The organism is Streptomyces sp. NPDC050211 (assembly GCF_040656035.1).
In the GTDB taxonomy this organism is placed as follows: Bacteria; Actinomycetota; Actinomycetes; order Streptomycetales; family Streptomycetaceae; genus Streptomyces.
The window spans coordinates 57,672-286,714 of record NZ_JBFALC010000001.1 but is presented as its reverse complement, the minus strand read 5'-3'; the positions used below and the strand labels follow the sequence as shown (position 1 = coordinate 286,714).

Below are 229,043 nucleotides of genomic sequence, written 5' to 3'. Positions count from 1 at the left end.
GTGTGAATGATGTGTCGAGTCATCCCGGTCCGTGAGGCAGAGGAAGGACCCGTGAACCAAGTAATTGTCGCGGGCGGGCCGTCCCTTGTGCGGGCCGCCCTCACCAAGGTGATCGATTCGAGCAGCTCCATGAGGGTGGCCGCCGCCGTGCACAGCGACGACCTCAGGGACCTGCTCCATGGCGGCGTCGATGCGGACCTCGTCCTGCTCGACCGCTCCGTCCAGACGGATGAGCCGGACGACTTCACCGCTCTGATCAGCGAGACCTGTGCCGTGGCCCGGACCGTTGTCTTCGGCGCTTCCCGTGCTCAGGAGGTCGACGCCCAGGTGCGCGCCGGCGCCACGGGTATTCTCGCCGCCGACGTCAGCGCGTCACAGCTGATCGCGGCCCTGGAAACCGTGAGCCGGGGTGGGCTTGTCGTGGCCCTGGGCACGGCTCCGGCTGTCAACACGGCTCAGGCACGGGTCACGCCCGAACTCACCGGCGATCTCTCCCTCAGAGAACGCGAGATCCTCACGATGCTGTCGCGCGGTCAGGACAGCGCTTCCATCGCCCGCGACCTGGACCTCAGTCCGCTCACCGTGAAGACCCACATCACGCACATGCTCAGCAAGCTCGGACTCCGCCGGCGCGGGCACCTGATCGCCTTCGCCTATGAGAGCGGGCTCATCGTGCCCGGCATCACCCACACGAGTTTCATCGCGAACCAGCTGCAAGCGGCCTCGTAAGGGGATCGACTGCACAGAGGTGCCCGCACGTTCAACGGCGTTCAGCCAGGCGCACAGGCTCTACGCCTCCCGTGCCCGGCGTTCAGGCCGTGACGGCGGCCTCGTCGAGGGCGATGAGCGCGGCGCAGAAGTTCCGGTCAGATGCCGTGCGTGAGTCATCACGGCCGATGGCCGCGCGGGAGCCGGATGGTGACGGTGGTTCCGACCCCCACGTCCGAGTACACGGCCACCTGTCCGTGGTGGGCGTGGACGATGGCCTCCACGATGGCCAGGCCGAGACCGGAACCGCCGTAGGCGCGGCTCCGGCTGGCCTCGGCACGCCAGAACCGCTCGAAGACGCGGGGCAGGTCCTCGGGGGAGATTCCAGGACCGTTGTCGATGACACTCAGCTCTGCGGTGTCACGGCTGAGGGTGACCTCGACGCGCACGGAGGTCTGAGCCGGGGTGTGCTGGACGGCGTTGCCGACCAGATTGCGCAGGACCTGTTGGAGACGGGCGGCATCCCCGATGACGGGTGCGGGCAGGGTGGGTGCCATGGCGATGTCGCGTTGGGGGTAGATGATCTGGGCGTCCTCGACGACGCCGGCGGCCAGGACGGTGAGGTCCACGTCGTCCTGCTCGACGGGCCGGCCGGCGTCCAGGCGGGCGAGCAGCGCGAGTTCCTCCACGAGCAGGCGCATCCGCCCCACTTCGTTCTCGATGTGCTCGAGTGCGGTCTCCAGGCCAGGTCCGGAGAGGCCGCCTTGGCGGTGCAGATCGAGCCATCCGGAGATGGTGGACAGAGGGGTGCGCAGTTCGTGGGAGGTGTCGGCGGCCAGCCAGCGCACGGTCGCCTCCGCGCGGGCCTGGGCGTCGAACGCCCGGTTGACCGCCTTGGCCAGCAGGTCGGCTTCGCTGCCGTTGCGATGGGTGGGCAGCCGCTCGGTCAGGGAGCCCGCGGCGATGGCGTCGGCGCTGCGGGCCATGCGGGCGAGCGGCCGCATACCCAGGCGCAGAACGATGACGGACAGCCCCAGCAGCACCAGCAACGCGCCGCCGATCAACGCCAGTTGCCGTCTGATGAGCGCGTCGGTGGTGGCGTCGTCGACGGAGGTGTCGATGGTGAGGATGACGGTCGCGGGTGTCACGGTGCCTTCGGCGGGCCCGCGGTCGATGACCAGGCCGGGACTGGGGATGCGTACGGCGCTGAGGTCGCCCCCCTCCAAGGTGACGACGCTTCCCGCGGGTGCCGTCACGCTGAGCGCGGCCAGCTCGTCGGCGGCCCCGGATGCGGAACCGGTGCTCAGCAGGACCTTGTTGTCCTCGTCGACGGCCACTGTGCCCAGGGGCGAGCCGAGCAGGGCGCCGAGCTGGTCGGCGTTGGCGGTCTGCGGTCCCTGGCCGATGACCCGTGTCAGACGCTCGGCGTTTGCCTTGAGGGTGTCCTGGTTTCGCTTGTCCAGGAAGTCATCCAGGAGAACGGCGCTGATGACGGCGCTGACCACCAGGCCGACGACCAGGAGAACGGCGAGCCCCGCGAGCAGACGCAGGCGGACGCTGGAGAAGGCCCAGGGAAGACGGCCGCGGAGTGTCAAGAGTCGTCCTGCTCTCGAAGGCTGTAGCCGACGCCGCGCACGGTGCGCAGCAGCGGCGTACGGCCATGGTCGATCTTGCGCCGGAGGTTGGAGATGAAGCGTTCGACGACGACGGAGTCCCCGCCGAAGCTGTACTGCCACACGGCCTCGAGGATCTGGGCGCGGGAGAGGACCTGCCCCTGGTGACTCAGCAGGTAGTGCAGCAGACGGTATTCGGTGGGGGAGAGGTCGATGAGCTGGCCTGCTCGGCGGACTTCGTGGCGGGGGTCGTCGAGGGTGAGGTCGCCACACCGCAGGTGTGTCTCCTCGGCGGCGGGAGTTCCGCTGCGAGCACGGCGCAGCAGTGCCTGCAAGCGGGCGCCGACTTCGACGACGCTGAAGGGTTTGGTGACGTAGTCGTCGCCGCCCAGGCGCAGTCCTCGTACCCGGTCCTCGACGGCGTCGCGGGCGGTGAGGAAGAGGACGGGTACGTCTATGGCGCGGGCGCGCAGCAGTTGGAGGATCTCGAAGCCGTCGGCGCCGGGGAGCATCACGTCGAGGACGACGACGTTCGGGGGGCGGCGGGCGACCTGGTCGAGGGCTTCGGTCAGGTCGCCCGCCACGTCGACTTCGAATCCGGCGAACTGGAGTGCCGAGATCAGCAGGCGCCTGATGCCGGGGTCGTCGTCGATGACGAGGACACGGTCGGCGGTACCCGGCGTGTTGACGGCGTTCATGCGTGCTCCTGGTGGCGGCATCGGCCGCCCGATGTCTGCCGTTGCCGCCGGTGCGGCGAACTCGGTGGTTCCGGTGTCGGCTCTGCTGATCATCGCGTTGTCACAGGCTTGCTGGGGTGGATTCCTTGACGGGGACGTGGGGAGCCGCCGGCTGGGGAGCGTGGAAGTTCCCGCCCTCTACGTCGAGATGGGGCAGTACGCGGTCAAGACGTCGCGGGAGCCACCAGGCCCGGTCACCGAGGAGCGCCAGGACCGCCGGCACGAGGGTCATACGGACCAGGAAGGCGTCGACCATGACTCCGAAGGCCAGGGCGAAGGCGATCGGCATGATGTCGGCGTCGCGGGAGAACAGGAAACTGACGAACACCGAGACCATGATGAGCGCGGCAGAAGTTACCACGCGGGCGGCGTCGCGGGCTCCGTTGAGGATGGCGGTGCGGGCGTCGCCGTGGCGGTTGTAGTCCTCCCGCATGGCGGAGACGAGGAACACCTCGTAGTCCATGGCCAGTCCGAAGAGCACGGACATCACGATGATGGGCACGAAGCTGGCCACCGGGCCCTGGCTGGGCACGCCCAGCGGGCCGGCCAGCCATCCCCACTGGAAGACCGCGACGGTGGCTCCGAGGGCGGCACCCACGGACAGCAGGAACCCGATGGTGGCCTTGATGGGGATGGCGATCGATCGGAACGCGATCATCAGCAGGAGCAGGGAGAGGCCGACGACGACGATCACGAAGGACACGAGTGCGCCGCTGAGTTTGTCGGAGACGTCGATGCTGACCGCGGTCATACCGGTGACGGCGACGTAAGAGCCGCTGGACTGCGCCAGTGGCTGCATCTGGGTGCGCAGCCGGGAGACGAGGTCGCTGGTCTCCTCGGACCGCGGGCCGGTCTCGGGGATGATCTGGATCCGGGCCGCCGTCTCGTCCTCGGCCATGTCGACACCGCTGACGTCCGCGATGCCGTCGACCCCGCGCAGCTCGTCCGCGACAGCGGTGGCCGTGGAGGTGACGGTGGCCGCATCGTCGTTCTCGACGAGCACGACGAGGGGGCCGTTGGCGCCGGGACCGAAGGCGTCACTGATCACGTCGTAGGCCTGGCGGCTGGAGCCGCTCGTGGCGGCGGAACCCTCGTCGGTGAGCGCCAGCTTCAGTTCCATGCCGGGAATGGCCAGGGCGATGAGCGCGGCGGTGCCCAGGATCAGGTTGCGTACGGGGTGGCGCAGGACGCCCTCGGTCCAGCGCACGCCCATGGTGGCGGTCCGGCCGCTGTGCGCCGCCTGCCCCGCGCCGCGCTTACGGCCCATGGGCAGGAACCGGCGGCGTCGGGTGGCGGTCCGGGGTGCCTTGGGCGTGAGCCTGTGACCGGCCATTCCCATCAGCGCGGGCAGCAAAGTCACCGCGGTGATGACGGCGACCGCGACCGCTCCGGCGGACGCCAGGCCCATGGAGGTCAGCATCGGCACACCGGCGACGGACAGACCGGAGAGCGCGATGAGGACCGTGGCTCCGGCGAAGATCACGGCGCTGCCCGCGGTGGCGGTGGCCGTGGCGACGGACTCCCGGACCGGCATGCCCGTGCCGAGCTGGGCGCGGTGCCGGGAGACGATGAACAGGGCGTAGTCGATACCGACGGCGAGACCCAGCATGATCGCCAGGGTGGGTGCGTTGTCGGAGACGTCGAACGCCGTGGCCAGACCGATCATCGCGGCCATCGTGCCGACGATCCCGAGCACCGCGGTGAGCAGAGGCAGACCCGCCGCGAGCAGCGACCCGAACGTGATCACCAGGATGACCAGGGCCACGCCCAGTCCGACCAGCTCACCGGGTCCCACGGGCGGATGCGAGGTCTCGTAGGGCTCACCGCCGTAGATGGTCCTCAGGCCGGCCTGCCGGGCCTCGTCCCCCGCGGCCTTCACCGCGTCCAACGTGCCTTCGGGCACGTCGTCGGCCTCCTTGGTGGTGAAGGTGACCTCAGCCACCGCGGTGCGGCCGTCCTCGGAGACGGTCCCGCTCTCGGACGGGTCACTGACCTCGCTCACCCCGGGGACCCGGCCCATGGCCTCCAGCGGCGTACGCAGATCCGCCTCGGTCACCTTGCGGCCGGCCGGTGCCTGGAACACGACCTGCGCCGACTGGACGTCCGGCTCGGGGAAGTGCCGTTCCATCTTGGTCAGTGCGGTCTGGGCCGGTGAGCCCGGAATGGAGCTGCTGTCCGTGAAGGAGCCGGCGACGGAGAGGCCGAGACCGACCACCGCACCGAGGGCGAGGAGCCACCCGATCAACATCCTTCGCCACCGCCGAGCACCCCACGCGCCCAGCCGGTACAAGAGCGTAGCCATCAATGATTCCCTCACTGTTCGGAAGACGACCCGCCACATCCTTCTGAGTGGACTTGACGACCGCCTCACGGGGAACCTGAGGGTTTTTTGACGGTTCGACTCCGGCACCGTCAGGTGCGTTCGACAGGCCTAGCCGGCGCCCCGCGCGGCTCCGGACTGGTCCTTCGCGTGTCCCAGCCGTAGCGGGAGCCGTGCGGCGAGGTAGTCGATGAGCGCGCTGACACGTCGCGGGACATGTCCGTCCTCCTCGAGGAGGGCGTAGATGTCGGCGGCCGGTGTCGACAGGTGCGGCAGGACCCGGACGAGTTCGCCACGGTCCAGATGCGGCCTGACGTGCCACTCCGAGCGCATGATCACGCCTCGGCCCTCCAGCGCCCAGCCGGTCACCACGTCGCCGTCATTGCTGGACAGGCTGCCGTGCACCCGTACATGCCGGGGACGGTCCGCGTCCCCGAAGCGCCACAGCGCGAAATCGCTCTCGTTCTCCCGCAGCACGATGCAGTTGTGGTGGGCCAGATCCTCGACGCCGGCCGGGGTGCCGTGCTCGGCGAGGTAGGACGGCGCCGCGCAGGGCACGCGCCGGTTCTTGGCCAGCCGCCGCATGCGCAGCGATGAGTCGGGCGGCAGGCCGACGTGGACGGCCACGTCGAACTCACGTTGGTGGGGCCGTAGCGGAAGCGCGGATGTCTGCATCCGGACGCGCAGTTCCGGATGGGCCGCGGCGAACTCGCCGAGCAGCGGCGCGATGTGGGCGCGTCCGAGACCGAGCGTGGCCTCGACGACCAGGGATCCGCGCACCCCCGCGGCCGTGTCGGTGATCGTGTCCTCCAGCTCTCGTACCTGGTCGAGGATCGCTTCCACGCGCGCCGCGTACAGCTCACCCTCCGAAGTCAGCACGAGTCGGCGGGCGCCGCGCTGGACGAGCCGGACATCCAGACGGCGCTCCAGCGCGCTGAGGCGTTTGCTGACGACGGGCAGCGAGCAACCGAGTTCTCGCGAGGCGGCCGTCAGCGTCTCGCTCGCCGCGACCACGTGGAAGAACTGAAGGTCGTCCACGACGGAACGGCTCTCGGACCAGGGGCGACCAGAGCGCCGGGGGCTTTCCACAGCGGAAAACGTACCTTGCCCGTTACGGCCTTGTAACGGGTGTCACCGCTGGCCAAGGTAGGACCCAGTCGCGCCGCGGGCCGGAACTCCTCCTCTCCTGGACAGAGTGTTCATCGCCGGACGAGCGCATCGATCACCTGGACTGGGGAGTGGATTCGTGCCGCAGAGCTATCGCATCGCAGCGATTCCGGGCGACGGGATCGGCCGCGAGGTGGTCCCGGAGGGCCTGAGGTGCCTGCGGGCCGCTGCCGAGGTGCACGGGTTCGCACTCGACGTCACCGAGTTCGACTTCGCCAGCGCCGACTACTGGCTGCGACACGGCACGATGCTGCCCGAGGACTGGCGGGACGTACTCGGCGCGTTCGACGCGATCTTCTTCGGCGCGGTCGGATGGCCGGAGGTGGTCCCGGACCATGTGTCGCTGTGGGGCAGCCTGCTCCAGCTGCGGCGGGGCTTCGACCAGTACGTCAATCTGCGTCCCGTCCGGCTGCTGCGCGGCGTACGCAGTCCGCTGCGCGGCCACCAGCCGGGCGACATCGACTTCTACGTGGTGCGGGAGAACACCGAGGGCGAGTACTCCAGCATCGGCGGCCGGATCTTCGAGGGCACCGATCGCGAGACGGTGGTCCAGGAGACGGTCATGACCCGCACCGGCGTCGACCGTGTCCTGCGCTATGCCTTCGAACTCGCCTCGTCCCGCCCGCGCAAGCACCTGACCTGGGCGACGAAGAGCAACGGGATCTCGATCTCCATGCCCTACTGGGACGAGCGCGCGACCGCGATGGCCGCCCGGTTCCCGGACGTGACCGCCGACAAGGACCACATCGACATCCTGACCGCGAAGTTCGTCCTCCAGCCCGACAGGTATGACGTGGTCGTCGCCAGCAACCTGTTCGGCGACATCCTCTCGGACCTCGGCCCGGCCTGCACCGGAACGATCGGCATCGCCCCCAGCGCCAACATCAACCCCGATCGCTCCTACCCCAGCCTCTTCGAGCCGGTGCACGGATCGGCGCCGGACATCGCCGGTCTTGGTGTCGCCAACCCCGTCGGCCAGATCTGGAGCGGCGCCATGATGCTCACCCACCTCGGCGAGCACGAGGCGGCCGCGCACGTCGTGGCCGCGATCGAGAGCGTCCTGGACGAGGAGCCCGGTGTGGTCACCCCCGACCTCGGTGGCACGGGGACCACGGTGGGGCTGGGGAAGGCCATCGCCGACCGGATCACCGCGGGGTCACTCGTCGGCCACGGCGGCGCGGCGGCAGGTGACTCGGCCGCAGGCGCGGTCGGAGAGGAGATCGCGGCGTCATGATCAGAGCTGTCTGCGACCCGGTCGGTCTCGAGGTGCGCTGGGACCGGCTCGCCGCCGCCACCGACGAGGCGGCCTCCACGATGCTGCGCACGGCCTTCTCCACGATCATCCGTGAGTCGAACGACTACACCGTGGTCCTGATGGACCGCGCGGGCCGCACGATGGCCGAGTCACGGGCGGGCATCCCCGCCTTCGCCGCCCTGATGAGTTCGCTGACCGCGCTGGTCCTCGAACGGTTCCCGGCGGACGAGTGGCAGGACGGCGACAGCGTCATCACGAACGACCCGTGGATCGCCACCGGGCACCTGCCCGACATCGCCATGATCTCCCCGGTCTTCCACCGAGGACGGCTCGTCGCCTTCTCGGGCACCGTGGCGCACTCACCGGACATCGGTGGCACACCCTCGATGAGCGCGACCGAGCTGATCTCCGAGGGCATCCTGATCCCTCCGCTGCGCCTGTTCCGGGCCGGACGGGCCGAGCAGGGGGTCAAGGACCTGCTGTTGGCGAACGTACGACTGGCGGACCAGGTGTGGGGCGACCTGGAGGCGCAGGCCGCGGCGCACGCCGTGTGCCGCCGACGCGCCCGGGAGTTCCTCACCGATTTCCGTGAGCCGGACTTCCAGGCGTTCGCGGCCCAGGTCCACGCGGTGACCGACGCCGCGATGCGGGCGGGCGTCCGCGACCTGCCCGACGGCGTCTACCGCGCCGCCCTGGACGCGGGCGGCGTCGACGGCCACCCCACGCACATCGAGTGCGCGGTGACCGTGCGCGGCGAGGAGGTCGGGATCGACTACACCGGCAGCTCCCCCCAAGTGCCCTTCGCGACGAACTCGACGCTGAACTACACCCGCGCCTACTCCATGTATCCGCTGAAGATCCTGCTGGACCCGTCCACACGGACCAACTGGGGTTCCTACCGGTCCATCCAGGTCACCGCCCCGGAGGGCACGATCGTCAACCCGAGGTTTCCCGCGCCCGTGGTGGCACGGCACCTCACCGGCCACCTCCTGTCCTGCGCGGTGTACCAGGCACTGGCCCCGGTGCTGCCGGACCGTGTCATCGCCGACAGCGGCGGCGCCCCCGCCCTGCGGGTCCGCTTCGCGGGCGCCGACGACTCCGGCCGGCCTTTCAGCCTCATGCTCTTCGCCAACGCGGGCATGGGCGCGGCCAAGGAGTCGGACGGGCTGTCCACCACCGCCTTCCCGACCAACTCGGGCGGCGGCAGCATCGAGGCCCTGGAGGCCGCGTCCCCGCTGCACTTCCTCCGCAAGGAGCTGCGTGCCGGATCGGGCGGACGGGGCCGACGCCGCGGGGGGCTGGGCCAGACCATCGAGGTCCGCAACCCGACGAGCCGACCGGTGCAGATGGTGCTGCTCGGAGACCGCGAGCGGCATCCGGCGCTCGGCCTGGCGGGCGGTGAACCGGGTGCCACCGCACAGGTCGTCCTGGACTCCGGCGAACGCGTCCCGCTGAAGTCGATCTCACAGCTGGCCCCCGGCGCGTCGGTGGTCATCTCCTTCGCGGGCGGCGGCGGGTTCGGCCGGGCCGAGGAGCGCGAGCCGGAACTCCTGATCGCCGACGAGATCGCCGCCTACACCGTCCCAGCCAGTCAGCAGGACCCGCTCACAGCCCGGACCGCGGGCGGGAGCGCACGTGAGGAGGTGGTCCGATGAGCCGCACGGTCCGGATCGGCGTCGATGTCGGCGGAACGTTCACCGATCTGCTGCTGCACGACCCCCGCCGGGGACTGACCTGGCCCGGCAAGCTGCCCACCACGCCCCACGCCCCCAACGAGGCCATCACCGCGGGGATCGCCCGCCTGCTGGAGGAGACGTCCACGGCCCCCGGCGACATCGCGGGCCTCGTGCACGGCACCACGCTGGTGACGAACACCCTGCTGGAACGCACCGGAGCGGTCGTCGGCCTGCTGACCACCAGCGGATTCAGCGACTCCCTCGAGATGGGACGGGAGACGAGGTTCGACACCACCGACCTGCTCGCCCGACCGGCCCAGCCGCTGGTACCACGCCACCTGCGCCGCGGGGTACCCGGGAGGATCGCCGCGGACGGCCGTGAACTCGAACCGCTCGACGATCGCGCAGTCCTCACGGCTGTGCGGGACTTGGCGGAGCAAGGCATCGAGGCCCTGGCCGTGGCGCTGATGCACTCCTACCGCAACGCCGGGCACGAGCACCGAGTCCGGGACCTGGTCGCCCGGGCCCACCCCGACCTCCCCGTCACGATCTCCAGCGCCGTGGCCCCGGTCATCGGTGAGTACGAGCGGGCCGGCACCGCCTGCCTGAACGCGTACGTGCAGCCTCTGATGTCGCGCTACCTCGACGACCTGCGGGACGACCTGACCGCCATGGGGATGGACGCGCCCCTGCGCATCATGCTCTCCGGCGGCGGCGTCACCACCCTGGAGGACGCCAAGCGTTTCCCCGTACGGCTGCTCGAGTCGGGCCCCGCGGCCGGTGCCATCGCCGCGGCCACCGTCGCCCGGGCGCTGGGGGAGGAGGACGTCGTCTCCTTCGACATGGGCGGCACGACGGCGAAGATCGCCGTCGTGCAGGGGGGCAGGCCTCGGCTCAAGCACGACTTCGAGGCGGGGCGGGTCGACAAGTTCAAGCCCGGCTCGGGGCTGCCGGTGCGCCTGACCGTCGTCGACATGATCGAGATCGGTTCGGGAGGCGGCTCGATCGCGGCACCCGACGCACTCGGGCTGCTCAAGGTGGGACCGCGCAGCGCCGGTTCGGTGCCCGGCCCCGTCGCCTACGGGCGTGGGGGCGAGCTGCCTACCGTGACGGACGCCGACCTGGTGCTCGGCCATCTCGACGCGGAGAGCTTCCTCGGCGGCGAGATGAGGCTGCGGACGCGCGAGGCCCACAAGGCGCTGACGCGTGAGGTGGCAGGCCCTCTGGGACTCGACACCACCGACGCCGCCGCCGGGATCGTCGAGGTCGTCACCGAAAGCATGGCCGCCGCCGCCCGCATGCACCTGTCCGAGCAGGGCAAGGACCCCGCCGACTTCGCCCTGCTGGCCTTCGGCGGAGCCGGGCCCGCCCACGCCTACGGACTGGCGAAGGCGCTGAAGATCCCCCGAGTGATCGTGCCGATGCGCGCCGGAGTCATGTCCGCCTGGGGGCTCCTGGCCGCCCCTCCGACGGTCGACGAGGTCCGCAGTCTGCCGTCGCCTCTCGCCGACGTCGACTGGGACCAGGTCGCCGCGCTGTACGGCGAGATGACGACCCGCGCCACCGAAACGCTCCAGCCGGCAGACCCGGAGCTGGTCCATGTCCGCCGCTCGGTCGACATGCGGCACCTCGGCCAGGGCTTCGAGATCGAGGTCGGCGTGTCCGAGCAGGACCTCGGCCCGGCCGGTCTCGGGCGCATCCGGACCGCCTTCGAGTCCACGTACCGCTCCGTGTTCGGTCGTTGCCTCGACGGGGCCGCTGAGGTCGTGAACTGGCGGCTCTCGATGCGGCTGCCCGGTCATGAGATGTCAACGGAGGGCGGCTCTGCACGAGGACGTGACGCGAGCCGCGGTGTCCGGCCGGTCCACTTCCCTGGCCACGGGCTGCTCGAGGCCACTGTCTGGAAGCGCCGCGCACTCACGCCGGGAACCGAACTGGAAGGTCCGGCGATCTTCGAGGAACGCGAATCCTCCTGTTCCTTCGGGCCGGACTGCCGGATCCGGATCACCGACGACCTGACCCTCGTGGCCGAGGTCGACCGGACCTGACACGCCCACACCGACACCCCAGCCAGTAGCTGCCCGACATGGTGGCGGCGCGAAGGGACGACCCCTCATGACGACGATGTCAGCAGGGCAGCGCACACGGACCCGGCGCATTACGTTCCTGGTCGCTCTCGCGGTCTTCGCGCAGGAGTCGACCTGGAACTTCTACGAATCCCAGGTTCCCCCGCTTCTGCGGGAGCACCTCGCCAGCGCGGCCGTCGTGGGCCTGCTGATGGGCATGGACAACCTGCTGGGCATCTTCATCCAGCCGTGGATCGGCAACCGGTCCGACCGGACGAGGACCTCCTGGGGACGACGGATGCCCTACCTGGTGGTCGGGATGCCGATCGCCGCCGCGCTGTTCATCCTCATCCCGCACAGCGCGGCGTCCCTGCCGCTCCTGATCGCGGTGATGTTCTCCTACGCGCTCGTCGCCAACACCTTCAAGCCGATCGCCGAGGCGCTCGTACCGGACTTCATCGCACCCGAGCGACGCAGCCGGGCCAACGCCGTGGTCAAGATCGCCTCCAGCATCACGGCCATCGTCGCCGCGCTCATCAGCATCTTCCTGATCGACAACCACCTGAGCCTCGCGTTCGCGATCCCCGCGATCATCATGCTGATCTCGATCGGGGTGCTCGCGGCCACCGTGCGCGACAGCCGGTCCCCGGCCTACCAGGCAGCGGTGGCCGAGAGCGATGTGAAGCACAGCGCCGAGCGCTCCGAGCCACGGGTCCGGGACACCTTCGTCGAGATCCTCAAGGACAGCGACCGCAGTCGGCTCCTGCTCCTGGTCGCGATCCTCCTCTTCGGCAGTGCGTGGGCCGCGTCCCGGTCGCTGATCACGCCGTACGGGATGGAAGCCCTCGACATGTCGAAGGGGGCCGCCGGCGGTCTCACCCTGCCCAGCGGTATCGCCTTCATCCTCGCGGCCTACCCGGCGGCCGTGCTCGCCGAGCGCTACGGACGGCTCCGGGTCATGGCCGTGGGCATGTCGGTCTTCGCCGGTGCCATGGTGCTGGGGACCCTCATCCAGACCCCGATGGGGGCCACCGTGGCGCTGTGCCTCGCGGCGGCCGGCGCCACCTGCTTCCTGGTCAACGCGGTGGTCGTCCTGTGGAACCTCGCACCCTCGGCGCGGGTCTTCGGGACCTACGCCGGTATGTACACCGTCGGCTGGGCCGGCGGGGGTTTCCTGGGGCCGGCGGTGGTCGGCGGGATGGTCGACATCACCGGCTGGCCCCTGATGCTCACCGACATCGCCATAGTCGCGACGCTGTCGATCATCGTCGTGGCCAGGATCAGCGTGCTGCAGCGGCGCACCGACCTGACGCTCGCCAAGTGACCAGCCCATCCACACGGCCCGGCGCGATCCCAGCGACGGGTGCCGCCAGAGACGAGGAACCGTGCCCCGCATCCTGATCACCACGGACTACCTGCGGCCCGGCGACGAGGTCGATCACTTTCTCCGGGCGCACGGCCACACGACGGTGCACGCCCCCCTGGTCGGCCGACGCCGTTCCGAGCAGCTCGTCGCCGCCCTCGACGGGATCGACGCGGCACTCGTCGGCCATGAGCCCCTGACCGCCCAGGTCCTCGCCGAGGCTCCCCGCCTGCGCGCCATCGTGCGCACCGGCGTCGGCTACGACTCGATCGACATCGTCGCCGCGGGACGGCTCGGCATCACGGTGAGCAACCTGCCGGGGATCAACGCGAACGCCGTGGCGGAGTACACCCTCGGCCTGCTGCTGGCGGCGGCGCGGCGACTGGTGGAGAGCGCGGTGGGCGTCGCGGCCGGCCGGTGGCCGAGGGAGGACGGTCACGAGTTGCGCGGGTCGACGCTCGGCCTGATCGGATACGGGGCGGCAGCGCGCGCCGTGGTGCCGCTGGCGCAGGCCTTCGGCATGGAGGTGCTCTGCACGACCGGTGTGCCCAAGGACGAGCGGTCGGATCCGTCGGTGCGGTTCGTCGCGCTCCCAGAGCTGCTGGCGGCATCCGACTACGTGTCGGTGCACACCGCGCTGACGGACCGCACCCGAGGTCTCCTGGACGCTGCCGCCTTCCGGCGGATGAAGTCGACGGCCGTGCTGGTCAACACCGCGCGGGGCGCCGTCGTCGACGAACGGGCCCTCGCCGACGCCGTGCGCGGTGGCGAGATCGCCGCGGCGGCCCTGGACGTGGTGAGCGAGGAGCCACTGCCGGCCGACAGCCCACTGCGGGACGTCGAGGGAATCGTCGTCTTCTCCCATCTCGCCGGCCAGACCGCCGAAGCCCGTGCCGCCGCCGGTCTTGAGGGGGCGGCCGAGGTGGTGGCCGCCCTCGCGGGCCGCCCCCGGTTCGCGGTGAACGCCCACCTGCTGCCCGACACCATCACTGCCCGGGTCGACGGGTGACACCCGCCCGCCACCTGCCGGGCAGCGACAAGGAACCCGCCACATGCCCGGCACCGACAAGGAAGAGGAACGGAAGAGGAACATGGAAAACGAACGGGTTGACCAGGTCAAGGTCCTGGCACCGACCGGCATGCTCGGAGCCGGCTTCCCCGAAGCCACGATCGAGCGCGGTCTGGCGCTCGGCGCCGACGTCATCTCCGTCGACGGGGGCAGCACCGACTCCGGTCCCCACTATCTCGGCGCGTCGCAGCCCAAGACCACCCGCGCGGCGGTCGCCCGTGACCTGCGCATGCTGCTCAAGGCCGCGGTAGGTGCCGGAATACCGCTGATCGTGGGCTCGTGCGGCACCAGCGGCACCGACTCCGGTGTCGACTGGGTCGCCGGTATCGTCGCCGACGTCCTGGCGGCCGAGGGCCTCGATCTTCGCGTGGCCCGCATCTACAGCGAGCAGAACGCCGACGCGCTCCTGGAGCGCCTGGACGAGGGCCGGATCCATGCCCTGCCTCCGCTGGGCGAACTGGAGCCGGAGACGCTGCGAAGCTGCACGCACATCGTGGGCGCGATGGGGCACGAGCCGATCGTCGCCGCGCTCGAGGCCGGTGCCCAGGTCGTGCTCGCCGGTCGCGCCACTGACACCGCCATCGCCGCCGCCTATCCGCTGATGAAGGGGATGCCGGCCGGGCCGACTTGGCACGCTGCCAAGATCATCGAATGCGGTGGGCAGTGCACCAGCGACCCGCGCGCGGGTGGGGTGCTGGCCACCGTCGACGCCGACGGCTTCACCATCGAGCCGCTCGATCCGACGGTCGCCTGCACACCGATCCTGGTCGCCGCCCACATGCTCTACGAGACGGTGAACCCGTTCGAGATGCGCGAGCCGGACGGCACCCTGGACGTCCGCGAGTCCGTCTACACCGCCCTGGACGACCGCACAGTGCGGGTCGAGGGTTCGCGGTTCCATGTCGCCGACCAGCACACCATCAAGCTCGAAGGCGCCCGGATCACCGGCTACGAGACGATGTCGTTCAGCGCGATCCGGGATCCGCACATCCTCGCGAACATCGACGACTGGGCCGAGCTCATGCGCACGATGATCAGGCAGCGGGTGGAGCAGACGATAGGCCTGAGCGAGGACAAGTACGCCTTCGACCTGCGCCTGTACGGCCACAACGCCGTTCTCGGGGATCTCGATCCGGCAGCGGGTTCGCCTCGCGAGGTGGGAGTCATGCTCCTCGTCAACGCGCCGGACCAGAGCACCGCCACCGCCGTCGCGAAGATCGCCAACCCCTTGATGCTTCACCTGCCGACGGTCGACATGGATTACCTGCCGAGCCTGGCGTTCGCCACCTCACCGGCCGAGGTCGAACGCGGTCCCGCCTACGAGTTCGTGCTCAACCACGTCGTCGACACCACCACCCCCACCGACATGTTCCGCACCGAGATGTTCCGCACCGAGACAGAGGAGACCTCCCTCCATGGCTGAGACCGCCCCCACCACCCTGGGCGACCTGGCGTACGAGGTCCGGTCCAAGAACGCCGGGCCCTTCTGGGTCACCATGGAACTGTTCATGCGTGACGCGGACGGCTATCGCATCGCCGCCGACGAGACGTTCCTCAACGAGGCCACGGTCGCCCGGCTCTACGGACTCGACGAGACCGACGTGCAGATGTTCCGCATCCCGTCCCTGAACGTCGTGAAGATCTCTTTCCCGCGTCCCGTCAGCCAGGCGTCGCTGCGCGACCGTGACGTCCACTCCGGTCAGCACCATGTGCCGCTGGCGGTTCTGCCCGTGCCCACCACCTGACACCGCCCCACCTGAAGGAGCAGTTCCTTGAACACACCTGCCGTGCCCGCGTCCGGTGCCCGTCCGCGGTCCCGCGGACGCCGTTCGGCAACGCTGACGGCACTGCTCGCGGCCGCGGCCGTGGGCACGCTCGGCACTGCGCCCGCCGCCCCGGCCGACACCGCGCAGCCCGCTGCCGCCACCTGTCCGGCCGGCCTGGAGGGGAAGGCCCGCTGCTACACCGGCCGGGACGCCAACGGCGCGTACTACACGATGGCTGTCCCGAAACACTGGAACGGCTCCCTCGTCGTCCACGCCCACGGCGGTCCTGACTTCTCCTACGACGAGTCCACCACCACCGAGGACCTGGAGCGCTGGGCGGTCATGGTCGACGAGGGCTATGCCTGGGTGGGCTCCTCCTACTGGCGCGGCGGCTACGGAGTCAGGATGGCCGCCGCCGACACGGAGAACATACGCCGCCTGTTCGTCCACCACTTCGGCCGCCCCGACCGCACCTACCTCCATGGTCAGTCCTGGGGCGGCAATGTCGCCGCCAAGGTCGCCGAGACCCACGGCGGGAAGGGCGGTACCTACGACGGTGTCCTGCTGACCAACGGCTTCCTGGCCGGTGGCTCGCGCGGCTACGACACGCGCGTGGACCTGCGGATGGTCTACCAGTACTACTGCCGCAACCTGCCCCGTCCCACCGAGCCGCAGTACCCGCTGTGGCAAGGGCTGCCCGCGGACTCCACGATGACACCCGACGACGTCCACGGCCGACTCCAGGAGTGCACCGGCATCGACTCCGACCCGGCGGACCGGACCCCGGAGCAGCAGCGTGACCTCGACGACATCCTGGCCGTCACCCGCATCCCGGAACACTCACTGGCCACGAACATGCAGTACGCGGCCTTCCTCGTCCAGGACATCGTGGCCAACCGGCTCGACGGCCGTAACCCGTTCAGCAACCGTGGGGTTCGCTACGACGGTTCGCGCGACGACAAGGCACTCAACACCGGCGTGGCGCGCTTCTCGGCCGACCCCACCGCACGCCGCGACCTCTCCTACGACAGCGACCTGACCGGACGGATCGCACTCCCGGTCCTCACGCTGCACGCGATCGACGACCCCCAGGTCTTCGTCGAGCACGAGGCGGCCTATCGCGCCACGGTCCAGGCCGCCGACCGAAGCAAGAACCTCGTCCAGACCTTTACGAGGGAGAGCGAGCACAGCACGCTCAGCAACGCCGAGTACGCCAACTCCCTGGCGGCTCTGGACACATGGGCGCGCACCGGCCGGAAGCCCACCCCCAGTTCGATCGCGCGTTCGTGCGGCGCGTTCGACACCACCTACGGAGGTGGCTGCTTCCACGATCCGGCGTTCCGCCCCGCGCCGTTCGCCACGAAGGTCCGTCCCCGGCCCGGCGGCCTCCGCTGGCCCGCCATGTCCGCCGCGCAGGAACACGTGTGGAGCCGCATCGCCGGCGTGGGCATCGCACCCTGAAGCCGCTCAGGTCACTGCTATAGCAAATTGCCCAGTTCGCCATTGTGGTGACGGAGGAGGTTCGCGACGCCCCCGGTGGCGCGCGCGTCGCGATGACCGATCAGCAGCCAGCGCAAGGAAATTCTGGCTGGTCATTGTCCGGTCGTGGTGGCGGGGAAGCAGGTGTCCCCAGCCCACGGTGTTGGCCCGGGCGGCGAGAGCCTCGCGCACTCGGTGTTCGATCGCCTCGTGGCGGATCCGGCTGCGGCTAATCGCCGGATCTCGGCAATGTGCCGGCGGAGGGAAGGACAAGAGCTCGGCTGAGAGGGATGGTCGGTCATCGAGGTATCTCCTCCAGTTGTCTGCCGAGAGCGTCCAGAGCCCGGCTGGCGGTTGACTTGACCGTCCCGCGGAGATACCGAGGGTGTCGGCGATCTGCGCTTCGGTGAGGTCTGACCAGTAGCGCAGCACCAAGACCTCGCGCTGCCGACGGGTCAGACGCTGCAACGCGTCGCGTGCCGTACGGCGCCGACGCAGAACGGAGCGAGCCCGGTTGACCACACTGGTTCGCAAGCACGTTGGCTCGGTGGGGCATGGCACTCCCGCTCCCGTCTCACCGGGCGATCATGACGTGGGTCCCGCAGGATGGTGCCGGTTGCCCAGTGATGGGGGTGGTGCGGCAGCCGCTTGTCGTGTGCGGCGAACTGCCGCCCCACTCCTTCGCTCAGGGAGCACCTCATGGCAGCTGCGACGGAAGAACTGATACCGGCATTGGAGGATGCCCGCCAGGCACATACCGCGGTCCTCGACCGGTTCCGGGCGGATGCGAGGGTCACACCGCCGGGCCCGCACCGGCAGATGCTGGAGAACCAGACCGTCGAGGTTCAGTACAGCGTTCAACGCATCCGACACCAGGTGCGCGAACTGCAGCCTCGCGGCGTGATCGGCACTGCGGCCGGTCTGACCCGGTCCGTCGCCTTCGGTGCGGTGCGTACGGCGATGCTGCCGTTCACGATCGGGACGGCGGTCGTGAGGAGTGTCCTGCCCGGCGGCGGGCCGGCCGACGCGCGGCAGCAGCTGAGAAACGCGGAGGACGAATACGCCACCGCGGCTCGGGCACTGGCGGCCTCCCGCGCCGGTGAAGTTCTCGCGGAACATGTCGATGACCAGCCGACCGCTGATCTGCTCGGCTCGCTGCGCCGCCAGGATGAGGACCTCCTCCACGCACTGGAGAGCAGTCTCGCCGAACACGCCCGCGCCGTAGCGGCGTCCACCAACGGCTCACGCCCCAGCGCGGACCGAAGCGCCGGCCTGGCCGACAGCGCGGCCCAGACGATATGGACCGCCGTCAACCAAGCCCGTGACCTCGTGCAGCGCGGCGGCCGACAGGCGAGGGGTGTGGCCGAAGGCGTGCGGAGGGAGACGCCCCGGCCCGGTCCGATGAGCGAGGAGTTCCTGGGAGCGGTCAAGCGGGAGGAGGACCTGCCGATCACCGGGTTCAGCCAGCTCAGCACGGATCAGATCCGGCAACGGCTGCGCACGCTGTCCCAGGCGGATCTGACGGTGATCGAGGTCTACGAGCGCGAGCATGCCTACCGGAAGGGCGTGCTGGAAGCCATCGAGCAACTGCGCGAGGCCGAGCCGTGGGCCCGCTACGACGCCATGGACCCGAGTGAGATCACCGCGCGACTCCAGAACGCCCCCTCCGGCGAAGCCCGTCAGGTGCGGGAGTACGAACAGCGCCATAGGCAGCGCCAGGAGATCATCTCCGCCGCCGAGGCCCAGATCACCGCCTGATCAGTACCTGGCTGCTCAGCAGGACGGTGGGGCAGGGGCGTGCACATACTGATGGGAGTCGTGTGAGCTGTGGGGCGCGCTCACGCCCGTGTCGCCCGATGGTGGAGGCGCCGTGATCTGGCCCGTGCTGTCCTCCGTGCTTTCCGGGTTGGTGCTGCCCACGTCCGTCCTGCCCTCGACGCTGTCGTCCGTTTCCTCCGCCGTTCGCTCCGGCGTGGGGCGGCTGACCGCCGTACCGGCGGGGCTGCCCTTCGTCGGGCCCTTGCTGCGGCCCCGCACTCCGCGGCTGTGGCAGACCCCCGGGGGTGTGCAGATCGAGGTCCGGCGGGTGGGGCAGCCCGGGCGGGCGCACACGGCACGCGGACTGGAGGCCGCCCTGCGCGATGTGCGGGGGGTGAGCCGTGCGGAGGTGAACGGCACGCTGGGCTGCGTGTACGTCGGGTGTGGGCCGGAGACCGACCTCGAGCGTGTCGCTGGCCTCGTCGCCGCCGCTGACGCCGCCGAGGAGCCGGAAGGCGAGGGAAGTGGGCGTGCCCGCCGCTCCGGGGACGCCGGCCGGTCGCGGCCCTCGGTCGGCTTTCCAGGGGCGGCGGAGACGTGGATCGGGGCGGCCGTCCGGCTCGGCGCGGGTCTGGTGGGGGTGGGGGTGGCGTCGGTGGGCGACGCGTTGCGGCTTCGGGGCCTGCCGCCGGTGGTGCTCTCGGCGCTGCAGCTGGTGGAGTCCGCGCCGCCGCTGCGTGAGGGCATCGCCCGCCGGTTCGGTGAGACGGCCACGGAGCGGGGCTTCGCGGTGGCGAACCTCGTGGTGACGACGCTGACGTTCCGGCCGCTGGGCGCCACGGTGGCCGCTGCCGTGGCCTGGGCCCGGTACGCGGAGGCGCAGGCCCGCCGCAGGGCGTGGGGGGACTGGTCGCGGCGGCTGGCTGTGCACGAGGGGACGTACCGTCACGACGCGCTGCCCGGGTACGAGCGGCCCGCCCCGCTGCCGCCGGGGCCGGGCGACCGGTACGCCAATGTGGCGGCTCCGGCATCCCTCGCGGCGTACGGGCTGGCGGCGATCGGCACGCTCAGCCATGACCGGGGGCTGGCGCTGTTGATCGCGGGGACGCCGCGCGGCCCTCAGTTCGGCCGGGAGTCGTTCTCGTCGGTGGTGGCCCGGGCCGTCTCCGAACGCGGGGCGCTGACGCTGCGTCCGGACGCGTTGCGCCACCTGGACCGCATCGACACTGTGGTTCTCGACGCCCGGGTGCTGGCCGACGGCGGCTGGACGGTCGAGGGCGTGGCGCGTCTGACGCCGCCCGGCGCCCCCGGGCCGGACGGCGGCGGCCCTCAAGACGGTGGGGATCCCCCGGAGTTGGGTCCGGACGATGACGAACTGCACGCGCGGATCCACGAGTTGATCGAGTCGGATGGACCGGCCAGGCGGCGGACCGGGCGCGGCGCCGGCACCCTGCGGACGCGGCGTCAGGGAGCCTGGGAGCTGCGGCCGTTCAGCCTCGCGGACACCGAGCCGGGTGCCGCCCGTGACGGCTCCCCGGAGAGATCCGCGGACCGTGCCGTCGTACCCGCCGAGACGGCGGCAGCGGCACGGCAGTGGGTCGAGGAGGGCGCGCAGGTCATGCTCGTCCTGCGGGAGGGCAGGCCGGTGGCCGTGGCCGCCCTGGTACCCCAACTGCATCCGCTCGCCCACCACTTGGTGCGCGCGGCACGGGAGTGCGGCCGGGTGCGGCTCGTGGGCGGCCCGCGGGGGCTGCACCGCCGGTTCGGGCTTCCCGCGGCCGCGCCCACCGGGCATCGGCGCACGGCCGCCCTGGTCCGCTCCCTCCAGTCGGACGGCCATGGTGTCGCCGTGGTCTCGGCCCGGCCCCGTCGCGCCCTGGTCCGGGCGGACCTGGGCATCGGAGTGATCCCCGGGGCCCGGCATGTGCCGTGGGACGCCGATGTCGCCGCCCCGCCCGATGTCGTCCACCTGTTGCTGACGGCCCTGCCGGAGGCCCGGCGGATCAGCCGGCTGTGCTCCCGGCTGGAGGTCGGCGGCGCCGTGGCGGGCTCGGCCCTGGCGCTGCTGGTGCCCCGCCCGCGAGCCTGGCTGCGGGCCCGCTTGGTGACCGACGCGGTGACCATCGCCGGGATCGCGGCGGGTTTCTGGTCGGGGTGGCGGTTGCACGGGCGTTCGGTTCCGGCGGCCGTCGGGCGTACGCCCTGGCATGCCATGACGGTGCGTCAGGTGATGACCCGGCTCGGTTCGTCGTCCCGGGGGCTGGACGAGGCCGAGGCCGTCCGGCGCCGGCAACTCGCGGGCCATGACGGGCACGACGGTGCCGTCACCCTGGTCGGCCGGGTCGCGGAGGAGCTGGCCAATCCGCTCACCCCCATCCTCGCGGTCGGCGGCGGCGTCTCGGCGGCGCTCGGCTCGGTGCTGGACGCTGTGCTCATCGGCGGGGTGCTCGGGGTGGATGCGCTGGTCGGCGGCGTACAGCAGCAGAAGGCCGAGCGGGAGGCGGAACGGCTGGTCGAGGCCACCTCGGCACGGGTGCGGGTACGCCGCCCCGACCGGTACGAGGCGGCCTGGGCGGCGGGCGAGCATCTGGTGCGCGGCGATGTGATCGAGCTGCGGGCCGGGGACGCGGTTCCGGCGGACTGCCGGGTGGTGCGGGCGCAGGGCGTGGAGGTCGACGAGTCCAGCCTGACCGGTGAGTCGCTGCCTGTGGTGAAGACCGCCGCGCCGACCGCGGCCCGGGCGGTCGCGGACCGGACGTCCATGCTCTATCAGGGGACGACAGTGGCGGCCGGTGAGGCGCTGGCCGTGGTCGTCGCCACAGGGGCGGCCACCGAGGCGGGCAGTGCGGCGGACGCGGTCACCGAGGGCGGGCCGCCGGAGAGCGGTGTCGAGCGGCGGCTGAAGGCGCTGGGCCGGTGGTTCCTGCCGTTGTCCGTCACGGCGGGTGCCGTCCTGTTCGCCATCGACCTGCTGCGCCGGCGGCCGCTGGGCGCCGCGCTGGGGTCCGCGGTCAGCCTGTGCGTCGCGGCCGTGCCTGAGGGGCTGCCGTTCATCGCCACGGTCGCGGAGCTGGCCGCGGCTCGCCGGCTGTCGACCCGCGACACTCTCGTCCGCAGCGCCTCCACCATCGAGGCGCTGGGCCGTACCGACGTGCTGTGCTTCGACAAGACGGGGACGCTCACCGAGGGCCGGATCAGTCTGCAGCAGGTCTCCGACGGCACAGAGCGTCGTTCGCCCGACCGGCTCACCCCGGTGCTACGGCGGGTCCTGGCTACGGCGGCGCTCGCGGGTCCGCCGGGGCCGGCCGCGTCGCTCGCCCATCCCACCGACCGGGCCATCGCCGCCGGGGCCGAGCTGCTCGGTGCCGCCCCCGTCCGGGCGGCCGGGCTCGGCTCGGACACCTGGGAGCAGCTGGCGGAGATGCCGTTCGAGCCGGGACGCGGCTACCACGCCATGCTGGGACAGGGCGGCGCCGAGGCGCGGGTCGTCGTCAAGGGCGCCCCGGAAGTCGTGCTGGCCCGCTGCGACTTCGTCCGGCGGGGTGAGACCACCGAGCCGTTCGCCGAACGGCAGCAGGCGGGGATCGAGGCGGAGATCGACCGGCTGGCCCGGCGCGGACTGAGGGTCCTCGCGGTCGCCGAGCGGGTCGCTCCCGCGCAGGAGCCCGGTGCCACGCCGGAACTCGACGACGAGAGCGTCGACGGGCTGTGTCTGCTGGGCCTGCTGGGCCTTGCCGACCCGGTGCGGGCCACCGCAGCCGAGAGCGTGGACCGGCTGTCCCGGGCCGGGGTGCGCATCGTCATGCTCACCGGGGACCATCCCAGCACCGCCGCCGCGATCGCCAGGGAGCTACGGCCCGAGGAGGAGCCGCGGCTGATGACCGGGACGGAGCTGGACGCTCTGGACGACGCCGCGCTCGCCCGGACGCTGCCGGACATCACGGTCTTCGCCCGGGTCACCCCGGCGCACAAGGTCCGGATCGTCACCGCGCTGCGCTCGGCCGGGCGGGTCGTCGCCGTCACCGGCGACGGCGCCAACGACGCGCCCGCCATTCGCATCGCCGACGTCGGCATCGCCCTCGGCTCGCGGGCCACTCCGGCGGCCCGCTCGGCCGCCGACGTGGTGGTCACCGACGACCGCATCGAGACGATCGTCGACGCGTTCGTCGAGGGCCGGTCCATGTGGGCCTCGGTGCGCAAGGCGCTGGGCATCCTGCTCGGCGGCAACCTGGGCGAGATCGCCTTCGTCCTGGCGACCACCCTGCTCACCGGACGCAGTGCGCTGAACGCACGCCAGCTGCTGCTGGTCAACCTGCTCACCGACATGCTGCCCGCCATGGCCATCGCCGCCCGGCCCCCCGCCGACCACGCCGAGCGGCTGCTCGCGGAGGGCCCCGAAGCCTCGCTCGGCAAGGCCCTGACCCGCCACCTCCAGCTACGCGCCGCCGTCACCGCGGCCGCCGCCACCGTCGCCTGGGTCCTGGCCCGTGCGACCGGCACCCGCGCACACGCCGACACCGTCGCCCTGGCAGCCCTGGTCTCCTCCCAGCTGCTCCAGACGTTGCAGGACGCGGGCCGTGATCGGGTGGTCGCCGCGGCCGCCGTCGGGTCCCTGGTCGTGCTGGGCGTGGTGGTGACCGTTCCGGGGCTCAGCCACTTCTTCGGCAACCGGCCCCTGGGCCCCGCGGGCTGGACGATCGCGCTGACCTCGGCGGCGGGGTCGGTCCTGCTGCCCGCCGCGGCGCGGCGCGCCGCCGGTGCGCTGGCGAATGTTCACCCGCAGGTCACCCGTGTGCGGCCTCTCGGATGACATCGGGCTGGACAAAGGAGTCGTTCCCAGCACGACGCACACTGATCATGAAAGGCGGCTCACCATGCCGCACATCTTCACCACGATCCTGACCCAGGTCGCGGTCGCCCTGCTCGAGGCCGCCCTCGTACGGCTGTTCACGCAGCTCTGGAAGACGTTCGCCGCGAGCGGGCGCCCGGCGACGGCATACGCCTGACCGCACACGCCGGCGGAGCGGTCCGCCCGCTGCGGCGAGTGTGGCTCAGCGTTCGCCTGAGGCGGCCGGGCTCTCCTGCGCGGGCTGCTCGTGGGCGTCCGCTTCCAGGGGTGGTGCGCCAGGCCGGTCGGCGCGGTGCTGCTCACGCGGCACGGTCATCCTAAATTGGCTCGCCTCCCTTCAGTGAGCCGTCGACTCGCCGGCGCGACGCGTACCCCTGAGTGCCTCCGCCTCCCCGTCACCGGTGTCACCCGTATGGCCGTCGCAAGGCGTTGGGCCGGCGCGGCCGTGTTCATATGGGAGCGGATCTCCATTCCCGCGGAGGAGATGACGATGCACGAGATGTGGTGCGGCACAGACGCCTCGGGGGAACCGATGTGGCATGTGCTGACGGCTGACAAGGATCTGACGCTGTGCGGGGTGGAGAAGCGTGAGGAGCCCGGCGGGCGGGAGAGAGCAGACAAGCATTGTCTGCCTTGCATGAAGGCGTTTCAGGCTGCCATGGCATCCATGAAGTCCTGAACGCTACGAGGGACGCCCGGCTGGCACTACCGCTGTGACGTGGTGCCTACACACCTTCTTGCATGCCTGCGGAGGATGGGGGCGTTCAGCCTGCCGTCTGGTCGGCGGGCTGGCGGGCTGGCGGGCTGGCGGGAAGGAAGATGTCCGCCCATGTCTGAGCATGTGCACGTCCGCATCAACCGTGGTCTCGGCGTTACCGAGAACGGTGAGCTGCTCGTGGAGCACTCCTCCTGCCGCTGCGGAGCCACCTGGACCAAGACCTACCCGGTCCGGGAAGAGGATTCCGAGTAAGGGCTCCGATTGCGGCCGGGCGGGTGCCGATTTAGTTTCGAGTCGTCACTTTATGTGACAAAGCCGACACAATTTCTGGGTTGGCTTTCACGTTGACGCTCGAACGGAGCATTCATGTCGGTGATGACCGCACCTCAACCTCTGCAGCAGACCGGCCAGCAGGCCAGCCCGCAGCAGATCGCGCAGATGGTCCAGCAGACCATCCAGCAGGCGTGCCAGCAGACGGCTCAGCAGGTCGCGCAGCAGGTGCAGCAGACGTTCCAGCAGATCCAGCAGATCCAGCAGCAGCTGCAGCAGCGGCCGGACCTGGCTCAGCAGGCGCACCCGTACCTGGCTCTCGCGCTGCATCGCTCGCTGGCCGGGGCCGTCCGCCACGCCGTGGAGCAGTCCGTGCAGCAGGCGCTGCCGAACACGATCGTGTCGCTGCTCCAGCAGAGCCAGCCGAGCCAGCAGGGCATCCAGGGCCAGCAGGGTATGCAGGGCCAGCAGCAGTGGGGCGGTGGGTTCGGGTTCGGCCAGCAGCCGTTCGGTCAACAGCCTTACGGGCAGCCGCCGTTCGGCCAGCAGTACCAGCAGCCGGGCTTCGGCTTCGGCCAGATGGGTCAGCCGTTCGGTATCGGCTGACCTGAGGGCGGCGTGATGCGGTGTGCCCGGACTGCTACCGGGCACACCGCATCAGCGTGCAGGCGTCAGCCGCCCCGTCGCCGGATCAGAAGCACCAGTACGCAGGTACGACACAGACGTGGTGAAGGTGGACGTGATGGTCAAGGACAGGCCCGCAACCAGCCGCAGAACCAGCCGTGCGAGCGGAGCCGAGGGCGGCGGCGGGGGCGGGAACGAACCCGAGGGCAAGCGAGCGCAGCCGCGCGCGAAGGGCGCGAAGGCACCGCTCCCGGTGCAGCCGCGCCGGGAGCGGTACATGGTGACGCCGCTGCCGCTGCATCTGCTCCCACCAGGAGTGCCCGAACTCAGCATGGACGCGGTGTGTGACCAACTGGAGCGGATGCCCGAGGTCAAGGTGACCCGAAGGCTCCGCCCGTCGGAGAAGCTCCAGTCGGCGGGGCTGCCCCCCTCCTGCCCGGAAATCGCGGTCGTGGAGGCACCCGAGGCCCAACTGCCCGGGATGCGGACGCTGCACGTACACATCGAACCGGACCTGCCGCTGTCCGCGGCCGGCCCCGCCGCTGCGCCGGCCGCGGGCATCCCCTTGCGCGATCCGGGGCTGGTCACTCCACTGGCGCAACCGCTGGAGATCTCACTGCGCGTCACCGGCCCGGAGGGAGAACCGCTGGCCGGCGCGGGCGTGTTCCTGATCGGGTCGTCATGGCCCGGCCAGGGCGTCACCGCGGCCGACGGAACGGTCACCGTCACGCTGCCCACGGAGACCGTACGGTCCATTCAGTCCCTGTACGTCCGGCCCGTGGGCGGTTACACCGACCGCTGGATCACCCGTCCGGACCTGTCGCCGGCCGAGGAGAACCTGGTCACCCTCACGCCACTGGACAAGGTGTACTCAGGGCTCGATGAGCGACAGGGGTACGGCTGGGGCCAGCAGGCCATGCGGCTGGACCGGCTGCCTCCCACGTTCCGCGCCTTCGGGATCAAGGTCGGGGTCATCGGTTCGGGCGTCGCCACCGAGCATCCCGACCTGAAGCAGCGGGTGCGCTCCGGGATCGATCTCGTCGGCGGCACGGAGGAGGGCTGGGCCTACGACCCAGTGGGCACCGGTACCCACGCGGCGGGCGTCATCGCCGGGGCGGACACCGACAAGGGGGTCATCGGCACCGCGGTCGACGCCGAGATCGAGGTCTGTCAGGTGCTGCCCGGCGGCTGCTTCAGCGACCTGATCGCCGCCCTGGACCACTGCATCGAACGCGAGGTCGACATCGCGCACATCGCCGTCGCGACGCCGTACCCGTCGGCGCTGGCCTCCCGCAAACTGGCCGACGCGGTGGCCGCCGGCATCGCCTGCGTCGCGCCGGCGGGCGACTCGGGCGGACCGGTCTGCTTCCCCGGCTCGCTGCCCACCGTGTTCACCGTGGGTGCGCTCGGAGTCTTCGGGTCCTTCCCGCCGGACACCTCCCAGGCCACCCATGTGGGGCCGCAGCTGACGCCGGAAGGACTGTTCGCCGCACCGTTCAGCTGCTACGGCCCCGGGGTCGACGCGGCCGCTCCGGGGGTGGCCGTTCTGTCCTGCTCCCCGCAGGGGGGATACACGGCCCTCGACGGCACCGGCACGGCCTCGGCCCACGTCGTCGGTCTCGCTGCCCTGGTGCTCGCCCATCACGAGGACTTCCACGGCCAACTGCTGCCGCGCGGAGCCGGCCGGGTGCGGCACCTGTTCGAGATCATCGCCGCCAGCTGCCGCCAGCTGGCCGTCCCGGGCACCATGGAGGCGGCACGCGTCGGACGCGGTCTGCCCGACGCCCTCACCGCCCTCGGCCTGGCCCCCGGAGTACAACTCGCTCCGGCCCTGTCCCCGTACGTCCCGACCATGGCCGGATAGACCCGCCCTCACGACAAAGCCACCCAGCGGCGCCTGCCCGACCAGGGACGGGCGCCGCTCGGCGCTGCGCCGCAGGTCGTGCTCAAGCCCGCCATGGCGCAGCGCGGGCGGCCTGGCCACATGGAGGGAGGAGGGGGGCCGTGGTCGGTTAGGGTCGCCCCGGGCGGACGCAGCGGCTCCGTCCCCGTGAAATTGATTGGCCTGGGGTGCATCGCGGCTGTGCAGCGGTCGTCTGATGTGTCCCCGTTGCGCCCTGATGTGCCCGCGGTGGGCGATCTGGGTAAACGTGCAGGTCAGAGGCGTAATCTGGGGGCACAATGCGATTGAGAGTGGAGTTCACGACCGAGCCCTTCGACCTGGACGAGGTACCCGCGCACGCGCTGGTGGCCCGCGAGGTCATCGAGGCCGCGGAACTGGACGCGGTGGACGTGGGGCCGTTCGGCAATACGGCGGAGGGCCCCGCGGATGCCGTGCTCACCGCCATGGACGCGCTGCTGCGCAAGACCTTGGAGTCGGGCGCCACCCGGGTCTCGCTCCAGGTCAACGTGATCGGGGAGGCGAGCGGTGAGTGAGGACGAGCCCTTCATCACGGCCGTGAAGCCACTGGTCGACGCCATGGGCGGCATGATGCTCCCGCCCGACGAGGCCGGCCCCGACGACGTCGTGCTCTCCTGGGAGGGCGCCGACGTCGTCGCCGTACGGCTGCCGCAGCTGGCCGACTCCCTCGATCACATCCTGGCCTCCATGGAGCGCAAGCAGGGCAAACCGCTGGCCGACCTGGACCGCAAGGCCAAGCAGGAGGTCGTACGGATACTGGAGGCGCGCGGCGCCTTCTCCGTACGGCACGGTGTCGAGACCGTGGCGGGTGCGCTCGGCGTCAGCCGGTTCACCGTCTACAACTACATCAACTACACCAGCGAGCAGCGGGCCAAGGCCCGTAAGGGCGACGAGCAGTCGCGGCAGGACGACTGACCGTTCAGCCGGTGGTGGCGATGCGGTCCAGCCACTCGGTGAGCAGGGCGCCTTCGGCGTCCGTCAGGGCACTGGTTTGCGGCAGGGCGGCGCGTAGTGCGATCGCGTGGCCGACCGGGCCGCCGTTCGGGAGTACGTGTTGCGGGGGGTCGGTGGTGACGGTGGCGATGACCGACTCCCGGGCGATGGTCGACAGGGACACGTCGCGTTCGTTCTCGGGCTGGGAGATCAGGGTGAGGGTCACGCCGCGGCCGGTGGAGTGGATGAGGAAGGCGGCGCGGTCTTCGCTCATCCGCAGGCGCCCCGCCTCGGCGATGCGGCGGACCATGCCGGCCAGGATGACGGCTGCCTCACGCGCGGCCGGGGGCTCGGTGCCCGGCCGCTGGTCGCCGTAGATCAGCGCGTAGAACGCGGGGTTGGCGAGGCCGAAGCCGATGTGGAGATCCCATCCGCGGCGCAGGTCCGCCACCGGGTCGTCGGTCGGCCGGTTGGCGGTCTTGCTGCGCAGGTAGGTCGCGAAGCCGTGGCTCGCGACGGCGTCCAGCAGGCCTTGCTTGTCCCCGAAGATGCGGTAGATCGTCGGCGCCTGCACGCCGGCCGCCGCGCTGACCGCACGGGTCGACACGGCGTCCCGGCCGCCCTCGGTGAGCAGGGCGGCGGCCGCCTCGATGATCCGGTCCCGGTTGTTCTTCGCGTCCATGTTTCCAACGTTAACAGGTTTCCGATATCGGTAACTGTAGGGAGAGCGAGGACACCGCCGGTGCCGTCTCCAGGTGGAGCGCGCCAGTGGTTTCGGACAGGCGGAGGCCGGGACGCCCATGGCGAAGCAGGAGTATCTCGGCGGCGATGGACACCGCCGTCTCCGCCGGGTCGGCGCCGCCGAGGTCGAGCCCCACGGGGGAGTTGAGCCGCGCCAGTGGGCCGTCCGGCAGCCCCGCGGCCCGCAGCGACGCCTTGCGCTGTTCGACGCTGCGCCGGGAGCCCATGGCGCCGACGTAGGCCAGGTCCATCCGCAGGGCTGTCTCCAGCAGCGGGACCTTGGAGATCCTCGGGTGCCCGCCCTTCAGATCAGCTTGTCCGGAGTGATGGGCAGGTCGCGGATTCGGCGGCCGGTGGCGTGGTAGATCGCGTTGCCGATCGCCGCCGTCATTCCGGTGCCCGGGGTCTCGCCGAAGCCGCGGGCGTTGAGTGCCTCGCTGGTCGGGTCGGGTTCGTCGATGAAGAGGGCCTGGACGTGGGGGATGTCGGCGTTGACGGGCAGCAGATAGCCGGAGAGGTTGGGGTTGACGATCCGGGCCCGGTGGGGGTCGACCAGGGTGTGCTCGGTGAGGGCGAATCCGACCGCGCAGACGGCGCCGCCGATGGCCTGGCTGCGGATGGTTCTGCGGTTGAGGACCCGGCCGGCGTCGTACGCCCCGAGCATGCGCGTCACCCGGACCCGGCCGACCCGGGGGTCGACGCGTACCTCGGCGAATTCCGCGCCGACGGAGTAGCCGTGTGGGATGGGTACGGGGTCGGTGGTGGCCTCGACCGGCTTGGCGTGCCGGGTGAGGACCGTACGGATGTCCTCGCGGCGCCGGGGCCTGCCGGTCTCGTACAGGATCCCGTCCGCTACGGTGATCCGCTCGGCCGGAACGCCGTGCAGGGGAGAGCGTGGGTCGGCCACCGCGATGTCGATCAACGCCCGGCGGGCCGTGGTGCAGGCCCGGTTGACCGCGGCGCCGACGCCGGGAACGGTGGCGGACGCGACGGACATGAAGGCGAAGGGGTAGTCGGTGTCGCCGAGTTGGAAGTCGACGTCGGCCAGGTCCAGGCCCAGGGTCTGCGCGGCTATCTGGGACATCACCGTGTAGGTGCCGGTGCCGATGTCATGGGTGCCGACCTGGACCACCGCCCTGCCCTCGGTGGAGATCACCACGCGGGCGCCCGCGCCCGGCCTGCCGCCCGCCGTGTGCGCCGCGGTGGCCATGCCCCAGCCGATCAGGGTGTCGCCGTCGCGCATCGACCTCGGACGTGGATCGCGTTCGCTCCAACGGAACTTGGCGGCGCCCTGGCGGTAGCACTCGATCAGGTGCTTGCTGCCGAACGGTGTGCCGGTGGGATCGGGGTTGACGGCGGTGTGGTTGCGCAGCCGGAGTTCGACGGGGTCGAGGTCCAGTGCGTAGCTCAGCTCGTCGAGGGCCGACTCCAGGCCGAAGGCGCCGACGGACTCCGGTGGTCTCATGAAGCTCGGCGCGGGCAGGTCGAGCCGTACCGCGCGCTGGGCGACGTGCACGTTCGGGCAGGCGTACAGCATGCGGGTGGAGTGACTGTTGGAGAACACGACCTGTTCGGTACGGGTGACCTGGTGGGTGCTGACATGGTCGATGGCGATGAGGGTGCCGTCCCGCCCGGCCCCGATCCGCAGGTGCTGGTGTGCTTCGCCGCGGTGCCCGTTGGACGTGAAGGTGTGGGCGCGGGAGAGCACCAGCTTGACCGGACGACGCAGCTCCCGGGCCACGGCGGCGGTGAGCAGGGTGTGCGGCCACACCGGGCCCTTGGCTCCGAAGCCTCCGCCCAGGAACGGCGACAGCACACGCACGTTGCCGAGGGGAACGCCGAGTGCCTGGGAGACGCAGATCCTGGTGGCGTGGCCGCCCTGGGCGGATTCGTACACCGTCACCCGCTCGCCGTCCCAGTCGGCGGTCGTCGTCGACGGCTCGATGGGATTGTGGTGGTGCATGGGCGTGGTGTACGTGACATCGATGCGGACGTCGGCCTGCACCAGCCCCGCCGCCACGTCCCCGCGGGTGTACTCGTTGGGGCCCGACAGGCCCGGCGGAGGCACGTAGGCCTCGTCCATCGCGTCAGCGACGACGGACCGGGGCCGGCGGGCGTCGTAGGAGACGTCGACGAGCGTCGCCGCGTGCTGGGCCTGCTCCAGCGTCTCGGCGACCACGTAGGCCACGGGCTGGCCACTGTGGTGGATGTCCGGGTTCTGCAGGGGGATGTAGCCCTTGAGGAAGCTGATGTACTCGGGCCGCGCCAGGCGCGGCATGTTCCGGTGGGTGAAGACGCCGATGACTCCGGCCGAGCGCTCGGCGTCGCGGGTGTCGATGCCCGTGATGCGCCCGGAGGCGACGGTGCTCATCACCAGGAAGCCGTGCAGCGTCCCGCGGACCTCGGCGTCCGCGGCGTAGGTGGCCGCACCGGTGACCTTGGCGCGACCGTCGATCCGGGGAACAGGGCTGCCTACGATCGGACTCATCGGGTGCCTTCCAGGTCATCGAGTCGGTTGCCTTCCAGGTCGTCGAGGACGCCGGCGAGGGCGCGCTGCACCAGCTCGACCTTGAACGCGTTGTGCTCGCGCGGCTTCGCGCCGCGCACCAGGGCCCGGCCCGCCGCGGCGACGGTGGCGTCGGTCAGCGGCCGGCCGCGCAGAGCGTCCTCGGTCGCGTACGAGCGCCACGGGCGGGGCGCGATGCCGCCGAAGGCCAGCCGGACGTCGGTCACCACCCGCCCCCGCAGGGTCAGGGCGGCGGCCACGGAGACCACGGCGAACTCGAACGAGGCCCGGTCGCGCAGCTTCAGATAGCGCGAGGTGCGGGCCACCGGCGACTCGGGCACCTCGACCCCGGTGATCATCTCGCCGTGCCGCAGCGCGCTCTCCCGGTGCGGGGTGGCGCCGGGCAGGAGGTGGAAGTCCTTGAGCGCGATCGAGCGGCGGCCGTCCGGTCCGAGGGTGAGCACGACGGCGTCCAGGGCGCTCAGTGCGACCGCCAGATCGGAGGGATGTACGGCGATGCAGTGGTCGCTGCCGCCCAGGATCGCGTGCCGGCGGTTCTGTCCGTCGATGGCCGCGCAGCCGCTGCCGGGCTCGCGGCGGTTGCACGGGCTGCCGACGTCGCGGTAGTACCCGCAGCGGGTGCGTTGCATGAGGTTGCCGCCGATCGTGGCCCGGTTGCGCACCTGCGGAGACGCCGACGCCAGCAGGGCCTCGGAGATCGCCGGGAACCGCTCGCGGACCACCGGGTGATCGGCCACCTCCCGCATCCGGGCCGTGGCCCCGATGCGCAGTCGGCCATCGCGCAATTCGATGCCGGAGAGGGGGAGTTCGCCCACGTCCACGACCAGGTCGGGGGCGAGGACGCCGTCCTTCATCAGGTTCGTCAGCTCGGTCCCGCCGGCAATGAACGCGGCTGCGTCACGGGATGCGACCAGACGTACGGCCTCGGACGGACGCAAAGTGCGCGCGTAGTCGAAGGGCTTCATCGACCGGCTCCCTTCGCGGCGTCCCGCACCGCGTCGACGATGTTCGGGTAACAGCCGCAGCGGCAGAGGTTGCCGCTCATCCACTCGCGGATCTCCTCGTCCGAGCGGGTATGACCCTCGTCGACGCAGGCGACGGCGGACATGATCTGCCCGGAGGTGCAGAACCCGCACTGGAAGGCGTCCCGGCGGATGAACGCGGCCTGCACGGGGTGCAGATCATCGCCGCGGGCCAGGCCCTCCACCGTGGTGATCTCCCGGCCGTCCTCCATGACCGCCAGGGTCATACACGACTTCACGCGCTCGCCCTCGATGAGCACCGTGCAGGCACCACACTCGCCGCGGTCGCAGCCCTTCTTCGTGCCCGTCAGACCGAGACGCTCGCGCAGCGCGTCCAGCAGGGTGACCCGGGCCTCGACCGTGAGTGCATGCTCCCGGCCGTTGATACGGAGCGTCACCTCGGCCGTCGATGCCGGGGTGGCCGCGCTGTCCGCGGCGGCTGGACGGACCGCGGCCGCCGCCACCCCGTCCATCGTGACCAGCACGGCGGTGGTGACACCACCGGCTTTGAGCACGCTGCGGCGGCTGTGCCCGCCCGCTGAGACTTGCTCGTTCTCCGACATGCGTCACTGTCTCCCTCTCATCAAGGCGGGGTAGCGACGTCAACGGAAGCATGTTATCGGCGATAGCGCAAGCATTGGAAACGAATCTTTGTTATCAGTGATAACTCCGCGCCGCAGGTCCGGCGGGCTTTGTTACCCGGAATTTTCAACAAAGTGTTGACGTCGTGTTTCGGAGGGCGTTAGCTAGCGGCAGCCCGCTCAAGCACGCACGGCCGGTTACGGCCACGGAGGCTCCCGTGACTTCGACTTCCACGCCCCCGGGTCTGGCCCGGTTCAACGCCCTGGAGGAGCACGCGGCGTTCGCCGCACTGCACGAGGCCTGCGCCGCCACCGCCTGGGCCCGGCGACTGCTCGCCGCCCGACCGTACGCCACCCTCGCGGACCTCTACGCCGCCAGCGATGCCGCGATGGCCGCGCTGACCGCCGTAGACCTCGAAGAGGCGATGGCCGGGCATCCGCCGATCGGGCGCCCCAAGCCAGGGGATCCGACCTCGGCCCGGGAGCAGCGCGGCATGGCCGGTGCCTCCGAGGGGCTCAAGGCGGAGATGCTGGAACTGAACCTGGCCTACCAGGAGAAGTTCGGCCATGTCTTCCTGATCTGCGCGACCGGCCGGACCGGCGAGCAGATGCGGGACGCGGTCAAGGAGCGGATCGGGAACTCGCCGGAGCAGGAGCGGGAGATCGTCCGCACCGAGCTGGGGAAGATCAACCGGATCCGGCTCGCCCGACTCGTCGAAGCAGACTGAAGAGGAAGCCTGACGCCATGAGCACCAGCACCACCGCCTCCGTGTCCACGCACATCCTGGACACCAGCGCCGGCCGCCCCGCCGAGGGCGTCGCCGTCCAGCTCGCGGCCCGGTCGGGGCGTGACGCGTACTGGCGGGCGCTCGGCGGCTCCGCGACCGACGCGGACGGCCGGTGCAAGGACCTCCCCGCGCTGCCGGAGGGGACCACACACGTACGGCTCGACTTCGCGGTGGAGCCGTATTTCGAGAAGAAGCAAGCCGATGCGCAGCAGGACGCCCCCGCGAATCGGGACAGCGGTGCCGTGTTCTTCCCCGAGGTGGCGATCACCTTCGCCGTGCGGCCCGGGGAGCACTATCACGTGCCGCTGCTGCTCAACCCGTTCGGCTACTCCGTTTACCGAGGGAGCTAGCAGACAATGCCCACGATTCTCGGCCAGAACCAGTACGGGAAAGCAGAGAACCGCGTCGTAAAGATCACGCGGGACGGCGCCACCCATCACATCAAGGACCTGAATGTGTCCGTCGCGCTCTCCGGCGACATGGACGAGGTCCACTACTCCGGCTCCAACGCCAACTGCCTGCCGACCGACACCACCAAGAACACGGTGTACGCGTTCGCCAAGGAGCACGGCATCGAATCCGCCGAGCAGTTCGGCATCCATCTCGCCCGGCACTTCGTCACCTCGCAGGAGCCGATCCACCGCGCCCGGATCCGTATCGAGGAATACGCCTGGGAGCGGATCGAGAGCTCCGACGCCAACTCGCAGTTCATCGGCGCCGACGAGGTCAAGCACTCGTTCGTCCGGAAGGGCCAGGAGACCCGGCTGACCCAGATCACGTACGACGGCTCGCAGTGGGAGGTCGTCTCCGGCCTCAAGGACCTCGTCGTGATGAACTCGACGAACTCCGAATTCTGGGGCTACGTCAAGGACAAGTACACGACGCTCCGGGAGGCGTACGACCGCATCCTGGCCACGCAGGTCTCCGGCCGCTGGCGCTTCAACTGGTCCGACGACGAGCAGAAGATGCCCAACTGGGAGAAGTCCTACGAGCAGACCAAGAAGCACATGCTCCAGGCCTTCGCCGAGACCTACTCGCTCTCTCTCCAGCAGACCCTGTACCAAATGGGTTCCCGGATCATCAATAACCGCAGCGAGATCGACGAGGTCCGTTTCTCGCTCCCGAACAAGCACCACTTCCTGGTGGACCTGGAACCGTTCGGGCTGAAGAACGACAATGAGGTGTACTTCGCCGCCGACCGCCCGTACGGCCTGATCGAGGCCACCATCCTGCGGGACGGCTGCGAGGCGAGGATCCCGGTCGATCTCAGCAACCTCTGATCAACTCCATATCCTCGGCACCCGCGGCCGGTGAGTTTCCTTACCGGCCGCGGCACTCAAATTCCTCAGGGTCCTGCCGTGCCCTCTCACTGTGAGTCCACTGAGCGAAAAGGACGCATCATGGCAGCAGCCCAGCGCATCGTCATCGAGAACTGTTCGATCGCGACGGTCGACGCCACCGACACCGAGTACGCCACGGGGTATCTCGTCGTCGCCGGCAACCGCATCGAGGCGCTCGGTCCGGGCAGGGCCCCCGAGGGCCTGGAGAACGTCGTACGCCGTATCGACGCCACCGGCCATCTGGTGACCCCCGGTCTGGTCAACACCCACCACCACTTCTACCAGTGGATCACCCGGGGCCTGGCCACCGACCACAACCTCTTCAACTGGCTCGTCGCCCTGTACCCGACCTGGGCGCGCATCGACGAGCCGATGGTGTACTCGGCCGCGCAGGGGTCCCTGGCGATGATGGCCCGCGGCGGTGTCACCACCGCCATGGATCACCACTACGTCTTCCCGAAGGGCTCCGGCGATCTGTCCGGCGCGATCATCCGCGCCGCCCGCGAGATGGGCGTCCGCTTCACCCTCGCCCGCGGCTCCATGGACCGCAGCGAGAAGGACGGCGGACTGCCGCCGGACTTCGCCGTCGAGACCCTGGACGGTGCGCTCGCCGCGACCGAGGCGACCGTGAAGGAGCACCACGACGCGTCCTTCGACGCGATGACCCAGGTGGCCGTGGCTCCTTGCTCGCCCTTCTCGGTTTCGACCGAACTCCTCCGGGACGGTGCCCAGTTGGCCCGTCGGCTCGGTGTACGGCTGCACACGCACGGATCGGAGACGGTCGAGGAGGAGCAGTTCTGCAAGGAACTGTTCGGCATGGGCCCGACCGACTACTTCGAGTCGACGGGCTGGCTCGGTGAGGACGTGTGGATGGCGCACTGCGTCCACATGAACGACTCCGACATCGCCGCGTTCGCCCGTACGAAGACCGGTGTCGCCCACTGTCCCTCGTCCAACGCCCGGCTCGCGGCCGGTATCGCCCGCGTCCCCGACATGCTCGCCGCCGGCGTCCCGGTCGGCCTCGGCGTCGACGGCACCGCGTCCAACGAGTCCGGCGAACTCCACACCGAACTGCGCAACGCGCTCCTCATCAACCGGCTCGGCGCGCACCGGGAAGCGGCGCTGAACGCACGGCAGGCGCTGCGCCTCGGCACGTACGGTGGCGCCCAAGTCCTTGGCCGCAGCGCCGAGATCGGCTCGCTGGAGCCGGGGAAGCTGGCCGACCTGGTGCTGTGGAGGCTGGACACGCTGGCCCATGCGTCGATCGCCGATCCGGTGACGGCGCTGGTCTTCGGTGCGGCTGCTCCTGTCACCGCGTCGTTCGTGAATGGGCGTCAGGTCGTGGAGGACGGGCGGTTGCTGCACGTCGACGAGGATGCGATCGCTCGGTCGACGCGGGAGGAAGCGCGGCGGTTGGCGGGGATCGCCGCGGGACGCTGAGCGCGAAGCGCTCCGTGGGATGTGCCGCGGTGGGTCGTAGCTCGTCTGCGGCGCCGTCGTGGTTGGTCGCGCCCACGCGGCGGAGCCGCATATCGATACAGCCCCGCGCCCCTTCGGGGCGCGTTGATCTCCGGCCGGGAGGGACGGCTCCCGGTCGGTAGCCGGGGACCCCACTAGGGTTCGCGGCGGCCGTCGCCGGGGCGTGCATGGACGTGTGCGCCCCGGAACGGTCTCCGTCCTCTTCTCCAACGGTCCCGCACGACCGCGCATCACCTCCTTGAAACCCACGTCAGAGCCGACGTGCTGTCAACCGACCGGAGGAGCCGCCCGTGTCCGCCCACCCCGTCGACGAAAAACTCCCCGCCGCCAAGATGGCGACGACCGGCCTGCAACATGTGGCCGCGATGTACGCGGGAGTCGTCGCCCCACCTCTGATCATCGGCGCGGCCATCGGCCTCTCCGGCACCGAACTGACCTTCCTCACCGGCGCCTGTCTGTTCACCGCGGGCCTCGCCACGTTTCTCCAGACCATCGGCGTCTGGAAGATCGGCGCCCGGCTGCCGTTCGTCAACGGCGTCACCTTCGCCGGTGTCGCCCCCATGGCCGCGATCGTCGCCTCCACCGAGGACAAGTCCGACGCGCTGCCGGTCATCTTCGGCGCGGTGATCGTGGCGGGGCTCCTCGGCTTCATCGCCGCCCCCTTCTTCAGCAAGGCGGTGCGTTTCTTCCCGCCGGTCGTCACGGGGACGGTGATCACGCTCATAGGTGTGTCACTGCTGCCGGTCGCCTTCGGCTGGGCGCAGGGTCCCGACCCCGCCGCGGACGACTACGGCTCCACGACCTACCTGGGCCTGGCGGCGGCGACGCTCGTGATCGTGCTGCTTCTGCGCCGCTTCACCCGCGGCTTCGTCAAGCAGATCGCCGTCCTGCTCGGCCTGGTCGTGGGCACGCTCGTCGCGATCCCGTTCGGGGTCACGGACTTCGGTCCGGTCGCGGACGCGGCCGTGATCGGCTTCCCGACGCCGTTCCACTTCGGCGCCCCGCAGTTCCAGGTCGCCGCGATCGTGTCGATGTGCGTCGTGATGGTGGTCTCGATGACCGAATCGACCGCCGACATGCTGGCGTTGGGCGAGATCGTCGAGCGCCCCGCCGACGAGAAGACCATCGCGGCGGGCCTGCGCGCCGACACCCTCGGCTCGGCGATCAGCCCGCTCTTCAACGGCTTCATGTGCAGCGCCTTCGCACAGAACATCGGCCTGGTCGCGATGACGAAGATCCGCAGCAGGTACGTCGTCGCCACCGGCGGCGGATTCCTCGTGCTGATGGGCCTGTGCCCGGTCGCCGCCTCGCTGATCGCCGTCGTACCGCGTCCGGTGCTCGGCGGCGCGGGCGTCGTCCTGTTCGGATCGGTCGCCGCGAGCGGCATCCAGACGCTGGTGAAGGCGGGCCTGGAGAAGGACAACAACGTGCTGATCGTCGCCGTCTCCCTGGCTGTCGGCATCATCCCGATCACCGCGCCGGAGTTCTACCACGCCTTCCCGGAGACGGCGAAGATCGTCCTGGACTCGGGCATCTCCACGGGCTGTGTGGCCGCGGTGGTCCTGAACCTGCTCTTCAACCACCTGGGCAAGCGGCGGGACGCCCAGGACGTCACCCATCCCATGGAGGCCGGCGAACACATCGCCGCCGCCCCCTGAACCCGGCGCGCGTCGAAGAGGTCACGGTGCTGTGCCGGGCCATGCCATGAGGTTCGCGAAGAGCTCCGCCTGCTCGATCGCGTCGTCCAGCGCGTGATGCGTGTGGCGCCGCCGGGAGAGCAGCTCGCGCGGCATCGTGCCCTTCGCCACCGCCCGCAGCGGCAGCCCCGCCTTCGTCGCGTACAGCGTCTTCATGTCCAGGCAGCCGGAGTGCCCGAAGGGGCTCGTGCCGGTGAAGCGGATCAGGTACCAGTACAGGAAAGTCCAGTCGTACGACGCCGGATAGCCGCACATCACGGGTTGCGCGCCCGCGCTGACCTCGCGCACCCAGTCGCTGAACTCGGCGAGCGCGACTGCCGGTTCGGCACCTTCCGTACGGAGCCGGTCCCGGTCGAGCCCGCTCACAGCCAGCGCCTCCGGCACGAACTCCTCACTGATCGGCCTGAGTTCACGGTAGAAGGTCGCCTCCTCCGGGTCGGTCGGCGTGAACCCCTCGGCATCCTGCACTCCGGCGACCGCCGCGCCCAGGCTGATCATGGAGTACGGGCCGGGGATGGGACCGTCGGCCTCGATGTCGACGGAGATGTAGAGGCTGGGCTTGACGCGTCGTGCGGACATGGCACCGGAGCATCGCAGGCGGGAGCAGTACGCCGCATCCGAATTCAGGGGCGAGGGTTGGCCTGGCACGGGGTGGCCGCGGGCAGTCGGCCGGTGACGTACGAGCGGGGCGGGACGCCCATCAGGGCGCGGAAGTCGGACGTCATGTGCGACTGGTCGTAGTAGCCGGTGGCGGCGGCGAGTTCGGCCCAGGGCGCGGTCGTGGCGTGGGTGAGGACCGCGCGTACGCGGTTGATACGGGCGTAGTGCTTGGGGGACAGGCCCACACCCTCCGCGAAGAGGTTGCGCAACTGACGCTCGCTGACCGCCAGTTCGCGGGCCACCTCGCTGACCTGCCCCGGTACGTGGCCGAAACGGACCGACATCGCGTCGGCCCCGGCCCGCACCAGCTCGGAGCGGGCCCGGTCGGCCGTCGCGGTCAGCCGCTCGGGCAGTACGTCCGCCAGGTGGGTCACTGTCTCCTCGGGGGACAACCACCGCAATTCGCGGTCGAGTCGACGTGCCGTGCCGCCAGGCAGCTCGCCCAGCGGTACGACCCTCCCCACCAGGGAGGCCGCCGGGATGCCCAGTAGGGGGCGGGCCGTGCCGGGTGCGAGGCGCAGCTCCACACAAGAGGCCAGGGCCTTGCCATCATGGTACGAAGCCCGCACCCGTGGGCCGACGGCGAGGATGTCGCGATGCCCGGTCACCGCCACGCGGAGGACGACCTTCGTGCCGGTGTCCGGGAGGTGGACGAACGCCTCCTCGGGCGGGCCGACGGCGGACACGGTGCTGATCCCGGCGATCCACGGGCGCAGGACCTCGGGCAGGGGAAGGGCCTGCTCGGCACGGGCGTTCGTCACGCCTTCACCGTAGACGAGCCGTGCGGCCGGGAGGGCGGGCGAACCGTGCCGGTATTTCCAAGAGACCGATGCCCCGACCGGCTCACCGTGGGGACATGATCCTCGTGACCGGTGCCACGGGCACCATCGGCAGTGAAGTCGTACGACAGCTCGCGGCGCGCGGCGCGAAGGTGCGCGCCCTGACCAGGGAACCGGCGAAGGCCGGCGTGCCCTCGGGAGTGGAGGTGGTGCGCGGTGACTACCTCGACCCCGGTTCCCTGGACGCCGCGATGTCGGGGGTGACGGCCGCGTTCCTGCTGGGCGTACCCGGTCCGGACTCGCGGCACGACCAGGACCTGGTGGCGGCGGCACGGGCGGCGGGTGTGCACCGGTTGGTGAAGCTCTCCGCGATCGGGACGGGTGACCCGGACGTCGGCCCGTCCGGCGACTGGCACGTGCCCGGTGAGCGGGCGGTGCGGGACAGCGGCGGCGAGTGGACGATCCTGCGGCCCTCGACCTTCGCTTCGAACACGCTGAGCTGGGCGCCGGCCGTCAGGGAGGGCAAGCCGGTGCCGAACATGACCGGTGACGGGCTGTCGGGGGTGATCGATCCGCGGGACGTGGCCGAGGTGGCGGCACGGGTCCTCGTCGACGGTGGGCACGCGGGGCGGACGTACACCCTGACCGGACCGGAGGCGATCAGCGTCCCCGGGCAGGCCGCCGCACTCGCCTCGGTCCTCGGCCGGCCGATCGCCACGCAGGATCTCTCGCCGGACGAGACGCGCGACCACCTGCTCACCGTGTGGGGCTTCGACGAAGCGCAGGCGGCGGGCATCCTGGCCGGCACCGCCTTCGTTCGCGGGGGCGGCAACGCGGTCGTCACCGAGGACGTGCCGGAGCTGCTGGGCAGGGCGGCCCGGACGTACCGGGAGTGGGCCGAGGACCACAGGCAGGCGTTCGCCTGAGTTGGCGAACGCCTGAGGCTGATGGTGCATCAGTTTCTCTGCTCAAGTGGGAACTTGTCCGCCTACTGGTCCGTTGTCGCATTTACAGACATGTATGCGCATGACTGACCTCTCCGCGCCCGGTGGGGACCGGCCGCGGAGTTCGGGGGACAGGAAACCGGGGGTAATTCAGTGCATCGACACCATCGTGAGACCTACTACGTCGTCGACGAGGGCCGGATCTTAGAGTTCGAGAAGGGTAAGGCCGCCGCACGCGTGCCGACCGCGACCGAGCAGCAGATGGCCTTCCGCTTCTCCAGGTTCGGCAAGAAGAAGGGCGTCCAGCTGGACGAGGAGCTGCGCGCCAAGCTCGCCGCGGCCATGACCACCGTGGGCCGGGAGGGCGACGACCCGGACTCGGGCGAGCCCGGCACACCGATCCCGGCGGGCTTCACCTACCTCGGTCAGTTCGTCGACCACGACCTGACGCTCGACCGCACCCAGGTGGGCCTGGGCGACCCGGTCCCGGTCGAGGACCTGGTGCAGGGCCGCAGCCCGGCACTCGACCTCGACTCGCTCTATGGCCTGGGCCCGGACCACGCCGGCAGCGCCCGGTTCTACGAGCCGGACGGCCACCTCAAGATGGGGACGACGCTCGGCGTCCCGTTCCCGCCGGAGCTCCCGCCCGCCAACACCGACCAGAAGGGCTTCGACCTGCCCCGGGCCGGCGAGACGGCCGGCGGCACCCGGGCCGACCAGCGCGCCCCCCTGATCCCGGACGGGCGCAACGACGAGAACCTGGCCGTGGGCCAGCTGCATCTGGCCTTCATCCGCTTCCACAACCGCGTCCTCGACCGGCTCGCCGAACGCGGAGTGCCCGAGAAGCGGGCATTCCGCATGGCCCGGGAGACGGTCGTCAAGCACTACCAGTGGATCCTGCGCACCGACTTCCTGCCGCGCATCGTCGACCCGGAGATCGTCGAGCGCGTCTTCACCCGCGGACGGCGCCACTTCGAGGTACCGGGGCGGTCCCGGCCCGGAGACCTGCCGACGATGCCCATCGAGTTCTCCGTCGCCGCCTACCGGCTCGGACACAGCATGGTGCGCACCGCCTACCAGTGGAACAGCGTGTTCCGCGCCGGTGGCCCCGGCGGTATCGCCACGCTCGGTCTGCTGTTCCGGTTCAGTGGCACGGCGGGCAACCTCACCCCGGGCGACCCGAACAACCCGGATGACCTGAGCGACCTCGACGACCCGAACGCGGGGGAGATCCTGCGGCTGCCCAGCAACTGGATCGTCGACTTCCGCAGGCTGTTCGACTTCGGTGAGGTGGGCCGCGACGATCTGGTCGTGCCCAAGGGCGAGTTCAACCTCGCCAAGCGGATCGACACGCTGCTCGTCGACCCGCTGGCCGCGCTGCCCACCGGCACCTTCGACGGCCGTGGCCGCCCGGCCCCGCCGCCGATCCAGCGCAACCTGGCCTTCCGCAACCTCACCCGGGCCGGAATGGTCGAGCTGATCACCGGACCGCAGCTCGCCGCGCAGATGCGCATCAAGCCGCTGACGGCGGACCAGATCCTGCGGGGCAGGGGCGGTGCCGAGCTCGGCCAACTGACCGACAAGGAGCGGGAGTCGCTGGTGGCGCACACCCCGCTGTGGTTCTACATCCTGCGCGAGGCCGAGGTGAACGAACGCCACCCCGGCCGCCTCACCGGCGTCGGCGGCACCCTCGTCGCCGAGGTCTTCCATCGCGCGATGGAAGGCAGCCGGACGTCCATCGTGAAGCACCCCGGCTGGCGCCCGAGCCTGCCGTCCCATCGCAAGGGCGCGTTCACGATGGCGGACCTGCTGCTGTTCGCCTTCGAGGACGACGCGGACCTGTTGAACCCGCTGGGCTAGACGGGGAGTTCCCCCGGATCCTGGGCGGAGGCGGTCGCATCCGCCCAGGCACAGGTCAGAGACCGAACAAGCTCGGATCGGCCGCCAGTTCCTTGAACCGCTCCTGCGGTGCGGCGACCAGCTTGCGGGCCGTGAGGTCCAGCAGTCCGCCGATGCCCGTGATCTCGGCGGCCACCGTGCCGTCGGTCTTGCGGATCGTCTGCTCGATGCGGAAGGTCTTGCCCTCGCCCCAGGCGAAGGCGCAAGTCACCTCGACCTCGTCGCCCGCGAGCAGTTCGCGCCTGTAGCGGATGCTGGTCTCCAGGGCGACGGGTCCCACGCCCTGGGCAATGAGGCCGGCCTGGCTGATCCCGGCCGCCTTCAGCAGCGACCAGCGGGCGTGCTCGGCGTAATTGAGGTACACGGCCTGATTGAGGTGACCCTGCACATCGGTCTCGTATCCGCGGACGGTCACCCGCACGGAAAACGGCTCGCTCACGGTTTTCCCTTCACGTACTCGGCATCACGTATTCGATGATCTGGTCGGCCGATCTTGGCATGCCCATCATCCTCTTCACGCCCGGCGCGGGGACGCCAGCAGATACCGGATCCTCGTGCGCGGCTCGGTGTACTCGCCGACCTGCCAGCCCGCCTTCTCCAACGTCGCCGCGCAAGCGCGCAGGGCATCGACGTCCGGCTCGTACACGGCGACGGCCTCCGGCTGCGGGGTCGCGATCACGCGGTAACCGGGGGAGTCCAGCCCGGCGGGGCGATGCCCGGCTGCCTCCAGGGCGAGGGCGGCGGCCTGCACCAGATGGCCGCGTTCCCAGCCGCACGGCCGGTCGGTGGCGCCGTCCGGATTGGTCATCCGGCGCAGCTCGAGCAGCCCCTGCCAGGCGCTGTGCACTTCACGGACCCGGGAGGGTCCCGCATCCGGCACGCTCTCCTCGCCGCCGACGCGGGCGGCGAAGACACCGGTCGCTGCCGAGGGTGTCCGGGCGGTCGTCGGTTCCGGAGCGGCCTTGGGCACCTCCTCCCGTATCCGATGCCCTGCCGGGGTCAGAAAGTGATCGTGCGGAGGCCGCGGATGCCGGAAGGCGAGCCCCCGCTTCACCAGCGCCTCCAGCTGCGCCTCCGTACCCCTGAGCCGCCCGGTCACCGGATCGGCGGCGTCGATGACACGGCGCTGGGCGGCGGTCGGCGGTCGTGTCACGGCGTGCTCCCTTCCAGCGGTTCCCCCACCGCTTCGAAGGCTACGACCCGGGTCTGACATTCCACCCTGCGATCACCGGTCGCCCGTGTTCGGTGCAGGCGGCAGCCCGCGCCGCCGTGCCGTGAGCACCTTTGCGCGGCCCCGCTTCGCCGGCCGATACGTGGTCGTATGATGCGCAGGCTGTACCGCTTGGAGAGTTGCGGCAGCGCTCAAGGGAGAGGGGCGAGGCGACGATGCAGGCGTCAGAGGTCCCGCGTGCGGTTGCCGCGGCCATGTCGACCGCCTCATCACTTGGCCTGACAGCCGACGACGCGATCGTTCTTCATGACTCGAACAAGCTCACTCTGCGTCTGCTGCCTTCTGACGTCCTGGCCCGGGTGGCACCTGTAGCGCATCAGGTCGCACAGTTCGAAATCGAGCTTGCTCAGCGGCTCGCCGAATCCGGGTGCCCTGTGGCTGCTCTCGAGCCTCGAGTGGAGCCACGCGTCTATGAGCGTGACGGCTTCGTGGTCACGCTATGGACCTACTACGCACCTGTGACGCCTCGAGAGGTCTCATCAGCCGACTACGCCCATGCGCTCGAGCGGCTGCATGCCGGCATGCGCAAGCTCGATGCCCCGACGCCGCATTTCACGGATCGAGTCGAGCAGGCTCAACAACTCGTGGCGAACCGCGACCGCACTCCGGCGCTCGCTGACGCGGACCGGGAGCTACTCGGCGACACGTTACGAAGCCTCAGACGAGCGATCTGCGGGCGCGGCAGCACTGAGCAGCTGCTGCACGGCGAACCGCACCCGGGCAACCTGCTCAGCACGAAGAACGGACTGCTGTTCATAGACCTTGAGACGTGTTGCCGTGGGCCCGTCGAATTCGACCTCGCCCATGCGCCCGAAGAGGTCAGCGAGCACTATCCGGGTGTCGATCAAGACTTGCTGCGCGAGTGCCGGATCCTCGTGCTGGCGATGATCACAGCGTGGCGCTGGGATCGAGGCGACCAACTCCCGAACGGGCGCCAGCTGGCCGCAGAGTGGCTCAGCCAGATCCGAGCGGCACTCGATCGCAACGGCCTGGATACCCATGGCTGATCGCGTGCCTGCAGAGCGGGCGCGGGAGTGGACCCACCTGGAGCCGCTGCAGGACGTAGGTCCCGAGTGGACCCGGGACAGCGCCCGCTGGGGCCCGAAGCCGCATTCCCGGCGCGCGGCGCATCCGGCGTGGCGCGTGCGGAGGCGGGTCGAGGCGCTGCCGGCGGAGTTGAAGCGGCAGGAACCAGCAGGCCGCTCACGCCGGAGCTCCCGTTGCAACGGGCTGGGTCTCCCCGTGCCGGACCAGCAGAAGATCACCCATGCCTCACAGGCTTTGGGCCCACCGCTCCAGCCGCGCGAACTCGGCCTCCCGAAGCCCTCGGCGCGGATCGATCCGCAGTAGCAGCGCGGGCCCGTCGTGGTGCTCGGCGACATGCCGTACGTCCAGGTCGGACACCATGTCGTCGACCCACACGAAAGGCCGCCCGGCCGCCCACTCCACGACCCGCCGCGTCTTCCAGTACAGCCCGTCCGGGTCCTTGGCGAACAGGTTCGTGAACTCGATGACCGGCAGATCTCCCGGCAGCCCGATCACCGGCGCGATCATCTCGTTGGCCTCGTGCATCCAGGTCGTCGCCCAGGCCAGCTCGTACGGCAGCGCCAGCAGCCGCGCCCCGTGCCCGGGATGCAGCCGCACCCGAAGCCCTCGCCGCAACCGCCGTGACCCCGGCGCCTGCCGCGCCGACCACGCCGAGGGATGCAGCCGACGTGTCACATAGCCGCGGTGCCGGGTGAACACGGCGCGGTACGGGTTGAGGGGGCCGTCGACGTCGAGGAGCAGCAGGGGGCGATCGCTCATGAAGGTGGCTTACCCGGGCTCGCCGCCGCCCAGTGCCTCGCCGTCGCCTGGCGGACACGTCCGACGTCCGCGCCGATCGCCGTCACGCGGTCACGGTCTTCGATTCCCGGACCGCCGCCGCGAGTTGCTCGATGCGCGGTGCGTACCCTGCGTGGCTGAACCGCTCCTCGTTGGCCCACGGGATCGTCTGGTCCGCCCGTACGGCGGGCAGGCCGGCCCAGGTCGGCTTGGTCTTCTTCAGCTCGGCCGGCTGGAGGTTGCCGGTGCGGTTGTCGACGAGGATCAGATCGGCCTCGTACGTGTCGGCGTTCTCCCAGCTGAGTTGCTGCCAGAAGCCGCCCTCGCCCGTCTTCGTGGGGGTGACGAACTCGACGCCGAGCGACTTGTAGTAGCGCAGGTCCGTGAAGTCGTCCGGGGTGGCGACGTACAGGATGTCGGCCGCGGCGGAGATCGCCATGACCTTCAGGCCGCCGCGCGACTTGGCCGCCTGGCGGAGGGTCTCCGAGGCCGTCTCGAAGCGCTGCTTGGCGGCGGTGACCTTGTCGGCCTTCACGTCGGCGCCGAGGGAGGCGGCGAGCGCGGTGAAGCGGCCGATCACATGGGTGAGCGAGCTCTTCGCGGTGAGGATGCCGACGCTGGGAGCGAGCGACTCGATCTTCTCGGCCGACTCCTCGGGGACGTACCAGAGCGCCGGTGGTTCGGTCATCTGGGCGATCAGGAGGTCGGGTCGCAGTCCGGCGTACCGCTCGACGTTGAACTGGGGATAGGTGTTGCCGAGGATCGTCACCTTGTCCACGTCGACGCTGCCGGCCCGGGGGTCGGGCTCGCCGCTCTCCAGCTTGGTGGGGCCGAAGACGGCGGTGCACTCGATGCCGAGGTCGTGGAGGGCCGCGGCGGCGCCGATGAAGGCGACCAGCCGCTTGGGAGTGCTGTCCGACGTGACCGTCTTCCCCCGGTCGTCCGTGAAGCGCCAGGGTCCGGTGTTCGTCGCGGAACCCTTCGCCTCCTCACCCTCACCCTCGCCGTCGCCGCACGCCGCAAGAAGTCCCCCAAGGCCGAGAACGCCGGCCGAGGTGAGGACTCCGCGGCGGGAGAGCGCTCGGCCGGACGGAGGGGACGAGGAGGGCCTGTGGCGCGGCATGTGCATGGAGGGCGTTCCCTTCTCCGAGGAGCGGAAAATCAAGTTAGGTTAGCCTAAGTTGCCCCTCTCCGGCAGCTCTCTCCGGCAGCCTCTCCGCGCCTCGCGACGAGTCTGAGGCTCGCCGCTACTGCCGATACCCGCTCAGGAACCGCCCGATCCGACCGATCGCCGCCTCCAGATCCTCCGCGTGCGGCAGGGTGAGGATGCGGAAGTGGTCGGGGGTGGGCCAGTTGAAGCCGGTGCCCTGGACCACCTGGATCTTCTCCCGGAGCAGCAGGTCGAGGACGAACTTCTCGTCGTCGTGGATCTTGTGTACGGACGGGTCCAGGCGCGGGAAGGCGTACAGCGCGCCCTTCGGCTTCACGCATGACACGCCGGGGATCTCGTTGAGCTTCTCCCAGGCCACGTCGCGCTGTTCGCGCAGACGCCCGCCCGGCGTGGTGAGATCGCGGATGGACTGCCGGCCGCCGAGCGCCGCCTGAATCGCGTACTGGGCGGGCGCGTTGGCGCACAGCCGCATGGAGGCCAGCATGGTCAGGCCCTCCAGGTAGTTCTTGGCGTGCTGCTTCGGGCCGGTGATCACGAGCCAGCCGGAGCGGAAGCCCGCCACGCGGTACGTCTTCGACAGGCCGCAGAAGGTGAGGACGACCAGGTCGGGGGCGAGCGCGGCGGCCGAGTGGTGGACGGCGTCGTCGTACAGGATCTGGTCGTAGATCTCGTCGGCGAAGACCATCAGGCCGTGCCGCCGGGCGAGGTCGAGGATGCCCTCGATGATCTCCTTCGGGTAGACCGCGCCGGTGGGGTTGTTCGGATTGATGATGACGACGGCCTTGGTGCGGTCGGTGATCTTCGCCGCCATGTCGTCCAGGTCCGGGTACCAGTCGGCCTGTTCGTCGCAGAGGTAGTGAACCGCCTTGCCTCCGGCGAGCGTTGTCACCGCCGTCCAGAGGGGGAAGTCGGGGGCCGGGATCAGCACCTCGTCGCCGTCCTCCACCAGCGCCTGTACGGCCATCGAGACCAGCTCGGACACGCCGTTGCCGAGGAAGACGTCGTCGACGCCGACCTCCAGGCCGAGGGTCTGATAGCGCCCCGCCACGGCCCGGCGGGCGGACAGGATGCCGCGCGAGTCCGTGTAGCCGTGCGCCTGCGGGAGCATCCGGATCATGTCCTGGAGGATCTCCTCGGGCGCCTCGAAGCCGAAGAGCGCGGGGTTGCCGGTGTTCAGGCGCAGCACGCTGTGGCCGGCCTCCTCCAGCGCGTTGGCGTGTTCGATCACCGGGCCGCGGATCTCGTAACAGACCTCGCTGAGCTTGCTCGACTGCCGGAACTCCATGCGCCCCTCCGGTATCTGGTGTTGCTTGGTTTTACCAAGTGTGAGCTTGGAAAGTCCAATGACACGTCTAGACTGCGTCGCATGTCACCTCGCCGAAGCTACGACCAGTACTGTTCCGCCGCCCGGGCGCTCGACCTCGTCGGTGACCGCTGGACCCTGCTGATCGTCCGGGAGCTGCTGGCCGGTCCCCGCCGCTACACCGACCTGCACGCGGACCTGCCGGGCGTCAGCACGGACGTACTCGCCTCGCGGCTGAAGGACATGGAGCGCGACGGGCTGACCACGCGACGCCGGCTGTCGCCGCCCGGCGCGGCGTTCGTCTACGAACTCACCGGACGCGGGCGGGAGTTGCTGCCGGTCCTCCAGGCCCTGGGCACCTGGGGACAGGCCGAGCTGGGCGAGCGGCGGCCCACCGACGCCGTACGGGCGCACTGGTTCGCGCTGCCCCTGCTGCGGTGCCTCGAAGGCCAGGGAGTGGTCGAAGTCCGGCTGGAGGAGGGCGAGTTCCATGTGTACGTCGGGGCCGAGAAGGGGCCCGTTTACGGCGAGGGGCCCGCGCCCGTGGAGCCCGACGCCCGGCTGGTCCTGGACGCCGGCACGTGGGAGGCGGTCGGGCGGGGGGAGTCGAGCCTGGCGGACGCGGTACGGGACGGCCGTATCACCGTGAGCGGTGAGGGGACGCTGGCCAAGGCGCTGCGGGAGGCATGAGAAAGGGCCCGCCGTACGACCGTACAGCGGGCCCCGTCGACCAGTTCAGACGCCTTGCGGTCGTCCCGACCCTCGCGTCAGCGCATACCCGCCGATCCCCGCGAGCGCGGCCAGCACGCCGCCGAGCGCGGTCCACACCCACCGGTCGGACCACCAGCCGGAGGACCAGCCGTCCTCGGGCTCGATCGCGGACAGCACGGCCGAGGGCGACGAACTCTCCTCGGTCTCAGGGGACTTCACCGCGATGCCCGGCACCAGCGGCTGCGCCAGCGAACCGTCCACCGCCGCCGACCCGCCGATGTCCTTGGAGGACACCTCGACGGCCGCGGAGACCGGAAGGCCGAGGTCGGTGGTCGTCAGGTCGACGACCGTCAGCCGGATGTAGTACGTGCCCGGCAGCGGGTCGTTGGCCCATGGCTCCGACCAGCCGCGCACCGTGCGCAGGGTGCAGGCCAGCTCGACCGAAGGTGTGTCCTGGGCGGCGGTGCGGGTCTGCGCGCCGTACTGGCAGGCCTGGCGGCGGCGCAGTCCGTCGTACACGTCGAGCTGCCAGGTCTCGGCGGCGTGCGCCTCAGGGAGGTCGACCGTGGCCTTCACGGTGGGACGGCTGCCGGCGTCCGCCGGGAACGACCAGTACAGGTAGTCGCCCGCCGAGCCGCTCGCCGTCGCCTTCTGGCCCTGGTCGATCTCCGTCGCCGTACGGAAGGACGTGCCCGCCTGTGCCGGAGCCTCCGCCGCCACCGCCGGACCCGCGGCCACCCCCAGCAGCACCAGCGCCGCACTCAACACACGTGTGATCCACATCAGTTGGTCCTCCAGACCGCGACCCGCCAGCGTGAAACCCAACCCCACACGACACCGGCGAGGAAGCCCGTGAGGATCAGCGCGCCCAGCAACCACCAGCCGCGCCCGAGGCCGAAGGAGGCCACGTCGCCCGACTGCGAGGGCCCGTCCACGACGTCGACGGTGAGTTCGAGGGGCAGACCCGGCGTGGTCTGCACGCCGGAGGCCGCCGAGAAGGAGTTGGTGACCTGGAGGCAGACCGTCTCGGCCGGAGCGTTCTCCTCGTCGCTCTCCGCCTTCGGGTACCGCAGACCGGTCGAGATGACGTCCGTACGGCCGTTGCCCGTCCCCTCGCCGCGCACGATCTCGCGCCCGCGTTCGGTGACGGCCCGCAGCAGCACGCCGTAGCCGGGGTTGACGGCCCGGTCGGCCGCCACGCTCACCGAGGCGCGCAGCTCCTGGCCGGGGTTCACGGCCACGCGGTACCAGCGCTGCTGGTGGAACTCCTCGCGGTCGGTGTAGAGCCCGGACTTCAGCGTGGGCGCCTGCGCGCACGCGTCGGCCCCCTCGGTGGCCACCGGCGTCACCACCGGATCGGCCGCCCGGTCCACCAACTGGTTGACGCGGTCGGTGAGTTCGTCGGTGTGCTCGACCGAGGTGTACGTCCCTCCGGTCGCCTCGGCGATACAGCTGAGCTGCTGCCGCATCTTGGCGTTGGGCACCAGGCCGAGGGTGTCGATGGTCAGGCCGATGCCCTTGGCGGCGATCTCGCGGGCGACCTCGCACGGGTCGAGCGGGGCGCAGGTGTCCTCGCCGTCGCTGATCAGCACGATGCGCTTCGAGCCGGTGCCGCCGTCGAGGTCGTCGGCCGCCTTCAGCAGCGCCGGGCCGATCGGCGTCCAGCCGGTGGGCGTCAGGGTCGCGACCGCCGTCTTGGCCTCGGTGCGGTCCAGCGGGCCGACCGGGTAGAGCTGGGCGGTGTCCTTGCAGCCCGTCTTCTGGTCGTCCCCGGGGTAGTTGGCGCCCAGAGTGCGGATGCCGAGTTCGACCTCCTCGGGCGTCGCGTCGAGCACCTCGTTGAACGCCTGCTTCGCCGCGGCCATCCGGGACTGGCCGTCGATGTCCCTGGCCCGCATGGAACCGCTGACGTCGAGCACGAGGTTCACCTTCGGCGCGTCCTCGCCCGTGGGTTCGCCGGCGGCCGCCGCGGCCGGGAAGGCGAGCCCGGCCGTCAGCGTGGCGAGCAGGGCGCAGATGCCCGCCGCGAGCCGATGTCTTGTGATCATCGGCGGATCTTATTGATCAAACGTGTCCCGCTCCAAAACGGTCTCCCACCGCAAGGGGTTGGGGAGCTCGGCCCACTGATCCCCGGGCGTCCCCGGCGACAGCCGCATCAGCGTCAATGCCTTCGTGGGCAGCGGTTCCTCGAGCAGTGCGACGAGATCCGGGGTGCGCGGCAGATCCCGTACGGCCGTCTCCAGCGCCGCCCGCAACGCCGTACCCGAACCCGCCGTGCCCGCCAGCGCCCCGGCCACCAGGGAGCCGAACAGCTTGCGCCGCAGCGTCGTCTCGTCGTCCGTGACGACCCGTCCGGTCAGCTCCGGCAGGGGGATGCCGTGCCGGGCCAGCCGGGCGGGGCTGATGCGGATGTCGGCGAGGTCGCGGTAGACCAGCCGCAGTGGTGCGCCCGTCGGGGACAGCACCACGAGAAGGTTCTGGCCGTGCGCCTCCAGAGCGACGCCCAGCTCCAGCAGGCGCAGGCCCACGGTGAGCGCCAGCCGTGCGAAGTCGGCCAGCCAGGCAGGGGAGCGGGGCAGGTCTGTGGTGGCGAGCGCGGCCACCGGCACGACCCGCTCGCCGCGCGCCTGGTCGCCGTACACCTGGGGAGACTCCCGCAACACGGCGGCCAGGTCGGGGGAGTGGGCGGTGATCGCGCCGATCGTGCGGGTGGTGTGCAGGAGGCCGTCCGTGTGCGCCGCCATCCGCTCGGCGAACGCCGACAGGATCGCCGATGTCGAGATCGACCACTGGGAGATGTCCCGCACCGAGGACGTCAGCCGGGTGCTCAGCGCGGTCTTGACGTGCGGGGCGCGGACGCCGGGCAGGGCGAGGGTGCGCAGGGACATCAGCGGATGCGCGACGGCGTCCAGGTCGAGGGGGCGCTTGAGGACGTGCTCCGCCTGCCAGGGATGCACCGGGATCAGCAGCCGCTCCCCGTCCCGCATACGGTCCGGCCACTCGCCCGTCACCAGGCACTCCCGCGCCCCGACCGGCATCAGCCCCAGCCGCACATGCGAGCTGTGCTCGGGGCCGTACGCCAGCTGCTCGTCCACCGAAAAACCGGGCCGGGAACGGCAGTTGGGGTGGAACGGATGCCCGTCGACCACCCGCTGCTCCCACTCCCAGTCACTGTCGGGCCACTCCTTCGGGTGGCCCTTCTGCCCGGCCCGGGACAGCGCCAACGACGCCGCGCTGTGCGCGAGTTCGGAGGCGAAGTACGCCCCGTGCGGTACCGCGAGCCCCGTCATCAGCCGGGCCGGATCGTCGTACGACACCCCGTCGAGCCGTACGGCGGTGACGTACGCGGAGGTGGCGTACGGGTCGGCGACCGGTCCGTGCAGCCGCCGCCCGTCGGACAGCCGCAGCACACCCGGCCCGCGCTCGGCGATCCAGGGCAGCGGCTCATGGGCCAGCGCCCGCCACAGCCGGGTCAGCACGGCCGCCCGCGCGCCGGGCAGCTCGGCCGTGTACCGCGGCACGAGATCGGGGCGTACGACGGCCAGCTCGTCGGCGACCCCGGCCTCGACGGTGGGGGGACGATGCACAGGCGGGCTCCTAAGGTTGCAGGCAGGGCGTCACGAGGGGGGCGTGACGACAGACATACTGATCATCTCCCGCCCGAACGGACCGTAGGGAACAAGTGGAACGCCTGGACCTCATGCCCCCGCCCGCCGCCGACGACCCGTCGGCACGAGCTGACGCGTATGCGGCGGCCCCGCTGCTGAACTGCCTGCTGCGGGAGGTGGCACAACGGGTACCCGGCGAGCGGCGGGTGTACCGGCTGCCCGGTCTGGACCGTCTGCTGCGGGTGCGCGGGGAACGCCGCCCCACAGAGCCCGAGCTGTACGTCGGCGGCACCTGGCAGCGACTCGGCCACACCGAGTTGGTGAAGCTCGTCGCCGAGGAGCTGACCCGGCACACGGGCCTGTCCAACCACGAACTCCCCGCCGAGATGACCGACAGCCGTGACGCCGTGGCAGCCCTGCTCGCCGCGCGGGCCCGCACGACCGCGCCCGACGACCCGTATCTGCGCTCCGAGCAGTCCCTGATCACCGGCCACCCCTATCACCCCGCTCCCAAGGCGCGCGGCGGCGGCCCGGCCACCGGATGGCTGCCGTACGCCCCCGAGGCCCACGCCGCCTTCCCGCTGGTGCTGCTCGGCGTACGCGAGGACTCGGTCGTCGAGGAGGGGGACACCTCCGCCCTCGACACCCTGGGCGAGGCGCCGCCCGGCTACCGGCTGCTGCCCGCCCACCCCTGGCAGCTCGACCTCGTCGGCCACGACCTCGCCCCGGCCTTCGCGGACGGCCGGCTGATCCGGCTGGGCACGACCACGTTCCCGGCCCTGCCCACGGCCGCGATCCGCACGGTCCACGCCCCCGACCGCGACCTGTTCCTGAAGTTCAGCCTGGATGTGCGCATCACCAATGACGTACGCCGGCTCTGGCGCCACGACCTGCTGAAACTGCGCCGCACCGACACGGCCGTGACGCAGGCCTTCGCCGCGATCGACGGCCCGGCGGCCTGGCTGGCCGACCGCGGCTACCGCACCGCGGGCTTCGCCTTCGAGGAACTCGCCGTGCTGGTCCGCGACGGACTGCGTGCGCACGTGGTGCCCGGCGCGACCCCGCTGCTCGCCGCCGGGCTCGTCGAGGGGTTCGCGGGCAGCCCGCTCGACGGCACCGACGATCCGGCGGGCTGGTGGGAGGCCTATCTGCGCCAGGTGGTCCCACCGGTGCTGGCCGCCTTCGCCGACCACGGCGTCGTACTCGAAGCGCATCTGCAGAACACGCTGGTCGCCGTCGACGCCGACGGCACGCCCGTGCAGGCGCTGTTCCGGGACGCCGAGGGGGTGAAGCTGCTGGCGGACGTGGAGCGGGCCGCCGGGTGGGAGCGGCTGGTGTACTGCCTGGTCGTCAATCACCTGTGGGAGATCGCCGCGGCCCTCGCCGAGCGCCACCCCGGCCTCGACCCCTGGCCCGCCGTACGCGCCGAACTGTCCCGGCACGACCTCCCCGAGATCGCCGCCCTGCTCACCGCCCCGACCCTCCCCGGCAAGACGAACCTGCTGCTGCGCTGGACGGGCGCGGACGGGGCCGACGCCCGCTATCTGCCCCTGCTTAATCCGCTGGCCCCTCACACGATGTGACTTACGCTGGCCGGTGTGCTGCGCGATGTGACTGCTGTTCGATACGTGACCCCGCTGAGGTCCGGCGGCTCCGTGCCCGGAGTCGTCGAGGCCGACGACCTGGGCACGTACGTCGTGAAGTTCACCGGTTCCGCGCAGGGCAAGAAGGCGCTGGTCGCCGAGGTGATCGTGGGTGAGCTGGCGCGGGCGCTGGGGCTGCGGTTCCCCGAGCTGGTGCTCGTGCACTTCGACCCGGAGATCGCCGACGGGGAGCCACATCAGGAGGTGCGGGACCTGCACAGCGCCAGCGCCGGGATCAACCTCGGCATGGACTTCCTGCCGGGTGCGAAGGACTTCACGCCCGAGGTCGCCGAGACGTTCCGGGTGGATCCGCTGGAGGCGGGCCGGATCGTCTGGCTCGACGCGCTGACCGTCAACGTCGACCGTACGGTCCACAGCTCCAACCTGATGGTCTGGCCCACGTCCGGCACCGTGCCCGCACACCTGTGGCTGATCGACCACGGCGCCGCCCTCGTCTTCCACCACCGCTGGGACGTGACGGAACCGGAGAAGGCGTACGACTTCCGGCACCACGCGCTCGGGCACTACGCGCCGGACGTGCGCGCGGCCGATGCCGAGCTGGCGCCGAAGGTGACGCGGGAGCTGCTGCGGGCGATCGCGGCCGAGGTCCCGGACGCCTGGCTGGCCGGAGAGGAGGGGTTCGCGACGCCGGACGACATCCGGACGGCCTACGTGGACTACCTCCACGCGCGCGTGCGCTCGTCGAAGGCCTGGCTCCCCACGGACTTCCCCACCCGGGAGGAACTCGCCGCCGAGCAGGCCCTGCGCGCGGCGAAGACACAGCGAGGCCGTCCGAGTTGGCTCAAGCAGGTCCCGAACCTGCACGGCAAACCGGCGGTGGAACAGGATGGGGCGGTACACCTGCGATGACCCAGCGCGTACAGATCGAGTACTGCACCCAGTGCCGCTGGCTGCCCCGGGCAGCCTGGCTGGCGCAGGAGCTGCTGACGACCTTCGAGACCGAGCTGACCGAGCTGTCGCTCAAGCCCGGCACCGGTGGCGTCTTCGTCGTCCGCGTGAACGACGAGGTGGTCTGGGACCGCCGCGAGCAGGGCTTCCCCGAGCCCACGGCGGTCAAGCAGGCCGTACGCGACCGAGTGGCCCCGGACAAGCCCCTGGGCCACTCGGACAAGCCCGCTTCCTGAGGGTCAGCCCTTGAGCTGCTCGTACGCGGGCAGCGTCAGGAAGTCCGCGTAGTCCTGGTCGAGGGCGACGGTCAGCAGCAGGTCGTGGGCCTGCTGCCAGTGCCCGGCCGCGAAGGCTTCCTCACCGATCTCGGCGCGGATGTTCGCCAGTTCCTCGGCGGCGACCTTGCGGGCCAGCTCCGGGGTGGCCTTCTCGCCGTTCTCGAACTCGACGCCGGCGTTGATCCACTGCCAGATCTGCGAGCGGGAGATCTCGGCGGTGGCCGCGTCCTCCATCAGGTTGAAGATGGCGACCGCGCCGAGGCCGCGCAGCCACGCCTCGATGTAACGGATGCCGACCTGGACGGCGTTGACCAGACCGTCGTACGTCGGCTTCGCTTTGAGCGAGTCGATCGCGATCAGGTCGGCCGCCTTCACGTCGACGTCCTCGCGCAGCCGGTCCTTCTGGTTCGGCTTGTCGCCGAGGACGGCGTCGAAGGAGGCCATGGCAATCGGGACGAGGTCGGGGTGGGCGACCCAGGAGCCGTCGAAACCGTCGTTCGCCTCACGGTCCTTGTCCGCCTTCACCTTCTCGAAGGCGACCTTGTTGACCTCCTCGTCGCGGCGGGACGGGATGAACGCCGCCATGCCGCCGATCGCGTGCGCGCCGCGCTTGTGGCAGGTACGGACGAGGAGTTCGGTGTACGCCCGCATGAACGGGGCGGTCATGGTGACCGCGTTGCGGTCCGGGAGCACGAACTTGGCGCCGCCGTCACGGAAGTTCTTCACGATGGAGAACAGGTAGTCCCAGCGGCCCGCGTTCAACCCCGAGGCGTGGTCGCGGAGTTCATAGAGGATCTCCTCCATCTCGTACGCGGCCGTGATCGTCTCGATCAGGACGGTCGCGCGGATGGTGCCCTGGGGGATGCCGACGTAGTCCTGCGCGAAGACGAAGACGTCGTTCCAGAGGCGGGCCTCCAGGTGGGACTCCGTCTTGGGGAGGTAGAAGTACGGGCCCTTGCCGAGGTCGAGCAGACGCTGGGCGTTGTGGAAGAAGTAGAGGCCGAAGTCGACGAAGGCGCCGGGGACTTGGCTGCCGTCCGGGGCGGTGAGGTGGCGCTCGTCGAGGTGCCAGCCGCGCGGGCGCATGACGACGGTCGCGAGCTCGTCCTCGGCCTTCAGGGCGTACGACTTGCCGGAGTTCGGGTCGGTGAAGTCGATGTTCCGGGTGTAGGCGTCGATCAGGTTGAGTTGGCCGACGACCACGTTCTCCCACGTCGGCGCGGAGGCGTCCTCGAAGTCGGCGAGCCAGACCTTGGCGCCCGAGTTGAGGGCGTTGATGGTCATCTTGCGGTCGGTGGGGCCGGTGATCTCCACGCGGCGGTCGTTCAGTGCCGCGGGGGAGGGCGCCACCTTCCAGGAGTCGTCCGCGCGGATCGCGGCCGTCTCCGGGAGGAAGTCGAGCGTGGAGGTGCGGGCGATCTCGGCGCGGCGCTCCGCGCGGCGGGCGAGGAGCTCGTCACGCCGGGGCGTGAACCTCCGGTGCAGCTCGGCCACGAAGGCGAGGGCCGCTTCGGTGAGGACCTCCTCCTGCCGGGGCAGGGGCTCGGCGTCGACGATGGCCAGCGGGGACGGCGCTGGTGCGGACATGAGCTGTCACTTCCTTCAGCGGGCTGCGTACGTGTGGCACGGGGTGCCAGGGTCCTCGGGTGCGGCTGACGGCGCCCGCGGAACGTCGGGGCGCTTCTGATCAGTGGATACTAGTTTCCTCATGGTGGAAGTTCAATGGTTTGTTGATGTCGAGATTCTCTGAGTCGAGGCATGGTGGCGCTCGGTGCCACCATGCTCACTCAAGGTGGCTCAGGTCGCCTTCCGTGTCGATGTCGTACGCTTCGGCCACATCCCCGCACTCGACGAGCGTGATCGCCTCCTCGTGCGCCTTCAGATAGGTGCGCGCCCCGCGGTCCCCGGTCGCCGTGGCCGCGATGCCGGTCCAGTGGGCCGCGCCGAACAGGACCGGATGCCCGCGTACCCCGTCGTAGGCGGCCGAGACCAGCGACTCCTCGTCCGTGTATGCGGCGAGTACCCGGGCGACCGCCTCCGGGCCGATGCCGGGCTGGTCGACGAGTGAGACGAGCGCGGCGGTCGCGGGGGTCCCGGCGAGCGAGTCGAGTCCGGCGCGCAGCGAGGAGCCCATGCCCTGCTCCCACTCCGGGTTGTCCACGAGCACACATCCCTCCAGCCGCGCCCGTTCCCGTACGACCGCTGCCCGCGCCCCGAGCACCACATGGACGCGGGTGCACCCGGCCGCCCGCAGGACGCCGACCGCGTGTTCGACGAGGGGCCGGCCCCGGTGTTCGAGCAGTGCCTTGGGGCGTCCGCCGAGCCGTCGTCCGCCTCCCGCGGCGAGCAGCAGCCCGGTCACGGTGTCTTGCTTGTCCGTCATGCGTCCTGCATACCTGAGACAGGGGCGCGCGACGGCTTTCCGGAGACTGAATTTCGGTCCACGCGGTGGCGCATCCCGCACCGGGTGGCGTTTACTGACCCGCGTCCCCCGGCGCCCGACCAACCTTCCGGGGGTCCGGGCGCGATCACGACGTACAGGCGCACAACGGCGTGCGCGGGGGGAGAGCTGTGTTGCGGAGCTTGGGGCAGAGGCGGCCAGTGACCGGCAGCGACGAGGACCCGAGGGTGGCGGAACTGCGGACCGCGGTGTCCCGGCTGCGCCGCGAACTCGCCGCGCATCCCGCGGAGTTTCCCGACCGTGGTATCGCCGAGGACGAACTCGCCGCGCTTGCCGCGATGACGGTCAGCGGCAGCCCCGAAATTCCGCGCCTGCGCCGGTCGTTGCTCCTGATCGCCGGGGCGATCGGGTCCGTGAGCGCGCTGTCGCGGGGGCTCACCCAGGTGCGCGACGCGGTGGATCTGTTCGGGGAACAGCGGCGGGGCCAGGGCTAGTTCGCCGGCGGGTACGGGAACGGCCCCCGGTAACCCTCGGTGGTCCGGTGCTCGAACTGGTCGCAGAGCCAGGTCTCCTGGACGAACTCGGTGAGGTCGTCCCAGATCGCGAAGATGCCCCGGGGGCCGTGCTTGCCGTCGACCAGGCGGTAGCGGTCCTTGACGTCACGGAAGCAGGCGAGGCCGGCCATGAGGCCACGGCCCAGCGGGGAGTAGTCGGACCAGGCGCATGAGACGCAGGCCTTCAGCCGGGCCGCACGCGGCAGCTTGCGCTGGATCTCGTGCAGCGCATCCTCGAAGTCGTCCTGGCCGGCCTCGTTGCGGAACTCGTACCCGTCGAGGTGCAGGGTGGTGACCAGGGTCTCCTCGTCCGGGCCGCGTGGCGGGCCTGCCGGACCCACGAGCCGCAGGGCGCACCGCAGCAGTCCCGGGCGGACACCGCTGCCCCTGACCTCGACCGGTAGGGGCACCTCCCACTCCAGGAGGCAGGAGCACAGTGCCCCATGGAAGAACGAGAAGGCCTGCTCGGGCGGCTCGCCGCTCAGCGCGCCCAGATCGTCCATCGTGTCGCCCTCGAAGCGGACGCCTCTGATCGTCGTACGGATCAGTTCCCGGCCGTCGGTCTCGAAGACGATCTCCTGCGACCCGTGCCGATCGGTGTACCGGCCGGGCCAGCGCTGGGTCACGACGCGTGGTTCTGGCTGGTGGCCAGTGCCTCGGACAGTTCCCCGGCGATCTGCTGGAGCACGGGTACGATCCGCTCCGTCGCCGTCTCGGTGACCCGGCCCGCCGGGCCGGAGATGGAAAGGGCCGCCGCGGTGGGGGAGTTGGGGACCGAGACCGCGAGGCAGCGGACGCCGATCTCCTGCTCGTTGTCGTCGACCGCGTAGCCGAGCCGTCGTACGTCGTCCAGGGCCGCGAGGAAGCCCTCCGGCGTGGTGATCGTCTTCTCCGTGGCGGCGGGCATGCCGGTGCGGGCGAGCAGGGCGCGCACCTCGTCGTCCGGGGTGTTCGCCAGCAGGGCCTTGCCCACGCCCGTGGAGTGCGGCAGCACGCGCCGGCCGACCTCGGTGAACATGCGCATCGAGTGCTTCGACGGCACCTGCGCCACGTACACGATCTCGTCGCCGTCGAGCAGCGCCATGTTCGCCGTCTCGCCGGTCTCCTCGACCAGGCGGGCGAGATAGGGGCGGGCCCAGGTGCCGAGCAGCCGGGAGGCGGACTCGCCGAGCCGGATCAGGCGGGGGCCCAGCGCATAGCGCCGGTTGGTCTGCTGGCGTACGTAACCGCAGGCCACCAGCGTGCGCATGAGGCGGTGGATGGTCGGCAGCGGCAGCCCGCTGCTGGCGGACAGCTCGCTCAGCCCGACCTCGCCGCCCGCGTCCGCCATCCGCTCGAGCAGATCGAAGGCGCGCTCGAGGGACTGGACCCCGCCCGTGGCGGACTTGGCGGAGTCGGTGGTGCTGGCGCTGGACGTCGGCACGGCGCGTTCCTTTCGGGACTGGCGGCCTTTTCGGGACAGGCAGGAAGAGCAGAAGCCTACCCGTCGGTCGGTTGACTCCCCGCTTGTGCGTAGCTACGTTCTGCTTGCCGGAATCGTAATTCCACTTTGTGGAAACGTCCAGAGTGTCGCCATCGGGTGCACTGTGGAGAAGTGTGCCCTTGACGGCGCGAGAACGGGAGACGAGACTCCTTCAACAGAAAGTTGAATTCCGTTACGCGGAAGTAAACGGCGGCAGAGAGGGGTCCGGGTGTCCGACGCTGAACTGGTGCTGCGCTCGACGCGCGTCATCACCCCGGAGGGGACGCGGGCCGCCTCGGTCGCGGTCTCCGCCGGCAAGATCACGGCCGTACTCCCGTACGACGCCGAAGTCCCGTCCGGCGCCCGGCTGGAGGACTTCGGCGACGACGTCGTGCTGCCCGGCCTGGTCGACACCCACGTGCACGTCAACGACCCCGGCCGCACCGAGTGGGAGGGCTTCTGGACCGCCACGCGCGCCGCGGCCGCCGGCGGCATCACCACCCTCGTCGACATGCCGCTCAACTCCCTGCCGCCGACCACGACGGTCGAGAACCTCCGTACGAAGCAGAAGGTGGCCGCCGACAAGGCGCACATCGACGTCGGCTTCTGGGGCGGCGCCCTGCCCGACAACGTCGCGGATCTACGCCCGCTGCACGACAGCGGGGTCTTCGGCTTCAAGGCGTTCCTGTCCCCGTCGGGCGTGGACGAGTTCCCGCACCTCGACCAGGACCAACTCGCCCGGTCCCTGGCCGAGATCGCCTCCTTCGGCGGCCTGCTGATCGTGCATGCCGAGGACCCGCACCACCTCTCCGCGGCCCCGCAGCACGGCGGCCCGAAGTACGCGCACTTCCTCGCCTCACGCCCGCGCGACGCCGAGGACACGGCGATCGCCCAGCTGATCGCCCAGGCCAAGCGCCTGGACGCGCGCGTGCATGTGCTGCACCTGTCGTCGAGCGACGCGCTGCCGCTGATCGCCGAGGCGAAGGCGGAGGGGGTCCGTCTCACCGTGGAGACCTGCCCGCACTATCTGACGTTGACCGCCGAGGAAGTCCCGGACGGGGCAAGCGAGTTCAAGTGCTGCCCGCCCATCCGCGAGGCCGCCAACCAGGACCTGCTGTGGCAGGCGCTGGCCGACGGCACGATCGACTGCGTGGTCACCGACCACTCGCCGTCCACGGCCGACCTGAAGACCGATGACTTCGCGACGGCGTGGGGCGGCATCTCGGGCCTGCAGCTGAGCCTGGCGGCGGTGTGGACCGAGGCGCGCAGGCGCGGTCACGGCCTGGAGGACGTCGTGCGCTGGATGTCCGAGCGGACGGCTCAGCTCGTCGGCCTCGGTCAGAAGGGCGCCATCGAGGCCGGCCGCGACGCCGATTTCGCGGTCCTCGCACCCGAGGAGACGTTCACCGTGGACCCGGCGGCCCTCCAGCACCGCAACCGCGTCACGGCGTACGCGGGCAAGACCCTGTACGGCGTCGTCAGATCCACCTGGCTGCGCGGCGAACGCATCGTGGCGGGCGGCGAGTTCACGGACCCGAAGGGCCAACTCCTCACCCGCACCCCCTGATCGACCCCGCACCCGCAGCGGCCGACTCCCGAAAGGCAGACCTTGTGACGGCGACCCCGAGTTTCACCGGCGACGCGAACCCGTACGGAGGCGGTGACCCGTACGCGGACTACCGCACCGCCGACTTCCCCTTCACCCAGTACGCCAACCTCGCCGACCGGCAGCTCGGCGCCGGTGTCATCGCCGCCAACGACGAGTTCTTCGCCCAGCGCGAGAACCTGCTGGTGCCCGGACGCGCCGAGTTCGACCCGGAGCACTTCGGGCACAAGGGCAAGATCATGGACGGTTGGGAGACGCGCCGCCGCCGTGGTGCCTCGGCCGAGCACCCGTGGCCGACGGCCGAGGACCACGACTGGGCGCTGGTCCGCCTCGGCGCTCCCGGCGTGATCCGCGGGATCGTCGTCGACACGGCCCACTTCCGCGGCAACTACCCGCAGGCGGTGTCGATCGAGGGCACGTCGGTGGCGGGCTTCCCGTCCCCCGAGGAACTGCTGGGCGACGACGTGAAGTGGACGACGCTGGTCCCGCGCACCGCAGTGGGCGGCCACGCGGCGAACGGCTTCGAGGTCTCCGTCGAACAGCGCTTCACCCACCTCCGCGTCAACCAGCACCCCGACGGCGGCATCGCCCGCCTGCGCGTGTACGGCGAGGTCGTCCCGGACCCGGCGTGGCTCGCGGTCCTGGGCACCTTCGACGTGGTCGCCCTGGAGAACGGCGGCCAGGCCGAGGACGCCTCCAACCTCTTCTACTCACCGGCCACCAACACCATCCAGCCGGGCCGCTCCCGCAAGATGGACGACGGCTGGGAGACCCGCCGCCGCCGCGACCAGGGCAACGACTGGATCAGGTACCGGCTGGTGGCCCAGTCCGAGATCCGCGCGATCGAGATCGACACGGCGTATCTGAAGGGCAACAGCGCCGGCTGGGCGTCGGTATCGGTGAAGGACGGCGAGGAGGGCGAGTGGACGCAAGTCCTCCCGCGTACCCGCCTCCAGCCCGACACCAACCATCGCTTCGTCCTGTCCGCCCCCGCCGTCGGCACGCACGCGCGCGTGGACATCTACCCCGACGGCGGCATCTCCCGCCTGCGCCTGCACGGCTCGCTGACACAGCAGGGCGCGGCGGGGCTGGCGGCGCGACACCAGGAGCTGGGCGGCTGAACTCCGCTACCGTGAACACCCCTTGTGCGGCAGGGGTGTTCACGGGGAGGCGCGATGGCGGTTCTGCTCTACTACCCGTTGGTGAAGCCACCGACGGAGATCCTGCATCAGGCGCTGCTGTACTGGGACGGGATCGCCTCGGTCGTGCCGCGGGAACGCGAGGTCTACGAGGCCGCGGTCTCGGCGGAGCTGAAGGAGCTGCGGGACCGGTCCCTGTACCGGCCGCTCCACTTCGACGACCGCTCGATGGATCTGCTGTACGACCCGACGTACAGGCGCCGTGACGGCGGCGGCAATCTCACTGCCGAGGTGCTGCGCCAGGAACTGCGCCGCATGGCGGGCAGCCCTGACCGGCCCTCGCTGCCGTCGCCACCGGAGGCCTACTTCTACGAGTCGAAGCTCAGTCACTGGCTGGAGGAGGAACTGCTGCGCCTCGGCCTCGCCGAGCGATGCGAGAACGATTGGTGGAGGCTCGCCGTACCGAAGCAGGTCCAGGAACTGATCATCGGCGTGCTGGCGCGCGAACTGGCCCTGGAAGAACGGGTCTCGTACATCCCGTACACCGACCGTCCGGACGCGTACGACTGCTCGCTGCGTGCCCCTGCCGAGCAACGCCTGCCCGCGTATGAGACGGAGCTCGGCGGGCTTCTCCCGGTCCCCGCCCCCGGCACCCCCACCGCCGACGTCCTCGCCTTCCGTGACCGGTACGCCGACGAGCGGCAGCGCTTGATGCGCGCCGTACACCGACTGCTCGGCGATCTGCGGCGCGATTACGAACACCCCGCGGACGTCCTCTCCGAGCTGCGGCGCGAGATCGACCAGTCCGTGGAGGACTACCGCGGGGCCGCGAAGAGCAGCCGTATGGCCTGGGTGGAGCGATCGGTGATGGTCACCGTCGCCCTGGGAGCGGCCGCCGGGACCATGGTGGAACCCGGCCTGACCTGGGTCCTGGGCGCCGTCGGCGGCTACGCGCTGAACGTGGCCACCCGCGAGATCCGCCCGTTGGCGAGAACGCGTGACGGCCACGACTTCAGCTACCTGCACCGGGTCAAGGAGACGCTGACGTGACGGTCACGCGGCGTGTCCGCCGTCCACGCTGAACTCGGCGCCCGTGACGTAGTCGGCCCCCGCCAGGTACGCGACCATCGACGCCACCTCCTCGGACGTGCCGAACCGCCCCAGCGCCGTCATCGCCGCCTGGCCGGGCGCGTACGGGCCGTCCCCCGGGTTCATGTCCGTGTCGATGGGCCCGGGGTGGACGATGTTCGCCGTGATCCCGCGCGCACCCAGCTCGCGGGCCAGGGCCTTCGTCAAGCCGATCAGGGCCGACTTGCTCATGGCGTACAGCGTCCCGCCCGGCCCCGGCACCCGCTGGGTCATGCAGGTACCGATCGTGATGATCCGGCCGCCCGCCGACATCCGCGCGGCGGCTGCCTGGGAGGCCAGGAACACCCCGCGCACGTTCACCGCGAGCAGCAGGTCGACATCGCTGACCGACAGGCTCTCCAGCGGCCCGAGCAGGCCGACGCCCACGTTGTTCACCAGCACGTCCAGCCCGCCCAGCGCCTCCGCCGTGCGCGTCACCGCCCCGGCCGTCTCCGGCGCGTCCGCGGAGTCCGCGCGAAGGGCCACCGCCCGTCGCCCGAGCGCCTCGGCGGCCCGTACGACGTCCTCGGCCGCGTCCTTGCCGTTCACGTAGGTGACGGCCACGTCCGCGCCCTCCCGGGCCAGCCGCAGTGCCGTCGCCGCGCCGATGCCGCGGCTGCCGCCGGTCACCAGGGCCACCTTGCCGTTGAGCGTTCCGTAAGAAGTCATGCATCCATCCCAGCGGCGGGGGTCCCGCGGTGCTGGCGGCGAACGGACGTCGAGGTCGCCCGGTCGGACGCATCGCCGGAACTCTTGACTCCACTTCCGGCGTTCTCCTGGCGTGACACTTCAGCAAGAGATCGTCGGCAACGCCATGCAGATGGCGGTCGTCAGCCTGCGGCCCGGCCAGACCGTGTACTGCGAGGCCGGAAAGTTCCTGTTCAAGACGGTGAACGTGACCATGGAGACCCGACTGACGGGCCCCTCGAACGGTCAGCAGCCCCAAGGCGGCCCGGGCGGTGGCATGGGAGGCATGCTGCGCCAGGCCATGGGCACCGCCATGCAGGTCGGCCAGCGCGTCCTCGCGGGTGAGTCGATCGCGTTCCAGTACTTCACCTCCTCGGGCGGCGAGGGCACCGTCGGCTTCGCGGGCGTGCTCCCGGGCGAGATGCGCGCCCTCGAACTCGACGGCACGCGCGCGTGGTTCGCCGAGAAGGACGCCTTCGTCGCCGCCGAGTCCACCGTCGACTTCGGGATCGCCTTCCAGGGTGGCAGGACCGGCATGAAGGGCGGCGAGGGCTTCGTCCTGGAGAAGTTCACCGGCCACGGCACGGTGATCATCGCCGGCGCCGGCAACTTCATCGACCTGAACCCGGCCGACTTCGGCGGCCGTATCGAGGTCGACACCGGCTGCGTCGTCGCCTTCGAGGAGGGCATCCAGTACGGCGTCCAGCGCGTCGGCGGCCTCAACCGCCAGGGCGTGATGAACGCCGTCTTCGGCGGCGAGGGACTCTCCCTGGCCACCCTGGAGGGCAACGGCCGCGTCATCCTCCAGTCCCTGACTATCGAGAGCCTGGCCAACGCCCTGAAGAAGGCCCAGGGCGGCGACAAGCAGGGACCCACGGGAGGGCTCTTCTCGACCCACGCGGGCTGAGCCGATGAGTTGCGGGTGCCGGTGGGGTCTGAGGTGATGACAACAGACCCCACCACAGAGAGAAGGCACCCGCCATGGGCAAGCTCGTCTCCCAGATCTTCGTCAGCCTCGACGGCGTCTACCAGGCACCGGGCGGCCCGCAGGAGGACACCCGGGGCGGCTTCGAGCAGGGCGGCTGGACCGTGCCCTACGCCGACGAGGACTTCGGCGCGTTCGTCAACGAGGTCTTCGGCAGCGTCGACGCGTTCCTCCTCGGCCGCCGGACCTACGACATCTTCGCCGGGTACTGGCCGAAGGTGACCGACCCCGCCGACCCCGTCGCCTCCAAGCTCAACGCCCTGCCGAAGTACGTCGTCTCGTCCACCCTCACCGACCCCGAGTGGTCCGGCACCACCGTGGTCAGCGGCGACCTGGCCAAGGAGGTGACCGCCCTCAAGGAGCGCACCGACGGCGAGATCCAGGTCCACGGCAGCGGCGCACTGCTGCAGTCCCTGTTCGCCCTCGACCTCGTCGACACCGTCCACCTGCTGACCTTCCCGGTCGTGCTGGGCGCCGGCTTCCGGCTCTTCCCGGAGGGCGCGGTGCCGACCGCCTTCCGGCACAGCGGCGGACGGATCACCTCGACGGGCGTCTCCATCCAGTCGTACGACCTCGCGGGCCGCCCGGAGTACGGCACGTACGAGCTGCCCGAGAATGCCTGACCAGCTGCCGTCCGGCCTGCGTGAAGACGTCGGGCGGCAGGTTAATTTCCCGAAAACTCATCGGACTTGAGGGGAAATTCTCCGGAGTTGACATTGACATGCCAGTGTCTACGCGCGTCATCATGTGGGGCATGAGATTCCCCCCACGAATCACCCGCATCGGCGCCGCGGCCGCCGTCCTGTCCGCCCTTCTCATCGGCGGCACCGTCACCGCCACCCCGGCGGCCGCCGCCGTCGGCAGCATCTGCTACAGCGACCTGCCCTCCCAGGCGCACGACACGCTCGACCTGATCGAGCAGGGCGGCCCGTTCCCGTTCGAGCAGGACGGCACCGTCTTCCAGAACCGCGAAGGCATCCTGCCCTCCCAGTCGACCGGGTACTACCACGAGTACACGGTCATCACGCCCGGCTCGTCTACGCGCGGAGCTCGCCGGATCGTCACCGGTGAGGAGAACCAGGAGGACTACTACACCGCGGACCACTACGAGTCGTTCGACCTGGTCGACTACGGCTGCTGAGCCTCAGCCGGACTTCCGGCTCTCGGCGGCGGCGAACAGCGCGAACCCCAGCACCAGGAACGCGACGCTCGCGTAGATCCCGTAGCCGTCGAGAAAGTCGATCCTCTGCACGAGGCCGATCTTCCAGTCGGTGAACTCGTGCAAGAGGCCCATCGCGCCCTGTGCCAGGGCGATGAATCCGAGTAGCTCCAGCAATTCCTTCATGGTGAGAACACTCGCCCCGCGGACCCCCCACAGTCATCGGCCGCGGGGCGAGGCCATTTCGACGGAAGTCCCTGATCCGTCCGCGGCCCCGCGCCGAAAGTCTGCGGCGGTGCGACTTTGGTCGTCGATCATGCGTACGGGGAGGTGGAGCGGTCCCGCACTGCGTAGATTTGTCGACCGTGAGTGGTGACAAGACGGAGCAGGCTGTATCGGCGTTCCAGGGGCGCCGGTGGCTGTTCCCGTCCGCCGTGGTCCATGAGCTCGACCCCGATGCCGGAGCGTCCGGGCGGCGACCGCGGCGCACCGCACGGGACTGGGCCGTCGACTTCTCCTGCTTCCTGCTGGCCGTCCTGATCGGCCTGACAGCCGCGGAGACTGTGAACGGAGACCCGAACACCTCGAAATCACTCGCCGCCATCGATCAGTTGCTCGGCGCCCTCGCCTGTGCCCTGGTCTGGCTGCGCCGCCGCTGGCCGCTCGGACTCGCCGTCGCGATGGTTCCCCTCGGCTTCGTCTCGAATACCTCGGGCGGCGCCGGCATGATCATCTTCTTCTCGCTCGCCGTGCACCGGCCCTTCAAGTACGTGGCCTTGCTCGGCGGCATCTCTCTAGTGGGGATCCCGTTCTACTTCTGGTGGCGCCCGGAGCCCGGCCTGCCGTTCGTGGCGGCGGTCCTGCTCGCCTCGCTGCTCACCGTCTCGGCCATCGCCTGCGGCCTGCTCGTACGGTCGAAGCGGCAGCTCATGCTGAGCCTGCGCGACCGCGCCCTGCGCGCCGAGACGGAGGCGAAACTGCGCGCCGAGCAGGCGCAGCGGTTGGCCCGCGAGGCCATCGCCCGGGAGATGCACGACGTGCTCGCGCACCGGCTGACGCTGCTGAGCGTGCACGCCGGTGCGCTGGAGTTCCGGCCCGACGCACCGCAGGCGGAGGTCGCCCGGGCCGCGGGCGTCATCCGGGAGAGCGCGCACGAGGCGCTGCAGGACCTGCGGGAGATCATCGGCGTGCTGCGGGCCGGTGAACCCGACGAGGCCGGCCGTCCGCAGCCGACGCTCGCCGCGCTGGACGCCCTGGTCGCCGAGTCCCGCGAGGCCGGCATGAAGGTCACCCTCGACAACCGCGTCACCGACCCCGCCGCCGTCCCGGCCTCCGTCGGCCGCACCGCCTACCGCATCGCCCAGGAGGGCCTGACCAACGCCCGCAAGCACGCCCCCGGCACCGAGGTCACCGTGTCCGTCACCGGCGGGCCGGGGGAGGGCCTGACCGTGGACGTACGGAACCCGGCACCCGAGGGCGAGGTTCCTCCCGTGCCCGGCTCCGGGCAGGGCCTGATCGGACTGACGGAACGGGCCACGCTGGCCGGGGGGCGGCTCGCCTACGGGCCGGAGGGGGACGGGGGATTCGAGGTGCGGGGCTGGCTGCCGTGGGGGTGAGCGACTCCGGCCAACTCACCGGCCGCGACCGTGATTACGTAGGGCCCATGACTGCGATCAGAGTGCTCCTCGTCGACGACGACCCCCTCGTACGGGCCGGGCTGTCCTTCATGATGGGCGGGGCCGACGACATCGAGATCGTCGGGGAGGCGGCCGACGGCCGTGAGGTCGAGGCGCTCGTCGACCGCACCAGCCCGGACGTCGTCCTGATGGACATCCGGATGCCGGCGATGGACGGGCTGACGGCCACCGAGCGGCTGCGCGGCCGCAAGGACGCCCCGCAGGTCGTGGTCCTGACCACCTTCCACGCCGACGAGCAGGTGCTGCGGGCGCTGCGCGCCGGTGCCGCCGGATTCGTCCTGAAGGACACCCCGCCCGCCGAGATCGTCGACGCGGTGCGCCGGGTCGCGGCCGGCGACCCCGTTCTGTCGCCCTCCGTCACCCGCAGGCTGATGGAGCACGCGGCCGGTGCCGCGGCCGACACCCGGCGGGCACGCGCGCGTGCCCGCATCGAGGCCCTCAACGACCGTGAACGCGAGGTCGCCGTCGCCGTCGGCCGGGGGCTGTCCAACGCCGAGATCGCCGCCACCCTCTTCATGAGCGTGGCCACCGTCAAGACCCATGTCTCCCGCATCCTGGCCAAGCTCGACCTCAACAACCGTGTGCAGATCGCCCTGTTGGCATACGACGCGGGACTTCTGGAGGAATCAGAGGAAGACGGGCACTGATCGCGGGCGTCGGGCGTTGTCTGTGTGTCGCGGCTGTTGTGCGGGGGCTGTTGCGCGGGGGATGGTGTGCGAGGGGGAGGGCCATGACGGACGTCATCGACATGGGGGAGTTCGGCGAGGGGTTCCGCGTGAACCCGCATCCGGCGTACGCACGCCTGCGTGCCGAAGGCCCCGTCCACCGGGTCCGGCTGCCCGAGTGGCACTCCGAGGTGTGGCTCGTCGTCGGGCATGAGGAGGCGCGTACGGCACTCGCCGAGCCACGGCTGTCCAAGGATGGCGCCAAGATCGGCATGAAGTCCCTCGACGAGGAGCTGATCGGGAAGAACCTGCTGGTCACCGACCCGCCTCAGCACACCCGGCTGCGCGGCCTGATCGCCCGCGCCTTCACCATGCGCCGCGTGGAGGCACTGCGCCCGAGGATCCAGCAGCTCACGGACGAACTGCTCGACGCGATGCTGCCGCAGGGCCGCGCCGATCTGGTGGAGTCCCTGTCCTACCCGCTGCCGATCACCGTCATCTGCGAACTGCTCGGCGTGCCCGAGATGGACCGCGCTGAGTTCCGCAAGATGTCCACGGAGGCGGTGGCGCCGAGCAGCCCGGGCAGCGAGCACGACGCCTACGTCCGCCTCGGCGCGTACTTCACCGACCTGATCGAGGACAAGCGCTCCGCCGGGCCGAGCGGCGACCTGCTGAGCGACCTGATCCGCACCACCGCCGAGGACGGCGACCGGCTCTCCCCGGACGAGCTGCGGGGCATGGCCTTCATCCTGCTGATCGCGGGCCATGAGACCACGGTCAACCTCATCACCAGCGGCGTCCACTCCCTGCTCACCCACCCCGACCAACTCGCCGCGCTGCGCGCCGACATGAGCCTCCTCGACGGTGCCGTCGAGGAGATGCTGCGCCACGAGGGCCCGGTGGAGACGGCGACGTTCCGGTATGCCGCGGAGCCACTGGAGCTGGGCGGCGTCCGGATCGGCCAGGGCGAGCCGGTGATGATCGGCCTCACCGCCGCCAACCGCGACGCGAGCCGCTACCCCGCCCCCGACACCTTCGACATCCGCCGTGACGCCCGCGGCCACGTCGCCTTCGGCCACGGCATCCACTTCTGCCTCGGCGCCCCACTGGCCCGCCTCGAAGCACGCACAGCGATACGCTCCCTGCTCGCCCGCGCCCCCGACCTCGCCCTCGACGGCCCACCCGGCGAGTGGCTCCCGGGCATGCTGATGCGCGGCATGCGCAGCTTGCCGGTGCGCTGGTGAGCGGCAGAGTGCGGGGAGGTTCAGCTGACGGGGCCTTGGGCGCTGGGGCTGGCGGTGCGCTGAGAGCTGGGGCTGACCGTGCCCTGCAAGCCGTCGCTGACCGCGCACCGCAAGTCGTGGACGACGCTGCTCTGAAGGCCGTAGATGCTGCGGACCGCTGATGCGGCGCGGCGCTGCCGCCATCCCGCTGTCGTCCGTCCCCCCGCTGGCGTGCGCCCCGTCAGGGTCCGATTACACCGTCGTGGACGCGGAGCCACCCGGGATCTCCGCGAGGCGTACCGGTCTTCGCTCGCGGCGGGAAACGTCGCAGGCCTCGGCGATCCGGAGCGACTGCAGGGCCTCGCGGCCGTCGCAGGGGTTGGCGCGCTCGCCCCGTACCACCTCGATGAACGCGGCCAGTTCGGCCTCGTAGGCGGGCCCGAAGCGTTCCAGGAAGCCGGTCCACGGCTTGTCCGCGGCCGGTGGCCCGTGCGGCTCGGTGGACGCGATGGGCGTACGGTCGTCCAGGCCGACCACGACCTGGTCCAGCTCCCCGGCGAGCTCCATGCGGACGTCGTACCCCGCCCCGTTCAGCCGCGTCGCCGTGGCCGTGGCGAGCGTGCCGTCGTCGAGGGTCAGGACGGCCGCGGCCGTGTCGATGTCACCGGCCTGCCGGAACATCGCGGGACCGGCGTCGGACCCGGCCGCGTAGACGTCGACGACCTCGTGCCCCGTCACCCAGCGCAGCACGTCGAAGTCGTGGATCAGCGTGTCCCGGTACAGCCCGCCGGACAGCGGCAGATAGGCGGCCGGCGGCGGCGCCTGGTCCGACGTCAGCGCCCGCACGGTGTGCAGCCGCCCCAGCCGTCCGGAGCGCACCGCCTCCCGGGCCCCCGCGTAGCCGGCGTCGAAGCGGCGCTGGAACCCCATCTGGAGAACCGTCCCCGCGGTCTCGACCTCGGTGATCGCCTGCAGGGTGCCCGGCACGTCGAGGGCGATCGGCTTCTCGCAGAACACCGGCAGCCCCGAGCGTGCCGCCCGGCCGATCAGTTCGGCGTGGGCCGATGTCGCCGTCGTGATCACCACGGCGTCCACGCCCCACCGGAAGATCTCGTCCACCCCCGGCGCGGCCGTCTCCCCCAGCCGCTGTGCCAGTTCCTGTGCCCTCTCCCGGTTCGCATCCGTGAGGATGAGGGACCCGACTTCCCGATGGCGACTGAGCGTGTTCGCGTGAATGGTGCCGATTCGCCCCGTACCGATGACCCCGATGCGCATGAAAACAAAACTGCGGCCCCGGCCCGTACCCTGTCAATGCGTATGTCCGGACAATCGAACTACACAACTTCCCGTCAACCGCCCACGGAGCTACGCTCGGCCCGTGCCGAAACCAGAAGTGGACCCGACCGTGCAGCTCGACCTCAGTGTGGACCGAAGCAGTCCGGTGCCGTTGTACTTCCAGCTGTCCCAGCAGCTCGAAGCGGCGATCGAGCACGGAACGCTCACCCCCGGCAGCCTGCTGGGCAATGAGATCGAGCTCGCCGCACGTCTCGGACTGTCCCGGCCCACCGTCCGCCAGGCCATCCAGTCCCTGGTCGACAAGGGCCTGCTGGTCCGCCGCCGGGGCGTCGGCACCCAGGTCGTGCACAGCCAGGTCAAGCGCCCGCTGGAGCTCAGCAGCCTCTACGACGACCTGGAGGCGGCCGGTCAGCGTCCCGCGACCCGGGTCCTCGTCAACACGGTCGTCCCCGCGTCCGCCGAGGTCGCGGCGGCCCTCGGCGTCGGCGAGGACAGCGAGGTCCACCGCGTGGAACGGCTGCGGCTGGCGCACGGCGAGCCGATGGCGTACCTCTGCAACTTCCTGCCCCCCGGGCTGCTCGACCTGGACACCGCACAACTGGAGGCCACCGGCCTGTACCGGCTGATGCGGGCCGCCGGGATCACCCTGCACAGCGCCCGTCAGTCGATCGGCGCCCGCGCCGCCGGCGCCGCCGAGGCCGAACGGCTCGGCGAGCCCGAGGGCGCCCCGCTGCTCACCATGCAGCGCACCACCTTCGACGACACCGGCCGCGCGGTCGAGTTCGGCACCCACACCTACCGCCCGACGCGCTACTCCTTCGAGTTCCAGCTCCTCGTACGACCGTAGAAGCCGTAATCGGAATCCGTCCGCGAGCTCTATATTCGTCTCAATGTCAGGACAAAGGGGCCGCCTAACGCGCCCCGATAGGGGCGCGGGGCTGTGTCGATATGCGGCTCCGCCGCGTGGGCGCGACAAGCCACAGCGGACCCGCACCCGGCATCGCACCGATCGCCCCCTTTGCATCCCCGTACCGCACCTGTGGTCACCGTGAGGCAGAATCGGCGGTGATGAGCAACTACCGCGACCTACCGTTCCCCAGAGCACTGAGCAACGTCGGTGTGCCAGGCGCCCCCATCGGTTCCCGCCGCGCACCCACGCTCCGCACAGTCGGTACGAGGGAACGCCGCTCCCACCTCACCGCCCCCCGCGTGCCAACCGTCGGCATCGACATCGGCGGCACCAAGGTGATGGCGGGCGTCGTGGACGCCGACGGCAACATCCTGGAGAAGCTCCGCACGGAGACCCCGGACAAGTCCAAGAGCCCGAAGGTCGTCGAGGACACCATCGTCGAGCTGGTCCTGGACCTGTCCGACCGGCACGACGTGCACGCCGTCGGCATCGGCGCGGCCGGCTGGGTCGACGCCGACCGCAACCGCGTGCTGTTCGCGCCGCACCTGTCCTGGCGCAACGAACCGCTGCGCGACCGTATCGCCGGCCGCCTCGCGGTCCCGGTCCTGGTGGACAACGACGCCAACACCGCCGCCTGGGCGGAGTGGCGCTTCGGCGCCGGCCGCGGCGAGGACCACCTCGTCATGATCACGCTCGGCACCGGCATCGGCGGCGCGATCCTGGAGGACGGGCAGGTCAAGCGCGGCAAGTACGGCGTCGCCGGCGAGTTCGGCCATATGCAGGTCGTCCCCGGCGGCCACCGCTGCCCCTGCGGCAACCGCGGCTGCTGGGAGCAGTACAGCTCCGGAAACGCGCTGGTCAGAGAGGCACGTGAGCTGGCGGCGGCCGACTCCCCGGTGGCCTACGGGATCATCGAGCACGTCAAGGGCAACATCGCCGACATCACCGGCCCGATGATCACCGAGCTGGCCCGCGAGGGCGACGCCATGTGCATCGAGCTGCTCCAGGACATCGGCCAGTGGCTCGGCGTCGGCATCGCCAATCTCGCGGCGGCGCTCGACCCCTCCTGCTTCGTGATCGGCGGCGGCGTGTCCGCGGCCGACGACCTGCTGATCGGCCCCGCGCGGGACGCCTTCAAGCGACAGCTCACCGGCCGCGGCTACCGGCCAGAAGCCCGCATCGCCCGCGCGCAGCTGGGCCCCGAGGCGGGCATGGTCGGCGCCGCCGACCTCGCCCGCCTGGTCGCCCGCCGCTTCCGCCGCGCCAAACGCCGCCGCGTCGAGCGGTACGAGCGCTACGAGCGGTACGCCGAGGCCCGCCGTGAAGCCCGGGAGGCGCTGTGACGGCCCAACTGCCCCATCAGGCCCCGCCCGCGGACGAGCAGCCCGGGCAGAGCGAGGCCCGCGGCCGGGTGATCCGCCGCCGGGCGCTCACCCTGCTCATCATCGTGCTGCTCATCGGCGTACCGGCCGGCTATCTGGTGATCTCCGCCGCGCAGAGCCGGGACAGCGGCCGCGACAAGGAGGAGAAGTACTCGGCGCGGGGCCTCACCCCCGTCTGGCCGTCGAAGGTCCAGCGCCGCCTCTACCAGGTGCCGATGCCCCACCCGTCGGGCAAGGTCGCCTACTACGAGACGAACAACTGGAAGACCAGCCGGCTCTACGTCCAGTTCCAGACCCCCAACGCGAACCTGGACGTCTTCCTCAAGGACCTGGGCACCAGCCGGTCCGAGCTGAAGCGGGACAAGATCACCATCGGCAAGCGCGACCAGAAGGTCACCGGCTGGAACTTCTCGAGCCCCGGCCCCTGGTACGGCCTGGTCCACGAGCAGCGGGACCCGCGGCCCACGCAGCAGGTCATGGTGAGCCTGGGCGATCCGAACAACCCGTTCATCTACGTCGTCTCGCGCGTCATCCCCTGAGGCTCCGCGCCCGCCCGGGCCGGTGACCGGGGCCGATTGTCAGACCCCGCCCGTAGAGTCGAAGACGTCTGATCCGACACACGGGCGGGAGGTGACAGGACGTATGACCGAGGCGACCGCGGTGGCCGACCGGGCGGGGGAGTCCGTACCCCTGCGCCTCGCGGCCGTCTTCCTGCCCGCACCCGTCCCGCGCGAGGGCCGGATCGCCTTCTGGGATCCCGAGGGCGACACCGGCGGCGACTCCTCGAGCGGCGACGGCATCGGTCGTACGGAGCTGACAGTCGTACGACGTCATGGCACCGGAGTGCGGCGCAGGCCCGCCCCCGCGCTGTCACTGCCGGTCGGCGAGGCACTGCCGCTGCTGGTGCGGGCGCGGCGCGACCCCGCCGCACACCCGGCCACCGCCTGCTGGGGCGCCGCCGCTCTGTACGCGCTGCGGCTCGCGGCCCGTGGACGCCTGCTGCCCGGACTGACCCCGTCCGGGCACGACGCCTGGCGGGCCGGACCCCTCGAACCGGACGACATCGCGCACCTGCGCGCGGTCGCGGCGGCGCTTCCGCCCGAGGGGCATGCGGTGCCCCTGCCCGGTCCCGGACCGCTTCGGCTGCCCGAACCGGAAGCGCTGATGCGCGCCTTCCTCGACGCGGTCGCGGACACCCTGCCCCGCACCCCCGCCGCGCCGTTCGTCTCCGGCAGGCCCTTCGCGGATACCCGTCCGCAGCATCTGCCGGATGCCCACGACTGGGCCGCGGAGGTCGCCGCCGGCATGGACGCGGGCGTGCGGATCTCGCTCCGGCTGGACCTGGCGGCGTACGACCTGTTCGACGGGGGCGAGTGGATCCGCAGCGCCGGTGCGGCGATCGTCCAGGTGCACAGCCTCGCCGACCCCACGCTCGTCGTCGACGCGGCGGCCCTGTGGGCGGGTGAGGCGGACGCGGCGTTCGGTCCCCGCGCGCACGTGGACGCCGCCCTCGCCGTGCGCCGCGCGGCCCGCGTCTGGCCGCCGCTGGACCGGCTCACCGAACAGGACGTGCCCGACGTACTGGCCCTGACCGAGGGGGAGCTGGGCGAACTGCTCGGTGCCGCGGCCACCCGGCTCGCCGCGGCCGGGGTCGCCGTGCACTGGCCGCGGGACCTGGCGCAGGACCTCACCGCGGCAGCGGTCGTACGGCCCGCGCCGGGCTCGGCGACCGACGGCACCGGTTTCTTCGAGAGCGAGGAACTCCTCCAGTTCCGCTGGCAGTTGGCGCTCGGCGGCGACCCGCTCACCGAGGCCGAGATGGACGCGCTGGCCGAGGCGCACCGACCCGTCGTACGCCTCAGGGACCAGTGGGTCCTCGTCGATCCGGCGCTCGTCCGCAAGGCCCGCAAGCGTGAACTGGGGCTGCTCGACCCGGTGGACGCGCTGTCCGTCGCGCTGACCGGCAGCGCGGAGGTCGACGGCGAGACCGTGGACGCGGTGCCGACCGGCGCGCTGGCCGCCCTGCGCGACCGGCTGACGGCGGGGGTGCGGCCCGTCGAGCCGCCGCCGGGGCTGCGCGCCCGGCTGCGGGACTACCAACTCCGGGGCCTGGCCTGGCTCGACCTCATGACCTCGCTCGGCCTCGGCGGCTGCCTTGCCGACGACATGGGCCTCGGCAAGACGATCACGCTCATCGCGCTGCACCTGAAGCGGGCTCGCAGCGAGCCCACCCTGGTGATCTGCCCGGCCTCCCTGCTGGGCAACTGGCAGCGGGAGATCACCCGTTTCGCGCCCGGCGTCCCCGTCCGCCGCTTCCACGGCCCCGACCGCACCCTGGACGACCTGGACGGCGGCTTCGTCCTCACCACGTACGGCACGATGCGCTCGGCGGCGCCGACACTGGCCCAGCAGGCGTGGGGCATGGTCGTCGCGGACGAGGCCCAGCACGTCAAGAACCCGTACTCGGCGACCGCGAAGGCGCTGCGCACGATCCCGACACCCGCGCGCGTGGCCCTGACCGGCACGCCGGTGGAAAACAACCTCTCCGAGCTGTGGGCGCTGCTGGACTGGACGACACCGGGACTGCTCGGCCCGCTGAAGTCCTTCCGGTCCCGGCACGCGCGCGCAGTGGAGAACGGCGAGGACGAGGAGGCGGTGGAGCGGCTGGCCCGCCTGGTCCGCCCCTTCCTGCTGCGCCGCAAGAAGTCCGACCCCGGCATCGTTCCGGAGCTGCCGCCCAAGACGGAGACGGACCACCCCGTTCCGCTCACCCGGGAACAGGCCTCGCTCTACGAGGCGGTGGTGCGCGAGTCGATGCTGGCCATCGAGACCGCGCAGGGGATCGCCCGCCGTGGACTGGTCCTGAAGCTGCTGACCTCGCTGAAGCAGATCTGCAACCACCCCGCGCTGTACCTCAAGGAGGAGATCCGGGGGGACGGCCACGCCGCCCGCTCCGGCAAACTGGCCCTGCTGGACGAGCTGTTGGACACCATGCTGGCGGAGGACGGCTCGGCGCTGGTCTTCACGCAGTACGTCGGGATGGCCCGCCTGATCACCTCTCACCTGGCCACCCGGGCGGTCCCCGTGGACCTGCTGCACGGTGGCACACCCGTGCCCGAGCGGGAGCGGATGGTGGACCGCTTCCAGAGCGGCGCGACTCCGGTCCTGGTGCTGTCGTTGAAGGCGGCCGGCACGGGTTTGAACCTCACCCGCGCGGGCCATGTCGTCCACTTCGACCGCTGGTGGAACCCGGCCGTCGAGGAACAGGCCACCGACCGCGCCTATCGCATCGGCCAGACCCAGCCGGTCCAGGTCCACCGCCTCATCACCGAGGGCACCGTCGAGGACCGCATCGCCGAGATGCTCGAATCCAAGCGCGCCCTCGCCGACGCGATCCTCGGCTCCGGCGAGTCCGCCCTCACAGAACTGACGGACCGCGACCTCTCCGACCTCGTCTCGCTACGGAGAGAGCCATGACCCCCCACCCCGCCGACGAGGCCCGCCGAGCCCTCAGAGCGGCCCGGGAACGCGCCGGCCGACCTGAGGCTGGTGCCGGTGAGCAGCGGTCGGGGGCGGAGGCGGAGCGCGGCGCGGACGTGACGGCTCCGGAGGAGGCGGTGACCACCGGTCGGCTGGCGACTGGCGGGGCGTGGGCTGGGGATGGCGGGGCTGCGGGTGGGGCGGCGCGGGCCGGGGGCGGCGAGGCTGCGGGCGACGACGTAGGGCGGACCGCTGGGGGCACCTCAGGAGGAGCGCCCCGGCCGAGTGACGTGGCCCGGGCGGCGTTGCGCGACGCCGTCAGCGGCAGGCGTGCTGCGGCCGCGGACAAGGCTGGGGGTGCCTCGGCCGCCGGTGCGTCGGCCGGTGCCGGCGGCGGGGAGACCTCCGCCGAGGAGGGGAACCGGGTTCGCGATGAGGGGGCCGAGGGTGTTGCCCGCGACCGGGCCGTGAGCGGGCAGGGACGGGGGCGCGGGGCGGCGACGCACGCTCGTACGGCTCCGGAGGGCTCAGGCGATGCTCGGGTGGCGCGTCCCGCGGATGTCGCACGCCAGGCGTTGCGTGCCGCTCGTGGTGAAGGGCGGGAAGAGGGGGCGGACGGGGCAGTTGAGCCTTCGCCCAGGCCGAGTTCCCTGGCTCGGACCGAGTCGGTGGAGGAGCGTCGCGGGCACGCCCGCGCCGCCCAGAGCAGAGCTCGTGCCCTGTCGGACCTCGTCGCCGACTCCTTCCGGATGCCGGCCGCGGACGAGCTGCCTGAGGAAGAGCCTGCCGAGACCCCCACGTCCCCCCGCCACCCAGGCTCGCCGAACGCCCTCGCCCGCCCCGACGCTCGGGTACCCACCACCCACTCCCGACCTCGCTCTAGCGCGGGAACCTACCTGCGCGCCGGGACCTCCCTCACCGAGCTGCGCCGCACCTTCCCCGCGTTCGGACCGCTCCCCTCGGAAGGTGGCGGATTCGCGGCGACCTGGTGGGGCAACGCATGGGTCGCGGCGCTGGAAGAAGGGGCGCTGGATGCCAAGCGGTTGGCTCGGGGACGTGGATATGCCCAGCAGGGGAATGTGGAGGCCATCACCGTCACACCCGGTCTCGTTCTCGCGTACGTGCAGGGCAGCCGACCCCGGCCCTACCGCGTGCAGCTGCGGTTGCGCACGTTGGAGGACGCCGACTGGGAGCGGTTCCTGGACACCGCCGCTGAGCGGCCCGGGCATATCGCCGCGCTGTTGGACAAGGAGTTGCCGCAGTCCCTGGCGGATTGCGGAGTCCCGTTGCTTCCCGGCCCCGGTGACCTTGCCCCGCAGTGCAGTTGCCCCGACCGCGGCCACCCCTGCAAGCACGCCGCCGCGCTCTGCTACCAGACGGCACGACTGCTGGACGCCGACCCCTTCGTCCTGCTTCTGCTGCGCGGTCGCGGAGAGCGGGAACTCCTCGATGCCCTCTCCCGTCGCAACGCCGCCCGCGCGGCCCGCGCCGCACAGGAGCGGGAACCGGCACCGCTCCCAGGGGTACGGGCCACTGACGCGCTCGCGCCGCGTCAACTCCCGCCCCTCCCGGCTCCGCCGCCCGCACTCCCGCACCCCGGGCAACCCCCCGTCTACCCGGCCGCGCCGGGCGGCCCGGACCCCTTCGCGCTGGACCAGCTGGCGACCGACGCGGCCCTCCGCGCCCACACGCTGCTCGCCACCGGCCGTGACCCGGTCGCCGAACTGACGCTGTGGCAGGACGCGGTGCGGCTCGCCGCGGCCCGCCCGGGTTCCGGACTCACCGCCGGTACCCGTGCCCTGTACTCCTCGCTCGCCTCCGCCGCCGGCCGCACCCCTGCCGAGCTGGCCCGCGCGGTCGCCGCCTGGCGCCAGGGCGGCCTTGAGGGCCTCGCCGTCCTCGAAGAACCCTGGGACCCACCTGCCGGCCGCTTCGACCGGGCACGCCCCCTCCTCCTCGCCGCCGACCTCCCCGCCTTCCGCCCCTGGCGCAACCGCCTCACCCACCCCCGCGGCCACGTCCAGCTCCGCCTGGGCCGAGACGGCATCTGGTACCCGTACGAATCGGAACCCGGCCACGACGACTGGTGGCCCCGCGGCACCCCCGACCTGGACCCGGTCGGCGCACTGACGGGCTTGGGCACGTCGTCGGCGGACTGAGGACCCTGTACCGCCGGGACGTGCGATACCTGGTATCACCCATAGCGGCGGTCTGCCGCGCCGGCGTTGGACATGATCTCTCTGGCCTGCGCGGGGATGTTGTCGCTGGTGAAGATGGTGTTGTCCTGTACGACATTGCCGCGTTGGCCGTCGACGAGGCCGGTGATGCCGGGATTGGTCGCGTAGTTCCCGGTCAGGGTCTGATCGCCGGTCAGGTTGTTGTTCTGGTTGTTGGCGTGCGCCCACTGGGCGGCGGTGTTGAGGAAGACATTGCGCTTCGCGGTGAGGTAGCGGGAGCCCTCGTCGAAGTACAGGCCGAGCTGCCCGCTCTTCTCGCAGAAGTTCCCCTCGATGACGCCGCCCGGGTTGGCGGAGAGCGTGTAGATGCAGCCCGCGTCGAAGAGCGTGTGCACGACATCGCTCACGTGGTTACCCACCACGCGCAGGTCCTTCTGGGTCGTGGGCGTGTCATAGATCGGCTGGAAGTCGTACAGGCCGCGGTTGATGTACTCGGGGCTGCCGCCCTTGTCGTTGGCGCCCCACCCGAATCCGACCCCGATGCCGGTGTACGGCATGTCGGCGACGTCGTTGTGCTCGATGGTCAGCCGGGTGGCGTAGCTGGCGAAGATGCCGTCCTGGTCGAGGTACTCCAGCGCCGTGGAGAAGATGCGGTTGTTGCCGAGCAGGATGTCGCTGTTGGTCATGCGCTCGTCGGACGGATGGTGCGCGTCGGGACGGACTCCGCCGACCACGATGCCGCCGCCGGCGCTCGCGGTGAATGTGTTGCCGGTGACGGAGATGTTCTGTGCGCCCAGTCCGACGCCGGTGGCATGGGCGTTGGCGTCGTTGCCGATGCCGAGCCCGACGGAGCCGAGGTTCACGAAGCGGTTGCCGGCGAAGGAGATGCCGTGCGCCGCCGAGACCTGCACGGCCGCGGGCGCCTGTGCCCAGCCGTTACGGGCCCCTTCGAATCCCTTGCAGCCGACCTCGCACGACGTGAAGGCGTCCGCGGGCCGCTCGGGCTGGACGCCGGTGATGAACGTGCCCGTCTGCTGGTTGGCGTATCCGTTGCTCGAGCTGGGGTGCAGCCACGTGGTGCCGGTGAAGGTCAGTCCCTGGAATCGCAGGTCGTGGGCCGGCTCGTCGTAGGTGCCGCCGACCTCGAGCAGCGTTTCCATGCGTGGCAGCTCGACCCGTGCGCGGTGAATGTCCTGTCCCTCGAGCGGCTTGTAGTAGAGCGTGCCGGCCGTCTTGTCCAGGTACCACTCGCCGGGCCGGTCGAGGAAGCTCTTGGAGTTCAGCAGCCAGAACTGCGGTGTCCTGAACGGGGACTGGATGGTGTCGTATCCGTACGTGTTGTTGTCCCAGGCGGGCTGCTGCATCGTGACGGTGGAGCCGGAGATGCTCTCGACGGGCGCGAAGCGGTTGGTGAAGGACAGCTTCGCCTGGAGTTCGATGCGCTTCTGGTCGGGCAGCGCGGCCAGGTGGTCCAGATCCGGGTTGTTGAGGGTGAAGCCGGTCGGGGTGAGGGAGATGTCGGACCGGTTCAGCTCGAGGCGCGCCCGCTGTGCCGGTACGCCGTCGACGTAGAGCTGCCGGGTGTCGAAGCCGGTGCCGACGTCCGCCTTGTAGATGCCCTTCTCCGGGTCGTCCAGCTCCCAGCCCGTGACCGGGTCGGCGCCGCTCACCACCGGCTTCGCTCCGGGCACGGCCTTCCAGGTCACCGTGTGCCCGTCGCGGCCGGAGTCGGCTGCGCCGAAGCGCAGCGGCGAGGTGAGCCGGTGGGTTCCGCCCAGGAGGTTCACGGTGACGTCGCCGTCGCCTCGGGCAGCGAGGACCCGGGCCCGGCGCTGCGCCTCCGCCAGGGTCTTCAACGGCCGGCTGAGAGTGCCTGGCCCGTGGTCGCTGGCGCGCGGAGCGCCGGTGGGAGCGACGACGAGTCTGTACCCCTTTGGAGCGGCGTGTGCGTCGGAGGGCAGGGCGGCGAGCAGTCCGGCGGTCAGGATCGCGGCGGTCGCCACGACGGACGTTCTTGTGTGCCGTGCGAGGAGCGAGGGCATGGCTGTGTCCCTTCTTCGCGGTCGGGGTGGTCCGGGCCGGTCAGGGCCCAGCGGTGTGCGGCACTTCGTTGACGGGATGCGGTACGAGGAACCGGGGAGGACCGGGGTGGTGCTGCTGCGTGCCGGCGTGGCGACCGGCCGCTGCGAGCAGTCGTCGTCCTGCGTGATCGGGCCGGATGCCGGGACCTTCGGGTGCGACGGTGTGCTGTCGCCCTGACGCCGTTATCGCTGCCTCGTCGACCTCGATGCCCAGGCCCGGCGAGTGGCCGAGGACGAAGGCACCGCCCTCGACGTGCAGGTCGAGGGAGAGGCCGAGGGGCGGCTGGAGGTTCTGCAGCTCGGCGGCGATGAGGTTGGGCACGGACGTCGCGGCGTGCAGGAGCGCCACGGGAGTGTCGCCGATCGGGCTGACGGGCAGATCGTGGGCGTGCGCCAGGGCGGCAACCCGAAGAAAGTGGGTCACGCCCCAGACCGCCGCCGTCTGGACGATGTCGACCGCGCCCTGGGCCAGCAGCGGCCGGTACTGCTCAAGGCCGCTGAGGTTCTCCCCGCTGGCGACCGAAGCCCGGATTGCCCGTCCGACGGCAGCCATTCCTTCGGCGTCCCAGCGCCGGACGGGTTCCTCGACCCAGGTGAGGTCGAGCGTGCGTTCCAGTTCCCCGACGTGACGGACCGCCTGCTTGCGGGTCCAGGTCTCGTTCGCGTCAAGCATCAGGGCCGGCCGCGCCCCCCGTCCGGCCTGGGTCAGGACCTCCCGTACGAGGGCCAGCCGGTCGCGGTCCCGCTCGACGTCCAGGCCGCCCTTGAGCTTGGCCGCCCGCAGGCCGTGCTCGGCGTAGGTCTGGTAGACGCGAGCCAGTTCGTCGTCGCTCAGGGCGATGTCCAGGGCCGATGCGTAGGCGGGGACCCTCCGGTCCCCTCCCCCCAGAAGACGCCACAGCGGTTCGCCCGCCGCCTTCGCCTTGATGTCCCACAGGGCGGTGTCGAGGGCACCGATGGTCCCGAAGAGGGCTCCGGCGTGGCCGGCCTTGAAGGTGTGCCGCAGCATGCGGTCGTAGAGCGCGGTCACGCACCGCGGGTCCTCGCCGTCTATGGCGGAGAAGACGGCGTCCACTTCTATGTGAGGCCCCAGTCCGACGCCGGTGATGCCCGCGTCGGTGTCCACCAGGATGATCGGCACCGGAGTGACCCCGTCGGCGTAGACGCCGTTGGCGTCACCGATGGGCCGGCCCCATTCGTGGACGGTCGTGAGGGTGCGAAACCCGGTTATCCGCATGTCAGCCCTTCGTGGCACCGGCGGTGATCCCGTCGGCGATCTGGCGCTGGAAGAAGAGGTAGAGCACGAGGACCGGCAGTGCGGCGATCAGCACCCCGGAGGCGAAGGTGGGGATGTCGTCGGAGTACTGCCCGCGCAGTGACGTGACTCCGACCATGAGGGTGCGGTGTTCGGGGGACGGCATCATCAGCAGGGAGATCAGCACGTCGTTCCAGCAGAACAGGGCGTTGAGGATGCCGACCGACAGCAGAGCCGGGCGGCCGATCGGCAGCATGATCCGCCGGTAGACGCCGTACGTCGTGTTCCCGTCGATCCTGGCCGCGTCCATGATCTCGCCCGGGATCCCGGAGTAGTAGCTCGTCATCAGGAAGATCGTGAACGGGAGGAACTGCGCGACGTAGGCGAGGATCAGCCCGGGATAGGTGTCCATGAGGCCGCTGTCCGCCATGACCCGCGCAAGCGGGACCATGATCACCTGGAACGGGATGAACAGCGCCGCGAGAAAGCACAGGAACAGGACCCGTGAGCCCCGGAACCGCAGATGGCTCAGCGCGAAGCCGGCCATCGAGCCGATCAGCAGAAGGAGGGCGACCGCGGACGCCACCACGATGACGGAGTTGGCGAAGTACCGCCCGAGGCCCACACTCGTCCATGCCGTGGCGATGTTGTCCCAGGACAGCGAACTCGTCAGGGAGAACCGGTCGAGGATGTAGTCGTGCCGGGTCTTCATCGCGACGTTGGCGGTGAACACCAAAGGGTAGATCGTCGCCACTGCCAGGGCGGCCATCGGGACGGCGACCACCCACACACGCAGGCGCACGCGGCGCATCAGTGCTCCTTCCCCGCGCGGCGGAGCAGCGCGAGCTGCGCGAGCCCCACCACGAGCATCAGGAGAAAGAGAACCGTCGAGGCGGCCGAGGCGAACGCCGGCCGGTTCATCTCCCCCTGCTGGACCCAGATGTAGTACTCGGGCAGATAGGTGGACCCCTCCGGGCCGCCGCTGGTCATCACGTAGAGCAGCCCGAACATGGACGTCAGCATCCCGATCATGGTGGTGACGAAGACGAACTGAATGGTGCGGGACAGGCCCGGGACGATCACGTGCCAGATGACCTGGGGCAGCGACGCGCCGTCGACCCGGGCTGCGTCGAGGAGCGTGGCGTCCAGGGTGGAGAACCCGGCGAGGAAGACCACCAGGGCCATCCCGAACGTCGCCCAGACGTGAACGCCGACCACCGTGAACATGGCGATGTCCGGATCGCCGAGCCAGTCGACGGGGTCGATGCCGGTGTTCCCGAGAGCCGCGTTGAGCGGCCCGTCGAAGGCCAGCAGCAGGTTGAAGATCGCGCCGACGAGCACCGGAGAGAGCACGGCCGGAAAGAAGTAGACGCTGCGGTAGATCCGGTGCCCGGGCACGCGCAGATAGATGAACGTCGCGAGCAGGCCGGGAATCGCCACCGCCACCGGAAGCAGCAGCACGAGCAGTCCGACGTTCTGCAGGGCTGTGCGAAAGAGCGGGTCCCGGAACAGTTCCGCGTAGTTGTCCAGGCCAACCGTGGCCCCGTCGCGCTCGCCGTCGCCGGTGAAGGAGAAATTGACGCCCATGAGTAGCGGGACCAGGCGGAACGCTACGACGATCACAATGGCCGGGGCCAACAGGACGTAGGGCGCGAGGCGTTCGGCACGCTGCCCACTGATGCGCCGCGGGGCATGCACCCCGGGATCCGTACGGCCCGTGCGCTGCCCGGCCTTTGTCTCGTCGGTCCGCCCGGTATCGGCCGGGCGGACCGACGAGGGCGAACCCCGGAGCGGCACGGGTTCAGCCCTTCCGGTCGGAGTCGGCCAGCTTCTGCAAGGCGTCGTCGACGCTGGTCGATCCGCTCAGGATCTGCTGGGACAGCCTCCCCATCAGATCCAGCGTCTTCGAGGACAGCGCGACGTGCAGTGCGGGCTTGCCGGTCTTGATCTCCGACACGATCGTGGTGAGGGCCTGGCCGCCGCCCGACACGTCAAGGGTGGTGTCGGACGCGACCGCGCCGGCGTCGGCGTAGAACGCCTTGAGAGCGTCTTTCGACGTCAGGGAGCGCACCAGGTCTGCGGCCAGTTTCGGCTTCTTCGTCCACTCGGCGACCCCGTAGCCGATACCGCCGTCGTACGGAAGGGCGGGGTCGGCTTCGGAGTTGACGAGCGGAGCCCGCATCACGCCGATGTCGTCCGGGTCCAGGAACTCGCTGAAGTCCTTCCAGTGGCCCACGTCCGACATCAGCCCCACGATGTGGGCTGCCTTGCCGGACTGGAAGCGGGCGAAGGCGTCGTTGAACAGCGCGGTCGAGTTGGCCCCGTCGTTGTTCAGGCCCGCGTCCTCGGCCTCCTTCCAGAGCTCGAAGATCTGTCGCACATGGGGTGAGTTCCAGTCCCGGTTCCCGGCGATCCAGTCGTCGTACTCCTGCGGTGTGAGGACGCCCGGCCCCATCCCCGAGAGGAAGAACTGGATGCCGATGCCCTCCTTGTTTCCGAGGGAGAGACAACTGGCCTTGGTCTTCTCGGCGATGGCCTTGCAGTCGTCGAGGAACTCCTGCCACGTCGTCGCCGGGCGTTCGGGGTCGAGACCGGCGTCGTCGTAGAGCGCCTTGTTGTAGTAGACCGGATGCCCCTGCAACGTCACCGGCGCGGCATAGACCTTGCCCTGCGCGGTGAAGGCCTCCCAACCCGCCAGCCGTTTCCTGTCCTTGGCCACGTAGTCGTCCAGGGGCAGGAGGGCGTCCGTACGGTCGCGTATCTCACCGCCGCCGTTGAAGAGCATGACGTCGGGGCCCTTGCCGGACTGAATGGCCGTGCCCAGCAACGTGTAGTACTGATCGAACGGCTGGGCGACGAACTCCACCTCCACATCGGGGTGCTTCTCGGCGAAGTCGGCTTTCGCCTGCTTGATGTAGGAGGCGGCCGACTCCTCGCCGGACTTCCAGTCCCAGACCACGAGCTTGTCGTCCGCGGCGTCGGGAGAGGAGCCGGATCCCGCGCTGCCGCAGCCGGGCAGCGTCATCGCCGCGACCAGGACGGCCGCCCACAGTGCTCGCCGGTTCATGCCGATCACTCTCCGTCGCCTTGCGGGGACTCTCCGCCCGCCGATGACTCGGAAACGTAACTCGTATGACGTATGACGTCAATGGCTGTCGCGTATGATGGCGCCTCGAGTCGCCCGCGTGGTCGCGGGACCACGGAGGAAGCCATGACGGCAACGCAGCCAGCAGCTGAGAGCAGTTCGGCGCCTCCCGCCTGGGCACGACGGCCGACCAACCTTGCGAAGGCGGTCACAGCCGAGTTGGTGGGGCGCATCGTTCGCGGGGAGCACCAGCCGGGGACGCCGCTCCCGCCCGAGCCCGCTCTCTGCGAGGCCTTCGCGGTGAGCCGGACCGTCATCCGGGAAGCCGTGAAGATCCTTCAGGAGAAGGGCCTGGTGCAGGTCCGCCAGGGTGCCGGCACCATGGTGACCGCCCCCGCGACGTGGAACATGCTCGACGAGCACGTCCTGGCGGCGAGCATCGACCAGGACGAGAGTCTGCAGCTCCTCGACGACCTCGTGGTCACGCGGCGGCTGCTGGAGTCCGACATGGCGCACGTCGCCGCCCGGCTGGCCACTCAGGACGCCGTTGACCGGCTGCGCACACTGGTGGACCGGATGGACGAACTCGTGGACGACCACGTCACGTACGCGGAGCACGACCGCGCCTTCCACGACGTCATCATGCAGGCGTCGGGAAACCGCATCGCCCGTGGGGTGGTCCGCGCACTGGAGAGCCAGGTCGTCAACACCGCGCGGTACATGGGCCGGCCGGAGCGCGCCATGTGCGTCGCGTCCAACCGCGGCCATCGCCGCGTGTACGAGCGCATCGCCGCCCACGACCCGAGCGGTGCGGCCGAGGCGATGTTCACCCACATCACCGAAGCGTGGCTCGTCCGCCGCAGCGCACCGGGCGACCCGGTGCGGCTGGACCGTTAGCGACCGGCGGCGACGCCGGGCCACGGCTCTCACCCGAGAGGTCTTTCACCTGATCCGGCCCACATCCTCACAGCCCCCGTCATAGGGGCGCTGTGAGATGTGAGAGCGTGCAAGACGTGAGTGAGAGCGTGACGAACACCCTGCAATACCGCTTTGACGGGCCAGAAGAGGCTCCAGTCCTGATCTTGGGACCCTCCCTGGGTACCACATGGCACATGTGGGACAGGCAGGTCCCCGAGCTGACGAAGCAGTGGCGCGTCTTCCGGTTCGATCTGCCGGGACACGGCGGCGCACCGGCGTACCCGGCGGGCTCGGTCGCCGAGGTGGCCGACCGGCTGCTCGCCACGCTCGACGGGCTCGGCGTGCAGCGCTTCGGCTACGCGGGGTGCGCGTTCGGCGGCGCCGTCGGTGTGGAGCTGGCGCTGCGGCACCCGGAGCGCCTCGCCTCGCTCGCGCTGATCGCCGCCTCGCCCCGCTTCGGCACGGCCGACGAGTTCCGGCAGCGCGGGGTGATCGTGCGCACGAACGGGCTCGACCCCATCGCCCGTACCTCCCCGGACCGTTGGTTCACCGGCGGGTTCGCCGCCGCGCAGCCTGCGATCACCGAGTGGGCGGTGCAGATGGTGCGCACCACCGACCCCGGCTGCTACATCGCCGCCTGCGAGGCGCTCGCCTCCTTCGACGTCCGGCCGGAACTCGGCCGCGTCGGCGTCCCCACCCTCGTGCTCGTCGGCTCGGAGGACCAGGTCACCGGCCCCGCCGAGGCCCGCACCCTGGTCGCCGGAATACCGGACGCGCGACTCGCGGTGGTCCCCGGCGCCTCCCATCTGGTGCCCGTCGAACAGCCCGCCGCCGTCACCGACCTGCTCGTCCGGCACTTCTCCACCGCCTGGCAGCCCGCCTACGACACCTCCACCGGCCAGGTCGCCATCCCGGCGGCCCCGGTCAAGCCGGTCCTGTCCGCACCGCCGCAGCCCGCGCCCATCGCCGAGATTGCCGCGGCCGTCGTACCGCCGCAGCCCACGGGGCGGCCGGATCCGTACGAGGCCGGGCTCAAGGTGCGCCGCGAGGTGCTCGGCGACGCGCATGTCGACCGGGCACTGGCGCAGGCCGACGAATTCTCCGGGGACTTCCAGGAGTTCATCACCCGGTATGCGTGGGGCGAGATCTGGGACCGGCCCGGACTCGACAGACGGTCCCGCAGCTGTGTCACCCTCACCGCCCTGGTCGCGGGCGGCCACCTGGACGAACTCGCCTTCCACACCCGCGCCGCCCTGCGCAACGGCCTCACCCCCGTCGAAATCAAGGAAGTGCTGCTGCAGGCGGCCGTCTACTGCGGCGTACCGGCGGCGAACAGCGCGTTCAGGGTGGCTCAGCAGGTCATACGCGAGGAGACCACTCCCACGGAGTGAGCCCGCGGCGCCCCGGAGGCAGGATGGTGCCATGAAGCTCACGAAGAAGTCGCACGCCTGTATCCGTCTCGAGAAGGACGGGCGGACGCTCGTCCTCGACCCCGGGGGATTCAGCGAGGAGGACGCCGCGGTCGGCGCGGACGCGATCCTCGTCACACACGAGCACCCCGACCACTTCAACGAGCAGCGGCTGCGGTCGGCCATGGAGGCCAACCCGGCCGCCGAGATCTGGACCCTCAAGTCCGTCGCGGACAAGATCTCGGCCGCCTTCCCCGGCCGCGTGCACACCGTCGGCCACGGCGACACCTTCACCGCCGCGGGCTTCGACATCCAGGTCCACGGCGAACTGCACGCCGTGATCCACCCGGACATCCCCCGCATCACCAACGTCGGCTACCTCGTCGACGGCGGCCGCGTCTTCCACCCCGGCGACGCGCTCACCGTCCCCGACCGTGCCGTGGAGACGCTGATGCTCCCGGTCATGGCCCCCTGGAGCAAGATCTCCGAGGTCATCGACTACGTCCGCGAGGTCAAGCCGCAGCGCGCGTACGACATCCACGACGCCCTGCTCACCGACCTGGCCCGCCCGATCTACGACAACCAGATCGGCGCCCTCGGCGGCGCGGAGCATCTGCGGCTGACGCCGGGGGCGTCGGCGGAGGTCTGAGCACCTCGGGCCGCGTTGTCAGACCCGCCCGGTAGGTTGTGGGACATGCGCATCGCGACCTGGAACGTGAACTCGATCACCGCCCGCCTGCCGAGGCTCCTGGCCTGGCTGGAGAGCAGCGGCACCGACGTGCTCTGCCTCCAGGAGGCCAAGGTCGCCGAGGACCAGTTCCCGACCGCCCAACTGCGTGAGCTCGGCTACGAGTCGGCGGTCCACGCGACCGGCCGGTGGAACGGCGTGGCGGTGCTCTCCCGCATAGGCCTCGAGGACATCGTCAAGGGCCTGCCCGGCGACCCCGGCTTCGACGGCGTGGTCGAGCCCCGCGCCATCTCCGCCACCTGTGGCCCGGTCCGCGTCTGGTCGGTGTACGTGCCGAACGGCCGTGAGGTGGATCACCCCCACTACGCCTACAAGCTCCAGTGGTTCGAGGCCCTCAAGGCGACCGTCGCGGGCGACGCGTCCGGCAGCCGCCCGTTCGCGGTGATGGGCGACTACAACGTGGCCCCGACGGACGACGACGTCTACGACGTGGCCGCCTTCGAAGGCTCCACCCATGTCACCCCCGCCGAGCGCGCGGCCCTCGCCTCCCTGCGCGAGGCAGGCCTGTCGGACGTCGTCCCCCGCCCCCTCAAGTACGACCACCCCTTCACCTACTGGGACTACCGCCAGCTCTGCTTCCCCAAGAACCGCGGCATGCGCATCGACCTCGTCTACGGCAACGAGCCCTTCACCAAGGCGGTCAAGGACTCCTACGTGGACCGAGAGGAACGCAAGGGCAAGGGCGCATCGGACCACGCACCGGTGGTAGTGGACCTGGACGTCTAAGCGGCTTGCGCCCCGTAGGGGCGCGGGGCTGTATCGATATGCGGCTCCGCCGCGTGGGCGCGACCAGCCCCCACCGGCCCGCAGGCAAATCACCTCCGCGCCTGTGGTGCGCACGGCGGTGCGAATGACAGGCTGGGGGTATGAAGATCCCTTTTCTGGGCGACCGGAGCAAGAAGCCCGGGTTCCCCGACGCCGAGGGCATCGCCGAACTCCTTGCCGAGTGTGAACTGCTGCGCTCCCAGGCGTCCGAGGAGGGCGTCCAACTGGACGACTCCGCCGCCTCGTTGGAGGAACTCGACCAGTTGGTCCCGCGATGGCGGGACGACGAGGAGATCCTGCCCTGGCTGGGCAACGACGCCGGGCTGTATCTGGGCACCGTCATCGTGCGTACCGTGCCAGGCGCCGCGTGGGAGATCTGGCCCAACGGCCAGCCGGTGATCCGGCTCGCCTCGGGCCGCGAATTCGATGTCGTCGCCTCCGGCCAGGAATGGGCGTCCAGCGGGGTACCCGAGCTGTCGCAGCTGTACGCGGAGGTCGCGGAGGCGTGACCCTCCGCGTTAAATACGGCTAATGCCCGAAAGGTGCGTGTCGTGTGCTTACGCCCCTCTTATCCGGATAGTTTGCGGCAACCACGACACAGTTGAGAGCGGGGTAGGGGGCAGCAGTCACAGTGCCAGGCCCGCCCGGCGGCAGCCGGAGATCACTGCTCGCACTGCGGAGGCGAGGAGAAGGTCAGCTGCACGCCGGACGGGTTCCGCCCCTGTGCCGGAGCGCCCGTGACCGTGCCCGGTGGGACTCAGGAGGCGCGGTGGGAGTTGCGCGGAGCCGCCGGGGCCGGCAGCGGCGTCTGCGCGGTCCGGGTGACATCGCCGACGAGTTCGACCACGTCCGGTCCGTAGGCCTGGGAGTTGATGACCTTCAGCAGCAGGACGAAGGAGTTGCTGCCGTGCTTGCGGGCCAGGCGCTCGTGGTTGCGGGCCAGATAGCGGGTCGCGGCCTGGTTGGTGATGGCACGCTGCCCGCAGAAGAGGAAGACCGGTCGGCTCTGCTTCGGGTCGCCCGCGGTGAGCCGGGCCAGCAGCACGTACTCGGCGACGCCCGCCTCCAGACGGTAGCGCTCGCTGCCGATCTGGAAGGCGCCCCGGTCCGGGCCGGGTTCGGGGTCGATGTTGATCCGTATCCCGGGCAGCATCGCGGACATATGGGCCAGCATGCGCCGGTTCGACCCCGGCCCGCCCACACAGAACTCCGTGCGCTCGCCGAAGCCCTGATGGACCGCGTCCTGCGTGATCAGCTGAGTGTGCGCGCCGCAGTCCTTGATCAGCGCGGACAGCTCCAGCAGGGCGAACACGTCGAAGCGGTGCACCGCCGGTTCGGAGGTGGCCGGGTCGCGGTTGACGACGAGCAGTGACTCCGAGTTCTCCGGCAGCCCGAAGAAGGCCTGCTTGCGGCGGAGTTTCCGCTTCCACACATAGGTCCGGGCCAGCCAGCCGAGCGCGGCACTGATGCCCGCGGCCACCACGCCGAGGACGATGTTGCGTACGTCGTCATTCATGGGCGCGCATGGTAGCGGGTGCTCCTGACGGGGGCATGTCGATCCATTAGGCTGCGCGAACGGTCCCTGACTGGAGGTGCGGATGCGTCGTTCCGTCGCACGCAAGCTGTCGGTCCTGGTGGTCTCGGTCGCCATGATGTCGGTGGGGGCGGCGGCGCCTCCCACCGCTTCCCGTACGGCCGTCGAGAAGGTCCCCGTCGCCGTCGGTTACGGCGGTGCCGTCGCCAGCGTCGACGCGGACGCCTCCGCCGCCGGTATCGAGATCCTGAAGCGGGGCGGCAACGCCGTCGACGCGGCCGTCGCCACGGCCGCCGCGCTCGGTGTCACCGAGCCCTACTCCGCCGGCATCGGCGGAGGCGGCTACTTCGTCTACTACGACGCCAAGTCTCGTACGGTGCACACGATCGACGGCCGTGAGACCGCGCCCCTGACCGCCGACTCGCAGCTCTTCGTGGAGAACGGCACGGCGATCCCCTTCGCCGAGGCCGTCAGCAGCGGCCTGAGTGTCGGAACCCCGGGCACGCCTGCCACCTGGCAGAAGGCGCTGGACAAGTGGGGGAGCAGGGGTCTGGGCACCCTGCTGAAGCCGGCGGAGCGACTCGCGCATGACGGCTTCGTCGTCGACGACACCTTCCGCACGCAGACCGCCGCCAACGAGACCCGGTTCCGCTACTTCCCGGACACCGCCGAGCTGTTCCTGCCGAACGGCGCGCTTCCTGTCGTCGGCTCCACCTTCAAGAACCCCGATCTCGCCCGCACCTACGCAGAGTTGGCGAAGAAGGGTGTCGGCGCGCTCTACCGGGGTGACTTGGCCGAGGACATCGTCGACACGGTCAACAACCCGCCCGTGGAGCCGAGTTCCGGCTGGAAGGCCCGCCCCGGCGACCTGTCCGCCAAGGATCTCGCCGCCTATCGCACCAAGCTCCAGGCCCCGACCAGGTCCTCGTACCGCGGTCTCGGCGTCTACTCCATGGCGCCGTCGTCCTCCGGCGGCACGACGGTCGGTGAGGCCCTCAACATCCTGGAGAACACCGACCTGTCGAAGGCGAGCGAGGTGCAGTACCTGCACCGCTACATCGAAGCGAGCCGGATCGCGTTCGCGGACCGGGGGCGCTGGGTCGGCGACCCCGCCTTCGAGGACGTACCGACGCAGGAACTGCTGTCCCAGCGGTACGCCGATTCGCGGGAGTGCCTTATCAGGGACGACGCGGTGCTGACGAGCCCGGTCGCGCCGGGCGACCCGCGCAATCCGGCAGCCTGCGACACTGGAGGCACGGCGGCTCCGACCACGTACGAGGGCGACAGTACGACCCACCTCACGGTGGCCGACAAGTGGGGCAACGTCGTCTCGTACACGCTGACCATCGAGCAGACCGGCGGCAGCGGCATCACGGTCCCGGGCCGTGGCTTCATCCTCAACAACGAGCTGACGGACTTCTCCTTCACCCCGGCCAATCCGGCCGTCCACGACCCGAACCTGCCAGGTCCGGGCAAGCGCCCGCGCTCCTCCATGTCCCCGACGATCGTCCTCGACCAGCACGGCAAGCCGGTCGTGGCGCTCGGGTCGCCCGGAGGCGCCACCATCATCACGACCGTGCTGCAGACGCTGACGGGGTTCTTGGATCGGGGGTTGCCACTCGTCGACGCGATTGCTGCGCCGCGGGCCAGTCAGCGGAATGCTGCGCTGACCGAGCTTGAACCTGGGCTGTTCAACAGCCCGTTGAAGGCGCAGCTGGAGTCGATCGGGCATGGCTTCCGGCTGAACCCCGAGATTGGTGCGGCGACCGGTGTGCAGCGGCTTCCGGGTGGGAAGTGGCTGGCTGCTGCTGAGAAGGTGCGGCGGGGTGGTGGGTCCGCGCAAGTGGTGTACCCCGCGCCGTAGGGGTCTGCGGGTGCGTGGGGGCTGGTCGCGCCCGCGCGGCGGAGCCGCATATCGATGCAGCCCCGCGCCCCTGGCGGGGCGCTTCAGGTGCGGTCGGCTGATTGGTTCTCTGGGGTGAACTTCAAGCGGTCGGCCTCCGTGTCGACCCTTACCCGGTCGCCCTCCTTGACTCGGCCGTCCAGGAGTAGGCGGGACAGTTCGTTGTCGACCTCTCGCTGGATCGTGCGGCGTAGTGGCCTTGCGCCGTACTCCGGCTGGTAGCCGCGCTCTGCGAGCCAGTCGACGGCTGTGTCGGTGAAGTCGACCGTGACGCCCTGGGCGTGCAGGAGGCGGCGGGTGCGTTCCAGCAGGAGGGTGGTGATCTGGCGTAGTTGGTCGCCTGTCAGCTGGCGGAAGAACACGATCTCGTCGATGCGGTTGAGGAACTCCGGCCGGAAGTGCTCGCGCAGTGGACGCAGGATCTGCTCGCGCCGTGCCTCCTCGTCGGCCTCGGTGCCGCCGGCCCCGAAGCCGATGCCGGCGCCGCGTCGGGTGATGGCCTCGGAGCCGAGGTTGCTGGTCATCACGATGACCGTGTTGGTGAAGTCCACGGTGCGGCCCTGGGCGTCGGTCAGCCGTCCGTCGTCCAGGACCTGGAGGAGGATGTTGAAGACGTCCGGGTGCGCCTTCTCCACCTCGTCGAGGAGGAGGAGGGAGTACGGGTGGCGGCGGACCACCTCGGTGAGTTGGCCGGCCTCCTCGTGGCCGACGTAGCCGGGCGGGGCGCCGACCAGGCGGCTGACGGTGTGCCGTTCCTGGTACTCGCTCATGTCGAGGCGGACCATGCGCTCCTCGCTGGCGAACAGGGCCTCGGCGAGCGCGCGGGCCAGTTCGGTCTTGCCGACGCCGGTCGGGCCGAGGAAGAGGAAGCTGCCGATCGGCCGGTCCGGGCTGGCGAGTCCGGCGCGGGAGCGCAGTACCGCGTCGGCGACCACGCGGACCGCCTCGTCCTGGCCGACGACCCGCTGGTGCAGATGCTCCTCCAGGCCGAGCAGCCGGTCCTTCTCCTCCTCGGTGAGGCTGCTCACCGGGATGCCGGTCTGCCGGGACACCACTTCGGCGATCGCTTCCGCGGTGACCTCCAGGTCCTGTCCCTCGTCGGCCTTTCCGTCCCCGGTCTCGGCGATCCGCCGCTTCAGTTCGCCGATCCGGTCGCGCAGCTGCGTGGCCGTCTCGTACTGCTCGTCCGCGACCGCCTGGTCCTTGTCCCGGATGAGCTGCTCGACCTCGCGCTCCAGGACCCGTACGTCCGTGCCCTTCGTCCGGGCGCGCAGCCGCACCCGCGCGCCCGCCTGGTCGATCAGGTCGATCGCCTTGTCGGGCAGCCGTCGGTCGGTGAGATAGCGGTCGGACAGCTCCACGGCGGCCACCAGGGCCTCGTCGGCGTAGCGGACCTGGTGGTGGGCCTCGTAGCGGTCGCGCAGGCCGCGCAGGATCTCGATCGCGTCCGCGGCGGTCGGCTCGGGCACCAGGATCGGCTGGAAGCGGCGGGAGAGTGCCGCGTCCTTCTCGATCCTGCGGTACTCCTCCAGCGTCGTCGCGCCCACGATGTGCAGCTCGCCGCGGGCCAGCGCGGGCTTGAGGATGTTGCCCGCGTCCATGGACCCGCCGCCCTCGCCGCCTCCGCCGGCGCCGACCACGGTGTGCAACTCGTCGATGAAGACGATCAGTTGGTCGGAGTGGGAGCCGATCTCACTCACGATGTTGTGCATCCGCTCCTCGAAGTCGCCCCGGTAGCGGGTACCGGCGACCACGCCCGTCAGGTCCAGCGCCACGACCCTGCGTCCGCTGAGTACGTCCGGCACGTCTCCGTCGGCGATGCGCTGGGCCAGGCCCTCGACGACCGCCGTCTTGCCGACGCCCGCGTCACCGATCAGCACGGGGTTGTTCTTGCCGCGCCGGGAGAGGACCTCGATGGTCTGCTCGATCTCCTCTTCCCGTCCGATCACCGGGTCGATCCGGCCCTGGCGGGCCAGGTCGGTGAGATCACGGCCGTACTTGTCCAGCGTCGGTGTCCCGGTGACGCGCGGCCGTTCGGCGCGGGGCGGGGTGGTGTCCGGGGTCTCCGGCGGCAGGCCGCTGGGGGCGAAGCGGGCCGCGTTGAGGATGTGCCCGGCGGCCGAGTCGGGGTTCGCCGCCAGCGCGCTGAGCACATGCTCCGGGCCGATGTAGCCGGTGCCGCGCGTCCGGGCCAGCTCGTGCGCGTCCAGCAGGGCACGCTTGACCGCGGGGGTCAGGGACAGCGCGGTGGGCGGCGGGGCCTCCTCCGGTGCGTGCTGGACCGGGCCCGAGCGCTCGTCGATCTCCGAGGCGAGGGAGTCGGGATCCGCGCCGGCCCTCGCGAGCAGGCTCCGCGTGGGCTCGGTCGCGAGTGCGGCACGCAGCAGGTGCTGGGTGTCCAGATCGCGGCTGCCGTGCTCGGCGGCGTACTGGGCGGCGCCGCGGACCAGCTCGCGGGCGGGTTGACTGAGCAGGCGGCCGATGTCGATCTGACGGGGGGCGGGGCGGGGGCCGCCGAAGAAGCGGGCGAGGAATTCGCTGAGGGGGTCGGAGTCGAAGCCGCTGGTCATCGCATGTCCGTTCCGCTGATCGACGTGCTGGTGCGGACGAGTGCCCAATGCGGGGCCCCGCTACACCCGGGGCCTCTACAACACCTTGGCACGGTCGATAGGCGGCGGCATGTTGGGCGCCTACTGTTCCGGGGAGCGATCTCGGCTTGCGGCTGCGGGTTGTGTGTGGCTGGTCGCGCAGTTCCCCGCGCCCCTGGCGGGGCGCTGCACTTACCGTTCGGTCAAGATGCGGGGGCCTGTCTCTGTGATTGCCACCGTGTGTTCTGCGTGGGCTGCTCTGGAGCCGTCGTTTGTTTTTAGGGTCCAGCCGTCTGGGGCTGCGTGGTAGGCGTCCTTGCCGCCGGCCAGGAGCATGGGTTCGATGGCGATGGCCATGCCGTGGCGGAGGGGGAGGCCGCGGCCTGGGCGGCCCTCGTTGGGGATGGAGGGGTCTTCGTGCATGCGGCGGCCGATGCCGTGGCCGCCGAAGCCCTGGGGGATGCCGTAGCCGGCGGCGCGGCAGACGGTGCCGATGGCGTGGGCGATGTCGCCGATGCGGTTGCCGACCACGGCTGCCTCGATGCCGGCGGCGAGGGCGCGCTCGGCGGTCTCGATCAGGCGGAGGTCGGCCGGGCGTGGCTTGCCGACGATGAAGCTGATCGCCGAGTCGCCGACCCAGCCGTCGAGTTCGGCGCCGCAGTCGATGGAGACGAGGTCGCCGTCGCGCAGCCGGTAGCGGGTCGGGATGCCGTGCACGATCGCGTCGTTGACGGAGGTGCAGATGACGGCGGGGAAGGGGACGGGGGCGAAGGAGGGGCGATAGCCGAGGAACGGTGATGTCGCGCCCGCGCCGCGCAGCACCTCACGCGCCACCTCGTCCAGCTCCAGCAGGGAAACGCCCACGTCAGCGGCTTTTCGTACGGCTGTCAGGGCCTGGCCGACGATCTGGCCGGCCGTGTACATCGCATCGATCGAAGTGTCCGTCTTCAGTTCCACCATGCCAATTACTATACCGGTATTAGAATGGTGGCATGGTACGCACCCCACTGACTCCACAAGAGCGTGAACGCGGCGAGCGGCTCGGCCGACTGCTGCGTGAGGCGCGCGGCGGCCGCAGCATGGCCGACGTCGCGGCGAGCGCCGGCATCTCCGCCGAGACGCTGCGCAAGATCGAGACCGGACGGGCCCCGACGCCGGCCTTCTTCACCGTGGCGGCGCTGGCCGGGGCGCTCGGTCTGTCGATGGACGAGCTGGCGGGGGGCTGCGTGCTCGCGGCGGCGGCGTGACCGGCGGCGTCCGCATGGCGGTGATCGGATTCGGTCACCGCCACAACTCCCGCACAAGGAGAGTCCTGCTCACCCCCGGAAAACACGCTGTAGCGTTCCCGTAACACGGCTGGTGTTGCCTACGGACCGGAGTGTTCCGGTCTGGCAGGAGTTGAGCGATGACTGTGGATCAACTCCCGGGTCGGATGCGGGAGTTCGCGAACTACCTGGACGGTCTGCTGGCACGCCTGGATCAGGGCGCCGGCTGGTGCGCGGTGTTCTGGCAACGCGACCCCGACGGCATGCGGGCCTGTCTCGACGGACGCGAAATCCCGCCCTGGGACGTGATGGAGGCGCTCCTTCAGGACCTCGCCGCCGACTACGGCCCCGATGCCGCCGCTCCCGAGAAGGACCGGGCCCGCTCCCTGCACGCCGCCGCACTCAACGCCCACGACGCCCGTCCCGGCGCCCGCGACGCCCTCGGGGACCGCCTGGACGTGATGCTCCGCGAGCAGCGCTACGCCGCCGAACGGCAGGCCGAGCTGGGCCGTTTGCTCGCCTCCGCCACCACCCGCGAACAGGCCGACGCCCACCGCCTCGACCTCGCCTGGGCCCGCGACGACCATGACCGCGCCACCGCCCGCTGCGCCGAACTCCGTTCCCGTATCGCGGAGTTGGACCGCAGATCGGTCGGCGGACAGGCGGCGGCGATCCGCCGGGGCGTCAGGCAGGGGACGTACGGGGACGGTGCGGGGGCCGGTGGGCAGGGAGCGTACGGCGACGCCACGGGGGTGCGGCGCCGCGGTGCGTACGACGATGGCGACAGCGGTGCCTACGACGACGTCTTCCCGCAGCCCGGCGCCCCGCAGCACACGGGAGCGCACCGGATGCCGCAGCAGCGCACCGCACAGTCCCCGGGCCCCGCATACGGTCCGCAGAACCCCCAGGGCCGGCACGCCGCCGGCCCCGAACACGCGTCGGGTCCTGTCCAGCACGTGAATCCGATGTACGGCGAAACCCGAGGCGCTGGAGGTCCCGCCCCGCAGGAAGCCGAAGACGCGGGGCGCGATCAGAGCCGGACCGCGAGTCCCGACCCGGCCCCCGAACAGCCCGCACAGCTCCCACAGCCCACCCCCAAGCAACGCAAGCGGCGCCGAGGCGGTGCGCGCTACGCCGGGATGGTCGAGGAAGAGGCCGCCCCCGTCGTCGTACCCCCGGACGCCGCCGTACCGGTGCTGCCCGAGCCGCCCGTCGCGGCCGGGCGTACGCCGCGTGGGGCCCGGTTCGCCGGGGTCGCCGCGGCGGAGGAGGCGCCGACGGCGGAACCGCAGGGCGAGTCGGTGGGCTCGGAGGCGCGGCGGCAGGTCGTCGGGACGGTCGAGACGCTGGCGCGGCTGCGGGCCGAGGGGCGTAGCGGTGAGGCGCATGTGCTGCTTGTCGAGGCCGCCTACTGGCCCGCCGAGCACTTTCCGCTGCTCGCCGCCGAGATGCAGCGGGCCGGGTTCGGTGCCGACTGGGCGACGCTGCTGTGGGAGGCGGCCTCGCTGCCCGCCGAGCGACTGGTCGCCGCCGCCGATGCGCTGGCCGCGGCGGGGCGGACGGCGGACGGGGAGCAGATCCTGCGGCAAGGTGTGGCGCGGCCCGCCACCGAGATCGGGCAGGCCGTGCTCGCGCTGGCCCGTGAGGGGCGGGGGCGCGAGGTCCGGGCGCTGCTGGACGCCTACGTCCGGGTCCGCACCCCGGAGGAGGCCGCGCGCAGCGCCGAGCCCGAGCCACAGACGCTCGTACCGCTGCTGCTGGAGGCCGCCCGGGGCGTCTCGGAGGAGCGCCACTGGGACCTCGTTCACGCTCTCCGGGTGGCCGGATTCGCCGCCTGACATGTACATCAGTACGGATGGGGAGGTCATCCGACTCACCCGCGGGAGTGTGAAACGTGATCGACTCAGCGGGTTAACGACGATGGTCTTGGCAAGGCTGTCCGCGAGGCTTACTTTCGACCCTCTACGGCAGTGTCTACGTGCGTAGAGGCTCTGACGTCCCGTCGAAGGAGCAGCTCATGGCCAACGTCGTTCGTGCCGCTCTGGTCCAGGCCACCTGGACCGGCGACACCGAGTCCATGGTGGCGAAACACGAGGAGTACGCCCGGGAGGCGGCTCGCCGGGGCGCCAAGATCATCGGTTTCCAGGAAGTCTTCAACGCGCCCTACTTCTGCCAGGTCCAGGAGCCCGAGCACTACCGCTGGGCCGAGCCGGTGCCCGACGGGCCGACCGTGCGTCGTATGCAGGATCTCGCGCGCGAGACCGGCATGGTGATCGTCGTCCCGGTCTTCGAGGTCGAGCAGTCCGGTTTCTACTACAACACCGCGGCCATGATCGACGCCGACGGCACCTTCCTCGGCAAGTACCGCAAGCATCACATCCCGCAGGTCAAGGGCTTCTGGGAGAAGTACTACTTCAAGCCCGGCAACGTCGGCTGGCCCGTCTTCGACACCGCCGTGGGGAAGATCGGCGTCTACATCTGCTACGACCGCCACTTCCCGGAGGGCTGGCGGCAACTCGGTCTGAACGGTGCCCAGTTGGTGTACAACCCGTCGGCCACCTCGCGCGGTCTGTCCGCCTATCTGTGGCAGCTGGAGCAGCCCGCGGCCGCCGTCGCCAACGAGTACTTCGTCGCCGCGATCAACCGGGTCGGGCAGGAGGAGTACGGCGACAACGACTTCTACGGGACGTCGTACTTCGTCGACCCACGCGGGCAGTTCGTGGGGGAGACCGCGAGCGACAAGGGCGAGGAACTCGTCGTCCGGGACCTCGACTTCGACCTCATCGAAGAGGTACGGCAGCAGTGGGCCTTCTACCGCGACCGACGGCCCGACGCGTACGAGGGGCTGGTGCAGCCGTGACCAAGGACCTGCTGGGACGCCACCGTGCCGTCCTGCCCGACTGGCTCGCCCTCTACTACGAGGACCCGCTGGAGCTCACCCACGGCGAGGGGCGGTACGTCTGGGATGCCGCGGGCAACCGCTATCTCGACTTCTTCGGCGGAATCCTGACCACCATGACCGCGCACGCGCTGCCCGAGGTGACGAAGGCGGTGAGCGAGCAGGCCGGGAGGATCATCCACTCGTCCACGCTCTACCTCAACCGGCCGATGGTCGAACTCGCCGAGCGGATCGCCCAGTTGTCCGGCATCCCGGACGCCCGCGTCTTCTTCACCACCTCCGGCACGGAGGCCAACGACACCGCCCTGCTGCTCGCCACGACGTACCGCCGCAGCAACACGATCCTGGCCATGCGCAACAGCTACCACGGCCGCTCCTTCAGCGCCGTCGGCATCACCGGCAACCGCGGCTGGTCCCCGACCTCGCTGTCCCCGCTGCAGACGCTGTACGTCCATGGCGGCGTCCGCACCCGCGGCCCGTACGCCTCCCTGAGCGACGCCGAGTTCATCGCGGCCTGCGTCGAGGACCTGACGGACCTCCTCGGCCACACCCGCCCGCCCGCCGCGCTGATCGCCGAGCCGATCCAGGGCGTCGGCGGCTTCACCTCCCCGCCGGACGGGCTGTACGCCGCCTTCCGCGAGGTGCTCAGCGAGCGCGGCATCCTGTGGATCGCCGACGAGGTGCAGACCGGCTGGGGCCGCACCGGCGAGCACTTCTGGGGCTGGCAGGCGCACGGCCAGAGCGGTCCGCCCGACATCCTCACCTTCGCCAAGGGCATCGGCAACGGCATGTCCATCGGCGGGGTCGTCGCCCGCGGCGAGATCATGAACTGCCTGGACGCCAACTCCATTTCGACGTTCGGCGGCACCCAGATCACCATGGCGGCGGGGCTCGCGAACCTGACGTATCTGCTGGAGCACGACCTCCAGGGCAACGCCCGGCGCGTCGGCGGACTGCTCATCGAGCGGCTGCGGGCCGTCACCGCGCAGATTCCCGGCGTACGGGAGGTGCGCGGGCGCGGGCTGATGATCGGCGTCGAGCTGGTCAGGCCCGGCACGGACCAGGCCGACCCGGACGCCGCGAGTGCCGTGCTGGAGGCGGCCCGCGAGGGCGGGCTGCTGCTCGGCAAGGGCGGCGGCCACAACACCAGCGGCCTGCGGATCGCCCCGCCGCTGTCCCTGACCGTCGCGGAGGCCGAGGAGGGCGCCGCGATCCTCGAACACGCTCTGAGGAGCACCCAGTAGCAGAACCTGAGCAAGGGATCACGCCATGACCACCACCGCCTTCGAGACCTTGGAGACCCTGGAACCCGCTCTGTCGGTGCGCCAGGTGCTCACCCTGGAACGGGTGCTCGCCGGGGAGCCCGAGGTGGTGGCCGGCGCGAGCCAGCTCGACCGGCCCGTGCGCTGGGTCCATGTCGCCGAGGCCGCCGACGTGGGCGTGATGCTCAGCGGCGGCGAGATGGTGCTGACCACGGGCGTGCTGCTGGCCGGGGACGAGGACAAGCAGGCCGAGTACATCCGGTCCCTGTACCGCGCGGAGGCCGCGGCCGTGGTTCTCGGACTCGGCCGCGCCTTCCCGGCCCCGCCGGACGTGATGCGCCGGGCGGCCGAGCGGTGCGGGCTGCCGATGGTCGTGCTCCATCGCCCGTTCCCCTTCGCCGAGTTGACCGAGGAGGTCCAGTCCCGGCTGGTGCGGCGGAAGTTCGCCGCGGTCAGCCTCTCCGAGGCCGTACGGACCGCGCTCACCGGACTCATCACCGCGGGCGCCCCGCTGCAACGGCTGCTCGACGAGGTCGCCCACCACAGCGCCTGCCCCGTCGTCGTCACCAACCTCGCCCACCGCGTCCTCGCCACGGCGGGGGAGCGGCCCGCGGTGGACGACGTGCTGCGGGACTGGGAGCGGATCGCCCGGCAGGCGGGCGGGAGTGAAGGGGACGGCTGGATCCGCGCCGAGCTGGGCGGGCGCGGGGAGCGGTGGGGGCAGATCATGCTCTGCGGGTACCGCGGCGACACGGCCGCCGGACGGCTGCTCGCCGACCGGGCCGCCGAGGCCCTCGTGCTGCACCGCATGCTCGGCGGCGGCACCGCGCACTCCTGGGAGGAGGAGTCGGCGCAGGGCCTGCTCACCGACCTGGTGAGCGGTGTCGTACCGGCCAGGCAACTGCTGCCCCGGGCACGGGCGGCCGGGCTCCCGGTCAACCGGCGGACCTTCGTGCCGCTCGTCGTCCGTGACGGCGATCCGGCCCAACTCGACCGTATGCTCCGCCTGTTGGGGCTGTCCGGCCTGGTCGCCGAACTCGCCGACGGCGCCACCGCCGTCCTGCTCAGCCTGGCCCGGGACCAGGACGCCGACGCGATGACGGCGCACTTCGCGGCGCGGCTGCGGACCGAGTCGGGGTCGGGGGAGTCCGTGGTCGCCGCGGCCGGTCCGCGGATCGCCTGGGACGACGTACCGGCCGGACTGCGCGAGGCACAGCACGTCGCCGACGCCGTGGCGGACTCCTCGGCGGTCCTGGACCTCCCGGCCGTCGTACGCCTGAAGGACGTACATCTGCGGGGCCTGATCCGGCTGCTGCGCGACGACCCACATGTGCAGTCCTTCGCGGAGCGGGAGCTGGACGGGCTGCTGTGCGAGCCGGAGGAGGACCTGCTGGCCGTCCTGCGGACGTATCTCGCCTCCGGCCGCAACAAGTCCCGCACCGCTCAGCTCCACCACGTCTCACGGCCCGCGCTGTATCGCCGGCTCGAGGCGATACAGGGGCGGCTCGGCGTCGACCTCGACGACTTCGAGCAGGCCGCCTCGGTGCACATCGCGCTCCTCGCGCATGACGCGCAACAGAGCTGAAACATGCGACGACCTGGGAAAACGGCGGTGAAACATGGGTCCACGACAGGGTGACACCGTGACACGCCGCACCCCCGCAGACGTGACACCGTGCAACTCAAACCCGCTCTTCGGACTTCCTAGGCTCCTCGCACACCGAGCGACCGGAGGTCCCGATGAGCCGAGTGATTCGTGCCGCCCTCTTCCAGACCGCGTGGACGGGCGACAAGGAGTCGATGATCCAGGTACACGAGCAGGCGGTCCGCGACGCGGCCGCGCAAGGTGCTCAAGTCCTGTGCTTCCAGGAGCTGTTCTACGGGCCCTACTTCTGCCAGGTCCAGGACAAGGCCTTCTACGAGTACGCGGAAGCGGTCCCGGAAGGCCCGATCGTCCGGCGCTTCCAGGCGCTCGCCGAGGAACACGGCATCGTGCTCGTCCTGCCGATGTACGAGGAGGAGCAGCCCGGCGTCCTCTACAACACGGCCGCCGTGATCGACGCGGACGGCTCCTACCTCGGCAAGTACCGCAAGCATCACATCCCTCAAGTGCCGGGATTCTGGGAGAAGTTCTACTTCCGCCCGGGCAACGTCGGCTGGCCGGTCTTCGAGACGGCCGTAGGGAAGATCGGCGTCTACATCTGCTACGACCGCCACTTCCCGGAGGGCTGGCGCGCACTGGGTCTCGCCGGTGCCGAGATCGTCTTCAACCCGTCGGCCACCTCGCGCGGCCTGTCCGCCTACCTGTGGCAGCTGGAGCAGCCCGCGGCGGCCGTCGCCAACGAGTACTTCGTCGGTGCGATCAACCGGGTCGGTGTCGAGGAATACGGCGACAACGACTTCTACGGCACGACGTACTTCGTCGACCCGGAAGCCCAGTTCGTCGGCGAGGTGGCCTCCGACAAGGAGACCGAACTCGTCGTCCGCGACCTCGACATGGCCAAGCTGCGCGAGGTCCGCGACCGCTGGCAGTTCTACCGCGACCGCCGCCCGGAGGCGTACGGCCCACTGACGGCACCGTAAACGCCCTAAGGGGCGCGACCAGCCACACACGACCCGCACTCGACCACAACCCAGCGGAGTCAGCCCATGAACACCCGTACCGTCATCCGCGGCGGCCTCGTCATCACCGCATCCGACGAGATCCACGCCGACGTCCTGATCGAGGACGGCCGCATCGCCGCCCTCGCCACCTCCGGCACCCCCGCCGCCGAGGCCTGGACCGCCGAGCGGGTCATCGACGCCACCGGGAAGTACGTGATCCCGGGCGGGGTCGACGCCCACACCCACATGGAGCTGCCGTTCGGCGGCACCTTCGCCTCCGACACCTTCGAGACCGGCACCCGGGCCGCCGCCTGGGGCGGTACGACGACGATCGTCGACTTCGCAGTGCAGAGCGTGGGCCACAGCCTCCGCGAGGGCCTCGACACCTGGCACGCCAAGGCCGAGGGCAACTGCGCGATCGACTACGCCTTCCACATGATCGTCTCCGATGTGAACGAGGAGACGCTGAAGGAGATGGATCTGCTGGTGGAGGAGGGGGTGACCTCCTTCAAGCAGTTCATGGCGTATCCGGGCGTCTTCTACTCGGACGACGGCAAGATCCTGCGCGCCATGCAGCGCTCCGCCGAGAACGGCGGCCTGATCATGATGCACGCCGAGAACGGCATCGCGATCGATGTGCTGGTCCAGCAGGCGCTGGCCCGGGGCGAGACCGACCCCCGGTACCACGGTGAGGTCCGCAAGGCCCTCCTCGAGGCCGAGGCCACCCATCGCGCCATCAAGCTCGCGCAGGTCGCCGGTGCGCCCCTGTACGTCGTACACGTCTCGGCGATGGAGGCAGTCGCCGAGCTGGCCCGGGCGCGCGACGAGGGGCTGCCCGTCTTCGGGGAGACCTGCCCGCAGTATCTGTTCCTGTCGACCGACAACCTCGCCGAGCCCGACTTCGAGGGCTCGAAGTACGTGTGCTCCACGCCCCTGCGGCCCAAGGAGCACCAGGCCCACCTGTGGAAGGGCCTGCGCACCAACGACCTCCAGGTCGTCTCCACCGACCACTGCCCCTTCTGCTTCGTGGGCCAGAAGGAACTGGGCCGGGGCGACTTCTCCAAGATCCCCAACGGTCTGCCGGGCGTCGAGAACCGGATGGACCTGCTCCACCAGGCCGTCGTGGACGGGCACATCAGCCGCCGGCGCTGGATCGAGATCGCCTGCGCCACCCCGGCCCGGATGTTCGGCATGTACCCGAAGAAGGGCACCATCGCGCCGGGCGCCGACGCCGACGTGGTCATCTACGACCCGCACGCCGAGCAGGTCATGTCCGCCGAGACGCACCACATGAACGTCGACTACTCGGCGTACGAGGGCAAGCGCACCACCGGCCGTGTCGAGACGGTCCTGTCGCGGGGCGACGTCGTCATCAACGAGCGGGAGTACACCGGACGCGCGGGTCACGGCGTCTACACCCCGCGCTCCACCTGTCAGTACCTCACCTAGGAGTGGCGCCCATGGACTTCGGACTCGTCCTGCAGACCGATCCGCCGGCCTCGAAGGTCATCAGCCTGATGAAGCGGGCCGAACGCAACGGCTTCACGTACGGCTGGACCTTCGACTCCGCCGTGCTCTGGCAGGAGCCGTTCGTGATCTACAGCCAGATCCTCGCCAACACCACGAAGCTGACGGTCGGCCCGATGGTCACCAACCCGGGCACCCGTACCTGGGAGGTCACCGCCTCCACCTTCGCCACCCTCAACGACATGTTCGGCAACCGCACCGTGTGCGGCATCGGCCGCGGCGACTCCGCGATGCGCGTCGCGGGCCGTACGCCGAACACGCTGGCCCGGATCAGCGAGGCCATGAAGGTCATCAGGGCGCTCGGCTCCGGTCAGGAGGCGGACCTCGGGGGCACGGTCATCAAGTTCCCCTGGATCAGAGAGGATGCCCAACTCCCGGTCTGGATGGCCGCGTACGGGCCGAAGGCCCTGAAGATGACCGGCGAGGAGGCCGACGGGTTCATCCTCCAGCTCGCCGACCTCTACCTGACCGAGTACATGGTGAAGGCGGTCAAGGACGCGGCGGTCGCGGCCGGACGTGACCCGTCCGACGTGACGATCTGCGTCGCCGCCCCCGCCTACGTCACCGAGGACGACTCGCCCGAAGCGCTCGCCCACGCCCGCGAGCAGTGCCGCTGGTTCGGCGGGATGGTCGGCAACCACGTCGCCGACCTGGTGTCGAAGTACGGCGAGCACTCCGCCGCCGTCCCCGACGAACTCACCGACTACATCAAGGCGCGCGAGGGGTACGACTACTCCCACCACGGACGCGCCGACAACCCCGACACCGCGTTCGTGCCCGACGAGATCGTCGACCGGTTCTGCGTCATCGGACCGGTCGAGAAGCACATCGAGAAGCTGAACGCGCTGCGCGAGCTGGGCGTCGACCAGTTCGCCGTGTACGACATGCACGACGCTCAGGAAGCCACGATCGACGCGTACGGGTCGCAGGTGATCCCGGCCGTCAACGGCTAGCAGTTCACGGGCAGTCGATGCCCGTCCCCCCTTGTACGTCCCCTTCCCGCCGTTCCCGGGAAGGGGCCCCAGGCCGCCCCCGCGTCTCAACGGTGTCGGGGCGCACCCCCCTCGGCGCCACCCGCACGGCCTTTCCCCGTCCCAACCTCCCCTGATTGGCCTGCCCATGACCGACACCGCTCCCACGGCCACACCGCCGTCCACTCAAGTCACCCTCGCCGACGGCCGGGTGGAGATCGCCCCGGACGCCCCCGCTCCGGGCGGTGCCTACGCCAACGAGGACCTGCTGCCGGTTCCCGTCGAGAAGCGCACCTGGACCACGTACAACTTCTCCGCCCTGTGGGTCGGTATGGCCCACAACACGGCCTCCTGGACCCTGGCCTCCGGTCTGATCGCCGTCGGCATGGACTGGAAGCAGGCGGTGCTCACCATCGCCCTGGCCAATGTGATCGTGCTGGTCCCGATGCTGCTCACCGGGCACGCGGGACCGAAGTACGGCATCCCCTTCCCGGTGTTCGCCCGCGCCTCCTTCGGCATACGCGGCGCCAACCTCCCCGCTGTCGTACGGGCGTTGGTGGCCTGCGGCTGGTTCGGCATCCAGACCTGGATCGGTGGCGAGGCGATCTACTTCCTGGCCGGAAAGCTCATCGGCAACGGGTGGAGCGACGCCGGGAAGGTCGGCGGGTACCCCTGGACGATGTGGCTGTCGTTCGCGATCTTCTGGGCTCTCCAGGTCGCGATCATCTACCGGGGCATGGAGACGATCCGCCGCTTCGAGAACTGGGCGGCGCCGTTCGTGATCGTCGGCGCGCTCGTGATGCTCGTGTGGATGAGCAACAAGGCCGGCGGCTTCGGCCCGCTGCTCGACCAGCCCTCCAAGCTGGGCTGGGGCGGCGACTTCTGGAAGCTGTTCTGGCCCTCCCTCATGGGCATGATCGGCTTCTGGTCCACCCTGTCGCTGAACATCCCGGACTTCACCCGCTACGGCAAGAGCCAGAAGGCGCAGATGTGGGGCCAGGCGCTCGGCCTGCCCACCACCATGACGCTGTTCGCGTTCCTGTCGGTGATGGTGACGTCCGGCTCGCAGGCGGTATACGGCGAGCCGATCTGGAACCCGGTCGAGCTCGCCGCGAAGACGGACAACGTGGTCGGCCTGCTCTTCGCGCTGGTGACCGTGCTGGTGGCGACGCTGTCCGTGAACGTCGCAGCCAACCTGGTCTCCCCGGCCTTCGACTTCTCCAACATCGCGCCCCGCAAGATCACTTTCCGGACCGGTGCCCTCGCGACCTGTGTTATCGGCGTGTTGATCTTCCCGTGGAAGCTGTACTCCGACCCGCAGGGCTACATCTTCACCTGGCTCGGCCTGGTCGGCGGTCTGCTCGGTACGGTCGCCGGCATCCTCATCGCCGACTACTGGATCCTGCGCCGCGCCAAGCTCGACCTGGTCGACCTGTACCGCCCGGGCGGGCGCTACTGGTACGAGGGCGGCTGGAACTGGCGGGCGGTCGTCGCCTTCGCGGCCGGCGGCGTGCTGGCCATCGGGGGCGCCAGCTTCGACCCGCTGATCGACGGCCGGCCCATCCCGGCGCTGTCGTCGCTGGCGGACTACGGCTGGGCGGTGGGCCTGGGCACCTCGATGGTGCTGTACCTGGCCCTGATGCTGCTGCGCGGCCGGGGGAAGACCCTGGTCTGACCGGAGCGGGAGGACGGTCAGCCCTTCTTCTGGCCGTCCTCCAGCGTCGCCACCGCGTCCTTGGCCGCCTTGATGGCGCCCTTGTTGATCTCGTCCGTGCTGGGCGCCTTCTTGGACTCGAAGTCGCTGCCGTTGTAGGTGATGACCACCAGCGCGTTGGACGAGCGGACCACCACCATGCCCTCGCGGGTCTGCTGCTTGTCCTGCGTGGTGAGGTTCACCACCGAGTAGCCCGCGTCGCCCAGGCCGGGCACATCACCGCCGCCGCTGTCGTTGGAGACGCGCTGCTTGTACGACTTCTCCGCCGCCTCCTCCGAGTCCATCACCTCGAAGGACACGTCGAGCCAGCGGTAGTCGTAGCCCTTGAGCGCGTTCCAGGAGCAGGTGCGGCGCACCTTCGAGTCCGTGGACGCGATCTCCTTGCCGGCCGTCTTGGCGCCGGGGACCAGCGACTTGACCGTCTTCACGGGAACGCTCGTGCACGGGGCGGGCGCGGCGTCGTACGCCTTCGACGCCGCCGCAGTGGCGGGTGCGGTCGGCGACTGGGACGCGTTGTCCTGGCCGGCCTTGTTCTCGGCGGCCGGCGTCGAGGAGCCGGACGACAGGGCCCAGGCCGACACGGCGAGCACAGCGACCGGGGCCAGACGCGCGGAGAGGGTGAGCGGCAGGGGTAGCGAACGCACGGCGCACTTCTCGTGGGGGACGGTGCGGACGGGGTCCGCACTGCGGACGGGACGCCAGTGTCACACGAGTGCCTGTGGGTTGAAAGTGCAACTTCGCTCCGTGCCTGTGCGGTGACGGAGGCCACGGCGGTTGGGTGCGTTATATGCGTTTCTGCCGTGCTTCTGCTCGGTCGGTCAGCGGGGCTACCCTGGCGCCATGCCAACGGGGAGTGGCGGTTTCACGGTCCAGGACGACGACGCGTACGTGCGCGAGTCCCTCTACATCGAAGCGGGACTGAGCCGAGCCCTGGACGACGAGCCCGGCGAGCCGCCCGGCGACGTGCTGACTCTGGACTCGGCCGCGCTGCGCGCACGGGCGCAGCACGTGTACGCCACCGAGGGGCCTGCCGCGGCACGCCGCATGCTGCTGAAGGAAGCCGGGCACCAGAGGCGCTGGCTCCGCGCGGTCGAGCTCGGTCTCGCCGGCAACGACGCGACGGGCCCGGAAGCCCAGGCGGCACTGATGGGCGGCGCGCTGGCCCAGATCATGCTGGAGGCCGCCCTGCGGGGCATCGAGGCGGGCCTGCCGCCCGAACGGATGGCGACCGAGGCCGCCGCCGCGGCCGCACTCGACGCGGGGACCGAAACTCAGGCGCTCGCACTCCAGGTCCTCTCCCTGAGCTACCGCCTGCAGCAGCGGCCCGAACTCGCGCTCTCCGTGTTACTGCGCGGGCCCACCGGTGACTCACCGGGCCGCCACCTGCTGTTCGTCCTCGACGCCGCCCGGCAGGCCCACACGCTGCGGCGGGGGCAGGTCGCCGAACTGCTGGCGCTCAGTGGCTGGCCGTGTGACCCCACCGGACTCGTCAGGGAGCTGCTGCACCGGCTGGTCGACGAACAGGTGCCCACCGACCGGGAGTTGGCCGCGCGGGTCGCGAGGCGCCGCGCGGCCTTCGAGGCCGGCGACTGGACCGCCCTGCGCGAGCTGGCCCTGTCCGACGTGGTGTGGCTGGAGGAGGACGCCACGCTGTGGCGGGCACTGTCGGCGATCCTGCGTGCGTACGGCGCCGCGGACCAGGCCGGACTCGCCGGGGCCGTGGCCGATGAACTCGCCCTGAGGCAGGGGCCATGACGCACCGGGAGACGACGGACACTCCGCGCCGCTCGGAGTCGGTCTACGAGGCTTATCTCACCGCGCACCCGGGCGAGGGATTCGCCCTGATCAGGCTGGGGCCCTCGGCACTCACCCATGTCCACTTCGTGGAGGAGGAGTTCCTCGTTCCGTCGGCCTTCGCGCAGGACCTCCAGGCCGGCGCGACGATATCCCAGGAGATGTTGATGGCCGCCGCCTGGGAGGCCCTGGGACCCATGGCGCGGCACGGCGCCGGCCCGGCCCTCGGCGCCCAGGTCCTCGTCGCCGTGGGCGGCAACCAGCAGCGGTCGGCCGCCGATCCGCGACGCCACGTCCGGCTCGTCCTGTCCGCCCTGGACGGATTCCGCGGCCGGGGCCTGCCCCGCCACGAGGGGCGCGGCTGTCTGGAACTCGGCCGTGCGCTCACCGCGCAGGGCTCGATCCCGGACGCCGTGACGGCGTACGCACGCGGCCGGGCCCTGTTGGAGGAGGCGGGTGACGACCACGGTCTGCGCGCCGCGCACGCACGGCTGGCCGCCCTCATGGCCCGCCTCGGCCTGTTCGAGCAGTCGCTGCTGCACGCCGAGGACGGACAGCGGATCGGCCGGCGCCTCGGCGACGGAGCGCCAGGGAGCCCGAGCGGCGGCCACGAGCACTTCACCCGGTTCCTGCACCATCAGCGGGCCCGTGCGCTGACCAGGATCGGACTGGTCCAGGAGGCCGAGGCCGAACTGGCGCAGTGGCGCGAGAGCACCGGAGACGGCGACGACCACGATCTTCTCGCGGCCACGGCCGAGTTGAGGATCAGTCAGGAACGCACTGACGAGGCCGTGGAGGCGTACATCCGCGCGATCGACGCCAGATTCGCCGACCTCAGAGTCGCGGCGCTGCCCGGCCGCACCTTCTACCTGGAGAACAGCGCCACGGTCTTCGGTGGAGCCGTCGGCTCGGCCATGCGCATGGGCCGCGCCGACCTGGCGATCGGCATGCTCGCCGCGATGGCGAGCCGCGGTCCCGCCCGCCCCGACGGGGCGCCCGCGTCCGGCACAGCGGTGCTGCGCGGCCTGGACACGGAGATCGCACAGCTCGCCCGTACCGCCACGGGGGCCGCCGTCGCACGGGACCGTCGCGGCCTGCACTCGCTGGGCGACCGGGCACGCATGCTCCTGGAGACGAGGGAGGCCGTGCTGCACGAGTCGTCCTCGGAACGCCGCCGGGTCACGGTGACGGATCTCGCGCGTTCGGTTCCCCGGGCCGTCCGGCCCGGGGAACTGCTGCTGCACTACGGCCGGTCCAGCGAGGACGAGGTGGTCCTGTTCGCCGTGACCGGGGGCACCGTCCGGGATCTGCGGCTGAACCTCGGCACCCCGGAGGTGGAGCGGCTGACCTCCGACGCTCACGAGGAATGCCTGCGCCGGGCCGGCAGCGACGCCCTGAACCGGCTCGGCGAGGCCGTCCTGGCGCCCGTCGCCGACCTGATCCCGGCGGCCTCCCGGATCCACGTCGTCACCCAGAGCATCCTCGAGGACTTCCCCTTCCACGCCGCACCCTTCCGCGGCCGGCCGCTGGTGACGTACGCGGAGGTACGGCTGCTGCCCTCCCTGGCGCCCCTGAGGCCGGACGGCGTACGGCGACCGGAGCGGCCGGCGGACCGCCCGGCCCGCGCCGTGGTGGCCGCGGTGCGCCGACCGCGCTACGAACTGCTCCCCGAACTCCAGGCGTTGCGCGCCGAGGCGGCCGCCGTGCGCGCTACGTTCCCCGACACCACCGGTCTCTACGACGACGACGCCACGGCGAGCGCGGTGCACTCCGCACTCGGCACCGCGGACGTGCTGCATCTCGCCGGGCACGCCGCCTTCGAGCCCGCGCACCCCAACATGGCCCGGCTGCTGCTCGCCGACCGCCCGCTGTTCGCCTTCGAGATCGCCTGCGCCGACCGCGTGCCCGCCCTGGTCAACCTCAGCGGCTGCCGCGCCGGTGCGGAACGCCGCAGCCTCGGTGGCGAGGGTGAAGGGCTGGCCGCCGCCTTCCTCGCGGCCGGCGCCCAGACCGTCGTCGCCCCGCAGTGGCCGGTGCGTGATGACGCGGCCCTGCGCTTCAATGAGCTGCTGTACGGCCAACTGTCCCGCCCGGGAACGCCGTTGGGGCAGGCCGTGCGCGACGCCCAGCTCGGACTCATGACAGACTCCCGCTTCGGGCACCCGGGCCTGTGGGGTGCCTTCACCATGCTGGGCGGACTCTGACGAACCACCGAGGAGGGGAGCCGATGGGGACCTCCGGACAGCCCGAGGACCACACGGACGGGCCGGACGAGGAGATCACGACGCAGGACTGCCACGTCGTGGACCGCGAGGTCTACGGCACACCCCCGGGATCAGGGCTGCCCGGCTGGTCGATGACCGTGCTGCTCTTCGAGTGCGCCGAGCACGGCGAGGAGAAGGCCGTGGACTACTACGACCCCGACGAGCCGCCGCGCTGCACCCAGGGCGACCTCATGGTCCGTAAGCCGTGAACACCCTGCTCGAAGTCGGCCTGGGCGGCGCCGAACGCCTCCTCGGGTCCCGGTTCCTGATCGCCGTACTGCTCCCGGTCCTGCTGGCCGCCGGTGCCTCAGGAGCAGTGGGCCTCGCTGCCGCCGGCCACACCCCGGCAGACGCGCTCAGGGCCTGGCAGGAGTACGGCGCGTCCGGTCAGCTGCTGGCGGCGCTGTGGGTCGTGCTCGGCCTGGTCGGCGCCGCGTATCTGCTCGCGCTGTTCCACCTGCCGGTGCTGCGGGCTCTGGAGGGCTACTGGCCGGACCGGCCGGCGCTGCGCGGGGTGCGGCGGCGCCGTACCGACCGGCAGCGGGCCCGGGCCCGGGACGGCTGGGCCCGGGTGGCGGAGCTGCGCGAGGCGGGCGAGCACACCTGGGCCTCGGCGCTCTCGGGCCACCTGCTTGCCGTCTACCCGCCGCCGCCCCGGCTCGCGCAGGGCTGCCTGCCGACGGCGCTGGGCAACCGGCTGCGTGCCGCCGAGTACTACCCGCTGGAGCGCTACGGCATCGACGCGGTCGTCGTCTGGCCCCGGCTCTACCCGCTGCTCCCGCCGGAGGCGACCGGCCGGGTCTCCTCCGCCCGTACCGCCCTGGACGCCGGTGTGAGCCTGCTCGGGCTGTCCGCCGTCTTCGGCACCGTATGGCCCCTCGTCCTCCTGGCCCGGGGCGGGCACCTTCCGCTGGCCGGGCTGACCCTGCTGGCCTGGCCGGTCGTGTGGGCCGCCCACCGGGCGACCCTCCAGGCCGCCGGCGCCTACGGTGAGGAGGTGCGAGTCGTCTTCGACCTGCACCGGCATGCGCTCCTGCGTCGGCTGGAACTCGCCGTACCCGCTGACCTCGAGCAGGAACGGCGCCTGTGGGACGAGTTGGCCCAGTTCTACCTCCGCAACCTGCCCCTCGTGGCGGCTCGACCGAACCCCGGCGGGGCGCAAGTGCCATAGTCGAGGGGACGGTTGATCGTTCCGGCACGGCGAGGTGGCACGCTGCATGTTCACGACACGACCCACCCTCCAGGGCACCTTCGGCATGGTGTCCTCCACGCACTGGCTCGCCTCGCAGTCCGCGATGGCCGTGCTGGAGGACGGCGGCAACGCATACGACGCCGCCGTCGCGGGCGCCTTCGTGCTGCACGTCGTGGAGCCGCATCTCAACGGGCCCGCCGGCGAGGTGCCGATCCTGCTCGCGCCCGCGGACGGTGAGGTACGGGTGCTGTGCGGGCAGGGCGTCGCCCCCGCCGGCGCGACGGTCGCGCACTGCAAGGGGCTCGGCCTGGACCTCGTACCCGGCACGGGACCGCTGGCCGCCGCGGTGCCGGGCGCCTTCGACGCCTGGATGCTGCTGCTGCGCGATCACGGCACCAAGTCCCTGGACGACGTCCTGAAGTACGCCATCGGGTATGCCGAACACGGGCACGCGCCCGTGGAGAACGTCGGCGCCACCGTCGAGACCGTACGGCAGCTCTTCGAGTCGGAGTGGACCTCGTCGGCGGAGCTGTACCTGCCGGGCGGGAAGGCACCCCGGCCCGGCGCACTGCTGCGCAATCCCGCTCTCGCGGCCACCTGGAAGCGGCTGCTCGCCGAGGTCGCCGGGGCCGGGGACCGGGACGCGCGGATCGAGGCGGCGCGTGCGGTGTGGCGCGGCGGCTTCATCGCCGAGGCGCTGGTACGGCAGTCCGCGCGCCCCACCATGGACACCAGCGGCGAGCGGCACACCGGCACGCTCACCGCCGCCGACCTCGCCGGGTGGTCCGCGACCTACGAGGCGCCGGCGACGTACGACTGGAACGGCTGGACCGTGTGCAAGGCCGGACCCTGGAGCCAAGGACCGGTCCTGCTCCAGCAGTTGGCGCTGCTCCCGCACGAACTGCCGCCCTACGGATCCGCCGACTACGTCCATCTGCTCATCGAGGGCTGCAAGCTCGCCATGGCCGACCGGGAGGCCTGGTACGGCGACGCGGCCGACGTGCCACTCGACGAGCTGCTGTCGGCCGACTACAACACGGCCCGGCGTGCGCTCGTCGGGGACAAGGCCTCGCACGAACTGCGGCCCGGCAGCCCGGGCGGACGCACTCCGCGACTCGGTGCGCACGCGCGCGTGATCGCCCCCGACGTCCCGGGCTTCGACCCGATGGGCGCCGGCGAGCCGACCGTCCAGAAGCTCGCGGGCCTGCCCGATGTCGCCTCCGACGGGCACACGCGCGGCGACACCTGCCACCTCGACGTCGTCGACCGCTGGGGCAACATGGTCGCCGCCACGCCCAGCGGCGGCTGGCTGCAGTCCAACCCCGTCGTGCCCGAACTGGGCTTCCCGCTCGGTACCCGGCTGCAGATGACCTGGCTCGAGGAGGGCCTGCCCGGCTCGCTCACCCCGGGGCGCCGGCCGCGCACCACGCTCACGCCGTCAGTCGCACTGCGCGACGGGGTGCCGGTCATGGCGTTCGGCACGCCCGGCGGGGACCAGCAGGACCAGTGGCAGCTGCACTTCTTCCTGGCGGTCGCCCTGCGCGCCCGGGTCCGCGGCGGCCTCGACCTCCAGGGCGCGATCGACGCCCCGAACTGGCACAACGACAGCTTCCCGAGTTCCTTCTACCCGCGCGGCATGCGGCCGGGCAGCGTCACCGTGGAGTCCCGGACGGACGCGGAGGTCGTCGAGGAGCTGCGGCGGCGCGGGCACGACGTGACCGTGGGCGAGCCGTGGTCGGAGGGGCGGCTGTGCGCGGTCGCGCGGGATCCGGAGAGCGGAATTCTGTCGGCGGCGGCGAATCCGCGGGGGATGCAGGGGTACGCTGTGGGGCGCTGAACGCCCGAAGAGGGGCGAAGAGGGGTGTTCATCCCGATTCCACCCGCGGTACATGGGGCGGGCGGGGATTGTCAGTGGTGCGTGCTCTCATGGAGGCATGATCGAACACACCGAAACCATCGACGAGTTTCTCACGCGTCACTCCGCCGACGTGGAAGCCGCGGTCCGCGAGGCGGCCGCCGCCGAGATCATGCCGCGCTTCCGCCGGCTGGCCGCGCACGAGGTCGACCAGAAGAGCGGCCCGCACGACCTGGTCACGGACGCCGACCGCAAGGCCGAGCAGTACCTCACCGAGGCACTCGGCAAGCTGCTGCCCGGCTCCGTCGTGGTCGGCGAGGAGGCGGTGCACGCCAACCCGGCGACGTACGAGGCGATACAGGACGACGCCCCGGTCTGGATCGTCGACCCCGTCGACGGGACACGGCAGTTCGTGCACGGCGACTCCGGCTTCTGCACCCTGGTCGCGCTCGCCCGGCGCGGAGTGGTGCTCGCCTCCTGGACCTACGCGCCGGCGCGCGACCAACTGGCCACGGCCGTGCGGGGTGGCGGCGCCTTCCTCGACGGCGAGCGGCTGCACGCCGGTCCTCCCGCCCCCGGCCGGGATCTCCGCGTCGCCACCTCCCACCCGGACTACACGACGGACGAGCAGAAGCGCGCGCTGCTCAGCCTGTGGACGGACGGCGTCGCACCACGCGCCTGCGGCTCGGCGGGACTGGAGTATCTCGCCGTCGCGCGCGGCGAATCGGACGCCGTCGCCTTCTCCTGGGAGGCCGCCTGGGATCATGCGGCGGGCCTGCTGCTGGTCGAGGAGGCGGGCGGCGCCCACCTGACCCTCTCGGGGGAGCCGTTCCGCGTCACGGGCGGAAACGCACTGCCGTTCACGGCGGCGCGCGACGAGGCCACGGCCCGCCGGATCGTGGAGCTGCTGTCCGAGCCGTACCCGTGGATCCGATGACGGCGCCCTGACCTGGCTCCCCTCCTCCCCGACGCCCGCCCGGCCCCACCGCGGCGCGAGGACTGTCAGTGCCCCGGCATATCCTGATCCTTCAGTGGCCATCGGCTGACAAAGGAGTCCGAAGGTGCCGTCGATGCTCGATGCGGTCGTGGTGGGTGCGGGGCCGAACGGACTGACGGCCGCCGTGGAGCTGGCCCGGCGCGGCTTCTCCGTGGCCGTCTTCGAGGCCCGTGACACCGTCGGCGGGGGAGCCCGCACCGAGGAGCTGACCCTCCCCGGCTTCCGCCACGACCCGTGCTCCGCCGCGCACCCCCTCGGCATCAACTCACCGGCGTTCCGGGCCATGCCCCTGGAGCGGCACGGCCTGGAGTGGCTGCACGCCGAGCTGCCCATGGCGCACCCCTTCACCGACGGCACCGCCGCCGTGCTGTCCCGGTCGGTCGCCGAGACGGCCGCATCGTTCGGGCCACGCGACGCGGGCACCTACCGCAGGCTGGTCGAGCCCTTCCTGCCCAGGTGGGACACCCTCGCCCGCGATTTCATGTCCCTGCCGCTCACCTCGCTGCCCCGGGACCCGGTGACCCTCGCCCGCTTCGGCCTCGTCGGCCTGCCCCCGTCGACCTGGCTGACCCGCCGCTTCCGCGACGAGCGCGCGAAGACGCTGTTCGCCGGACTCGTGGCCCACGTCATGGCCCCGCTGAACGGCCTCGCCACCGGCGCCATCGGCCTGGTCTTCGCCCTGGCCGCGCACGCCCGCGGCTGGCCGGTCGCCCGCGGCGGCTCCCAGTCGATCTCCGACGCGCTCACCTCGTATCTGAAGGACCTCGGCGGCACTGTCCACACCGACTACGAGGTCAAGCGCCTCGACGACCTGCCGCCCGCGCGCGCCTACGTCTTCGACACCTCACCCACCGCCCTGGCCCGTATCGCCGGCTTCGGGCGGTACTACGAGGGCTTTCGCTATGGCCCCGGAGTCTTCAAGGTCGACTACGCGCTGGACGGCCCGGTGCCGTGGACCGCGCCTGAGGCCCGTGCCGCCGCGACCGTGCAGATCGGCGCGGACAGCGCGGAGATCGGCGCCGCCCTGCGCGCCGCATCCCGGGAGAGCCGGGCACCCGACAAACCGTTCATGATCACGGTCCAGCCCAGTGTCGTCGACCCCACCCGGGCCCCGGCCGGCAAGCAGGTCTTCTGGGCGTACGGCCATGTCCCCAGCGGCTGGACCGGCGACCTCACCGACGCCATCGAGCGCCAACTGGAGCGCTTCGCCCCGGGATTCCGCGACCGCGTCCTCGCCCGCGCGACCGCGGGCCCGCCCGAGCTGGCCGCCCGCAACGCCAACTACGTCGGCGGCGACATCGCCTCCGGCGCCGTCTCCGGACTCCAGACCCTGCTGCGGCCCAAGCTGTCCCTGTTCCCGTACCGCACCCCCCACCCGGCCGTCTTCATCTGCTCCTCGGCCACCCCGCCCGGACCCGGAGTGCACGGTATGTCGGGGCACAACGCGGCGAAGGCGGTCTGGAGGAAGCTGAGGCAGACATGACCACCATCACCCTCGTCCAGGGCGACATCACCCGCCAGACCGCCGACGCGATCGTCAACGCGGCGAACTCCTCCCTGCTCGGCGGAGGCGGCGTGGACGGCGCCATCCACCGACGCGGCGGCCCCGCGATCCTCGAGGACTGCCGCAAGCTCCGCGCCTCCCAGTACGGCAGGGGCCTGCCCACCGGCCAGGCGGTCGCCACAACGGCGGGCGAACTGGACGCACGCTGGGTGATCCACACCGTTGGTCCCGTCTTCAGCCAGACCGAGGACCGTTCCGCCCTCCTCGCCTCCTGCTACCGCGAATCCCTGCGGGTGGCCGACGAGTTGGGTGCCCGCACCGTCGCATTCCCGGCCATCTCCACGGGCGTGTACCGCTGGCCGATGGAGGACGCGGCCCGCATCGCGGTGGAGACGGTACGGGCGGCAGACACTTCGGTGGAGGAGGTCAGGTTCGTGCTGTTCGACGAGCGTGCGTACCAGGCATTCGCAACACAGGTCGCCTGAACGCGCCCCATAGGGGCGCGGGGAACTGCGCGATCAACCCCCACCGACCCGCAGACGACCGACGACCTATCGCGGCCCTCCTCGCGGAGCGAAGGCCTTAAGAATCCGCTCCGCCGCCAGCGTCGCAGTCAACTCCCCATCTCGCACCTGCTGTTCAAGCCCAGGCGCAACCGAACGCACCGCCGGATCCGCATGCAGCCGACCGAGCAACTCATCACGCACCATGCCCCAGGTCCAGTCAACCTGCTGGTCACGGCGCTTGGCGGCAAGGCGGCCCGTGGAATCCAACAACGCACGGTGCTGCTCAAGGCGTTCCCAGACCGTGTCCAGGCCGGTCGACTCACGAGCGCTGCAGTGCAGGACGGGCGGCGTCCAGGCGACGTCCTTCCCATGCATCAACCGCAACGCACCCGACAGTTCACGCGCCGCCGCCCGCGCATCGCGTTCATGCGGCCCGTCCGCCTTGTTCACGGCGATGACGTCGGCCAGCTCCAGCACACCCTTCTTGATGCCCTGCAACTGGTCGCCGGTGCGGGCCAGCGTGAGCAGGAGGAAGGAGTCGACCATGCCCGCCACCGCGGTCTCCGACTGGCCGACGCCGACCGTCTCCACGAGCACCACGTCGTAGCCCGCGGCCTCCATCACCACCATCGACTCGCGCGTGGCCTTGGCGACCCCGCCGAGCGTGCCCGCGCTGGGAGAGGGGCGGACGAAGGCAGCGGGGTCCACGGCCAGGCGTTCCATCCGGGTCTTGTCGCCGAGGATCGAGCCGCCCGTACGCGTGGACGACGGGTCGACGGCGAGCACCGCGACCCGGTGACCGAGGGACGTCAGCATCGTGCCGAACGCGTCGATGAACGTCGACTTCCCCACGCCCGGCACCCCGCTGATCCCGATCCGCCGGGCCCGGCCGCTGTGCGGGAGCAGCTCGGTCAGCAACTCCTGCGCCAGCGCCCGGTGCCCGGGCCTGGTCGACTCGACGAGCGTGATGGCGCGTGCGACGAGTGCCCGCTTCCCGTCGAGCACGCCCTTCACATACGTGTCGAGATCGATCACTGCGGGTGCCCGAGGTCGGCCGAGAGCCGCTTCACGAGGTCGTAGGCCGCGTCCGGGATCACCGTCCCGGGCGGGAACACGGCCGTCGCGCCCATCTCCAGCAGGGTCGGCACGTCCTGCGGCGGGATCACCCCACCGACGACGATCATGATGTCCTCGCGGCCCTCCGCCGCCAGCTCCTCGCGCAGCGCCGGTACGAGGGTGAGGTGTCCGGCGGCCAGCGACGAGACGCCCACGACGTGCACGTCCGCCTCCACCGCCTGGCGGGCCACCTCGCCGGGCGTCTGGAACAGCGGGCCGACGTCGACGTCGAAGCCGAGGTCGGCGAAGGCGGTCGCGATCACTTTCTGGCCGCGGTCGTGGCCGTCCTGGCCCATCTTGGCGACCAGGATGCGCGGGCGGCGGCCCTCCGCCTCCTCGAAGGAGTCGACGAGGGTGCGGGTGCGGTCGACGGACGGGGAGGAGCCGGCTTCGTTGCGGTACACGCCGGAGATCGTACGGATCTGGCTCGCGTGCCGCCCGTACACCTTCTCCAGGGCGTCGGAGATCTCCCCGACGGTCGCCTTCGCGCGGGCCGCGTTCACCGCCAGCTCCAGCAGGTTGCCCTCACCTGCCGCCGCCCGGGTCAGCGCGTCCAGCGCGTCCTGGCAGGCGATGTCGTCCCGCTCTTCGCGCAGTCGGCGCAGCTTCTCGATCTGCTGGGTACGCACGGACGAGTTGTCGACCTTGAGCACGTCGATCTGCTCGTCGGTCTCCACCCGGTACTTGTTCACGCCGATGACCGGCTGCCGCCCCGAGTCGATCCGCGCCTGCGTCCGCGCCGCCGCCTCCTCCACGCGCAGCTTGGGGATGCCCGCGTCGATGGCCTGCGCCATGCCGCCGGCCTGCTCGACCTCCTGGATGTGCTGCCAGGCACGGCGGGCCAGGTCGTACGTCAGCTTCTCGACGTACGCGCTGCCGCCCCAGGGGTCGATCACCCGCGTCGTGCCGGACTCCTGCTGGATCAGCAGCTGCGTGTTGCGGGCGATGCGCGCCGAGAAGTCGGTGGGCAGCGCGAGCGCCTCGTCGAGGGCGTTGGTGTGCAGCGACTGTGTGTGGCCCTGCGTCGCCGCCATCGCCTCCACGCACGTACGCGTGACGTTGTTGAACACGTCCTGCGCCGTCAGCGACCAGCCCGAGGTCTGCGAATGGGTGCGCAGGGAAAGGGACTTGGAGTTCTTCGGCTCGAACTGGGACACCAGCTTCGCCCACAGCAGCCGCGCCGCCCGCAGCTTCGCGACCTCCATGAAGAAGTTCATGCCGATCGCCCAGAAGAAGGAGAGTCGCGGCGCGAACGCGTCCACGTCCAGGCCCGCTTCCCGCCCGGCCCGGATGTACTCGACGCCGTCGGCGAGCGTGTACGCCAGCTCCAGGTCGGCCGTCGCGCCCGCCTCCTGGATGTGATAGCCGGAGATGGAGATCGAGTTGTAGCGGGGCATCCGCTGCGAGGTGAAGGCGAAGATGTCGGAGATGATCCGCATCGACGGCTTCGGCGGATAGATATAGGTGTTGCGGACCATGAACTCCTTGAGGATGTCGTTCTGGATGGTCCCGGCCAACTTCTCGGGCGGTACGCCCTGTTCCTCCGCCGCCACGATGTACAGCGCGAGGATGGGCAGCACGGCGCCGTTCATCGTCATCGACACGGTCATCTTGTCCAGCGGGATGCCGTCGAACAGCTGCCGCATGTCGTAGATGGAGTCGATGGCCACGCCCGCCATGCCGACGTCGCCGGTCACCCGCGGGTGGTCGCTGTCGTAGCCGCGGTGCGTCGGCAGGTCGAAGGCGACCGACAGGCCCTTCTGCCCGGCGGCGAGGTTGCGCCGGTAGAAGGCGTTGGACTCCTCGGCGGTGGAGAAGCCCGCGTACTGGCGGATCGTCCAGGGCTGGTTGACGTACATCGTCGGGTACGGGCCGCGCAGATACGGCGCCATGCCCGGGTACGTCTGAAGGAAGTCGAGGCCCTCCAGGTCGCGGCCGGTGTAGAGCGGCTTGACCGCGATGCCTTCCGGGGTCTCCCAGAACGCGTCGTCGCTCCCCGCGGCCTTGCGCCACTCGTCGGCGCCGACGTCGGTCCTCGGCTCCCCGAGTTCGATCCCGGTGAAGTCGGGGATTCCCATCAGGACACTCCCATGCGGTCGAGGGTGGCGGAGAGTACGGCTACGGCGTCGCAGCCCGCGAAGACGTAGTCGTCGACGGGGTACTGCCCGGGCTTGCCCGCGAGGAACACATGCGTGGCGCCCGCTGTCCGCAGGGCCTGTGCGGTGTCCGCCGCCTGCTCCTCGTACAGCGTGTCGCTGGAGCAGAGGCAGGCCTCGGAGGCACCGCTCTCCTCGAACGTGCCCTCCGTGACGGGTTCGATGCCGCCCGCCTGGAAGAGGTTCGCGGCGAAGGTGAGCCGTGCGGTGTGGGCGGCGGCGGGGCCGAGCGCGGCGAGGAAGATCCGCGGCCGGGTGCCGGTCGCGGCGAGGTGAGCGTCGGAGCGGGCACGCAGGGCCTCGTACGCCTCGTCGCGGCGGACACGGGGCAGGCCGCCGGACGGCGCCGCGGGCGCGGACGCGCGCTCCACCGGCTTCTCGGCGAGGTTCGGGAACTCGCTGACGCCGGTGATGGGTTCGCGCCGCTTGGCGAGCTTCGCGCTGCGCGCCTCCCAGGTCTCCGCCAGCTTCTCGCCGAGCCGGCCCGAGCGCAGGGCGGCCGCCTGGCCGCCGATCTGCTCCAGCCACTGGAAGAACTCCCAGCCCGCGTGGGCGAGTTCGTCGGTGAGCCGCTCCACGTACCAGGAGCCACCCGCCGGGTCGATCACCCGGGCCAGATGCGACTCCTCGATGAGGATCGTCGAGGTGTTGCGGGCGATACGCCGCGCGAACGCGTCCGGCAGGCCGAGCACGTGGTCGAAGGGCAGCACGGTGACGGAGTCGGCGCCACCGACCCCGGCGGCCAGCGTGGCGACCGTCGTGCGCAGCATGTTCACCCACGGGTCCCGGCGCGACATCATCACCGGCGAGGTCACCACGTGCTGCACCTGCCTGCCGGGCCCTCCGCTCACCTCGGCGACCCGCGCCCACAGCCGGCGCGCGGCGCGCAGCTTGGCGATGGTCAGGAACTGGTCGGCGGTGGCCGCGTAGCGGAACTCCAGCTGCGCGCAGGCCTGTTCGACGGTGAGCCCGGCCGCGGTCAGCTCCCGCAGGTAGGCGACACCGGTCGCGAGCGAGGCGCCCAGCTCCTGTGCCGCCGACCCGCCGGCCTCGTGGTACGGCAGCGCGTCCACGGTCAGCGCCCGCAGCTCCGGATACTCCTCGGCGCACCGCCGGGCCAGTCCGGCCACGGGTGCGAAGTCGAGCTGCTGCCCGCTCCGGGCCTCGTACCCGAGCGGATCGGCACCCAGATTGCCCCGCGCGGCGTCACGGGCGACGCCCCGCTCCTCGTACAACCGCAGCAGTTCGCCAGCGGCCTCCTCGGTGTCCCGGCCGGCCTCCAGGACGACGGGCGCGAGGTCCAGGTACACGCTTTCGAGCACCTGGGGGAGGGACGAGACCGGGAAACCGCCTTCACCGACGACCAGCCAGAGGGAGGTGACACCGTTCTCGAGGTCGGCGAGGACGAGATCACCGGAGGCCGTCGCGTGCCGCTGCCGTACGTCCCAGCCGCCCTTGGTGTTCCCCTCCGGGCGACCACCCCGGACGAACGGGGCAAAACCCGGGAAACCGGTGTCGGGAGCGGTGTCGAGCGCGGTGTACAGGGGCCGGGTGCGCAGCCCGTCCTCCAGGGCGGTGGAGAGGGCGTCCTCGGCGGCGGCACCCGTGACGTCCCGGCCAGACTTGCGCAGGACGCCCTCCACGAGGCGTTGCCACTGCTCATGGGTCGCGGCGGGGAACTCGGCGGCCGTCGAGAGCCCGTCATTGGGCAGGACTGTCATGCTCGGGATGCTAGGCGAGAGCCCTTGAGCAGGAGCAGAGCCACAGGCTGTGACCTTGCCCTCGCCGCTGCTGTGACCGGCGCCGCATCGCTCCGCTGGGTGGGGCGATGTGCGGTTCCACCGTGGGGGCGCGGGTCGTCGGGCGTGTGCGGGTCTGTGGGGGCTGGTCGCGCCCACGCGGCGGAGCCGCACATCGATACAGCCCCGCGCCCCTTCGGGGCGCTCGCCGGGTGCGCTTAGGCCACCACCATCGCGGCTAGTTCCTCGGGGGTGCGCGGGCCCGTTGCCGTCGCGGCCAACAGGCCGTGCGCGCAGAGTACTTGGGCCACCGCGACACCCCACGGCAGCCGCAGCCCGGCCTGCTGGAGGAGGTCGGTGCGGGCCAGCATCTCGGCGGCCGGGCCGGTGCGTACTCCGGACGGGGTGAGCAGCGCCGTGTCGTCGGCCCAGCGCAGGGCGAGATCCACGTCGTGCGTCGCCATCACCACCGTGGTGCCGCCGGCGCGCAGGGCGCCGAGGGTGGCGAGCAGCCGCTCCTGCCCGGCGGGGTCGAGCCCCGCGGTCGGCTCGTCCAGGATCAGCACCCGGGGCCGCATCGCGACCGCGCCCGCGATCGCCGTCCGCTTGCGCTGCCCGTAGGACAGCAGATGCGTGGGCCGGTCGGCCAGGGCGGCGATGTCCAGCGCGGCAAGCGCCTCGTCCACCCGCGCCCGCACGTCCGGATACGGCAGCCCGAGATTCAGCGGCCCGAACGACACGTCCTGCGCGACGGACGCGGCGAACAACTGGTCGTCCGGATCCTGCACCACCAGCTGCACGGTGGTCCGCAGCCGCGTCAGTCCTTTCCGGTCGTACGACACCCGCTGCCCGTCGAGCGTCAACTCCCCGCTGCGCGGCCGCAGCCCACCGCTCAGCAGCCGCATCAACGTCGTCTTGCCGGTGCCGTTGCGCCCGAGCAGCGCGAGCGCACGCCCCTCACGCACCTCGAAGTCGAGCCCGTCGAGTACGTCCGGACCGTCCTCGTAGGCGAAGGACGCGCCCCGCAGGGCGACGAGGGCGGCGTCGCTCATGACAGGGGCCCTTCCCACGCGAGGGTGCTCATGTCAGCGGCCTTTCCAGTACGAGGGTGAGGGCGGCCAGCGTCGCGAGCAGCGCCACGCTCACGGCCGTGAAGCGGACGGAGATACGGGCCTCGGGCACCAGGACGCGCAGCGTGCCGTCGTAGCCGCGCCCGGCGAGCCCGGCCTGCAGCCGCGTCGCCCGGTCGAAGGCCCGCACGAACGCGGTCGCACCGAGCCCGGCCAGCGAACGCCAGGCGGCGGCCCGCGTGGTGTGCCCGAGCCGCGCGGCCTGCGCCTCCCGGATCCGGCGCATCGAGTCCAGCAGCAGGAAGCTCATGCGGTACGTCACCAGTGCGACGTCGACGACAGGCGCGGGAATCCCGGCCTTCACCAGACGCGGCAGCAGATCGGACATGGGCGTGGTGAACGCGAACAGCAGCACGCCGAGCGAGGCGGCCGAGGTGCGCAGCAGCAGTTCACCGGCGCGCACATGCCCCTCGTCGGCCAATGTCAGGAACCCGTCCGGGCCGCCGACCTGCACCAGCAGAGTGGCCGCGCCGGTCACGCAGAAGCCCAGCGGGACACGATAGGCACGCCACAGCTTGCGGCCGGGCACGCCCGCCGGGCCCAGCAGCACGGCGAGCGCGGTCAGCAGCACCAGGGCCGCGCCCGGCCACGGCGGCAGCGAGATCGCCAGCACGGTGAGGCCGAGCCCGAGCACGGCCTTGTCCACGGGGTGACGGCGGCGCCAGCGGCTGCTGTGCGCCGCCGCGTCGATGGGCAGCACGCGCGTCAGACCTGTCCGGCGGCGCCACGCGCGCCCTCGGGCTCGGGCGCGGCCTTGTCGTGGCGCGCGGCGTCCCCGTCGGGTGCGGTCCTGTCGTGGCGCGCGGCGTCCCCCTCGGATGCGGCCTTGTCGCCGGCCGCGACCTCGGCGCCCTGCCGCGCCAGCGCCCGCTGCTCACCCTGCCGCCGCCCGCGCCGCACACCGAAGTAGTAGGCGAGGGCGCCGGCGCCGATCGCCGCCTGGAGGGCGAACAGCCCCGACTCGATCTCGGCGGAGGGCGGCTCGTACAGCGGCGAGAACCAGGGCTCGTAGTCCGGCTCGATCTCGGTGATCGCCGTCTCCGCCTCACCGTCGGCGCCCGTGAACGGCTCCTCCTTGTCGTCGCCGAGGCCCAGCGCCAGCGGCAGCACCGCAAGGGCGACGACGGCGAGCAGCAGCAGGAGATTGATCTTCGTGTTCCGCTTCATCGGGCCACCGCCTCGGTGCTCGCCTTCTTGGTGAGCAGCACGCCGAGCCGGGTCAGCTCACCCTTGCTCGACTGCACGAGCAGCCGCATCACCAGCACCGTGAGCAGCCCCTCGCTCACCGCGAGCGGGATCTGCGTCACGGCGAAGATGGACCCGAACTTGCCCAGCGCGCCCAGGAATCCACTGCTCGGGTCGGGAAACGCGAGGGCCAGCTGGACGCTGGTGACGCAGTAGGTGGACAGGTCGGCGACGAACGCGCCGAAGAAGACGGCGACCATCAGCGGCACGTCGTACCGCCGGAGCAACCGGTAGATGCCGTATCCGGCCCAGGGCCCGACGATCGCCATCGAGAACACGTTGGCGCCGAGCGTGGTCAGGCCGCCGTGGGCGAGCAGCAGCGCCTGGAAGAGCAGGGTGATGGTGCCCAGCACCGCCATCACCGGCGGCCGGAACAGGATGGCCCCCAGTCCGGTGCCGGTGGGGTGGGAGCAACTCCCGGTCACCGACGGCAGCTTGAGGGCCGACAGGACGAACGTGAAGGCTCCGGAGGCGCCGAGGAGCAGGGTGCTCTCCGGGTGCTCTCTGACTTCACGGGTGAGTGACCGGGCTCCGTGGACGACGAACGGCGCGGACGCGACGCCCCAGGCGACCGCGTGCGCCGGAGGAAGAAAACCCTCGGCAATGTGCATGGCTCAGCAGACCCTCTCCAGCACCTCGTGGATGGTTGACGCGCCTTGGCCGGTCTCCTGGCTGACGGGTACCACCGCCCGTGCTCCGCCTTCCCGGGTCCTGGAGGACCCAGTGGCTGCCCGTGAGGGCCAGAGCCGGACTTCCCGATTCACAGTGGCGAGGGCCGCACCGGTATCGCACCGATTTCCCGTTCACCAAGGCGTGGTGACAGTAGTGCGCGGTGTGGGGTGGTGACAAGCGGCCGCAGGGGGCGCACCGACGGGTGAGCAGCGCCCCGAAGGGGCGCGGGGCTGTGTCTATGTGCGGCTCCGCCGCGTGGGCGCGACCAGCCACAACGAGCCCGCAGACGATCGACGGCCAACCGCGGCACTACCGGCGGAGCTCACGGCAACCCCGGCCCCGCGCACCGCACGTCCCCCACCGGCACCTCCCCGCCCACGAGATACGCCGCCACCGTGTCGTCCACACACGCGTTGCCACGGCTGGCGAACACACCGTGCGAGTAGTCGTCGGCGAGGGTGATCAGCCGCGAGCCCGGCAGCACCTCGCCCAGAGCGCGGGCACCCTCGACGGGAGTGACCGGGTCATGCGCGGAGGCGACCAGCAGGACCGGCGGTGCGTCGGGGCTGCCGAGCGGAGTCCGCCGGGCGGGCCGGTACCGCCAGTAGGCGCAGGTGGACGCCTCCATGCCGGTCAGGACCGGCTGCACGTCGATACGGCGGGTGCGGCGGATGTCCGCCAGAACGCGGTCCGGCGTCGGCGCGGGGCCGTCGGCGCACTTGACGATGCGGTTGGCCGCCTCGTAGTTGCGGGAGTCGGCGCTGTCGAAGGCCGTACCGGGCCGGAGCCCGTCCGTCGAGCCGCCGTCGAGGTAGGCCCGCAGTCCGTCGGCGAGTGGCGCCCAGCGCTCGGTGCGACCCAGGGCGCGATAGACGGCACGGTCGAACTCGGCCGCCCCGAAACCGTCCACCGGCCCGGCGCCAAGACCTCGACGTACCCGCAGATAGGCCCGGCGTACGTCTCCCGCGTCCGTACCCAGGCCGAAGCGCTCGGCGTGGGCGGCGGTCCACTCGAAGAACGTGTCCCGCTGCCGCAGCAGCGCCCGGCTCTGGATCACGTCGAAGTCGTACCAGTCCCAGGGCCCGACCACACTGTCCAGCACCATCCGCCCGACCCGCTGCGGGAACAGCGCCGCGTAGGCCGCGCCGAGATAACTCCCGTACGACACCCCGAGGAAGCCCGTCCTGGGCTCGCCGAGCGCGGCGCGGATCGCGTCCATGTCGTAGGCCGTCTGCTCGGTGGACAGATACGGCAGGACACCGCCCGCGCCCTTCGCGCAGTCGTCGGCCATGTCGCGCAGGGAGGCGAGATAGGCCCGTTCCGCTGTCGCCCCCACCGGTACGCGTTCCGGGCCCGGGCTGTCGAACAGGCCGCCCATGTCTCCGCAGTCGACCGGTGAGCTGTGGCCGATGCCGCGTGGGTCGAAGCCGATGACGTCGTACGAACGCCGCACGCTCTCGGGGAGTTTGGCGCGCTTGGTCACCGCGTACGGGAGTCCGGAGCCGCCCGGGCCGCCGGGGTTGACCAGCAGGATGCCGCGTCGCTCGGCCGGCGTGCCGGAGGCGGGGACCCGGGAGACGGCGATGGTGAGGCGCGGTCCCTGCGGGTGGTGCCGGTCGAGCGGGACGCTGATCCGCCCGCACTCGACGCGGTCGGGGGCGGGCGGCTGCGGGACGGAGTCGGGGCAGTCGCCGAAGTGGACGGCCGGTGTCGGTGGCGCGGCCTCGGCGGGAGCGGCGGTGGGGAGCAGCGCGAGGGTGCACAGTATCGCCGCGGAGCGGGTGAAGACGGGCAAAAGGAACCCCAAGATGATGTTGTTTTCAGATGACAATGAAAATGATTATCGATAACGTGGCCGAGTCAAGACCCGGCCGCCCTCCCGTCCGAGGGGGTTCCGGGCTGCCCTGACGTCTGAAACACCTGTGGGAAAAGGGGAGTTGTGGCTCATCTGCTGATGGTCGAGAGCTGGGTCGGTTCCATGAGCCGACTGCTGCCGAGAGCGATCCGGGAGAGCGGGCACGAGTTCACGTTCCTCACCCGTGACCTGCACCACTACCTCCGGTCGGCGCCGGAAGGGACCGCGCATCCGCTGCTCGGCGCCCGCCATGTGATCACCGCCGACACGAACGACGTCGACTCCCTGCTGCCCGAGGTCGAGCGGCTGCACGTGGCGCTCGGCTTCGACGGGGTGCTCACGTCCTGCGACTACTACCTGCCGACCGTGGCGCGCATCGCCGGACACCTCGGTCTGCCCGGCCCGGGCCCCGAGGCGGTGGAGAACGCCTGCCGCAAGGACGCCACCCGCCGTGTCCTCGCCGACGCGGGTCTGCCGCAGCCGCGTTTCGCCGTCCACGAGGAGTGGGCCGATCTCGCGCGGGCCGCCGGGGAGATCGGTTACCCGCTGGTGGTCAAGCCCGTCGACCTGTGCGCGGGCATGTACGTACGGCGGGTCGACGACGAGGCGCAACTCGCGGCGGCCGTACGGGACTTGGGCGACTTCCCGGTCAATGCGCGCGGGCAGCGCCGGGCACCCGTCGTCCTCCTCGAAGAGCTGCTGGACGGCCCCGAAGTGAGCGTCGAGACCGTTTCCCACGCGGGTGCGGTCCACGTGGTCGGCGTGACCGACAAGAGCATCGGCGGCGCCCCCGCCTTCATCGAGACCGGCCATATGTTCCCGGCCGCGCTGACGCCCGCCGACACCGAGGCCGCCGAGCACACCGCGCTCGGCGCCCTGAAGGCCCTCGGGCTGACGGACGGCGTGGTCGCCCACACCGAGATCAAGCTGACCTCCGCCGGTCCCCGCGTCGTCGAGGTCAACCCACGGCCCGCCGGAAACCGCATCACCGAACTCGTCCGCCACGTCACCGGCATCGACCTCGCCGCCGCCTTCGTCGAGGTCGCCCTCGGCCGCACACCCGACCTGCACCGCACGGACACCGGGCTGCGCAGCGCCGCCATCGGCTTCCTCGTCCCCCACACGGCGGGCACGCTGGAGGCCCTGGACGGACGCGAACTGCACGACGCCACCAGCGTGTTGGAGCTACAGCTCGCCGAGCCCGGCAAGACCGTGAAGGCAGCCGGCAGCAACAACGAGTACCTCGGACACGTCATGGCCGGCGACACGGAGGGAGCGGGCGCCCGCGACCGCGTCGAGGCACTGTTGGCCGCGCTACGGGCGGGGCTGGTGATCCGATGACCGGCATCGAGACGGTGACCGCGACTGAGGCGATGACCGGCACCGAGACGGTGACCGCCACCGAGGCGACGACGACCACTGAGGCGGTGACTGCCACGGAAACCGTGACCGGCACCGAGGCGGTGACCGGCATCGAGACGGCATCGACCATCGAGGCGTCGACAGCCACCCAGGCGTCGACAGCCACCCAGGCGTCGACCGCCACCGGGATCGTGACCCCCACCGAGACCGTCACGACCGCCCTCGACGACCTCATACGCCGGGTCCGCGCCGGCGACCTCGGCCCGGACCCGGCCACCCTGCGCATCGCCGTCGCCTTCACCACCTGTCAGGCCGTACGGCACGACGGCCGCGGCACCGGCTACCGCAACGAGGTCCTGAGCCTGCGTCTCGCGGAGGCCGTCGGCTCCTGTGCTGTCGAACCCGGGGCGCTGCCCGACGGCGCACTGGACGATTGTGTCGGCGCGGACGTGGCGCGGCTGTTGGAGCATCCCTTGCTGCCCGTGCGGGTGGCCGCGCTGGACGCCTACCTGATGCATGTCACCCCGCACACCCCGGCCAACGGAGCCCGTCCCGTCCCGCTGGCCGCCGGGACCTCGCTGGAGAAGTCCCGGGCCCGCGCGCAGGCCGTCGTCGAGCTGCTCGATCTGCCGCCGGGGGCCACCGTGCTGGTGGTCGGCGTGGTCAACTCCCTGCTGGAGGCGCTGCGTTCGCGCGGGCTCGGCTATGTGCCGTGCGACCTCAAGGGCGGCGCGACGGAGTGGGGCGAGGAGGTCGTCGGGGACGCGCTCGCCGCGGCCTGCCGCTGTGACGCGCTGCTCGTGTCCGGGATGACCCTGGGCAACGGCACCTTCGAACCGCTGCGGCTCCACGCCCTCCGGCGCGGCAAGCAGCTGGTGATGTTCGCGCAGACCGGCAGCGCCGTACTGCCCCGCTTCCTCGGGCACGGCGTGAGCGCGGTGTGCGCGGAGCCGTACCCCTTCTTCTGGCTGGACGGCGGGCCCGGAGCGATCCACCGCTACCGCGGGGGTGACCGATGACCACCACCGCCGTACGGGCCGTCGCCCGCCCGGAGTTGCTCGATCTGCTCGGCCGCACCCCGACCGTCCGCATCACCGCCGGCCTGCCCGGACCCCACCCCGGCTTCTGGGCCAAGCTCGAAGGGCTCGCGGCGGGCGGGATGAAGGCGCGGGCGGCCGTGTCGATGCTGCTCGGCGCCCGTGAGCGCGGCGAACTGCGGCCCGGCGCACCGGTCGTGGAGTCGACGTCCGGCACGCTCGGCATCGGCCTCGCGTTCGCCGGGCAGGCGCTCGGCCACCCGGTGGTCCTGGTCGGCGACAGTGAACTGGAGCCGTCCATGCGGCAGTTGCTGCGCGCGCACGGCGTCCGGCTGGAGATCGTCGACCGCCCGGCCCCGGTGGGCGGCTGGCAGGCCGCACGCCTCGCCCGGCTGCGCGAACTGCTCGCGATCCTGCCCGACGCCTACTGGCCGGACCAGTACAACAACCCCGACAACAACTCCGGCTACGCCACCCTCGCCGCCGAACTCGCCGTCCAGCTCGACCACTTGGACGTCCTGGTGTGCAGCGTCGGCACCGGCGGACACAGCGCGGGCATCATCGGCCCGCTGCGCCGCCACTGGCCCGCCCTGCGCCTCATCGGCGTCGACGCGACCGGCTCCACCATCTTCGGCCAGCCCGCCCGGCCGCGGCTGATGCGCGGCCTGGGCAGCAGCATCCACCCGCGCAACGTCGCCTACGACGCCTTCGACGAGGTCCACTGGATCGGCCCCGCCGAGGCCGTGGACAGCTGCCGCCGGCTCGCCCGGGGCAGCTTCGTCAGCGGCGGCTGGAGCACCGGCGCGGTCGCGCGCGTCGCCGCCTGGGCGGCCCGCGTCCACTCCGGCGCGGTCGTCGCGACCGTTTTCCCCGACGGTCCGCACCGCTACCTCGGAACCGTTTACGACGACGACTTCACCACCGCCCACGGCATCGACCCGTCCACCGCGGCCACCCGCCCCGTCGAGATCCCGCACCCCCGCGCCGCCGAGGCCACCGGCTGGGCCCGCTGCACCCGCGTGACCGATCCGCTCCACTCCCCGGAAGAAACCCTGTGAAGGCCACCCTGCGCACCGTACGTCTCGACCTTACCGAGCCGTTGCGCATCTCTCGCTCCACCATGTCCGCCCGCGACGCCGTATGGCTGACGATCGAACACGAGGGTCTGTACGGCCATGGAGAAGCCGTCACCAGCGTGTACTACGGCCTCGACACCGACACCCTGGGACGGCACTTCGCGACCGTCGACCTCAACCGCTTCCCCGACCCCGAAAGCGCGTTGGAGGACCTGAAGCAGGGGTGGCCCATCCCAGCGGCGGTAGCCGCCGCAGTCGAGGCCGCACTGCTCGACCTGGTCGGCAAGCGTGCAGGGATTCCCGTCCACCGCCTCCTCGGCGCCCCGGCTGCCCCCGTCGCCGCCACCGCCCGCACCATCGGCATCACCTCCCTCGCGCAGGCCGCCGCCGAGGCCCGCCGTCTTGCCGCCAGCGGCTTCCAGGTCATCAAGGTCAAGGCGGGCACCCCCGACCCCGAGGACGACGTCGAACGCGTACGGATCATCCACGACGCCGCGCCGGGCGCCCGGCTGCTCCTCGACCCCAATGGCGCCTGGAGCGTGCCGCAGGCCCAAGCCCTGCTGCCGCGTTACGCGGACCTCGGCGTCGAAGCCGTCGAGCAGCCCCTCGCGCCGGGCGACCCCGAGGCGTTGGGCAAGCTGGCCGAGCGCTCCCCGCTGCCGGTCATCGCCGACGAGGACGCCGTAAGCCTCGAAGACGCCCGCCGTCTCGCCGGACGTGTGCACGGCGTCAACGTCAAGCTCGCGAAGTGCGGCGGCGTCCACGCGGCGCTGCGGATCACGGAGTTGATCGAGGGCAGCGGGACCGAGCTGATGCTCGGCTGTCTCACCGCCAGCAGCCTCGGCCTCGCACCCGCCGTTCACCTTGCCGACCGCGCCCGCTGGGCCGACCTCGACGGACATCTGCTGCTCGCCCACGACCCGTGGACCGGGATCGGCGGCACCGACGGCTTCGTACGCGCCCCCGACCTGCCGGGGCTCGGCGTGGAGGAGGTGGCGGCCCGTGAAGACGTGGCATGAGATACGGCAATTCCCGCTCGCCGTACGCCTGTTGCTGGTGAATCAGCTCGGCGTCAACACCGGTTTCTACCTGCTGATCCCGTACCTGGCCACCCACCTCACCGAGAACCTCGGCATGTCGGCGGCCGTCGTCGGCATCGTCCTCGGGGTCCGCAACCTCAGCCAGCAGGGCCTGTTCATCATCGGTGGCTCGGCCTCCGACCGGCTCGGCGCGCGTGGCGTGATCATCGCCGGGTGTGCGCTGCGGACGGTCGGGTTCGCGCTGTTCGCGCTCGGCGACGGGCTGCCGGTGCTGCTGGCCGCGTCCGTGCTCAGCGGGCTCGCGGGCGCGCTGTTCAACCCGGCCGTGCGTGCGTATCTCTCGCAGGAGGCGGGGGAGCGCAAGGCGGAGGCGTTCGCGCTCTTCAACGTGTTCGCGACGACCGGTGCGCTGATCGGCCCACTGCTGGGCAGTGCCCTGCTCCTCGTCGACTTCCGCACGTCCGCGCTCACCGCCGCCGGCATCTTCGCGGCCCTCACCGTGGCCCAGGCCCTGGTGCTGCCCGCGCGGGAAGTGGAGCCCAGCAAGGGCGGCGTCCTCGCCGACTGGCGGGAAGTCGTCGGCAACCGCGCCTTCCTGGCCTTCGCGCTCGCCATGGTCGGCATGTTCACCCTGGAGAACCAGCTCTACCTGCTGCTGCCTGAGGGCGCCCGGCAGGCCACCGGCTGGGAGGGCGCGGCAGGCCTCGTCTTCCTCGTCGGAACCGTTTCCAACCTCGCGTTCCAGCTCCGCATCACCCGCTCGCTCAAGTCCCGCGGCAGCAGACCGCGTTGGATCGCGGCCGGACTCGCACTCATGGGCCTGGCGTTCGTGCCCCCCGCCTTCGCGACACAGCACACCGGCCTGCTCGCCGCCCTCCCCGTACTCCTCGGCACTCTGCTCCTCTACCTCGGCGTCATGATCGCCTCGCCCTTCGTCATGGAACTGATCCCCGGCTTCGGCCGCCCCGAACTGACCGGCACCTACTTCGGGATCTTCTACGTCGTCTCGGGCGTCGCCGCCGCCGTCGGCAACACCGTCGTCGGCTGGGCCATGGACACGGGAGACCGGCTTCCGTGGCTGTGCTGCGCCCTCTTCGGGCTGGCCTCCGCGGGCGGGGTCGCCTGGCTGCACCGTCGGAACGCCCTCCCGGTGATCCCGGTACCGGTCGCCGAACGGAGCGCCGTATGACGAACGGCAACCTCCTCACCGACAACCCCGAGCTGTACGAGGCCCGCTTCCCCGACCCCGACCGGCTCGCCGGACGCTGGGCCGAGGACTGCCTGCGGCGGTACGGCGCCGGGCCCCGCGTGCTGGACATGGGCTGCGGGACGGGCCGCGACGCCGGGCATCTGCACCAGGCCGGCCGTACGGTCACGGGCGCCGACCTCTCCGAGACGATGCTCGCGCACGCCCGCGACCGGCACCCCGGACCGGCGTATGTCCGGGCCGACCTGCACAGCTTCGACCTGGGCACGTTCGATGCGGTCGTCTGCCTGGACAGCTCCCTGCTGTACTGCCACACCAACGACCAGCTCGACGGCTTCCTCACCTCCTGCCGCCGCGCCCTGACACCGGGCGGACTGCTCGTCGCGGAGATGCGCAACGGCGCCTACTTCCTCGGCCGGACCGACCTCCTAGACACACCCAAGGTCAACGCCTTCGTCTGGCAGGGCACCGCCTACCGGTCGACGACGACCCTGACCGTGGACCGCACGGCCCAACTCCTGCGCCGTATCCGCGTATGGACGTCCGACGACGGCTCCCCGCCCGTCGAGCAGCGCTCCGCCTGGCGGCTGCTGTTCCCGCTGGAGCTGCGCCACTTCCTGGCCGCGCACGGCTTCGAGGTCCTCGACCTGTACGACGGCCCCGGACCGCGCACCGAACCGCCCTGGTGCGAGGGCCAGTTGCCCGGATCGGCCACGGACGCCGACCGGCTGCATGTCGTAGCGCGCCTGAACCCGCACACCCACCACTGAAGGACAACACATGGACGACGAACGCTTTCCCGGTCTGCGCCGCCGCGGCTTCCTCGCCGCCACCGGTGCCGCCTCGCTCGGTGCGCTCGCGCTCACCGGCTGCGGTTCCTCCGACGACAGCGCCGGTACGGGTGCGGGTGACGGCAAGCCGAAGCAGGGCGGGCGGCTGCGGGCCGCGTTCGCGGGCGGCGGCGCCAGCGAGACCCTGGACCCGCACCTGGCCAACCTGTTCGCCGACGTGGCCCGCGCCAAGGCCCTCTTCGACAAGCTCGCCGACTACGGTGCCGATCTGTCGGCGCGGCCCCGCCTCGCCGAGAAGTGGGAGTCCAACAAGGCCCTCGACAAGTGGTATGTCACATTGCGCAAGGCCACCTTCCACGACGGCAAGCCCGTCACCGCGAAGGACGTCCTCTACAGCTACCGCCGGATCGCCGACCCGAAGCAGGCATTCCGCGCCAAGGCGTCCCTGGAGCCCATCGACCTCGACGCCAGCCGCGCCACGAGCGAGACGCGCATCGAGTTCGTGCTGAAGCGGCCGACCGCCGAATTGCCCAACGTCCTGGCCGCGTTCGGCGCGTACATCGTCCCGGACGGGGCGACCGAGTTCGACAAGAAGCCGATCGGCTCCGGCCCCTTCCGCTTCGTGTCCTTCGCGCCCGGACGGTCGGCCGTCTTCCGCCGCTACGAGGACTACTGGGAGGGCGCCCCGCACCTCGACGAGCTCGAATTCGTCGTCGCCAACGAGGAGTCCGCGCGCGTCAACGCGCTCCTCGGCGGCCAGGTCGAGTACGCCCACGAACTCAACCCCACGACCGGCCGCGCGCACGAGGGCAGGGGGCAGATCGAGATCGTGCGGCTGCGCAACAGCGCCATGCAGGGCTTCGCGATGAAGACCGACCGGGCGCCCTTCGACGACAAGCGGGTCCGGCAGGCGTTCTTCCTCATCGCCGACCGGCAGGAACTCGTCGACGGCGCGCTGTCCGGCGCGGGCGAGGTCGGCAACGACCTGTTCGGCAAGGGATACGAGTACTACGCCGACGGCCTCCCGCAGCGCGAGCAGGACCTCGACAAGGCGCGTGCCCTGCTGAAGCAGGCCGGCGCCGAGAAGCTGAAGGTCAGCCTCGACACCTCCGCCGTCGCCGCCGGATTCACCGAGGCCGCCAGCATCTTCCGCGACCAGGCCGCGAAGGCGGGCGTCACCGTCGACGTGAAGATGGGCAGCAAGGACACGTACTGGGCCGACATCCTCGACTCCGGCACCCTGTGCTGCTACCGCTCCGGCGCCATGCCCATCGAGGCCCACATCTCGCAGCGTCTGCTCACCGACTCCAGCACCAACGCGACCAAGTGGCAGCACAAGGACTTCGACGCGCTCTACCAGCAAGCACAGTCCACGCGGGACAAGACCGAGCGAGCCGCCGTGTACGAGCGCATGCAGCGCCGGCTGTACTCCGAGGGCGGCTTCCTGATCTGGGGCTTCGCCGACTGGATCCTCGGAACCGCCAAGAACGTCAAGGGCGTCGAGACAAACGCCCCCGCCAACTCCCTCGACTGGGCCCGCTTCGACAAGGTCTGGCTGGCGTGAGAAGCAAGCAGGGCGGCAGCGCCCCGAAGGGGCGCGGGGAACTGCGCGACAAGCCACGACGGCGCAGCAGCCGACAGACGGCATACCCCGGCACAACCTTCGTCGCCCGGCGCCTCATCCTCGGCGCAGCCCAAACCGTGGCGGTCGTGCTGCTGGTCTTCGCGCTCACCGAGGCCCTGCCGGGCGACGCCGCGGTCGCCCTCGCCGGTGACCAGCCCGACCCGGCCCGGATCACCGCCATCCGTGAGGCGATGGACCTGGACCGCCCGGCGTACGAGCGGCTGCTCGACTGGGCGTCCGGGCTGCTGCACGGCGACTTCGGCACGTCCCTCACCTCCGGGCGGCCGGTCGGGCAGTACATCTCGGACGGCTTCGGGCCCACCCTGCTGCTGGCCGGCCTCACCGTCGCGCTGCTGATTCCGATCGGCTTCGGGCTCGGCGTGCTGGCCGCCCGGCACGAGGGGCGGCTCGTCGACCGGCTGGTCAGCTCGGTGACGCTCGCCGTGTACGCGGTTCCCGAATTCGCCCTGGGCGTCCTCCTGATCACCGTCTTCGCGCTCCGACTGGGCTGGCTGCCACCGACCGCCGTCGGCTACGGCACCGACCTGCTCGCCCACCCGGCCGCACTGGTGCTGCCCGTCCTGGTCCTCCTGTCCCGGCCGGTGTGCTCCATCGCTCGCCTGGTCCGCGCCGGCATGGTCGACGCGCTGGCCGCCCCGTACGCGGCCCACGCCCGCCGCTACGGCGTCCCGGGCGCCCGCATCCGCTACACACACGCCTTGCCCAATGCGCTCGCCCCGGCCGCGCAGCAACTCGCCCGCACCATCGACTGGCTGCTGTGCGGCGTCATCGTCGTGGAGGCCCTGTACGTGATCCCCGGACTCGGGACGGTCCTGCTCAACGCCGTCGCCGAACGCGACGTACCGGTGGTGCAGGGGCTCGCCGTCGTCTTCGGTGTCCTGACCGTCGTACTGAATCTGGGTGCGGACCTGGTCGCCCATCGGCTGACCCCACGGGCGGGGGTGGCCGCGTGAAGGCCCGGCGCTACGTCCTGGGTATCGCGGTCATCGCCGTACCCCTGGTCCTCGCCCTCCTCGGGCCGCTGTTCGCGGGCGAACCGGGCCCGCGCGCCCCGTCGTTCACACTCGGCGACGGGCACTGGCTCGGCACCGACTTCGTGGGCCGGGATGTCTGGCAGCAGGTGCTGCACGGTGGACGACCGGTCGTTCTGACCGCGCTCGCGGCCACCGCGCTGGCCTATCTGGTCGCGCTGCCGGTCGGGCTCGTCAGCGCGCTCACCCACCGCCGCTGGCTGGAGGAGACGCTGATGCGGCCGCTGGACGTGCTGCTCGCGGTGCCGTCGCTGCTGCTGATCCTGCTGGTGGCGTCGGTGTTCACGCCGGGCGCGGCCGGGCTCGCGCTGCTGGTCGCGCTGGTCAACGTGCCCGACGCGGCGCGGATCGTGCGGGCCGCCGCGGCGGAGGCCGCCGCGCGTCCGGCCGTGGAGGCGCTGCGGATGCAGGGCGAGACGTGGTGGCGTACGGCCGTCGGATACGTCGGCCGGTCGATGCTGCGCACGCTCGCCGCCGACGCGGGCATCCGGCTCACCGGCGTGCTGTACCTGGTGGCCACGGCGGCGTTCCTCGGTGTCGGGGTCGCGCCGGACGCGGCGGACTGGGCGGTCATGGTCGACCGCAACCGCACCGGACTGTTCGTGCAGCCCTGGGCCGTGGTGGTGCCCGCGCTGCTGATCGTCGCGCTGACGATGGGCAGCAACCTGCTCTTCGACGCGGCGCTGGAGAAGCGAGACCTGCCTCTGCGGAAGCGAGAGAAGGAACGATCTTTGTGAGTGAGCGTGACACTCCCGTCGCCGAGGTCCGCGACCTGCGCGTGGAGATCGACGGCAGGGCGATCGTGGACGGCGTGCACCTGCGGGTCCTGCCCGGACGGGTGACGGCGCTGGTCGGCGCCTCCGGAAGCGGCAAGACCACGACAGGGCTCGCGCTGCTCGGGGAGTACCCGTCCGCGGCCCGCGTCACCGGCGACGTACGCGTCTCGGGGAACGTCGGCTACGTACCGCAGCACCCCGCCGCCGTCCTCAACCCCGCGCGCCGGGTCTCGGCGCTGCTGACCGACATCGCCCGCACGCAGGTACGCGACCTGCCGCGTGCCCAGCGCAGGGCTGCCGCCCGCGAACGGGTCCTCCGCGCCCTCTCCGACGCCCAACTCCCGGACGCCGAGCCCCTGTTGCGACGCTACCCGCACCAGCTCTCCGGCGGCCAGCAGCAACGCGTCGTCCTCGCGCAGGCCCTTCTGCTCGGCGCCCGGGTGATCGTCGCGGACGAACCCACCACCGGGCAGGACGCGTTGACCAAGGCCCGGATCGTCGACGAACTGGCGGCGGTCGCGGCACGCGGTATCGCGGTCGTGCTGCTCAGTCACGACCTGGACGTGGTGCGCACGCTCGCCGACGAGGTCCTGGTCATGAAGGCGGGCCGGGTCGTGGAGTCGGGCCCGGCCGAACGGCTCTGGCTCGCACCCCGGCACGAGTGGACCCGCCAACTTCTCGACGCCCGGCCCCCGGCCCCGCAGGAGTATCCCGCCGAGGACACGACGGAACCCGTCCTCCGCGTCCGCGACCTGACCGCCCGTCACGGCAGGAGCACCGTCCTGCGCACCCCCGGCCTCACCGTCCACCCCGGTGAGTGCCTGGCCGTCGTCGGCCGCTCCGGCAGCGGCAAGACCACCCTCGCCCGCTGCCTGGCCGGACTCCACCGCGACCACGACGGCGAGATCGACCTCGACGGCACCCCGCTGCCGCGCAGCCTCCGCCACCGCGACCGGGATCGGCTGAGGGCTGTCCAGTACGTCTTCCAGGACGCGCGGGCCGCCTTCGACGAGTACCGGCCGGTCCTCGACCAGGTCGCCCGGACGGCCGTACGCCTGCGCGGCATCGACCCGCGCACGGCCGAGGAGGAGGCCCTGACGACACTCTCCGGACTCGGCCTCGCCCCCGATCTGGCCCGGCGACGCCCGCCGCAGCTGTCCGGCGGCGAGCTCCAGCGCGCGGCCCTGGCCCGGGCGCTGCTCGCGCACCCCCGAGTGCTGATCTGCGACGAGATCACCTCGGGCCTGGACACGGTCACCCGGCGCGGCATCCTCGACGTCCTCGAAGGGCTCCTGCGCGACCGCGACGACCTCTCCCTCGTCCTGATCACCCACGACCTGGACACCGCACGCCTGGCCCACCGCATCGCCGTACTGGACGCGGGCGAGCTGGTCGAGCAAGGCCCGGCCGACCAGATCCTGACCGCGCCGGAGCACCCGTTCACCGTGTCGCTGATGGAGACGACGGCACGACTGGAGTTTCGAACTCCCTTGCTGTGACGCCCGACTGATGTCCGATCAGGACTCAACAAAGTCCGACAGGAATGTTGCTTCTGAGGCGTTCGGAACCTAGTGATATGGACAGGATCCGACGCAAGCACCCAGTAGGTGCAGCGCACTGTCGTTCTGAGGAAGGTCTCGGTCATGCCGCACCCGCACGCGCACCAGCACTCCTCTCCCCTCTCTCCCGCATCTCCCGCCGAACGGCCGGTCATCAGCCGCCGCCGTCTCCTCGAGTCGTCCGCCGCCGTCCTCGGCGCCCTCGCCCTGTCGTCCGCGCCGGCCCAGGCGTCAACCAGGCGTGCCGCACCGGACGCCACTCCCGAGTGGAACGGCAACATCGCCCTCTTCCGGCTCGGCACCGAGCCGCCGCACACCACCCTCATGCCGTACGCGGACGTGAGACAGGCCCTGGCCGCCGACCGCACCCGCTCGCCGTACCGGCAGGGCCTCGACGGCACCTGGAAGTTCGCCTACGCCGACCGCCCCGACGACCGGAACGCCGACTTCTACCGCACCGACGTCGACGACAAGGACTGGGACACCCTGCCCGTCCCGTCGGTCTGGCAGCTGCACGGTTACGACTTCCCGATCTACGTCAACATCACCTACCCCTGGTGGGGACCCAACGGCCTGGGGGAGGAGCCGCAGCCCCCGGCCGCCCCGACCCGTTACAACCCGGTCGGCCAGTACCGGCGCACCTTCACGGTCCCGAAGGACTGGGCGGGCCGGCGGACCTTCCTGCACTTCGAGGGCGTCAAGTCCGCCCACTATGTGTGGATCAACGGTGAACTGGTCGGCTACCACGAGGACTCCTTCACCCCCGCCGAGTACGACATCACCGAGTACCTGAAGCCCGGCACCAACCAGATCGCCGTGGAGGTGTACCGCTACTCCGACGGCGACTGGCTGGAAGACCAGGACATGATCCGGCTGAGCGGCATCTTCCGCTCGGTCTACCTGTACTCCACCCCGGCCGTGCACCTGCGCGACTTCAAGCTGGACACCCCGCTGAGCGACGACTACACGGCGGCCGAGCTGTCGGTGACGGCGAGCGTGCGGGCGTACGGCTCCGCGGGCGGCGGCCGGTACACCGTCGAGACGCAGCTGTACGACGACCGGGGCCACGCCGTCTGGTCCCGGCCCCTGCAGCAGACCGTCGACGTCGGCCCGGTGGGCGAGGACGCGACCGTACAGGCTCAAAAGGCCGTACCGGCAACCGAGTTGTGGTCGGCGGAGCACCCGAACCTCTACACCGCCGTCCTGCGGCTGCGCGACCCCGCCGGAAAGGTGATCGAAACCCTTTCCCACCGCGTCGGCTTCCGTGAGTTCGCGCTCAAGGACGGGCTGATGCGCATCAACGGCAAGCCCGTCTCCTTCCGCGGCACCAACCGGCACGAGATGCACCCGGACCGCGGCACCGCGCTCACCCGCGCGGACATGGTCCTGGACATCGAGGTCATCAAGCGGATGAACATGAACACCGTCCGGACCTCGCACTACCCGGACAACCCGCTCTGGCTCGAACTCGCCGACGAATACGGCCTGTACATCGTCGACGAGACCAACCTCGAGACCCACGGCGTCCGCGACGAATACCCGGGCGACCACGCCGACTGGAGCGAGGCCTGCGTGGCCCGCGCCCAGAACATGGTCCACCGGGACAAGAACCACGCGTCGGTCGTCATCTGGTCGCTCGGCAACGAGGCGGGCGCCGGCAGCACCTTCGTCAACATGTACAACTGGATCCGCTCGTACGACACGACCCGCGTCATCCAGTACGAGGGCGACGACCGCCCCGGCGTCAGCGACATCCGCTCCGAGATGTACGAGAGCCCCGCGCGCGTGGAGGCGCGCGCGAAGGACACCGCCGACACGCGGCCGTACGTCATGATCGAGTACTCGCACGCCATGGGGAACTCGAACGGCAACTTCAAGAAGTACTGGGACATCATCCGCCGCTACGACGTCCTCCAGGGCGGCTGGATCTGGGACTTCATGGACCAGTCCGTGTCCTGGCCCACCCCCACGCGCAAGCTGTTCACCGACTCCGGGCCGAAGAAGCTGAAGGGCGAGATCCTCGCTCCCAGCGGCACCTTCGACCGTGACAAGGGCGTCTACGGCGGAACCGTCTTCGCCCGCGACGCCTCCCTCGACCTCACCGGCTCGCTCACCCTGGAAGCGTGGATCACCCCTCACGTGACCGGGTACCACCAGCCGATCCTCGCCAAGGGCGACACCCAGTACGCGCTCAAGCAGACCAACAAGAACATCGAGTTCTTCATCCACGGCGGCGGCCAGTGGATCACGGCCAGCTGGCCGGCCCCCGCGGACTGGACCGGCAAGGAGCATCACGTCGCAGGCGTTTTCGACGCCGACGCCGGCACGCTCACCCTCTACGTCGACGGCGTGGTACGGGCCACCCGCACCACCACACGCAAGCCCAGCAGCAACACCGCGCCGCTCTCCCTCGCCACCGACGTCGACAACTGGACCCGCGAGTTCAGCGGCACGATCCGCCGCGCCCGCGTCTACGCCCGCGCCCTCACCGCCGCCGAAATCGCCTCCGGCAGCCGTGGTCCCGGTGACGAGGGCGTGCGGTTCTGGTTCGACGCCGCCACCGTCGGCTTCGCCGAGAAGCGGTCGCCGGAGAAGACCTTCTTCGCGTACGGCGGCGACTGGGGCGACAACCCCAACGACGGGAACTTCGTCGCGGACGGCATCGTCACCGCCGACCGCGGCCACACCGGCAAGGCCGCCGAGGTGAAGCACGCCTACCAGGCGATCAACGTCACCGCGAGCGGCGGTCCGGGAGCGGTGACGCTCATCAACGAGAACCTCTTCACCAACCTCCGTGAATTCGACGGCACTTGGATGCTCATCGGTGACGGCAAGGTCGTCCAGCGGGGGAAGCTGACCCGCGCGCAGCTCGACGTACCGCCGCTGTCCGAGAAGAAGATCACCGTGCCCGTACGGCTGCCGGCGAACCCGGCGCCGGGCGCTGAGTACTTCCTGCAGCTGTCCTTCACCACCAAGGAAGCCACGAAGTGGGCGAAGGCCGGTTTCGAGGTGGCCAAGCAGCAACTGCCCCTGGACGCGGGCAGTCCGGCCGTGACGCCGGTGCCGCTGGCGAGCGTGCCCGAGCTGCGTCACGAGGACGGAACCGCTTCCGTGAAGGTGACCGGCAAGGGCTTCTCGGTCACCGTCGACAAGGGCAGCGGCCTCATCACCTCCTACGAGTCCCGGGGCGCCCGGCTCATCAGCTCCGGGCCCGTGCCCAACTTCTGGCGGGCGCCGACCGACAACGACAAGGGCAACAGCCAGCACATCCGCAACCAGACCTGGCGGGACGCGGGCGCGAACCGCAAGGTCACGGACGTCGGTGTGCGGGAACTCCAGGGCAGGGCTGTCGAGATCAAGGTCAGCGGCACCCTGCCGACATCGGTCGAGTCGACGTACACCACCACCTACACCGTGTTCGGAAACGGCGAGATCAAGGTCGACCACACGCTGCATCCGGGCGCGTCGAGCCTGCCGTACATCCCGGAGGTCGGCAGCATGCTGTTCCTGCCGGGGCGGCTGGACCGTGTTCATTACTACGGGCGTGGTCCCGAGGAGAACCACTGGGACCGCAACAACGGCACCGACGTGGGCCTGTACTCCGGGACCGTCGACGGGCAGTGGACCCCGTACATCCGGCCGCAGGAGAACGGCAACAAGACCGACGTCCGCTGGTTCGCGCTGACCGACCGGCGCGGCAACGGGCTCCTCGTCAGCGGCGAACCCCTCCTGGAGGTCAGCGCCTCCCACTTCACCCCGGAGGACCTGTCGATCGGCGCACGCCACGACTACCAGCTCACGCCGCGTGAGGAGGTCGTCCTGCGCGTGAACCACCGGCAGATGGGCGTGGGCGGCGACAACAGCTGGGGCGCGCACACGCACGACGAGTTCAAGCTGTTCGCCGACCGGGACTATGCGTACACGTATCGGCTGCGGCCGATCTCCGACGTAGGCGAGGCGACGGCGGCCTCGCGTCGGCCTACGGCGACGTGAGCGCGTAAGCGCTCCGCTGAAAGCACGGTGATCAACCCGCGGGCCGGTGGGGGTTGATCGCGCCCACGCGGCGGTAGCCGCAAATCGACACAGCCCCGCGCCCCTTTGGGGCGCGGTAGTAGCCCTCACAGCCGGATGCGGGCGGCGACCGGCACATGGTCGCTGCCCGTGTCCGGCAGTGTCCAGATGCGGGTGACCGTCGCGTCTCTGGCCAGGATCTGGTCGATCCTGGCCAGGGGGAAGGACGCGGGCCAGCTGAATGCCAATCCCCTGCGCGGTGCGCTCACGTGTGCGCGCACCGGGTCCAGTCCGCGGTCGTCGACCGTGCTGTTGAGGTCGCCGAGCAGGAGCAGGTCCGGCAGTGGCTCCGCGTCCAGTGCGCGGCTGAGCAGGGCCGCGCTCTCGTCCCGGAGTGCGGTGTCGAAGCCGGCGCCGAGGCGGACGGAGGGGAGGTGTGCGACGTAGACCGCGACCTCGCCCGACGGGGTCGCGGCCGTGGCCCGTAGGCCGCGGTTCCAGTCCGTCCCCACGCCGGTCGGTCTGATGTCGACGGCACGGACGTCGGTGAGCGGGTACCTGGACCACAGGCCGACCGTGCCCATGACGGCGTGGTGCGGGTAGCCGAGGGCGGCTGTGAACTCCCTTGCGTGGGACGGCGTCACCTCTTCGAGGGCGATCAGGTCGGCGTCCGCCCGCAGCAGGGTGCGGGCGGTTCCGGCGGGGTCGGGGTTCACGTCGCTGACGTTGTGCTGCACCGCCGTGAGGTCGTACGCCTCATCCGACCGGGGGAGCAGCAGCCCGCCGAAGAGAGCCAGCCAGGCAGCCAGCGGCGGCAGCACCGCCGCGAGCGCGACAGGTGACCGCCGTAGCAGCGCCACGCCCGCCAGGACCGGGACGGCCAGACCGAGCCAGGGCAGGAAGGTCTCCAGCAGACTGCCCAGCCGGCCGACCCGGTTCGGTACGACGGCGTGAAACGTCAGCACACAGGCGACGAGCACGCTCGCGACCCACGCGCCGCGCGGGCGGAACCAGGTACTCAGGGCCGGTCTCACAGGACTCACAGGACTCATAGATCTCATACGACGCCCAGCCCCGTGATCTCAGTTCCCCAGCGGAACCCCCGTCGCCAGCGCCGCCGTCACCGGATGGGACGGGGACGCGAACAGCTGTGCCGTCGGTCCCGACTCGACGGCGTGACCGTCGGACATGACCACCAGCCCGTCCGTCCGGTCGGCGACCAGGCGCAGGTCGTGGCTGACCAGGACCAGGGACAGGCCGCGGCTCTCGCGCAGTTCCGCCAGCAGGTCCATGACGGCGACCGCCGTGTCCCCGTCGAGCGCGGACGTCACCTCGTCGCACATCAGCACATCCGGGTCGGCCGCGAGGGCGCGGGCGATGGCGGCGCGCTGCCGCTGGCCCCCGGAGAGTTCGTGGGGGTAGCGGTCGGCGAAGGCCGCCGGGAGGCCGACGCTGTCCAGGAGTTCCAGGACCCGGTCGGGTGCCCCGGCCCGGTCCGCGCGGCCGTGCAGCAGCAGGGGGCGGCGCAGGGTGGCCCCGATGGTGCGGCTCGGGTTGAGCGTGCCCAGCGGGTCCTGCGGGACGAGTTGCAGCCGACGCCGCTGTTCCCGGGAGCGGCGCCGGGCGGTGGGGCCCAGGCGGATGCCGTCCAGGGTGACGCTGCCCGCGGTGGGGCGATGCAGGCCGACGAGCGTGCGCAGCAGCGTGGTCTTGCCGGAGCCGGAGGCCCCGACGACGCCGATGCTGGTTCCGGCCGGGACGGCGAGATCGATGCCGTGCAGGACGGGCGTACGGCGGCCCCGGTGTGCGTAGGCCGCGTGCAGGCCGGAGACGGTGAGCACGGCCGGGGCGTCGGACGGCACCGGACCGCGAGGGGCCGCGTCCGGGCGCGGCGGCTTCGTCGGCCGGGCGCCCGTCAGGTCCACCACGTCGTCCGCTAGGCGCTCGACCAGGCCGGGGTCGTGGCAGGCGAGGGCGACGGCCAGCCGGTGGCTCTCGGCGAGGTGCCGCAGCAGGTCGGCGATCTCGTCGCGCAGCGCCGGGTCGAGACCGGCGGTGGGCTCGTCGAGCAGCAGCACGGCAGGGCGGCGGGCCAGCGCCCGGGCGAGCGCCACCCGGCGCTGCTGGCCGCCCGACAGCCCGCCGATCCGCCGGTCCGCCAGCCCGTTCTCCAGGGGCAGCCTGACCTCGGTGAGCAGCGCCTCGATCGCCTCCTTGCCGCGCTCGACGGCGACTTCGGCGAGCAGGCGGCGCACCTTCATCCGCGGGTTGAGGGCGGAGGCGGGGTCCTGGCCGACGTAGGCGAGACGGTGTCGGCGCAGATCGCGCAGGTCGGGGGCGGACAGGGTGAGGGGGTCGCGGCCGAGGACGGTGACGGTCCCGGCGGTGCGGCGCGCGCCGGGCGGCAGGGCGCCGGCGACGGCCCGGAGCAGGGTGGTCTTGCCGCAGCCGGAGGGGCCGGTGACGGCGGTGATCCGGCCGGGGCGGATGTCGAGGCCGGCGGCGTCCAGCAGATGTCGGCCGTCGGGGGCGGCGACGGTCAGGCCGCTGACCCGGACCGCGAACTCGTCCTCTTTGTCCGGGACTTCGGGATACCAGTCGGGCATGTGGTTCACAGCGCGGGCACCGCCTTCCGGCCGGTCTGGGGGACGAGGGCGGCGGCCGCCAGGTTGACGCTCATGGCGAGCAGGCCGATGCCGATGCTGGGCGCGAGCACGGCCCAGGGGTTGAGCACGATGCCGCCGGAGTTCTCGCGGATCATCAACGCCCAGTCGGCGGCGGGCGGTTGAGGTCCCACCTGGAGGAAACCGGCCGTCGCGACCAGATACACGGCGGCGACGAACCGCAGCCCGAACAGCGCCAGCAGGGTGGCCCGCAGATTGGGCAGCACCTCCCGCACGACGAGATACCAGAGCCGTTCACCGCCGACCGTCGCCGCCTCCACATACCCGGACGCGGCCACCGGAGCCGCCGCGCCCGCGACCAGTCGCACCGCGTAGGGCACGCCCAGGACGACCGACGCGGTGACCACCGCGAGCCGTCCGCCGTCCGGCCAGGACAGTGTGACCAGCAGGATGCCGAGGACGGCGGGCAGCAGCATCAGCACGTCCGCGGCCCGCTCGATGATCCGCCCGACGGCAGGCCGCAGCACGCTGACCGCACCCAGCAGTGCCGCCGCACCGGTGACGAGGACCGCGACGAGCAGCGAGGTGACGACGAGTTCACGTCCCCCGGCAAGGACCCGGCTCAGCACGTCCCGCCCCAACTGGTCGCCGCCGAGCGGTGCGTCACCGCCGGGCTCCGCGTACGGGGCGGTGATGGGGGCGTCGATGGCGTGCGGGGCGAGCCAGGGCCCCGCGAGCGCGAGGGCGGTGAGCAGCAGCGCGGGCAGCACGCGCAGGACGACCGGACGGCGCCAGGTGGTGATGGTCATGTCCGGCCTCCCGAGGCCCAGGCGCGGATGAGGTCGGAGAGCAGCAGCACGCCGGTGATGACGACCCCCGTGACGGCGACGACACCCGCGATGACGGGGCTGTCCCGGTCGGCGACCGCTCCGGCCAGGACCGAGCCGATCCCGGGGTAGTTGAAGATGGTCTCCACCACGACCGCGCCGCCCAGCAGCATCCCGGTCGAGGTGGCGAGTCCGGCGGCGATGGTGGGCAGTGCCCCGGGCAGCAGGTGATGCGTGAAGACACGGTGCCGGGGGAGCCCGTCGAGGACGGCGGTCTCGATGTGCGGCGCCTTCGCCTCGTCGGCGAGCGCCGCCCGGACGATCCGGGTGTTCCAGCCGATCTGCGGGATCGCCAGCGCCAGCACGGGCAGCACGAGCATCTCCCAGGAGGCGGGCGAGCCGTCGGAGTCGGTGAGCGTGACGGCCGGCAGCCAGTCCGTCCACAGCGCGAACACCAGCACCAGGGCCACCGCGACCACGAACTCGGGCAGCGCGAGGATCCCGGTGGCACTCGCCGACACCGTACGGTCCACCGGGCCCCCGGGCTTCGCGGCGGCCCAGCAGCCGAGCGCGACCGAGGCCACCAGCGTCACCAGCAGCGCGAGACCGCCGAGCAGCAGCGTGTTGGGGAACGGACGGGAGAGCAGCTCGGCGACCGACTCGCCGCGCGCGGACGTGCCGAGATCCCCGGTGGGCAGGCCGGTCATCCAGTGCCAGAAGCGCTCTAGGACCGGCTGGTCCAGGCCCAGCAGCCGACGCCGCTCGGCGATGTCGGCCGCGCTCTCCCCGCGCTCGGAGGTGGCGTTGGCCGCGTCGCCCGGCAACAACTCCACGGCGGCGAAGACGAAGGCGAGCAGGACGGCCAGCAGCAGCGCACGGCGCGCGAGCACTCCGGCCACCGCCGCGACCGTACGCAACACGGCCGGGGCCGTCCGGGGCGCGCTGCCCTCGAACGGCCCGCTCCGTGTCGCCGGGATCAGCGAGCCAGCCATGCCGTCTCGAGCTGGACGCGCCCATAGCCGGGCAGGGTGGGCAGGTCGCGTACGGCAGCGGCGGCGAGATCGATGCCGTCGGCCATGCCCCACAGCAGGTAGCCGGACTCGTCGAACTCGATCTGCTGAAGCTCGTGCAGCACCTTCGCGCGAGCGGCCGCGTCCTTGGTTCCCATGGCCTTGCGGTACGAGGCGTCGAACTCGGCGTTCTTCCAACCCGCCTCGTTCTGCCCCGAGTCGGACACCATGGTCTTGCTGGCGAAGAACACCACGGAGTCGTTCGTGCCCCAGTACGTGGTGTACAGGTCGCCCTTGAGCCAGGTCTTGTCCCAGAACGTGGCTGACTCCTGCTTGGTCACCTTCACCTTCACGCCGGCCTCGCGGACCTGGGAGGCGAACAGGGTGGCCGCCTCGGCGAGGCCCGGGACGTCCTCGGTGGTCAGCAGCTCGTACGTCTTCGACAGGTCGAACTTCGCCTCCGCCAGCAGGGACTTGGCCTTGGCCAGATCGCGGGTGCGCTGCGGGATGTCCTTGGCGTAGGCGGGGTCGCCGGTGCCGAGGATGTCGTTGGCGACCGTGCCGTACCCGGACAGCACCTGCTTGACCATGGCCTCACGGTCTAGGGCCAGCCGCAGCGCCTCCCGCACCTTCGCGTCCGCGAACGGTCCGTCGGCGGTGCGCATCACGATCGGCATCGCCATGTCGTTGGGCCGCCGGACGATCTGGATGTCCTTACGGCTCTCCGCCGTACGGGCCGCCACCGCTCCGACGTTGGACGCGACGTCGATCTGCCCGGCAAGCAGCGCGTTCGCCATCGCCTGCGGGCTCTCGAAGATCTTGACCTCGACGGCGTCGAGGTACACGTCACCGCCGTACCAGTCCTCGTTGCGCACCAGACGGGCGTTGCCGGAGCGGAACCAGTCCAGCTTGAACGGGCCGGTGCCGGGCGCCTTGCCGAGGTCCTTCTCCGCGGTGTCCTTCTTCAGGACGAAGGTCGTCAGCCGGGTCAGCTGCGGCAGTTCGGCGTTGGCGTAGTCCGACACGAGGACGACGGTGTCGGTGCCCTCGGCCTTGATGTTCTCCGGCTTGATGCCGGGCAGCCGGGACGCGCCGGAGGGGGTGTTGCGCAGCCGCTTCAGCGACCAGACGACGTCCTCGGCGGTGACCGCCGAGCCGTCGTGGAACTTCGCTCCCTTGGCGATCGTGAACTTCCAGGTCTTGAGGTCGTCCGAGGGCTCCCAACGGGCCGCGAGCCGCGGCACGGTGTTGGGCTTGGTGCCCGGCACGGTGAGCGTGTCGTAGACCAGCGAAATGATCAGGTAGTCGCTCTCGTTGGCCTGCGTGCCGTGCGGATCACGGGTGATGGCCGACGCGCGGCCCAGCGCGCCGACCCGCAGGGTGCCACCGGGCCGCGGCTTTTCGTTCGCCTTGTCCGGCGAGTCGGACGAGGTCTCGTCATTGCCGCCGCAGGCGGCGAGAAGCGCGGACGCGCCTATTCCGCCACCGGCAAGCAGCACTTGGCGCCTGTTCAGGTTCACTTTCGACCTCGTTCCACTGGAGTGGGGCATTTTGCTTAGGTGTGCCTACCCTAAGAAGATCCTTTTGGCAACCTGTGTGATGTCCTCGTTACGGAGCTTCGGGGGCGTCAAGGCCGCGCACAGAAGCACGTCTTGGCATGTGGGAGGTCATTGAGGTCTTGCGGAGCATAGCGCCCTAGTTAGGGTTGCCTTACCTAATCTGGATTGGTATACGTTTCAGGCGCCGCTGCCACAGTCGACTCACAGGTTGGCGCATCACGAGACCGCACCCCCCACCCAGAGCCCGCACTCCGCACCCTGAAACGGACGTCTCTGTCATGCCCTTGGGAGCCGCATCCCTGCGTCAGCTCGCCCCGCACGCCGTTGCCGAGCTGACCGAAGCAGCCCAGAAGATCCTTGCCGACGCCGGCGGTTCGACCGCCCGGCCCGAACTCCTCCGACGTGTCGCCCAGGCAGCTGCCGATCTTGACGAAACGATTCTCCACGCCTGTCGCCCCGTCGACACCGATGACGGCCTGTTCGTCCTGCGCGGCCTGACCGTCGACGACACCGACATCGGCCCCACGCCCGCCAGTTGGGCCACCGCCGACGACACGGCGGCCGAGTGGGACGTGCTCCTGCTGCTCCTCGCCACCGTGATGGGCCGGCCGATCGCCTGGGAGGGGCAGCAGGACGGCCGGTTCGTGCACAACATCGTGCCCGCGCCCGGACACGAGCAGGAGCAGACCGGCGCCAGCAGCACCGTGCTGCTCAGCCCGCACACCGAGGACGCCTTCCACCCCGGCCGCGCGCATCTGCTGATGCTTGGCTGCCTGCGCAACCACGACGCCGTCGCCACCACCGCGGCCTCCATCCGCAAGGTCCGCCTCACCGAGGACGACATCGCCCAACTGTCCCGCCCGGTACTCCCGATCCTCCCCGACGACGCCTACACCGAGGCCCAGGGCTTCGCGGGCCCACCGCCGAAGATCCCCACCCTGTGGCAGTCGCCGGACGGCCCGACCCTGCGCTACGACCCCGCCTACACCCCGCTCGACGACGCCCCCGCCGACCACCGCGCCGCCTACGACCGGCTGACCGCCGAACTCGAGCGCGTGTCGGTCGCCGTCAGCCTCGAACCCGGTGACGTCCTGGTCGTCGACAACGACCTGGTCGTCCACGGCCGCGTCCCGTTCCGGGCCCGCTACGACGGCACCGACCGCTGGCTCAAGCGGGCCTCGGTACGCGTCCCCGGCCGCCGCAGCCGCCCGTCGGCCGAGGCCGACGAACACGGCTACGGACAGGCCGCGTTGGTCGCCGACGTCTGATCACCGCCACGGAGGGAACAGCAGTGACCCAGCACCACATACCCGCAGCCGACAAGAGCCTGCGCATTCTCAGCACCAGCGACCTGGCCGGCATCGACATCTCCCTCGCCGACGTCGTCGACGTGGTCGAGCAGGCCTACCGCACCCTCGCCGACGGCAAGTCGGCCAACCCGCGCAAGCTCACCGTCAAGCCCGAGGACGGCCACTCCGTCTCGTACGCCATGCTCGGCCGCGACGGCGTCCGGAACGTCGTCGCGGTCAAGACGTCGTACAAGCACGGCCTGGGCAAGGGCCGGGACGAGCAGCACTACTACACGACCCTGACCATCTACGACGACACCACCGGCCTGCCGGTCGCGATGATGGACTGCGGCCGCATCGGCTCGCTGCGCACCCCGGCCGTCTCCGCGCTGCTCGCCCGCGAGTGCGCGGTCCCCGGCAGCCGCAGCGCCCTCGTCATCGGCACCGGGACGCAGGGGCGACTGGCGCTGCCCTTCCTGCTCACCACGCTGCCCGACCTGGACCGGCTCATGGTGTACGGCACCCATCCGGAAGGTCTCGCAGCGGTGCGGGAGCGGCTCCAGCACTACTTCCCTGGGCGGGAGTTGGAGGTCGTGGAGGACGTACGGGCCGCGGCTGCCGACGCCGATGTCGTGGTCGCCACCGCGGGCAACCACACCCCGGCCGCCGTGGAGTCCGACGACCTGAAGCCCGGCGCGCTGTCCATCCTCGTCGGCCACGGCATCGCGCCCTCCACCCTTCAGCGGGCGGACCGCGTCATCGCCACCAGCGAGGCGCAGATGAAGGTCACCGGCACCGACATGACCGACGCGGACGGCAACTTCCCGCCTGTGGACGCCGAGTTCCCCGAGGTCCTGGCCGGGCGGGCGCGGGGGCGGCATACGCCGGACGAGCGGATCTTCGCGTACAACAGCGGTCTGGTGGTCACCGACATCGCGCTCGGCCACCGGTTCGCTCAGCTCGCCATCGAACAGGGGCTGGGAACGCGGGTGTCGGTGTGGCAGTGAGCCCCTCTCCTGTGACCCCCTCTCCTATGTCCGCCTTCCTTTCGGCCGCTCCTCCTTTGCCCGCCCACCCGGACCCCGAGCTGGCGGCGATCCTCGGCAGCGGACTTCCGCACGAGCTGTCGTACGCCCTCGGCGGCCCGTTCCATCTGCTGCTGCCCGACCGCTTCGACGCCAACGCCGCCGCTTTCCGGGCGGTGTTGGCGGAGGCGGGCGTGGAGGGGCGCGTGTACTACGCGAAGAAGGCGAACAAGGCGGCGACGTGGATCGAGCGCTGCGCCCTGACCGGCACCGGCGTCGATGTGGCCAGCGCCGGTGAGCTGCGGGATGCCCTCGGGTGCGGGGTCCGCGGCGAGGACATCGTGGTGACCGGGCCCGCCAAGGCCGACGGGCTGCTGCGGGTCGCCGTGCTCCAGGGGTGCCTGATCGCGGTGGACGCCCTCGACGAACTCGACCGGATCATCGCCCTCGGGCGCCCGGCGCGGGTGCTACTGCGGAGGCTGCCCCCTGCCCAACCGCACAGCCGATTCGGGCTGGATGAGGGGGAGTTGGAGACAGCGCTCGTACGGTGCCGGGACACCGGCCTCGTCATGGAGGGCTTCTCCTTCCATCTTTCCGGCTACGACCCGCGAGCTCGAGCCGAACTCGCCGCTGAACTCGTCGACTTGTGCCTCAAGGCACGGGCGCTGGGCCTGCGCGCCGACCGGATCAGCATCGGCGGCGGATTCGCGGTCGACTACACGGACGCCGAGCACTGGGAGCGCTATCTGCGCGAACAGCGGCCCGAGCACTATCACGCGGGCAAGTCCTTCGCTCCGGCGGACTTCTACCCGTACCACTCGCCGGTGGCCGGTCCCGACGCGCTGCGCGCGGTGCTGGCCGCGGACGGCCTCGCCGGGCGGCTGCGTGAGGCGGGCGTGCGACTGCTGCTGGAACCCGGGCGCGCGTTGCTGGACCGGGCCGGGTGCACGGTGTTCCGCGTGCAGGGCATCAAGGACCGTGCCGGGTACGGGATCGTGACCGTGGACGGCAGCAGTCTCAGCCTGTCCGAGCAGTGGTTCAGCAGTGAGTATCTGCCGGATCCGGTGCTGCTGTCCGCCGCTGTGGTCTCGGAGCCGTATGCCGCCTGTGTCGGTGGTGCCACCTGCCTGGAGTCCGACATGGTCACCTGGCGCAAGGTGCGCCTGTCCGCCCGCCCGGCCGTCGGTGACCTGCTGGTGTACCCCAACACCGCCGGGTACCAGATGGACTCCAACGAGTCCCCGTTCCATGACCTCCCGCTCCCCCCGAAGGTCGTTCTCGATACCGCCGGCGATCGCGTCCGCTGGCGGCTCGACCGCCATCCACTCGCCTGACTCTCCCTCCCCGAACCCTGGAGCCATCCGATGGACAAGGCGCTCTCGCGTCCCGCCGTGGTCAGCCGTGTCTCCGACCTCATCGGCCACACCCCCCTGTTCGAGCTGTGCCGCACCGGCGACGGCAGCCGACTCCTGCTGAAACTCGAGCAGTTCAACCCCACCGGCACCGCGAAGATCCGCATGGCCCGCCAGATGGTCCTCGACGCCGAGGACCGCGGACTGCTGCGCCCCGGCGGCCGGATCGTCGAGTCCACCTCCGGCAACACCGGCCTCGGCCTCGCCGTGATCGCCGCCGAACGCGGCTACACCTTCACCGCCGTCGTCGACCACCACGCCGCCGCCGACAAGCTGCGCGGCATGAAGGCGCTGGGCGCCGAACTCGTCTACGTCGCCGACGAGGGCGACGAGGAGCTGGCCACCGCCGCCCGTGAGGAGTTCGCCGAGAAGCTGGCCGCCGAGAGCGACAACGCCTACTTCACCGAGCAGCACAACAACCCGGCCAACGGCGTGGGTTACCACCCCGTGGCCCATGAACTCGACGCCGCCCTGGACGGCCGTATCGACATATTGATAGGCGCCGTAGGGACCGGCGGCGGGCTCTTCGGCACAGGGGGAGAGCTGCGCAGGACCGTGCCCGGGGTGCGGATCGTCGGGGTCGAGCCCAAGGGGTCGATCGCCTTCGGGCCGCCCGCCCACGACTACTACCAGTCCGGCACCGGAACCCCCGAGGGCGCCACCATCGGCGCCATGGTCGACTACGACCTGCTGGACGAGGGCGCGAAGGTCGGCGACACCGAGGCGTTCGCCACCGCACGGGTCCTCGCCCGCCGCCTCGGGCTCCTCATCGGCGGCTCCGCGGGCGGGGTGGTGTACGAGGCGCTGACCCGGATGCCCGCGCTCGCCCCCGGCATGACTATGGTCGCCCTGATCAACGACGGCGGGGAGAAATACATGGACACCGTCTTCAACGACGACTGGATGAACGCCCGCCGGCTCATCGACCCCGACATCGAGCACGAGGTGGACGAGCTGCTGACCAAACTTCGCGAGAACTGACACCGATGCCGACACAGCTCACCGCCCTGCTGCGCGACAGCCGCGCGCTGGCCGCCCTGGCCGTACCGCTCGCCCTGACCCAGCTCGCCCAGGTCGCCCTCACCACCACCGACACGGTGATGATGGGCCTGATGGGCACCGAGGCCCTGGCCGGCGGCGGCCTGGCGATGGTCATCTTCAACCAGCTGCGCACCATGGGCGTCGGCATGGTCACCGCCGTCGGCAACCAGGTCTCCGCGGCCTCCGCGCACGCCGAGGACGAGCAGCTCTCGGAGGAGGCGGCCGAGGAGGTCCGGGACGTCGTACGCGCCGCCCTCGCGCTCGCCACCCTCTCCGGGGTCGTCGGCGCGGTCGTCATCCTGCTGATCGGGCAGGTCGTCGCCTTCCTCGGCCAGGACCCCGAGGTCGTCGAGACCGCCTGGCCGGTGCTGCTCGCGCTCGCCCCCGGGCTGATCCCCTGCCTGTGGTTCCAGGCGATACGCCAGTTCACCGTCGGCATGCGCCGCCCCCAGGCCCTGCTCCAGATCACCATCGCGTCCGTCGCCGTCAACGCCGGCCTCAACTGGGCGCTCATCCACGGCACATGGATCCTGCCCGAGCTGGGCCTGCCCGGCATCGGCATCTCCACGTCCCTGGTGTACGCGCTGACCTGCGTGGCCCTGTACGCCTCCGCCCGCCGCGACCCGCAGCTCGCCCCGCTGCTGGACTTCCGCATCTGGAAGGCCCGCCCCGCGACCTTGCGCCGCCTGACCGGCCTGGGTGTCCCGATCGCCGCCACCTACGGCTCCGAGGCCGGGTTCTTCTCCGTCGTCGCCCTGCTGATCGGCACGTTCGGCAGCGCCGCGCTGGCCGCCCACACCGCCGTCAACCAGCTGATCTACATCGTCTTCCAGATCGCCGTCGGCCTGTCCCACGCCGCGTCGATCAACGTCAGCCGGGAACTCGCCCTCGACCGGGTCGACGCGGCGCAGCGCATCAAGAACACGGCGCTGGCGTGCGCGGCGGCGGTGATGGCGGTGGTCGGCGTGCTGTACCTGACCATCCCCGGGCTGGTCCTGCGTCCCTTCCTGGACCCGTCGTCCCACGCCGAGGACATCGCGACGAACCTGCTGCTCGTCGCCGCCGTCCTGCAGTTCTTCGACTGCGCGCAGAACATCGGCGTCGGTCTGCTGCGCGGCCTCGACGACACCAAGAGCGGTTTCCGTATCACCCTCGTCGGCTACTGGCTGATCGGGCTGCCCGCGGCCTGGATCTTCGGCAGTCTGGCGGACTGGGACACGGTGGGTGTCTGGCTGGGGCTGCTGACGGGACTGGCCGCGACGGCGATCCTGCTGCTACGGCGTTACAGCCGGGCCCTGTCCCTGCGGGTGAGCCGGCAGCCGGCCACGGCATAACGGCAGGTGATCCGCCCGGCCCCAGGGCACGCGAGGTCCATGTCGGATTCTCGCCAGCCAGGGGGCCGGGCGGTGACCCATGCTTGGAGGCATGCAGAACGCGATGCACACCGACTGGGAGCGGTGCGTGCGTGCCGTCCAGTCCAAGGACGCGCGCTTCGACGGCTGGTTCTTCACGGCCGTCCTCACCACCCGTATCTACTGCCGGCCCAGCTGCCCCGTCGTGCCGCCCAAGCCGGAGAACATGACCTTCTACCCCAGCGCCGCCGCCTGCCAGCAGGCCGGCTTCCGGGCCTGCAAGCGCTGCCGCCCCGACACCAGCCCCGGCTCCCCGGAGTGGAACCAGCGCGCCGACCTCGTGGCACGCGCGATGCGGCTGATCGCCGACGGCGTGGTGGACCGCGAGGGCGTCCCCGGCCTCGCCGCCCGCCTCGGCTACAGCACCCGCCAGGTCGAACGCCAGCTCCTCGCCGAACTGGGCGCGGGACCGCTCGCCCTGGCCCGCGCCCAACGCGCCCAGACGGCACGGCTGTTGATCGAGACGACTCCGCTGCCGATGGCGGAGATCGCCTTCGCGGCAGGCTTCTCCTCCATCCGCACCTTCAACGACACCGTGCGCGAGGTCTTCGCCCTCTCCCCGAGCGAGCTGCGCACCCGCGTGCCCATGTCCCGCGGCGCTCAGGGCACGCGGGGCGTGCTGACCCTCCGCCTCCCCTTCCGCGCCCCCCTCAACCCCGACAACCTCTTCGGCCACCTCGCGGCCACCGCCGTACCCGGGGTGGAGGAGTGGCGGGACGGCGCGTACCGCCGGACGCTCAGACTGCCGTACGGCCATGGAATCGTCTCCCTGACTCCCGAGCCGGACCACATCGCCTGCCGTCTCACCCTCAGTGACCTGCGTGACCTGCCCGTCGCGATCAGCCGGTGCCGTCGCATGCTGGACCTGGACGCGGACCCGGTGGCGGTGGACGAGCAGCTCCGCGCGGACCCGGTCCTGACGCCCCTCGTCGACAAGGCCCCCGGCCGCCGTGTCCCGCGCACCGTGGACGAGGCCGAGTTCGCGATCCGCGCGGTCCTCGGCCAACAGGTCTCCACTGCGGCGGCCCGCACGCACGCGGCCCGCCTCGTCACCGCCCACGGCGAGCAGGTGGACGACCCGGAAGGCGGCCTGACGCACCTGTTCCCGTCACCTCAGGCCTTGGCCGCGTTGGACCCGGAGTCGCTGGCGATGCCACGCACCCGCCGTACGACCTTCACGACGCTGGTCCGCGAACTGGCCGACGGCAATGTGCACTTGGGCGTGGACAACGACTGGACGGAAACCCGTACCCGCCTGCTGTCCCTGCCGGGCTTCGGCCCCTGGACGGTCGACGTCATCGCCATGCGCGCCCTCGGCGACCCCGACGCGTTCCTCCCCACGGACCTCGGAATCCGCCGCGCCGCCCAGGAGTTGGGCCTGCCTTCCACTCCCGCGGCCCTCACGGCACGGGCGGCGGCATGGGCGCCGTGGCGGGCGTACGCGGTCCAGTACCTGTGGGCGACCGACAGCCACCCGATCAACTTCCTTCCTGTCTAAGGGTCTTGCAGTGAAACAGCACACCGTGATCGACAGCCCGTACGGCCCCCTGACCCTCGTCGCCGACGACGGCGTCCTGTGCGGCCTCTACATGACCGACCAGCGCCACCGCCCGCCGGAGGAGTCCTTCGGCTCGCGAGAAGACACCCTGTTCTCCGAGGCCGAGGACCAACTGAAGTCCTATTTCGCAGGCGAGCTGACGCAATTCACCCTCGAACTCCGCCTGCACGGCACCCCCTTCCAACGCACCGTCTGGGACCAGCTCCGCAAGATCCCCTACGGCGAGACCCGCTCCTACGGCGACCTCGCCGACGCCCTCGGCAACCCCGGTGCCTCCCGCGCCGTCGGCCTCGCCAACGGCAAGAACCCCATCGGCATCATCGTCCCCTGCCACCGCGTCGTAGGCGCGAGCGGCAGCCTCACCGGCTACGGCGGCGGATTGGAACGCAAGCGCCGACTGCTGGAGTTCGAGGGCGGGGCGGCGCTGTTCTGACCACCGTGTGTAGTGTTCCGTTGCGTGCTGGCTGAACAACGACACCAACTCATCCTGCGGGCATTGAGATCCGGCGGCACCGTCACCGTGACGGATCTTGCCGGTCAGTTGGGAGCCAGTGCCGCGACCGTCCGCCGCGACCTCCTCAAGCTGGAAGAGGACGGATTGCTCACCCGGGTCCACGGGGGAGCGGTCATCGAAGAGGATCCCGCACCGTTCGCCGAGGCTGCCGAAGCCAATGTGACCGAGAAGGACGCGATAGCCGCCCACGCGGCCACGCTGATCGAGGACGGCCAGTCGATCATCCTCGACTCCGGTACAACCGTCCACCGGCTGGCCCGTCGCCTGCACGGGCGCCGGATCACCGTGATCACCAACAACCTCGTGGTGTACGAGGAACTCGTCCAGGACGACAGCGTCGAACTGATGCTGCTCGGCGGCATGGTCATACGCGAATCACGCATGACGGACGGCTTCATGGCCGAGGACAACCTCCGCCAGGTGCACGCGGACTGGCTCTTCATGGGTGCTTGTGGCGTCCGCTCCGGCGGCCAGGTCATGGACACCACGGTCGCCGAGGTACCCGCCCGACGCGCCATGATCGCCGCCAGCGACAAGGTGGCGCTCCTCGCGGACCACAGCAAGTTCCCCGGCACCGGCATGGTGAAGATCTGCGGCCCCGAGGAACTGGATGTCGTCGTGACCAATGCGACGTCGGACGGTGCGACCCGCACGGCGCTGGAGGAAGCGGGCGTGAGGGTCGTACAGGTGGATCTCAGCCACGCTCAGAGGTCATGATCCGCACCCAGCCGGTGCATCAGTGCGGGCAATGCGGTGCCGATGGGTTCCCGGATGACCTCGTCGGCGCGTTCGTCGTACGGCGTCGGCTCGGCGTTGACGATGACGAGCCGTGCGCAGTGATCGGCGGCGATGCCGGCGAGTCCGGCCGCGGGCTGGACCTGGAGGCTGGTGCCGACGGCGATGAAGACCTGGCAGGCCTTGGTGATGGCGAGGGCCTCGCCGAGGACGGCCGGGTCGAGCCGTTCGCCGAACATGACGGTGGCCGACTTGAGGATGCCGCCGCACTCCAGGCACGGCGGGTCCTCTTCGCCGGCCTCGACACGGGCGATCGCGTCCTCCATCGGGCCCCGGGCCTGGCACCCGGTGCACACGAAACCGCGCGCGCTGCCGTGGAGTTCGAGCACCTTGCGGGCGGGCACTCCGGCGAGCTGGTGGAGCCCGTCGACGTTCTGCGTGATGACCCTGACCGGCACTCCGGACTTCTCCAGCTCGGCCACGGCCCGGTGCGCCGCGTTGGGCTCGGCCTTCAGCGTCCGGTTCTTGCGCCGCATCTGCCACGAGCGGCGCCGGATCTCCGGGTCGCCCATGTAGTACTCGTACGTCACGAGCTTCTCGGCCTCCGGATCTCGCCGCCACAGCCCGTTGGGGCCGCGATAGTCAGGGATTCCTGAGTCGGTGGAGATACCGGCGCCACTGAGGATGGCGACGAGGGGCTTGGTCATGGCACCGAGCGTAGGACGGGGGTGCCGGTGGCGGCGACCGGGTATTGAGGGGTCCGCGTATGGCCGAGGTGACCGTCTCGCTCGATGCCGGGCTCGTCAGCTCACGCGGTGGCCGTTCTCCAGTTCCGCCGTGCCCGAGCCGTCCGCCAGGACGTCCAGGGCGGCCAGGACGCGGCGGCCCAGGGCGCCCGGCATGTGGGCGGTGAGTTCCTCGCGGGGCACGAGGCGCCAGGACAGGAGTTCCTCTTCCTGTAGACGGATGGCCTTGAAGTCTTCCTCGCCGAGGACGCCGCCGTCGTAGAGGTAGGCCACGAGCGGCGGGCGGGCCGTGCCGTGCACCCAGTCCACCGCGAGCAGGCGGCCGAGTTCGACGTCGAGGCCGATCTCCTCGGCGGTCTCGCGGCGCGCGCCCTGCCGTGGGGTCTCCCCGTCGTCGGACTCGATCGTGCCGCCCGGAAGCGCCCAGCCCTCACGGTAGTTGGGCTCTACGAGCAGCACCCGGCCCTCGGCGTCACGGAAGAGAGCGGCGGCCCCGGCGAGGACACGGGGCAGGCCCGCGATGTACGTGGCGAAGTCTGGAGTGGTCACGCAGGAAGGGTAACCAGTTGCTACGGCCGCTCCTCGGACTCGTGTGACGGGTACGTCGCGCCCTGATCCTCACTCGCCGTCGGCCAACTGCACCGTCCGCTCCGCCAGTTCGCTGATCCGTACCCCGTCGAAGCCGAACACCGCACTGCGGACCGTGTCCTCCAGCGGGTTCTTCCACTGCTCCGGAATCGCGTCCGCCCCGGTCAGCACCCCGGCGACCGAGCCCGCGGTCGCGCCGTTGGAGTCGGTGTCCAGCCCGCCGCGCACGGTGAGGGTGATGGTGCGGGTGAAGTCGCCGTCGCCGTACAGGAGCCCGGCGGTGAGCACGGCGGCGTTCGGGACGGTGTGGATCCAGCCCAGCCCGGCGGTCTCCTCGGACACGGTGGTGAGCGTGTCCTCCCAGGTCATCCGGGTGTCGTGCAGCGATAGGACACGGCGTACGGTGCGGGCCATGCGGCTGCTCGCCGGGATCACGGCCAGCGCCTCGTCCACGGCGTGCCGCACCGTGGGCGCGGTGAACGCCGCCGCGATCAGCGCGGCCGCCCACATCGCGCCGTACACGCCGTTGCCGGTGTGCGACAGCACCGCGTCCCGGCGGGCGAGGGAGGCGGCGCGGCGGGGGACGCCGGGGCAGGTCCAGCCGTAGATGTCGGCGCGGATGAGGGCGCCGATCCACTCCTGGTACGGGTTGTCGACGGTGGCCGTCAGCGGCGGCTTGAGCCCGTTCGCGAGGTTCCGGTACGCCGCCCGCTCGGCCGTGAACGTCTGCAGATAGGGCATGCGCAGCAGCCACAGGTCGCCGACCTGCTCGGTGCTGAAGCCGAAGCCGTGGGTCTCCAGGAGGTCGAGGCCGAGGATCGCGTAGTCGACGTCGTCGTCACGGCAGCTGCCGTGGATACGGCCCCGGACGCACTGGCGCCACTCGGGCCGCAGCTCGAAGCCGTCGCTCTCGTCGACCGGCTCGGGCAGATAGTCGGTGAGGGGCAGGGCGGCGGCCTGCCGCAGATATCGGTCGATACGGTCCCGCGTCCATAGGTCGCCCTGCTCGACCGGCTTGCCGAGCATGTTGCCCGCGATCCGGCCCAGCCAGCCCCCGAGGATGCGGTCCGCGAGCTCGTGCTCAGTGCCCACAGGGGTCATAAGACCGGTTTACCCAATTCCGGGCGGGCCCGCTCGGGGTTCCGGAGGCTCGCACAGCGGGTTCCCAGCGGTGTCCCAGGCTCCGGTCGGGGCATGACGGCTGGGGGTTGCTCCGGTTAAGGTCACAGCGGCGCGACTGGCCTTGACATGTGCGAGGCCCGTAGAGCAAGGGGATGCAAAGGTGGCGAACGCTGCAGGCAGGGGGACCCAGAGGGTCCTCATCGCCGCGGACAAGTTCAAGGGGTCACTGACGGCCGTCGAGGTCGCCGAGCGGGTGACGGCCGGGCTGCGCAAGGTCGTGCCGGGCCTCCAGGTCGAGGCGCTGCCGGTCGCCGACGGCGGCGACGGAACGGTCGACGCGGCGGTCGCGGCCGGGTTCGAGCGGCGTGAGGTACGGGTCGCGGGCCCCCTCGGGAACGAGGTGACGGCCGCGTTCGCGCTGCGCGGTGACACCGCGGTCGTGGAGATGGCGGAGGCCAGCGGGCTGCAGCGGCTGCCGGCCGGCGTCTTCGCGCCGCTCACGGCATCGACGTACGGCTCCGGCGAGCTGTTGCGGGCCGCGCTGGACGCGGGCGCCCGCACGATCGTGTTCGGCGTCGGCGGCAGCGCGACCACGGACGGCGGCGCCGGGATGCTGTCCGCGCTCGGCGCGCGCTTCCTGGAGGCGGACGGGGAGCCGGTGTCTCCGGGCGGCGGCGGACTGGCCGACCTGGCGTCGGCCGACCTGTCCGGCCTGGACCCGCGGCTCGGCGAGGTCGAGCTGGTGCTCGCCAGCGACGTCGACAACCCGCTGACCGGGCCGAAGGGCGCACCGGCGGTGTACGGCCCGCAGAAGGGGGCCTCGCCGGACGACGTACAGACGCTGGACGAGGCCCTCGCGCACTACGCCAAGACCCTGGAGGCGGCGATCGGCCCGAAGGCGGCCGAGTACGCCGCGTCGCCCGGCGCGGGCGCGGCCGGCGGCATCGGCTACGGCGCGCTGATCGTCGGCGCGCGCTTCCGTCCCGGCATCGAGGTCATGCTGGACGTCCTCGGTTTTGCACCGGCGTTGGACCGCGCCGATCTGGTGATCACCGGCGAAGGTTCCCTCGACGAGCAGACGCTGCACGGCAAGGCCCCGGCGGGGGTCGCTGCGGCGGCCCGGGCTCAGGGCAAGGAGGTCGTCGCGGTGTGCGGGCGTCTCGCGCTTCCGCCGGAGGCGCTGGGGCGGGCGGGGATCCGGCGGGCGTATCCGCTGACGGAGGTCGAGCCGGACGTGGCGAAGTGCATTGCGGATGCCGGCCCGATTCTGGAGCGTGTCGCGGAGAACATCGGCCGGGATTTCCTTAGCTAGGCGGGTCGTCGGTCGGCTGCGGGTCCGTTGTGGCTGGTCGCGCAGTTCCCCCCGCCCCTTTGGGGCGCTCTGCTTACGCCGGTCGGTCTGTAGCCGTCGTGCCCGACAGTCGGTACGCGTCCAATGCCAGGGTCAGTTCGATCAGGTCCCTCGGGCGGGCCAGGGATCTGGACGTCAGCTGTTCCAGTCGGCGTAGCCGGTTGAAGACCGTGTTGCGGTGGCAGTACAGGCGGCCGGCGGCGCGGCCTGCCGAGCCCTCGCAGGCCAGCCATATGTCCAGCGTCTCCAGCAGGACCGCGCGGTCGGGGGGTTCCAGACTGATCAGCGCGCCGAAGACGTCCGCGACCAGCCGGGCCGCGAGTTCCGGCTGGCTCACCACGAGGGCGGTGGGCATGCGCTGGTCGAGGCGTACGACCTCGTGGGCGTCCGGCGGACAGGTGCGCAGCGCCAGCTCGGCGAGGCGTCGCGCCCGGCCCAGCTCGGCCAGGCCCGGTACGACGGGACTGATCCCGCCCGGGCCCGAGCACCGCCCGCTCAGCAGCCGCGCCACCGCGTCCAGGTCCTGGCCGGGGCCCAGCAGCACCACGCCCACCTCGCGGTCCGCCCGCATCCGCCAGACGAACCGGTACCCGGCGGCCGGCAGCGGCCGGTGGAAGGCCTCCCGCGCGTCGCGGCGCTCGGTGCGCAGCACCACCACGGCGTACGCGCCCCGCTCCGGCAGATCGAGCCCCGCCGCGGCCCTGGCGGCGAGGCCCGGCGTCTCCTGACCCTCCAGGAGCGCGTCCAGCAGCGCGTGCAGCTGTTCGTCGGTTCGCCGGCGCAGTTCCATCTCGGTCGCCCGGTACGCCTCCGACGCCACGGCCGTCTGGGCGTCGATCGCCGCCCACACGAGCGTCGCCGAGCGCATCAGCACCCCGAGCCGCTCGGGCTCCTGGCCCCCGGCGCCCTCCAGCAGGGCGTCCCACACCAGATAGCCGGCGCTTCGGTACGCGTGCACCAGCAGCTCCAGCGGCAGCCCCTGCTGGGCACGCCGCTGACCCGCCTCCTCCGCGTACTTCAGGTCCCGGCGCGGTGCGTCGCGGGGTGCGGAGATGGTCTCGATGCCGATGCGCATCGCCTCCTCCGCCTCCCGCCACTGCTGGTCGTACGGCAGGACCTGGTCGTAGACGGGGGAGTGCTCCGCCAGCAGCCGCAGATGCTCGTCGACCAGTTCCGGCAGCCGCTCCAGGAGCGCCGTGCAGGACTCCGCGAGCACTTTCCAGTCATGACCGGTACGCCTTCTGCGCGCTCCCATGGCCGGAGGATGCCACCGGCCGCCCGGCTTGGGCAGGCCCCTGACACGCAGTGTTGTGCGCGTGCACAACGGGCGGCCGTATTCGCTGGTCACCAGCAGCGTTTCGGCCGCGACCCGTGGACGGACACCCCACCCGGTGCTGGGGTGAGCGCCACACAGGGCGGAGGAAGGGGGCGGTGCCATGGGGGGCTCCGATCTGGTCGTACGGGACCTGTCGGTGGGATACGGCCCGGTGCGCGCACTGCGCCGGGTGTCGCTGGAGGTGCCGGAGGCGGCCGTGGTGACGGTCCTCGGCGGGAACGGTGCCGGGAAGTCGACGCTGTTGCGGGCGGTCAGCCGCACGCTCTCCTTCCACGGCGGGGCGACGACCGGCGGCACCGTGACGCTCGGCGGACGCCGTATCGACGGGCTCGCGCCCGACCGGGTGGTGGCCGCCGGGGTGTCCCAAGTGCCGGAGGGGCGGCGGGTGTTCGCCCGGATGACCGTCGCGGACAATCTGCGGGCCGGGGCGCTCGGCGCGGCCGGCGGTCGCACGGACCGGGCCGCCGCCCTGCGCCGTGTCCACGAGCTGTTCCCCGTCCTCGCCGAGCGGGCCCAGCAGCGGGCCGGGCTGCTGTCGGGCGGTGAGCAGCAGATGCTCGCCGTCGCCCGCGCCCTGATGGCCGTACCGAAGGTGCTGTTGCTCGACGAGCCGTCGCTGGGCCTGGCTCCGCTGATGGCCGCGCGGATCGCCGACACCGTGCGCGAGATCAACGAACAGGGCACCTCCGTCCTGCTGGTCGAGCAGAACGCGGCGCTCGCTCTGCGCCTCGCCACCCATGCCCACGTCCTGGAGGTCGGCGAGGTCACGCTCTCCGGTCCGACCGCCGAACTGGCCGCCTCCGACGAGGTGCGGCGCCGCTACCTGGGCGTGGTCGACGAGGACGCGGCCGCCGACGCGGCGGGCGCCGCGCGATCCCACCCGGCGCTGCCCAGATGGGAGGGCTGACATGGAGACCTTGTACGTCGACCACCTCACCGTCCGTTTCGCGGGCCTCCTCGCCCTGGACGACGTCACCTTCACCGTGCGCCCCGGCACCGTCCACGCCCTGATCGGACCCAACGGGGCAGGCAAGTCGACCTGCTTCAACGTCCTGTCCGGGGTCTACCGGGCCACCTCGGGCAGCGTCCGCTTCGGCGGACACGAGCTGACCGGCATGCCCGCGCACCGCATCGCCGTGCTCGGCGTCGCCCGCATCTTCCAGAACCTCGCCCTGCCGCCGCACGCGACCGTCGAGGACAGCCTGCTGCTGGGCCGGCACCGGTTGACGAGGACCGGCTTCGTCGCCGCGGGGCTGCGGCTGCCGTCGGCCGGGCGCGAGGAACGCCGGCACCGTGCACGCGTCCGGGAGATCGCCGCGTTCGTGGGCCTCGAGGACCACCTCGGCCGGCCGGCGGGCTCCCTGCCGTACGGGCAGCAGAAGCTCGCCGAGCTGGCCCGCGCGCTGTGCATGGAACCCCGGCTGCTGCTCCTCGACGAACCGGTGGCCGGCATGACGGCCGACGAGCGGCGCCGGGTCGCGGGCGTCATCGCCGGGGTCCGCGACAGCCTCGGGATCTCCATCGTCCTGGTCGAGCACGACATGGGAGTGGTGATGAGGCTCGCCGACACGGTGACCGTCCTCGACTTCGGGCGGCTGATCGCGGACGGCGCTCCGGCCGACGTACAGAACGACCCGGCCGTCGTCCGTGCCTACCTCGGCGAGGAGGCCGCGTCGTGAGCACCTTCGCCGAACTCCTGCTCAACGGCGTCTCGTTGGGCTCCGTCTACGCGCTGATCGCCCTCGGGTTCGTGGTGATCTTCCGGGCCACGGAGGTCGTCAACTTCGCCCACGCCTCACTGCTGCTGGCCGGCGGATACGTCACCGCGGTCCTGCACGACGACATCGGGTTCTGGCCCGCGCTGCTGGCCGGTATCGCGGGCGCCGCGCTGGTCGGTGCGGCCGTGGAGTTCCTGGTGATGCGCCGCTACCGGGGCAGCGACCAGAGCGTGCTGGCCATCGTGACCATCGGCGTCGACATCTTGCTCACCACCGAACTCACCCGGCGCATCGGCACGGACGTCCTGACGCTGGGCGACCCTTGGGGCGACGCCGTCCTCACCCTCGGCCCGATCTCCCTGGCCCACACCCGGATCGCCGCCTTCGTCGCCGCTGCCCTGCTCATCACCGCGTTCCTGCTCGCCTTCCGCTACACGACCTGGGGCGTTGCGATGCGCGCGGCGGCCGAGAGCCCGGAGACCGCCGCCCTCATGGGAGTCAGGCTCGGCCGGGTGTCCCTCGGCGCCTGGGCCGTCGCGGGCGGACTCGCCGCCGTGGCCGCCCTCTTCCTCACCGTCTTCCCGACCCCCGGCCTGGAACGGGCCACCTCCCTCGCCGCCCTCAAGGCCTTCCCCGCGGCGATCCTCGGCGGCCTCGACTCGACGACGGGCGCCCTGGTCGGCGGACTGATCATCGGCGTGACCGAATCCCTCGCCACCGGCTACCAGAGCGACCTGACCTTCCTGGGCCGAGGCCTCGGCGACCTGGCGCCCTACCTCGTCATGCTCGCGATCCTGCTCATCCGGCCCGCCGGGCTGTTCGGCACGAAGGAGCTCGCCCGTGTCTGAGGCTCTCGCGGGCAGCACCCGGCCGATGTGGTTCACCCGCACCCGTACCTACGTCTGGGGCGGCGGCACCGTCCTGCTGCTCGCCCTGCCCTTCTACCTGGACCGCTTCTGGCTCCAGGCCGGCCTGTTCGCCATGGCCGCCGCGATCGGCGCCATCGGCATCAACCTGCTCACCGGCGCCACCGGCCAGCTCTCCATGGGCCACGCCTTCTTCCTGGCCGTCGGCGCCTACGGCTACTGCGTGTTCGCCGGCGACGGACGCGACGGCCTCACCGGACTCTCCCTGCCGACCTGGCTCGCCGCCGTGCTCGCCACCCTCGTCGCCGGAGCCGCCGGAGGCCTCTTCAGCCCCATCGCGGGCCGGCTGCGCGGCGCCTACCTCGGCATCGCGACCCTCGCGCTGATCTTCATCGGCCAGCATGTGCTGTTCAACGCCCGCGACCTCACCGGCGGCTTCAACGGCCGCGACGTACCCGCCCTCAACCTCTTCGGCCTCACCTTCGACGACCGCGAACTCCTCGTCGCCAACGTGCCGTTCGGCTCCGCCGAGAAGCTCTGGTACGCCGGACTCGTCGTCCTGCTCGGCTGCGCGCTGTTCGCCCGCGGAGTGCTGCGCGGCAGGCCGGGCCGGGCCATGAACGCGATCCGTGACCACCGCATCGCGGCCGGGGTGATCGGCGTGCCCGTCGCCCGCTACCGGGCCGCCGTCTTCGTCCTGTCCTCGATGTACGCGGGCCTCGCCGGAGTGCTGCTCGCGCTGGTCTTCCAGCGGACCGTGCCCGACTACTTCGGGATCACGCTCTCGCTGGAGTACCTCGCCATGATCGTCATCGGCGGGCTCGGCTCGGTCCGGGGAGCGGTGCTCGGGGCGGCGTTCGTCTCGCTGCTGCCCCAGCTGCTGACCCGCTACAGCGACGCGCTCCCGCTGGTCTCCGACCCGGGCACGGGCGGGATCGCACCGGGCGAGGCGTCCCGGTACCTGTACGGCGCCGCCGTCGTGGCGGTGGTGCTCTTTCTGCCGGGCGGCCTGGTCAGGCTCGCCGCCCGGAATCGCGTCCCACGCAATCCAGGGGAGGAACGATGACCACGACGTATGCGGCCAGGGTCGCCGCGGGCGCGCTCGCCGCGCTGCTCGTGCTGGCCGGCTGCAGCTCCAAGGCCAAGGACGACGGCGACGGCGAGGGCGCCGCGGGCGGTGTGAAGACCGGCGAGGGGATCTCCGGCAAGACGATCACGCTCGGTGTGCTCACGGACATGACCGGCGTCTACGCGACCCTCGGCAAGAGCGTCACCCAGGCGCAGCAGCTCTATGTGAAGCAGCTGAACGCCAAGGGCGGCGTCTGCGGCTACAAAGTGTCCCTCTCCGTCCGCGACCACGGCTACGACCCGCAGAAGGCCGTGTCCGGGTACACGGAGCTGGCGCCGAACGTCCTGGGCTTCACCCAGTTCATCGGCTCGCCGTTCGTCGCCGCGGTCAAGCAGCGCGTGGACGGCCAGGACAAGGGCCTGGTGCTGCCGCAGGCATGGGCGCACTCGCTGCTCGGCAGCCCGTACATCCGCGTCATCGGATCGACGTACGACATCGAGACGATCAACGCCGTCGACTTCCTGATGAAGGAGAAGGGGATCAAGAAGGGCGACAAGATCGGGCACGTCTACTTCGAGGGCGACTACGGCGAGAGCGCCCTGGTCGGTTCGAAGCACATGGCGCAGGAATCCGGCCTGACGGTCGTCGAGCAGAAGATCAAGCCGACGGACAACGACATGACCGCCCAGGTGGCCGCCCTGAAGAAGGCGGGCGTCAAGGCGGTCGTGATCAGCGCCGGGCCGCGCCAGGCGGCCTCCCTCGTCGGCGTCGCGGCGGCGAGCGGCTTCGGCGTCCCGGTCGTCGGCAACAACTCCGCCTTCGCCCCGCAGCTGCTCGCCACCCAGGCGGGCCCCGCCCTGTCGAAGAACTACTGGGTGGCCGCCCCGGCACTGCCCATCGGCGCCGACACCCCGGAGGCCAAGCAGCTCGTCGCGGACTACCGGGCGGCCCATCCGAAGGACGCGCTGGACAACGGCGTGGTGGCCGGCTGGACGGCCGTCTCCGTCTTCGGCGAGGCCCTGAAGAAGGCCTGCGCGAGCAAGGACCTCACCCGCGCGGGCGTCGACAAGGCGCTGCTGACGATCGACGCCTTCGACGCCGGCTTCGGCATCCTCCAGGACTTCACCGACCCGAAGGCCCCCTCGTCCCGGCAGAGTGTGATCCTGCAGCCGGACAAGAGCGTGACGGGCGGCATGAAGGTCGTACGGGAGGCGGAGGCGTCGTCGGTCGCGGAGGCGTACACGCCGGGTGCCTGAGGTGTCTCTGTGGGTGGACGGGTCCGGCCCGTCCACCCACGGCCGGTTCACTTGACGGCGGCGAGCACCAGATTGAACCCGGTGTCGGCGACCAGCGCCGCCTCGCGGAAGCCCGCTTCGGCGAGCAGCGCGACGCGCTTGGCGGGACCGCCCTGGGTGCCGAGACCGTAGCGGCCGGGCTGGGCGAGCGAGCCGGGCGTGCACAGGGCGGTGGAGGCGGCGAAGTCGATACGGGCCAGCGGATTGCCGATGCTGTCCTCGATCCGGTCCGTCGACCACGGCTCGACGGCGATCACGATCCCGCCCTCCGCGAGCACCTCATGGGCCCGCCGCAGGGCCGCGGGCGGGTCACCGAGGTCGTGCAGCGCGTCGAAGAACACCACCACGTCGTACGGGCCGGGGCCGATCCCCGCCGCGTCGGCCACGCGGAACGAGACGTTGCCGGGACTGCCGGCCTCGATGGCCTTCGCGCGGGCCTGGGCGATCGACGGCTCGTGTGCGTCGAAGCCGGTCACCGTGGACGCGGGCCAGGTTTCGCCGACGAGCAGGGCCGCCACCCCGTGTCCGCAGCCCACGTCGGCCACCCGCGCTCCCCGCGCCAGCCGCTCGACGAGGCCCGGCACCGCGGGGAACCAGGCCGCGGCGATCTGGTGGACGTACGCGGTGCGGAAATACCGCTCCACACCGCTGAACACGCACGGGTGCTGCGCGCTGTAGTCGAGGGCGCCGTCCGTGCGGAAGGCGTGTTCGAGGTCGCCCAGCGCCAGGTACTGGCCCGCGATGACGTCGGCGGCGCCGATGACGTACGCGGGGGAGTCCACGTCCGCCAGCACGGCCGCGTGGGCGGCGGGCAGCTCGTACGTATCGGCCCGCACGTCGTGGACCACGTACTCGGAGACGGTCTGGGCGGCGAGCCACTCGGTGACCAGCCTCGGATGCAGACCGGTCGTCTTCGCGAGGTCGGCCGCGGACAGCGGTCCGGCGCCGGTCATCGCCCGGTAGATGCCGAGCCGGTCGCCGAGGATCGTCATCGCGGTGCCGGCCGCGCCGGCGAAGTCGGTGATGAGCCGGCCGAGGAAGGCCTCGACCTGGGCTTCGGTGTCCTGCTCGGCCACGGTTGCTTGGTTTGTCGTTGTCATGGGTCCACCGTGGCGGGGGCCGCTTGCTGAGTGCTTGCCGACGGCTTGCCGCGCGCTCCGCTGGATAGGCGGGACGTTCACCGCGGGCCGGTGGGGGCTGGTCGCGCCCCGCGGCGGAGCCGCATATCGATACAGCCCCGCGCCCCTTACGGGGCGCTCTATGGCACCGGACTTTGCCAGTCCCGCAGCGCTCGTACGGCTCGTTCCGCGGCGCCGGTTCGGCCGTCCGTGCGGCCCTGCGCGCGGTGGATCTCCAGCTCCTCCGGGCCGAGCCGGTCCGCGATCTGGGTCCACAGTGCCGCGTGCCGGTCCCGGTCGGTGCCCAGCACCGCGGGTGCGAGCAAGTCGTTGTCGGCGGCGGTGAGCAGGGCGGCCGCGGTGGCGTGCTCGCCGAGCGCGACCAGCAGCTCGGCGGCGAGCCGCAGCACCATCCACAACTGGGGCCACATCCCGACATGGCGCAGGCTCCTGACGAGGTCACGGCAGGCGGGGACGGCCGCGGTGTGCCGACCCAGCCGGATGAGGACGGCCGCGCGCCCGATCTCGGCCAGTTCCCGGACGTAGGTGTTGCCCTGCACCACGCTCTGCCGGTACGCCTGCTCGAAGCAGGCCAGCGCACGGGCCGGGTCGCGTTCGGCAGCCAGCTCGCCGCGTGTGTACGTCACGAATCCGTCGACCCTGCTCACCTCGGTGAGGAGCACCTCCTGCCGCGCCAGCCACTGCTCGGCGGACTCGTGATCCCCGGAGAACTCCCTGACCAGCGCCGCGCAGCAGACGGCGGAACCCTTTCCCCAGCCCGGCGCGGCCGGGTCCCGCAGCAGGGCCGCGGCGTCCGCCTCGACTCCGGCGACATCACCCCGGAACAGCCGGTTGGTCAGGCGGTAGAAGCACCCGATCCACCGGTACGGATGACCGCTCGGCAGCGCCTCGACGGCAGCGCCGAGCAGCCGGTCGGCGGTGCGCCCGTCGCCCGTCATCCAAGCGGTGACACCCACGGTGAGAGCCAGTACGGCCTGGGTGTCGTCGCCGGAAGGGGTACCGGGCTCGGCGGGATTCAGACCGCGCAACAGTCCGAGCAAGGGAAGGTCGGGGTCGTCGGCGAGCGCCAAGACGGTCATGATCCCCAGCCGGGCCGTCTCCCGCCCGCGGCCCGAGTCGATCAGCCAGGACAGCGCCTGATGCGTGTTGGCGGCCTCGCGGCGGAACAGCACCGCGGCAGCGGGGGAGCGCTCACGCCGCAACCGGTGCACCTGTTCCGCGTGCGCGCGCATCCATCGCGCGTGCGCGTCGGCGGCCCCGTCGGACGCCAGATGCCGCGCACAGACGTGGCGTACGGTCTCCAGCAGCCAGTAGCGGGGCGGCTCCGCCGTGAGGTCGCAGCCGACCAGGGAGGCGTCCACCAGCTCGGCGAGCAGCGCCGCCGGGTTGGCCGCTCCGGCCGGCGCCAGCTGGTCGACGGCCTCGGCGGGGAAACCGCCGCGGCACACGGAGAGCCGGTCGAGCAGGTCCCGGGCGTCCGGGTCGAGCAGCAGACGGGACCACTCGACGGTCGCGGTGACCGCTGTCGAGCGGTCGCCGCCGCGCGCCGGTTCCAGTACGTCGATCCCCGCGGACAGCCGTTCCCGGAGCTGGCGCAGCCCGAACACCGCCTCCCGGTGGGCCGCCAGTTCCACGGCAAGGGGCAGGCCGTCGAGCATCCGGCAGATCTCCGCGACCAGTTCGGTCTTGGGGCCCGCTGTCTTGAGGTCCTCATGGAAACCGTCACGCAGCAGCGCCGCCCGGTCGCAGAACAGCTCCACCTGGTCGGCCTCCGGCGGTGGCCCCAGCCGGATCAGCCGCTCGCCCGGCACACCCAGCCGCTGCCGGGACGTCGCCAGCACCCGCAGCGCCGGGCAGCGCGCGAGCAGCTCCGCGACGAGTTCACGCACGGCCGTCAGCAGGTGCTCGCAGTTGTCCAGCACCAGCAGGGCCGGGGAGTGGCCCAGCCGGTCGGCGACGGCGGTCACCGCGCCCTCGGGGGCGGCGCGCAGCCGCAGCACGGCGGCCACCGCGGCGGCGGTCTCCGCGGGCACGGACGTCTCGGCGAGCCCGACCAGGTGGACGGGCGCCTCCCACGCGTGCCGGGCCAGCAGCTCCAGCACCAGGCGGGTCTTGCCGACGCCGCCCGGGCCCACCACGGTGACCACGCGGTGCGCGCCGATGGCGGCCCGCACCTCCGCCAGCTCGGGCCGGCGTCCCACGAACCGGTCGGCGGGCAGCCGCAGGCCGGATACCGGAGCCGGGTCCTGGGGCCCACGCCGCGGTGGGCGCAGCCCGGGATCGTCGGTGAGGAGCCGTTGCCGTAGCTCGGCCAGGGCGGGGCCGGGGTCGAGGCCGACCTCCTCGGCCAGCCGGCCACGGTAGGCCTCCACGGCGGCGAGCGCCTCCGCGGTCCGGCCCGTCTGGTGGCGGGCCCGGATGCACAGCAGCTGGACGCGTTCCCGCAGCGGTTCCGCGGCCGCGGCCTCCTCCAGCTCGGGCAGCACGTCGTCAGCCTCGCCGGCCGCGAGCCGAAGCTCGAACCACTCCTCCCGCAGCTGCTGGCGCCATTCGCTCAGCCTGGTGCGCTCGGGCGCGAAGGCCGCCCGGTCGGCGAGGTCCGCGAGCGGATCGCCGCGCCAGACACCGAGTGCCGCGCCGAGCAGCCGGGCCCCGCGCTCCGGTTCGGTCACGGCGGCCGTACGGGCCTCGGCGGCCAGTCGCTCGACCCGGCCGATGTCGACCTGGTCCGCCGTCACGTGCAGCCGGTAACCCGCGGGCTCCCGCCCGATCCGGTCGCCGCCCAGCGCCCGCCGCAGCCGGGAGACGTAACTGTGCAGATTTCCGACGGCGCCACGCGGGGGCTCCTCTTCCCAGAGGGCGTCGATCAGCTCGGTGACCGGCACGACCTGCCGGGGCCGGAGCGCGAGACGGGCGAGCACCACTCGCTGCGGCAGGCTCGACAGAGGCAGCCTCCGGCCCTCGACGTACAGTTCGATCGGCCCCAGCAGCCCGACCTCGACAGGGCCCGGCCATCGGTCGTCGTCCACCCCCGGCACCCGCCCCTCCAGCAGCCCGCCCACGGCCTTCATTCTGGCCGAGTCCGGTCGACGGGCGGCGGTGAACGAACGAGAGGGCCCCGAACCGACTGGTTCGGGGCCCTCTCGAATGTGTCGTACGACCGCTACGGCAGCTGCGCCGCCCGTGCCTCGCGTCGGTTGTCGCGGAAGTTGTTCACCCGGCGGGCCGTGGCGAACAGGGGGATCACCGCGCCCATGACGAGCTGCAGGGCGCAGCCCGTCTGGAGGAGGAGCTGTCCGCCGGGAGCGCCGAACGCCCAGGCCGCGAGGAGGCCCATCCCCAGGACGATCCAGGTGAGCATCGCGACCGCGAGACGGCCCCGCGGCTTCGGGTACTCGACTCGGCTCACCATCAGCCAGGCCGTACCGAGGATCGCCAGGAGCGTCGCCACGAAGGGCAGCTCCAGGAGCACGATCGAGACCACCGTCAGCGCCCCGAAGGGACTCGGCATGCCCTGGAACATGCCGTTCGGCGGTGTCACGCACGAGAAGCGGGCAAGCCGCAGCACCACCGCCAGAAGCACCACGACCGCTCCGACCGCGGCCACCTTCTGGTACGCGTCGTCCGCGACCATGCCGTAGACCAGGACGAAGTACGCCGGGGCCAGACCGAAGCTGACCAGGTCCGAGAGGTTGTCCAGCTCGGCGCCCATGGGGGAGGAGCGCAGCTTGCGCGCCACCAGGCCGTCGAACAGGTCGAAGACCGCCGCGCACAGCATCAGGATGACCGCCGTGGCCGCGCTGTTGCGGGCCATGCCGGTTTCCTGGCTGTCGGTGAGGTGCGGGATCAGGATGCCGGTGGTGGTGAAGTACACCGCCATGAAGCCGCACGTGGCGTTGCCGAGGGTGAGGGTGTCCGCTATCGAGAGGCGGAGAGAAAGAGGCATCTCCTCCTCTTCGTCCACCACCTCGTCGGCCTCCGGCACCCAGCCCGCCTGTGTCTCAGGATCAATCACGGTCAATGCGAGTCACCCCAGCCACGGTCTTCTGCCCGACCTCGACCGCGACCTCGACGCCCTCGGGCAGGTAGATGTCGACGCGCGAGCCGAAGCGGATCAGACCGATCCGGTCACCCTGCTCGACCTTCGTGCCCTGGGGCACGTACGGCACGATGCGACGGGCGACCGCGCCGGCGATCTGGATCATCTCGATGTCGCCGAGTTCGGTGTCGAAATGCCAGACTACGCGCTCGTTGTTCTCGCTCTCCTTGTTGAACGCCGGAACGAACCCGCCGGGGATGTGCTCGACCGACGCCACGGTACCGGCGAGCGGAGCACGGTTGACGTGGACGTTGAGCGGGCTCATGAAGATCGCGACGCGGGTGCGCCCGTCCTTCCACGGCATGATGCTCTGCACCACACCGTCGGCAGGCGAGATGACCCGGCCCGGGGCGATCTCGCGCTCGGGGTCGCGGAAGAACCACAGCATGCCCGCCGCGAGCGCGGTGGCGGGTACGGCCACGGCTCTGGCGGCGCCGGAGCGGCGCGCGCGGACCAGGCTGAGGGCTGCGGTGGCGACGGTCGGGAGAAGCCACGGCGATGCTCCGCGCGCGAGGCGTACGCCTGCCAGGCTGTCGCGTGGTGCAGAGGTTTGGCTGTGGGGCATGGATGACCTTCGTAGCGGATGATGCCGCGCTGCGTGAGGGGGACGGCGGCTTTCACGCGATCGTACCGGTCGCGGGCTACAACTGGGCAAGCCAGGAAGCCGAGTCGGCGGCCGAAGAGTGTTGACGGGGTGTGATCTTCTTCGCGAAGAAAACACCCCTAACCCGGATATCTAGCCCTGGAGTCGATACTCTTCGAGCAGCCTGCGACCGATGATCATTTTCTGGATCTCGGCGGTACCTTCACCGATCAGCAGCATCGGAGCCTCTCGGTAGAGGCGCTCGATCTCGTACTCCTTGGAGAAGCCGTAGCCGCCGTGGATCCGGAAAGAGTCCTCGACGACCTCCTTGCAGTACTCGGAGGCGAGGTACTTCGCCATCCCAGCCTCAAGGTCGTTTCGTTCTCCGGAGTCCTTTTTGCGTGCCGCGTTCACCATCATCGCATGGGCGGCTTCGACCTTGGTAGCCATCTCGGCCAGCTTGAACTGGATCGCCTGGTGCTGGGCGATCGGTTTGCCGAAAGTGTGACGCTGCTGGGCGTACTGGACGCCGAGCTCGAAAGCACGCTGAGCGACCCCGCAGCCACGCGCGGCCACGTTGACACGGCCGACTTCCACGCCGTCCATCATCTGGTAAAAACCCCGGCCGGTCTGGCCGCCGAGCACCCGGTCGGCCGGAATCCGCAGGCCATCCATGATGAGCTCGGTGGTGTCGACGCCCTTGTACCCCATCTTGTCGATCTTCCCCGGGATGGTGAGGCCCGGACGGACCTCTCCGAAGCCGGGCTCCTTCTCGACGAGGAAGGTCGTCATCGACTTGTGGGGGGCGGTGCCCTCGGGGTGTCCTTCGTCACTCTTCACAAGGACGGCGACCAGAGTCGACGTACCGCCGTTCGTCAGCCACATCTTCTGGCCGTTCAGGACGTACTCGTCGCCGTCCTTGACCGCCTTCGACGTGATGGCCGACACATCGGAACCCAGAGCCGGCTCCGACATCGAGAAGGCGCCCCGGATGTCACCGGCCGCCATCTTCGGCAGGAAGTAGTCCCGCTGCTCCTCGGTGCCGTGCTGCTTGAGCATGTACGCCACGATGAAGTGCGTGTTGATGATGCCGGACACCGACATCCAGCCGCGGGCGATCTCCTCGACACACAGGGCGTATGTCAGAAGGGACTCGCCCAGGCCGCCGTACTCCTCCGGGATCATCAGGCCGAACAGGCCCAACTCCTTGAGGCCGTCGACGATCTGCTGCGGGTACTCGTCGCGGTGCTCCAGCTCGGTCGCGACCGGGATGATCTCCTTGTCCACGAAGTCGCGGACGGTGGAGAGGATCTCCTGCTGGATGTCCGTCAGACCGGCGGTCTGGGCGAGTCGCGCCATGACTACTTCTCCTGCTCCTTGAGCTGGGGGCGGCCCGGCTGCTCGCCGCCGCGCTCCTTGATGTACGTCTCGGTCGGCACCATGACCTTGCGGCGGAACACGCAGACCAGCGTGCCGTCCTGCTTGTAGCCCTTGGTCTCGACGTGGACGATGCCGCGGTCGTTCTTCGACTTGGACGGCCACTTGTCGAGCACGGTCGTCTGGCCGTAGATCGTGTCGCCGTGGAAGGTCGGCGCCACGTGCTTGAGCGACTCGATCTCCAGGTTGGCGATCGCCTTGCCGGAGATGTCCGGCACGGACATGCCGAGCAGGAGGGAGTAGATGTAGTTCCCGACCACCACGTTCTTGCCGAAGTCCGTCGTGTTCTCGGCGTAGTTGGCGTCCATGTGGAGCGGGTGGTGGTTCATGGTGAGGAGACAGAACAGGTGGTCGTCGTACTCCGTGACCGTCTTGCCCGGCCAGTGCTTGTACGTCGCCCCGACCTCGAACTCCTCATACGTGCGTCCGAACTGCATCGGGCTCAGGCCTCCGGGATCTCGAACTTGCTGGTGCGCTGCATGCCGGCGGCGCGGCCCTTGCCGGAGATGACCAGCGCCATCTTGCGGCTGGCCTCGTCGATCATCTCGTCGCCGAGCATCGCGGAGCCCTTCTTGCCGCCCGCCTCGGACGTGTAGTAGTCGTACGCGTCCAGGATCAGCTCGGCGTGGTCGTAGTCCTCCTGCGAGGGCGAGAAGATCTCGTTGGACGCCTCGACCTGGCCCGGGTGCAGCACCCACTTGCCGTCGAAGCCGAGGGCCGCGGCGCGCTGAGCGACCGCGCGGTAGCCGTCGATGTTGCGGATCTGGAGGTAGGGGCCGTCGATCGCCTGGAGGTTGTTGGCGCGGGCGGCCATCAGGATCTTCATCAGGATGTAGTGGTAGGCGTCCGCCGGGTAGCCGGGCGGCTGCTCGCCCACGACCAGCGACTTCATGTTGATCGACGCCATGAAGTCGGCCGGGCCGAAGATGATCGTCTCGACGCGCGGGGAGGCCTGCGCGATCTCGTTGACGTTGTTCAGACCCTGCGCGTTCTCGATCTGCGCCTCGATGCCGATCTTCCCGACCTCGAAGCCCATCGTCTTCTCGATCTGCGTCAGCAGCAGGTCCAGGGCGACGATCTGCTGGGCGTCCTGGACCTTGGGCAGCATGATGCAGTCCAGATTCGGGCCCGCGCCCTCGACCACCGTCACGACATCGCGGTACGTCCACTCGGTCGTCCAGTCGTTGACGCGCACGACCCTCGTCTTGCCCGTCCAGTCGCCCTCGTTGAGGAACTTGACGATGGTGTGCCGCGCCTCGGGCTTGGCCAGCGGCGCGCACGCGTCCTCGAGGTCGAGGAAGACCTGGTCGGCGGGGAGGCCCTGCGCCTTCTCCAGGAAACGCGGGTTCGAGCCCGGTACGGCCAGGCAGGAGCGCCGCGGGCGAAGGCGGTTGACGGTCGTCATGCGGGGACCTCCAGGGGGTCGAGCTTGTTCGCTTTCCGGATCTCGTCGACGATGCGGCCGATGATTCCGGTGATGTCGAAGTCCTTCGGGGTGAAGACGGCGGCCACACCCGCGGCCCTCAGCTGCTCGGCGTCGCCATTGGGGATGATCCCACCGGCGATGACAGGTATCTCTGTGGCACCGGCCACATGGAGGCGTTCCAGCACATCCGGCACCAGCTGAGCGTGCGACCCGGAGAGGATCGACAGGCCCACCGCATGCACGTCCTCGGCGATGGCGGCGTCCACGATCTGCTCGGGCGTGAGCCGGATGCCCTGGTAGACCACCTCGAAGCCGGCGTCACGCGCGCGTACAGCGATCTGCTCGGCCCCGTTGGAGTGCCCGTCCAGGCCCGGCTTGCCGACCAGGAAGCGGAGCTTGCCGACGCCGAGGTCATGGGCGGTCTCGTCCACCCGGCGGCGGACGAGCGCCATCGCGGTGCCCTCCTCGGCGGTCACCGCGACCGGCGCGGAGGACACGCCCGTCGGCGCCCGGAACTCGCCGAACACCTCGCGCAGCGCCCCGGCCCACTCGCCGGTCGTGACCCCGGCGCGGGCGCACTCCAAGGTGGCCTCCATGAGGTTCGCGGTGCCCTTCGCGGCCTCCTTCAGCTTCTCCAGCGCCTTGCAGGGGCGCGGGTGGTTGAAGGGCGGCTGGTAGCGGGTCTCACGCCAGCGCTCCAGGGCGTTCACGACGCGCGCCTCGACCGCGGGGTCGACCGTCTGGATCGCGGCGTCCAGGTCGGCCGTGAGCGGGTTCGGCTCGGTCGACTCGTAGATGTTGACGCCGACGATCTTCTCGTGGCCGGACTCGATCCGCGCGCGGCGCTCGGCGTGGGACGCCACGAGCTGCGACTTGAGATAGCCCGACTCGACGGCGGCCATCGCGCCGCCCATCTCCTGGATCCGCTCGATCTCCGCGAGGGACTCCTCGACGAGCTGCGCGACCTTCGCCTCGATGACATGCGAGCCCTCGAAGATGTCCTCGTACTCCAGCAGGTCGCTCTCATGGGCGAGCACCTGCTGGATGCGCAGCGACCACTGCTGGTCCCAGGGGCGGGGGAGCCCCAACGCCTCGTTCCAGGCGGGGAGTTGGACGGCACGCGCGCGTGCGTCCTTCGAGAGGGTCACGGCCAGCATCTCCAGCACGATCCGCTGGACGTTGTTCTCCGGCTGCGCCTCGGTCAGTCCGAGGGAGTTGACCTGGACGCCGTACCGGAAACGGCGCTGCTTGGGGTTCTCGATGCCGTACCGCTCGCGCGTGATCTCGTCCCAGATCCGGCCGAACGCCCGCATCTTGCACATCTCCTCGATGAAGCGGACGCCCGCGTTCACGAAGAAGGAGATACGGGCGACGACATCGCCCATGCGTTCCTGCGGCACCTGGCCGCTGTCGCGCACGGCGTCGAGCACGGCGATGGCGGTGGACATCGCGTACGCGATCTCCTGCACCGGCGTGGCGCCCGCCTCCTGCAGGTGGTAGCTGCAGATGTTGATCGGGTTCCACTTGGGCATGTGGGAGACCGTGTACGCGATCATGTCCGTCGTCAGGCGGAGCGACGGCCCCGGCGGGAACACATGTGTCCCCCGGGACAGATACTCCTTGACGATGTCGTTCTGGGTCGTCCCCTGGAGCTGGGTGATGTCGGCACCATGCTCCTCCGCGACGACCTGATAGAGCGCCAGCAGCCACATGGCGGTGGCGTTGATCGTCATCGAGGTGTTCATCTGCTCCAGGGGGATGTCCTGGAACAGCCGGCGCATGTCACCGACGTGCGACACCGGGACCCCGACCCGGCCGACCTCGCCGCGGGCGAGGATGTGGTCCGGGTCGTAGCCGGTCTGCGTCGGCAGGTCGAACGCCACCGACAGACCTGTCTGGCCCTTGGCGAGGTTGCGCCGGTACAACTCGTTGGACGCCTCGGCCGTGGAGTGACCGGCGTAGGTCCGCATCAGCCACGGCCGGTCTTTCTGACGCTCAGTCATCCTGTGACCTCAGATGTTCCGGAAGCGGTTGATGGCGTCGACGTGCTTCGCGCGCTTCTCCGCGTCGCGCACGCCGAGACCCTCCTCGGGTGCCATGCACAGCACGCCGACCTTGCCCTGGTGGAGGTTGCGGTGCACGTCGTAGGCGGCCTGCCCGGTGTCCTCCAGGGAGTAGACCTTCGACAGCGTCGGGTGGATCTTGCCCTTCGCTATCAGCCGGTTGGCCTCCCAGGCCTCCCGGTAGTTGGCGAAGTGCGAGCCGATGATCCGCTTCAGCGACATCCACAGGTAGCGGTTGTCGTACTCGTGGTTGTAGCCCGAGGTCGAGGCACAGGTGACGATGGTGCCGCCCTTGCGCGTGACGTACACGGAGGCGCCGAAGGTCTCCCGGCCCGGGTGCTCGAAGACGATGTCGACGTCCTCGCCGCCGGTGAGTTCACGGATGCGCTTGCCGAAGCGCTTCCATTCCTTCGGGTCCTGGTTGTGCTCGTCCTTCCAGAACTTGTAGTCCTCGGCGGTGCGGTCGATGATCGCCTCGGCGCCCATGGCCCGGCAGATGTCGGCCTTCTGCTCGCTGGAGACGACACAGATCGGGTTGGCACCGCCCGCGAGCGCGAACTGCGTAGCGTACGAGCCGAGTCCGCCGCTCGCGCCCCAGATCAGGACGTTGTCGCCCTGCTTCATCCCGGCGCCGTTGCGGGAGACGAGCTGCCGGTAGGCGGTCGAATTCACCAGACCCGGAGCGGCGGCCTCCTCCCAGCTGAGGTGATCCGGCTTCGGCATCAGCTGGTTGGACTTCACCAGCGCGATCTCTGCCAGCCCGCCGAAGTTGGTCTCGAAGCCCCAGATGCGCTGCTCGGGGTCGAGCATCGTGTCGTTGTGCCCGTCGGAGGACTCCAGCTCGACGGACAGGCAGTGCGCGACGACCTCGTCACCGGGCTGCCAGGCGTTGACGCCCGGGCCGGTGCGCAGGACGACGCCCGCGAGGTCGGAGCCGATGATGTGGTACGGCAGGTCGTGGCGCTTGGTGAGCTCGCTGAGCCTGCCGTAGCGCTCCAGGAACCCGAAGGTCGACAGGGGCTCGAAGATCGAGGTCCACACCGAGTTGTAGTTGACCGAGGAGGCCATCACGGCCACCAGGGCCTCGCCCGGGCCGAGTTCCGGCACCGGGACGTCGTCCAGGTGGATCGACTTGCGGGGGTCCTTGTCGCGGGTGGTGAGCCCGGCGAACATCTCCGTCTCGTCCTTGTGCACGGTGATCGCGCGGTACGACTCGGGGAGCGGCAGAGCGGCGAAGTCGGCCGGAGTCGAGTCCGGCGACTGGATCGCTTCCAGGATGTCCTTCACGGTCACGGTTTGCCTCCGGCGATACGCGTCCTGAGGGAGGGACGCTGAGGGTTACGTCGGTGCTGCTGAGGGTTTTGTGGGTTGCCGTCGGTTCGGCGGTGGTGCTTCGGCAGCGCTTTGTGGCGCGGGAGGTTGCCTGTGACGCAGGCGTCCGGGCGCGCAGGCCGGAGGGGCTTGCGGGAACAGCCGACGTACGAATGGTCTCTGCACGCCGGCCGCCCGGACAACTTCAACGTATGACACCGCGTGTCACCTCGCAAGGCACTGAGTGCCAGAAGTTGCTCTCAGGTGAAATCTTTACGTAACAAATGAGCGATGATCGATCGAATGCCTTGTGAAATCTGCTCGAAAAGGGGCCCTGACATGCCAAAACGGCCACCTCGTGGGGTGGCCGTCGTCACGGTCGCGAAGGGGCTCAGCGCTCCTTGAGGGCCTGCTCGATGGTGCGCATGACCTCGTCCAGCGGCGCGTCCGTGCGGGCGACCGTCACCAGCACCTCGCCCTGCGTGGACACCGTCGCGGCGGCAGGCTTCGGGGTCGTGGTGCGCCCGACCCCGATGCCCGTGCCGAACGTCCTCCGTACGATCGCGAAGGCGTGGTCCAGCTGTGCCTCGACGTCGCCCTGGCCCCCGGCCCGCAGCCAGCGCCGCAGCACATGGTTGTGGGCGGTGACGACGGCGGACGCGGCGACCTCCGCCAGCAGGGGATCGTCGTTGGCGTCGTCGTCATGCGCGTGCTCGTCGAAGTGGCCCAGGAGATAGCGGGTGAACAGGCGCTCGTAGCGGGCCACCGAGGCGATCTCCGCCTCACGCAGGGTGGGCACCTCGCGCGTGAGCTTGTAGCGGGCGACCGAGATCTCCGGCCGGGCCGCGTACATCCGCATGACTTCCTTGATGCCGCGGCACACCGTGTCGAGCGGGTGCTCGTGTGCCGGCGCGGCGTTGAGGACCGCCTCGGCGCGGATCAGCGTGTCGTCGTGGTCCGGGAAGATCGCCTCTTCCTTGGAGCGGAAGTGCCGGAAGAACGTACGGCGGGCGACCCCGGCCCGGGCCGCGATCTCGTCGACGGTGGTCGCCTCGTACCCCTTGGTCGCGAACAGTTCCATCGCCGCGGCCGCCAGTTCCCGGCGCATCTTGAGCCGCTGGGCCGCGGCACGGCTGCCCGCGGCACTCTCCGGCGCGTCGGGCGGCGTGGCTGGTGTACGTGAGGACTTGGCGGGCTGGGGCATGACCCGAACGTACTGCATGTGCGCAGCTTGATGCGCATGTCCCCGGCTTCTCCCGCCCGCCCTGTCCCGGTTGCTCCCGCCCGCCCCGCCCTGGGTTCCCCCGCCCGGGGCGAGCGGGGGAACCGCGGTCGGATCGAGCAGGCCGCCCCAGTCCTCGGCGTCCCTGAACCAGTCGCCGGGACGATCAACGCCGGGCATATTCGCGGAAGCCGCGGCCCGTCTTGCGGCCGAGGCAGCCCGCGGCCACCAGGTGCTCCAGGAGCGGCGCCGGAGCGAGGCCCGGGTCGCGGAACTCGCGGTGCAGGACCTTCTCGATGGCTAGCGAGACATCGAGGCCGACGACGTCCAGCAGCTCGAAGGGGCCCATCGGGTAGCCGCCGCCCAGCTTCATCGCCGCGTCGATGTCGTCGAGCGACGCATAGTGTTCCTGCACCATCTTGATCGCGTTGTTGAGGTACGGGAAAAGCAAGGCGTTGACGATGAAGCCGGCCCGGTCGCCGCAGTCCACCGCATGCTTCTTGATCTTGACGCAGACCTCGTGAACCGTCGAGTGGACGTCCTCGGCCGTGAGCACCGTACGGACCACCTCGACCAGCTTCATCGCCGGTGCCGGGTTGAAGAAGTGCATGCCGATCACGTCCTGCGGGCGCGAGGTCGCGCGGGCGCAGGCCACGACCGGCAGCGAGGAGGTCGTCGTCGCGAGGACCGCGCCCGGCTTGCAGACCTTGTCCAGCGTCGCGAACAACTGCTGCTTGATCTCCAGGTCCTCGGCGACCGCCTCCACGGCCAGGTCGACATCGGCGAAGGAGTCGTACGAGCCGGCCGGGGTGATGCGGTCCAGGGTCTGCGCGGCGGCCTCCGCGGTCATCCGGCCCTTGTCGACAGAGCGCGAAAGCGACTTGCCGATACGGGCCTTGGCGGCCTGCGCCTTCTCCTCGCTGCGGGCGGCGAGGACGACCTCGTACCCGGCCTTGGCGAAGACCTCGGCGATACCGGACGCCATGGTGCCGGAGCCCGCGACACCGACGGATCGGACCGGGCGGCCGGGGGTGTCCAGGCCGCCGGCCAGCGGGGTGAGCGCGTCGCGCACGACGGTCGCGCTGCCCGGGGCCTCGTAGGTGTAGAAGCCGCGGCCCGACTTGCGGCCGGTCAGGCCCGCCTCGCTGAGCTGCTTGAGGATCGGGGCGGGGGCGTGCAGGCGGTCGTGGGAGGCGGCGTACATCGCCTCCAGGACCGTACGGGCCGTGTCGACGCCGATCAGGTCCAGCAGCGCGAGCGGGCCCATCGGCAGTCCGCAGCCGAGCTTCATCGCGGCGTCGATGTCCTCGCGGGAGGCGTACTTGGCCTCGTACATCGCGGCGGCCTGGTTGAGGTAGCCGAACAGCAGCCCGTCCGCGACGAATCCGGGACGGTCGCCGACCGCGACGGGCTCCTTGCCGAGGTCCAGGGCGAGGTTGGTGACCGCGTCGACGGCGGTGGGCGCGGTCAGTACGGACGAGACGACCTCGACCAGGCGCATCGCCGGGGCCGGGTTGAAGAAGTGCAGGCCCAGCACACGCTCCGGGTGGGCCGAGTCGGCGGCCAGCCGGGTGACGGAGAGGGCGTTGGTGCCGGTCGCCAGGATCGTCTCGGGCCGGACGATCCCGTCGAGCTCACGGAAGATCTGCTGCTTGATCTCGTACGACTCCGGAACCACCTCGATGACCAGCTCCGCGTCGGCCGCGGACCGCAGGTCGGTGGAGGTGCGGACGCGGGCCAGGACATCGGCGCGGTCCTGCTCGGTCAGCCGGCCACGCTCCACCGCGCGGGCGGTCGAGGACTCCAGGGCGGCGACGGACCGTGCGGCCGCGGCCTCGCTGATGTCGATGCCGACGACCTCGCGGCCGGCCTTGGCGAGGACCTCGGCGATGCCGGTGCCCATCGTGCCGAGGCCGACGACGGCAATGGTCTTGAGCGGGGACAGAGGGGTGTCGGACAGGGGAGTGGCCATCGCGGGACTCCAGGTGAGGGTGACGACTGGGAGCGCGACCGGGTGCGCCAAGAGGCGCACGCCGGTTGCCGGTTGAGGAGTGCGGGTGTTGCCGGGCTGCGAGCGCACACGCCCGGTGCCGTCACCGCGGGCGTGCACACGCCCGGGGAGCGGCGGATCGACCGGCCCTGTCCCGGAGCCGGGTCCTGCTGAGGTACGCGATGTACCGAACCGACCAGCACTCACGACGGCTGCGTCACCAGGCCGTCATAAGCAAATCCGCGAGTGGGTAACTCGCTCGTCTGAGCTTAACCCGCGGGTAACGAGCGCGCCAGCCCCCGAGTTTGTGATGTAGGTCCCGACGCGACGGCGGCGCGTCTACGCTCGGCCTCATGGACGAAGAGTTGCGATCAGTCACGGAGCGCTTACGGCAGGAGTCGGCGGCGTCGGCGGCGTACGAGCACCTCGTGGCGACCGGCGATCACGACGAACTGGCCGGTGTGCTCACCGCGCCCGGACAGCCGCTGTGGGCCAGGGAGTTGGCGGCCTTCCGGCTGGGGCTGGCCGGTGACCGCCGTGCCTTCGAGGCCCTCGTCCTCTTCCTCAACCACCGCGATCCGCAGCGCTGCGCCTCCGCCGCCCGCGCCCTGGCCCGCCTCGGCGACCCCCGCACCGCCCGGGCGGCAGCCGCCCTCGCCACCAACGAACTCCGCGTCGCCTACGCCCTCCACCCGGTACGCCTCCTCACCGACCTCGCCGCCCCCGAATCCGTACCCGCCCTCATCACCACCCTGGAACGCCGCCTGCGCCCCCACGACCCCTACCGCAAAGTCGCCCTCGCCTGCGTGGAGGGCCTAGGCGCCCTCGGCGACCCCCGCGCGAGACCCGTCCTCAAAGAAGCCCTGGCCCATCCCGCCCTCGCGGAGGCGGCGGTACGGGCGCTGGCGAGGATTCCCGAGGAGGGATGAGCTGCGGCCCGCAAGCTCCTTTATGTGGCCACCACCGCGAACGCCTCTATCTCCAGCAGGAATTCGGGTCGGACCAGCGAGGCGACCTGCACGGCGGAGGTCAGGCAGTGGTGGAGGTTCTTGAAGACCTGGTGGGCCTGGGCGGCCGGGTCCCCGTCGCCGACGAGCTTGCCGTTTTCGTCACTGGGCGGCGGGGGCGACTCCGTCGGGGGCGGGGATCCTGGTCAGTTCGGTCATGGGTCCATGGTGGACCATGGGTCTGACAACGCCCGCCCCCGACGGTCCGCTCAGCCGCGGAAGCCGAGCATGCCATGCAGTGTCGCGCCGCGTGACGCGGTCGACTCCGAGCTCAGCGGCTCCGGATCGGGCAGCGCGGCGCACACCGCGTCGGCCTCACCGCCGCTGCGCGGCACCGTGCCGTCGGTCAGATACGCCGCCAGGTGCTTGTCCAGACAGGCGTTGCCGCTCAGCGAGATGCCGTGGTTCCCGCCGCCCTGCTCGACCACCAGGCTGGAGCCGCGCAGCAACCGGTGGACCGTCACGCCGCCTTCGTACGGAGTGGCCGCGTCGTCGGTCGCCTGGAACAGCAGCGCCGGCGGCAGCTTGCCGTTGCTGACGTCCACGGGGTCCAGCGAGTCCGTCGGCCAGAACGCGCACGGCGCGTTGTACCAGGCGTTGTTCCAGGTCATGAACGGCGCCTTCGCGTACACCGCCCAGTTGTCCTTGCGCCACTGGCTCCAGTCGCGCGGCCAGTCCGCGTCACGGCACTCCACCGACGCGTAGATGCTGTAGCCGTTGTCCCCCGCGGGGTCGATGGCCGCGAAGTTCTCGTACGACTCGACCAGCGGATCGGCGTTCTTGTCGTTCACATAGGCCGCGAACGCCTCTGCCAGATAAGGCCAGTAGCCGTTGAAGTAGCCGCCCGGAAGGAAGGTGTCCTCCAACTCGGAGGCGCCCACCTTCCCGCCGGCCGGCTTCTTGGCCAGCGCCGCCCGCATCGCGTACCACTTGGCCTCGATCCTGGCCGGGTCGGTGCCGAGCTTGTACGTCGAGTCGTACTTGGCGACCCACGCCATGAAGGCGCGGTGCCGGTCGTTGAAGGCGTAGTCCTGGTCGAGGTTGTTCTCGTACCAGACGCCCGTGGGGTCGACGACCGAGTCCAGGACCAGACGCCGTACGCGCTCCGGGTAGAGCTTGCCGTAGACCGCGCCGAGATAGGTGCCGTACGAGTAGCCGAAGTAGTTGATCTGCTTGGCGCCCAAGGCCCGTCGGATCGCGTCCATGTCCTGCACGGCGCTGACCGTGTTGATGTAAGGCAGCACATCCGCGTACTTCTGGCCGCAGGCCTTCGCGAAGGACTTGGCGCGGACGAGGTTGGCCTTCTCGATCGCCGGTGTGCTGGGCACGGAGTCCGGTCGCACCGGGTTGAAGTAGCCGGGCGAGCAGTCGAGAGCGGGCTTGCTCGCGCCCACCCCGCGCGGGTCGAAGCCTATGACGTCGTACTGGGCCGCGACCGCCTTGGGCAGTGCGGAGGCGACGAATCCGGCGAGCGTCAGGCCGCTGCCGCCGGGGCCGCCGGGGTTCACCAGCAGCGGGCCCTGGTACTTCTTCGCGGTGTGCGGGACGCGGGACAGGGCGAGGGTGATCTGCCGCCCGTGCGGGTTCGCATGGTCGAGCGGCACCTTGAGGGACGCGCACTGGAGCGTCGGATAGTCGGTGGTGCCGCATTTCTTCCAGCTGAGTTTCGCGGCGGCGGTGTCCGCGGTCCGCGGGGCGCTCGCGTCGGCGGGGACGGCCGTGACGGTCCCGGCCAGCACGACGGCTGCGCCGCACAGCACGGCTGCGCGTTTTCTCATGGAGTCCTCCCAGGACGGAGGGGTTTCGGACCGCGAGGGTCACGGTCCACGCCGCATCGTCCCGGAAAGCACCCCCGGAAGAACGCGTTCTGGCAAGACTTGACCCAATCGGGTCGCGAGATGCGCCAGAACGCTCCTAAATCAGCGAAAGTTGGGTCGGTTCGGACAGATCCGGTCCTACGGGCTCAGGTTCCCGGATCCGTCGCGGCATGCCCCCGTCCGCGGGGCCGATGCCGTACTCCTGGGCCAGTTCATGGACCTGACGGGTGATCCGGCGCTGGTACCACTTCGGCGCATAGGCACCGGCCGCGTACAGCCGCTCGTAACGACGCACCAGATACGGGTGGTGCTGGCCCAGCCAGGCCATGAACCACTCGCGTGCGCCGGGGCGCAGATGCAGCACCAGCGGCGTGACCGAGGTGGCCCCGGCAGCCGCGATCGCCCGCACGGTCGCCCGGAGTCGGTCCGGATGATCACTCAGGAACGGAAGCACCGGCGCCATCAGGACCCCGCACCCGATGCCGTGCTCGCTCAGGGTCCGTACGACGTCCAGCCGGCGCTCCGGCGCGGGCGTGCCCGGCTCGACGGTGCGCCACAGCTCGGGGTCGGTGAAGCCGACCGAGACGGAGATGCCGACGTCCGTCACCCGGGACGCCTGCTTGAGCAGTTCGAGGTCGCGCAGGATCAGCGTGCCCTTGGTGAGGATCGAGAAGGGGTTCGCGTGGTCGCGCAGGGCGGTGAGGATGCCCGGCATCAGGCCGTACCGTCCCTCGGCCCGCTGATAGCAGTCGACGTTCGTGCCCATCGCGATGTGCTCGCCCTGCCAGCGGCGTGAGCCGAGCTGACGGCGCAGCAGCTCCGGGGCGTTCACCTTGACCACGATCTGGGAGTCGAAGTCGATCCCGGTGTCGAGGTCGAGATAGGTGTGCGTCTTGCGGGCGAAGCAGTACACGCACGCGTGCGTGCAGCCCCGATAGGGGTTGACCGTCCAGTCGAAGGACATGCGGGAGACCCCCGGCACCCGGTTGATGATCGAGCGGGCCCGCACCTCGTGGAAGGTGATTCCGCGGAACTCGGGCGTGTCGAAGGTGCGGGTGACCACAGAGTCCGCGCCGAACAGTGCGGCGTCGGTCTGGCTGCCGCCGGACTTCACTGTGAGGTTCTCCCAGCGCATGACGCCTCCTCGGTAGCGGTGCGCCCCGATTGAAACACGTGTTCGAATTATCGGGCAAGGGCAGTTTCTGATCGCTTCGGACGCCCGGGGGCACCCCGATTTGGGCCGCCGGGGAGCGGGGTGGTTGGCTTGCCCCCGCCCCCGAAAAACCAGGTCCTGGAGGAAGTCAATGGCGCAGGTCGAGGCCACTACGGAGCGGGTCGTCGCGGCGGACGCGGAGAAGGTGTTCGACGCCCTCGCCGACTACAGCAACACCCGCGCGAAGCTGCTGCCCGAGCACTTCAGCGAGTACGAGGTGCGCGAGGGCGGCGACGGCGAGGGCACCCTCGTGCACTGGAAGCTCCAGGCCACCAGCAAGCGGGTGCGTGACTGCCTCCTGGAGGTCAGCGAGCCCACCGACGGCGAGCTCGTCGAGAAGGACCGCAACTCCACGATGGTCACCACCTGGCGGGTCACCCCGGCCGGCGAGGGCAACTCCCGGGTCGTCGTGCACACCACCTGGAAGGGCGCCGGCGGTATCGGCGGCTTCTTCGAGAAGACCTTCGCGCCCAAGGGCCTCGGTCGGATCTACGACGCGGTGCTCGCCAAGCTCGCCACCGAGGTCGAGAAGTAACCGAAGGTCGAGAAGTAGCTCAAGGCGCAGGTTTCTCAAGGCCGTTGACGTCTCACCGGTTCGAGTGGAACTCCTGGCCGACCGGCATGATGCCGTAACTCGTCGCGCTTGCTCGTAGTTGTCGCTTTTACGCGGGAATTGTGCGGCAGCGCGACGAGGGGAGCGGTACGTGGGCGGGACGACTCCGGTGCAGGACGAACCGGCCCTGGCACCCCCGCAGACCCCCGCACCGCCACCGCCCCAGCCGGTCGAACTCAGCCCCCGCCGCGTGCGGTTGGTCTTCCTCGGTCTGATGCTGGCCCTGCTGCTGGCCGCCCTGGAGCAGATGATCGTCGCCACCGCGCTCCCGAAGATCGTCGGTGAGCTGCACGGCCTGGACAAGATGTCCTGGGCGATCACCGCCTATCTGCTCACCTCCACCATCGGACTGCCGATCTACGGCAAGCTCGGCGACCTCCTCGGCCGCAAGAGCGTCTTCCAGTTCGCGATCGTCGTCTTCGTCGTCGGCTCCGCGCTCGCGGGCCGGGCCCAGACCATGGACCAGCTGATCGCCTACCGCGCCGTCCAGGGCGTCGGCGCGGGCGGGCTCTTGATCGGCGTCCAGGCGATCATCGCCGACATCGTGCCGCCCCGGCAGCGCGGCCGGTTCATGGGCCTGATCGGCGCCGCGTTCGGCCTCGCCTCCGTCGCCGGGCCGCTGCTGGGCGGCTACTTCACCGACCATCTCTCCTGGCGCTGGTGCTTCTACATCAACGTGCCCTTCGGACTGGTCACGCTGGCCGTCGTCGCCGTCGTACTGAAACTGCCGAAGCCCCAGGCCAAGCCCCGGCTCGACATCCTCGGCTCGCTGCTGCTCGCCGCCGCCTCCACCTGCCTTGTGCTGCTGACCAGTTGGGGCGGCACCGAGTACGCCTGGAGCTCCCGGGTCATCCTCGGCCTGGGCGCGGGCGCCGCGGTCGCCTCCCTGCTCTTCCTGGTCGCCGAGCATTTCGCGCCCGAACCCCTCATCCCGCTGCGGCTGTTCATGGACTCCGTCTTCAACATCACCGGCCTGGTGGGGCTCGTGGTCGGAGTCGCGCTGTTCGGCGCGGCCAGCTATCTGCCGACCTTCCTGCAGATGGTGGACGGGGCGAGTGCCACCGAGTCCGGGCTGCTGATGCTGCCCATGATGGGCGGCATCGTCATCGCCTCGATCGTCTCCGGACAACTCATCAGCCACACCGGCCGCTACAAGATTCACCCGATCCTCGGCGGCGCCCTCTCCGTCGTCGGCATGTGGCTGCTGTCCCGGCTCGACATCGACACACCCCGACTGCACTACAGCATCTGGATGGCCGTCCTCGGCGCCGGCATCGGCATGGTGATGCCCGTGCTGATCCTCGCCGTGCAGAACTCCGTGGGCCCCGCCGATCTCGGCACCGCCACCAGCGCCAACAACTACTTCCGGCAGATCGGCGGCAGCGTCGGCGCCGCTGTCTTCGGCACCCTCTTCGCGGACCGGCTCACCGACGCCCTCGCCGACCGCCTCCCCGCATCCGCGGGCGCCGGGCTGCCCGACCCCGAGTCGATCACCCCGCAGCTCGTCCACGCGCTGCCGCCGGAGTTACGCGACGCGTACATCCGGGCCTACGCCGACGCCATGCCGCGGATCTTCCTCTATCTGGTGCCGGTGCTCGTCCTCGGCCTCCTGATCGCCTTCTTCCTCAAGGAGAAACCTCTGGTGTCCCACAACGCCCCCGAGACGGAAGCCCCGTACGTGCACGCCCCCATCCCGCAGGCCCGATCCCCGTACGCCGCCGGAATCCCCGTCTGCGGCACGGTGCAGCACCCCGACGGGACCGTCGTCCCGCGCGCGGCGCTCACGCTCATCGATGTCGGCGGACAGCAGATCGGGCGGGGCGCGAGCGGTGAGGACGGGCGGTACGCGCTGTCCACGCCCGGGTCGGGATCGTACGTCCTGATCGCGGCGGCGGGCGGGCATCAGCCGCAGGCCGTCTCCGTGACCGTCGGCGAACGCCCCGTCGACCTGGACGTCGTCCTCGGCGGCGCAGGACGGCTCGCCGGGAGCGTGCTCACCGCCGACGGCACGCCGGTGCGGGAGGCCACCGTCACGCTGACCAACGTGCACGGCGAGGTGGTGGCCAGCAGCCGCAGCGGACGCGAGGGCGGGTACGTCATCGGCGAACTGGTCGCCGGGGAGTACACCCTCGCCGCCAGCGCCCCCGCCTTCCGGCCCACCGCGCTGCCCGTCACCGTCCAGGCCGCCCGCGAGACCCGCCAGGACATCGAACTCGCCGGCGGTGCGGTGCTGCGGGGCACCGTGCGCGCGAGCGGCGGGCGTCCCGTCGACGACGCGCGCGTGACGCTGCTCGACGCGGCGGGCAACGTCGTGGACACGCTGACGACCGGAACGGACGGAACGTTCCGGTTCGTTGACCTGTCGAGCGGCGAGTACACCGTCATCGCCGCCGGTTATCCGCCCGTGGCCACCGTGCTCCAAGTGGCGGGCGGGGGACGGACGGAGCGGGACCTCCAGCTGGGTCACGAGGACTGAAACGTCCCACGGGCGCGGGCCCGTGCGCCGGGGCGCTCCGGTTTCGTCAATTCCCGTATTGCCGCACATCGTGAGCGGTCACCGCCGTACCGTGGTGACGGCGGCACAGATCTTGCGGAGCCGTGGGGAGAGAGGGCCGGGGACATGGACCGTGGCACCGAGAGGGACGTACCTCCCAGCCGCGGAGCTGGGGACGGCGCGGTGGAGCCCGCCGCTGCCGGACGTATCCCCCTGGCCGTGGTCGTCGTGGACCGCGACGGTCTGGTGTCGCACTGGAGCACCGGCGCGCGGCGGCTGTTCGGCGCCGCCAAGGAGGACGCGATCGGCCGTCCCGCGCTCGACCTGCTCCCCGTCTCCGGCGCCCTCCCAGAGGACGACGACGTCACCCTGTACGGGACCTATGCGGCGGCCTACGACGGACTCGGACCCGATCTCGAATCCTCCCTCGGCGGGCGGCTGTCCTACCCCGCCGCGGGCCGCGCCCGTCTCGCGGTGACCGCGGACGAGCGGGCGGACGTCCTGTGGTGGGCGTACCCCCTGGTGGGCCCGGGACGGGAGAAGCTGCTGGTGCTGGCGGCCGACGCGGCGGGCCTGCGCTACGACGACGAGGACGCGGTCTTCGAGCGGATCGCCCCCGGCTTCGCCCTGCACACCGACTTCCCCGGCGCCGAGGAACTCGCCCGCCGGCTCCCCGAGATCCTGCCCAGCATGAGCGTCGGCGAGGGCGCCCGGATCGTCGCGCAGGTCCTCGAACTGGGCTATCCCGTCCTGGAGTTCAGCCAGAACGACCGGGTGCCCGTCACCCCCGACTGGGGTGTGCCCCGGCGGGCCGAACGCAAGGCGCGTCGCGAGCGGGCGGCGCGGGCGCGGGCCGAAGGTCTGCCGGTGCCGCAGGAGTTCGCCGACGAGGGCGAGGACCTCGAGTACACCGCCGTACGCGAGCGGCTGGAGTTCCTCAACGAGGTCAGCGGCCGCATCGGCACCTCGCTCGACCTGGCGAAGACCATCGTCGAGGTCAGCCGGGCCGTGGTGCCCCGCTTCACCGACGTCGCCGGCACCTACCTGCGGGAACAGGTCGTCGCAGGCGAGGGGTTCCCGGACGGCGTGCCCGACACGACGACCATGTGGCACCGGGTCGCTCTGGAACACACCGACGAACCCGGCCGCTGGGACGACGTCGTGCCGGTCGGCGAGGCCATGCCGTTCCCGGCGCACACGCCGTTCTTCCAGTGCATGACCAGCGGTGAGCCCGTCCTCGTGCCGCGCATCAGCGAGCAGATGGGGCACGCCATCGCCTCGCAGTTCGAAAAGCGCGACATCAGGCCGCTGATCACGGGCCGCTCCATGCTGGTCGTGCCACTGAAGGCTCGCAATGTGGTCCTCGGCTTCATGATCCTGCTGCGCCACCCCGAGCGCGTCGAGTTCAACGACATGGACCGGGTCACCGGCGCCGAACTCGCCGCCCGCGCGGGCCTCGTGCTCGACAACGCGCGCATGTACACGTACCAGGAGAGCGTCGCCGAGACCCTCCAGGACAGCATGCTGCCGCACATTCCGCCGCGCATGGCGGGCTGCGACATCGCCACCCGCTATCTGCCGGGCACCCTGCTCGGCCGGGTCGGCGGCGACTGGTTCGACTCCGTGAAGCTGCCCGGCGCCCGCACCGCCCTCGTCGTCGGCGACGTCATGGGCCACGGCCTCAACTCGGCCGCGATGATGGGCCAGTTGCGTACGGCCGTCCAGACCATGGCCGCCCTCGACCTGCCACCCGCCCAACTGCTGCGCAACCTCGACGACCTCGCCCAGCGCCTCGGCGACACCTACCTCGCGACCTGTCTGTACGCCGTCTACGACCCGATCGCGAGCGAACTGCACATCGCCAACGCGGGCCACATCCCGCCGGTGCTGGTCCGCGCCGAGGACGGGCACAGCGAACTGCTCGACCTGCCGACCGGTGCGCCGATCGGCGTCGGCGGGGTGCCCTTCGAGGCGGTACGTGTGCGCGTGGAGCCCGGCGACCGGCTGGTGATGTGCACCGACGGCCTGGTCGAGGTGCGCGGCGAGGACATCGGCGTAGGACTCGCGACCCTGTGCGAGTCGGCCGCCCACCCGGCCGCGTCCATGGACGACGCCTGCGACACCATCATCCGCGCCCTCGCGGTGACATTTTCAAAAGCGGGCCGCGGTGGCCGCAAGGACGACGTGGCCCTGCTGATGGCCCGCCTGAACGGCATCGAGCCCGACGACGTGGCCGAATGGCGGCTCCCCCTCGACCCGCTCGAGGTCGGCCGGGCGCGTGCCGCGGTCCGCGAACAGCTCCACGACTGGGGGCTCGCCAAGCTCGCCGACGGCGCGGCGCTGATGGTCAGTGAGCTGGTCACCAATGCCGTACAGCACTCCCACAGCCGCCCCATCGAGCTGCGCCTGGTGCGCGGGGACACCCTGCTGTGCGAGGTGGACGACGACGACCACGAACTGCCGACCCTGCTGAACACGGGCCCCGGCGACGAGTTCGGGCGCGGTCTGCGGGTGGTCAGCACGCTCGCCCGGGAGTGGGGCACGAGTCGGACGAAGGCCGGCAAGACGGTCTGGTTCGAACTGACGTTGCCGCGCGCTCCGCGGGGGACGCGGTAGTTCACCCGCGGGTCGGTGGGGGCTGGTCGCGCAGTTCCCCGCGCCCCTTTGGGGCGTGCGCGAGCGCACGCCCATCGAACGGGCCGTGAAGGTATGCGCCACGCGCTTGATGCCGTGACCAGTGCACGATAGACCGTAGTCGCCCGTCACTCGCGATGGGCGGCCGTCGCACCTGGGGAGTTGGGCATGAGCGTGACGAGTCGGTATCGGGAGGCCTGGGAGGGCTTCTGGCGTGAAGCTCCTGAGGAGCAGGGCGCCGTGTTCTGGGACGCTGAGCCCACGCTGACGGTGGGGGTCCATCTGGCGATCTTCGAGCCGCAGTTGCCCGACCCCAACCTGCCGATGGTGGACCTCGGCTGCGGCAACGGCAGCCAGACCCGCTTCCTCGCCGACCGCTTCCCGCATGTCATCGGCGCCGACCTGTCCGAGGCGGCCCTCGATCACGCTCGCCGCGCCGACCCCGCGGGGCAGGCGACCTACCGGCTGCTGGACGCCTGCGAGAAGACCGAGGCGGAGGCGCTGCACGCGGAACTCGGCGACACCAACGTCTATCTGCGAGGCGTGCTCCACCAGGCCGAACCCGAGGACCGGCAGACGCTCGTCGACGGAATCGCCGCGCTCGTCGGGGAGCGCGGCCGGGCCTTCCTCGTGGAACTCTCCGAGGCCGCCCGGCCCGTCCTGATGGGCCTCGCCCAGAGCCCCGCGGGCCCGCCGCCCAAGCTGGCCCCGGTCTTCCGGCACGGCATCGCGCCCGGCGAGGTCGCCGACGACGCGGTGCCCGTGTATCTGAACGCGGCCGGGCTCACGGTCCTGTCCAGTGGTGAACTGCCGCTGATCACCACGGAGTTCGCCTCCGACGGCACCCGGATCGAACTGCCGTCGAGGTGGCTGCTGGCGGGGCGCACGGCCTGACGGACGGTCAGCCGTCCTGCTCCGCCACGCTGTCAGACCGATGTGGCATGATCCGCTGCCATGTCGTCGATATGCGCACACGTGTGGTGGTCAAAAGCCGGTCGCCGTCTGCTCGTTGTCCCGCTTGCCTTGATCGTGGCAGCGGGCGGCGCCGGTGCCGTCGCGGCACCGGCCCCGCCACCCGCGCCCAAGGCCGCGACGCCTGATCGGCTTCGCTACGACGTGTCCCTGCGCAGTGACGCCGACGGCTCCCACTGGACGGGCCGGCAGCGGGTGTCGTTCCGCAATGCCTCCGATCGACCCCTGCGTGAGGTGTACGTACGCCTGTGGGGCAACGGCGAGGACAAGTGCGGAACGCCGGGCAAGCCGTCCCCCGTGAAGATGTCCAAGGTGCGCGGTGGCACTCCGGGCCGCCTCACCGTGAACTGCACGGCGCTGCGCATCACCCTGCCGAAGCCCCTCGCGCGCGGCGAGCGGACGGCCGTCTCCTTCGACGTGTCCATCACTGTGCCCCAGCGCAACAACCGCTTCGGCCGCGAGGGCGCGTTCCGCTTCCTGGGCAACGCGCTGCCGGTGCTCGCCGTGCATGACGCGAAGGGATGGCACCTCGATCCGTATGTGTCGACCGGCGAGAGCTTCTACACCCTGGCGAGCGACTTCCGGGTGCGCATGGACCACCCGTCGACCCTCAAGGTCCCCGCGACCGGCCGCACGTGGACCCGCCACGGCACGTCCGGGCGCACGGTCACGCACAGCGTCGCGCACCGGGTGCGGGACTTCGCGTGGGCGGCCGGCCCGTTCCGCGTGGCGAGCGAGACCTCGCCCGGTGGTGTTCGCGTGAAGTCTTACTGGGCGCCGAACACGCCCGCGGCGGGAGTGCGCCTCAACCGCAAGGACGGTGTCGCCGCCGTCGACCGGTTCGGCAAGGAGTTCGGCCGTTATCCGTACGGCGAGATCGACTTGGTGATGACCAAGGAGTTCGGCGGCGGTATGGAGTACCCCGGCCTGGTCGTCCTCGGCACCACCGAGGAGGGCGGCGCCGTCGTCCACGAGGTGGCCCACCAGTGGTGGTACGGCATCGTGGGCAACGACGAATACGGCGCCCCCTGGCTGGACGAGAGCTTCGCCCAGTACGCCAACGCACGCTTCTACGGCTGGGACACCCGCGACTGCTGGTCGGACGACGACTGGCCGAGCGACCAGACGGCGCTCACCAACTCGATGGCCTACTGGGCCGAGCACCGGGATGAGTACCACGTCATCTACACGGCCGGCTCCTGCGCCCTGGCGAACCTGGAGCGCACCCTCGGCGCCGACACGATGGCACGACTCCTCAAGCGATACGCCCGCGACCACTGGTACGGCGTCTCCACCACCGCCGACTTCAAGAAGGCCGCACAGTCCGCGACGGACACCGACCTGGACCCCTTCTGGAAGAAGCACCGCATCCGCTGAAACCCCGGTTGTCGCCTCCGGTGCCAGGGCAGCCTCGTAGGAAGTTGCCTCGCCGACGCGTAACGTGAAGCGGTATGAAGATCCTCATCAGCGCCGACATGGAGGGCGCGACGGGCGTCACCTGGCCGGCCGATGTGCTGCCGGGGACGCCGCAGTGGGAGCGGTGCCGGTCGATGTTCACCTCGGATGTGAACGCGGCCGTGCTGGGCTTCTTCGACGGCGGCGCGGACGACGTGCTCATCAACGAAGCGCACTGGACGATGCGCAATCTGCTCCTCGAACGGCTCGACGAGCGGGCGGAGATGCTCACCGGGCGGCACAAGGCTCTCTCCATGGTGGAGGGCGTGCAGCACGGCGACGTGGACGGCATCGCGTTCGTCGGCTATCACGCGGGCGCCGGCATGGAGGGCGTCCTCGCCCACACCTACCTCGCCAACTCCATCACCGGGGTGTGGGTCAACGACGTACGGGCGAGCGAGGGGCTGCTCAATGCGCACGTGGTCGCCGAATATGGGGTGCCCGTCGTCCTCGTCACCGGTGACGACGTCGCCTGCGAGGATGCGCTCGGGTACGCGCCCGAGGCGCTGAAGGTCGCCGTCAAGGACCATGTGTCGCGGTACGCGGCCGTGTGCCGTACGCCGGCCAGGACGGCCTCCGAGATCCGGGCCGCGGCCAAGGAGGCGGTGGGGCTGGCGGTGCGTCAGAAGCCCGTCGTCGGGGGGCCGTTCACCGTCGCCCTGGAGTTCGATGCCGAGCATCTGGCGCTGGCGGCCACCGTCGTGCCGGGTGTGGAGCGGACCGGGGAGCGGAAGGTGGCGTACACCAGCGACACCATGTATGAGGGGATCCGTACCTTCAAGGCGGTCACCACGATCGTCTCGGCCGCCGTGGAGGAGCAGTATGGCTGACCAGCAGGCGCTGGACGAGGTCGTCCGGTTCACGTCCGACCTCATCCGCATCGACACCACCAACCGCGGGGGCGGCGACTGCCAGGAGCGGCCCGCCGCCGAGTACGCGGCGGAGCAGCTGGCCGGGGCCGGCCTGGAGCCGACGCTGCTGGAGCGCACCCGGGGCCGTACGAACGTGGTCGCCCGCATCGAGGGCACGGACCCGTCCGCGGACGCGCTCCTCGTCCACGGTCACCTGGACGTCGTACCCGCCGAAGCCGCCGACTGGAGCGTGCACCCGTTCTCCGGGGAGATCCGCGACGGCGTCGTCTGGGGGCGCGGGGCGGTCGACATGAAGAACATGGACGCGATGATCCTCGCGGTCGTGCGCGCCTGGGCGCGCGAGGGCGTACGGCCCCGGCGGGACCTCGTCATCGCGTTCACCGCCGACGAGGAGGCGAGCGCGGAGGACGGGTCCGGGTTCCTCGCCGACCAGCACCCGGGACTCTTCGAGGGCTGCACCGAGGGCGTCAGCGAGTCGGGGGCGTTCACCTTCCACGACGGCGGCGGGCGTGAGATCTACCCCATCGCCGCAGGTGAGCGCGGTACCGGCTGGCTGAAGCTCACCGCGCGCGGGCGGGCAGGACACGGCTCCAAGGTGAACCGGGAGAACGCGGTGACCCGGCTCGCCGCCGCCATCGCCCGGATCGGCGACCACGAATGGCCGCTCCGGTTGACGCCGACGGTCAGCGCGGCCCTCACCGAACTCGCCGCGCTCTACGGCATCGAGGCCGACCTCGACGACGTGGACGGGCTGCTGCAGAAGCTCGGGCCGGTGGCCAAGCTGGTCGAGTCCACCGTACGCAACAGCGCCAACCCGACGATGCTGGACGCCGGTTACAAGGTCAACGTCATCCCGGGGGAGGCCGTCGCGTACGTCGACGGGCGGTACCTGTTCGGCGCCGAGGACGAGTTCCGCGCGACCCTCGACCGGCTCACCGGGCCGGACGTGGACTGGGAGTTCCACCATCGCGAGGTCGCTCTCCAGGCGCCGGTGGACTCGCCGACGTATGCGCGGATGCGTGGCGCGGTCGAGGAGTTCGCGCCCGAGGGGCACGTGGTGCCGTACTGCATGTCCGGCGGCACCGACGCCAAGCAGTTCTCCCGGCTCGGCATCACCGGCTACGGCTTCACTCCGCTGAAGCTCCCCGAGGGCTTCGACTACCAGGCCCTTTTCCACGGAGTCGACGAGCAGGTCCCGGTCGAGGCGCTGCACTTCGGCGTCCACGTCCTGGACCGCTTCCTGCGGACGGCCTAGCGGTATGGAGCTGGCCTTCGGCTCATGGCCGTCCCCGATCGACGCGGCCCTCGCCGCCGCCCACGACGGGCACCCCGAGTACGTCGGCTTCGTCGGCGATGAAGCGTGGTGGACCGAGCCACGGCCCACCGAGGGCGGCCGGCGCACGCTCGTCAGGCGCCGCGCCGACGGCACCGAGGAGTCGATGCTGCCCGCGCCGTGGAACGTGCGCAGTCGCGTCATCGAGTACGGCGGACAGCCCTGGGCCGGTGTCGCCGGACCCCTCGTCGTGTTCGTCGACTTCGCCGACCAGCGGCTGTACCGGTACGAGCCCGGCAGCGAGCCGCGTCCGCTGACGCCGGCCGGACCGCGCTGGGCCGAGCCGCAGGTGCGCCTCGACGTCGGTGAAGTGTGGTGCGTGATGGAGGAGTTCACCGGCGACGCGCCCACCGACGTACGCCGGGTGCTCGCCGCGGTGCCGCTGGACGGCTCGGCCGCCGAGAACCGGGACGCCGTACGTGAACTGACCGACGACCGGCACCGGTTCGTGACCGGACCGCGGATCTCGCCCGACGGGCGGCGTGCGGCCTGGCTCGCCTGGGACCATCCCCGGATGCCGTGGGACGGCACGGAACTCGTCGTCGCCGAGGTGGACGGTGTCTTCCGTGCGGCGCGCACGGTCGCCGGCGGCCCCGGGGAGTCCATCGCGCAGGTGGACTGGGCGCCCGACGGCTCCCTGCTGTACGCGAGCGACCGCTCCGGCTGGTGGAACCTCTACCGCGGCGGCCGGCCGCTCTGCCCGCGTGAGGAGGAGTTCGGCGGTCCGCTGTGGAAGCTCGGCCACCGCTGGTTCGCCCCGCTGGACAGCGGACTGATCGCCGTCGTGCACGGCCGCGGCGCCACCACGCTCGGCATCCTCGACCCGGAGACCGGCGAGGTCGTCGACGCGGCGGGTCCCTGGACCGAGTTCGCGCCCACGCTCGCGGCGCACGGCGAGCGGATCGTCGCCGTCGGGGCGAGCCCGCGCACCGCGTACGAGGTGGTGGAACTGGACGCCCGTACCGGCAGCGCCCGCGTGATCGGTGCCGCGCACAAGGACACGGTCGACCCCGCCTACTACCCCGAACCGCACATCCGCACCTTCAGCGGCCCGGCCGGACGCGAGATCCACGCGCACATCTACCCGCCCCATCACCCCGCCTGCGTCGCACCCGGCGACGAGCTGCCGCCGTATGTCGTCTGGGCGCACGGCGGGCCCACCAGCAGGGCACCGCTCGTGCTCGACCTGGCGATCGCCTACTTCACCTCGCGGGGCATCGGAGTGGCCGAGGTCAACTACGGCGGCTCGACCGGATACGGACGGGCCTACCGGAACCGGCTGCGTGAGCAGTGGGGTGTGGTCGACGTCGAGGACTGCGCGGCCGTCGCGCTGGCCCTCGCCGACGAGGGCACCGCGGACCGGGACCGGCTCGCCGTCCGGGGCGGCAGCGCGGGCGGCTGGACGGCGGCCGCGTCGCTGGCCACGACCGATGTCTACGCCTGCGGCACGATCATCTACCCGATCCTCGACCTGACCGGCTGGGGATCGGGGGAGACCCACGACTTCGAGTCCCAGTACCTGGAGTCGCTGGTCGGCCCGCTCGCCGAGGTGCCCGCGCGGTACGTGGAGCGCTCGCCCGCCGAGCACGCCGACCGGATCACCGCGCCCTTCCTGCTGTTGCAGGGCCTGGACGACGTGATCTGCCCGCCCGCGCAGTGCGAACGCTTCCTGGCCCGCATGGAGGGCCGACGCGTGCCGCACGCGTACATCACCTTCGAGGGAGAGGGACACGGATTCCGCCGGGCCGACACCATGATCCGCGCCCTGGAGGCCGAACTCTCCCTGTACGCACAGGGCTTCGGCCTGCACCCGCCCGGCATCGACACCCTGGAGCTGACCAAGTGAAGCAGCTGGTACGTCCGCCCCGGCTGGCCCCCGGCGCCCGCGTGGCCGTCGTCGCGCCCAGCGGACCCGTGGCCGAGGAACGACTGCAGGCCGGACTCGACCTGTTGCGCGGCTGGGACCTCGAACCGGTCGTCGCACCCCATGTCCTCGGCCGGCACGGCGAGTTGGACTACCTCGCGGGCACCGACACGGACCGGGCCGCCGATCTGCAGAACGCCTGGTGCGATCCGTCCGTCGACGCCGTGCTGTGTGCCCGCGGCGGCTACGGCGCGCTGCGGATGGTCGATCTGCTGGACTGGGACGCGATGCGCGCGGCCGGGCCGAAGGTGTTCGTGGGCTTCAGCGACATCACCGCGTTGCACGAGGCGTTCGCCACGCGGCTGGGGCTGGTCACGCTGTACGGGCCGACGGCCGCGGGCGCCGACTTCACCAAGAACGCCGCCGCCCAGGAGCACTTGAGGGCGACCCTCTTCGCCCCCGAGTCGGTCCGCACCATCGAGTCACGGGGCAGCGCTCTGGTCCCCGGGCGGGCCAGGGGCGTCACCTACGGGGGCTGCCTCTGCCTCCTCGTGTCCGACCTCGGCTCACCCCACGCCCGCACCGATGCCCGTGGCGGACTGCTGATGATCGAGGACGTCGGCGAACAGCCGTACCGGATCGACCGGATGCTGACCCAACTCCTGCGCGCGGAGCGGCTCGACGGCGTCACCGGGATCGCACTCGGCTCGTGGAGCGAATGCGGTGCCTACGACGCACTGCGCGCCGTGTTCGCCGACCGGCTCGGCGGACTGGGCATCCCGGTGATGGAGGAGTTCGGGTTCGGCCACTGTGACGGGGCGTTGACGATCCCCTTCGGGCTGGAGGCCGAACTCGACGCCGATACCGGCACGTTGACGCTCGACGAACCCGCGCTGCGCTGAGCGAGCCCTACTGAATCTCCGTCAAAACCACTCGTCACGGCGATTGACCTGCGCCTGACACGTGTCACACCATGATTACCGGCCAGTACTTACTGGTCGGTATCCCGGGTTGTCCTCAGTGTGGAGGTCTACGTGTCCCGACGTGTGCCCAGATCCCGCGTCCCGCTCGTCCTCGCTCTCGGCGCCGCCCTCACCACACCCCTCGCACTCACCTCGCCCGCCAGCGCGACCGGCCAGTACACCGTCACCGCACTGAAGTTCACCGTCCAGGCCGGGGACCGCACCTGCACCGTCGACGCCGACCTCTACCGGCCCGCCGGCGTGGACGCCGCCCACCCCGCACCCGCCGTGCTCGCCACCAACGGCTTCGGCGGCAGCAAGAACGACGGCTCGACCGACGCCATCGGCAAGGCCTTCGCCGGGCGCGGCTATGTCTCCCTCGTCTACTCGGGGCTCGGCTTCGGACGGAGCGGCTGTCTCATCTCGCTGGACGACCCGGCCATCGACGGCGAGGCGGCCTCGCAGCTCGTCGACTTCCTGGCCGGGAAGCGGGCCGCCGACGACGGCACGAACGCCGACTTCGTCACCCAGGACGGCCCCGGCGATCCCCGGGTCGGCATGATCGGTGGCTCCTACGGCGGCGCCATCCAGGTGGCGACGGCCGCCAGGGACCACCGGGTCGACGCGCTCGTCCCGATGATCACCTGGAACAACCTCGCCTACTCCCTCGACCCGAACAACGCCGTCGGCGCCGGCAGCGTCCCCGGCGTCTTCAAATGGCAGTGGACCAACGGCTTCTACCTCATAGGAGAGGGCCAGCCCCTGCTGGAACCCAGCCTCGACCCGTCCCGGATCAACTCCCTCGCCTGTCTGCACTTCGTCACCAAGGCCTGCGACACCGTCCGCACCCTCAACTCCGGCAGCTATCCGGCCGACAAGACCGCCGACATGCTCGCCTACGCGCACAGCGTGTCCCCGGTGTCGTACCTCAGCCGCGTCAAGGCGCCCACGCTGCTGGTCCAGGGGCAGGCCGACAGCCTGTTCAACCTCAACGAGGCGACGGCGACGTACCAGACGCTCAAGGCGCAGGGCACCCCCACCAAGATGATCTGGCAGTCCTGGGGGCACAGCGGCGGCCTCACCGACCCCGCGTCCGGCGAACTCAACCTGAGTCAGGGCAACCTGGACTCCTCCTACGTCGGCAAGCGCATCCTCGCCTGGTTCGACCGCTACCTCCACAAGCAGCGCATCGTCGACACGGGCCCGGGCTTCGCCTACTACCGCGACTGGATCACCGACCCCGGCCGCACCTACGCCACGGCTGCCCAACCACCCGCGCTCAGCCGGAAGATGTACCTCTCCGGCGACGGCAAGCTCGTCGACAACCGCAAGAAGGTGGCGCGCGGCAGCCGTACGTACACCAACTGGCTGATCTCCACGAGCCATTCGGAGAGCTCGCTGACCGGGATCATCGGACTGCCCGACCCGGCGCCGTACGACACACCGGGCACCTACCTGGGATGGACCAGCGAGCCGCTGGCGCGCACGGTCGATGTCGTGGGCGCCCCGAGGGCCACGCTCAAGGTGGTCTCCCCGAAGGCCGAGCGGACGCAGGATTCGGGCAACGCCGCCGACAAACTCGTCCTGTTCGCCAAGCTGTACGACATCGCGCCCGACGGCACCAAGACGCTGGTGCACCGGCTGGTCGCGCCGGTCCGCGTCCCCGACGTCACCAAGAGTTTCACGGTGACGCTGCCGGGGATCGTGCACCGGTACGAGAAGGGGCACCGGCTGCGGTTCGTGATCGCGGCGAGCGACGACGCGTACTTCGGGAACCGGGGGATCAAGCCGGTGACCGTGGTCAGCGCGCCTCAGGACACGGGGGTGCTGGAGCTGCCGGTCGCGGGCGGCTGAGACGATCCGGCCGTGGGTCGGACGCGGGTTCGTCCAGGCGGTGGAGTCTGCCTCGCATCTCCTCGGCGTCCGGGTGGTCGAATTCCTCGAGGATCGTCAGTGCCTGCTTCCAGCTCGTGCGGGCCATGTCCGGCTTGCCGACGGCCAGGTGGACGTCGCCGAGGTTGCCGAGGGTGTGGGCCTGTCCCCACCGGTTGCCGATCTTCGTATGCATGTCGAGCGCCTCGTGGTAGGACGCGACCGCGTCGTCGAGGCGCCCGAGTCGGTGGTGGGCGGTGCCGAGGACGTCGAGGGCGGTACCTTCGCCCCAGCGGTCGCCTTCGGCGCGCAAGGTGGGCAGCGCCCGCTCCAGGACACCGATGGCCTCGTCGAACCGCCCCATTTGTTGGTAGGCGTCACCCAGATTGGCAAGAATATTTCCCTCGCGGCCAAAGGGGTTGCCGAGAGCCCGGTAGACGACCAACCCTCGGCGGCAGTACTCGACGCCCTTGTCCGGTCGGCCGATCCGGCGATAGACGTAGCCCAGGTTGACCAGGGCCAGGCACCTGCCGTACGCGTCCCCGAGTTCCCGGCAGAGGACCATCGACTGCCGGAAGTGGTCGATGGCCTCGTCATACCGTTGGATCTGCGTCAGGGCGCAGGCCACGTCGATGAGGCTCCATGCTTCGCCCGTGCGGTCGTGGGCGGCGCGGGCGGCGCCGAGACCGGTTCGGGTGATGTCGAACCAGTCGTGCAGGTGGCCGCGGAGATAGAAGAACCCCCACAGAGCACCTGCCAGTCGCCATGCGATGCCCGGCCGACCGACGGCGACGGCCTGGTGCACCGCGGCGACGAGGTTGGGACGTTCCCTCTCGCACCACTCCAGCGCCTGGTCGTAGGCGCTGAAGACGAGGGGATGGCAGGAGACGGGTAACGGGTCGAGGGGAACCCGCCGGCGATGCGGGGTGAGGAACGGATAGGCGGCGTCGGCAGTGTGCAGGTACCAGGAGAGGAGCCGCTCGACGGCGCGGTCCCGCTCCGGCGGTGTCTCCTCGGCGAGGGCGCGTTCGGTGGCGTAGACCCGCAGCAGGTCGTGCCAGGTGTACCGGCCGGGCAGGTGCTCGGTGAGCAGGTGGGCGCGGGTGAGCTCGACCAGCAGGCCGCAGGTCTCCCGGAGTGGGGTCCCGGCGAGGGCGGCCGCCGCAGGTGCGGAGATGTCGGGCCCGGCATGCAGGCCCAGCAGGCGGAACAGGCGCGCGGCCGGGGCGGACAAGGCGTCGTAGGACCAGGAGAAGACGGCCCGTGCGTCGGTGGTGAGGTCACCGTCGGCGAAGGCGTCGAGACTGCCGTGGCTGTCGCGAAGCTCCGCGGCGACGGCGCTGAGCGGCAGGCCGGGGTGCGTAGCGGCCCGCGCGGTGGCGATGGTCAGAGCCAGCGGGAGCCGGGCGCAGTGGGTGATGATCTCCTGTACGGCGTCCGGTTCGGCCGTCACCCGCTGTGCGCCGAGACGGTGGGCCAGCAACTCGCGGGCCTCGGCCGGGGAGAGCAGATCCAGGGCGATGGGGTGGGCGCCCTCGGCGGCGACCAGGCCCGCGAGCCGGTTGCGGCTGGTCACCATGGCAAGGCAGCCGGGCGAGCCGGGCAGCAGCGGGCGGACCTGGTCGGCATCGCGGGCATTGTCCAGCACCACCAGCACCCGCCGCCCGGCCAGCAGGCTCCGGTACAGGCCCACCCGCGCCTGATGGTCCAACGGGATCTGCTGGGCCGGCACGCCCAGCGCGTCCAGGAAGCCCCGCACTGCCTGATCGGGCGTCACCGTCGCCCCGGACGGGTCGAAGCCGCGCAGGTTCACATGGAGTTGGCCATCCGGGAACCGGTCGGCGACGTGGTGGGCCCAGTGCATCGCCAGTGCCGTCTTGCCCACTCCGGCCGTTCCCGACACGGCCGAGATGACCACCGGTGCCGGGCGCTCCGCGGTGGCGGCCAGGATTCCGTCCAGCTGGGCCAGTTGTTCCTCCCGGCCGGTGAACCCCCGTGCCTCCAACGGCAACTGCGCCGGGACCACCCGACCGGACAGCGGCTCGGCGGACGGCAGCGTACTGCGGGTGGCGGGCGGGTCGGATTCGCCGCGCAGGACGGCCCGGTGCACCTGTTGCACCTCACCGCCCGGGTCCGTCCCCAGCTCCTCGGCCAGCCGCTTCTGCAGGGCGGTGTAGCAGGCCAGGGCCTCCGGGCCACGCCCGGCAGCCTGCAGCGCCCGCATCAGCGCCACGGTGAGCGGCTCGACCAGTGGATGCTCGGCAACCAGAGCAGTCAGCACACCGATCACCCCCGCGTGATTGCCCACCCGGAACTCGGCCTCGGCCCACGCCAGCAGGGCGTCGATCCGCTGCTGACGCCAGCTCTCCCGGGTGCGCTCCACCCACGCACTGGCAAGGCCCGCCAACGGCTCACCGCGCCACAACCCGAGCGCCTCACGCAGCATCCCCACCCGCTCGGCATCCGTGCGGCCCGCGCCGTGGGCCTGCTCGACCAGCCGCCGGAACCGGTGCACGTCGACTTGGCCGGCCGGCACGTCCAGCAGGTACCCGCCCGGACCGCGCCGCAGCTGCGGCCCCGCGGCGGCGCTCGCATCGAGACGTGTGGTCCTGCTTGCCAAGATCCGGCGGATCCGCGCGATGTGCGCGTAGAGCGAGGGGCGCACCTGGGCAGGCGGATCCTCCCCCCACACCCGGTCGATCAGGGTCTCCACCGCCACCCAGCGGCCCGCGTCCACCAGCAACGCCGCCAACACCGTGCGCTGCTTGGCCGGCCCCAGATCCACCACCGCGCCATCCGGGCCCCGTAACTCGACCGGGCCCAGCAGCAGAAACTCCGTCATGCGCATCCCCCGAAGTCACTTGGCACCATCCTCGTGACCAGTCAAGCAAGGTTTTCGCAATGCTTCTGCCTACATGCAGGCCACACCATTGCCGCAGTCCATAACCTCATGGGAAGGAAGCGATCCATGAAGACCAAGCGAGGACTGGCCGGGATAGTGACAGCCGTGCTCATGGGCGCGTCAGCCAGTACGTCGCACGGCTGGCGTGCGACGCCGCCAACAGCTGATTGCTGCGCCCCGCCGCGCCGATGCGCTGTCCGAAAGGGCGGCCCATCGGCCGACGGTTGAGGGCTACGAGGCTTCCATGCCCCAACACCGAGCCTCACGAGCAACTGGCCATCGCTGACTTTGCGGCAACCCGTGTTGCGAACGCAGCGCTCAGCCGAACAGCCGGCTGAGCAGGCCTCCGCCTGTGTCTTGGTCAGCACTCTCCGCGGCCGGAATCTCGCGTTGGTCGGAAACGCCCCCGATTCGATTCACGCCGTGCTCAGGCAACGAGCTCGGCATTTCATGTCCGGCATGCTCTGGCTGGTCATTCCCGGAAGCGGATTGAACGATGCTGCCGCTGTTGTCTTCGTCCTCGGCGGTGGCTGGGCCAATGCCGCCGAGGACTGCTGCGGCAGCCATGGCGGTTACGGTCAGGAGCTTGCGGATGCGCATGGGGGGCGTTCTCCGTTCGAGTGCGGAACATTGGACAGCCCCATATCATCATCAATTGTGAAATTGAAGCCGAATGCGTCCATCTGTGGGCGAGGCATCCCATAAAGCCCGCTCAGATCGGTCAGCGGCGCACCGGATAGCGCAGGTGAAGCACCCGGTTGCCCTGGATCACCACGTCGGGATCCTCCAACAGGTGCTGCGCGTCGACCGACCCGAAGTAGCGCTTGCCGGACCCGAACACGACGGGTACGACGTCCATACGCACCTCGTCGACCAGGCCCGCGGCAAGCACCTGGCCACCGACATCGCCGGCGGCGACCTCGACGATGCGGTCACCCGCAAGCTCCTGCGCCTTGGCCACGGCTGCCTCGACGTCGTCGACGAAGTGAAACGGCGCCTTGGGGTCCCAGCCCTCGGGCTCCGGCCGGTGCGTCACGACGACCACGTGGTCGACCCCGCCCGGAGGCTTCCCGTCCCAGCCGTCCGTCATGTCGAAGACGTGGCGGCCGACGATGGTCGCCCCGATCTGGTCCCAGTACGGCCGGGTGTAGTCGTAGGACGTCTGCGACACCTTCACCTCGCCGCTCTCGTCCAATGGGACGTCACCGCTGGTCAACCATTCGAACAGCGGTCCGGGCTGGTCGTTCTGGTCCGCGACGAAGCCGTCCACCGACACCGAGGCGTACATGACCACCTTGCCCACGGGGCTCTCCTCTGCTTTGGGGTGCCCCAAGTTAGCGTGTCGTGCGCTGTCGCTCTCGTAAGAAACCAATCGGCCGGCAGCGGTCGGCCAGGCCCGTCATAGGGTGGTGGGATGGCGCACACCGCATCCCGGTATCTCGCCGAAGGCCCTCGTGTGGGCATACGCCACTTCACCTACGACGACGCCGCCGAGTTCGCCGCGCGCGCCCGGGAGAGCAAGGACTTGCACCATCCGTGGCTGTTCCCGCCGGACAGCCCGCAGGCGTACACCGCCTACGCGGGACGACTGATCGAGGATCCGACCAAGGCGGGGTTCCTGGTCTGCGAGAGGGACGGCGGGGCCATCGCCGGATTCATCAACATCAACAACATCGTCCAGGGCGCCTTCCTGAGCGGCGCCCTCGGCTACGGCGCCTTCGCGCACGCGGCCGGGCACGGGCTCATGCGCGAAGGCCTCGACCTCGTCGTCGGCCATGCCTTCGGCCCGATGCGGCTGCACCGGCTCGAGATCAACGTCCAGCCCGCCAACACCGCGTCCATCGCCCTGGCCCGCGCCTGCGGCTTCCGCCGGGAGGGCTACTCGTCGGACTTCCTCTACATCGACGGGGCCTGGCGGGATCACGAGCGCTGGGCCATCACCGCTGAGATGCGGGCTTCCGGTTGACCTTCATGGTGTCCAGGTCGGTGACCGTGGACTGGGCGCTTCGCTGCGCTGCGGTGGCGCGGCCGTACGGGCCGGCCGCGGTGGGATCGCGCCACGCTACTTGCGCATGTGGCGCCCGCGGAGCGTGAGGCGTCAGGCGCGGCGGTCCACGTACTCGTAGATCGCGCCGTCCGGGTGCATCACGATCATGTTGCGGCCCACCGGCGTCGTCACCGGGCCGGCGACGATGTGGGCGCCCAGGTCGGTGAGGACCTTGTGGGCCTCGTCGACGTCGGTGACGGCGATCGTCGCGGCGACCTTGCGCAGTACCTCCAGCTCCGACTCCGGCCCGCTCATCAGCAGGAAACAGCCGACGGCGGCCACCTGGACGCCGCCGCGCTCGAAGCGGAGGGCTCTGCCGCCCGCGAGGCGTTCGTAGAAGGGGACCGCGGTCTCCAGGTCGTCGACGCAGACGCGCAGCGTGGCTCCCAGAATGTCCATGCGCACGAGCCTAGTTGGGACGGCGGGGGCGGGGAGATCGTTTCGCTCGATCTCCCCGCCCCGGCCACCAAGTCAGCCCATGGCCTTGCGTACGGCGTCCCGGGTGCGGTCGACGACGGCCGCGACCGGGCCGACGGCCACGTTCTTCAGGGCGGTGTCGGTGCCCGGGTGCGGGCGGGTCGGGGCGAGGGCCTCGGCCGCCTGCACGGCGCGGGCCAGGGTCTCCAGTCGGCCGCGGTCGGCGGTCCGGTGGAAGTGGGCGAACTCGTACCGCTCCTCGTTCTCGGCGTGCGCCAGCACGTCCTGGCGCAGGGCCGCGAACTGGTCGAGGAACTCCGGCGAGTCCGGGTCCATGTCGTCGAGGCGGGACAGGGCGCGCTTGGCCTGCTCCTCCTCCTCGATACGGTCCTTGACGACGAGTTCGCCGCCGTCGATGTTCTTGCGGGCGTAGGGGTGGACGACCTCTTCCTCGGCGGTCTCGTGCACCGCGAGGAGCCGGACGAGATCATGGAAGCTCTGCTTCCGCTCCTCGCCCTTGCGGGCCGCCACCTCGTCGAACAGTTCCCGGATCCGGGTGTGCTGCCCCTTGAGCAGCTCCACCACGTCGGTACGTTCGGTCATCCTCTTGACGTCCTCCTGCCGGCTTGCGCCTGTGGAAGGGTGCGGGCCGGCCGGGTACCCGGCACCCCGGTGCGTTACGCGCACGGGCCCGCGGGTACCCGGCGGCCATGGACCGCTTGGATCATCTGGAGCACTTGGACAAAGAGCTGGTCGACGAGCTGGCGCAAGTGGCGCGCGAGACCGTACGCGACGAACTGCGTCAGCAGACCCGCAAGCAGCGCCGCACGGCCGTCCTGTACGCCGCGTCCGGCGCCGTCGCCCTGTACGCGGGCGCGGCCCTCGCGCTCGCGCTGGGCCTGGCCCTCGCCATCGGGCTGCCCAACTGGGCCGCCGCGCTGATCACCGCGGTGATCCTGGGCGTCGTGGCCTATGTGCTGCGTGGCTCCGCCCGGCCGTCCGCGACCCGGCCGACGCCGGAGCGCGAGGCCGAACTCGCCGCGGAACGTGAACGCGCCCTCGGCGGCATGCCGCAGGGCACCGCGGGTGCGCCGCCCTATCCGCCGGTACCGCCCGCCACGCCGGGCGCGCTCGGCGGGGCGGCCGGCGCACCGGCGACCGGAGTGCCGGGGGCCGGCATACCGCCCGCCGCGCCGCGCCCCGAGGACATCGACCCCGAGCAGCCGCACCACCGGGCGTGATGCGCGGTGCGTACGCCGTCGCGGATTCCGCTGTCGAAGGGCGGCAGGGCCGTCGTGGTCACCGGGGCCAGCGGCGGCGTGGGCCGGGCCACGGCTCTGGCCTTCGCCGCGCGGGGCGACCGGGTCGCCCTGCTGGCCCGGGGACGCGAGGGCCTGGCCGCGGCGGCCGATGAGGTGCAGCGCGCCGGGGGCCAGGCCCTCGTCGTCCCCGTCGACATGGCCGACCCCAAGGCCGTGGAGGACGCCGCCCAGCAGGTCGCCGACGCCTTCGGGCGCATCGACGTATGGGTCAACAACGCCTTCGCCGGGGTCTTCGCGCCGTTCACGGAGATCACCGCGGACGAGTTCCGTCGGGTGACCGAAGTGACGTATCTGGGCTGTGTGTTCGGCACACGGGCGGCGCTGCGGCACATGCTGCCGCGGAACCGGGGGACCATCGTGCAGGTCGGTTCCGCGCTCGCCTACCGGGGGATTCCGCTGCAGTCCGCGTACTGCGGTGCGAAGCACGCGATTCAGGGGTTCAACGAGTCGCTGCGGTGCGAGCTGCTGCACGAGCGGAGCCGGGTCCGTACGACGATGGTGCAGCTGCCCGCCGTCAACACCCCGCAGTTCGACTGGGTGTTGAGCCGGATGCCGGGGCGGGCGCGGCCCGTGCCGCCCGTGTATCAGCCGGAGGTGGCGGCGCGGGCGATCGTGCATGCGGCGGGGCACGGGCGGCGGCGGGAGTACTGGGTGGGCGGCTCCACGGTGGCGACGCTGGTCGCCAACGCGGTGGCGCCGGGGCTGCTGGACAGGTATCTGGCGCGGAACGGGTTCGAGGCGCAGCGGGACGAGGGTGAGCACCGCGACCCCGGCAACCTGTGGACCCCGGCCGACGGGCCGCACGGGCGGGACTTCGGGGCGCATGGGCGGTTCGACGCGGAGTCCCACGGGGACAGCCCTCAGGAGTGGCTCTCCACGCAGCGCGGCCGTATCGGTACGGCGCTCACCGCGGGCGCCGGGATCCTGGCCGCCCGCAGACTGGCCCGCCTTGTCGCCGTCAGGCGACCCTGAACTCCGCCACCTCGTCCGTCCGCAGCGTCAAGCCGTGGCCCACCCCGCGGAGCGGTCGTACGGAGCCGCCCGTCGGGTCCAGCGCGCCGTCGAAGAACATGTCCTCGATGCGGACGTGGTCGTGGAACCACTCGATGTGGCGGAGGTTGGGGATCGCGGCGGCCACGGCGGCGTGGGCGTGCGGGGCGCAGTGCGTGGAGACCTCCAGACCGTGGGCGTGGGCCAGGGCGGCGGCGCGAAGGAACTCGGTGAGGCCGCCGCAGCGGGTCGCGTCGACCTGGAGGCAGTCGACCGCGCCGGCCGCGATCATGCGGGCGAAGTACGGCAGGTCGTAGCCGTATTCGCCGGCCGTCACGTCACTGACCAGCGCGTCGCGGACCAGGCGCAAGCCGGTCAGGTCGTCGGAGGAGACAGGTTCCTCGAACCAGCCGACGCCGTGCTCGGCGAGCGCGTGGCCGACCCGGATCGCCTGCTTGCGGGTGTAGGCGCCGTTGGCGTCCACGTACAACTCGGCTTCGGGGCCGATCACTTGGCGGGCGGCGTGGACGCGGGCCAGGTCGCGGGTGACCGCCCGGCCCCAGCTCTCACCGATCTTGATCTTGACCCGCGGGATGTGCTGCCCGTGCACCCAGCCGTTCAACTGGGCGGCCAGATGGGTGTCGTGGTACGTCGTGAAGCCGCCGCTGCCGTAGACCGGGACCCGCTCACGGGCGACGCCAAGGAGACGGGCCAGCGGGAGTTCCAGGAGCCGGGCCTTGAGGTCCCACAGGGCGATGTCGACCGCGGAGATCGCGCAGGCGGCGATGCCGGGTCGTCCGGCGTTGCGCACCGAGCGGCACATCGCGGTGTGCACTGCGGGGATGTCCAGGGCGCTGCGGCCCTCGACCAGCGGGGCCAGGTGCTTGCTCAGGAAGTCGCCGACCGCAGCCGGGCCGTAGGTCCAGCCCGTGCCGGTCGCGTCGTCGGTCGTCACCTCGGCGATCACCACGGTCGTCGAGTCCCACGCCAGCGTGCCGTCGGCCTCGGGTCCGTCCGTCGGCACCGTGTACACCGACACCACGGGCAGGTGGAGTTTCATCGCTGACTCGCTCCCGTACCGATCAGTGGCCGGCCTGCTGGAGCTGCGGCAGCACCTTGGTGCGGTAGAAGTCGAAGAAGCCGCGCTGGTCGGGCCCGATCTGGTTGACGTAGATCCGGTCGAAGCCGGCCTCGTCGAACGCGGTGAGCGCGGCGACGTGTTCGTCGACGTCGTCCCCGCACACCGACTGCTCGCTCACCATCTCCTCGGTGATCAGCGGCTCCAGCTGCTCGAAGTGCTTGGGCGAGGGCAGGATCTGGCCCATCTCGCCGGGCAGCAGCTGGTTGGCCCACAGCCGGCGGACGGTGCGTACGGCCTCGTCGCGGTCGGGGCCGTAGCAGACCTTCGTGCCGCCGCTCGCCGGCTTGGTGCCGCCGCCGCCCTTGCGGAAGTTCTCGACGAGTGCCTCGTCCGGCATCATCGTGATGTAGCCGTCGCCCACGCGGGCCGCGAGCGCGGTCGCCGCCGGTCCGAAGCCGGAGATGTCGATCGGTATGGGCTCGTCGGGGACGGTGTAGAGGCGGGCGTTCTCGACCTTGTAATGGGTGCCGTAGTGGCTGACCTCCTCGCCCGTGAACAGCCGGCGCATCACCTGGATCGCCTCCTCCAGCATCTCCATCCGGACACTGGCCGGCGGCCAGGTGTGGCCGAGGATGTGCTCGTTCAGGGCCTCACCGGTGCCGACGCCGAGCCGGAAGCGGCCGTTCGTCATCACCGCACTGGTCGCCGCGGCCTGGGCCACCACCGCCGGGTGGATCCGCACGGTCGGGCAGGTGACGGCCGTCTCGACCGGCAGCGACACGGCCTCGGAGATCGCGCCGATCACCGACCAGACGAACGGGCTCTGGCCCTGGGCGTCGTTCCACGGGTGGTAGTGGTCCGAGATCCACAGCGACTGGAATCCGGCCTGCTCCGCCATCCTCGCCTGCTCGACGAGATCTGCGGGACCGAACTCCTCGGATGCGAGGAAGTAGCCGTACTCGGGCATGGGGGGACACCTCCGGGGCGGGGGCGGGCCTGGTCACCCGCCGGGTATCCCTGGCCATGGGGGCGAAACGCCCGCGCGGGCCGCGTTTGGGGCCACTGACCAGGGGGACGCGGAAAACCTCGTACGAGCGAAAGCGCCGGAGGCGAACCGTGAGTCGACCCCGCATCGTGATCGTCGGTGCCGGTTTCGCCGGGTATCAGGCGGCCCGCACGCTGTCCCGGCTGACCCGGCACCGCGCCGAGATCACCCTGCTGAACCCGACCGACTACTTCCTGTATCTGCCCCTGCTGCCCCAGGTCGCCGCCGGCATCCTGGAGCCGCGCCGGGTCACCGTCTCCCTCTCGGGCACCCTGCCCCGGGTGCGGCTGGTGCTCGGCGAGGCGGACGGCGTCGACCTGGACGCGCGCACCGTGCACTACTCCGACCCCGAGGGCGGCGCCGGCACGCTGTCGTACGACCGGCTGGTGCTGGCCGTCGGCAGCGTCAACAAGCTGCTGCCGATCCCCGGTGTCGCCGAGCACGCGCACGGCTTCCGCGGGCTGCCCGAGGCGCTGTATCTGCGTGACCACGTGACCCGGCAGGTGGAGCTCGCGGCCGGCGCGGACGACCCCAAGAGCTGCGCCGCCCGGTGCACCTTCGTCGTGGTGGGCGCCGGATACACCGGCACCGAGGTCGCCGCGCAGGGGCAGCGGTACACGGACGCCCAGGTGCGCGGGCATCCGCTGCGGGGCGGAATGCGCCCGCGCTGGCTGCTGCTCGACATCGCGCCGCGCGTCCTGCCCGAGCTGGACGAGCATCTCTCACGCACCGCCGACCGTGTGCTGCGGCGGCGGGGCGTCGACGTCCGCATGGGGACCTCGGTGAAGGAGGCCACGCACGACGGAGTCCTGCTGACCGACGGGGAGTTCGTGGAAACGCGGACGCTGGTGTGGTGCGTGGGCGTGCGTCCCGATCCGCTCGTCGAGGGCATCGGGCAGCCCCTGGAGCGCGGGCGGCTGATCGTCGACCCCTACCTCCAAGTGCCGGGTCGGCCCGAGGTGTTCGCCTGCGGTGACGCGGCCGCCGTGCCCGACCTGAACAAGCCCGGCTCCTTCACGCCGATGACCGCGCAGCACGCCTGGCGGCACGGCAAGGCCGTCGGCCACAACGTCGCGGCCTCCCTCGGCATCGGCGAGCGGCGCGTCTACCGCCACCGTGACCTGGGGTTCGTCGTGGACCTGGGCGGCGCGCAGGCCGCCGCCAACCCCCTCGGCGTGCCGCTGGCCGGCCCGCTCGCCGGGGCGGTCACCCGCGGCTACCACCTCGCGGCGATGCCCGGCAACCGCGTCCGGGTGGCCGCCGACTGGCTGCTCGACGCCGTACTGCCGCGCCAGGCCGTCCAGTTGGGGCTCGTACGGTCCTGGTCGGTGCCCCTGGACACGGCCTCACCGGAACTGGCGCGGGTGCCGGGCGGGGCAGAGCAGCGGGAGAAGCCGCAGACGCCGGAGAAGCCCGGGACGGCGACGGAGGCCCTCGAGGCACCGCACAGCTCCGAGCACCCCGAACCACCCGGCCCCGTCAAGCGTTCCGACGACCCCGCGGAAGGAGCCTCATGAACACCGGTGAACTCCAGGAACTCGCCCAGCAGCTGCGCGTGGACAGCGTCCGCGCCGCTGCCGCCGCGGGCTCCGGGCACCCCACGTCCTCGATGTCCGCCGCGGACCTGATGGCGGTCCTGCTCGCCCACCACTTCCGCTACGACTTCGACCGCCCCGCCCACCCCGCCGCCGATCGCTTCGTGCTCTCCAAGGGACACGCCTCGCCCCTGCTGTACGCCATGTACAAGGCGGCCGGCGCCCTCGACGACGACGCGCTGCTCACCTTCCGCAAGCTGGGCAGCCGGCTCGAAGGACACCCGACGCCCCGGCGGCTGCCGTGGGTCGAGACGGCCACCGGCTCGCTCGGTCAGGGACTGCCCGTCGGCGCCGGCATCGCGCTGGCCGGCAAGCGGCTGGACCGCACCGGATACCGGGTGTGGGTGCTGTGCGGCGACAGCGAGCTGGCCGAGGGGTCCGTGTGGGAGTCCGCCGAACAGGCGGCGTACGAGCATCTGGACAACCTCACCGCGATCGTCGACGTCAACCGGCTGGGCCAGCGCGGGCCGACCCGGCACGGCCACGACCTCGACGCCTACGCCCGCCGCTTCCAGGCCTTCGGCTGGCACACCGTGGAGATCGACGGACACGACGTCGACGCGATCGACCGCGCCTACGGCGAGGCACTGTCGACCGCCGGCCAGCCGACCGTGATCCTCGCCCGCACGCTCAAGGGCAAGGGCGTGGAGGCCGTCCAGGACCGCGAGGGACTGCACGGCAAGCCGCTGCCGGAGGCCGACGAGGCCATCGCCGAACTCGGCGGACGACGCGACCTGCGCGTCCACGTCCAGGAGCCGCCCGCCGCCCGGATGCTGCACTCGGTGGGCACCGGGCAGCTCGAACTGCCGCGGTGGGACAAGGGCGATGAGGTCGCGACCCGGGACGCCTACGGTCAGGCGCTCACCGCGCTCGGCACCGCGCGCGAGGACGTCGTCGCCCTCGACGGCGAGGTCAGCGACTCCACGCGGGCCGAGTTCTTCGCCAAGGAACACCCCGACCGGTTCTTCGAGTGCTACATCGCCGAACAGCAGATGGTCGCCAACGCGGTCGGGTTCGCGGCGCGCGGCTGGGTGCCGTACGCGTCCACGTTCGCCGCGTTCCTCACCCGCGCCTACGACTTCGTCCGCATGGCCTCCGTCAGCGGTGCCGGCATCAACCTCGTCGGCTCGCACGCCGGTGTCGCGATCGGGCAGGACGGGCCCTCGCAGATGGGCCTGGAGGACCTGGCGATGATGCGGGCGGTGCACGACTCGACCGTGCTGTACCCGTGCGACGCCAACCAGGCGGCCCACCTCGTCGCCGCCATGGCGGGCTGCGACGGCATCCGCTATCTGCGCACTTCACGCGGCAAGAGCCCGGTGATCTACGGCCCCGACGAGGAGTTCTCCGTCGGCGGCAGCAAGGTGCTGCGCTCCTCGGACCAGGACCGGATGACGCTCGTCGCGGCCGGCGTCACCGTGCACGAGGCGCTGGCCGCCGCCGACGCGCTGAAGGGCGAGGGCATCGCCGTACGGGTCATCGACCTCTACTCGGTCAAGCCCGCCGACCTGCCCACCCTGCGCAAGGCGGCCGAGGACACCGGCTGTCTGCTCACCGTGGAGGACCACCACGAGGAGGGCGGCATCGGCGACGCCGTCCTCGCCGCGTTCCTCGACGGCCGGCCCGTGCCGCGGCTGGTGCGGCTCGCCGTGCGGTCGATGCCGGGCTCCGCGTCTCCGGAGGAGCAGCTGCACGCCGCGGGCATCGACGCCGAGTCGATCGCGGCGGCGGGGCGGCTGCTGGTGGAGGAGGCGATCGTGCGATGAGCGGCGATGACGTACGGACGGTGCGCGCGGGCCGCCGTACGGTCGAGGTGCACCGCCCCGGCAAGGTGCTCTTCCCCGGCGGCGGGGCCCCGAAGGAGTACACCAAGGGCGATCTTGTCGACTACTACCGGGCCGTCGCCCCGTTCATGCTGCCCCATCTGCGCGGGCGCCCGCTGATGCTCCAGCGGCAGCCGGACGGGCTCGACGGTCCACAGTTCATGCAGAAGAACACCCCGGACCACTACCCGGAGTGGATCACCCGGGTCGAGGTGCCCAAGGAAGGCGGCACCGTCTGCCACACCGTCTGCGACGACACCGCGACCCTGCTGTACCTCGCCGACCAGGCCTGCCTCACCCTGCACCGCTGGCTCTCGCGCACCGACAGCCTCGACCGGCCCGACCGGATGGTCTTCGACCTCGATCCGGCCGAGGACGACTTCGAGACCGTGCGGGAGGCAGCCCGGCTGCTCGGCGGCCTGCTCGACGAACTGAAGCTCCCCTCGGCCCTGATGACCACCGGCTCCCGCGGACTCCATGTGATCGTGCCGCTGAACGGACAGCACGACTTCGACGAGGTACGGGAGTTCGCACGCGACGTCGCCGACACCCTCGCCGGCGCCCACCCCGACCGGCTCACCACCGCCGCCCGCAAGAAGGACCGCGGAGACCGGCTGTACCTGGACGTTCAGCGCAACGCCTACGCCCAGACCGCCGCCGCGCCCTACACGGTCCGCGCCAAGCCCGGCGCCCCCGTCGCCACGCCCCTCACCTGGACCCAGCTGGACGACCCGGACATCGACGCCCGGCACTGGACCATCGCCGACGCCGTCGAGCAGGCCCGCACCGACCCCTGGAGCGGAGCGATGAAGAAGGGCCGCGCCCTGGGACCGGCCCGGCGCAGGCTCGACGCACTGCGGGACTGAAATCGGCGACGCCGTGGGTTTGGCGAACGCGTCTCGGGCCACTCGCCGTGCGAGGCGCCCATGACTAATTCACAGAACGAACCCAAACCATCCAGACGACAGGGCGGGGCGGACGACCGGCCGACCCCGATGGAAGTGCTGCGCCAGGCACGCACCCAGCTCGCCGAACTCACCGGCATGACCGCGGAGACGGTGTCGTCCTTCGAACAGACCGAGGACGGCTGGACGTTGGAGATCGAGGTCCTGGAACTGGCCCGCGTCCCCGACACGATGAGCCTGCTCGCGAGCTACCAGGTCGATCTCGACCCGCACGGACAGCTCACCGGCTACCGGCGCGTTCGCCGTTATGAACGCGGGCGGTCCGACGCACACAGGCCCGGCGGCCGCTAGGCCGCCCGCCCACCACATCCCCAGACAAGGAGGAACGGTCGGCATGACCGTTGTCCCGGCACAGCAAGCCGGCGGCGGAGGCGGCACCAGCGGCCTCTACGACGTCCTGGAACTCGTCCTCGACAGGGGGCTCGTCATCGACGCGTTCGTACGGGTCTCCCTCGTCGGCATCGAGATCCTGAAGATCGACGTCCGCGTCGTCGTCGCCAGCGTCGACACCTATCTGCGCTTCGCCGAGGCGTGCAACCGGCTCGACCTGGAGGCCGGGCCGCGCAAGAGCCCAGGCCTGCCCGACGTCGTCGGCCAGATCACCGAGTCCGGCGCGCGCGGCAAGTCCAAGGGGGCGCTGTCCGGCGCCGCCGAAACCGTCTCCGACGCCTTCAAGTCGGCACGGCAGGAACGCGAGGAAGGAGAGGCAGAGCCCAGGCCGCGCGCCCGCAAGTCGACCGCCGCACGCCGGAAGGAGGAACAGGAGTGAGCACGTACGTGTACGGCATCGCTGCCGCCTCCCATCCGTCGCTGCCCAAGAAGCTGTCCGGCGTCGGCGACCCGCCGCGCCCCGTCCGTGTCCTGACCGCGGGGGACCTCGCGGCCCTCGTCAGCGACGCGCCCGAGGGGTTGCGCCCCAAGCGCCGTGACCTGCTGGCGCATCAGGCCGTGCTCGCCGAGGCCGGCGCCGCCGGGTGTGTGCTGCCCATGCGGTTCGGCAGCGTCGCCCCCGACGACGACACCGTCACCGGCGTGCTCGCCGAGCGCGCCGACCACTACAAGGAGCGGCTGCGGGCGCTGGACGGCAAGGTCGAGTACAACGTCAAGGCGGTGCACGACGAGGAGGCCGTCCTGCACCGGCTGCTCTCCGAGAACCCGGAGATCCGCGCCATGACCGAGGCCAACCGGCAGGCGGGCGGCGGCAGTTACGAACAGCGGCTGCGGCTCGGCGAGTCGGTGGTCGCCGCGGTCAAGGCCCGCGAGGCCGAGGACGCGACCGAGGTGCGCGCCGCCCTGGAACCGGCCGCGGCAGCCGTGAGCGTGGGCCCCGAGTCCACCGGCTGGCTGGCCAATCTGTCGTTCCTGGTGGAGCGGGAGACGGCCGAGACGTTCATGGCCGCCGTGGAGGAGACCCGCAAGGCCTTCCCCCACCTCGAACTCCGTCTCAACGGCCCGCTGCCGCCGTACAGCTTCGTCGAGCCCGGGCCGGCCCAGCCGGCGGGCAGCGTCCTCGGCGCCGACGCCGCCGAGGAGTGAGCCGTGGGACTGATCGGAGAGATCCTGCTGCTGCCGTTCGCCCCGGTGCGCGGCAGCGCGTGGGTCATGAGACAGGTACTGAGCGAGGCGGAGCGGATCTACTACGACCCGGCCGCCGTCCGGGCCGAACTCGCCCGACTCGAAGACCAGTTGGAGGCAGGCGAGATCGACGAGGAGGAGTTCGACCGCCGGGAGGACGAGCTCCTCGACCGGCTGGAGATCGGCCTGCGCGGCAGCGCGGGCACGGGCAACGGGACGGCACGATGAACCGAGTGGGACTGGGCCTCGCGATAGGGGCCGGATACGTCCTCGGACGTACCAAGAAGATGAAACTGGCGTTCGCCGTCGGCACGTTGGTGGCCGGCAAGCGGATGCAACTCGGCCCGCGGGCGCTCGCGGACCTGGTGACCCGGCAACTGGCGGACAACCCGCAGTTCAAGGAGATCGGGGACCAGCTTCGCGAGGACCTGCGAGGCGTCGGCAAGGCGGCATCGGGCGCCATGGTCGAGCGACGGCTCGACGCCATCGCGGACCGGCTGCACGGACGTACCGAACAGGTCCGTGACCAGCTCGCGGGGGTGGTTCCTGAAGCACCCGACCTCGGCTTCGGGAGGAAGGGGGAGGACGAGGAGCGCAGTGGGCCCGATGAGGCCGAAGAGGCGGAGGGCTACGAGGAGTTCGACGACGTAGAGGATGCCGAGGAGTACGACGAAGAAGAGCCGGAGCCGCGGCAGAGCGAAGCGGCGAGGAAGGCTCCGGCCAGGAAGTCCGCCAAGAAGGCGGCCGAGAAGCCGCCCGCGAAGAAGCCGGCGGCCCGGAAGAAGGCCACCACGAAGACCGCGCCGGCCAAGAAGACGACGGCGAAGAAGGCGGCAGCGAAGAAGACCGCGGGCGCCGCGCGGAAGAGCACCACCGGAGCCAGGAGCGCCGCCCGCGGTGCCCGGTCCCGGCTGCCGAAGGGGGGCGGTGAGTGATGACCGAGACCCTCGGCTCCGCCCGCTCCGCCACGCGCGGAGCGACCCCGAGCCCGCTCGGCGACCTCGCCCACAGCGAAGCCGCCGACCGGCTCAAGGCCGAACTGCAGGAGTACCTCGCCGCCCAGGCCCAGCGCCTGCTGGTCGGCCTCGGCCGCAAGCTCGGCGAGACCACCCTCAAGCTGAACGACATCGCCGAGGGCCGCAGCCCCGGCTTCGCCAAGCTCGCCCTGGACGGCGGCCGCAAGCTCGCCGAGGGCAAGGGGCCGCTGCGCAGCGCCCTGGAACTCGGCGCCTCCCGGGCGAAGGACAGCGTCGTCGGCGCCCTGAAGAACCTCGGCGGCGGCAAGGGCAAGCGCAAGGGCGGCGCGGGCAAGAAGCCCACCGTCATCATCGAGTACGTCGACGTCGGCGTACCGTTGCGCACCGCCTACGACCAGTGGACCCGCTACCAGGAGTTCAGCACCTTCGCCAAAGGCGTGAAGAACGCGAGCCGAGCCGGCGACACCCACTCCGACTGGCAGCTCGAGGTCTTCTGGTCCAACCGCAGTTGGAAGGCCCACACGACCGAGCAGATCCCCGACGACCGCATCGCGTGGACGTCGGAGGGCGCGAAGGGCACGACGAAGGGCGTCGTCTCCTTCCACCCTCTCGCAGACACCCTCACCCGGGTCCTGCTGGTGATCGAGTACTACCCCAAGGGCCTGTTCGAGAAGACCGGCAACATCTGGCGTGCCCAGGGCCGCCGGGCCCGCCTCGACCTCAAGAACTACGTCCGCTACATCACCCTCAAGGGAGAGACCGAGGAGGGCTGGCGCGGCGAGATCCGCGACGGCGAGGTCGTCCGCAGCCACGAGGACGCGCTGGCGGAGGAGAACGAGACGGAGGAGAACGACGAGACGGAGGCGTACGAGGACGAGTACGAAGAGGCCGGCGAGGAAGAGGCCGACGAGTACGAGTACGCCGACGGCGGGAGCCGCCGATGACGACGCCCAGCCGGGTTCCCGAGCCCTATGGCTCGAACGGCAGCGCCAACCTCGCCGACATCCTGGAGCGCGTGCTCGACAAGGGTGTCGTGATCGCCGGCGACATCCGGATCAACCTGCTCGACATCGAGCTGCTCACCGTCAAACTGCGGCTGATCGTCGCTTCCGTCGACAAGGCACGGGAGATGGGTATCGACTGGTGGGAGGACGACCCGTCGCTGTCCTCACGTGCCCGGCGCGACGAGCTCGCCCGTGAGAACGCCGAGCTGCGGGAGCGGCTGGCCGTTCTGGAGCCCGGCCGAGGGCAGGAGGAGATCCCATGACCGGCCTGCGTTACGTCTACGCCGTGTGCCGTCCCTTCCGGTCCGCGCTCCAGTCCCAGCTCAAGGGCGTCGCGGGCGAGCCGCCGAAACAGCTGACGCACCACGGCCTGGTCGCCGTCCTCAGCACGGTGCCGGAGCGCGACTTCGCCGAAGAACCGCTCCGCGCCCATCTGGAGGACCTGGACTGGCTCACCGAGACCGCCCGCGCCCACCAGAGCGTGATCGACGCGCTCACCGCGGTCACCACGCCGCTGCCGCTCCGGCTCGCCACCGTCTTCCGGGACGACAGCGGCGTACGGATCATGATGGAGGCACGCGAGGACGAGTTCCGCCGCACCCTGGACCGGCTGGAGGGGCGGGTGGAATGGGGCGTGAAGGTGTACGTCGACGGGGAGCCCGCGGAGACCGGCCCGCCCGCCGGGACGGGGACGGCCGCGTCGGGCCGGGACTATCTGCGGCAACGGCGTTCACGGGTCCGTGCGCACGAGGACAGGTGGCAGCAGGCGGAGAGGTTCGCAAGCAGACTGCACGCGACGCTTTCCGCCCGCGCCGAGGATTCCCGGCTGCACGCCCCGCAGAACAGCTCCCTTTCCGGCGCCTCCGGGCGGAATGTGCTCAACGCCGCCTATCTCGTGCCGCGTGCGCATTCCGAAGGCTTCGTCGAAATCGTGGACAGCACGAAGGACGAGGACACAAAGGGCGAGGAAGCGGGAATTCGCGTCGAACTCACCGGGCCCTGGGCGGCCTATTCCTTCGTCGGGGAGGAGGGCTCGTGACCGTCATCGAACGCCGTGAGGTCGCCCTCGTGGACCTGCTCGACCGGCTGCTGGCCGGCGGCGTCGTCATCACGGGCGACATCACCCTGCGCATCGCGGACGTCGACCTCGTCCGCATCGACCTGAACGCGCTGATCAGCTCCGTGAACGCACAGGTTCCCTCGCCCTTTCAGGACTTTCAGGAGCTGACATGACCCCGCGCAACCGGCTTGACCTGGAGCCCGACACCGTCGAACGCGACCTCGTCAAGCTCGTCCTGACCGTCGTGGAGCTGCTGCGCCAGCTCATGGAGCGACAGGCGCTGCGCCGCTTCGACGAGGGCGATCTGACCGAGGAGCAGGAGGAGCGGATCGGGCTCACGCTGATGCTGCTCGACGACCGGATGACCGAACTCCGTGACCGCTACGGACTGCGGCCCGAGGACCTCAATCTGGACCTCGGGCCGCTCGGACCGCTGCTCCCCAGGGATTGACCGGGGGAGCAGATTCACCACCTGTACCAGCGGCCCCTGCCCCCGGCTGCCGTGGTGCCTCGCATGAAGAATCCCAGCAGCCACAGCACCAGCACCGCCAGCGCGATCCACCACAGCAGCTTTACGGCGAATCCGGCGCCGAAAAGAACCAGCGCCAGAAGTAGTACCAGCAGAATGGGAACCATAATTCGACCTCCTGTCGACCGGGTTTCCAGGAATCCGGATTTCAGGCTTTCCTGCTCAGGCTTTCTTCCGGCAGAGGATCTCCCCGTGCAGCACGCTGAACCAGCCGTCCTCCCGCGTCCCCCAGTCCCGCCAGGCGTCCGCCACCGCTTGTAGCCGCTCGGGGTTCGCGTGACCGCCGGCCGTGGCGCGCTCGGCGTACGCCGACGCCACGGTGCGGTCCGCCCACAGGCCGCTCCACCAGGCCCGCTCGTCCGGCGTCGAGAAGGTCCAGGTGCTGGAGGTGGCGGTGATGTCGGTGAGACCCGCCGCCAGCGCCCAGGACTTCAGCCGGCGTCCCGCGTCCGGCTCGCCGCCGTTGGCGCGGGCCACCCGCCGGTACAGGTCCAGCCAGTCGTCCAGGCCCGATGACGCGGGGTACCAGGTCATCGCCGCGTAGTCCGCGTCGCGGACCGCGATGAACCCGCCCGGCTTCGTCACCCGGGCCATCTCGCGCAGCGCCCGCACCGGATCGCCGACGTGCTGGAGCACCTGGTGGGCGTGGACCACGCAGAACGCGCCGTCCGGGAAGTCGAGGGCGTGGACGTCGGCCACCGTGAAGTCGGTGTTCATCAGGCCCCGCTCGGCGGCGTTGTCCCGGGCCTGGATGAGGATCTCTGCCGCCCGGTCGACGCCGGTGACGTGCCCCTCGGGGACCAGCGCCGCCAGGTCGGCGGTGATGGTGCCCGGGCCGCAGCCGATGTCCAGGATCTTCATCTGCGGTGTGAGTGAACCGAGCAGGTAGGCGGCGGAGTTGGCGGCGGTCCGCCAGGTGTGCGAGCGCAGCACGGACTCGTGGTGGCCGTGGGTGTAGACGGCGGTTTCCCGGGCTTTCCCCTGCGGTTTCGGCATGCCGACACCGTACGTCGGCATGCCGAATGTTGAGACCCGCGTTTTACTATGTGGACAACAATGTCGTGGACTGCCTATACGAACTTCCCGTTCAGCGGGCGGTACACAGTGAGCGCCTCCGGCAGCTTCTCCACCGTCACCTCGCCCGCCACCTCCGTGACTTCACCGTCGTGGGCGAGCAGGGTCCCCGGCGCGACGCCGGCCACCCGCAGCCGGCTGACCTGGACCGCCGCGTGGGCCGGGGAGCGGGTGAGCGGGCCCGCGAAGGCCGCCGCGAGCAGCCGCAACGCCGGTTTGCGGCCGCCGTGCACCACCCGTACGTCGAACCGTCCGTCCGCCAGATCCGCACGCCGGCCCGGCACCAGGCCCAGTCGGTGGTAGGTGCCGTTCCCGACGAACAGCAGCCACAACGGGCGTGCCCGGCCGCCGAGTTCGGCCTCCAGCGGATGGCGGTCGGCGTTCAGCACGCGCAGTGCCGCGAGGACGCCCGCCGGCCAGCCGCCGATCCGGTGCGACCAGCGGTCCCGCTCGCGCACCAGCTCCGGGTAGACGCCCAGGCTGCAGGTGTTGAGGAAGATGCCGTCGCGCTCGCCGCAGACGAACCGGCCCACGTCCACCCGCACGGCCTCGCCGCCGCGGACGGCCCGGCTCAGATCGCGGACGTCCTCCACGCCCAGGTCGTGGGCGAAGTGGTTCAGCGTGCCGCCGGGCAGCACCGCCAGCGGCAGGCCGTGGCGCATCGCGATGCCGGCGGCGGTGTTCACCGTGCCGTCGCCGCCACACACGCCGAGCACCCGGGCGCGGGCGGCCGCCTTCACCAACTCGTCGTGGATGTCCGTCGGTTGGCACTGCACGATCTCCGCCTGCGGCAGCGCCTGGGCCAGCGCGTGCACGCGCTCGGCGGTGCCCGCGGCCGTGTTGGCCACGACGACCAGGCCCGCGCCGTCCGGCAGGGCGGGGACGTCCGCGCGGGGCCGGGCCGGCGTGCCCTGGGGGCGGGTCGGCACCAGGCCCTGTACGGCGTACGCGGCACCCATGCCCAGGGCGGCGCCCGCGAGCACATCGCTCGGGAAGTGGACGCCGGTGTAGACGCGGGAGAGGGCGACCGACCACGCCACCGGTGCCACCGCCGCGCCCCAGGCGGGCGACTCCAGGGCGACGCCGGTCGCGAAGGCGGCGGCGGACGCGGAGTGACCGGACGGGAAAGAGGTGGTGATCGGCTGCCGCTTCAGCTGTCGCACCAGTGGCACCGGGTCGAGGACGGGGCGCGGGCGGCGCACACTGCGCTTGCCGAGCGTGTTGATGGTGGCCGAGGCCAGGCTGAGGGAGGCGACGCCGCGGGCCGCGGCACGGCGGCCCCGGGGCGTCCGGCTCGCCGCGATGACGGCCGCCGTGGCGAACCACAGCACACCGTGGTTCGCGCTCCGGCTCAGCTTCGGCAGGACGCGCTCGGCGCCGGGCCAGTGGCGCTCGGCCGCGAACTCGAACAGTCGGTTGTCCAGCGCGAGCAGCCAGTCACGCAGCACATGGTGGCCGGGTTTCGGGACGGTGAGATCGACGTCTGGGCTCATGGCGTCACGGGTACCCTGAAGTGCCCGTTTCTTGTGCGGCGGGACGCGAACCACACCCGGAGGACCCCGTACATGCGCCTGCTCCTCATACGCCACGGCCAGACCCCCTCGAACGTGGACCATCTGCTGGACACGGCCGTTCCCGGCCCGGGGCTGACCGCACTCGGCGAGCGGCAGGCGGCCCTGCTGCCCGAGGCTCTCGCCGACGAGGACATCGAGGCCCTGTACATCTCCACCCTCATCCGCACCCGGCTCACCGCCGCCCCGCTCGCCGCCGCCCGCGCCCTCGACATGATCGTCCGCGACGGCATCCGGGAGCTGACGGCCGGCGATCTGGAGATGCTGCCCGGCGACGGTGAGCACGGCCGGACCTACATGGAGACCGTGTTCGCCTGGGCGGCGGGCGACGTGGAGCTGCGGATGCCGGGCGGCGAGAACGGCACCGAGGCGCTGGCCCGGTACGACGCCGTGGTCGCCGAGGCCGCGGACAGCGGGGCCGGGACCGTCGCCATGGTCAGCCACGGCGCGGCGATCCGCATGTGGACCGCGGCCCGCGCGGACAACGTCGACATCCCCTTCGCCGCCGCCCACTCGCTCGACAACACCGGCGTGGTCGTCCTGGAAGGCTCCCCGGCCGACGGCTGGAAGGCGCTGTCATGGGCGGGCGCCGTTGTGGGGGCCACCGGACCCGGCACGGAGGGCGGCCCGACCGGTCAGCCCCTGTAGGCGGCCGGGCACGGACCGATAAGCGTTTGCCCGGACTCCTCCGCGGCCCGCAGAATGCGTCCTCATGGGACATCTGGAAGCCGCACATCTCGAGTACTACCTCCCCGACGGGAGGGCGCTGCTCGGCGATGTGTCCTTCCGGGTCGGCGAAGGCGCCGTCGTGGCCCTGGTCGGCCCGAACGGCGCGGGCAAGACGACCCTGCTGCGGCTGATCTCCGGCGAGCTGAAGCCGCACGGCGGCACGGTCACCGTGAGCGGCGGCCTCGGTGTGATGCGCCAGTTCGTGGGCTCCGTACGGGACGAGACGACCGTACGGGATCTGCTGGTGTCGGTCGCGCCGCCCCGTATCCAGCAGGCGGCGAAGGCCGTCGACAAGGCCGAGCACGCGATCATGACCGTCGACGACGAGGCCGCGCAGATGCAGTACGCGCAGGCCCTCTCCGACTGGGCCGAGGCCCACGGCTACGAGGCCGAGACGCTGTGGGACATGTGCACCATGGCCGCGCTGGGGGTGCCGTACGAGAAGGCGCAGTTCCGTGAGGTGCGGACGCTGTCCGGCGGTGAGCAGAAGCGGCTGGTGCTGGAGGCGCTGCTGCGCGGCACGGACGAGGTGCTGCTGCTCGACGAGCCGGACAACTACCTCGACGTGCCCGGCAAGCGCTGGCTGGAGGAGCGGCTGAAGGAGACCCGCAAGACCGTCCTCTTCGTCTCCCACGACCGCGAACTCCTCGCGCGCGCCGCCGAGAAGATCGTGTCGGTGGAGCCTTCGCCGACGGGCGCCGACGCCTGGGTGCACGGCGGCGGCTTCGCCACGTACCACGAGGCGCGGCGCGAACGCTTCGCCCGCTTCGAGGAGTTGCGCAGGCGCTGGGACGAGAAGCACGCCCAGCTGAAGAAGCTGGTGCTCAACCTGCGCCAGGCCGCCTCCATCAGCCATGAGCTGGCCTCCCGTTACCAGGCGGCCCAGACCAGGCTGCGCAAGTTCGAGGAGGCCGGTCCGCCGCCGGAGCCGCCGCGCGAGCAGGACATCAAGATGCGGCTGAAGGGCGGCCGTACCGGCGTAAGGGCCGTCACCTGCAAGCAACTTGAGCTGTCCGGCCTGATGAAACCCTTCGACCTGGAGGTCTTCTACGGCGAACGGGTCGCCGTCCTCGGCTCCAACGGCTCCGGCAAGTCGCACTTCCTGCGGCTGCTGGCCGGGGACACCGTCGCGCACACGGGGGAGTGGAAGCTGGGTGCGCGGGTCGTCCCGGGCCACTTCGCCCAGACGCACGCGCACCCCGAGCTGACCGGGCGCAAGCTGCTCGACATCCTGTGGACCGAGCACTCCCAGGACCGCGGCGCCGCCATGTCCCGGCTGCGCCGCTACGAGCTGACGAACCAGGCCGAGCAGAGCTTCGACCGGCTCTCCGGCGGCCAGCAGGCCCGCTTCCAGATCCTCGTGCTGGAACTGGAAGGTGTCACGGCCCTGCTGCTCGACGAGCCGACCGACAACCTCGACCTGGAGTCCGCCGAGGCACTCCAGGAGGGTCTGGAAGCCTTCGACGGCACGGTCCTCGCGGTCACCCACGACCGCTGGTTCGCCCGCTCCTTCGACCGCTACCTGGTCTTCGGCAGCGACGGCCGGGTCCGTGAGACGGCGGAGCCGGTGTGGGACGAACGGCGGGTGGAACGGGCGCGCTGACCCGTGGACTGTTCGTACAGTAGATGCTGAAAAGCGAGATCCGGCGGGTACTCGAACCGTATGGACGACCACGACGAGCGGGGCACCACCATGACCGGAGTCGACCCGGACCGACTGGACGATCAGCAGCTCATGAAAGAGCTGGAGACCATCCACCGCACGCGCCACGACACGCTGCTGCACGGCTCGAACGACGCGCTGCGCGCCCACAACGACCGGATGGCGCAGCTGGAGGGCGAGTATCTGCGCCGCAACCCGCGGCGTCCGGTGGCCGCGGGTCGCACACGCGAAGGGGCCCGGGAACGCGGCTGCACGGATTCGTAGACCTGCCGATTCCCAGACCTGGAGCAGGTCAGACCGTCTGCCGGGCGAACACCTCGAGGAAGGCCTCTTCGAAGGCCTTCAGGTCGTCCGGCTTGCGGCTGGTGATCAGCGGGTTCGGGCCCTGGTCGTCGATGTGCACCTGCTCGTCGACCCAGGTACCGCCCGCGTTGCGGATGTCGGTCCGCAGGCTGGGCCACGAGGTGAGCGTGCGGCCCCGTACGACATCCGCCTCGACCAGCGTCCACGGGGCGTGGCAGATCGCGGCGACCGGCTTGCCCCGCTCGAAGAACGCCTGGACGAACGTCACCGCGCGCTCGTCCATCCGCAGGAAGTCCGGATTGGCCACGCCACCGGGCAGCACCAGCCCGCCGAACGACTCGGCCGGCACCTCGCCGACCACCTCGTCCACGGCGAAGGTGTCCGCCTTGTCGAGGTGGTCGAAGGCCTGCACCCGGCCGGGCTTCGTCGACACCAGCACCGGCTCGTGCCCCGCCTCGACCGCCGCCCGCCACGGGTCGGCCAGCTCGATCTGCTCCACGCCCTCGGGCGCCGTCAGAAACGCGATGCGCATCGTCCTTCACCGTCCTTCCTCGGCACGCCAGTGGGCCTCGTCACCCCTGACGCGCTTCTTGTTCCGTCGGGCTGTGTTTTCTTCTTCGCCTCCGGAGAGCTCCAGCCGGTGTCGAGAGACCGACCGTGCTCAGCCCTTCGGACCTCCGCGCGCTCGGTTTCTCGACACCGGCGCGCTCCTTTGGCGGCGTCGGCAGCGCAGCAGTTCCTCGGCGTACGGCAGCACCACACAGGTGCCGATGGCGGCGGCGATCCCCGCGAGATAGGCGCGGGACAGCGGCCGACGGCGCCGCACCAGACGCCACGCGTCAGGCCGGCCGCGACCGCCGCGCAGCAGTGACTTCACCTGGTCGGCGTGCAGACACATCAGCGACGCCAGCGCACCGAACGGCAGCGACTCCAGGAAGCTGTGGATGTGCTGCTCCAGCGGCTTGACCTCGCGGTCGCTGCGTACGGCCGTGCGTACGTCCCACAGGGCGGTCGCCTCGTGCACCGCGGCCCCGGCGGACTGCACGGTCAGCAGCAGCGGGTTGACCTCGTAGCGCAGGGTCAGCGCGATGGGGATGCCGACCTCGGCCATCATCAGGGAGTGGATCAGTGACTCCTTGGTGCCCGCCGTGTCCTCGATGCGGGTGCGCCGGTGCATCACCCAGTCGGCGAGACCGGGCACGAACCAGCCCGGCAGGAGTCCGTACAGCAGATAGCGGATGGTGACATCACCGACGTCCACGGAGACGCCGGTGGCGCGGATCTCGGCGGCCTGGTCCCGGCTCACCCGGATACCTCGCGGTCAGGGGCGGCCCGGCTGATGTCGGCCAGCGCCGAATCGGGGTCCTGAGCCTCGGCCAGGTCGCCGAGGGTGACGATGCCGACCGGCAGGCCGCTCTCCACGACCGGCA

General features: G+C 71.0%; 202 protein-coding genes, 2 pseudogenes and 1 riboswitch (1 of these 205 only partly in view). Of the genes and pseudogenes, 124 read left to right on the top strand and 80 right to left on the bottom strand.

The annotated features are described in order from the left end of the window. The first annotated feature begins 51 nt into the window (after positions 1-51). Positions 52-729, top strand: a complete 678-nt coding sequence (locus AB0I98_RS01240) for a response regulator transcription factor (protein ID WP_362933429.1) — start codon at positions 52-54, stop codon at positions 727-729. A gap of 158 nt (positions 730-887) precedes the next feature. Here AB0I98_RS01240 and AB0I98_RS01235 read toward each other — a convergent pair whose 3' ends face one another. The 4 genes from AB0I98_RS01235 to AB0I98_RS01220 form a co-directional block, all read right to left on the bottom strand. Beyond that, on the bottom strand, positions 888-2,303 hold the full coding sequence (locus tag AB0I98_RS01235; RefSeq protein WP_362933426.1) for a HAMP domain-containing sensor histidine kinase: 1,416 nt from the start codon (positions 2,301-2,303) through the stop codon (positions 888-890). Next, entirely contained in the window at positions 2,300-3,019 is a 720-nt protein-coding gene (locus AB0I98_RS01230) for a response regulator transcription factor (RefSeq protein ID WP_362933423.1), read from the bottom strand. Before AB0I98_RS01230 ends, AB0I98_RS01235 begins: the two co-directional genes overlap by 4 nt. A gap of 100 nt (positions 3,020-3,119) precedes the next feature. Next, entirely contained in the window at positions 3,120-5,360 is a 2,241-nt protein-coding gene (locus tag AB0I98_RS01225) for an MMPL family transporter (protein WP_362933420.1), read from the bottom strand. A gap of 129 nt (positions 5,361-5,489) precedes the next feature. Next, positions 5,490-6,416 carry a LysR family transcriptional regulator gene (locus AB0I98_RS01220; protein ID WP_362933416.1) on the bottom strand — a complete coding sequence of 309 codons (927 nt, stop codon included), beginning with the start codon at positions 6,414-6,416 and terminating at the stop codon, positions 5,490-5,492. 208 nt (positions 6,417-6,624) lie between these two features. Here AB0I98_RS01220 and AB0I98_RS01215 point away from each other — a divergent pair, with 208 nt between their 5' ends. The 8 genes from AB0I98_RS01215 to AB0I98_RS01180 all read left to right on the top strand — a co-directional run bounded on the left by AB0I98_RS01215 (position 6,625) and on the right by AB0I98_RS01180 (position 17,201). Continuing rightward, positions 6,625-7,779: a tartrate dehydrogenase gene (locus tag AB0I98_RS01215; RefSeq protein ID WP_362933413.1), complete on the top strand. Its 1,155-nt coding sequence runs from the start codon at positions 6,625-6,627 to the stop codon at positions 7,777-7,779. Next, positions 7,776-9,455, top strand: a complete 1,680-nt coding sequence (locus AB0I98_RS01210; RefSeq protein WP_362933410.1) for a hydantoinase B/oxoprolinase family protein — start codon at positions 7,776-7,778, stop codon at positions 9,453-9,455. Before AB0I98_RS01215 ends, AB0I98_RS01210 begins: the two co-directional genes overlap by 4 nt. After that, positions 9,452-11,524: a hydantoinase/oxoprolinase family protein gene (locus AB0I98_RS01205; RefSeq protein WP_362933407.1), complete on the top strand. Its 2,073-nt coding sequence runs from the start codon at positions 9,452-9,454 to the stop codon at positions 11,522-11,524. The genes AB0I98_RS01210 and AB0I98_RS01205 overlap by 4 nt, the downstream gene beginning before the upstream one ends. 67 nt (positions 11,525-11,591) lie before the next feature. Beyond that, the gene (locus tag AB0I98_RS01200) at positions 11,592-12,866 is read left to right on the top strand and encodes an MFS transporter (RefSeq protein WP_362933404.1); all 1,275 of its coding nucleotides are present in this window, start codon (positions 11,592-11,594) and stop codon (positions 12,864-12,866) included. 61 nt (positions 12,867-12,927) lie between these two features. Then, positions 12,928-13,914, top strand: a complete 987-nt coding sequence (locus AB0I98_RS01195; RefSeq protein ID WP_362933401.1) for a phosphoglycerate dehydrogenase — start codon at positions 12,928-12,930, stop codon at positions 13,912-13,914. 43 nt (positions 13,915-13,957) lie between these two features. After that, the gene (locus AB0I98_RS01190) at positions 13,958-15,397 is read left to right on the top strand and encodes an acyclic terpene utilization AtuA family protein (protein ID WP_362933398.1); all 1,440 of its coding nucleotides are present in this window, start codon (positions 13,958-13,960) and stop codon (positions 15,395-15,397) included. Continuing rightward, positions 15,390-15,719, top strand: coding sequence for a DUF4387 domain-containing protein (locus AB0I98_RS01185; RefSeq protein WP_328353742.1), 330 nt, complete (start codon positions 15,390-15,392; stop codon positions 15,717-15,719). The genes AB0I98_RS01190 and AB0I98_RS01185 overlap by 8 nt, the downstream gene beginning before the upstream one ends. Positions 15,720-15,746: 27 nt before the next feature. Continuing rightward, the gene (locus AB0I98_RS01180) at positions 15,747-17,201 is read left to right on the top strand and encodes a DUF6351 family protein (protein ID WP_362933395.1); all 1,455 of its coding nucleotides are present in this window, start codon (positions 15,747-15,749) and stop codon (positions 17,199-17,201) included. Positions 17,202-17,517: 316 nt separating this feature from the next. On the opposite strand, the pseudogene AB0I98_RS01175 reads toward AB0I98_RS01180, so the two are convergent. Next, positions 17,518-17,753: pseudogene (locus AB0I98_RS01175) on the bottom strand (sigma-70 family RNA polymerase sigma factor); the annotation flags it as partial. Positions 17,754-17,918: 165 nt separating this feature from the next. Between AB0I98_RS01175 and AB0I98_RS01170 the strand changes: the two are divergent. The 9 genes from AB0I98_RS01170 to AB0I98_RS01130 all read left to right on the top strand — a co-directional run bounded on the left by AB0I98_RS01170 (position 17,919) and on the right by AB0I98_RS01130 (position 28,274). Continuing rightward, positions 17,919-18,977, top strand: a complete 1,059-nt coding sequence (locus AB0I98_RS01170; RefSeq protein ID WP_362933392.1) for a hypothetical protein — start codon at positions 17,919-17,921, stop codon at positions 18,975-18,977. 112 nt (positions 18,978-19,089) lie between these two features. Beyond that, positions 19,090-23,787 (top strand): cation-translocating P-type ATPase, encoded by a 4,698-nt coding sequence (locus tag AB0I98_RS01165; protein ID WP_362933389.1) that lies wholly within the window; start codon positions 19,090-19,092, stop codon positions 23,785-23,787. A gap of 64 nt (positions 23,788-23,851) precedes the next feature. Next, on the top strand, positions 23,852-23,983 hold the full coding sequence (locus AB0I98_RS01160) for a hypothetical protein (protein ID WP_362933386.1): 132 nt from the start codon (positions 23,852-23,854) through the stop codon (positions 23,981-23,983). 255 nt (positions 23,984-24,238) lie between these two features. Then, positions 24,239-24,505, top strand: coding sequence for a hypothetical protein (locus tag AB0I98_RS01155; RefSeq protein ID WP_362933383.1), 267 nt, complete (start codon positions 24,239-24,241; stop codon positions 24,503-24,505). 150 nt (positions 24,506-24,655) lie between these two features. Then, on the top strand, positions 24,656-24,796 hold the full coding sequence (locus AB0I98_RS01150) for a hypothetical protein (protein ID WP_362933381.1): 141 nt from the start codon (positions 24,656-24,658) through the stop codon (positions 24,794-24,796). A gap of 114 nt (positions 24,797-24,910) precedes the next feature. Further along, positions 24,911-25,420: a hypothetical protein gene (locus AB0I98_RS01145; RefSeq protein ID WP_362933378.1), complete on the top strand. Its 510-nt coding sequence runs from the start codon at positions 24,911-24,913 to the stop codon at positions 25,418-25,420. Positions 25,421-25,538: 118 nt separating this feature from the next. Further along, positions 25,539-27,302: a S8 family serine peptidase gene (locus AB0I98_RS01140; protein WP_362933375.1), complete on the top strand. Its 1,764-nt coding sequence runs from the start codon at positions 25,539-25,541 to the stop codon at positions 27,300-27,302. A 317-nt stretch (positions 27,303-27,619) separates the two neighbouring features. Next, positions 27,620-27,874: a hypothetical protein gene (locus AB0I98_RS01135; protein WP_362933372.1), complete on the top strand. Its 255-nt coding sequence runs from the start codon at positions 27,620-27,622 to the stop codon at positions 27,872-27,874. A gap of 43 nt (positions 27,875-27,917) precedes the next feature. Continuing rightward, the gene (locus AB0I98_RS01130) at positions 27,918-28,274 is read left to right on the top strand and encodes a helix-turn-helix domain-containing protein (RefSeq protein WP_362933764.1); all 357 of its coding nucleotides are present in this window, start codon (positions 27,918-27,920) and stop codon (positions 28,272-28,274) included. Between the two features lie 4 nt (positions 28,275-28,278). Here the strand turns inward: AB0I98_RS01130 and AB0I98_RS01125 are convergent, their stop codons facing one another. Genes AB0I98_RS01125 through AB0I98_RS01105 form a run of 5 tightly spaced genes read right to left on the bottom strand, consistent with a single transcriptional unit; the run spans position 28,279 to position 33,145 of the window. Further along, positions 28,279-28,974 (bottom strand): TetR/AcrR family transcriptional regulator, encoded by a 696-nt coding sequence (locus tag AB0I98_RS01125; protein WP_362933369.1) that lies wholly within the window; start codon positions 28,972-28,974, stop codon positions 28,279-28,281. Positions 28,975-28,984: 10 nt separating this feature from the next. Next, a complete protein-coding gene (locus AB0I98_RS01120; RefSeq protein ID WP_362933761.1) occupies positions 28,985-29,302 on the bottom strand; it encodes an XdhC family protein in 318 nt (105 codons plus the stop codon). 35 nt (positions 29,303-29,337) lie between these two features. Next, the gene (locus AB0I98_RS01115) at positions 29,338-31,521 is read right to left on the bottom strand and encodes a xanthine dehydrogenase family protein molybdopterin-binding subunit (protein ID WP_362933366.1); all 2,184 of its coding nucleotides are present in this window, start codon (positions 31,519-31,521) and stop codon (positions 29,338-29,340) included. Beyond that, positions 31,518-32,525, bottom strand: a complete 1,008-nt coding sequence (locus AB0I98_RS01110; RefSeq protein ID WP_362933363.1) for a xanthine dehydrogenase family protein subunit M — start codon at positions 32,523-32,525, stop codon at positions 31,518-31,520. Before AB0I98_RS01110 ends, AB0I98_RS01115 begins: the two co-directional genes overlap by 4 nt. After that, positions 32,522-33,145, bottom strand: a complete 624-nt coding sequence (locus tag AB0I98_RS01105) for a (2Fe-2S)-binding protein (protein WP_362933361.1) — start codon at positions 33,143-33,145, stop codon at positions 32,522-32,524. Before AB0I98_RS01105 ends, AB0I98_RS01110 begins: the two co-directional genes overlap by 4 nt. Before the next feature lie 236 nt (positions 33,146-33,381). Between AB0I98_RS01105 and uraD the strand changes: the two genes are divergently transcribed. The 5 genes from uraD (at position 33,382) to AB0I98_RS01080 (ending at position 38,428) form a co-directional block, all read left to right on the top strand. Continuing rightward, positions 33,382-33,891 (top strand): 2-oxo-4-hydroxy-4-carboxy-5-ureidoimidazoline decarboxylase, encoded by a 510-nt coding sequence (gene uraD, locus AB0I98_RS01100; RefSeq protein WP_362933359.1) that lies wholly within the window; start codon positions 33,382-33,384, stop codon positions 33,889-33,891. 17 nt (positions 33,892-33,908) lie between these two features. Then, positions 33,909-34,301: a hydroxyisourate hydrolase gene (gene uraH, locus AB0I98_RS01095; RefSeq protein ID WP_362933357.1), complete on the top strand. Its 393-nt coding sequence runs from the start codon at positions 33,909-33,911 to the stop codon at positions 34,299-34,301. A 6-nt stretch (positions 34,302-34,307) separates the two neighbouring features. Beyond that, a complete protein-coding gene (gene pucL, locus AB0I98_RS01090) occupies positions 34,308-35,231 on the top strand; it encodes a factor-independent urate hydroxylase (RefSeq protein ID WP_362933354.1) in 924 nt (307 codons plus the stop codon). Positions 35,232-35,351: 120 nt separating this feature from the next. Continuing rightward, on the top strand, positions 35,352-36,731 hold the full coding sequence (locus tag AB0I98_RS01085; protein ID WP_362933351.1) for an 8-oxoguanine deaminase: 1,380 nt from the start codon (positions 35,352-35,354) through the stop codon (positions 36,729-36,731). 329 nt (positions 36,732-37,060) lie between these two features. Beyond that, positions 37,061-38,428, top strand: a complete 1,368-nt coding sequence (locus AB0I98_RS01080; protein WP_362933348.1) for a nucleobase:cation symporter-2 family protein — start codon at positions 37,061-37,063, stop codon at positions 38,426-38,428. A gap of 21 nt (positions 38,429-38,449) precedes the next feature. On the opposite strand, the gene AB0I98_RS01075 is transcribed toward AB0I98_RS01080, so the two are convergent. Continuing rightward, positions 38,450-39,046 (bottom strand): 3'-5' exoribonuclease, encoded by a 597-nt coding sequence (locus AB0I98_RS01075; RefSeq protein ID WP_362933345.1) that lies wholly within the window; start codon positions 39,044-39,046, stop codon positions 38,450-38,452. A gap of 44 nt (positions 39,047-39,090) precedes the next feature. Then, positions 39,091-39,888 (bottom strand): helix-turn-helix domain-containing protein, encoded by a 798-nt coding sequence (locus AB0I98_RS01070; protein ID WP_362933342.1) that lies wholly within the window; start codon positions 39,886-39,888, stop codon positions 39,091-39,093. Between the two features lie 95 nt (positions 39,889-39,983). Between AB0I98_RS01070 and AB0I98_RS01065 the strand changes: the two genes are divergently transcribed. Together AB0I98_RS01065 and AB0I98_RS01060 are read left to right on the top strand one after the other, a co-directional pair. Further along, entirely contained in the window at positions 39,984-40,832 is an 849-nt protein-coding gene (locus tag AB0I98_RS01065) for an SDR family oxidoreductase (RefSeq protein ID WP_362933339.1), read from the top strand. Between the two features lie 171 nt (positions 40,833-41,003). Continuing rightward, positions 41,004-42,710, top strand: a complete 1,707-nt coding sequence (locus AB0I98_RS01060) for a heme peroxidase family protein (protein WP_362933336.1) — start codon at positions 41,004-41,006, stop codon at positions 42,708-42,710. A gap of 55 nt (positions 42,711-42,765) precedes the next feature. On the opposite strand, the gene AB0I98_RS01055 is transcribed toward AB0I98_RS01060, so the two are convergent. After that, positions 42,766-43,188, bottom strand: a complete 423-nt coding sequence (locus AB0I98_RS01055) for an acyl-CoA thioesterase (RefSeq protein WP_362933333.1) — start codon at positions 43,186-43,188, stop codon at positions 42,766-42,768. A 75-nt stretch (positions 43,189-43,263) separates the two neighbouring features. Next, positions 43,264-43,902 carry a hypothetical protein gene (locus AB0I98_RS01050; protein ID WP_362933330.1) on the bottom strand — a complete coding sequence of 213 codons (639 nt, stop codon included), beginning with the start codon at positions 43,900-43,902 and terminating at the stop codon, positions 43,264-43,266. A 233-nt stretch (positions 43,903-44,135) separates the two neighbouring features. On the opposite strand from AB0I98_RS01050, the gene AB0I98_RS01045 reads away from it, so the two are divergent. After that, positions 44,136-44,987, top strand: a complete 852-nt coding sequence (locus AB0I98_RS01045; RefSeq protein ID WP_362933327.1) for an aminoglycoside phosphotransferase family protein — start codon at positions 44,136-44,138, stop codon at positions 44,985-44,987. Positions 44,988-45,252: 265 nt separating this feature from the next. Here the strand turns inward: AB0I98_RS01045 and AB0I98_RS01040 are convergent, their stop codons facing one another. From AB0I98_RS01040 to AB0I98_RS01030, 3 genes are all read right to left on the bottom strand, one after another. Beyond that, positions 45,253-45,786: an HAD domain-containing protein gene (locus tag AB0I98_RS01040; RefSeq protein WP_362933324.1), complete on the bottom strand. Its 534-nt coding sequence runs from the start codon at positions 45,784-45,786 to the stop codon at positions 45,253-45,255. Between the two features lie 82 nt (positions 45,787-45,868). Beyond that, positions 45,869-46,927: an ABC transporter substrate-binding protein gene (locus AB0I98_RS01035; RefSeq protein ID WP_362933758.1), complete on the bottom strand. Its 1,059-nt coding sequence runs from the start codon at positions 46,925-46,927 to the stop codon at positions 45,869-45,871. Between the two features lie 124 nt (positions 46,928-47,051). After that, the gene (locus AB0I98_RS01030) at positions 47,052-48,260 is read right to left on the bottom strand and encodes a pyridoxal phosphate-dependent aminotransferase (protein ID WP_362933321.1); all 1,209 of its coding nucleotides are present in this window, start codon (positions 48,258-48,260) and stop codon (positions 47,052-47,054) included. A gap of 81 nt (positions 48,261-48,341) precedes the next feature. On the opposite strand from AB0I98_RS01030, the gene AB0I98_RS01025 reads away from it, so the two are divergent. Continuing rightward, on the top strand, positions 48,342-48,968 hold the full coding sequence (locus AB0I98_RS01025; protein WP_362933318.1) for a helix-turn-helix domain-containing protein: 627 nt from the start codon (positions 48,342-48,344) through the stop codon (positions 48,966-48,968). Positions 48,969-49,013: 45 nt separating this feature from the next. Here AB0I98_RS01025 and AB0I98_RS01020 read toward each other — a convergent pair whose 3' ends face one another. Genes AB0I98_RS01020 through AB0I98_RS01010 form a run of 3 tightly spaced genes read right to left on the bottom strand, consistent with a single transcriptional unit; the run spans position 49,014 to position 52,576 of the window. Then, on the bottom strand, positions 49,014-49,772 hold the full coding sequence (locus tag AB0I98_RS01020) for a hypothetical protein (RefSeq protein ID WP_362933315.1): 759 nt from the start codon (positions 49,770-49,772) through the stop codon (positions 49,014-49,016). Further along, the gene (locus AB0I98_RS01015; RefSeq protein WP_362933312.1) at positions 49,772-51,037 is read right to left on the bottom strand and encodes a VWA domain-containing protein; all 1,266 of its coding nucleotides are present in this window, start codon (positions 51,035-51,037) and stop codon (positions 49,772-49,774) included. Before AB0I98_RS01015 ends, AB0I98_RS01020 begins: the two co-directional genes overlap by 1 nt. Positions 51,038-51,046: 9 nt before the next feature. Then, positions 51,047-52,576 (bottom strand): IucA/IucC family protein, encoded by a 1,530-nt coding sequence (locus AB0I98_RS01010; protein WP_362933309.1) that lies wholly within the window; start codon positions 52,574-52,576, stop codon positions 51,047-51,049. 113 nt (positions 52,577-52,689) lie between these two features. On the opposite strand from AB0I98_RS01010, the gene AB0I98_RS01005 reads away from it, so the two are divergent. The 3 genes from AB0I98_RS01005 to AB0I98_RS00995 are packed head-to-tail and all read left to right on the top strand — an operon-like array spanning position 52,690 to position 55,385. Next, on the top strand, positions 52,690-54,180 hold the full coding sequence (locus tag AB0I98_RS01005) for an IucA/IucC family protein (protein ID WP_362933755.1): 1,491 nt from the start codon (positions 52,690-52,692) through the stop codon (positions 54,178-54,180). A 15-nt stretch (positions 54,181-54,195) separates the two neighbouring features. Next, on the top strand, positions 54,196-55,110 hold the full coding sequence (locus AB0I98_RS01000; protein ID WP_362933306.1) for a HipA family kinase: 915 nt from the start codon (positions 54,196-54,198) through the stop codon (positions 55,108-55,110). Then, positions 55,107-55,385 (top strand): SelT/SelW/SelH family protein, encoded by a 279-nt coding sequence (locus AB0I98_RS00995; RefSeq protein ID WP_210571799.1) that lies wholly within the window; start codon positions 55,107-55,109, stop codon positions 55,383-55,385. Before AB0I98_RS01000 ends, AB0I98_RS00995 begins: the two co-directional genes overlap by 4 nt. Before the next feature lie 3 nt (positions 55,386-55,388). Here the strand turns inward: AB0I98_RS00995 and aceB are convergent, their stop codons facing one another. Together aceB and AB0I98_RS00985 are read right to left on the bottom strand one after the other, a co-directional pair. Beyond that, a complete protein-coding gene (gene aceB / locus AB0I98_RS00990; protein ID WP_362933303.1) occupies positions 55,389-57,014 on the bottom strand; it encodes a malate synthase A in 1,626 nt (541 codons plus the stop codon). A 196-nt stretch (positions 57,015-57,210) separates the two neighbouring features. Then, complete coding sequence (locus AB0I98_RS00985; protein WP_362933300.1) at positions 57,211-57,810, bottom strand: nucleotidyltransferase family protein; 600 nt, start codon at positions 57,808-57,810, stop codon at positions 57,211-57,213. A 218-nt stretch (positions 57,811-58,028) separates the two neighbouring features. On the opposite strand from AB0I98_RS00985, the gene AB0I98_RS00980 reads away from it, so the two are divergent. Beyond that, positions 58,029-58,322, top strand: coding sequence for a DUF5955 family protein (locus AB0I98_RS00980; protein WP_362933297.1), 294 nt, complete (start codon positions 58,029-58,031; stop codon positions 58,320-58,322). Here the strand turns inward: AB0I98_RS00980 and AB0I98_RS00975 are convergent. After that, a complete protein-coding gene (locus AB0I98_RS00975) occupies positions 58,319-59,008 on the bottom strand; it encodes a DUF6304 family protein (RefSeq protein ID WP_362933294.1) in 690 nt (229 codons plus the stop codon). The genes AB0I98_RS00980 and AB0I98_RS00975 overlap by 4 nt on opposite strands. After that, a complete protein-coding gene (locus AB0I98_RS00970) occupies positions 59,005-59,805 on the bottom strand; it encodes an IclR family transcriptional regulator (RefSeq protein WP_362933291.1) in 801 nt (266 codons plus the stop codon). The genes AB0I98_RS00975 and AB0I98_RS00970 overlap by 4 nt, the downstream gene beginning before the upstream one ends. A gap of 268 nt (positions 59,806-60,073) precedes the next feature. On the opposite strand from AB0I98_RS00970, the gene allB reads away from it, so the two are divergent. The 3 genes from allB to AB0I98_RS00955 are packed head-to-tail and all read left to right on the top strand — an operon-like array spanning position 60,074 to position 63,639. Continuing rightward, positions 60,074-61,411 (top strand): allantoinase AllB, encoded by a 1,338-nt coding sequence (gene allB / locus AB0I98_RS00965; RefSeq protein ID WP_362933288.1) that lies wholly within the window; start codon positions 60,074-60,076, stop codon positions 61,409-61,411. 44 nt (positions 61,412-61,455) lie between these two features. After that, complete coding sequence (alc, locus tag AB0I98_RS00960; RefSeq protein ID WP_362933285.1) at positions 61,456-62,571, top strand: allantoicase; 1,116 nt, start codon at positions 61,456-61,458, stop codon at positions 62,569-62,571. A gap of 54 nt (positions 62,572-62,625) precedes the next feature. Beyond that, positions 62,626-63,639, top strand: coding sequence for a hypothetical protein (locus tag AB0I98_RS00955; RefSeq protein WP_362933282.1), 1,014 nt, complete (start codon positions 62,626-62,628; stop codon positions 63,637-63,639). 3 nt (positions 63,640-63,642) lie between these two features. On the opposite strand, the gene AB0I98_RS00950 is transcribed toward AB0I98_RS00955, so the two are convergent. Next, complete coding sequence (locus tag AB0I98_RS00950; protein ID WP_362933279.1) at positions 63,643-64,386, bottom strand: SDR family oxidoreductase; 744 nt, start codon at positions 64,384-64,386, stop codon at positions 63,643-63,645. A gap of 112 nt (positions 64,387-64,498) precedes the next feature. On the opposite strand from AB0I98_RS00950, the gene AB0I98_RS00945 reads away from it, so the two are divergent. The 3 genes from AB0I98_RS00945 to AB0I98_RS00935 all read left to right on the top strand — a co-directional run bounded on the left by AB0I98_RS00945 (position 64,499) and on the right by AB0I98_RS00935 (position 66,530). Further along, positions 64,499-65,311 (top strand): AIM24 family protein, encoded by an 813-nt coding sequence (locus tag AB0I98_RS00945; RefSeq protein ID WP_362933276.1) that lies wholly within the window; start codon positions 64,499-64,501, stop codon positions 65,309-65,311. Between the two features lie 74 nt (positions 65,312-65,385). Continuing rightward, complete coding sequence (locus AB0I98_RS00940) at positions 65,386-66,012, top strand: dihydrofolate reductase family protein (protein ID WP_362933273.1); 627 nt, start codon at positions 65,386-65,388, stop codon at positions 66,010-66,012. A gap of 131 nt (positions 66,013-66,143) precedes the next feature. Then, positions 66,144-66,530, top strand: a complete 387-nt coding sequence (locus AB0I98_RS00935) for a ribonuclease domain-containing protein (protein WP_362933270.1) — start codon at positions 66,144-66,146, stop codon at positions 66,528-66,530. Positions 66,531-66,533: 3 nt separating this feature from the next. Here the strand turns inward: AB0I98_RS00935 and AB0I98_RS00930 are convergent, their stop codons facing one another. Further along, positions 66,534-66,734: a hypothetical protein gene (locus AB0I98_RS00930; protein WP_362933267.1), complete on the bottom strand. Its 201-nt coding sequence runs from the start codon at positions 66,732-66,734 to the stop codon at positions 66,534-66,536. Between the two features lie 179 nt (positions 66,735-66,913). On the opposite strand from AB0I98_RS00930, the gene AB0I98_RS00925 reads away from it, so the two are divergent. From AB0I98_RS00925 to AB0I98_RS00915, 3 genes are all read left to right on the top strand, one after another. After that, positions 66,914-68,164: a histidine kinase gene (locus tag AB0I98_RS00925; RefSeq protein WP_362933264.1), complete on the top strand. Its 1,251-nt coding sequence runs from the start codon at positions 66,914-66,916 to the stop codon at positions 68,162-68,164. Positions 68,165-68,211: 47 nt separating this feature from the next. After that, positions 68,212-68,892, top strand: coding sequence for a response regulator transcription factor (locus AB0I98_RS00920; RefSeq protein ID WP_362933261.1), 681 nt, complete (start codon positions 68,212-68,214; stop codon positions 68,890-68,892). 83 nt (positions 68,893-68,975) lie between these two features. Beyond that, positions 68,976-70,154 (top strand): cytochrome P450, encoded by a 1,179-nt coding sequence (locus AB0I98_RS00915; protein ID WP_362933258.1) that lies wholly within the window; start codon positions 68,976-68,978, stop codon positions 70,152-70,154. Between the two features lie 231 nt (positions 70,155-70,385). Here the strand turns inward: AB0I98_RS00915 and AB0I98_RS00910 are convergent, their stop codons facing one another. Then, positions 70,386-71,408, bottom strand: coding sequence for a Gfo/Idh/MocA family oxidoreductase (locus tag AB0I98_RS00910; RefSeq protein WP_362933255.1), 1,023 nt, complete (start codon positions 71,406-71,408; stop codon positions 70,386-70,388). A 130-nt stretch (positions 71,409-71,538) separates the two neighbouring features. Between AB0I98_RS00910 and AB0I98_RS00905 the strand changes: the two genes are divergently transcribed. The 5 genes from AB0I98_RS00905 (at position 71,539) to AB0I98_RS00885 (ending at position 79,360) form a co-directional block, all read left to right on the top strand. Then, positions 71,539-72,276, top strand: a complete 738-nt coding sequence (locus AB0I98_RS00905; RefSeq protein ID WP_301987660.1) for a GntR family transcriptional regulator — start codon at positions 71,539-71,541, stop codon at positions 72,274-72,276. A gap of 221 nt (positions 72,277-72,497) precedes the next feature. Beyond that, complete coding sequence (locus tag AB0I98_RS00900; RefSeq protein ID WP_210571822.1) at positions 72,498-73,682, top strand: ROK family glucokinase; 1,185 nt, start codon at positions 72,498-72,500, stop codon at positions 73,680-73,682. Then, positions 73,679-74,260, top strand: coding sequence for a sugar kinase (locus AB0I98_RS00895; RefSeq protein WP_362933252.1), 582 nt, complete (start codon positions 73,679-73,681; stop codon positions 74,258-74,260). The genes AB0I98_RS00900 and AB0I98_RS00895 overlap by 4 nt, the downstream gene beginning before the upstream one ends. 103 nt (positions 74,261-74,363) lie before the next feature. Further along, positions 74,364-77,198 (top strand): DEAD/DEAH box helicase, encoded by a 2,835-nt coding sequence (locus AB0I98_RS00890; RefSeq protein WP_362933249.1) that lies wholly within the window; start codon positions 74,364-74,366, stop codon positions 77,196-77,198. Next, complete coding sequence (locus AB0I98_RS00885) at positions 77,195-79,360, top strand: SWIM zinc finger family protein (RefSeq protein ID WP_362933246.1); 2,166 nt, start codon at positions 77,195-77,197, stop codon at positions 79,358-79,360. Before AB0I98_RS00890 ends, AB0I98_RS00885 begins: the two co-directional genes overlap by 4 nt. A gap of 35 nt (positions 79,361-79,395) precedes the next feature. On the opposite strand, the gene AB0I98_RS00880 is transcribed toward AB0I98_RS00885, so the two are convergent. Genes AB0I98_RS00880 through AB0I98_RS00860 form a run of 5 tightly spaced genes read right to left on the bottom strand, consistent with a single transcriptional unit; the run spans position 79,396 to position 85,781 of the window. Continuing rightward, positions 79,396-81,420, bottom strand: coding sequence for a right-handed parallel beta-helix repeat-containing protein (locus AB0I98_RS00880; protein WP_362933242.1), 2,025 nt, complete (start codon positions 81,418-81,420; stop codon positions 79,396-79,398). A gap of 40 nt (positions 81,421-81,460) precedes the next feature. Continuing rightward, positions 81,461-82,696 carry a mandelate racemase/muconate lactonizing enzyme family protein gene (locus AB0I98_RS00875; protein ID WP_362933239.1) on the bottom strand — a complete coding sequence of 412 codons (1,236 nt, stop codon included), beginning with the start codon at positions 82,694-82,696 and terminating at the stop codon, positions 81,461-81,463. 1 nt (position 82,697) lies between these two features. Further along, positions 82,698-83,525 (bottom strand): carbohydrate ABC transporter permease, encoded by an 828-nt coding sequence (locus AB0I98_RS00870; RefSeq protein ID WP_362933236.1) that lies wholly within the window; start codon positions 83,523-83,525, stop codon positions 82,698-82,700. After that, the gene (locus tag AB0I98_RS00865; RefSeq protein WP_362933233.1) at positions 83,525-84,511 is read right to left on the bottom strand and encodes a sugar ABC transporter permease; all 987 of its coding nucleotides are present in this window, start codon (positions 84,509-84,511) and stop codon (positions 83,525-83,527) included. Before AB0I98_RS00865 ends, AB0I98_RS00870 begins: the two co-directional genes overlap by 1 nt. A 4-nt stretch (positions 84,512-84,515) precedes the next feature. Then, positions 84,516-85,781: an extracellular solute-binding protein gene (locus AB0I98_RS00860; protein ID WP_362933230.1), complete on the bottom strand. Its 1,266-nt coding sequence runs from the start codon at positions 85,779-85,781 to the stop codon at positions 84,516-84,518. Positions 85,782-85,925: 144 nt separating this feature from the next. On the opposite strand from AB0I98_RS00860, the gene AB0I98_RS00855 reads away from it, so the two are divergent. From AB0I98_RS00855 to AB0I98_RS00835, 5 genes are all read left to right on the top strand, one after another. Continuing rightward, positions 85,926-86,696 carry a FadR/GntR family transcriptional regulator gene (locus tag AB0I98_RS00855; RefSeq protein ID WP_362933226.1) on the top strand — a complete coding sequence of 257 codons (771 nt, stop codon included), beginning with the start codon at positions 85,926-85,928 and terminating at the stop codon, positions 86,694-86,696. 116 nt (positions 86,697-86,812) lie between these two features. Beyond that, complete coding sequence (gene pcaC / locus AB0I98_RS00850; RefSeq protein WP_362933223.1) at positions 86,813-88,108, top strand: 4-carboxymuconolactone decarboxylase; 1,296 nt, start codon at positions 86,813-86,815, stop codon at positions 88,106-88,108. A gap of 31 nt (positions 88,109-88,139) precedes the next feature. Next, on the top strand, positions 88,140-88,775 hold the full coding sequence (locus tag AB0I98_RS00845; RefSeq protein WP_362933220.1) for an MBL fold metallo-hydrolase: 636 nt from the start codon (positions 88,140-88,142) through the stop codon (positions 88,773-88,775). A gap of 45 nt (positions 88,776-88,820) precedes the next feature. After that, positions 88,821-89,600 (top strand): exodeoxyribonuclease III, encoded by a 780-nt coding sequence (locus AB0I98_RS00840; RefSeq protein WP_362933217.1) that lies wholly within the window; start codon positions 88,821-88,823, stop codon positions 89,598-89,600. Between the two features lie 140 nt (positions 89,601-89,740). Next, entirely contained in the window at positions 89,741-90,148 is a 408-nt protein-coding gene (locus AB0I98_RS00835; protein WP_362933214.1) for a DUF6278 family protein, read from the top strand. 248 nt (positions 90,149-90,396) lie between these two features. On the opposite strand, the gene AB0I98_RS00830 is transcribed toward AB0I98_RS00835, so the two are convergent. Continuing rightward, entirely contained in the window at positions 90,397-91,155 is a 759-nt protein-coding gene (locus AB0I98_RS00830) for a hypothetical protein (RefSeq protein WP_362933211.1), read from the bottom strand. Between the two features lie 82 nt (positions 91,156-91,237). Between AB0I98_RS00830 and ggt the strand changes: the two genes are divergently transcribed. After that, positions 91,238-93,037 carry a gamma-glutamyltransferase gene (gene ggt, locus AB0I98_RS00825; protein ID WP_362933208.1) on the top strand — a complete coding sequence of 600 codons (1,800 nt, stop codon included), beginning with the start codon at positions 91,238-91,240 and terminating at the stop codon, positions 93,035-93,037. A gap of 83 nt (positions 93,038-93,120) precedes the next feature. On the opposite strand, the gene AB0I98_RS00820 is transcribed toward ggt, so the two are convergent. Next, on the bottom strand, positions 93,121-95,646 hold the full coding sequence (locus tag AB0I98_RS00820) for an ATP-dependent Clp protease ATP-binding subunit (protein WP_362933205.1): 2,526 nt from the start codon (positions 95,644-95,646) through the stop codon (positions 93,121-93,123). A 210-nt stretch (positions 95,647-95,856) separates the two neighbouring features. Continuing rightward, positions 95,857-96,624 carry a type I methionyl aminopeptidase gene (gene map / locus AB0I98_RS00815; protein WP_362933202.1) on the bottom strand — a complete coding sequence of 256 codons (768 nt, stop codon included), beginning with the start codon at positions 96,622-96,624 and terminating at the stop codon, positions 95,857-95,859. A 32-nt stretch (positions 96,625-96,656) separates the two neighbouring features. Here map and AB0I98_RS00810 point away from each other — a divergent pair, with 32 nt between their 5' ends. The 9 genes from AB0I98_RS00810 to AB0I98_RS00770 all read left to right on the top strand — a co-directional run bounded on the left by AB0I98_RS00810 (position 96,657) and on the right by AB0I98_RS00770 (position 107,867). Continuing rightward, positions 96,657-96,911: a helix-turn-helix transcriptional regulator gene (locus AB0I98_RS00810; RefSeq protein WP_210571873.1), complete on the top strand. Its 255-nt coding sequence runs from the start codon at positions 96,657-96,659 to the stop codon at positions 96,909-96,911. Between the two features lie 158 nt (positions 96,912-97,069). Continuing rightward, positions 97,070-98,767 (top strand): hypothetical protein, encoded by a 1,698-nt coding sequence (locus AB0I98_RS00805; RefSeq protein WP_362933200.1) that lies wholly within the window; start codon positions 97,070-97,072, stop codon positions 98,765-98,767. Positions 98,768-98,946: 179 nt separating this feature from the next. Continuing rightward, entirely contained in the window at positions 98,947-99,789 is an 843-nt protein-coding gene (locus AB0I98_RS00800; protein WP_362933197.1) for a nitrilase-related carbon-nitrogen hydrolase, read from the top strand. Next, the gene (locus AB0I98_RS00795) at positions 99,786-101,072 is read left to right on the top strand and encodes an aspartate aminotransferase family protein (RefSeq protein WP_362933194.1); all 1,287 of its coding nucleotides are present in this window, start codon (positions 99,786-99,788) and stop codon (positions 101,070-101,072) included. The genes AB0I98_RS00800 and AB0I98_RS00795 overlap by 4 nt, the downstream gene beginning before the upstream one ends. 25 nt (positions 101,073-101,097) lie before the next feature. After that, positions 101,098-102,675: a PucR family transcriptional regulator gene (locus tag AB0I98_RS00790; protein ID WP_362933191.1), complete on the top strand. Its 1,578-nt coding sequence runs from the start codon at positions 101,098-101,100 to the stop codon at positions 102,673-102,675. A 155-nt stretch (positions 102,676-102,830) separates the two neighbouring features. Next, positions 102,831-103,673 carry a nitrilase-related carbon-nitrogen hydrolase gene (locus AB0I98_RS00785; protein ID WP_362933188.1) on the top strand — a complete coding sequence of 281 codons (843 nt, stop codon included), beginning with the start codon at positions 102,831-102,833 and terminating at the stop codon, positions 103,671-103,673. Between the two features lie 66 nt (positions 103,674-103,739). Beyond that, positions 103,740-105,143, top strand: coding sequence for a dihydropyrimidinase (gene hydA / locus AB0I98_RS00780; protein WP_362933185.1), 1,404 nt, complete (start codon positions 103,740-103,742; stop codon positions 105,141-105,143). Positions 105,144-105,154: 11 nt separating this feature from the next. After that, positions 105,155-106,174 carry a TIGR03842 family LLM class F420-dependent oxidoreductase gene (locus tag AB0I98_RS00775; RefSeq protein ID WP_362933182.1) on the top strand — a complete coding sequence of 340 codons (1,020 nt, stop codon included), beginning with the start codon at positions 105,155-105,157 and terminating at the stop codon, positions 106,172-106,174. A gap of 166 nt (positions 106,175-106,340) precedes the next feature. After that, positions 106,341-107,867 (top strand): NCS1 family nucleobase:cation symporter-1, encoded by a 1,527-nt coding sequence (locus AB0I98_RS00770; RefSeq protein ID WP_362933179.1) that lies wholly within the window; start codon positions 106,341-106,343, stop codon positions 107,865-107,867. 17 nt (positions 107,868-107,884) lie between these two features. Here the strand turns inward: AB0I98_RS00770 and AB0I98_RS00765 are convergent, their stop codons facing one another. Beyond that, positions 107,885-108,550, bottom strand: a complete 666-nt coding sequence (locus AB0I98_RS00765; protein ID WP_362933176.1) for a hypothetical protein — start codon at positions 108,548-108,550, stop codon at positions 107,885-107,887. A 196-nt stretch (positions 108,551-108,746) separates the two neighbouring features. Here AB0I98_RS00765 and AB0I98_RS00760 point away from each other — a divergent pair, with 196 nt between their 5' ends. The 8 genes from AB0I98_RS00760 to AB0I98_RS00725 all read left to right on the top strand — a co-directional run bounded on the left by AB0I98_RS00760 (position 108,747) and on the right by AB0I98_RS00725 (position 117,997). Beyond that, complete coding sequence (locus tag AB0I98_RS00760) at positions 108,747-109,661, top strand: hypothetical protein (protein WP_362933173.1); 915 nt, start codon at positions 108,747-108,749, stop codon at positions 109,659-109,661. Beyond that, positions 109,658-111,904 carry a CHAT domain-containing protein gene (locus AB0I98_RS00755; RefSeq protein ID WP_362933170.1) on the top strand — a complete coding sequence of 749 codons (2,247 nt, stop codon included), beginning with the start codon at positions 109,658-109,660 and terminating at the stop codon, positions 111,902-111,904. Before AB0I98_RS00760 ends, AB0I98_RS00755 begins: the two co-directional genes overlap by 4 nt. Before the next feature lie 23 nt (positions 111,905-111,927). Next, positions 111,928-112,173, top strand: coding sequence for a hypothetical protein (locus tag AB0I98_RS00750; RefSeq protein ID WP_362933167.1), 246 nt, complete (start codon positions 111,928-111,930; stop codon positions 112,171-112,173). Next, a complete protein-coding gene (locus tag AB0I98_RS00745) occupies positions 112,170-113,135 on the top strand; it encodes a hypothetical protein (RefSeq protein ID WP_362933164.1) in 966 nt (321 codons plus the stop codon). Before AB0I98_RS00750 ends, AB0I98_RS00745 begins: the two co-directional genes overlap by 4 nt. 46 nt (positions 113,136-113,181) lie before the next feature. Beyond that, the gene (locus AB0I98_RS00740; protein ID WP_362933161.1) at positions 113,182-114,993 is read left to right on the top strand and encodes a gamma-glutamyltransferase; all 1,812 of its coding nucleotides are present in this window, start codon (positions 113,182-113,184) and stop codon (positions 114,991-114,993) included. A gap of 97 nt (positions 114,994-115,090) precedes the next feature. Further along, a complete protein-coding gene (locus AB0I98_RS00735; protein ID WP_362933158.1) occupies positions 115,091-115,948 on the top strand; it encodes an inositol monophosphatase family protein in 858 nt (285 codons plus the stop codon). A 133-nt stretch (positions 115,949-116,081) separates the two neighbouring features. Next, positions 116,082-117,491 carry an NAD(P)/FAD-dependent oxidoreductase gene (locus AB0I98_RS00730; RefSeq protein WP_362933155.1) on the top strand — a complete coding sequence of 470 codons (1,410 nt, stop codon included), beginning with the start codon at positions 116,082-116,084 and terminating at the stop codon, positions 117,489-117,491. After that, positions 117,488-117,997: an O-acetyl-ADP-ribose deacetylase gene (locus AB0I98_RS00725; RefSeq protein WP_362933152.1), complete on the top strand. Its 510-nt coding sequence runs from the start codon at positions 117,488-117,490 to the stop codon at positions 117,995-117,997. The genes AB0I98_RS00730 and AB0I98_RS00725 overlap by 4 nt, the downstream gene beginning before the upstream one ends. A 66-nt stretch (positions 117,998-118,063) precedes the next feature. Here the strand turns inward: AB0I98_RS00725 and meaB are convergent, their stop codons facing one another. From meaB to AB0I98_RS00685, 8 genes are all read right to left on the bottom strand, one after another. Beyond that, complete coding sequence (gene meaB / locus AB0I98_RS00720) at positions 118,064-119,053, bottom strand: methylmalonyl Co-A mutase-associated GTPase MeaB (protein ID WP_362933149.1); 990 nt, start codon at positions 119,051-119,053, stop codon at positions 118,064-118,066. Next, entirely contained in the window at positions 119,050-121,212 is a 2,163-nt protein-coding gene (scpA, locus tag AB0I98_RS00715) for a methylmalonyl-CoA mutase (protein ID WP_362933146.1), read from the bottom strand. The genes meaB and scpA overlap by 4 nt, the downstream gene beginning before the upstream one ends. Then, positions 121,212-123,011 carry a methylmalonyl-CoA mutase family protein gene (locus tag AB0I98_RS00710; RefSeq protein ID WP_362933143.1) on the bottom strand — a complete coding sequence of 600 codons (1,800 nt, stop codon included), beginning with the start codon at positions 123,009-123,011 and terminating at the stop codon, positions 121,212-121,214. The genes scpA and AB0I98_RS00710 overlap by 1 nt, the downstream gene beginning before the upstream one ends. Before the next feature lie 236 nt (positions 123,012-123,247). Next, the gene (locus tag AB0I98_RS00705) at positions 123,248-124,081 is read right to left on the bottom strand and encodes an ATP-binding cassette domain-containing protein (RefSeq protein ID WP_362933140.1); all 834 of its coding nucleotides are present in this window, start codon (positions 124,079-124,081) and stop codon (positions 123,248-123,250) included. Between the two features lie 28 nt (positions 124,082-124,109). Further along, on the bottom strand, positions 124,110-124,859 hold the full coding sequence (gene cbiQ, locus AB0I98_RS00700) for a cobalt ECF transporter T component CbiQ (RefSeq protein WP_362933137.1): 750 nt from the start codon (positions 124,857-124,859) through the stop codon (positions 124,110-124,112). Between the two features lie 5 nt (positions 124,860-124,864). Then, positions 124,865-125,326, bottom strand: coding sequence for an energy-coupling factor ABC transporter substrate-binding protein (locus tag AB0I98_RS00695; protein WP_362933134.1), 462 nt, complete (start codon positions 125,324-125,326; stop codon positions 124,865-124,867). Further along, positions 125,323-126,015 carry an energy-coupling factor ABC transporter permease gene (locus tag AB0I98_RS00690; protein ID WP_362933131.1) on the bottom strand — a complete coding sequence of 231 codons (693 nt, stop codon included), beginning with the start codon at positions 126,013-126,015 and terminating at the stop codon, positions 125,323-125,325. Before AB0I98_RS00690 ends, AB0I98_RS00695 begins: the two co-directional genes overlap by 4 nt. 29 nt (positions 126,016-126,044) lie before the next feature. Continuing rightward, positions 126,045-126,230, bottom strand: a riboswitch (cobalamin riboswitch). Positions 126,231-126,398: 168 nt separating this feature from the next. After that, a complete protein-coding gene (locus AB0I98_RS00685) occupies positions 126,399-127,883 on the bottom strand; it encodes an alpha/beta hydrolase (protein WP_362933128.1) in 1,485 nt (494 codons plus the stop codon). Positions 127,884-128,015: 132 nt separating this feature from the next. Here AB0I98_RS00685 and AB0I98_RS00680 point away from each other — a divergent pair, with 132 nt between their 5' ends. The 11 genes from AB0I98_RS00680 to AB0I98_RS00630 all read left to right on the top strand — a co-directional run bounded on the left by AB0I98_RS00680 (position 128,016) and on the right by AB0I98_RS00630 (position 143,448). Further along, positions 128,016-129,272 (top strand): ATP-grasp domain-containing protein, encoded by a 1,257-nt coding sequence (locus AB0I98_RS00680; protein WP_362933125.1) that lies wholly within the window; start codon positions 128,016-128,018, stop codon positions 129,270-129,272. Further along, positions 129,269-130,312, top strand: coding sequence for a DUF364 domain-containing protein (locus AB0I98_RS00675; protein ID WP_362933122.1), 1,044 nt, complete (start codon positions 129,269-129,271; stop codon positions 130,310-130,312). Before AB0I98_RS00680 ends, AB0I98_RS00675 begins: the two co-directional genes overlap by 4 nt. Then, the gene (locus tag AB0I98_RS00670; protein WP_362933119.1) at positions 130,309-131,388 is read left to right on the top strand and encodes a pyridoxal-phosphate dependent enzyme; all 1,080 of its coding nucleotides are present in this window, start codon (positions 130,309-130,311) and stop codon (positions 131,386-131,388) included. Before AB0I98_RS00675 ends, AB0I98_RS00670 begins: the two co-directional genes overlap by 4 nt. Beyond that, positions 131,385-132,425: a dipeptide epimerase gene (locus tag AB0I98_RS00665; protein WP_362933116.1), complete on the top strand. Its 1,041-nt coding sequence runs from the start codon at positions 131,385-131,387 to the stop codon at positions 132,423-132,425. Before AB0I98_RS00670 ends, AB0I98_RS00665 begins: the two co-directional genes overlap by 4 nt. After that, positions 132,409-133,635 carry an MFS transporter gene (locus tag AB0I98_RS00660; RefSeq protein WP_362933113.1) on the top strand — a complete coding sequence of 409 codons (1,227 nt, stop codon included), beginning with the start codon at positions 132,409-132,411 and terminating at the stop codon, positions 133,633-133,635. Before AB0I98_RS00665 ends, AB0I98_RS00660 begins: the two co-directional genes overlap by 17 nt. Next, entirely contained in the window at positions 133,632-134,423 is a 792-nt protein-coding gene (locus AB0I98_RS00655; RefSeq protein WP_362933110.1) for a class I SAM-dependent methyltransferase, read from the top strand. Before AB0I98_RS00660 ends, AB0I98_RS00655 begins: the two co-directional genes overlap by 4 nt. 10 nt (positions 134,424-134,433) lie before the next feature. Next, positions 134,434-136,008, top strand: coding sequence for an ABC transporter substrate-binding protein (locus AB0I98_RS00650; RefSeq protein WP_362933107.1), 1,575 nt, complete (start codon positions 134,434-134,436; stop codon positions 136,006-136,008). Between the two features lie 41 nt (positions 136,009-136,049). Beyond that, positions 136,050-137,042 carry an ABC transporter permease gene (locus AB0I98_RS00645; RefSeq protein WP_362933752.1) on the top strand — a complete coding sequence of 331 codons (993 nt, stop codon included), beginning with the start codon at positions 136,050-136,052 and terminating at the stop codon, positions 137,040-137,042. Further along, on the top strand, positions 137,039-137,857 hold the full coding sequence (locus AB0I98_RS00640) for an ABC transporter permease subunit (protein ID WP_362933104.1): 819 nt from the start codon (positions 137,039-137,041) through the stop codon (positions 137,855-137,857). The genes AB0I98_RS00645 and AB0I98_RS00640 overlap by 4 nt, the downstream gene beginning before the upstream one ends. Then, positions 137,854-139,395, top strand: coding sequence for an ATP-binding cassette domain-containing protein (locus AB0I98_RS00635; protein WP_362933101.1), 1,542 nt, complete (start codon positions 137,854-137,856; stop codon positions 139,393-139,395). Before AB0I98_RS00640 ends, AB0I98_RS00635 begins: the two co-directional genes overlap by 4 nt. A 144-nt stretch (positions 139,396-139,539) precedes the next feature. Beyond that, a complete protein-coding gene (locus tag AB0I98_RS00630) occupies positions 139,540-143,448 on the top strand; it encodes a glycoside hydrolase family 2 TIM barrel-domain containing protein (RefSeq protein ID WP_362933098.1) in 3,909 nt (1,302 codons plus the stop codon). Positions 143,449-143,573: 125 nt separating this feature from the next. On the opposite strand, the gene AB0I98_RS00625 is transcribed toward AB0I98_RS00630, so the two are convergent. From AB0I98_RS00625 to AB0I98_RS00605, 5 genes are read right to left on the bottom strand one after another with little or no spacing between them, the layout of a single operon-like run. Then, entirely contained in the window at positions 143,574-144,500 is a 927-nt protein-coding gene (locus AB0I98_RS00625; protein ID WP_362933095.1) for an endonuclease/exonuclease/phosphatase family protein, read from the bottom strand. A gap of 48 nt (positions 144,501-144,548) precedes the next feature. Beyond that, positions 144,549-146,072: an ATP-binding cassette domain-containing protein gene (locus tag AB0I98_RS00620; RefSeq protein ID WP_362933092.1), complete on the bottom strand. Its 1,524-nt coding sequence runs from the start codon at positions 146,070-146,072 to the stop codon at positions 144,549-144,551. Positions 146,073-146,077: 5 nt separating this feature from the next. After that, on the bottom strand, positions 146,078-146,899 hold the full coding sequence (locus tag AB0I98_RS00615) for an ABC transporter permease subunit (RefSeq protein ID WP_362933089.1): 822 nt from the start codon (positions 146,897-146,899) through the stop codon (positions 146,078-146,080). After that, positions 146,896-147,909 carry an ABC transporter permease gene (locus AB0I98_RS00610; RefSeq protein ID WP_362933086.1) on the bottom strand — a complete coding sequence of 338 codons (1,014 nt, stop codon included), beginning with the start codon at positions 147,907-147,909 and terminating at the stop codon, positions 146,896-146,898. The genes AB0I98_RS00615 and AB0I98_RS00610 overlap by 4 nt, the downstream gene beginning before the upstream one ends. Then, entirely contained in the window at positions 147,894-149,447 is a 1,554-nt protein-coding gene (locus AB0I98_RS00605) for an ABC transporter substrate-binding protein (protein WP_362933083.1), read from the bottom strand. Before AB0I98_RS00605 ends, AB0I98_RS00610 begins: the two co-directional genes overlap by 16 nt. 317 nt (positions 149,448-149,764) lie before the next feature. Between AB0I98_RS00605 and AB0I98_RS00600 the strand changes: the two genes are divergently transcribed. From AB0I98_RS00600 to AB0I98_RS00565, 8 genes are all read left to right on the top strand, one after another. Then, entirely contained in the window at positions 149,765-150,754 is a 990-nt protein-coding gene (locus AB0I98_RS00600; protein ID WP_362933080.1) for a TauD/TfdA family dioxygenase, read from the top strand. Between the two features lie 23 nt (positions 150,755-150,777). Further along, positions 150,778-151,782, top strand: a complete 1,005-nt coding sequence (locus AB0I98_RS00595) for an ornithine cyclodeaminase family protein (protein WP_362933077.1) — start codon at positions 150,778-150,780, stop codon at positions 151,780-151,782. Between the two features lie 26 nt (positions 151,783-151,808). Then, positions 151,809-153,134: a Y4yA family PLP-dependent enzyme gene (locus AB0I98_RS00590; protein WP_362933074.1), complete on the top strand. Its 1,326-nt coding sequence runs from the start codon at positions 151,809-151,811 to the stop codon at positions 153,132-153,134. Between the two features lie 30 nt (positions 153,135-153,164). Continuing rightward, complete coding sequence (locus tag AB0I98_RS00585; protein ID WP_362933071.1) at positions 153,165-154,193, top strand: cysteine synthase family protein; 1,029 nt, start codon at positions 153,165-153,167, stop codon at positions 154,191-154,193. 5 nt (positions 154,194-154,198) lie between these two features. Continuing rightward, on the top strand, positions 154,199-155,587 hold the full coding sequence (locus AB0I98_RS00580) for an MATE family efflux transporter (protein WP_362933068.1): 1,389 nt from the start codon (positions 154,199-154,201) through the stop codon (positions 155,585-155,587). 103 nt (positions 155,588-155,690) lie between these two features. Next, entirely contained in the window at positions 155,691-157,163 is a 1,473-nt protein-coding gene (locus tag AB0I98_RS00575; RefSeq protein WP_362933749.1) for an AlkA N-terminal domain-containing protein, read from the top strand. 10 nt (positions 157,164-157,173) lie between these two features. Continuing rightward, a complete protein-coding gene (locus tag AB0I98_RS00570) occupies positions 157,174-157,656 on the top strand; it encodes a methylated-DNA--[protein]-cysteine S-methyltransferase (RefSeq protein WP_362933065.1) in 483 nt (160 codons plus the stop codon). A 24-nt stretch (positions 157,657-157,680) separates the two neighbouring features. Then, the gene (locus tag AB0I98_RS00565; protein ID WP_362933062.1) at positions 157,681-158,454 is read left to right on the top strand and encodes a DeoR/GlpR family DNA-binding transcription regulator; all 774 of its coding nucleotides are present in this window, start codon (positions 157,681-157,683) and stop codon (positions 158,452-158,454) included. On the opposite strand, the gene AB0I98_RS00560 is transcribed toward AB0I98_RS00565, so the two are convergent. The 3 genes from AB0I98_RS00560 to AB0I98_RS00550 all read right to left on the bottom strand — a co-directional run bounded on the left by AB0I98_RS00560 (position 158,442) and on the right by AB0I98_RS00550 (position 160,907). Further along, entirely contained in the window at positions 158,442-159,179 is a 738-nt protein-coding gene (locus tag AB0I98_RS00560) for a Sir2 family NAD-dependent protein deacetylase (RefSeq protein WP_362933059.1), read from the bottom strand. The two genes, AB0I98_RS00565 and AB0I98_RS00560, sit on opposite strands and share 13 nt — an antisense overlap. 96 nt (positions 159,180-159,275) lie before the next feature. After that, positions 159,276-159,767, bottom strand: coding sequence for an NUDIX hydrolase (locus tag AB0I98_RS00555; protein WP_362933056.1), 492 nt, complete (start codon positions 159,765-159,767; stop codon positions 159,276-159,278). 69 nt (positions 159,768-159,836) lie between these two features. Next, positions 159,837-160,907 (bottom strand): ADP-ribosylglycohydrolase family protein, encoded by a 1,071-nt coding sequence (locus AB0I98_RS00550; protein ID WP_362933052.1) that lies wholly within the window; start codon positions 160,905-160,907, stop codon positions 159,837-159,839. Positions 160,908-161,088: 181 nt separating this feature from the next. Here AB0I98_RS00550 and AB0I98_RS00545 point away from each other — a divergent pair, with 181 nt between their 5' ends. Then, complete coding sequence (locus AB0I98_RS00545) at positions 161,089-162,240, top strand: glycerate kinase (protein WP_362933049.1); 1,152 nt, start codon at positions 161,089-161,091, stop codon at positions 162,238-162,240. Between the two features lie 73 nt (positions 162,241-162,313). Here AB0I98_RS00545 and AB0I98_RS00540 read toward each other — a convergent pair whose 3' ends face one another. Next, positions 162,314-163,534 (bottom strand): helix-turn-helix domain-containing protein, encoded by a 1,221-nt coding sequence (locus AB0I98_RS00540; RefSeq protein WP_362933046.1) that lies wholly within the window; start codon positions 163,532-163,534, stop codon positions 162,314-162,316. A 181-nt stretch (positions 163,535-163,715) separates the two neighbouring features. Here AB0I98_RS00540 and AB0I98_RS00535 point away from each other — a divergent pair, with 181 nt between their 5' ends. Genes AB0I98_RS00535 through AB0I98_RS00515 form a run of 5 tightly spaced genes read left to right on the top strand, consistent with a single transcriptional unit; the run spans position 163,716 to position 168,524 of the window. Next, a complete protein-coding gene (locus AB0I98_RS00535) occupies positions 163,716-164,522 on the top strand; it encodes an ABC transporter ATP-binding protein (RefSeq protein ID WP_362933043.1) in 807 nt (268 codons plus the stop codon). A 1-nt stretch (position 164,523) separates the two neighbouring features. Next, a complete protein-coding gene (locus AB0I98_RS00530) occupies positions 164,524-165,294 on the top strand; it encodes an ABC transporter ATP-binding protein (RefSeq protein ID WP_362933040.1) in 771 nt (256 codons plus the stop codon). Next, entirely contained in the window at positions 165,291-166,181 is an 891-nt protein-coding gene (locus AB0I98_RS00525) for a branched-chain amino acid ABC transporter permease (protein ID WP_362933037.1), read from the top strand. The genes AB0I98_RS00530 and AB0I98_RS00525 overlap by 4 nt, the downstream gene beginning before the upstream one ends. Before the next feature lie 25 nt (positions 166,182-166,206). Further along, complete coding sequence (locus AB0I98_RS00520; RefSeq protein ID WP_362933747.1) at positions 166,207-167,265, top strand: branched-chain amino acid ABC transporter permease; 1,059 nt, start codon at positions 166,207-166,209, stop codon at positions 167,263-167,265. Next, a complete protein-coding gene (locus AB0I98_RS00515; protein WP_362933034.1) occupies positions 167,262-168,524 on the top strand; it encodes an ABC transporter substrate-binding protein in 1,263 nt (420 codons plus the stop codon). Before AB0I98_RS00520 ends, AB0I98_RS00515 begins: the two co-directional genes overlap by 4 nt. A 47-nt stretch (positions 168,525-168,571) precedes the next feature. Here AB0I98_RS00515 and AB0I98_RS00510 read toward each other — a convergent pair whose 3' ends face one another. The 4 genes from AB0I98_RS00510 to AB0I98_RS00495 all read right to left on the bottom strand — a co-directional run bounded on the left by AB0I98_RS00510 (position 168,572) and on the right by AB0I98_RS00495 (position 174,366). Beyond that, positions 168,572-169,663, bottom strand: coding sequence for a class I SAM-dependent methyltransferase (locus AB0I98_RS00510; RefSeq protein ID WP_362933031.1), 1,092 nt, complete (start codon positions 169,661-169,663; stop codon positions 168,572-168,574). A gap of 158 nt (positions 169,664-169,821) precedes the next feature. Continuing rightward, positions 169,822-172,764, bottom strand: a complete 2,943-nt coding sequence (locus AB0I98_RS00505) for a BTAD domain-containing putative transcriptional regulator (RefSeq protein WP_362933028.1) — start codon at positions 172,762-172,764, stop codon at positions 169,822-169,824. A gap of 101 nt (positions 172,765-172,865) precedes the next feature. Further along, positions 172,866-173,687 (bottom strand): CDP-diacylglycerol--serine O-phosphatidyltransferase, encoded by an 822-nt coding sequence (pssA, locus tag AB0I98_RS00500; RefSeq protein ID WP_210572267.1) that lies wholly within the window; start codon positions 173,685-173,687, stop codon positions 172,866-172,868. A gap of 22 nt (positions 173,688-173,709) precedes the next feature. Further along, positions 173,710-174,366, bottom strand: coding sequence for a phosphatidylserine decarboxylase (locus AB0I98_RS00495; RefSeq protein ID WP_362933025.1), 657 nt, complete (start codon positions 174,364-174,366; stop codon positions 173,710-173,712). 2 nt (positions 174,367-174,368) lie between these two features. Between AB0I98_RS00495 and AB0I98_RS00490 the strand changes: the two genes are divergently transcribed. Further along, on the top strand, positions 174,369-174,491 hold the full coding sequence (locus AB0I98_RS00490; protein WP_301985536.1) for a hypothetical protein: 123 nt from the start codon (positions 174,369-174,371) through the stop codon (positions 174,489-174,491). Positions 174,492-174,537: 46 nt separating this feature from the next. Here AB0I98_RS00490 and AB0I98_RS00485 read toward each other — a convergent pair whose 3' ends face one another. From AB0I98_RS00485 to AB0I98_RS00455, 7 genes are all read right to left on the bottom strand, one after another. Beyond that, positions 174,538-175,743 (bottom strand): acyl-CoA dehydrogenase family protein, encoded by a 1,206-nt coding sequence (locus AB0I98_RS00485; protein WP_328353075.1) that lies wholly within the window; start codon positions 175,741-175,743, stop codon positions 174,538-174,540. Positions 175,744-175,745: 2 nt separating this feature from the next. After that, a complete protein-coding gene (locus tag AB0I98_RS00480; protein WP_210572074.1) occupies positions 175,746-176,258 on the bottom strand; it encodes a MaoC family dehydratase in 513 nt (170 codons plus the stop codon). A gap of 5 nt (positions 176,259-176,263) precedes the next feature. Continuing rightward, a complete protein-coding gene (locus AB0I98_RS00475) occupies positions 176,264-177,226 on the bottom strand; it encodes a CoA ester lyase (RefSeq protein WP_328353069.1) in 963 nt (320 codons plus the stop codon). Further along, positions 177,223-179,250, bottom strand: a complete 2,028-nt coding sequence (locus tag AB0I98_RS00470; RefSeq protein ID WP_362933022.1) for a protein meaA — start codon at positions 179,248-179,250, stop codon at positions 177,223-177,225. Before AB0I98_RS00470 ends, AB0I98_RS00475 begins: the two co-directional genes overlap by 4 nt. Positions 179,251-179,259: 9 nt before the next feature. Continuing rightward, entirely contained in the window at positions 179,260-180,597 is a 1,338-nt protein-coding gene (gene ccrA / locus AB0I98_RS00465; protein ID WP_362933744.1) for a crotonyl-CoA carboxylase/reductase, read from the bottom strand. A 415-nt stretch (positions 180,598-181,012) separates the two neighbouring features. Next, a complete protein-coding gene (locus AB0I98_RS00460; RefSeq protein ID WP_362933019.1) occupies positions 181,013-181,825 on the bottom strand; it encodes a TetR family transcriptional regulator in 813 nt (270 codons plus the stop codon). Between the two features lie 184 nt (positions 181,826-182,009). Further along, positions 182,010-183,815, bottom strand: a complete 1,806-nt coding sequence (locus AB0I98_RS00455) for a 3-hydroxyacyl-CoA dehydrogenase family protein (RefSeq protein WP_362933016.1) — start codon at positions 183,813-183,815, stop codon at positions 182,010-182,012. A gap of 371 nt (positions 183,816-184,186) precedes the next feature. Between AB0I98_RS00455 and AB0I98_RS00450 the strand changes: the two genes are divergently transcribed. Then, positions 184,187-184,762, top strand: coding sequence for an adenylosuccinate lyase (locus AB0I98_RS00450; protein ID WP_362933013.1), 576 nt, complete (start codon positions 184,187-184,189; stop codon positions 184,760-184,762). Positions 184,763-184,782: 20 nt separating this feature from the next. On the opposite strand, the pseudogene AB0I98_RS00445 reads toward AB0I98_RS00450, so the two are convergent. The 3 genes and pseudogenes from AB0I98_RS00445 to AB0I98_RS00435 form a co-directional block, all read right to left on the bottom strand. Continuing rightward, positions 184,783-184,999: pseudogene (locus AB0I98_RS00445) on the bottom strand (hypothetical protein). 50 nt (positions 185,000-185,049) lie between these two features. Next, complete coding sequence (locus AB0I98_RS00440) at positions 185,050-186,618, bottom strand: alpha/beta hydrolase (RefSeq protein WP_362933010.1); 1,569 nt, start codon at positions 186,616-186,618, stop codon at positions 185,050-185,052. Positions 186,619-186,754: 136 nt separating this feature from the next. After that, positions 186,755-187,792 carry an Rv2578c family radical SAM protein gene (locus AB0I98_RS00435; protein ID WP_362933008.1) on the bottom strand — a complete coding sequence of 346 codons (1,038 nt, stop codon included), beginning with the start codon at positions 187,790-187,792 and terminating at the stop codon, positions 186,755-186,757. Positions 187,793-187,961: 169 nt separating this feature from the next. On the opposite strand from AB0I98_RS00435, the gene AB0I98_RS00430 reads away from it, so the two are divergent. The 10 genes from AB0I98_RS00430 to AB0I98_RS00385 all read left to right on the top strand — a co-directional run bounded on the left by AB0I98_RS00430 (position 187,962) and on the right by AB0I98_RS00385 (position 202,923). After that, complete coding sequence (locus AB0I98_RS00430; protein WP_362933005.1) at positions 187,962-188,405, top strand: SRPBCC family protein; 444 nt, start codon at positions 187,962-187,964, stop codon at positions 188,403-188,405. Positions 188,406-188,574: 169 nt separating this feature from the next. Then, positions 188,575-190,959, top strand: a complete 2,385-nt coding sequence (locus tag AB0I98_RS00425) for an MFS transporter (RefSeq protein WP_362933002.1) — start codon at positions 188,575-188,577, stop codon at positions 190,957-190,959. Positions 190,960-191,103: 144 nt separating this feature from the next. Next, the gene (locus tag AB0I98_RS00420; protein WP_362932999.1) at positions 191,104-193,593 is read left to right on the top strand and encodes a SpoIIE family protein phosphatase; all 2,490 of its coding nucleotides are present in this window, start codon (positions 191,104-191,106) and stop codon (positions 193,591-193,593) included. A gap of 186 nt (positions 193,594-193,779) precedes the next feature. Beyond that, positions 193,780-194,505: a class I SAM-dependent methyltransferase gene (locus tag AB0I98_RS00415; protein WP_362932996.1), complete on the top strand. Its 726-nt coding sequence runs from the start codon at positions 193,780-193,782 to the stop codon at positions 194,503-194,505. Between the two features lie 60 nt (positions 194,506-194,565). After that, on the top strand, positions 194,566-195,960 hold the full coding sequence (locus tag AB0I98_RS00410) for a M1 family metallopeptidase (protein WP_362932993.1): 1,395 nt from the start codon (positions 194,566-194,568) through the stop codon (positions 195,958-195,960). Positions 195,961-196,034: 74 nt separating this feature from the next. After that, entirely contained in the window at positions 196,035-196,868 is an 834-nt protein-coding gene (locus AB0I98_RS00405; protein ID WP_362932990.1) for a M55 family metallopeptidase, read from the top strand. After that, entirely contained in the window at positions 196,861-198,165 is a 1,305-nt protein-coding gene (locus AB0I98_RS00400) for a M20/M25/M40 family metallo-hydrolase (protein ID WP_362932987.1), read from the top strand. The genes AB0I98_RS00405 and AB0I98_RS00400 overlap by 8 nt, the downstream gene beginning before the upstream one ends. 4 nt (positions 198,166-198,169) lie before the next feature. Then, the gene (locus AB0I98_RS00395; protein WP_362932984.1) at positions 198,170-200,089 is read left to right on the top strand and encodes a prolyl oligopeptidase family serine peptidase; all 1,920 of its coding nucleotides are present in this window, start codon (positions 198,170-198,172) and stop codon (positions 200,087-200,089) included. Beyond that, positions 200,086-201,009 carry an LD-carboxypeptidase gene (locus tag AB0I98_RS00390; RefSeq protein ID WP_362932981.1) on the top strand — a complete coding sequence of 308 codons (924 nt, stop codon included), beginning with the start codon at positions 200,086-200,088 and terminating at the stop codon, positions 201,007-201,009. Before AB0I98_RS00395 ends, AB0I98_RS00390 begins: the two co-directional genes overlap by 4 nt. A gap of 132 nt (positions 201,010-201,141) precedes the next feature. Beyond that, positions 201,142-202,923, top strand: coding sequence for a CocE/NonD family hydrolase (locus tag AB0I98_RS00385; RefSeq protein ID WP_362932978.1), 1,782 nt, complete (start codon positions 201,142-201,144; stop codon positions 202,921-202,923). On the opposite strand, the gene AB0I98_RS00380 is transcribed toward AB0I98_RS00385, so the two are convergent. From AB0I98_RS00380 to AB0I98_RS00370, 3 genes are all read right to left on the bottom strand, one after another. Continuing rightward, positions 202,871-205,783, bottom strand: a complete 2,913-nt coding sequence (locus AB0I98_RS00380) for a BTAD domain-containing putative transcriptional regulator (protein WP_362932975.1) — start codon at positions 205,781-205,783, stop codon at positions 202,871-202,873. The two genes, AB0I98_RS00385 and AB0I98_RS00380, sit on opposite strands and share 53 nt — an antisense overlap. 378 nt (positions 205,784-206,161) lie before the next feature. Further along, positions 206,162-206,443, bottom strand: a complete 282-nt coding sequence (locus tag AB0I98_RS00375; RefSeq protein WP_362932972.1) for a hypothetical protein — start codon at positions 206,441-206,443, stop codon at positions 206,162-206,164. Between the two features lie 121 nt (positions 206,444-206,564). Continuing rightward, entirely contained in the window at positions 206,565-207,146 is a 582-nt protein-coding gene (locus AB0I98_RS00370; protein ID WP_362932969.1) for a dihydrofolate reductase family protein, read from the bottom strand. Positions 207,147-207,257: 111 nt separating this feature from the next. Between AB0I98_RS00370 and AB0I98_RS00365 the strand changes: the two genes are divergently transcribed. Next, positions 207,258-207,809, top strand: a complete 552-nt coding sequence (locus tag AB0I98_RS00365; RefSeq protein ID WP_362932966.1) for a GNAT family protein — start codon at positions 207,258-207,260, stop codon at positions 207,807-207,809. 132 nt (positions 207,810-207,941) lie between these two features. On the opposite strand, the gene AB0I98_RS00360 is transcribed toward AB0I98_RS00365, so the two are convergent. Beyond that, positions 207,942-208,289: a VOC family protein gene (locus tag AB0I98_RS00360; protein ID WP_328353002.1), complete on the bottom strand. Its 348-nt coding sequence runs from the start codon at positions 208,287-208,289 to the stop codon at positions 207,942-207,944. Between the two features lie 72 nt (positions 208,290-208,361). Beyond that, on the bottom strand, positions 208,362-208,910 hold the full coding sequence (locus AB0I98_RS00355) for a hemerythrin domain-containing protein (protein WP_362932963.1): 549 nt from the start codon (positions 208,908-208,910) through the stop codon (positions 208,362-208,364). Between the two features lie 107 nt (positions 208,911-209,017). On the opposite strand from AB0I98_RS00355, the gene AB0I98_RS00350 reads away from it, so the two are divergent. Together AB0I98_RS00350 and AB0I98_RS00345 are read left to right on the top strand one after the other, a co-directional pair. Then, positions 209,018-209,548: a phage holin family protein gene (locus AB0I98_RS00350; protein ID WP_362932960.1), complete on the top strand. Its 531-nt coding sequence runs from the start codon at positions 209,018-209,020 to the stop codon at positions 209,546-209,548. Between the two features lie 6 nt (positions 209,549-209,554). After that, a complete protein-coding gene (locus AB0I98_RS00345; RefSeq protein WP_362932957.1) occupies positions 209,555-210,601 on the top strand; it encodes an SDR family oxidoreductase in 1,047 nt (348 codons plus the stop codon). Here the strand turns inward: AB0I98_RS00345 and AB0I98_RS00340 are convergent. Next, positions 210,588-211,679, bottom strand: coding sequence for an enolase C-terminal domain-like protein (locus AB0I98_RS00340; protein WP_362932954.1), 1,092 nt, complete (start codon positions 211,677-211,679; stop codon positions 210,588-210,590). The genes AB0I98_RS00345 and AB0I98_RS00340 overlap by 14 nt on opposite strands. 22 nt (positions 211,680-211,701) lie before the next feature. Then, the gene (locus AB0I98_RS00335; RefSeq protein ID WP_362932951.1) at positions 211,702-212,667 is read right to left on the bottom strand and encodes an LLM class F420-dependent oxidoreductase; all 966 of its coding nucleotides are present in this window, start codon (positions 212,665-212,667) and stop codon (positions 211,702-211,704) included. 149 nt (positions 212,668-212,816) lie between these two features. Here AB0I98_RS00335 and AB0I98_RS00330 point away from each other — a divergent pair, with 149 nt between their 5' ends. The 13 genes from AB0I98_RS00330 to AB0I98_RS00270 are packed head-to-tail and all read left to right on the top strand — an operon-like array spanning position 212,817 to position 222,195. Next, positions 212,817-214,262, top strand: coding sequence for an NAD(P)/FAD-dependent oxidoreductase (locus AB0I98_RS00330; RefSeq protein ID WP_362932948.1), 1,446 nt, complete (start codon positions 212,817-212,819; stop codon positions 214,260-214,262). Then, the gene (locus AB0I98_RS00325; protein WP_362932945.1) at positions 214,259-216,106 is read left to right on the top strand and encodes a transketolase; all 1,848 of its coding nucleotides are present in this window, start codon (positions 214,259-214,261) and stop codon (positions 216,104-216,106) included. Before AB0I98_RS00330 ends, AB0I98_RS00325 begins: the two co-directional genes overlap by 4 nt. Beyond that, on the top strand, positions 216,103-217,029 hold the full coding sequence (gene ligD, locus AB0I98_RS00320) for a non-homologous end-joining DNA ligase (protein ID WP_362932942.1): 927 nt from the start codon (positions 216,103-216,105) through the stop codon (positions 217,027-217,029). The genes AB0I98_RS00325 and ligD overlap by 4 nt, the downstream gene beginning before the upstream one ends. Before the next feature lie 60 nt (positions 217,030-217,089). Then, positions 217,090-217,419: a gas vesicle protein gene (locus AB0I98_RS00315; protein WP_362932939.1), complete on the top strand. Its 330-nt coding sequence runs from the start codon at positions 217,090-217,092 to the stop codon at positions 217,417-217,419. A 43-nt stretch (positions 217,420-217,462) separates the two neighbouring features. After that, entirely contained in the window at positions 217,463-217,897 is a 435-nt protein-coding gene (locus tag AB0I98_RS00310; RefSeq protein ID WP_362932936.1) for a gas vesicle structural protein GvpA, read from the top strand. Next, positions 217,894-218,664, top strand: a complete 771-nt coding sequence (locus AB0I98_RS00305; RefSeq protein ID WP_362932933.1) for a GvpL/GvpF family gas vesicle protein — start codon at positions 217,894-217,896, stop codon at positions 218,662-218,664. Before AB0I98_RS00310 ends, AB0I98_RS00305 begins: the two co-directional genes overlap by 4 nt. Before the next feature lie 3 nt (positions 218,665-218,667). Then, positions 218,668-218,931, top strand: coding sequence for a gas vesicle protein GvpG (locus AB0I98_RS00300; RefSeq protein ID WP_362932930.1), 264 nt, complete (start codon positions 218,668-218,670; stop codon positions 218,929-218,931). Continuing rightward, the gene (locus tag AB0I98_RS00295; protein WP_362932927.1) at positions 218,928-219,638 is read left to right on the top strand and encodes a DNA primase; all 711 of its coding nucleotides are present in this window, start codon (positions 218,928-218,930) and stop codon (positions 219,636-219,638) included. Before AB0I98_RS00300 ends, AB0I98_RS00295 begins: the two co-directional genes overlap by 4 nt. Further along, positions 219,638-220,624 carry an SRPBCC family protein gene (locus AB0I98_RS00290; protein WP_362932924.1) on the top strand — a complete coding sequence of 329 codons (987 nt, stop codon included), beginning with the start codon at positions 219,638-219,640 and terminating at the stop codon, positions 220,622-220,624. Before AB0I98_RS00295 ends, AB0I98_RS00290 begins: the two co-directional genes overlap by 1 nt. Then, positions 220,621-220,947 carry a gas vesicle protein gene (locus AB0I98_RS00285; RefSeq protein WP_362932921.1) on the top strand — a complete coding sequence of 109 codons (327 nt, stop codon included), beginning with the start codon at positions 220,621-220,623 and terminating at the stop codon, positions 220,945-220,947. Before AB0I98_RS00290 ends, AB0I98_RS00285 begins: the two co-directional genes overlap by 4 nt. After that, positions 220,944-221,723 (top strand): GvpL/GvpF family gas vesicle protein, encoded by a 780-nt coding sequence (locus AB0I98_RS00280; RefSeq protein ID WP_362932918.1) that lies wholly within the window; start codon positions 220,944-220,946, stop codon positions 221,721-221,723. Before AB0I98_RS00285 ends, AB0I98_RS00280 begins: the two co-directional genes overlap by 4 nt. Beyond that, positions 221,720-221,917, top strand: a complete 198-nt coding sequence (locus tag AB0I98_RS00275; RefSeq protein ID WP_362932915.1) for a gas vesicle protein — start codon at positions 221,720-221,722, stop codon at positions 221,915-221,917. Before AB0I98_RS00280 ends, AB0I98_RS00275 begins: the two co-directional genes overlap by 4 nt. Continuing rightward, a complete protein-coding gene (locus AB0I98_RS00270) occupies positions 221,914-222,195 on the top strand; it encodes a gas vesicle protein K (RefSeq protein ID WP_362932912.1) in 282 nt (93 codons plus the stop codon). Before AB0I98_RS00275 ends, AB0I98_RS00270 begins: the two co-directional genes overlap by 4 nt. Positions 222,196-222,209: 14 nt before the next feature. On the opposite strand, the gene AB0I98_RS00265 is transcribed toward AB0I98_RS00270, so the two are convergent. The 3 genes from AB0I98_RS00265 to AB0I98_RS00255 form a co-directional block, all read right to left on the bottom strand. Continuing rightward, positions 222,210-222,380 (bottom strand): hydrophobic protein, encoded by a 171-nt coding sequence (locus AB0I98_RS00265; protein ID WP_328352944.1) that lies wholly within the window; start codon positions 222,378-222,380, stop codon positions 222,210-222,212. A gap of 55 nt (positions 222,381-222,435) precedes the next feature. Then, positions 222,436-223,269, bottom strand: a complete 834-nt coding sequence (locus tag AB0I98_RS00260) for a methyltransferase domain-containing protein (protein ID WP_362932909.1) — start codon at positions 223,267-223,269, stop codon at positions 222,436-222,438. A 74-nt stretch (positions 223,270-223,343) separates the two neighbouring features. After that, the gene (locus tag AB0I98_RS00255) at positions 223,344-224,840 is read right to left on the bottom strand and encodes a phosphatase PAP2 family protein (protein WP_362932906.1); all 1,497 of its coding nucleotides are present in this window, start codon (positions 224,838-224,840) and stop codon (positions 223,344-223,346) included. A gap of 72 nt (positions 224,841-224,912) precedes the next feature. Between AB0I98_RS00255 and AB0I98_RS00250 the strand changes: the two genes are divergently transcribed. From AB0I98_RS00250 to AB0I98_RS00240, 3 genes are all read left to right on the top strand, one after another. Then, complete coding sequence (locus tag AB0I98_RS00250) at positions 224,913-225,566, top strand: histidine phosphatase family protein (RefSeq protein ID WP_362932903.1); 654 nt, start codon at positions 224,913-224,915, stop codon at positions 225,564-225,566. A 64-nt stretch (positions 225,567-225,630) separates the two neighbouring features. Further along, on the top strand, positions 225,631-227,250 hold the full coding sequence (locus AB0I98_RS00245) for an ATP-binding cassette domain-containing protein (RefSeq protein ID WP_362932900.1): 1,620 nt from the start codon (positions 225,631-225,633) through the stop codon (positions 227,248-227,250). Between the two features lie 60 nt (positions 227,251-227,310). Beyond that, the gene (locus AB0I98_RS00240) at positions 227,311-227,574 is read left to right on the top strand and encodes a DUF6158 family protein (RefSeq protein ID WP_362932897.1); all 264 of its coding nucleotides are present in this window, start codon (positions 227,311-227,313) and stop codon (positions 227,572-227,574) included. Between the two features lie 28 nt (positions 227,575-227,602). Here the strand turns inward: AB0I98_RS00240 and AB0I98_RS00235 are convergent, their stop codons facing one another. From AB0I98_RS00235 to AB0I98_RS00225, 3 genes are all read right to left on the bottom strand, one after another. Then, a complete protein-coding gene (locus AB0I98_RS00235) occupies positions 227,603-228,145 on the bottom strand; it encodes a type 1 glutamine amidotransferase domain-containing protein (RefSeq protein WP_362932894.1) in 543 nt (180 codons plus the stop codon). Between the two features lie 129 nt (positions 228,146-228,274). Further along, positions 228,275-228,919, bottom strand: a complete 645-nt coding sequence (locus AB0I98_RS00230) for a diguanylate cyclase (RefSeq protein WP_362932891.1) — start codon at positions 228,917-228,919, stop codon at positions 228,275-228,277. Beyond that, positions 228,916-229,043, bottom strand: partial view of a CBS domain-containing protein gene (locus AB0I98_RS00225; RefSeq protein ID WP_362932888.1) — the 3' end only. 304 nt of this gene lie beyond the right edge of the window; 128 of the gene's 432 nt are visible here — the last part of the coding sequence; its start codon lies off the right edge, out of view; it ends in the stop codon at positions 228,916-228,918. Before AB0I98_RS00225 ends, AB0I98_RS00230 begins: the two co-directional genes overlap by 4 nt.

What these genes read in the sequence shown, in the direction of transcription:
- AB0I98_RS01230 (WP_362933423.1), bottom strand. Translation starts at nt 3,019, where the DNA reads ATGAACGCCGTCAACACGCCGGGTACCGCCGACCGTGTCCTCGTCATC.
- AB0I98_RS01225 (WP_362933420.1), bottom strand. Translation starts at nt 5,360, where the DNA reads ATGGCTACGCTCTTGTACCGGCTGGGCGCGTGGGGTGCTCGGCGGTGG.
- AB0I98_RS01210 (WP_362933410.1), top strand. Translation starts at nt 7,776, where the DNA reads ATGATCAGAGCTGTCTGCGACCCGGTCGGTCTCGAGGTGCGCTGGGAC.
- AB0I98_RS01205 (WP_362933407.1), top strand. Translation starts at nt 9,452, where the DNA reads ATGAGCCGCACGGTCCGGATCGGCGTCGATGTCGGCGGAACGTTCACC.
- AB0I98_RS01200 (WP_362933404.1), top strand. Translation starts at nt 11,592, where the DNA reads ATGACGACGATGTCAGCAGGGCAGCGCACACGGACCCGGCGCATTACG.
- AB0I98_RS01190 (WP_362933398.1), top strand. Translation starts at nt 13,958, where the DNA reads ATGCCCGGCACCGACAAGGAAGAGGAACGGAAGAGGAACATGGAAAAC.
- AB0I98_RS01185 (WP_328353742.1), top strand. Translation starts at nt 15,390, where the DNA reads ATGGCTGAGACCGCCCCCACCACCCTGGGCGACCTGGCGTACGAGGTC.
- AB0I98_RS01170 (WP_362933392.1), top strand. Translation starts at nt 17,919, where the DNA reads ATGGCAGCTGCGACGGAAGAACTGATACCGGCATTGGAGGATGCCCGC.
- AB0I98_RS01160 (WP_362933386.1), top strand. Translation starts at nt 23,852, where the DNA reads ATGCCGCACATCTTCACCACGATCCTGACCCAGGTCGCGGTCGCCCTG.
- AB0I98_RS01155 (WP_362933383.1), top strand. Translation starts at nt 24,239, where the DNA reads ATGGCCGTCGCAAGGCGTTGGGCCGGCGCGGCCGTGTTCATATGGGAG.
- AB0I98_RS01150 (WP_362933381.1), top strand. Translation starts at nt 24,656, where the DNA reads ATGTCTGAGCATGTGCACGTCCGCATCAACCGTGGTCTCGGCGTTACC.
- AB0I98_RS01145 (WP_362933378.1), top strand. Translation starts at nt 24,911, where the DNA reads ATGTCGGTGATGACCGCACCTCAACCTCTGCAGCAGACCGGCCAGCAG.
- AB0I98_RS01135 (WP_362933372.1), top strand. Translation starts at nt 27,620, where the DNA reads ATGCGATTGAGAGTGGAGTTCACGACCGAGCCCTTCGACCTGGACGAG.
- AB0I98_RS01130 (WP_362933764.1), top strand. Translation starts at nt 27,918, where the DNA reads ATGGGCGGCATGATGCTCCCGCCCGACGAGGCCGGCCCCGACGACGTC.
- AB0I98_RS01125 (WP_362933369.1), bottom strand. Translation starts at nt 28,974, where the DNA reads ATGGACGCGAAGAACAACCGGGACCGGATCATCGAGGCGGCCGCCGCC.
- AB0I98_RS01115 (WP_362933366.1), bottom strand. Translation starts at nt 31,521, where the DNA reads ATGAGTCCGATCGTAGGCAGCCCTGTTCCCCGGATCGACGGTCGCGCC.
- AB0I98_RS01110 (WP_362933363.1), bottom strand. Translation starts at nt 32,525, where the DNA reads ATGAAGCCCTTCGACTACGCGCGCACTTTGCGTCCGTCCGAGGCCGTA.
- AB0I98_RS01105 (WP_362933361.1), bottom strand. Translation starts at nt 33,145, where the DNA reads ATGTCGGAGAACGAGCAAGTCTCAGCGGGCGGGCACAGCCGCCGCAGC.
- uraH (WP_362933357.1), top strand. Translation starts at nt 33,909, where the DNA reads ATGAGCACCAGCACCACCGCCTCCGTGTCCACGCACATCCTGGACACC.
- pucL (WP_362933354.1), top strand. Translation starts at nt 34,308, where the DNA reads ATGCCCACGATTCTCGGCCAGAACCAGTACGGGAAAGCAGAGAACCGC.
- AB0I98_RS01085 (WP_362933351.1), top strand. Translation starts at nt 35,352, where the DNA reads ATGGCAGCAGCCCAGCGCATCGTCATCGAGAACTGTTCGATCGCGACG.
- AB0I98_RS01075 (WP_362933345.1), bottom strand. Translation starts at nt 39,046, where the DNA reads ATGTCCGCACGACGCGTCAAGCCCAGCCTCTACATCTCCGTCGACATC.
- AB0I98_RS01065 (WP_362933339.1), top strand. Translation starts at nt 39,984, where the DNA reads ATGATCCTCGTGACCGGTGCCACGGGCACCATCGGCAGTGAAGTCGTA.
- AB0I98_RS01045 (WP_362933327.1), top strand. Translation starts at nt 44,136, where the DNA reads ATGCAGGCGTCAGAGGTCCCGCGTGCGGTTGCCGCGGCCATGTCGACC.
- AB0I98_RS01040 (WP_362933324.1), bottom strand. Translation starts at nt 45,786, where the DNA reads ATGAGCGATCGCCCCCTGCTGCTCCTCGACGTCGACGGCCCCCTCAAC.
- AB0I98_RS01035 (WP_362933758.1), bottom strand. Translation starts at nt 46,927, where the DNA reads ATGCCGCGCCACAGGCCCTCCTCGTCCCCTCCGTCCGGCCGAGCGCTC.
- AB0I98_RS01030 (WP_362933321.1), bottom strand. Translation starts at nt 48,260, where the DNA reads ATGGAGTTCCGGCAGTCGAGCAAGCTCAGCGAGGTCTGTTACGAGATC.
- AB0I98_RS01025 (WP_362933318.1), top strand. Translation starts at nt 48,342, where the DNA reads ATGTCACCTCGCCGAAGCTACGACCAGTACTGTTCCGCCGCCCGGGCG.
- AB0I98_RS01020 (WP_362933315.1), bottom strand. Translation starts at nt 49,772, where the DNA reads ATGTGGATCACACGTGTGTTGAGTGCGGCGCTGGTGCTGCTGGGGGTG.
- AB0I98_RS01015 (WP_362933312.1), bottom strand. Translation starts at nt 51,037, where the DNA reads ATGATCACAAGACATCGGCTCGCGGCGGGCATCTGCGCCCTGCTCGCC.
- AB0I98_RS01005 (WP_362933755.1), top strand. Translation starts at nt 52,690, where the DNA reads ATGCCCCCGCCCGCCGCCGACGACCCGTCGGCACGAGCTGACGCGTAT.
- AB0I98_RS00995 (WP_210571799.1), top strand. Translation starts at nt 55,107, where the DNA reads ATGACCCAGCGCGTACAGATCGAGTACTGCACCCAGTGCCGCTGGCTG.
- aceB (WP_362933303.1), bottom strand. Translation starts at nt 57,014, where the DNA reads ATGTCCGCACCAGCGCCGTCCCCGCTGGCCATCGTCGACGCCGAGCCC.
- AB0I98_RS00985 (WP_362933300.1), bottom strand. Translation starts at nt 57,810, where the DNA reads ATGACGGACAAGCAAGACACCGTGACCGGGCTGCTGCTCGCCGCGGGA.
- AB0I98_RS00955 (WP_362933282.1), top strand. Translation starts at nt 62,626, where the DNA reads ATGGCGGTTCTGCTCTACTACCCGTTGGTGAAGCCACCGACGGAGATC.
- AB0I98_RS00950 (WP_362933279.1), bottom strand. Translation starts at nt 64,386, where the DNA reads ATGACTTCTTACGGAACGCTCAACGGCAAGGTGGCCCTGGTGACCGGC.
- AB0I98_RS00940 (WP_362933273.1), top strand. Translation starts at nt 65,386, where the DNA reads ATGGGCAAGCTCGTCTCCCAGATCTTCGTCAGCCTCGACGGCGTCTAC.
- AB0I98_RS00935 (WP_362933270.1), top strand. Translation starts at nt 66,144, where the DNA reads ATGAGATTCCCCCCACGAATCACCCGCATCGGCGCCGCGGCCGCCGTC.
- AB0I98_RS00930 (WP_362933267.1), bottom strand. Translation starts at nt 66,734, where the DNA reads ATGAAGGAATTGCTGGAGCTACTCGGATTCATCGCCCTGGCACAGGGC.
- AB0I98_RS00920 (WP_362933261.1), top strand. Translation starts at nt 68,212, where the DNA reads ATGACTGCGATCAGAGTGCTCCTCGTCGACGACGACCCCCTCGTACGG.
- AB0I98_RS00915 (WP_362933258.1), top strand. Translation starts at nt 68,976, where the DNA reads ATGACGGACGTCATCGACATGGGGGAGTTCGGCGAGGGGTTCCGCGTG.
- AB0I98_RS00910 (WP_362933255.1), bottom strand. Translation starts at nt 71,408, where the DNA reads ATGCGCATCGGGGTCATCGGTACGGGGCGAATCGGCACCATTCACGCG.
- AB0I98_RS00900 (WP_210571822.1), top strand. Translation starts at nt 72,498, where the DNA reads ATGAGCAACTACCGCGACCTACCGTTCCCCAGAGCACTGAGCAACGTC.
- AB0I98_RS00890 (WP_362933249.1), top strand. Translation starts at nt 74,364, where the DNA reads ATGACCGAGGCGACCGCGGTGGCCGACCGGGCGGGGGAGTCCGTACCC.
- AB0I98_RS00885 (WP_362933246.1), top strand. Translation starts at nt 77,195, where the DNA reads ATGACCCCCCACCCCGCCGACGAGGCCCGCCGAGCCCTCAGAGCGGCC.
- AB0I98_RS00880 (WP_362933242.1), bottom strand. Translation starts at nt 81,420, where the DNA reads ATGCCCTCGCTCCTCGCACGGCACACAAGAACGTCCGTCGTGGCGACC.
- AB0I98_RS00875 (WP_362933239.1), bottom strand. Translation starts at nt 82,696, where the DNA reads ATGCGGATAACCGGGTTTCGCACCCTCACGACCGTCCACGAATGGGGC.
- AB0I98_RS00870 (WP_362933236.1), bottom strand. Translation starts at nt 83,525, where the DNA reads ATGCGCCGCGTGCGCCTGCGTGTGTGGGTGGTCGCCGTCCCGATGGCC.
- AB0I98_RS00860 (WP_362933230.1), bottom strand. Translation starts at nt 85,781, where the DNA reads ATGAACCGGCGAGCACTGTGGGCGGCCGTCCTGGTCGCGGCGATGACG.
- AB0I98_RS00855 (WP_362933226.1), top strand. Translation starts at nt 85,926, where the DNA reads ATGACGGCAACGCAGCCAGCAGCTGAGAGCAGTTCGGCGCCTCCCGCC.
- AB0I98_RS00845 (WP_362933220.1), top strand. Translation starts at nt 88,140, where the DNA reads ATGAAGCTCACGAAGAAGTCGCACGCCTGTATCCGTCTCGAGAAGGAC.
- AB0I98_RS00840 (WP_362933217.1), top strand. Translation starts at nt 88,821, where the DNA reads ATGCGCATCGCGACCTGGAACGTGAACTCGATCACCGCCCGCCTGCCG.
- AB0I98_RS00835 (WP_362933214.1), top strand. Translation starts at nt 89,741, where the DNA reads ATGAAGATCCCTTTTCTGGGCGACCGGAGCAAGAAGCCCGGGTTCCCC.
- AB0I98_RS00830 (WP_362933211.1), bottom strand. Translation starts at nt 91,155, where the DNA reads ATGAATGACGACGTACGCAACATCGTCCTCGGCGTGGTGGCCGCGGGC.
- ggt (WP_362933208.1), top strand. Translation starts at nt 91,238, where the DNA reads ATGCGTCGTTCCGTCGCACGCAAGCTGTCGGTCCTGGTGGTCTCGGTC.
- AB0I98_RS00820 (WP_362933205.1), bottom strand. Translation starts at nt 95,646, where the DNA reads ATGACCAGCGGCTTCGACTCCGACCCCCTCAGCGAATTCCTCGCCCGC.
- map (WP_362933202.1), bottom strand. Translation starts at nt 96,624, where the DNA reads ATGGTGGAACTGAAGACGGACACTTCGATCGATGCGATGTACACGGCC.
- AB0I98_RS00810 (WP_210571873.1), top strand. Translation starts at nt 96,657, where the DNA reads ATGGTACGCACCCCACTGACTCCACAAGAGCGTGAACGCGGCGAGCGG.
- AB0I98_RS00805 (WP_362933200.1), top strand. Translation starts at nt 97,070, where the DNA reads ATGACTGTGGATCAACTCCCGGGTCGGATGCGGGAGTTCGCGAACTAC.
- AB0I98_RS00800 (WP_362933197.1), top strand. Translation starts at nt 98,947, where the DNA reads ATGGCCAACGTCGTTCGTGCCGCTCTGGTCCAGGCCACCTGGACCGGC.
- AB0I98_RS00790 (WP_362933191.1), top strand. Translation starts at nt 101,098, where the DNA reads ATGACCACCACCGCCTTCGAGACCTTGGAGACCCTGGAACCCGCTCTG.
- AB0I98_RS00785 (WP_362933188.1), top strand. Translation starts at nt 102,831, where the DNA reads ATGAGCCGAGTGATTCGTGCCGCCCTCTTCCAGACCGCGTGGACGGGC.
- hydA (WP_362933185.1), top strand. Translation starts at nt 103,740, where the DNA reads ATGAACACCCGTACCGTCATCCGCGGCGGCCTCGTCATCACCGCATCC.
- AB0I98_RS00775 (WP_362933182.1), top strand. Translation starts at nt 105,155, where the DNA reads ATGGACTTCGGACTCGTCCTGCAGACCGATCCGCCGGCCTCGAAGGTC.
- AB0I98_RS00770 (WP_362933179.1), top strand. Translation starts at nt 106,341, where the DNA reads ATGACCGACACCGCTCCCACGGCCACACCGCCGTCCACTCAAGTCACC.
- AB0I98_RS00760 (WP_362933173.1), top strand. Translation starts at nt 108,747, where the DNA reads ATGCCAACGGGGAGTGGCGGTTTCACGGTCCAGGACGACGACGCGTAC.
- AB0I98_RS00755 (WP_362933170.1), top strand. Translation starts at nt 109,658, where the DNA reads ATGACGCACCGGGAGACGACGGACACTCCGCGCCGCTCGGAGTCGGTC.
- AB0I98_RS00750 (WP_362933167.1), top strand. Translation starts at nt 111,928, where the DNA reads ATGGGGACCTCCGGACAGCCCGAGGACCACACGGACGGGCCGGACGAG.
- AB0I98_RS00740 (WP_362933161.1), top strand. Translation starts at nt 113,182, where the DNA reads ATGTTCACGACACGACCCACCCTCCAGGGCACCTTCGGCATGGTGTCC.
- AB0I98_RS00735 (WP_362933158.1), top strand. Translation starts at nt 115,091, where the DNA reads ATGATCGAACACACCGAAACCATCGACGAGTTTCTCACGCGTCACTCC.
- AB0I98_RS00730 (WP_362933155.1), top strand. Translation starts at nt 116,082, where the DNA reads ATGCTCGATGCGGTCGTGGTGGGTGCGGGGCCGAACGGACTGACGGCC.
- AB0I98_RS00725 (WP_362933152.1), top strand. Translation starts at nt 117,488, where the DNA reads ATGACCACCATCACCCTCGTCCAGGGCGACATCACCCGCCAGACCGCC.
- scpA (WP_362933146.1), bottom strand. Translation starts at nt 121,212, where the DNA reads ATGGGAATCCCCGACTTCACCGGGATCGAACTCGGGGAGCCGAGGACC.
- AB0I98_RS00710 (WP_362933143.1), bottom strand. Translation starts at nt 123,011, where the DNA reads ATGACAGTCCTGCCCAATGACGGGCTCTCGACGGCCGCCGAGTTCCCC.
- AB0I98_RS00705 (WP_362933140.1), bottom strand. Translation starts at nt 124,081, where the DNA reads ATGAGCGACGCCGCCCTCGTCGCCCTGCGGGGCGCGTCCTTCGCCTAC.
- AB0I98_RS00695 (WP_362933134.1), bottom strand. Translation starts at nt 125,326, where the DNA reads ATGAAGCGGAACACGAAGATCAATCTCCTGCTGCTGCTCGCCGTCGTC.
- AB0I98_RS00690 (WP_362933131.1), bottom strand. Translation starts at nt 126,015, where the DNA reads ATGCACATTGCCGAGGGTTTTCTTCCTCCGGCGCACGCGGTCGCCTGG.
- AB0I98_RS00675 (WP_362933122.1), top strand. Translation starts at nt 129,269, where the DNA reads ATGACCGGCATCGAGACGGTGACCGCGACTGAGGCGATGACCGGCACC.
- AB0I98_RS00670 (WP_362933119.1), top strand. Translation starts at nt 130,309, where the DNA reads ATGACCACCACCGCCGTACGGGCCGTCGCCCGCCCGGAGTTGCTCGAT.
- AB0I98_RS00655 (WP_362933110.1), top strand. Translation starts at nt 133,632, where the DNA reads ATGACGAACGGCAACCTCCTCACCGACAACCCCGAGCTGTACGAGGCC.
- AB0I98_RS00650 (WP_362933107.1), top strand. Translation starts at nt 134,434, where the DNA reads ATGGACGACGAACGCTTTCCCGGTCTGCGCCGCCGCGGCTTCCTCGCC.
- AB0I98_RS00630 (WP_362933098.1), top strand. Translation starts at nt 139,540, where the DNA reads ATGCCGCACCCGCACGCGCACCAGCACTCCTCTCCCCTCTCTCCCGCA.
- AB0I98_RS00620 (WP_362933092.1), bottom strand. Translation starts at nt 146,072, where the DNA reads ATGCCCGACTGGTATCCCGAAGTCCCGGACAAAGAGGACGAGTTCGCG.
- AB0I98_RS00615 (WP_362933089.1), bottom strand. Translation starts at nt 146,899, where the DNA reads ATGACCATCACCACCTGGCGCCGTCCGGTCGTCCTGCGCGTGCTGCCC.
- AB0I98_RS00610 (WP_362933086.1), bottom strand. Translation starts at nt 147,909, where the DNA reads ATGGCTGGCTCGCTGATCCCGGCGACACGGAGCGGGCCGTTCGAGGGC.
- AB0I98_RS00600 (WP_362933080.1), top strand. Translation starts at nt 149,765, where the DNA reads ATGCCCTTGGGAGCCGCATCCCTGCGTCAGCTCGCCCCGCACGCCGTT.
- AB0I98_RS00590 (WP_362933074.1), top strand. Translation starts at nt 151,809, where the DNA reads ATGTCCGCCTTCCTTTCGGCCGCTCCTCCTTTGCCCGCCCACCCGGAC.
- AB0I98_RS00585 (WP_362933071.1), top strand. Translation starts at nt 153,165, where the DNA reads ATGGACAAGGCGCTCTCGCGTCCCGCCGTGGTCAGCCGTGTCTCCGAC.
- AB0I98_RS00580 (WP_362933068.1), top strand. Translation starts at nt 154,199, where the DNA reads ATGCCGACACAGCTCACCGCCCTGCTGCGCGACAGCCGCGCGCTGGCC.
- AB0I98_RS00575 (WP_362933749.1), top strand. Translation starts at nt 155,691, where the DNA reads ATGCACACCGACTGGGAGCGGTGCGTGCGTGCCGTCCAGTCCAAGGAC.
- AB0I98_RS00560 (WP_362933059.1), bottom strand. Translation starts at nt 159,179, where the DNA reads ATGACCAAGCCCCTCGTCGCCATCCTCAGTGGCGCCGGTATCTCCACC.
- AB0I98_RS00550 (WP_362933052.1), bottom strand. Translation starts at nt 160,907, where the DNA reads ATGACCCCTGTGGGCACTGAGCACGAGCTCGCGGACCGCATCCTCGGG.
- AB0I98_RS00540 (WP_362933046.1), bottom strand. Translation starts at nt 163,534, where the DNA reads ATGGGAGCGCGCAGAAGGCGTACCGGTCATGACTGGAAAGTGCTCGCG.
- AB0I98_RS00535 (WP_362933043.1), top strand. Translation starts at nt 163,716, where the DNA reads ATGGGGGGCTCCGATCTGGTCGTACGGGACCTGTCGGTGGGATACGGC.
- AB0I98_RS00530 (WP_362933040.1), top strand. Translation starts at nt 164,524, where the DNA reads ATGGAGACCTTGTACGTCGACCACCTCACCGTCCGTTTCGCGGGCCTC.
- AB0I98_RS00520 (WP_362933747.1), top strand. Translation starts at nt 166,207, where the DNA reads ATGTGGTTCACCCGCACCCGTACCTACGTCTGGGGCGGCGGCACCGTC.
- AB0I98_RS00515 (WP_362933034.1), top strand. Translation starts at nt 167,262, where the DNA reads ATGACCACGACGTATGCGGCCAGGGTCGCCGCGGGCGCGCTCGCCGCG.
- AB0I98_RS00510 (WP_362933031.1), bottom strand. Translation starts at nt 169,663, where the DNA reads ATGACAACGACAAACCAAGCAACCGTGGCCGAGCAGGACACCGAAGCC.
- AB0I98_RS00495 (WP_362933025.1), bottom strand. Translation starts at nt 174,366, where the DNA reads ATGCCCCACAGCCAAACCTCTGCACCACGCGACAGCCTGGCAGGCGTA.
- AB0I98_RS00490 (WP_301985536.1), top strand. Translation starts at nt 174,369, where the DNA reads ATGACCTTCGTAGCGGATGATGCCGCGCTGCGTGAGGGGGACGGCGGC.
- AB0I98_RS00485 (WP_328353075.1), bottom strand. Translation starts at nt 175,743, where the DNA reads ATGGCGCGACTCGCCCAGACCGCCGGTCTGACGGACATCCAGCAGGAG.
- AB0I98_RS00480 (WP_210572074.1), bottom strand. Translation starts at nt 176,258, where the DNA reads ATGCAGTTCGGACGCACGTATGAGGAGTTCGAGGTCGGGGCGACGTAC.
- AB0I98_RS00475 (WP_328353069.1), bottom strand. Translation starts at nt 177,226, where the DNA reads ATGACGACCGTCAACCGCCTTCGCCCGCGGCGCTCCTGCCTGGCCGTA.
- AB0I98_RS00470 (WP_362933022.1), bottom strand. Translation starts at nt 179,250, where the DNA reads ATGACTGAGCGTCAGAAAGACCGGCCGTGGCTGATGCGGACCTACGCC.
- AB0I98_RS00460 (WP_362933019.1), bottom strand. Translation starts at nt 181,825, where the DNA reads ATGCCCCAGCCCGCCAAGTCCTCACGTACACCAGCCACGCCGCCCGAC.
- AB0I98_RS00455 (WP_362933016.1), bottom strand. Translation starts at nt 183,815, where the DNA reads ATGGCCACTCCCCTGTCCGACACCCCTCTGTCCCCGCTCAAGACCATT.
- AB0I98_RS00450 (WP_362933013.1), top strand. Translation starts at nt 184,187, where the DNA reads ATGGACGAAGAGTTGCGATCAGTCACGGAGCGCTTACGGCAGGAGTCG.
- AB0I98_RS00440 (WP_362933010.1), bottom strand. Translation starts at nt 186,618, where the DNA reads ATGAGAAAACGCGCAGCCGTGCTGTGCGGCGCAGCCGTCGTGCTGGCC.
- AB0I98_RS00435 (WP_362933008.1), bottom strand. Translation starts at nt 187,792, where the DNA reads ATGCGCTGGGAGAACCTCACAGTGAAGTCCGGCGGCAGCCAGACCGAC.
- AB0I98_RS00430 (WP_362933005.1), top strand. Translation starts at nt 187,962, where the DNA reads ATGGCGCAGGTCGAGGCCACTACGGAGCGGGTCGTCGCGGCGGACGCG.
- AB0I98_RS00420 (WP_362932999.1), top strand. Translation starts at nt 191,104, where the DNA reads ATGGACCGTGGCACCGAGAGGGACGTACCTCCCAGCCGCGGAGCTGGG.
- AB0I98_RS00415 (WP_362932996.1), top strand. Translation starts at nt 193,780, where the DNA reads ATGAGCGTGACGAGTCGGTATCGGGAGGCCTGGGAGGGCTTCTGGCGT.
- AB0I98_RS00410 (WP_362932993.1), top strand. Translation starts at nt 194,566, where the DNA reads ATGTCGTCGATATGCGCACACGTGTGGTGGTCAAAAGCCGGTCGCCGT.
- AB0I98_RS00405 (WP_362932990.1), top strand. Translation starts at nt 196,035, where the DNA reads ATGAAGATCCTCATCAGCGCCGACATGGAGGGCGCGACGGGCGTCACC.
- AB0I98_RS00400 (WP_362932987.1), top strand. Translation starts at nt 196,861, where the DNA reads ATGGCTGACCAGCAGGCGCTGGACGAGGTCGTCCGGTTCACGTCCGAC.
- AB0I98_RS00395 (WP_362932984.1), top strand. Translation starts at nt 198,170, where the DNA reads ATGGAGCTGGCCTTCGGCTCATGGCCGTCCCCGATCGACGCGGCCCTC.
- AB0I98_RS00380 (WP_362932975.1), bottom strand. Translation starts at nt 205,783, where the DNA reads ATGACGGAGTTTCTGCTGCTGGGCCCGGTCGAGTTACGGGGCCCGGAT.
- AB0I98_RS00375 (WP_362932972.1), bottom strand. Translation starts at nt 206,443, where the DNA reads ATGCGCATCCGCAAGCTCCTGACCGTAACCGCCATGGCTGCCGCAGCA.
- AB0I98_RS00365 (WP_362932966.1), top strand. Translation starts at nt 207,258, where the DNA reads ATGGCGCACACCGCATCCCGGTATCTCGCCGAAGGCCCTCGTGTGGGC.
- AB0I98_RS00360 (WP_328353002.1), bottom strand. Translation starts at nt 208,289, where the DNA reads ATGGACATTCTGGGAGCCACGCTGCGCGTCTGCGTCGACGACCTGGAG.
- AB0I98_RS00355 (WP_362932963.1), bottom strand. Translation starts at nt 208,910, where the DNA reads ATGACCGAACGTACCGACGTGGTGGAGCTGCTCAAGGGGCAGCACACC.
- AB0I98_RS00350 (WP_362932960.1), top strand. Translation starts at nt 209,018, where the DNA reads ATGGACCGCTTGGATCATCTGGAGCACTTGGACAAAGAGCTGGTCGAC.
- AB0I98_RS00340 (WP_362932954.1), bottom strand. Translation starts at nt 211,679, where the DNA reads ATGAAACTCCACCTGCCCGTGGTGTCGGTGTACACGGTGCCGACGGAC.
- AB0I98_RS00335 (WP_362932951.1), bottom strand. Translation starts at nt 212,667, where the DNA reads ATGCCCGAGTACGGCTACTTCCTCGCATCCGAGGAGTTCGGTCCCGCA.
- AB0I98_RS00325 (WP_362932945.1), top strand. Translation starts at nt 214,259, where the DNA reads ATGAACACCGGTGAACTCCAGGAACTCGCCCAGCAGCTGCGCGTGGAC.
- ligD (WP_362932942.1), top strand. Translation starts at nt 216,103, where the DNA reads ATGAGCGGCGATGACGTACGGACGGTGCGCGCGGGCCGCCGTACGGTC.
- AB0I98_RS00315 (WP_362932939.1), top strand. Translation starts at nt 217,090, where the DNA reads ATGACTAATTCACAGAACGAACCCAAACCATCCAGACGACAGGGCGGG.
- AB0I98_RS00310 (WP_362932936.1), top strand. Translation starts at nt 217,463, where the DNA reads ATGACCGTTGTCCCGGCACAGCAAGCCGGCGGCGGAGGCGGCACCAGC.
- AB0I98_RS00295 (WP_362932927.1), top strand. Translation starts at nt 218,928, where the DNA reads ATGAACCGAGTGGGACTGGGCCTCGCGATAGGGGCCGGATACGTCCTC.
- AB0I98_RS00290 (WP_362932924.1), top strand. Translation starts at nt 219,638, where the DNA reads ATGACCGAGACCCTCGGCTCCGCCCGCTCCGCCACGCGCGGAGCGACC.
- AB0I98_RS00285 (WP_362932921.1), top strand. Translation starts at nt 220,621, where the DNA reads ATGACGACGCCCAGCCGGGTTCCCGAGCCCTATGGCTCGAACGGCAGC.
- AB0I98_RS00280 (WP_362932918.1), top strand. Translation starts at nt 220,944, where the DNA reads ATGACCGGCCTGCGTTACGTCTACGCCGTGTGCCGTCCCTTCCGGTCC.
- AB0I98_RS00270 (WP_362932912.1), top strand. Translation starts at nt 221,914, where the DNA reads ATGACCCCGCGCAACCGGCTTGACCTGGAGCCCGACACCGTCGAACGC.
- AB0I98_RS00265 (WP_328352944.1), bottom strand. Translation starts at nt 222,380, where the DNA reads ATGGTTCCCATTCTGCTGGTACTACTTCTGGCGCTGGTTCTTTTCGGC.
- AB0I98_RS00260 (WP_362932909.1), bottom strand. Translation starts at nt 223,269, where the DNA reads ATGCCGAAACCGCAGGGGAAAGCCCGGGAAACCGCCGTCTACACCCAC.
- AB0I98_RS00255 (WP_362932906.1), bottom strand. Translation starts at nt 224,840, where the DNA reads ATGAGCCCAGACGTCGATCTCACCGTCCCGAAACCCGGCCACCATGTG.
- AB0I98_RS00250 (WP_362932903.1), top strand. Translation starts at nt 224,913, where the DNA reads ATGCGCCTGCTCCTCATACGCCACGGCCAGACCCCCTCGAACGTGGAC.
- AB0I98_RS00245 (WP_362932900.1), top strand. Translation starts at nt 225,631, where the DNA reads ATGGGACATCTGGAAGCCGCACATCTCGAGTACTACCTCCCCGACGGG.
- AB0I98_RS00240 (WP_362932897.1), top strand. Translation starts at nt 227,311, where the DNA reads ATGGACGACCACGACGAGCGGGGCACCACCATGACCGGAGTCGACCCG.
- AB0I98_RS00235 (WP_362932894.1), bottom strand. Translation starts at nt 228,145, where the DNA reads ATGCGCATCGCGTTTCTGACGGCGCCCGAGGGCGTGGAGCAGATCGAG.